This is a genomic window from Pseudoalteromonas sp. SWYJZ98 (assembly GCF_015864495.1).
GTDB classification, from domain to species: Bacteria; Pseudomonadota; Gammaproteobacteria; order Enterobacterales; family Alteromonadaceae; genus Pseudoalteromonas; species Pseudoalteromonas distincta.
In genome coordinates, this window is sequence record NZ_JADYXA010000004.1 from 1 (window position 1) to 230686 (window position 230686).

Annotated in this window: 200 protein-coding genes, 6 tRNA genes, 4 pseudogenes and 2 riboswitches (1 of these 212 cut by a window edge); of the genes and pseudogenes, 92 read left to right on the forward strand and 118 right to left on the reverse strand. The window is 38.4% G+C overall.

Features of this window, described 5'->3' with window-relative positions; genetic code table 11:
- Positions 1-184: 184 nt before the first annotated feature.
- The 3 genes from I6F10_RS04175 to I6F10_RS04185 all read right to left on the reverse strand — a co-directional run bounded on the left by I6F10_RS04175 (position 185) and on the right by I6F10_RS04185 (position 2013).
- A complete protein-coding gene (locus tag I6F10_RS04175) occupies positions 185-592 on the reverse strand; it encodes a hypothetical protein (protein ID WP_197098474.1) in 408 nt (135 codons plus the stop codon).
- Positions 593-663: 71 nt separating this feature from the next.
- On the reverse strand, positions 664-1338 hold the full coding sequence (locus tag I6F10_RS04180; protein ID WP_010553509.1) for a Crp/Fnr family transcriptional regulator: 675 nt from the start codon (positions 1336-1338) through the stop codon (positions 664-666).
- A gap of 3 nt (positions 1339-1341) precedes the next feature.
- Positions 1342-2013 carry a hypothetical protein gene (locus tag I6F10_RS04185; protein ID WP_197098475.1) on the reverse strand — a complete coding sequence of 224 codons (672 nt, stop codon included), beginning with the start codon at positions 2011-2013 and terminating at the stop codon, positions 1342-1344.
- Positions 2014-2689: 676 nt separating this feature from the next.
- On the opposite strand from I6F10_RS04185, the gene I6F10_RS04190 reads away from it, so the two are divergent.
- The 3 genes from I6F10_RS04190 (at position 2690) to I6F10_RS04200 (ending at position 8789) form a co-directional block, all read left to right on the forward strand.
- Entirely contained in the window at positions 2690-5656 is a 2967-nt protein-coding gene (locus I6F10_RS04190; RefSeq protein WP_182197215.1) for a TonB-dependent receptor, read from the forward strand.
- Between the two features lie 102 nt (positions 5657-5758).
- Entirely contained in the window at positions 5759-7309 is a 1551-nt protein-coding gene (locus I6F10_RS04195; protein WP_197098476.1) for a tryptophan halogenase family protein, read from the forward strand.
- On the forward strand, positions 7302-8789 hold the full coding sequence (locus I6F10_RS04200; protein ID WP_197098477.1) for a tryptophan halogenase family protein: 1488 nt from the start codon (positions 7302-7304) through the stop codon (positions 8787-8789). The genes I6F10_RS04195 and I6F10_RS04200 overlap by 8 nt, the downstream gene beginning before the upstream one ends.
- A gap of 77 nt (positions 8790-8866) precedes the next feature.
- On the opposite strand, the gene I6F10_RS04205 is transcribed toward I6F10_RS04200, so the two are convergent.
- Entirely contained in the window at positions 8867-11443 is a 2577-nt protein-coding gene (locus I6F10_RS04205; RefSeq protein ID WP_197098478.1) for a glycoside hydrolase family 3 protein, read from the reverse strand.
- Positions 11444-11682: 239 nt separating this feature from the next.
- On the opposite strand from I6F10_RS04205, the gene I6F10_RS04210 reads away from it, so the two are divergent.
- The 3 genes from I6F10_RS04210 to I6F10_RS04220 all read left to right on the forward strand — a co-directional run bounded on the left by I6F10_RS04210 (position 11683) and on the right by I6F10_RS04220 (position 15647).
- Positions 11683-13011, forward strand: coding sequence for a GH1 family beta-glucosidase (locus I6F10_RS04210; protein WP_197098479.1), 1329 nt, complete (start codon positions 11683-11685; stop codon positions 13009-13011).
- 32 nt (positions 13012-13043) lie between these two features.
- Positions 13044-14570 carry an MFS transporter gene (locus I6F10_RS04215; protein WP_165742816.1) on the forward strand — a complete coding sequence of 509 codons (1527 nt, stop codon included), beginning with the start codon at positions 13044-13046 and terminating at the stop codon, positions 14568-14570.
- A gap of 75 nt (positions 14571-14645) precedes the next feature.
- Positions 14646-15647: a LacI family DNA-binding transcriptional regulator gene (locus I6F10_RS04220; protein WP_007583313.1), complete on the forward strand. Its 1002-nt coding sequence runs from the start codon at positions 14646-14648 to the stop codon at positions 15645-15647.
- A gap of 19 nt (positions 15648-15666) precedes the next feature.
- Here the strand turns inward: I6F10_RS04220 and I6F10_RS04225 are convergent.
- Positions 15667-15801 (reverse strand): annotated as a pseudogene (locus tag I6F10_RS04225) (LysR family transcriptional regulator); the annotation flags it as partial.
- Positions 15802-16043: 242 nt separating this feature from the next.
- Here I6F10_RS04225 and I6F10_RS04230 point away from each other — a divergent pair.
- Positions 16044-17213, forward strand: a complete 1170-nt coding sequence (locus I6F10_RS04230) for an MFS transporter (protein WP_197098480.1) — start codon at positions 16044-16046, stop codon at positions 17211-17213.
- Between the two features lie 74 nt (positions 17214-17287).
- On the opposite strand, the gene I6F10_RS04235 is transcribed toward I6F10_RS04230, so the two are convergent.
- The 6 genes from I6F10_RS04235 to I6F10_RS04260 all read right to left on the reverse strand — a co-directional run bounded on the left by I6F10_RS04235 (position 17288) and on the right by I6F10_RS04260 (position 21611).
- Positions 17288-17803 (reverse strand): M23 family metallopeptidase, encoded by a 516-nt coding sequence (locus I6F10_RS04235; protein WP_002961830.1) that lies wholly within the window; start codon positions 17801-17803, stop codon positions 17288-17290.
- 92 nt (positions 17804-17895) lie between these two features.
- Positions 17896-18162, reverse strand: coding sequence for a YrhK family protein (locus I6F10_RS04240; protein WP_197098481.1), 267 nt, complete (start codon positions 18160-18162; stop codon positions 17896-17898).
- Positions 18163-18313: 151 nt separating this feature from the next.
- Positions 18314-19654, reverse strand: a complete 1341-nt coding sequence (locus tag I6F10_RS04245) for an SPFH domain-containing protein (protein WP_002961828.1) — start codon at positions 19652-19654, stop codon at positions 18314-18316.
- A complete protein-coding gene (locus I6F10_RS04250) occupies positions 19647-19985 on the reverse strand; it encodes a hypothetical protein (RefSeq protein ID WP_024595217.1) in 339 nt (112 codons plus the stop codon). The genes I6F10_RS04245 and I6F10_RS04250 overlap by 8 nt, the downstream gene beginning before the upstream one ends.
- A gap of 235 nt (positions 19986-20220) precedes the next feature.
- Positions 20221-20802, reverse strand: coding sequence for a hypothetical protein (locus I6F10_RS04255; RefSeq protein WP_231619882.1), 582 nt, complete (start codon positions 20800-20802; stop codon positions 20221-20223).
- A 401-nt stretch (positions 20803-21203) separates the two neighbouring features.
- On the reverse strand, positions 21204-21611 hold the full coding sequence (locus I6F10_RS04260) for a hypothetical protein (RefSeq protein ID WP_182197206.1): 408 nt from the start codon (positions 21609-21611) through the stop codon (positions 21204-21206).
- A 379-nt stretch (positions 21612-21990) separates the two neighbouring features.
- Between I6F10_RS04260 and I6F10_RS04265 the strand changes: the two genes are divergently transcribed.
- Positions 21991-22539 carry a hypothetical protein gene (locus tag I6F10_RS04265; RefSeq protein ID WP_197098482.1) on the forward strand — a complete coding sequence of 183 codons (549 nt, stop codon included), beginning with the start codon at positions 21991-21993 and terminating at the stop codon, positions 22537-22539.
- A gap of 105 nt (positions 22540-22644) precedes the next feature.
- On the opposite strand, the gene I6F10_RS04270 is transcribed toward I6F10_RS04265, so the two are convergent.
- The 3 genes from I6F10_RS04270 to I6F10_RS04280 all read right to left on the reverse strand — a co-directional run bounded on the left by I6F10_RS04270 (position 22645) and on the right by I6F10_RS04280 (position 25753).
- Positions 22645-23895 carry a cation:proton antiporter gene (locus tag I6F10_RS04270; RefSeq protein WP_197098483.1) on the reverse strand — a complete coding sequence of 417 codons (1251 nt, stop codon included), beginning with the start codon at positions 23893-23895 and terminating at the stop codon, positions 22645-22647.
- A gap of 289 nt (positions 23896-24184) precedes the next feature.
- Positions 24185-24592 (reverse strand): hypothetical protein, encoded by a 408-nt coding sequence (locus I6F10_RS04275; RefSeq protein WP_101162764.1) that lies wholly within the window; start codon positions 24590-24592, stop codon positions 24185-24187.
- 348 nt (positions 24593-24940) lie between these two features.
- Positions 24941-25753, reverse strand: coding sequence for an alpha/beta fold hydrolase (locus I6F10_RS04280; RefSeq protein ID WP_197098484.1), 813 nt, complete (start codon positions 25751-25753; stop codon positions 24941-24943).
- 440 nt (positions 25754-26193) lie between these two features.
- Between I6F10_RS04280 and I6F10_RS04290 the strand changes: the two genes are divergently transcribed.
- Positions 26194-26961, forward strand: coding sequence for a toll/interleukin-1 receptor domain-containing protein (locus tag I6F10_RS04290; protein WP_197098485.1), 768 nt, complete (start codon positions 26194-26196; stop codon positions 26959-26961).
- 390 nt (positions 26962-27351) lie between these two features.
- A complete protein-coding gene (sbcB, locus tag I6F10_RS04295; RefSeq protein ID WP_197098486.1) occupies positions 27352-28797 on the forward strand; it encodes an exodeoxyribonuclease I in 1446 nt (481 codons plus the stop codon).
- Between the two features lie 140 nt (positions 28798-28937).
- Here sbcB and I6F10_RS04300 read toward each other — a convergent pair whose 3' ends face one another.
- Positions 28938-29819, reverse strand: coding sequence for an NAD(P)-dependent oxidoreductase (locus I6F10_RS04300; RefSeq protein ID WP_197098487.1), 882 nt, complete (start codon positions 29817-29819; stop codon positions 28938-28940).
- Positions 29820-29940: 121 nt separating this feature from the next.
- Between I6F10_RS04300 and I6F10_RS04305 the strand changes: the two genes are divergently transcribed.
- The gene (locus I6F10_RS04305; RefSeq protein WP_197098488.1) at positions 29941-30501 is read left to right on the forward strand and encodes a glutathione peroxidase; all 561 of its coding nucleotides are present in this window, start codon (positions 29941-29943) and stop codon (positions 30499-30501) included.
- Between the two features lie 110 nt (positions 30502-30611).
- A complete protein-coding gene (locus I6F10_RS04310; RefSeq protein WP_197098489.1) occupies positions 30612-31592 on the forward strand; it encodes a 2-hydroxyacid dehydrogenase in 981 nt (326 codons plus the stop codon).
- A gap of 95 nt (positions 31593-31687) precedes the next feature.
- On the opposite strand, the gene I6F10_RS04315 is transcribed toward I6F10_RS04310, so the two are convergent.
- Positions 31688-33010, reverse strand: a complete 1323-nt coding sequence (locus tag I6F10_RS04315) for a sodium-dependent transporter (protein ID WP_197098490.1) — start codon at positions 33008-33010, stop codon at positions 31688-31690.
- 141 nt (positions 33011-33151) lie between these two features.
- Between I6F10_RS04315 and I6F10_RS04320 the strand changes: the two genes are divergently transcribed.
- Positions 33152-33910 carry a 4'-phosphopantetheinyl transferase family protein gene (locus I6F10_RS04320; protein ID WP_197098491.1) on the forward strand — a complete coding sequence of 253 codons (759 nt, stop codon included), beginning with the start codon at positions 33152-33154 and terminating at the stop codon, positions 33908-33910.
- Between the two features lie 72 nt (positions 33911-33982).
- Here the strand turns inward: I6F10_RS04320 and lysC are convergent, their stop codons facing one another.
- Both lysC and nhaD read right to left on the reverse strand, forming a co-directional pair.
- Positions 33983-35386, reverse strand: coding sequence for a lysine-sensitive aspartokinase 3 (gene lysC, locus I6F10_RS04325; protein ID WP_197098492.1), 1404 nt, complete (start codon positions 35384-35386; stop codon positions 33983-33985).
- A gap of 75 nt (positions 35387-35461) precedes the next feature.
- A riboswitch (Lysine riboswitch) is annotated at positions 35462-35634 on the reverse strand.
- Between the two features lie 101 nt (positions 35635-35735).
- Positions 35736-36983: a sodium:proton antiporter NhaD gene (nhaD, locus tag I6F10_RS04330; protein ID WP_197098493.1), complete on the reverse strand. Its 1248-nt coding sequence runs from the start codon at positions 36981-36983 to the stop codon at positions 35736-35738.
- 222 nt (positions 36984-37205) lie between these two features.
- Between nhaD and I6F10_RS04335 the strand changes: the two genes are divergently transcribed.
- The 4 genes from I6F10_RS04335 (at position 37206) to I6F10_RS04350 (ending at position 42463) form a co-directional block, all read left to right on the forward strand.
- Complete coding sequence (locus I6F10_RS04335; protein ID WP_024605890.1) at positions 37206-38477, forward strand: hypothetical protein; 1272 nt, start codon at positions 37206-37208, stop codon at positions 38475-38477.
- Between the two features lie 3 nt (positions 38478-38480).
- Positions 38481-39029 carry a condensin complex protein MksE gene (locus tag I6F10_RS04340; RefSeq protein WP_033028737.1) on the forward strand — a complete coding sequence of 183 codons (549 nt, stop codon included), beginning with the start codon at positions 38481-38483 and terminating at the stop codon, positions 39027-39029.
- Positions 39026-41803 carry an ATPase gene (locus I6F10_RS04345; protein WP_197098494.1) on the forward strand — a complete coding sequence of 926 codons (2778 nt, stop codon included), beginning with the start codon at positions 39026-39028 and terminating at the stop codon, positions 41801-41803. The genes I6F10_RS04340 and I6F10_RS04345 overlap by 4 nt, the downstream gene beginning before the upstream one ends.
- A gap of 108 nt (positions 41804-41911) precedes the next feature.
- Entirely contained in the window at positions 41912-42463 is a 552-nt protein-coding gene (locus I6F10_RS04350; protein ID WP_197098495.1) for a DUF4136 domain-containing protein, read from the forward strand.
- Between the two features lie 289 nt (positions 42464-42752).
- On the opposite strand, the gene I6F10_RS04355 is transcribed toward I6F10_RS04350, so the two are convergent.
- Positions 42753-43241, reverse strand: a complete 489-nt coding sequence (locus tag I6F10_RS04355; protein WP_197098496.1) for a peptide-methionine (S)-S-oxide reductase — start codon at positions 43239-43241, stop codon at positions 42753-42755.
- Positions 43242-43581: 340 nt separating this feature from the next.
- Between I6F10_RS04355 and I6F10_RS04360 the strand changes: the two genes are divergently transcribed.
- Entirely contained in the window at positions 43582-45435 is a 1854-nt protein-coding gene (locus I6F10_RS04360) for a TonB-dependent receptor plug domain-containing protein (RefSeq protein ID WP_197098497.1), read from the forward strand.
- A gap of 108 nt (positions 45436-45543) precedes the next feature.
- On the opposite strand, the gene I6F10_RS04365 is transcribed toward I6F10_RS04360, so the two are convergent.
- Together I6F10_RS04365 and I6F10_RS04370 are read right to left on the reverse strand one after the other, a co-directional pair.
- Positions 45544-46014, reverse strand: a complete 471-nt coding sequence (locus I6F10_RS04365; RefSeq protein WP_197098498.1) for a hypothetical protein — start codon at positions 46012-46014, stop codon at positions 45544-45546.
- Positions 46015-46218: 204 nt separating this feature from the next.
- Positions 46219-46482: a YkgJ family cysteine cluster protein gene (locus I6F10_RS04370; protein WP_182738329.1), complete on the reverse strand. Its 264-nt coding sequence runs from the start codon at positions 46480-46482 to the stop codon at positions 46219-46221.
- A gap of 169 nt (positions 46483-46651) precedes the next feature.
- On the opposite strand from I6F10_RS04370, the gene I6F10_RS04375 reads away from it, so the two are divergent.
- The 3 genes from I6F10_RS04375 (at position 46652) to I6F10_RS04385 (ending at position 52105) form a co-directional block, all read left to right on the forward strand.
- Positions 46652-47830 (forward strand): efflux RND transporter periplasmic adaptor subunit, encoded by a 1179-nt coding sequence (locus I6F10_RS04375; protein WP_165742795.1) that lies wholly within the window; start codon positions 46652-46654, stop codon positions 47828-47830.
- A 2-nt stretch (positions 47831-47832) separates the two neighbouring features.
- Positions 47833-50982, forward strand: a complete 3150-nt coding sequence (locus I6F10_RS04380) for an efflux RND transporter permease subunit (RefSeq protein ID WP_165742794.1) — start codon at positions 47833-47835, stop codon at positions 50980-50982.
- Positions 50983-51214: 232 nt separating this feature from the next.
- On the forward strand, positions 51215-52105 hold the full coding sequence (locus I6F10_RS04385; RefSeq protein WP_165742793.1) for a dienelactone hydrolase family protein: 891 nt from the start codon (positions 51215-51217) through the stop codon (positions 52103-52105).
- A 54-nt stretch (positions 52106-52159) separates the two neighbouring features.
- On the opposite strand, the gene I6F10_RS04390 is transcribed toward I6F10_RS04385, so the two are convergent.
- Positions 52160-53095 carry a LysR family transcriptional regulator gene (locus I6F10_RS04390; protein WP_165742792.1) on the reverse strand — a complete coding sequence of 312 codons (936 nt, stop codon included), beginning with the start codon at positions 53093-53095 and terminating at the stop codon, positions 52160-52162.
- 133 nt (positions 53096-53228) lie between these two features.
- Here I6F10_RS04390 and I6F10_RS04395 point away from each other — a divergent pair.
- A pseudogene (locus I6F10_RS04395) lies at positions 53229-54253 on the forward strand (zinc-binding alcohol dehydrogenase family protein).
- 362 nt (positions 54254-54615) lie between these two features.
- Positions 54616-55272: a nitroreductase family protein gene (locus tag I6F10_RS04400; protein ID WP_165742791.1), complete on the forward strand. Its 657-nt coding sequence runs from the start codon at positions 54616-54618 to the stop codon at positions 55270-55272.
- Positions 55273-55352: 80 nt separating this feature from the next.
- Here the strand turns inward: I6F10_RS04400 and ribB are convergent, their stop codons facing one another.
- From ribB to dapB, 6 genes are all read right to left on the reverse strand, one after another.
- On the reverse strand, positions 55353-56006 hold the full coding sequence (ribB, locus tag I6F10_RS04405; RefSeq protein ID WP_165742829.1) for a 3,4-dihydroxy-2-butanone-4-phosphate synthase: 654 nt from the start codon (positions 56004-56006) through the stop codon (positions 55353-55355).
- Between the two features lie 247 nt (positions 56007-56253).
- A riboswitch (FMN riboswitch) is annotated at positions 56254-56435 on the reverse strand.
- Positions 56436-56511: 76 nt separating this feature from the next.
- On the reverse strand, positions 56512-57570 hold the full coding sequence (locus I6F10_RS04410) for a S66 family peptidase (RefSeq protein ID WP_165742790.1): 1059 nt from the start codon (positions 57568-57570) through the stop codon (positions 56512-56514).
- 321 nt (positions 57571-57891) lie between these two features.
- Complete coding sequence (gene greA, locus I6F10_RS04415; protein ID WP_149592013.1) at positions 57892-58368, reverse strand: transcription elongation factor GreA; 477 nt, start codon at positions 58366-58368, stop codon at positions 57892-57894.
- Positions 58369-58416: 48 nt separating this feature from the next.
- Positions 58417-61635, reverse strand: a complete 3219-nt coding sequence (carB, locus tag I6F10_RS04420) for a carbamoyl-phosphate synthase large subunit (protein WP_165742789.1) — start codon at positions 61633-61635, stop codon at positions 58417-58419.
- Between the two features lie 16 nt (positions 61636-61651).
- Positions 61652-62788 carry a glutamine-hydrolyzing carbamoyl-phosphate synthase small subunit gene (gene carA, locus I6F10_RS04425; RefSeq protein WP_165742788.1) on the reverse strand — a complete coding sequence of 379 codons (1137 nt, stop codon included), beginning with the start codon at positions 62786-62788 and terminating at the stop codon, positions 61652-61654.
- A gap of 361 nt (positions 62789-63149) precedes the next feature.
- Positions 63150-63953: a 4-hydroxy-tetrahydrodipicolinate reductase gene (gene dapB / locus I6F10_RS04430; protein ID WP_165742787.1), complete on the reverse strand. Its 804-nt coding sequence runs from the start codon at positions 63951-63953 to the stop codon at positions 63150-63152.
- Positions 63954-64307: 354 nt separating this feature from the next.
- Between dapB and I6F10_RS04435 the strand changes: the two genes are divergently transcribed.
- From I6F10_RS04435 to I6F10_RS04445, 3 genes are all read left to right on the forward strand, one after another.
- Positions 64308-65621 (forward strand): Na+/H+ antiporter NhaC family protein, encoded by a 1314-nt coding sequence (locus tag I6F10_RS04435; protein WP_165742828.1) that lies wholly within the window; start codon positions 64308-64310, stop codon positions 65619-65621.
- Between the two features lie 132 nt (positions 65622-65753).
- On the forward strand, positions 65754-66542 hold the full coding sequence (locus tag I6F10_RS04440; RefSeq protein WP_197098499.1) for a nucleoside-binding protein: 789 nt from the start codon (positions 65754-65756) through the stop codon (positions 66540-66542).
- A 198-nt stretch (positions 66543-66740) separates the two neighbouring features.
- Positions 66741-67757, forward strand: a complete 1017-nt coding sequence (locus I6F10_RS04445; RefSeq protein ID WP_197098500.1) for an alpha/beta fold hydrolase — start codon at positions 66741-66743, stop codon at positions 67755-67757.
- A 111-nt stretch (positions 67758-67868) separates the two neighbouring features.
- On the opposite strand, the gene I6F10_RS04450 is transcribed toward I6F10_RS04445, so the two are convergent.
- Complete coding sequence (locus tag I6F10_RS04450; RefSeq protein ID WP_165742784.1) at positions 67869-68666, reverse strand: M48 family metallopeptidase; 798 nt, start codon at positions 68664-68666, stop codon at positions 67869-67871.
- 197 nt (positions 68667-68863) lie between these two features.
- Here I6F10_RS04450 and I6F10_RS04455 point away from each other — a divergent pair, with 197 nt between their 5' ends.
- Positions 68864-70066 (forward strand): Bcr/CflA family efflux MFS transporter, encoded by a 1203-nt coding sequence (locus I6F10_RS04455; protein ID WP_182197406.1) that lies wholly within the window; start codon positions 68864-68866, stop codon positions 70064-70066.
- A 26-nt stretch (positions 70067-70092) separates the two neighbouring features.
- On the opposite strand, the gene grpE is transcribed toward I6F10_RS04455, so the two are convergent.
- Positions 70093-70704 carry a nucleotide exchange factor GrpE gene (gene grpE, locus I6F10_RS04460; RefSeq protein WP_024597391.1) on the reverse strand — a complete coding sequence of 204 codons (612 nt, stop codon included), beginning with the start codon at positions 70702-70704 and terminating at the stop codon, positions 70093-70095.
- A 58-nt stretch (positions 70705-70762) separates the two neighbouring features.
- A complete protein-coding gene (locus I6F10_RS04465) occupies positions 70763-71728 on the reverse strand; it encodes an HrcA family transcriptional regulator (RefSeq protein ID WP_024604215.1) in 966 nt (321 codons plus the stop codon).
- 154 nt (positions 71729-71882) lie between these two features.
- On the opposite strand from I6F10_RS04465, the gene nadK reads away from it, so the two are divergent.
- The 4 genes from nadK (at position 71883) to I6F10_RS04485 (ending at position 75507) form a co-directional block, all read left to right on the forward strand.
- On the forward strand, positions 71883-72767 hold the full coding sequence (nadK, locus tag I6F10_RS04470; RefSeq protein ID WP_004335384.1) for an NAD(+) kinase: 885 nt from the start codon (positions 71883-71885) through the stop codon (positions 72765-72767).
- Positions 72768-72844: 77 nt separating this feature from the next.
- A complete protein-coding gene (locus tag I6F10_RS04475; protein ID WP_165742782.1) occupies positions 72845-73402 on the forward strand; it encodes a hypothetical protein in 558 nt (185 codons plus the stop codon).
- Between the two features lie 75 nt (positions 73403-73477).
- Positions 73478-75151 (forward strand): DNA repair protein RecN, encoded by a 1674-nt coding sequence (gene recN, locus I6F10_RS04480; RefSeq protein WP_197098501.1) that lies wholly within the window; start codon positions 73478-73480, stop codon positions 75149-75151.
- Positions 75152-75183: 32 nt separating this feature from the next.
- On the forward strand, positions 75184-75507 hold the full coding sequence (locus tag I6F10_RS04485; protein WP_004335381.1) for a hypothetical protein: 324 nt from the start codon (positions 75184-75186) through the stop codon (positions 75505-75507).
- Positions 75508-75520: 13 nt separating this feature from the next.
- Here I6F10_RS04485 and I6F10_RS04490 read toward each other — a convergent pair whose 3' ends face one another.
- From I6F10_RS04490 to gltB, 3 genes are all read right to left on the reverse strand, one after another.
- Complete coding sequence (locus tag I6F10_RS04490) at positions 75521-76543, reverse strand: GGDEF domain-containing protein (RefSeq protein ID WP_331461819.1); 1023 nt, start codon at positions 76541-76543, stop codon at positions 75521-75523.
- 790 nt (positions 76544-77333) lie between these two features.
- Positions 77334-78749 (reverse strand): FAD-dependent oxidoreductase, encoded by a 1416-nt coding sequence (locus I6F10_RS04495; RefSeq protein ID WP_165742779.1) that lies wholly within the window; start codon positions 78747-78749, stop codon positions 77334-77336.
- Positions 78750-78758: 9 nt separating this feature from the next.
- Positions 78759-83216, reverse strand: coding sequence for a glutamate synthase large subunit (gene gltB / locus I6F10_RS04500; protein ID WP_004335377.1), 4458 nt, complete (start codon positions 83214-83216; stop codon positions 78759-78761).
- A 677-nt stretch (positions 83217-83893) separates the two neighbouring features.
- Between gltB and I6F10_RS04505 the strand changes: the two genes are divergently transcribed.
- Positions 83894-85168, forward strand: a complete 1275-nt coding sequence (locus tag I6F10_RS04505; protein WP_165742778.1) for a sensor histidine kinase — start codon at positions 83894-83896, stop codon at positions 85166-85168.
- 201 nt (positions 85169-85369) lie between these two features.
- Here the strand turns inward: I6F10_RS04505 and I6F10_RS04510 are convergent, their stop codons facing one another.
- On the reverse strand, positions 85370-85708 hold the full coding sequence (locus I6F10_RS04510; RefSeq protein ID WP_165742777.1) for a Grx4 family monothiol glutaredoxin: 339 nt from the start codon (positions 85706-85708) through the stop codon (positions 85370-85372).
- Between the two features lie 266 nt (positions 85709-85974).
- Between I6F10_RS04510 and I6F10_RS04515 the strand changes: the two genes are divergently transcribed.
- From I6F10_RS04515 to I6F10_RS04530, 4 genes are all read left to right on the forward strand, one after another.
- The gene (locus tag I6F10_RS04515) at positions 85975-86556 is read left to right on the forward strand and encodes a superoxide dismutase (RefSeq protein WP_002960323.1); all 582 of its coding nucleotides are present in this window, start codon (positions 85975-85977) and stop codon (positions 86554-86556) included.
- Positions 86557-86766: 210 nt separating this feature from the next.
- Positions 86767-88689, forward strand: coding sequence for a PrkA family serine protein kinase (locus I6F10_RS04520; RefSeq protein ID WP_165742776.1), 1923 nt, complete (start codon positions 86767-86769; stop codon positions 88687-88689).
- A 31-nt stretch (positions 88690-88720) separates the two neighbouring features.
- Complete coding sequence (locus I6F10_RS04525) at positions 88721-90004, forward strand: YeaH/YhbH family protein (RefSeq protein WP_007375849.1); 1284 nt, start codon at positions 88721-88723, stop codon at positions 90002-90004.
- A 19-nt stretch (positions 90005-90023) separates the two neighbouring features.
- On the forward strand, positions 90024-91538 hold the full coding sequence (locus I6F10_RS04530; protein WP_197098502.1) for a SpoVR family protein: 1515 nt from the start codon (positions 90024-90026) through the stop codon (positions 91536-91538).
- Between the two features lie 115 nt (positions 91539-91653).
- Here I6F10_RS04530 and I6F10_RS04535 read toward each other — a convergent pair whose 3' ends face one another.
- Positions 91654-92625: a sensor domain-containing diguanylate cyclase gene (locus tag I6F10_RS04535; RefSeq protein ID WP_197098503.1), complete on the reverse strand. Its 972-nt coding sequence runs from the start codon at positions 92623-92625 to the stop codon at positions 91654-91656.
- A 3-nt stretch (positions 92626-92628) separates the two neighbouring features.
- On the reverse strand, positions 92629-93633 hold the full coding sequence (locus I6F10_RS04540) for a response regulator (protein WP_024605320.1): 1005 nt from the start codon (positions 93631-93633) through the stop codon (positions 92629-92631).
- 232 nt (positions 93634-93865) lie between these two features.
- On the opposite strand from I6F10_RS04540, the gene tpx reads away from it, so the two are divergent.
- Positions 93866-94447: a thiol peroxidase gene (tpx, locus tag I6F10_RS04545; RefSeq protein WP_197098504.1), complete on the forward strand. Its 582-nt coding sequence runs from the start codon at positions 93866-93868 to the stop codon at positions 94445-94447.
- Between the two features lie 87 nt (positions 94448-94534).
- Here the strand turns inward: tpx and adk are convergent, their stop codons facing one another.
- The 12 genes from adk to I6F10_RS04600 all read right to left on the reverse strand — a co-directional run bounded on the left by adk (position 94535) and on the right by I6F10_RS04600 (position 106835).
- The gene (adk, locus tag I6F10_RS04550) at positions 94535-95179 is read right to left on the reverse strand and encodes an adenylate kinase (RefSeq protein WP_002962321.1); all 645 of its coding nucleotides are present in this window, start codon (positions 95177-95179) and stop codon (positions 94535-94537) included.
- A gap of 191 nt (positions 95180-95370) precedes the next feature.
- Complete coding sequence (gene htpG, locus I6F10_RS04555) at positions 95371-97284, reverse strand: molecular chaperone HtpG (protein WP_197098505.1); 1914 nt, start codon at positions 97282-97284, stop codon at positions 95371-95373.
- A 118-nt stretch (positions 97285-97402) separates the two neighbouring features.
- Positions 97403-98140: an RluA family pseudouridine synthase gene (locus I6F10_RS04560; protein ID WP_197098506.1), complete on the reverse strand. Its 738-nt coding sequence runs from the start codon at positions 98138-98140 to the stop codon at positions 97403-97405.
- A 4-nt stretch (positions 98141-98144) separates the two neighbouring features.
- Positions 98145-100046 carry an MFS transporter gene (locus tag I6F10_RS04565; RefSeq protein ID WP_197098507.1) on the reverse strand — a complete coding sequence of 634 codons (1902 nt, stop codon included), beginning with the start codon at positions 100044-100046 and terminating at the stop codon, positions 98145-98147.
- A gap of 133 nt (positions 100047-100179) precedes the next feature.
- Positions 100180-100788 carry a recombination mediator RecR gene (gene recR, locus I6F10_RS04570; protein WP_002962308.1) on the reverse strand — a complete coding sequence of 203 codons (609 nt, stop codon included), beginning with the start codon at positions 100786-100788 and terminating at the stop codon, positions 100180-100182.
- A 7-nt stretch (positions 100789-100795) separates the two neighbouring features.
- Entirely contained in the window at positions 100796-101122 is a 327-nt protein-coding gene (locus I6F10_RS04575) for a YbaB/EbfC family nucleoid-associated protein (RefSeq protein ID WP_002962306.1), read from the reverse strand.
- A 60-nt stretch (positions 101123-101182) separates the two neighbouring features.
- Positions 101183-103708 carry a DNA polymerase III subunit gamma/tau gene (dnaX, locus tag I6F10_RS04580; protein WP_165742769.1) on the reverse strand — a complete coding sequence of 842 codons (2526 nt, stop codon included), beginning with the start codon at positions 103706-103708 and terminating at the stop codon, positions 101183-101185.
- A gap of 3 nt (positions 103709-103711) precedes the next feature.
- On the reverse strand, positions 103712-104257 hold the full coding sequence (gene apt, locus I6F10_RS04585; protein ID WP_002962303.1) for an adenine phosphoribosyltransferase: 546 nt from the start codon (positions 104255-104257) through the stop codon (positions 103712-103714).
- A 171-nt stretch (positions 104258-104428) separates the two neighbouring features.
- Positions 104429-104551: a hypothetical protein gene (locus I6F10_RS20360; protein WP_002962301.1), complete on the reverse strand. Its 123-nt coding sequence runs from the start codon at positions 104549-104551 to the stop codon at positions 104429-104431.
- Between the two features lie 72 nt (positions 104552-104623).
- Positions 104624-105376: an HvfC family RiPP maturation protein gene (locus tag I6F10_RS04590; protein ID WP_002962300.1), complete on the reverse strand. Its 753-nt coding sequence runs from the start codon at positions 105374-105376 to the stop codon at positions 104624-104626.
- 36 nt (positions 105377-105412) lie between these two features.
- A complete protein-coding gene (locus tag I6F10_RS04595; protein WP_165742768.1) occupies positions 105413-106270 on the reverse strand; it encodes an HvfB family MNIO-type RiPP peptide maturase in 858 nt (285 codons plus the stop codon).
- Between the two features lie 67 nt (positions 106271-106337).
- Positions 106338-106835 (reverse strand): HvfA family oxazolone/thioamide-modified RiPP metallophore, encoded by a 498-nt coding sequence (locus tag I6F10_RS04600; protein WP_024596351.1) that lies wholly within the window; start codon positions 106833-106835, stop codon positions 106338-106340.
- Between the two features lie 226 nt (positions 106836-107061).
- Here I6F10_RS04600 and I6F10_RS04605 point away from each other — a divergent pair, with 226 nt between their 5' ends.
- Together I6F10_RS04605 and I6F10_RS04610 are read left to right on the forward strand one after the other, a co-directional pair.
- A complete protein-coding gene (locus I6F10_RS04605; RefSeq protein WP_165742767.1) occupies positions 107062-108042 on the forward strand; it encodes a tRNA-dihydrouridine synthase in 981 nt (326 codons plus the stop codon).
- Between the two features lie 61 nt (positions 108043-108103).
- Positions 108104-108430: a TraR/DksA family transcriptional regulator gene (locus I6F10_RS04610; protein ID WP_024603666.1), complete on the forward strand. Its 327-nt coding sequence runs from the start codon at positions 108104-108106 to the stop codon at positions 108428-108430.
- A gap of 16 nt (positions 108431-108446) precedes the next feature.
- On the opposite strand, the gene I6F10_RS04615 is transcribed toward I6F10_RS04610, so the two are convergent.
- From I6F10_RS04615 to pyrC, 9 genes are all read right to left on the reverse strand, one after another.
- The gene (locus I6F10_RS04615; RefSeq protein ID WP_165742766.1) at positions 108447-109490 is read right to left on the reverse strand and encodes a hypothetical protein; all 1044 of its coding nucleotides are present in this window, start codon (positions 109488-109490) and stop codon (positions 108447-108449) included.
- 61 nt (positions 109491-109551) lie between these two features.
- A complete protein-coding gene (locus tag I6F10_RS04620; RefSeq protein WP_165742765.1) occupies positions 109552-110811 on the reverse strand; it encodes a tetratricopeptide repeat protein in 1260 nt (419 codons plus the stop codon).
- 11 nt (positions 110812-110822) lie between these two features.
- Positions 110823-111440, reverse strand: coding sequence for an energy transducer TonB (locus I6F10_RS04625; RefSeq protein WP_007583869.1), 618 nt, complete (start codon positions 111438-111440; stop codon positions 110823-110825).
- The gene (locus I6F10_RS04630) at positions 111440-111844 is read right to left on the reverse strand and encodes an ExbD/TolR family protein (protein WP_002961710.1); all 405 of its coding nucleotides are present in this window, start codon (positions 111842-111844) and stop codon (positions 111440-111442) included. Before I6F10_RS04630 ends, I6F10_RS04625 begins: the two co-directional genes overlap by 1 nt.
- A 14-nt stretch (positions 111845-111858) precedes the next feature.
- Positions 111859-112383, reverse strand: a complete 525-nt coding sequence (locus I6F10_RS04635; RefSeq protein ID WP_002961709.1) for a MotA/TolQ/ExbB proton channel family protein — start codon at positions 112381-112383, stop codon at positions 111859-111861.
- Positions 112383-113747, reverse strand: coding sequence for a MotA/TolQ/ExbB proton channel family protein (locus I6F10_RS04640; RefSeq protein WP_002961707.1), 1365 nt, complete (start codon positions 113745-113747; stop codon positions 112383-112385). Before I6F10_RS04640 ends, I6F10_RS04635 begins: the two co-directional genes overlap by 1 nt.
- A gap of 6 nt (positions 113748-113753) precedes the next feature.
- Positions 113754-114524, reverse strand: coding sequence for a DUF3450 domain-containing protein (locus tag I6F10_RS04645; protein ID WP_165742764.1), 771 nt, complete (start codon positions 114522-114524; stop codon positions 113754-113756).
- Positions 114525-115593: 1069 nt separating this feature from the next.
- A complete protein-coding gene (locus I6F10_RS04650; protein WP_002961702.1) occupies positions 115594-115797 on the reverse strand; it encodes a cold-shock protein in 204 nt (67 codons plus the stop codon).
- Positions 115798-116234: 437 nt separating this feature from the next.
- Positions 116235-117287 (reverse strand): dihydroorotase, encoded by a 1053-nt coding sequence (gene pyrC, locus I6F10_RS04655; protein ID WP_024595527.1) that lies wholly within the window; start codon positions 117285-117287, stop codon positions 116235-116237.
- A gap of 291 nt (positions 117288-117578) precedes the next feature.
- On the opposite strand from pyrC, the gene I6F10_RS04660 reads away from it, so the two are divergent.
- The 3 genes from I6F10_RS04660 (at position 117579) to I6F10_RS04670 (ending at position 122062) form a co-directional block, all read left to right on the forward strand.
- Positions 117579-119948, forward strand: a complete 2370-nt coding sequence (locus tag I6F10_RS04660) for a sensor domain-containing phosphodiesterase (protein WP_197098508.1) — start codon at positions 117579-117581, stop codon at positions 119946-119948.
- Between the two features lie 410 nt (positions 119949-120358).
- Entirely contained in the window at positions 120359-121246 is an 888-nt protein-coding gene (locus I6F10_RS04665; protein ID WP_024606531.1) for a LysR family transcriptional regulator, read from the forward strand.
- A 54-nt stretch (positions 121247-121300) separates the two neighbouring features.
- The gene (locus I6F10_RS04670) at positions 121301-122062 is read left to right on the forward strand and encodes a YdcF family protein (protein WP_197098509.1); all 762 of its coding nucleotides are present in this window, start codon (positions 121301-121303) and stop codon (positions 122060-122062) included.
- 14 nt (positions 122063-122076) lie between these two features.
- On the opposite strand, the gene I6F10_RS04675 is transcribed toward I6F10_RS04670, so the two are convergent.
- Entirely contained in the window at positions 122077-122829 is a 753-nt protein-coding gene (locus tag I6F10_RS04675) for a Nif3-like dinuclear metal center hexameric protein (RefSeq protein ID WP_197098510.1), read from the reverse strand.
- Between the two features lie 150 nt (positions 122830-122979).
- Here I6F10_RS04675 and I6F10_RS04680 point away from each other — a divergent pair, with 150 nt between their 5' ends.
- On the forward strand, positions 122980-123321 hold the full coding sequence (locus I6F10_RS04680) for a hypothetical protein (RefSeq protein WP_002961684.1): 342 nt from the start codon (positions 122980-122982) through the stop codon (positions 123319-123321).
- 138 nt (positions 123322-123459) lie between these two features.
- On the opposite strand, the gene I6F10_RS04685 is transcribed toward I6F10_RS04680, so the two are convergent.
- From I6F10_RS04685 to I6F10_RS04705, 5 genes are all read right to left on the reverse strand, one after another.
- Positions 123460-126639 (reverse strand): amidohydrolase family protein, encoded by a 3180-nt coding sequence (locus tag I6F10_RS04685; RefSeq protein ID WP_197098511.1) that lies wholly within the window; start codon positions 126637-126639, stop codon positions 123460-123462.
- A 105-nt stretch (positions 126640-126744) separates the two neighbouring features.
- Positions 126745-127569, reverse strand: coding sequence for a M90 family metallopeptidase (locus I6F10_RS04690; protein ID WP_197098512.1), 825 nt, complete (start codon positions 127567-127569; stop codon positions 126745-126747).
- Positions 127570-127927: 358 nt separating this feature from the next.
- Positions 127928-128566, reverse strand: a complete 639-nt coding sequence (locus tag I6F10_RS04695) for a CatA-like O-acetyltransferase (RefSeq protein WP_197098566.1) — start codon at positions 128564-128566, stop codon at positions 127928-127930.
- 136 nt (positions 128567-128702) lie between these two features.
- Positions 128703-129743, reverse strand: coding sequence for a Leu/Phe/Val dehydrogenase (locus tag I6F10_RS04700; RefSeq protein ID WP_197098513.1), 1041 nt, complete (start codon positions 129741-129743; stop codon positions 128703-128705).
- 429 nt (positions 129744-130172) lie between these two features.
- On the reverse strand, positions 130173-131699 hold the full coding sequence (locus I6F10_RS04705) for a fumarate hydratase (RefSeq protein ID WP_197098514.1): 1527 nt from the start codon (positions 131697-131699) through the stop codon (positions 130173-130175).
- Between the two features lie 155 nt (positions 131700-131854).
- On the opposite strand from I6F10_RS04705, the gene pabB reads away from it, so the two are divergent.
- The 3 genes from pabB (at position 131855) to I6F10_RS04720 (ending at position 135273) form a co-directional block, all read left to right on the forward strand.
- On the forward strand, positions 131855-133213 hold the full coding sequence (gene pabB / locus I6F10_RS04710) for an aminodeoxychorismate synthase component I (RefSeq protein WP_024594771.1): 1359 nt from the start codon (positions 131855-131857) through the stop codon (positions 133211-133213).
- A gap of 6 nt (positions 133214-133219) precedes the next feature.
- Complete coding sequence (locus tag I6F10_RS04715; protein WP_182196901.1) at positions 133220-133795, forward strand: NUDIX hydrolase; 576 nt, start codon at positions 133220-133222, stop codon at positions 133793-133795.
- Between the two features lie 101 nt (positions 133796-133896).
- On the forward strand, positions 133897-135273 hold the full coding sequence (locus tag I6F10_RS04720; RefSeq protein ID WP_024606542.1) for an L-serine ammonia-lyase: 1377 nt from the start codon (positions 133897-133899) through the stop codon (positions 135271-135273).
- A 75-nt stretch (positions 135274-135348) separates the two neighbouring features.
- Here I6F10_RS04720 and cysB read toward each other — a convergent pair whose 3' ends face one another.
- On the reverse strand, positions 135349-136326 hold the full coding sequence (cysB, locus tag I6F10_RS04725; protein ID WP_024606543.1) for an HTH-type transcriptional regulator CysB: 978 nt from the start codon (positions 136324-136326) through the stop codon (positions 135349-135351).
- Positions 136327-136650: 324 nt separating this feature from the next.
- Between cysB and I6F10_RS04730 the strand changes: the two genes are divergently transcribed.
- A complete protein-coding gene (locus I6F10_RS04730) occupies positions 136651-137409 on the forward strand; it encodes a hypothetical protein (protein ID WP_024606544.1) in 759 nt (252 codons plus the stop codon).
- Between the two features lie 73 nt (positions 137410-137482).
- Here the strand turns inward: I6F10_RS04730 and I6F10_RS04735 are convergent, their stop codons facing one another.
- Entirely contained in the window at positions 137483-138775 is a 1293-nt protein-coding gene (locus I6F10_RS04735) for an NCS2 family permease (protein WP_002961426.1), read from the reverse strand.
- A 118-nt stretch (positions 138776-138893) separates the two neighbouring features.
- On the opposite strand from I6F10_RS04735, the gene I6F10_RS04740 reads away from it, so the two are divergent.
- From I6F10_RS04740 to I6F10_RS04750, 3 genes are all read left to right on the forward strand, one after another.
- On the forward strand, positions 138894-139358 hold the full coding sequence (locus I6F10_RS04740) for a tetratricopeptide repeat protein (RefSeq protein ID WP_002961427.1): 465 nt from the start codon (positions 138894-138896) through the stop codon (positions 139356-139358).
- 298 nt (positions 139359-139656) lie between these two features.
- On the forward strand, positions 139657-140091 hold the full coding sequence (locus I6F10_RS04745; protein WP_002961428.1) for a SulA-like leucine-rich domain-containing protein: 435 nt from the start codon (positions 139657-139659) through the stop codon (positions 140089-140091).
- A gap of 38 nt (positions 140092-140129) precedes the next feature.
- A complete protein-coding gene (locus I6F10_RS04750; protein ID WP_024595938.1) occupies positions 140130-140609 on the forward strand; it encodes a YchJ family protein in 480 nt (159 codons plus the stop codon).
- 74 nt (positions 140610-140683) lie between these two features.
- Here I6F10_RS04750 and I6F10_RS04755 read toward each other — a convergent pair whose 3' ends face one another.
- The 3 genes from I6F10_RS04755 to I6F10_RS04765 form a co-directional block, all read right to left on the reverse strand.
- Positions 140684-141601 carry a GGDEF domain-containing response regulator gene (locus I6F10_RS04755; RefSeq protein ID WP_197098515.1) on the reverse strand — a complete coding sequence of 306 codons (918 nt, stop codon included), beginning with the start codon at positions 141599-141601 and terminating at the stop codon, positions 140684-140686.
- A 192-nt stretch (positions 141602-141793) separates the two neighbouring features.
- Entirely contained in the window at positions 141794-142096 is a 303-nt protein-coding gene (locus tag I6F10_RS04760) for a DUF6172 family protein (RefSeq protein WP_002961433.1), read from the reverse strand.
- A 179-nt stretch (positions 142097-142275) separates the two neighbouring features.
- On the reverse strand, positions 142276-142803 hold the full coding sequence (locus I6F10_RS04765; RefSeq protein WP_165742754.1) for a VC2046/SO_2500 family protein: 528 nt from the start codon (positions 142801-142803) through the stop codon (positions 142276-142278).
- Between the two features lie 112 nt (positions 142804-142915).
- Here I6F10_RS04765 and I6F10_RS04770 point away from each other — a divergent pair.
- Together I6F10_RS04770 and I6F10_RS04775 are read left to right on the forward strand one after the other, a co-directional pair.
- Positions 142916-143000 (forward strand) — tRNA-Tyr (locus I6F10_RS04770).
- A 125-nt stretch (positions 143001-143125) separates the two neighbouring features.
- Positions 143126-143210: transfer RNA gene (locus I6F10_RS04775), tRNA-Tyr, on the forward strand.
- Positions 143211-143356: 146 nt separating this feature from the next.
- On the opposite strand, the gene I6F10_RS04780 is transcribed toward I6F10_RS04775, so the two are convergent.
- Positions 143357-144055 (reverse strand): M48 family metallopeptidase, encoded by a 699-nt coding sequence (locus I6F10_RS04780; RefSeq protein ID WP_197098516.1) that lies wholly within the window; start codon positions 144053-144055, stop codon positions 143357-143359.
- Positions 144056-144371: 316 nt separating this feature from the next.
- Here I6F10_RS04780 and I6F10_RS04785 point away from each other — a divergent pair, with 316 nt between their 5' ends.
- Together I6F10_RS04785 and I6F10_RS04790 are read left to right on the forward strand one after the other, a co-directional pair.
- Positions 144372-147704, forward strand: coding sequence for an MHYT domain-containing protein (locus tag I6F10_RS04785; RefSeq protein WP_197098517.1), 3333 nt, complete (start codon positions 144372-144374; stop codon positions 147702-147704).
- Between the two features lie 3 nt (positions 147705-147707).
- Positions 147708-148700 carry a response regulator gene (locus tag I6F10_RS04790; protein WP_002961438.1) on the forward strand — a complete coding sequence of 331 codons (993 nt, stop codon included), beginning with the start codon at positions 147708-147710 and terminating at the stop codon, positions 148698-148700.
- On the opposite strand, the pseudogene I6F10_RS04795 reads toward I6F10_RS04790, so the two are convergent.
- Together I6F10_RS04795 and I6F10_RS04800 are read right to left on the reverse strand one after the other, a co-directional pair.
- Positions 148697-149130: pseudogene (locus tag I6F10_RS04795) on the reverse strand (VOC family protein). The gene I6F10_RS04790 and the pseudogene I6F10_RS04795 sit on opposite strands and share 4 nt — an antisense overlap.
- Before the next feature lies 1 nt (position 149131).
- The gene (locus tag I6F10_RS04800) at positions 149132-149788 is read right to left on the reverse strand and encodes an HD domain-containing protein (protein WP_024606578.1); all 657 of its coding nucleotides are present in this window, start codon (positions 149786-149788) and stop codon (positions 149132-149134) included.
- 140 nt (positions 149789-149928) lie between these two features.
- Here I6F10_RS04800 and I6F10_RS04805 point away from each other — a divergent pair, with 140 nt between their 5' ends.
- A complete protein-coding gene (locus tag I6F10_RS04805) occupies positions 149929-151119 on the forward strand; it encodes a class I SAM-dependent methyltransferase (RefSeq protein WP_002961441.1) in 1191 nt (396 codons plus the stop codon).
- Between the two features lie 30 nt (positions 151120-151149).
- Here the strand turns inward: I6F10_RS04805 and I6F10_RS04810 are convergent, their stop codons facing one another.
- From I6F10_RS04810 to I6F10_RS20135, 11 genes are all read right to left on the reverse strand, one after another.
- On the reverse strand, positions 151150-151446 hold the full coding sequence (locus tag I6F10_RS04810; protein WP_007581065.1) for a PilZ domain-containing protein: 297 nt from the start codon (positions 151444-151446) through the stop codon (positions 151150-151152).
- A gap of 9 nt (positions 151447-151455) precedes the next feature.
- Positions 151456-151836 carry a response regulator gene (locus I6F10_RS04815; protein ID WP_197098518.1) on the reverse strand — a complete coding sequence of 127 codons (381 nt, stop codon included), beginning with the start codon at positions 151834-151836 and terminating at the stop codon, positions 151456-151458.
- Positions 151837-151911: 75 nt separating this feature from the next.
- A complete protein-coding gene (gene hrpA, locus I6F10_RS04820) occupies positions 151912-155799 on the reverse strand; it encodes an ATP-dependent RNA helicase HrpA (protein WP_197098519.1) in 3888 nt (1295 codons plus the stop codon).
- Between the two features lie 194 nt (positions 155800-155993).
- Positions 155994-157025, reverse strand: a complete 1032-nt coding sequence (locus I6F10_RS04825) for an isoaspartyl peptidase/L-asparaginase family protein (RefSeq protein ID WP_029752414.1) — start codon at positions 157023-157025, stop codon at positions 155994-155996.
- A 127-nt stretch (positions 157026-157152) separates the two neighbouring features.
- Positions 157153-157857 (reverse strand): SapC family protein, encoded by a 705-nt coding sequence (locus I6F10_RS04830; protein ID WP_197098520.1) that lies wholly within the window; start codon positions 157855-157857, stop codon positions 157153-157155.
- 335 nt (positions 157858-158192) lie between these two features.
- The gene (pgl, locus tag I6F10_RS04835; RefSeq protein WP_024606581.1) at positions 158193-158903 is read right to left on the reverse strand and encodes a 6-phosphogluconolactonase; all 711 of its coding nucleotides are present in this window, start codon (positions 158901-158903) and stop codon (positions 158193-158195) included.
- A 2-nt stretch (positions 158904-158905) separates the two neighbouring features.
- A complete protein-coding gene (gene zwf / locus I6F10_RS04840; protein WP_197098521.1) occupies positions 158906-160378 on the reverse strand; it encodes a glucose-6-phosphate dehydrogenase in 1473 nt (490 codons plus the stop codon).
- 266 nt (positions 160379-160644) lie between these two features.
- Positions 160645-162291 carry a glucose-6-phosphate isomerase gene (gene pgi, locus I6F10_RS04845; protein ID WP_197098522.1) on the reverse strand — a complete coding sequence of 549 codons (1647 nt, stop codon included), beginning with the start codon at positions 162289-162291 and terminating at the stop codon, positions 160645-160647.
- 400 nt (positions 162292-162691) lie between these two features.
- Positions 162692-164947, reverse strand: coding sequence for an aminotransferase class V-fold PLP-dependent enzyme (locus I6F10_RS04850; protein WP_197098523.1), 2256 nt, complete (start codon positions 164945-164947; stop codon positions 162692-162694).
- Between the two features lie 135 nt (positions 164948-165082).
- Positions 165083-166159 (reverse strand): AI-2E family transporter, encoded by a 1077-nt coding sequence (locus I6F10_RS04855; protein ID WP_024606584.1) that lies wholly within the window; start codon positions 166157-166159, stop codon positions 165083-165085.
- Complete coding sequence (locus tag I6F10_RS20135; RefSeq protein WP_024597627.1) at positions 166152-166370, reverse strand: hypothetical protein; 219 nt, start codon at positions 166368-166370, stop codon at positions 166152-166154. The genes I6F10_RS04855 and I6F10_RS20135 overlap by 8 nt, the downstream gene beginning before the upstream one ends.
- A 145-nt stretch (positions 166371-166515) precedes the next feature.
- Between I6F10_RS20135 and I6F10_RS04860 the strand changes: the two genes are divergently transcribed.
- The 5 genes from I6F10_RS04860 to I6F10_RS04880 are packed head-to-tail and all read left to right on the forward strand — an operon-like array spanning position 166516 to position 170035.
- Positions 166516-167181 carry a hypothetical protein gene (locus I6F10_RS04860; RefSeq protein ID WP_197098524.1) on the forward strand — a complete coding sequence of 222 codons (666 nt, stop codon included), beginning with the start codon at positions 166516-166518 and terminating at the stop codon, positions 167179-167181.
- A 1-nt stretch (position 167182) separates the two neighbouring features.
- A complete protein-coding gene (locus I6F10_RS04865; protein WP_182675746.1) occupies positions 167183-168640 on the forward strand; it encodes a M48 family metalloprotease in 1458 nt (485 codons plus the stop codon).
- A gap of 53 nt (positions 168641-168693) precedes the next feature.
- Positions 168694-169041 carry an arsenate reductase (glutaredoxin) gene (arsC, locus tag I6F10_RS04870; RefSeq protein ID WP_197098525.1) on the forward strand — a complete coding sequence of 116 codons (348 nt, stop codon included), beginning with the start codon at positions 168694-168696 and terminating at the stop codon, positions 169039-169041.
- Positions 169041-169595 (forward strand): NAD(P)H:quinone oxidoreductase, encoded by a 555-nt coding sequence (gene wrbA / locus I6F10_RS04875; RefSeq protein WP_197098526.1) that lies wholly within the window; start codon positions 169041-169043, stop codon positions 169593-169595. Before arsC ends, wrbA begins: the two co-directional genes overlap by 1 nt.
- The gene (locus I6F10_RS04880) at positions 169592-170035 is read left to right on the forward strand and encodes a DUF2069 domain-containing protein (protein ID WP_197098527.1); all 444 of its coding nucleotides are present in this window, start codon (positions 169592-169594) and stop codon (positions 170033-170035) included. Before wrbA ends, I6F10_RS04880 begins: the two co-directional genes overlap by 4 nt.
- A 77-nt stretch (positions 170036-170112) precedes the next feature.
- Here I6F10_RS04880 and I6F10_RS04885 read toward each other — a convergent pair whose 3' ends face one another.
- Together I6F10_RS04885 and I6F10_RS04890 are read right to left on the reverse strand one after the other, a co-directional pair.
- Positions 170113-171450, reverse strand: coding sequence for an ankyrin repeat domain-containing protein (locus tag I6F10_RS04885; RefSeq protein ID WP_039487320.1), 1338 nt, complete (start codon positions 171448-171450; stop codon positions 170113-170115).
- 356 nt (positions 171451-171806) lie between these two features.
- Positions 171807-172400, reverse strand: a complete 594-nt coding sequence (locus tag I6F10_RS04890; protein ID WP_024595677.1) for an MlaC/ttg2D family ABC transporter substrate-binding protein — start codon at positions 172398-172400, stop codon at positions 171807-171809.
- Positions 172401-172645: 245 nt separating this feature from the next.
- On the opposite strand from I6F10_RS04890, the gene I6F10_RS04895 reads away from it, so the two are divergent.
- Positions 172646-173182, forward strand: coding sequence for an acyloxyacyl hydrolase (locus tag I6F10_RS04895; RefSeq protein ID WP_182672816.1), 537 nt, complete (start codon positions 172646-172648; stop codon positions 173180-173182).
- A 90-nt stretch (positions 173183-173272) separates the two neighbouring features.
- Positions 173273-173419 (forward strand): DUF2897 family protein, encoded by a 147-nt coding sequence (locus tag I6F10_RS04900; protein ID WP_076914920.1) that lies wholly within the window; start codon positions 173273-173275, stop codon positions 173417-173419.
- A gap of 52 nt (positions 173420-173471) precedes the next feature.
- Here I6F10_RS04900 and I6F10_RS04905 read toward each other — a convergent pair whose 3' ends face one another.
- Complete coding sequence (locus I6F10_RS04905) at positions 173472-174842, reverse strand: YjiH family protein (RefSeq protein ID WP_197098528.1); 1371 nt, start codon at positions 174840-174842, stop codon at positions 173472-173474.
- Between the two features lie 66 nt (positions 174843-174908).
- Positions 174909-175970 (reverse strand): outer membrane protein assembly factor BamC, encoded by a 1062-nt coding sequence (gene bamC / locus I6F10_RS04910; RefSeq protein WP_197098529.1) that lies wholly within the window; start codon positions 175968-175970, stop codon positions 174909-174911.
- A 358-nt stretch (positions 175971-176328) separates the two neighbouring features.
- Between bamC and I6F10_RS04915 the strand changes: the two genes are divergently transcribed.
- Positions 176329-176862, forward strand: a complete 534-nt coding sequence (locus tag I6F10_RS04915; RefSeq protein ID WP_007583906.1) for a glycine cleavage system protein R — start codon at positions 176329-176331, stop codon at positions 176860-176862.
- An 11-nt stretch (positions 176863-176873) separates the two neighbouring features.
- Positions 176874-177353, forward strand: a complete 480-nt coding sequence (gene bcp, locus I6F10_RS04920) for a thioredoxin-dependent thiol peroxidase (RefSeq protein WP_002963124.1) — start codon at positions 176874-176876, stop codon at positions 177351-177353.
- A gap of 577 nt (positions 177354-177930) precedes the next feature.
- Here the strand turns inward: bcp and I6F10_RS04925 are convergent.
- From I6F10_RS04925 to queE, 4 genes are all read right to left on the reverse strand, one after another.
- Positions 177931-179109: an AAA family ATPase gene (locus I6F10_RS04925; RefSeq protein WP_197098530.1), complete on the reverse strand. Its 1179-nt coding sequence runs from the start codon at positions 179107-179109 to the stop codon at positions 177931-177933.
- Between the two features lie 26 nt (positions 179110-179135).
- Positions 179136-180119, reverse strand: coding sequence for a hypothetical protein (locus tag I6F10_RS04930; RefSeq protein ID WP_197098531.1), 984 nt, complete (start codon positions 180117-180119; stop codon positions 179136-179138).
- A gap of 364 nt (positions 180120-180483) precedes the next feature.
- Positions 180484-181227: a class I SAM-dependent DNA methyltransferase gene (locus I6F10_RS04935; RefSeq protein WP_197098532.1), complete on the reverse strand. Its 744-nt coding sequence runs from the start codon at positions 181225-181227 to the stop codon at positions 180484-180486.
- Between the two features lie 254 nt (positions 181228-181481).
- Positions 181482-182147 (reverse strand): 7-carboxy-7-deazaguanine synthase QueE, encoded by a 666-nt coding sequence (gene queE / locus I6F10_RS04940; RefSeq protein ID WP_024591014.1) that lies wholly within the window; start codon positions 182145-182147, stop codon positions 181482-181484.
- 145 nt (positions 182148-182292) lie between these two features.
- Here queE and queC point away from each other — a divergent pair, with 145 nt between their 5' ends.
- The gene (queC, locus tag I6F10_RS04945) at positions 182293-182949 is read left to right on the forward strand and encodes a 7-cyano-7-deazaguanine synthase QueC (RefSeq protein ID WP_002960416.1); all 657 of its coding nucleotides are present in this window, start codon (positions 182293-182295) and stop codon (positions 182947-182949) included.
- 94 nt (positions 182950-183043) lie between these two features.
- Here the strand turns inward: queC and I6F10_RS04950 are convergent, their stop codons facing one another.
- Entirely contained in the window at positions 183044-183493 is a 450-nt protein-coding gene (locus I6F10_RS04950; protein WP_197098533.1) for a methyltransferase family protein, read from the reverse strand.
- A 557-nt stretch (positions 183494-184050) separates the two neighbouring features.
- Here I6F10_RS04950 and I6F10_RS04955 point away from each other — a divergent pair.
- The gene (locus I6F10_RS04955) at positions 184051-184662 is read left to right on the forward strand and encodes an HNH endonuclease (RefSeq protein WP_197098534.1); all 612 of its coding nucleotides are present in this window, start codon (positions 184051-184053) and stop codon (positions 184660-184662) included.
- A 183-nt stretch (positions 184663-184845) separates the two neighbouring features.
- Here I6F10_RS04955 and I6F10_RS04960 read toward each other — a convergent pair whose 3' ends face one another.
- Positions 184846-185220, reverse strand: a complete 375-nt coding sequence (locus I6F10_RS04960; protein ID WP_197098535.1) for a hypothetical protein — start codon at positions 185218-185220, stop codon at positions 184846-184848.
- A gap of 207 nt (positions 185221-185427) precedes the next feature.
- A complete protein-coding gene (locus I6F10_RS04965) occupies positions 185428-185799 on the reverse strand; it encodes a hypothetical protein (RefSeq protein ID WP_197098536.1) in 372 nt (123 codons plus the stop codon).
- Between the two features lie 249 nt (positions 185800-186048).
- Between I6F10_RS04965 and I6F10_RS04970 the strand changes: the two genes are divergently transcribed.
- Complete coding sequence (locus I6F10_RS04970) at positions 186049-186615, forward strand: recombinase family protein (protein WP_197098537.1); 567 nt, start codon at positions 186049-186051, stop codon at positions 186613-186615.
- A 135-nt stretch (positions 186616-186750) separates the two neighbouring features.
- On the opposite strand, the gene I6F10_RS04975 is transcribed toward I6F10_RS04970, so the two are convergent.
- The 6 genes from I6F10_RS04975 to I6F10_RS05000 all read right to left on the reverse strand — a co-directional run bounded on the left by I6F10_RS04975 (position 186751) and on the right by I6F10_RS05000 (position 195284).
- Positions 186751-188481: an NACHT domain-containing protein gene (locus I6F10_RS04975; protein WP_197098538.1), complete on the reverse strand. Its 1731-nt coding sequence runs from the start codon at positions 188479-188481 to the stop codon at positions 186751-186753.
- A gap of 166 nt (positions 188482-188647) precedes the next feature.
- Positions 188648-189565 (reverse strand): hypothetical protein, encoded by a 918-nt coding sequence (locus tag I6F10_RS04980; RefSeq protein ID WP_197098539.1) that lies wholly within the window; start codon positions 189563-189565, stop codon positions 188648-188650.
- Between the two features lie 666 nt (positions 189566-190231).
- Positions 190232-190552, reverse strand: a complete 321-nt coding sequence (locus I6F10_RS04985; protein WP_197098540.1) for a hypothetical protein — start codon at positions 190550-190552, stop codon at positions 190232-190234.
- Positions 190553-191541: 989 nt separating this feature from the next.
- On the reverse strand, positions 191542-193794 hold the full coding sequence (locus tag I6F10_RS04990; protein WP_197098541.1) for a hypothetical protein: 2253 nt from the start codon (positions 193792-193794) through the stop codon (positions 191542-191544).
- Positions 193795-193892: 98 nt separating this feature from the next.
- A complete protein-coding gene (locus I6F10_RS04995) occupies positions 193893-194057 on the reverse strand; it encodes a hypothetical protein (RefSeq protein ID WP_160289074.1) in 165 nt (54 codons plus the stop codon).
- A 579-nt stretch (positions 194058-194636) separates the two neighbouring features.
- Positions 194637-195284 (reverse strand): hypothetical protein, encoded by a 648-nt coding sequence (locus tag I6F10_RS05000; RefSeq protein ID WP_197098542.1) that lies wholly within the window; start codon positions 195282-195284, stop codon positions 194637-194639.
- A 155-nt stretch (positions 195285-195439) separates the two neighbouring features.
- On the opposite strand from I6F10_RS05000, the gene I6F10_RS05005 reads away from it, so the two are divergent.
- The 7 genes from I6F10_RS05005 (at position 195440) to I6F10_RS05035 (ending at position 197502) form a co-directional block, all read left to right on the forward strand.
- Positions 195440-195670 (forward strand): hypothetical protein, encoded by a 231-nt coding sequence (locus tag I6F10_RS05005; protein ID WP_197098543.1) that lies wholly within the window; start codon positions 195440-195442, stop codon positions 195668-195670.
- Positions 195671-195672: 2 nt separating this feature from the next.
- Positions 195673-195936, forward strand: a complete 264-nt coding sequence (locus I6F10_RS05010) for a hypothetical protein (protein WP_197098544.1) — start codon at positions 195673-195675, stop codon at positions 195934-195936.
- Positions 195936-196256, forward strand: a complete 321-nt coding sequence (locus I6F10_RS05015) for a hypothetical protein (protein ID WP_197098545.1) — start codon at positions 195936-195938, stop codon at positions 196254-196256. Before I6F10_RS05010 ends, I6F10_RS05015 begins: the two co-directional genes overlap by 1 nt.
- A gap of 19 nt (positions 196257-196275) precedes the next feature.
- On the forward strand, positions 196276-196425 hold the full coding sequence (locus I6F10_RS05020) for a hypothetical protein (protein WP_197098546.1): 150 nt from the start codon (positions 196276-196278) through the stop codon (positions 196423-196425).
- Positions 196415-196588 (forward strand): hypothetical protein, encoded by a 174-nt coding sequence (locus I6F10_RS05025; protein WP_197098547.1) that lies wholly within the window; start codon positions 196415-196417, stop codon positions 196586-196588. Before I6F10_RS05020 ends, I6F10_RS05025 begins: the two co-directional genes overlap by 11 nt.
- Positions 196575-196817, forward strand: coding sequence for a hypothetical protein (locus I6F10_RS05030; protein ID WP_197098548.1), 243 nt, complete (start codon positions 196575-196577; stop codon positions 196815-196817). Before I6F10_RS05025 ends, I6F10_RS05030 begins: the two co-directional genes overlap by 14 nt.
- Before the next feature lie 352 nt (positions 196818-197169).
- Positions 197170-197502 carry a hypothetical protein gene (locus tag I6F10_RS05035; RefSeq protein WP_197098549.1) on the forward strand — a complete coding sequence of 111 codons (333 nt, stop codon included), beginning with the start codon at positions 197170-197172 and terminating at the stop codon, positions 197500-197502.
- 227 nt (positions 197503-197729) lie between these two features.
- On the opposite strand, the gene I6F10_RS05040 is transcribed toward I6F10_RS05035, so the two are convergent.
- From I6F10_RS05040 to I6F10_RS05055, 4 genes are all read right to left on the reverse strand, one after another.
- On the reverse strand, positions 197730-198683 hold the full coding sequence (locus tag I6F10_RS05040) for a hypothetical protein (protein WP_138685301.1): 954 nt from the start codon (positions 198681-198683) through the stop codon (positions 197730-197732).
- A 44-nt stretch (positions 198684-198727) separates the two neighbouring features.
- Entirely contained in the window at positions 198728-199150 is a 423-nt protein-coding gene (locus tag I6F10_RS05045; RefSeq protein ID WP_138685302.1) for a hypothetical protein, read from the reverse strand.
- A gap of 102 nt (positions 199151-199252) precedes the next feature.
- Positions 199253-199552, reverse strand: coding sequence for a hypothetical protein (locus I6F10_RS05050; RefSeq protein WP_138685303.1), 300 nt, complete (start codon positions 199550-199552; stop codon positions 199253-199255).
- Between the two features lie 798 nt (positions 199553-200350).
- Positions 200351-202030, reverse strand: coding sequence for a recombinase family protein (locus I6F10_RS05055; RefSeq protein ID WP_197098550.1), 1680 nt, complete (start codon positions 202028-202030; stop codon positions 200351-200353).
- Positions 202031-202106: 76 nt separating this feature from the next.
- On the opposite strand from I6F10_RS05055, the gene I6F10_RS05060 reads away from it, so the two are divergent.
- Complete coding sequence (locus tag I6F10_RS05060) at positions 202107-202334, forward strand: hypothetical protein (protein ID WP_008172234.1); 228 nt, start codon at positions 202107-202109, stop codon at positions 202332-202334.
- 4 nt (positions 202335-202338) lie between these two features.
- Here the strand turns inward: I6F10_RS05060 and I6F10_RS05065 are convergent, their stop codons facing one another.
- The 5 genes from I6F10_RS05065 to I6F10_RS05085 form a co-directional block, all read right to left on the reverse strand.
- Positions 202339-203361 (reverse strand): hypothetical protein, encoded by a 1023-nt coding sequence (locus I6F10_RS05065; RefSeq protein WP_197098551.1) that lies wholly within the window; start codon positions 203359-203361, stop codon positions 202339-202341.
- A gap of 101 nt (positions 203362-203462) precedes the next feature.
- Positions 203463-204143 carry a tRNA (adenine(22)-N(1))-methyltransferase TrmK gene (locus I6F10_RS05070; RefSeq protein ID WP_197098552.1) on the reverse strand — a complete coding sequence of 227 codons (681 nt, stop codon included), beginning with the start codon at positions 204141-204143 and terminating at the stop codon, positions 203463-203465.
- Positions 204144-205082 (reverse strand): class I SAM-dependent methyltransferase, encoded by a 939-nt coding sequence (locus I6F10_RS05075; protein WP_197098553.1) that lies wholly within the window; start codon positions 205080-205082, stop codon positions 204144-204146.
- A gap of 2 nt (positions 205083-205084) precedes the next feature.
- On the reverse strand, positions 205085-207079 hold the full coding sequence (gene uvrB / locus I6F10_RS05080) for an excinuclease ABC subunit UvrB (protein WP_154903414.1): 1995 nt from the start codon (positions 207077-207079) through the stop codon (positions 205085-205087).
- Positions 207076-208455 carry an MATE family efflux transporter gene (locus I6F10_RS05085; protein WP_154903413.1) on the reverse strand — a complete coding sequence of 460 codons (1380 nt, stop codon included), beginning with the start codon at positions 208453-208455 and terminating at the stop codon, positions 207076-207078. The genes uvrB and I6F10_RS05085 overlap by 4 nt, the downstream gene beginning before the upstream one ends.
- Before the next feature lie 1052 nt (positions 208456-209507).
- Here I6F10_RS05085 and I6F10_RS05090 point away from each other — a divergent pair.
- From I6F10_RS05090 to nth, 12 genes are all read left to right on the forward strand, one after another.
- Positions 209508-209584, forward strand: a tRNA-Asn gene (locus I6F10_RS05090).
- Between the two features lie 21 nt (positions 209585-209605).
- Positions 209606-209682: transfer RNA gene (locus I6F10_RS05095), tRNA-Asn, on the forward strand.
- 21 nt (positions 209683-209703) lie between these two features.
- Positions 209704-209780: transfer RNA gene (locus tag I6F10_RS05100), tRNA-Asn, on the forward strand.
- A gap of 26 nt (positions 209781-209806) precedes the next feature.
- Positions 209807-209883, forward strand: a tRNA-Asn gene (locus tag I6F10_RS05105).
- Between the two features lie 148 nt (positions 209884-210031).
- Positions 210032-211975 (forward strand): EAL domain-containing protein, encoded by a 1944-nt coding sequence (locus I6F10_RS05110; RefSeq protein ID WP_197098554.1) that lies wholly within the window; start codon positions 210032-210034, stop codon positions 211973-211975.
- Positions 211976-212183: 208 nt separating this feature from the next.
- Entirely contained in the window at positions 212184-212765 is a 582-nt protein-coding gene (rsxA, locus tag I6F10_RS05115; protein ID WP_008134172.1) for an electron transport complex subunit RsxA, read from the forward strand.
- Position 212766: 1 nt separating this feature from the next.
- On the forward strand, positions 212767-213321 hold the full coding sequence (rsxB, locus tag I6F10_RS05120) for an electron transport complex subunit RsxB (RefSeq protein ID WP_002960333.1): 555 nt from the start codon (positions 212767-212769) through the stop codon (positions 213319-213321).
- Between the two features lie 8 nt (positions 213322-213329).
- Positions 213330-215762, forward strand: a complete 2433-nt coding sequence (gene rsxC / locus I6F10_RS05125; RefSeq protein WP_197098555.1) for an electron transport complex subunit RsxC — start codon at positions 213330-213332, stop codon at positions 215760-215762.
- Positions 215759-216817: an electron transport complex subunit RsxD gene (gene rsxD / locus I6F10_RS05130; RefSeq protein ID WP_197098556.1), complete on the forward strand. Its 1059-nt coding sequence runs from the start codon at positions 215759-215761 to the stop codon at positions 216815-216817. The genes rsxC and rsxD overlap by 4 nt, the downstream gene beginning before the upstream one ends.
- Entirely contained in the window at positions 216814-217455 is a 642-nt protein-coding gene (gene rsxG, locus I6F10_RS05135) for an electron transport complex subunit RsxG (RefSeq protein WP_197098557.1), read from the forward strand. Before rsxD ends, rsxG begins: the two co-directional genes overlap by 4 nt.
- Positions 217452-218150 (forward strand): electron transport complex subunit E, encoded by a 699-nt coding sequence (locus I6F10_RS05140; RefSeq protein WP_197098558.1) that lies wholly within the window; start codon positions 217452-217454, stop codon positions 218148-218150. Before rsxG ends, I6F10_RS05140 begins: the two co-directional genes overlap by 4 nt.
- A 49-nt stretch (positions 218151-218199) precedes the next feature.
- Complete coding sequence (gene nth, locus I6F10_RS05145; RefSeq protein ID WP_182721259.1) at positions 218200-218862, forward strand: endonuclease III; 663 nt, start codon at positions 218200-218202, stop codon at positions 218860-218862.
- Positions 218863-219227: 365 nt separating this feature from the next.
- Here the strand turns inward: nth and I6F10_RS05150 are convergent, their stop codons facing one another.
- Positions 219228-219836, reverse strand: a complete 609-nt coding sequence (locus tag I6F10_RS05150; protein ID WP_165744213.1) for a hypothetical protein — start codon at positions 219834-219836, stop codon at positions 219228-219230.
- 142 nt (positions 219837-219978) lie between these two features.
- Here I6F10_RS05150 and I6F10_RS20365 point away from each other — a divergent pair, with 142 nt between their 5' ends.
- Positions 219979-220107, forward strand: coding sequence for a hypothetical protein (locus I6F10_RS20365; RefSeq protein ID WP_269435800.1), 129 nt, complete (start codon positions 219979-219981; stop codon positions 220105-220107).
- Positions 220108-220321: 214 nt separating this feature from the next.
- Here I6F10_RS20365 and I6F10_RS20450 read toward each other — a convergent pair whose 3' ends face one another.
- The 3 genes from I6F10_RS20450 to cadR all read right to left on the reverse strand — a co-directional run bounded on the left by I6F10_RS20450 (position 220322) and on the right by cadR (position 221476).
- Positions 220322-220564, reverse strand: a complete 243-nt coding sequence (locus I6F10_RS20450; protein ID WP_327077832.1) for a MerC family mercury resistance protein — start codon at positions 220562-220564, stop codon at positions 220322-220324.
- Positions 220565-220666: 102 nt separating this feature from the next.
- Positions 220667-221035 carry a MerR family transcriptional regulator gene (locus tag I6F10_RS05155; protein WP_028834999.1) on the reverse strand — a complete coding sequence of 123 codons (369 nt, stop codon included), beginning with the start codon at positions 221033-221035 and terminating at the stop codon, positions 220667-220669.
- 51 nt (positions 221036-221086) lie between these two features.
- Positions 221087-221476, reverse strand: a complete 390-nt coding sequence (gene cadR / locus I6F10_RS05160; protein WP_002962247.1) for a Cd(II)/Pb(II)-responsive transcriptional regulator — start codon at positions 221474-221476, stop codon at positions 221087-221089.
- 78 nt (positions 221477-221554) lie between these two features.
- On the opposite strand from cadR, the pseudogene I6F10_RS05165 reads away from it, so the two are divergent.
- Positions 221555-222285 (forward strand): annotated as a pseudogene (locus I6F10_RS05165) (transglutaminase-like domain-containing protein).
- Positions 222272-223159 (forward strand): cation diffusion facilitator family transporter, encoded by an 888-nt coding sequence (locus I6F10_RS05170; protein WP_002962252.1) that lies wholly within the window; start codon positions 222272-222274, stop codon positions 223157-223159. The pseudogene I6F10_RS05165 and the gene I6F10_RS05170 overlap by 14 nt, the downstream one beginning before the upstream one ends.
- Before the next feature lie 84 nt (positions 223160-223243).
- On the opposite strand, the gene I6F10_RS05175 is transcribed toward I6F10_RS05170, so the two are convergent.
- From I6F10_RS05175 to I6F10_RS05195, 5 genes are all read right to left on the reverse strand, one after another.
- Complete coding sequence (locus tag I6F10_RS05175) at positions 223244-226372, reverse strand: efflux RND transporter permease subunit (protein WP_197098559.1); 3129 nt, start codon at positions 226370-226372, stop codon at positions 223244-223246.
- 10 nt (positions 226373-226382) lie between these two features.
- The gene (locus I6F10_RS05180; RefSeq protein WP_002962254.1) at positions 226383-227279 is read right to left on the reverse strand and encodes an efflux RND transporter periplasmic adaptor subunit; all 897 of its coding nucleotides are present in this window, start codon (positions 227277-227279) and stop codon (positions 226383-226385) included.
- A gap of 70 nt (positions 227280-227349) precedes the next feature.
- Complete coding sequence (locus tag I6F10_RS05185) at positions 227350-228642, reverse strand: TolC family protein (RefSeq protein ID WP_197098560.1); 1293 nt, start codon at positions 228640-228642, stop codon at positions 227350-227352.
- A gap of 73 nt (positions 228643-228715) precedes the next feature.
- Complete coding sequence (locus I6F10_RS05190) at positions 228716-229012, reverse strand: hypothetical protein (protein WP_235312836.1); 297 nt, start codon at positions 229010-229012, stop codon at positions 228716-228718.
- Between the two features lie 85 nt (positions 229013-229097).
- Positions 229098-229997, reverse strand: a complete 900-nt coding sequence (locus tag I6F10_RS05195) for a cation transporter (protein WP_002962256.1) — start codon at positions 229995-229997, stop codon at positions 229098-229100.
- 194 nt (positions 229998-230191) lie between these two features.
- Here I6F10_RS05195 and I6F10_RS05200 point away from each other — a divergent pair, with 194 nt between their 5' ends.
- Together I6F10_RS05200 and I6F10_RS05205 are read left to right on the forward strand one after the other, a co-directional pair.
- Positions 230192-230518 (forward strand): hypothetical protein, encoded by a 327-nt coding sequence (locus tag I6F10_RS05200; RefSeq protein WP_010388429.1) that lies wholly within the window; start codon positions 230192-230194, stop codon positions 230516-230518.
- Positions 230519-230599: 81 nt separating this feature from the next.
- Positions 230600-230686, forward strand: the 5' portion of a protein-coding gene (locus I6F10_RS05205) for a TolC family protein (RefSeq protein ID WP_197098561.1). Its footprint extends 1131 nt past the window's final position; the window shows 87 of its 1218 coding nt (coding positions 1-87); its start codon is at positions 230600-230602; the stop codon falls past the right edge of the window.

Sequence of the window (230686 nt, forward strand, 5' to 3'; positions counted from 1 at the left end):
TGAGCAACTTAATAATCGTCCGAGGAAGACACTTGGATTTGAAACGCCTGCAAAATTGATGCAGGATCACTTGGCGGCTAAAGCCGCCTAAACGTTATGCACTTCAGGTTTGAATCCGCGATATAAAACTTACTTTAGCAAAAGTAAGCACAGCAACAATGTCAGGTATCCGACATTCTGTAAATTAAACAAATGCAGAAATTATTTTACCCGGCTCATGCTCACCTTGCATATCCGTTCGCTCGCGCCCTTTTTGATACTCTTGCTCAAGCATTTTTTGAAGTTCCTCTATTTTATCAGCAATTGCGCTAGGGTCTGCGCCCTCACTTTGCTGTTCTTTAATTAGCTCTTCTATTGTCGCTTTTAGCTCGTCTATTTTGTTTTTGTTTACACCTAAGCGCTGATAAACCAGCGCTTCTTGGGTACTTTCTAAAAATGTTGGTTCTTTAGGCGCTGAGGTAATGCCTTTAGTATCACTTGTTTTTACGTTAGGGAGGGTATTAGTTGCCGCAACTTCGCTTGGACCTGCCGCTTTATTTACTGTAGGAGAGTTATAATTACTATATTGATTTTTAAAGGTTATTGTAGTCATTAGCTCAAATCCATTGTTGCGTTACATTATCTGTAGCAATTTTGGTTCCAACTAAATAAAGCAGCCTCTATTTAAGCTTGTGTAGCACGCGCCTGTAACTTTTGTTTATCTAAAACAGTTATGCGTTGATACCCCAAACTAATAGCTTGTAAGCTAACAAGCTGTTGCAGTATTTGATTAATAGTTTGGCGCGTTAGGTAGGTCATATCAGCAAGTTGCTGTTGAGATAAAACAAGCGGTGTTAAGTGCTCTGTATGTTCGCTAAGCATTAAAAGTCGATTGCATACTTTTTGCTCAGCGCTTAGTAATGCGTGATCTTCCATTGAGGTAAACATTAGGCGTAACTTTTGTGCCAACAATAAACCAAACTCTTGCCAATATTGTGGCTGTTCGTTTAATAGCTGTTCAAGCTCGCGTTGGGGCACGTAAAAAAGCACAACATCAGTTTGTGCATATACGTCATGAGTACGCAGGCCACCATCAAACAAGGTAACTTCGCCAAACCACAGTGATGAATCAATAAAGCTCAATACGGCTTCTTTGCCTTCGTTACTTACGCCACTAATACGCACCACGCCGCTAAGCACTGCATAAATTCCATCGTGCTTATCACCTCGCAAAAATAATGATTGCTGAGCTTTTAGCGAGAGCGTTTTGCCCTGCGTTAATAAAAAGCTTTTTAAATAAGCGCTACGGTTTTTAAACCAATGCCCTTGCTCTATAACGTTTTGTTGCTGTGGAGTCATTATTTACTGCATTTGCTTATTAAATGGCTGTTTTTCGATAACCAATTTTTTAGGGAAATTTAAATCGGTTGCTATAACAAAATCATCGTAAGGATCATTACCCGAAAACAGCTCAGTTATTAATGTGTCGTTTTTATAAACATTAACGGTTACACCGCTGCCCATACCGCCTGAGTTAATAATATAGTAGTGATATTCGCCGTTACTAAAAAATAAAATACTCTCGCCAATACGCCCTACTTGCCTGTAGTAACTACCAAATGGAGCATCTGGTGTTGCTTCTTTTTCAAGCCCTATGTCATTAACTCTACCAAATCGATAACTAAGCGATGAGTCATCTTTTGCAACACAAATAGAAAGCACTTTATCGGTAGGCTCTAACTTGTAGGCTGTATTTTCATCTGGGTTACGCACAACTTTATGCATTTTTGCGTTAATGTAGGCTGCTTCATTACTTTTACAATGTGTTGCCAGCATACCGACCACTAAAGCGGGTTCGTGTGTTTGAACTGCTGAAGGCGTGTTTACTTTGAGATTAGAGGGTGAGTTACTTACATTATTATTTAGCTGAGGACTACCTTGAATTGCCATACTTTGATCGTCACAACCAAACAGAGCAAACAAGAAGAAAGAATAAAAGCTCGCTAAAAATTTAATGCGCATAATAAAATCCATCTATGAGAGAGCCTTTAAAATAGCGATAAAACTAGCGACTCGCAACACCTTATGCGCAATACTTTATAAGTTTATTTTTAAACCATCTTCTGCAAAAACTACGTTACTTTTTAGTGATTTAATTAACGATTTTTTAAACAACTACTGGTTTTTAATGACCGATTCATAAACTGAGATAGAACCGCCGCTTAATGCGTTTTCATCAATTGCGTTGTACATAATCACTACATCGGCATTTTCGCTAGGTTAGCAAATGTACCTATTTTTTGTTGAGTGACCAACGGCCGATTTATTAATTTTAGCTAGTATTAAAAGCTGATTTAAACACCTTATAAAAGTGTGTAAATAACTAAATTAATCAATAATTGGTTTTCTTATAATAAAATGTTGTTACAGCACTATTGCAAACGGCTTTTCATAACCAATTGTAATTTATGATTTAAATAAAATTAAATCCAAAAAACATACATTTTAAAAACAATTTAGTCTCATTTTATTAAAACAACAGTTGACCCTATTCAAAATATAAACTAGCATTTCTGGAAGCGCTTCCACAAACCCTGATCAAACAGGCTTTTCTGGAAGCGCTTCCACACATTTGACAATGTTTATAACTACACAATAACAGCCCCATACAAGCTGTTAATAATAATGATAAAAGCGCGAGGGAAACCGAATGTCCAACCATATTGTAAGAAAAACAAAGATAGCGACCAGCCTATCTCTGATTTTAGGTGCATCAATCTCTTTGCCTGTATATGCACAAGAAGCAAATACAGATGTTGAAGTAATCCAAGTTACTGGTTTTAAAAGCAGTATTAAAGAGTCGACTCGTTTAAAACGCGACGCCGCCGGTGTTGTAGATGCTATATCAGCTGAAGATATTGGTAAATTCCCAGATACCAACTTAGCCGAGTCGCTACAGCGTATTACGGGTGTGTCGATTGATCGCTCAAATGGTGAAGGCTCTAAAGTAACGGTTCGTGGTTTTGGCCCCGACTACAATATGGTAACCCTAAACGGGCGTACAATGCCGGCGGCATCTTTGCCTGCAGGCGGTGGTACACCTAGCTCTCGTGCATTTGATTTTGCAAACTTAGCGTCTGATAGCGTTAAATCGGTTGAAGTATATAAAACGGGTAAAGCAAGCATTGCATCAGGTGGTATTGGCGCAACAATTAATATTAATACGGCTCGCCCACTCGACAACCCTGGCTTTGTTTCAAGCATTGGCGTAAAAGCATTACACGACTCAACAAACCGCGTTGGTGATGACATAACACCTGAGCTTTCGGGTTTAATTAGCTGGACCGACAGTGAAGCTAAATTTGGTGCCTCGTTAACTGCAAGCATGCAACAGCGCGATAGCTCATCAACAGGTGCGTTTGTAAATCAATGGAATACATCAGCTTTTGACGGCACAATCCCACAAGCTGCAGACGATATTGTTTTAACTAATGCACCCGCCGTTGGCCAGCTTTATTCAATGCCATCAGATTTGCGCTACACCATTGCCGACAGAGAACGTACTCGTACAAACGCGCAATTAACGCTGCAATACAGCCCAATTGATGATTTAACAGCCACGCTTGATTACACATATTCTAAGCAAGATTTATTCGAAGCCCGTGCCGAGCAATCAATTTGGATGGATAACTACAAAAGCGCGCTAACATTTGACGACAACACAGTAAAAACTCCTATTTATTACCGAGAAGAACGTCGCGATCAGCAAACACGCGATTTAGGTTTAGCGTTTCAAGAGTTAAACCAAGTTAACCAAAACGACTCTATTGGTTTAAACGTTGAGTACTATTTCAACTCAGAATTAAGCTTTATGTTTGATGCGCACAATTCAAAAGCCACTAGCAAACCAGATGCACCTTACGGCAGCTGGGTAAACGCAGGCTTAGGCGCAAACGTAGTTAACGCACAAGAAGTTGATTTTAGCCGCGAACTTCCATCAATGAGTATCGATTTTGATGATTGCCGCCGAGACAACCTAAATTGTAATAACACGTTAGATGCCTCTGATGTGGGTACGTCTATTTTAGATTCTAACTTTGCTCGCCAAGAGTCTGAAATAACAGAATTTAGAATCCATGGTAAATACGAAATTGAAAACGGCGCAATTGACTTTGGTATAGAGTCTCGCTCTATGGAAAGCCATTCACTGCAATCACTTACACGTAATACTATGGGTAACTGGGGTATCGAAAACCCAGGCGAACTACCTGATGGCTACCTAAACCCAACAAACTTTTTAGCTGAGTTTGACGACTACGATACATCGGGCTCGTACAACCAAGGTTATACCGGCAGCGCATCGCAAATTGGTTACTGGGCAGGTGAAGAATACGGCTTTAACTTTGCAGCCGATGGCGCATTTGCAACTAACCGCACCATTGAAGAAGATATCACCGCAGCGTTTGTGCAATTTACTTACAACGGCTACATTGGCGATATGCCATACAACATTGTAATTGGCGCGCGCCAAGAGTCTACCGACATTACCTCAACGGCTAATATCGACTTACCTAACGCAGTAGCGTGGGAAGGTAATAACGACTTTAATGTTCGTTTTGGCTCGGCTAAAGAAGATTTCACGCTTAAATCTAGCTACGATCACTTTTTACCAAGCTTTGACTTTGACATAGAAGTAATTGAAAACGTAAAAGCGCGTTTTTCTTATAGCACAACAATTGCTCGCCCAACTTACGACAACTTAAGTTCAGCAGCGACTGTTGGTGTACCAGGTGCCCCTACTCTTTTAGCGGGTTCATCACCAGCTACAGCGTCAACGGGTAACCCTGGTTTAGTGCCGCTTGAATCAGATAATATTGATGTATCGGCTGAGTGGTACTTTGCAGAAACAAGTTATGTGTCGGTAGGTTATTACACTAAAGACATCGAAAACTTTATTGGTTTAACACCCATGACGCAAAACTACTACGGGTTACGCGATGCAACAGCGGGCCCTCGCGCTCAAGCTGCCATTGCTGAGCTAGAATCTCGCGGACTTGCTCTAACCGATTCGAACTTATTTCAAATGGTTGCCGCAACAGAAAATGGCGTTGATTTTGACTCTATGACCTACGAAGAGTTTGAAGCCGCTTACGATGTAATTGCTAACAGCGACGACCCATTACTAGAATTTACAGCGCAAGTACCTACCAACAATAAAAATGCCACTATTGATGGTTTCGAAATTGCCTTTCAGCACTTTTTTGGTGAAAGCGGCTTTGGTGTGCAAGCAAACTACACCACTGTTAATGGCGACATAGACTTTGATGTAAACGCCGACCCAACTACAACACAGTTTGCACTAGTGGGTTTAAGTGACACAGCTAACTTTATTGCCATGTACGAAAACGATGATTTTCAAGCACGTATTGCGTACAACTGGCGTGATAAGTTTTTAAATAGCGCAGCTCGATACGTAAACGAGCCAGGCTTTACTGAAGAATATTATCAAATCGACTTTAATGTTGCGTACAACTACAGCGAACAACTATCGTTTTTTGTTGAAGGCCTTAACATTACTGAACAAAACAGCCGCGAACATGGCCGTACGTCAGCACAATTGTGGAACCTACAACAGCTAGGTGCACGTTACAATATTGGTATGCGTTACAACTTCTAAAGGTAATACAAAGTAAAGCCGTTAGTTTTTACTAGCGGCTTTTTTGTATTTAAAACAGTATTAATGCTAGTTTAATTGTTATCAACTTTAGGGTGTTAACTCATGACCAAACCAATAACAAAAATAGTCGTTTTAGGTGGTGGCACTGCCGGTTGGCTAAGCGCAGGCTTATTAGCCGCCGAACACCCGCACCTTAATGTAACGTTAGTGGAGTCGGCAAACGTGCCTATATTGGGTGTGGGCGAAGGCACATGGCCGTCAATGCGCAACACACTACAGCGCATTGGCATCAAAGAAAGTGATTTTATAACCCAGTGCGACGCGTCATTTAAGCAAGGTTCTAAATTTATAAATTGGCGTAACCTAAACGAGGGAGAAAACTACTACCACCCTTTTATGAATCCACAAGGCTACGAGCACACTAATTTACACGCCAGCTGGCAACGTATTGCACCTAATCAAAAATTTGCCGACGTTGTTAATATGCAAAGCTTTGTATGCCAAGCAGCACTTGCACCAAAGCAATTACAAACACCCGAATATGCAGCGGTCACCAACTATGGCTATCATTTAGATGCGGGTAAATTTGCTGAGTTTTTAAAAAATCACTGCGTTAAAAACTTAAACGTTACACATATTACCGACGATGTAACCGAGGTTATTAACGACGAACATGGCTATATTGCCGCATTAAAAACAAATAATAATGGCGATATAACAGGTGATTTATTTATAGATTGCTCAGGCTCTTGCGCTCGTTTAATTGGTGAGCATTTTAATAGTGAGTTTATAGCGCAAGATCATATTTTATTTAATAACAGCGCTGTTGCGGCGCAAATACCTAATGCACACGCCGATCAATCAATTGCCTCCGCTACGCTATCTACAGCGCAAAGTAACGGCTGGATTTGGGATATAGCCCTGCCAACACGCCGTGGCACAGGTTATGTATTTAGTAGTAAATATCAAAGCGATGAAAGCGCAAAAAATACGCTAAAAAGCTACATAGCTAAAACTACCAGCGAGCAACAAGCTGAGCAACTTAACTACCGTGTATTAAAATTCAGCCCTGGTTACAGGCAAAAATTTTGGATTAAAAACTGTGTTGCCGTGGGTATGTCAGCTGGCTTTTTAGAGCCACTTGAAGCGTCAGCTCTTGCTATGATTGAGCTTTCAATTAGCATGATAAGCGAGCAACTCCCGCAAAGCCGTACTCATATGAGCCAGCTTGAAACGCGTTTTAATGAGCGTTTTAGTACTCGTTGGCAGCGCGTTATTGAGTTTTTAAAACTTCATTATGTGCTAAGCGAGCGCGACGACACGCCTTATTGGCAAGATGTTAGTAATTTAAATACCGCGCCCGAGCGCCTGCAAAACTTACTTAAACTTTGGCAATTTCAGCCCCCTAGCCGCTTTGATTTTATTGAAAACGAAGAAGTGTTTTCATCAAGCAGTTACCAATACGTTTTATATGGCATGGGCTTTAATACACAAACAGTATCTACACAAAATACATTTAACGACCCGCGCGCTGGGGATTACTATTATCAGCAAAATCGCGAAAAAATAGCGCAGTGCTTAAATGGACTGCCAAGTAATCGCGCGCTTTTAAATCACCTTTTATCAAATAATGGGCAGCCACATAATGACTAAAACAAACGCTGTTAAAAACGTAGTAATTGCTGGAGGCGGCACTGCAGGTTGGATGGCCGCAGCGGCACTTGCTAAACTAGTTGGTAACAATATAAACATAACCCTTGTTGAATCTGACGATATTGGCACTGTGGGTGTTGGCGAAGCAACTATTCCGCCTATTCGTACATTTCATAAATTGCTGGGTATAAACGAGCAAGCATTTATGAAAGCCACTCAAGCCAGCTTTAAATTAGGTATTAGCTTTGAAAACTGGGGCGATGAAAACACGCATTATATTCACTCATTTGGCGCAACGGGCAAAGAATGTTGGGCGGGTGAATTTCATCACTTTTGGTTGCAAGGTAAAGCACTTGGAATAAACAACCCATTTGGCGATTACTGCTACGAGCTGCAAGCGGCTAAAGCCGGTAAATTTGCGTTTAATCAGCAAAACCCCATTAACTATGCTTACCATATGGATGCCACCCGTTACGCACAGTTTTTACGTGAATTTTCAGAGCCGTTAGGTGTAAAACGCATTGAAGGTAAAATACAAAAAGTAGTAAAAAACACTAAAACAGGCCATATCGAATCATTGATTTTAAATAATGGCGAGCACATTAACGGCGACTTTTTTATTGATTGCACCGGCTTTAGAGGTTTATTAATAGAGCAAGCATTGCATACTGGCTACGAAGACTGGTCGCATTTACTACCGTGTAACAGCGCCATTGCCGTACAAACAAAATCAACCAGCGAGACCGTATTACCACTTACCCGCTCTATTGCCCATAAAAGCGGCTGGCAATGGCGTATACCGCTGCAAAACCGTGTAGGCAACGGGTTAGTTTATTGCAGCCAATATATGGATGACGAACAAGCCAGTGCGTTACTATTAAATAACATTGAGGGTGAGCCGCTTACAGAGCCACGTATTATTAAATTTAAAACAGGGCGGCGCTTAAAAGGCTGGAACAAAAACTGCTTAGCGCTTGGCCTTGCTAGCGGTTTTGTAGAACCACTTGAGTCCACCAGCATTCACTTAATTATGTCGGGTATTATTCGCTTTATGCGTTTATTTCCGTTTAATGGCATTACCAATCACGCAATTGACGAATACAACAAACAGCTTAAAAGCGAAATTGAAAATATTCGCGACTTTATCGTGCTGCACTACAAAGTAACTAATCGCGATGACAGTGAGTTTTGGCAGCATTGTAGTGCGATGGAAGTACCAAAAACACTTCAGCATAAAATTGATTTGTTTAAACAAACCGGCCGTGTATTTTTAGACGATGGCGATATTTTTAGAGTCGACTCGTGGGTGCAAGTTATGCTTGGTCAAGGCATTGAGCCTAATCAACATCACTTAATAGCTAGCATGATGAGTGACGAAGAACTCACCCGTTTTTTACACGGTATTAAGCAACAAATAGAGCAACGCGTAAGCCAATTACCGCCTCATCATGAGTTTTTAAAGCAGTATTGCCCAGCATAAATATCCTCTTTAAAAAAAGCCCTTATTACTAAGGGCTTTGAGACAATACACAATAAACTTAACTTATAAGCACTCTACTACTCACACTTTATTTTTGCTGTTTCAGCGCCTTGTGGTTCAAAGCTAATATCTGCAACTGAAACGCTAAGCTCTCCTGCCGTTTTAATAATAAAAGGGCTGGTTACTCTGGCAAAATCAACGCCCTTCTTAGCAAAACACGTTAAATCTATACTCATGGTTTGCCATGTATTTAAATCAGCATTTTCAAGATCACGGGTAATATCAAGCTCGCCGCCACAGCCTTGTTCGCACTTCATTGCAAGGTATGCTTCCGAGCTAGGTATTTGGTTTACTTTATAGCTAAAGCTTAGGGCTGAATTTGCTTCAATGTAGGCCACTTTGTCTTCGGTAAAGTTACTATTAATTTCGATGTAGCTGGCTGCAGTGCCATCAAAATTAAATTGCATCGCATCTTCTTGAATCGCTTTGTCTTCAGTGCGATAAGTAATGCTACCAAGCTTTACACTGTTACTTGCTACTTGGTGCTGCTCGCTGTTTGAATTTAAAAACAAACGCCACGGTGTTTTAAAGCTGCCATTAAATATAGACAGTGGCGCAAGGTTACTAATATCAACACCTGAGTCTTCATTTAGATTATTGCTAAGCGTACTTTCATCTTTATAGGTTAAGCCAAAGCCATAGGGTAATAATGGCGAGTAATCAGCATCGCCCTTATTTACTGCGGTTTGTAGTGGCGATTTAGGCCACGAGAACGACAACTTACCTTTAAAGTCATACTGTATCTTCCCATTTGCATCCGATAATAAAACATCAGCAATGCCTTGCCCTTCAGTGCCAGGAAGCCATGCTGCTACAAATGCGTCTGACGCGTTTAGCTCGCTGTTAACCCACATTGGTCTGCCCGATATAAACACCGATACCACCGCAATACCTTGCTGCTTTAATGTTTTTAATATTTTAAGAGAGCGTTTATTGTTACGTTCAAACTCAAGGTTGTCTTTATCACCATGCCCCTCTGCGTATGGTTCTTCACCAAATACAACAATGGCTACATCGGGTTCGGTATTAAACTCACCCGCTGGGCTTAAAATAGCGTTACCGCCAGCAGCCTCTATTTGCGCTTTCAAGCCCGCATAAATAGACGTTGCTCCGGGAAAATCTGCATTTTGATTATTAGTTCCCTGCCACGTAATACTCCAACCGCCCGATTGCTTGCCTATGTTATCGGCCGCATCGCCTGCTATGAGTATGTTGCTTGATGGGTTAAGCGGTAATAAATGGTTGTTGTTTTTAAGCAGTACTAACGACTCTTGTACCGCTTGGCGGGCAATATCGCGATGTGCTGGCGCACCTATTAGTTCTAATTTACCTGAATATTTTCGATTTGCGGGACTTGGTTTATCAAATAAACCTGCACGTAATTTAACGCGTAAAATACGTGCTACGGCGTCATCTATTCGCGCCATTGTTATTGTGCCCGCTTTTACTTGTTTAATTGTATTTTCATAAAGTGGTTTCCAAGCACCCGTTGGCACCATAAAAATATCAAGCCCCGCATTAACAGCCTGCGGGCAACTTTCATTTGTACAGCCTGCAACTTGTCCGTGTCCGTTCCAATCTCCTACAACAAAGCCATCAAAACCCATTTTTGTTTTTAATACATCGGTAAGTAAGTATTTATTGCCGTGATTTTTTTTACCATTCCAGCTATTAAACGATGCCATAACCGACTGACTACCTGCGGTTAAGCCACCTATATAACCTTGCGCATGAATATTATATAACACCTCTTCGCTATCAATGTTATCGCCTTGATCGTCACCATCTACTGTGCCGCCATCGCCTAAAAAGTGCTTAACGGTACTAATTACGCGTTTATCACTTAAAAAGTCTTCATCGGCTCTGCCTTGCAATCCGTTTACAATTGCGGCTGAATACTCACGTACAATTGCAGGGTCTTCTGAGTAGCCTTCGTACGTTCTGCCCCATCGGTCGTCGCGCACAACCGCAACAGTCGGTGCAAATACCCAATCTATACCTGTTGCCATTACCTCTATTGCAGTAGCTGCTGCAATGCGCTCAATTAATGCGGGGTTATTAGCAGCACCTAAACCAATATTGTGCGGGAATAACGTCGCCCCAATCACATTATTATGCCCATGTACTGCATCAGTGCCCCACATGGTCGGAATTTTACTGCCATCAATTGAGTCATCAACCGAGGCTTGGTACATGCTCTCAGCAAGTGTTATCCAATCTGCAGGCGTTGCATGCTTATTAGCATTTGGGAACGAGCCACCGCCATTTAAATACGAACCAAAACCGTATTTGCGCATATCTTCAACACTAATATCGCGAATTTCAGGTTGGATCATTTGCGCTACTTTTTGCTCAAGCGTCATTGTTTTTAAATACTGTGCAATTGTATTTTCAATTTCGGGCGTTTTCACTACCTTGCTTTTAAGCGTTGCCCAAAGTGATAAATCACCTTGCTCATGCTCAGCCTTTTTGGCTACGGCGCCTTGGCTATTATTTGCGTTAATCTCTTGTTTATTACACCCACTTAAAACGCACAGTCCTCCTATTAAAATGGGGAGCATGTGTAACCTGTTAGTGTTTAAGCTTTTTTTCATATTTATAGCCCTGTGTTGTGTCAGTGTGATTTTGTGAGCGCCCATTTGTTATTTAAATTAAACTATTGACCTGTTTAACAATAGCCACTAACCTAAATATGGAAGCGCTTCCTTAAAGTTATTAAATACCATACTTAGTGATTAATCAAATTAAATATGGAAGCGCTTCCAATAATGAATTTAATATACGCTCTATACAAAGCAAACTTTACCAAAAAAGAAGCAGAGGTTTTCTCTTAATGAAACAATTATCTTTACCTAGTGGCTCACCACTTTTAGCCAAAAATTTTACTTATGGTGTAGCTACGGCCTCATTTCAAATCGAAGGCGGCGCAGCTGATCGCTTGCCATGTATTTGGGATACCTTTTGCAGTAAAGAAGGTAAAATAGTCGATAATTCAAATGGCGATGTAGCCTGCGAGCACTACACTCGCTGGAAAGAAGATATAAACTTAATTGAATCATTAGGTGTAGACGCTTACAGACTTTCTATTTCGTGGCCGCGCGTAATGACTAAAAGCGGTCACTTAAACCCGACAGGCGTTAAGTTTTATACCGACATTTTAGATGAATTAAAACGTCGTAACATTAAAGCTTTTGTAACGCTGTACCACTGGGATTTACCACAACATATTGAAGACGAAGGTGGCTGGTTTAACCGTAACACCGCTTACGAGTTTGCACATTACACAGATTTAATTACCAAAGCATTTGGAGAACGTGTGCACTCTTACGCCACCTTAAACGAGCCTTTTTGCAGCTCTTACTTAGGCTACGAAATTGGCGTACATGCGCCTGGCATAGTAGGTCGCGAATTTGGTCGTAAAGCCGCGCACCACTTATTACTGGGTCACGGTTTGGCTATGCAAGTACTTGCTAAAAATAGCCCAAATACACTAAACGGTATTGTACTTAACTTTACGCCTTGTTACTCAGTGACCCAAAGTGAAGACGATTTAAAAGCCACTGCATTTGCTGATGACTATATAAATCAATGGTACATGCAGCCTGTAATGCAAGGTAAATACCCTGATATTATTAAGCAATTACCTAAAGCCCACCGCCCAGATATTTTAGATGGCGACATGGAAATAATTGCTCAACCGCTAGATTACCTAGGGGTTAACTTTTATACCCGCATGCATTATCAAGCAAGCGAAACCGACTTTTACCATGAGCTGCCACATAAAGCGCCAATGACCGATATAGGCTGGGAAATTTATCCTAAAGCGCTGACAGAATTACTTGTAACGTTAAACGAAAAATACACCCTACCGCCTATTTATATTACCGAAAACGGCGCAGCCATGGCTGACGAATTTAAAGACGGTGAAATCAAAGATAACGACCGTATTGAATATTATCACGAGCATTTAAATGCCCTGCATAACGCAACCGAGCAAGGCGTAAAAGTAGATGGTTACTTTGCGTGGAGCCTAATGGATAACTTTGAATGGGCAGAAGGATATTTAAAGCGCTTTGGAATAGTACACGTAGACTACAACACACAAAAACGAACTGTTAAAGCCAGCGGTAAAGCGTACAGTAACCTAATAACTAGCCGATAATTTATCGGCTTATAACAATAAGAACACACACTGTGAACAAACTCCCTTTATACGAAAAAGTAGGTTACGCCATGGGCGATGCCGGCGCTAACTTAGTATGGCGCGGCGCGCTTGCTTATTTAGCGGTGTTTTACACCGATACATTTGGCATATCGGCAGCCGCCGCTGCCATGTTGTTTTTGGTGGTAAGGCTATCAGATGGCGTAACCGATATTATTATGGGTATGATTGCCGATAGAACGCAGTCGCGCTTTGGTAAATTTCGCCCGTGGATACTCTATTCGGCACCGTTTTTGGGCTTGTTTATGGTGTTGTGTTTTACTACACCCGACTTTAGCACCACCAATAAACTTATTTATGCTTACGTAACCTACATAGGTTTAACGCTTGCTTACACCGTAAGTAATGTGCCCTACTCGGCACTTATGGGCGTAATGACACCAGACGATACAGAGCGCACAAAGCTCTCTGGTTTTAGGTTTGCAGGTGCGTTTACTGGTGGCTTATTGGTTATGGGTTTTTTACCTGAGCTAGTGGCATTTTTTGGTGGCGGCGACAACACCAAAGGCTATCAGCTTACTATGTACTTATTTGCCAGCTTACTTATTATTTTAATGATTATAACGTTTGCGACCACCAAAGAGCGTGTAACACCGCATGCCTCAAATGAAGGGAATTTAAAATCAGAGTTATTTGATTTAACCAAAAGCCTGCCATTTATAATCCTACCTTTGCTTGCTACCACCCTGTTTTTTTATTACCGCGATTTATACAGCGGCGTATTTTTTGCCCTTGTTATGGCTGCAATGACATTCGTTATTAAAAAATTGCTCAGTAAAGATAAGCAAAGCTTAACGGGATCACAGCGCGACATGGTTGATCTTCTGACCAACAAACCTTGGTTGGTGTTACTCGGCATTGGTTTTTTAACCATGATGTTTAATGGCATAAAATACGGTGTAATTGCGTACTACTTTAAGTATCACGTAGCCAATGAACTCATGGCTGGGCAATACTTTATCGCTTTGTTGGTTGTATCTATATTTGGCGCACTTGCCACAGGTAAACTGGCCGAAATTATGGGTAAACGAAACCTATTTATTGCATCATTAATGCTAAGCGGCATACTCACTACTGCATTTTACTGGGTGCCTAGCGATAACCTGGTTGCTGTATTTACCTTTGGTTGCGCTGCTGAATTTTTTGCAGCGATGATGCCAACATTATTTTTTAGTATGCTTGGTGATTCAGCCGATTATTCAGAGTGGAAAAACAAACGCCGCGCTACAGGCCTTATTTATTCTGCGGGTACATTTGTACAAAAAACCGGTGGTGGTTTTGCCGGTGCATTAGTATTGGTGGTACTTGCAGGCTACGGCTATAACGGTATGGATGAGCTAACAATTACACAAGCCCTACCTGGTATGCAGCTACTTATGAGCTGGATACCTGCCGCATTTGCTTTTTTAGGCGCCGCATTGATGCTTATTTATCCGCTTACCTCAGCGATGACGCAAAAAATAACAGAAGACTTAGCAATTAGACGCAGTAATGTGTAAATTAACTTTTAATGACCCTTCGCGCTTTATATTTTTATAAAGCGCGAGTAAAAATTCATATAAGCTAGGACATCAATGGCGACAATTTATCAAGTATCAGAAATGGCAGGTGTGTCTTTATCAACTGTTTCAAGGGTACTTAACGACAACGACTACGTAAGCAAAAAAACTAAAAAAAAGGTATTAGAAGCAATGAAAGAGCTAGGCTATCAGCCAAGTTCTATTGCTCGCTCTTTGGCGTCTAGCACTACAAACAGCGTCGGTATTTTAGTTTCTGAGTTAGATGGTCCGTTTTTTGGTCAAATGATGTCAGCCATTGAAGAGCACCTTCGTATTGCGGGTAAACACGTTATTATTACCCCTGGGCACAGTGACGAGAAAAAAGAAAAAAGCGGCTTTGAATTTTTAATAGGCCGTAACTGCGACGCTATTATTGCCCACGTAGAAGCGGTATCAAACGAGTATCTAATTGAGTTAAGTAAAGGCAAAACCCCTATTTACTTGATGAGCCGCTACGTTAAAGAAATTGAAGAAAACTGCATTAGCCTCGATAACGTAATGGGTGGCTACTTAGCCACTAAAGCCATGATCAACAAAGGTCATAAAAACATTGCATACATAGCAGGCCCGCAGTTTAAAGAAGATGCGTCAAACCGTTTAAAAGGTCACAAACAAGCTCTGGCAGAATACAACCTAACCTTTGACGAAAACTTATTTTACATAGGCGACTTTAAAGAAACCGGCGGCAGCGATGGTTTAAGGCATTTTATTCAAAATAAAGCGCAAATAACCGCCCTTGTATGCGCCAATGACGAAATGGCATCGGGTGCTATGAAATACGCCCGCGAACACGGTTTTAACCTGCCAAAAGATTTAGCCATTATTGGGTTCGATAACGTAATTTTTACCAATTATCTCTACCCAACACTGACTACAATAGATAACCCAGTTCCCGAAATGGGCCGAGCTGCGGCTAACTTAGTGCTTAAAGACATTTATAAAAAAAGCGGCATAACAGTAAAGCACGTGTTTCAGCCAAAGCTTATTTTAAGAGACTCAACACCGGATATTAATTAACTTTAAACCGAATTTAAATCTAGTTTAAATCTAAGTTATGTAATTCATTACGCACCCACTGCGTATTTAAATATTGATCTACGCGCTGCTGCGTAAACTTTAAAAAGTGACGTGCAGCATGCGATATGTGCCTGTCTGCTTGCATTACAAAAAACCTATTCAGACATAAATGCTCACAAATATAAAACAATATCTACATAAAAACACTACAATAAAAAGAATAATAGATCCGATAATTTACCAAAAAGATCGTTTTAAAGTTTATTTATATTGTTTAATAAAATATCACTTTACTTATTTTTAATTTGGCTCTAAATTCACACAAATTTTATTATTAAAGTAACCTCTCAAACTTTAAAACAGTGGTTATTTACCTTGATGAGTCGATAAACACAAATGGCCGAATCAGCCACCACAAGCACCTCTAACAACCCTTTAGCACCCGTTATCGGGCTGTCATTTTTTGCTATTGCATCAGGCTTTTTAATGAGCCTTATTCCGCTGTCGTTACCTGCATTTAAACTTGATGAAAATCTAGCGCCTTGGCTTGCGAGCATTTTTTACTTTGGCTTACTTATTGGCGCCACCACAATAGAGCGCATTGTGGTAAAAATGGGTCATCGCTTCGCCTTTATATTATTTTTAAGCTTATTAATAGTAAGTGTGCTTGCACAACTTGCGCTACCAAATACCGTTAACTGGTTAATAGCAAGATTTGTAGCAGGTGTTGCTGTTGCCGGTGTGTTTGTCGTTGTTGAGTCTTGGTTGTTAATGACCAACACAGCAAAGTCGCGGGCTAAACGTTTGGGTTTATACATGACCTCACTTTATGGGGGCAGCGCCGTAGGTCAACTTGCTATAGGGCCGCTTGGCACCGAAGGTTCAACGCCTTATTTATTTGTAGCCTCGTTATTATTTTTAGCTATTTTAGCGCCTTTATTAATAACCAAAGGTCAGCCCGAAAAACAACACCTTGAAAAGCTACCACTAAAAGAAATAAAAACACTAAGCCACCCTGCTATGCTCGGATGCTTAGCGTCAGGCTTATTATTGGGCCCTGTTTATGGCTTAATGCCGGTTTATATTGCAGCCCAAGCCGATCAAGCTCAGTACACAGGCACACTTATGGCGGTTATTATTTTAGGTGGCATGGTTGTTCAGCCGCTTGTGAGTTACTTATCTACTCGCCTTGAAAAAAGCTTATTGATGGGTATGTTTTGTTTAGTAGGCGCAGCCGGTGCTGTGGGTATACTACAAGCAAACACTTTAGCAGGATTAATAGTAAGCTACTTAATACTAGGCGCATGCAGCTTTGCACTTTACCCGATTGCTATAACACTTGCGTGCGACTCATTGCCAATGGCAAAAATAGTCTCAGCAACTGAGGTAATGCTTTTGAGTTACAGTATTGGTTCGGTATTTGGCCCTATGCTTGCTGCAAATTTATCTGATGCACCCAATGGTATTGTGTTTTATTTAGCAGGCTGTTTAATCACTACCTGTATTTATATGTTTATTAAAAGCATTAAAAATATTCGCGCGGGTAAAACACCTGTTGCAGGCTAATTTTTAGCTTAAATACACGCTTGCTTATTAACTAATTCTAGCTGTTAAACATCTTGATTTAACAGCTAAAACTATTATTTAGCAGTGAGTTTTTTATGTGGGCTCAAAAAAAACATCTTTTTCCACCCTTGGTTTTGCGTTGTAAAAAGCCACGGCATAGGCACTAACGATAAAATAGAATAATGCACATGAGGCTGTTTTCCTGCGGCATTTCCGGTATCGCCCAGTAAGCCAATTTGACTGTTTATGCTTACTACATCACCTGTACTTACCGAGTAGTCATTTAAATGTGCAAAATAATGCACGCGCCATTTAGGCCCAAGCACCGCAACCACCTTGCCACCACGAGTTAACTCACCTGCAAATATAACAATACCGCTTGTTGAGGCAACTACGGGAGTATTTTTTGTGCCAAAAATATCAATTCCTTTGTGCACACCCGACCTACCCCAAGGCTCGTACCAAAACGTGTTATGATTCCAATCTTTACTTGTGGCACCTTGTACCGGAATCATTATTTTTTCGGGAATTAGTAAGCCTATAATTAATAAAGTAGCTATTCCAATTGCAATCCACTTAAGTACTTTCACTTTTTCTATCCTTGATATTTAAATAACTTATACTGGTAAATTATTAGCCATAATAACTGAACTCATCATGAGTCGCATTTATGGTGTTTTATTTATGAAGTTTTATTTGAATGAAATACCCGACTAACATGTACTAAGCTGATCAATTTCAAAATAGGTTTTATAAGCAATTGAGCACTGCCCGCTATAAACAGCCATGTGCCACTTTCTATTAGTGAGTCATTTAAAAAGAAAAAACTGCCAATTAAAAACCAAACAGCAATCAAAAAATCGTAAAACGCTCCCAGCGCTTCATATCGTCGCTGGATGGTAATATGCTCTTGTCCTAAATCTAAAATAAACTGATTACTGGGGTCCATAAGTACTGCTCACTCTTTTATTTCATAATTTAAAAAGCTTGTTTTCACAAGCTAAGCCGCACCATACAATAACAAAATTTACGCAATAAAAAACGCTGGCCAATGCGAATCAGCCAACGTTTTATTGTTTGTGCAATACTTAACTAATCGTTTATTTTTTCTCTTTTTCTAAACGCTTTTTAAGACTTAATGCAGCATCGGCGGCTAATAAACGCATGAACTCAGAGCCATTACTTTGCTCGCCTTGGCCTGCGCCTATTACAATTTCAGGCACTAAACGGCTATTACCTAAGCTTGTAAATAAAGCGGTTTGAATTTTAACTTCTGCTTTTAGTGTTTCATCAAATACATACTTTGGATCAAGTGCAGCAGACTTAGCTCTTAAACGAGCCTCAGCTAAAACGTCCATACCTAATGCTTCTAAACGTTGTTGCTTTAAAATCTCTTCTTGTTCTTTTGCAAGCTCCGCTTTTACAGCCACTCGTTGCTGTGCAGAAATAATGGCATTTGCCTTAATTCGTTCAGCATCAATTTGCTCTTTTATTTTTAGCTTTTCAGATTCAGCACGTTGCTTAGCAATTGCTTGTTCACCTAAAGCCACTTCGGTACGCGCTTGTTGCTCTGCTTTTTTAAGGTTTTGACGCGCTAGCGCTTCATCAGCAGCAGCCTGCTTTTGAGCTTCAAGGCGAGCATTTACTTTGCTTTCGTAGTCAATATCAATAATGCTGGCATCAACTACTGTAATACCGTAAGCGCCTAAAATAGGTGCGTTACGCAGTGTATTACCCTCATCATCCATTTTAATATTAATAGTGACACGTTGCTGTTTACTTAAATTACCTAAATCGTCAGATTTATCGCGCTCGCCCGTACTAATAATTTGTTCAGTAACAAAAATACCGTTGGTTAATTGATCAGCAAAATCTTGACTTAATTGACCATTACCACCAGAGTAATGTTGCTCTACCGACATCATACGCGCCGACGCTTTTACATTTTCAGTGGTTGCACGCATTAATAAATTAGATATTAATGTTTCTTGTGAACCAAACTCTTCGTGTATTTTAAGTAAACCACGTAGAGCACCCGATTCAGCTGCAGGTACATTGCCTGGTAATCTAAAACGAGAGACACCTCGTGCGCCACCTGTTGTCGTGTCTAAAAATCGAATCGGAATTAACGGCACAATTGCGCTTGCTGTTGCACCGGCATCGCCCGTAAAGTTAATCGAAATTACTTTTTTATAAGCGGATGTACTACCAAATGCTTTTAAGTAAGGGCCTGCTTGATTTATTACGGTTAAGTTACCTGTAAAAGCCGATTGATGTACTAAACGCTCATCTGCTTCATTCCATGAAACAACTTGCGATGTAAGAGTTGCTATCACGACCAATACAACAACAATTGATGACACTATAATTACATTACGACGACCAAATCGACTCATAAATGAGTCACTTTTTACTGCTGGGACTGCTTTTTCGCTATCCATTTTTATTACTCTCCATGTTTAATTTCTTTTTAACAAAGTAAATAATTTCCTGTTCACTCAAATGTGCGCAAAAGCTACCAGAGCGATGTAACTCAACAAATGTTGCAAGGATTTCTTCTTTACCTTTAGCTGTTTTATCTTGGTTTTCTTGTGTTTGATTTTTTTCTGTTAGTTGAGTGATTAGTTCATCAACTATCGTGTCTTTATCAAACAGTACGTTGTATTCCTTGGATTTTCTTACCCGACTTTTATGTACGTTGCTGTAAATTACATAAAGTGCAACGCATAAAATAATAACAAGTAAACTTAACCCTATAATATAAAAAATCATAAGCTCTACTTAAATTAGTTTAAATACTTAATGAGCAATAACAATTGTATGCATCACTTTACAAATGTTAACCCAGTAATTTTACAGTAAACCCGAGTAAAAAACAGATTAAAAATAAAGTTCATCAGGTATACAGTTATAACCGCACATAAAAGTAAGCTTTTTCAAACAAAAAATGCCAGTCAGTTATTAGCTGACTGGCATTAAACTAATATTTATTAAAGTGCTTTTTACATTATTCGCATTGCACCCAGTCAACACCATTTTCACCGCACTCATGCAGCATTGTTCCATCTTCTCGGCGGGTATCTCTAAACCATTTCCCTTCAATTGTTTTAATAATACGTACGTTGTCTGTGGTTTTGTATTTACGCCAAAAGCTAGCATCAATAGATGTTTCGTCATCAAACTCATAGGGCATAGCAGCGAGTACGGTCACTAAATCTTGAGTTTCTAAGTCAGTAGCTTTGTCTTTAACATTTACCCAATCAGATAATGTCTGAAAGTCGGTATTTTCCTCTCTAAAGGCAAAGTCAGTTTGGTAAAACGATCCTGACTCAGTATAGCTAATGCTAAAACCTCGCTCGAACGGTGTATCTAAATTAGCACTAACGCATTCATCAGCTGTAGGAAAGTTAACCGATGGGCTAGTATTAGCAACGCCATAAAGCACATTGCTTTGCTCAAAACTAACGTTCTCAATGCTAGAGCATCGGTAAGTACGATCGGCGTTAATGTAAACATCGTCTCTAACTGTTAATTTTCCATTTAACGATTCTTCGCCCCAAGGCGTATCTGTTGAATCCAATCGAGACAAAATAACGTCAATTTTGTCGAGTTCGTCTGTATTTTGAAGCTTTACTTGCTCATAAATAAGTTCAGCGCCTGCAAAAATAACTTTATCGCGGTACCATGCATTTTCAAACCCATACTCTGCATCTCTTGCTTTACCACAAACGATAAAAACAAACCTAATAAGTGAATAAATCTAGCCTATAGACTTTAGTCTAACACCTGTAAAAATACTTAGTAATTACAATTAGTTAAAATCCATGAAAACAACTAAACAATATATATAAAAATACATTTTTTTATTTTTTAATAGCAAAATACAAAGTTAATAAACACGAAAAAGCCGATGTTGGGGTTTAATCCAACATCGGCTTTTTTACTCTCGCTATTTTATATTATGCTTTAGTAAGCACTTTATAAAAGACCTTATAGAGATAATTCTTCTTTAGCGCGAGTTAAGTTGTGCGATACCATTGAGCTGTTAGACAATTTTGATGCTTCGTATAAATCAGCAAGTGCAGCTGTATCGTTATGCGCTTTTAAACGCGCAACACCACGGTTGCTTAATGCGAATGACGTAAGTTGGCGTACTTTAAATTTAGGGCCATCTGCGTCTTTTAAAAGTGCGATTGCTTTAGTGCAAATTGCTTCAGCCTCAGCGTAGTTTTTTGACTTAACATTCAGTGCGCAGCTATTAAATGATTGCTCAAGTGGCTGTGGCGCTGTTGCAGTTTCAATAACCATTAATTTGTAATCACTTTGATCAGCCATTGCAGCAGCTGAACATGTTAATAGTGAGCTAAGAGCGATAGTTTTGATAAGTGTAAGTTTCATGGTCATATTCCTGATTAGTTAAGCCGTGCTTGTTGCCGACAATTGAACTTTAGAGAATTACCACAACCCCGACAAACGATTAAAACAAACCTAATAAGTGAGAAAAATTAACCTATAGACCTTAGTCTAATACGTTTAAGTTTTTTCTATATATTTAAATAACTTACGAACTAATAATCGTGCCTAAAATCGCTACTTTACGTTTTAAAATGTATATAATTATTTATGCTTATTTTTAGTTGGTTTTATTTTAAACACCTTGCTTTGGGATAGCTGAATAACAATCAAACAAATTTATACATTTAATTACATGCAATACTAAGTCATGTATTTATAATTACAGCTCTGGTAACTTTTCATCATTAATGGGTTAACTTTTTTGAAACACATACTTCCTCTTTTTGCTTTATTAAGCACGCTTTTATCATTTAGCCAAAATGCTAACGCAAGGCTTTTGCTCGGTAATGACATGCCTAACACCGGTATGTTTATAAAATCAGAATTTAATGGCGATAGCAGCATTACATCTGCAGGTGTAGAAGTGATGGTTAAGCAAAATTACAGTAACTTTGGTGTTGTTTTTACCAGCGCAATTGGCGCGGCAGTAATCAATAATAAACAAGGCGAGCAAGAAGAATTTATAACGTGGGACAACGGCATGAAGCTTGGTTATTTTAATGACTTTTTTATATACGCCGAGCTTGGCTTAGATCTGTTCGAACTCGCCTTTAAAAACGATAGAGGCGACAACACCTACCAAATAGAAAAATCGAACAACGACATAGACGGTTACGCAGGTATAGGTGCGGGTTATCACTTTAAGCCATTTAAAATAGAAGTATTTACCCGTGCGCGCCAAATAGATGGCGACTACTGGGAAGCACAAGAACATATTTACAGCGGTGTGCAGCTCAGCTTTACGTTTTAATTGCCCTTTTGTTTTATAAGAAAAATAAAAAGCGTGTGAAATACAGCTATTTCACACGCTTTTTAAAGAATTATATTTAACAGGTTTGATCTAACCGATTTATATTTAACGGATAGTTTTGGCTACTTTACCAATACTCAAACCCTGAATTAAAATAGAAAACACCACAACCGCATAAGTAAGAGCCAACAAAATATCGCGCTCGTTCCCATCAGGTAATTGCAATACCAATGCAACCGAAATACCACCGCGCAAGCCACCCCAGGTTAAAACTTTCCACGCACCAGATGGCAACTCTAATTGCTTATTAAATGTAGTGGTTGTTATACCCACAACAATTAAACGTGCCATTAACGCTATTAAAATTGTTAAGCCACCAGCAATAAACAAATTACTCGAAAATGCAATCATGACGACTTCAAGCCCTATGAGTACAAATAAAATGGCATTTAAAATTTCGTCAATCAGCTCCCAAAACAAATCAACGTAGTGGCGTGTTTTGTCGCTCATAGCCATACTACGACCATGATTGCCCACCATTAACCCCATCATTACCATTGCAAGTGGGCCCGACAAATGCCAATGGCTTGCAAGTGCATAACCACCAATAACGCCCGCTAAAGTAAGTAGTACTTCTTCTTGGTAACTATCAATACTTTTAAGTAAGTAATATAAAATACCACCTAATACCAAACCAAAAATAATACCACCACCGGCTTCTACCGCCAGCGTGTGCGCTACATAATAAGTTGTAGGAATATCACCACTTGATAAAACACCCAATAAAAGCACAAAAATAACCACGCCTATACCATCGTTAAACAACGATTCACCCGCAATCACGGTTTCAATACTTTTAGGCGCACCCGCAGATTGTAAAATTCCCATTACCGCAATCGGATCGGTTGGCGAAATTAATGCACCGAACAGTAAACACCAAATAAATGCTAAATCAAAACCAAGCAAAGGAAGCACTAAATAAAGCGCACCAGCAATAATAACCGTTGATAGCAACGTACCAACGCAGGCCAGAATACCTATTGGCAATTTATAACGCCTTAAATCGCTAACATTTACATGCAGCGCCCCAGCAAACAGCAGCATAGAGAGCATGCCATCGAGCAAAACTTCAGTAAAATCTAACTGATCGAGCAAGCTCACTTCGTAATCTATAAGATCATCAAACCCTAAAAAGCCCAAAAATATAGCGCCGATAGATAAAAGCATCGAAATAACCATAACGCCAATGGTTGTTGGCAAGCCAATAAAGCGATGGTTTACATAGGTGAGTAACGCGGTAATTGATAAAAATATCGCACTTATTTCAAGTACGCTTAGGCTGGTTCCTGGTGCCATGGTTTAAATCTCAATATTTATTTAATGATGCCTTGCTCAAAATAAGCAAAGCAGAAGGGTTATTATTTTTATACGGTTATCTCGCATTATATTCGCGTAGCCTAAACAAGCATACCCAAAATATTAATTATAAATACACACCCTACTCTATTAACATATTTAAGGTATTAACTTACGCATTAAATAAAAAAAAGCCCATGTAAGGAATTAACCTAACATGGGCTTTTTTACTCTCGCTATTTTATAACATGCTTTTGGTAAGCACTTTATAAAAGCATTTATAAAATACTTATAAAGAAAGCTCTTCTTTAGCGCGAGTTAAGTTGTGCGATACCATTGTACTTGTAGACATTTGGTTTGCTTCGTATAAATCAGCAAGGCCAGCAGTGTCGTTGTTCGCTTTTAAACGTGCAACACCACGGTTGCTTAATGCAAACGATGTAAGTTGGCGTACTTTAAATTTAGGGCCATCTGCATCTTTTAAAAGCGCAATTGCTTTAGTACAAATTGCTTCGGCTTCAGCGTAATTTTTTGACTTAACATTCAGTGCGCAGCTATTAAATGATTGCTCAAGTGGCTGTGGCGCTGTTGCAGTTTCAATAACCATTAATTTGTAATCACTTTGCTCAGCCATTGCAGCAGCTGAACATGTAAGTAGTGAGCTAAGAGCGATAGTTTTGATAAGAGTAAGTTTCATGGTCGTAGTCCTGTTATGCCAATTGTTTAAATTAGTGAGCTTTTTTAGCGTCAAGAAAATAGCTTAATAACAAGGCAAAATTATGAAATATAGTCGTTCTATATAAGTAATTTTTAACGCAGTTAGTGAGTTATTTAATTCGCTAAAATGATCATGTTTTAATAAAATTGGTATTAGTTAAATCGTACTTGTTGCCGACAACTGAACTTTAGAGAATTAACACAAAACCGACAAACGATTAAAACAAACCTAATAAGTGAATAAATCTAACCTATAGACTTTAGTCTAATGCCAAACTACTAATTTACGGCAATTGGTATTTATACAATCAGCAACAAAACCAACACCTTATTTAGTACGTTCAAGCAACTTAACTATTTGGGCTACAACCATTTCTGGCTCGTCATTTTGCGGGTAGTGATAGCTCTTATTTGTTATTACTATTTCACCTCGAGGAAAGGCATTAGCCCACTTTGAATGTAAGTCGCCCCACATTTCACGCGCTTTGTCGGTAAAAAATAATACCGATGGACTTTTATGTTTTTTAACTGAGGCTATAACAGTTACTGGTATGTCAGCAATTTGTGGATAATCAGGCAGTGGACGTTTTGCCCAAAAATCTAAGTACTGATTCGACATTCCATTTTTCATATCGTCGAGCTTTATTGCTGCAATTTCTTTTTCAGCGCGTGGCAAATCAATCGCGCGCATAATATCTACATCGTGCTCTGATGCAGGCTCAATCAACATCAACGCTTTAATCTGATCAGGGTATGTTGCAGCAAATACACGCGCAACATAAGCACCATAAGAATGCGCAACATACACAACAGGCTCTTCTATTTTCAGTGTTTTGAGTAATAACACAGCCTCAGCTGCATATTCTTCTGAGCTATAGTTTTTCTTTATTTGCGTAGAACCACCATTACCAATACGAGAATACCGTATAACTTTAGCGTGCTTGGTAAGTGATTCAAAAATCGGATTCCAATCACTTAAACCAGCAGAACCACCCGCTTCAAGTAAAATAGTATGCTTGCCTTTACCAGTTAATTCGTACTCAACGTCAAAGCCATTTACTTGAACTTTAGCCAGTTCAGCTAAGGCGCTATGTGAGATGAAAAGTGAGCAATAAATAATAACTTTTATTAATGATTTCATTGTTATAAATAGGCAGTTTTATTGAAATAATTATACAATATTAAGCATTTTTATGTATAGTTTCTAATAATATTAGGTACAAATGGAATTAGAGCCTTTAGAGTTTAAAATACGTGAGCATGGTACCTAAGTTTAATGAGCATGATGTGGGTTTTGTAGATCTTGAAGCAGAGTACTTCATCGGTTCGTATGTACTAGCACACTTAGACGATAATTAAACCACATTTAAACAACTCATTATTGAAAACGGCCACAAATTTCTAAAAGCTGCCAACCCCAACTGGCCAGAGCAATTAATACCGATAAACGGCAATTGCACAATGGTTGTTCAAAGTCATATTTATAGGTAAGTCACTTTAAATAAAATTAGTAAGAACTCATTAATAAACAATATTCAAAACTAAAAATTGAATTCATAAGAACAGTTACAAGGAAATTTCATGAGTGTTAATGTCCCTAAAGTATTTATTTCATATTCCCATGACACACAAGCCCATAAGAAATGGGTTCTAGAATTAGCTCAACGTTTACGCAATTCTGGTGTTGATGCAATCTTAGATCAATTTCGTGTAAGCCTTGGTGATGACTTGGGTGGCTTCATGGAAAAAAGTGTAGCTGAGTCTAACCGTATTATTATGGTATGTACTGACAATTATGTTACTAAAGCTAATAGCGGTTTAGGTGGGGTTGGATATGAGAAAATGATTATGACTGCTGAATATATGACTAATATTGATAGCAATAAAGTCATTCCTCTGATTCGTCAAAATGGCACTCATAACGTACCTACATTTTTAAAAACCCGTTTGCATATCAACTTTTCTCGTGAAGATGAATATGAATTACAATTTGACAACCTTTTACGTGAAATTCATCAAGCTCCCTTATTCAAAGAGCCACCTGTTGGTAATAGTCCATTTGAATCTGTTGCAGAAAAACCTTTAGAAAGTGTAATGGATAAACGAATGGAACTGCTCAAAGAGATGGTGATTTTTTATAACAAAGGAAAGAGTAGCTTATACTTTGATAATCTGCATCGATTACTTGGTTGTTCTAAAATATTTGCTGAAATCTACATATCTGCTTTACTGGATGATCAATTTATTCAGAGAGTACAGCATTACTCAATAGGTGTTAGTATCGACGCTTACCAAATAACTGATAGAGCAAAGTTATATGCAATCGAGCAAGGGTGGGTTACTGAATAAAACTAATATGCCTGTATTAACGGGCTTTAAATTATTCTGCATAGTGTAATTTCACCTAATTCTTGGTCTAATATCTATCTCTGTTTTTGAAAATATTGCTCAGTGAGAAGTTATTAAGGTGTGCATACTTACGTTCTAACTTATCTCCTTGGTCGAAAAGCTAAATTCGCTCAAAAATAAATAACCTCAGCAAAGAAAACCTGCTTTTACGGGCTTTCTTATATTTATAACCTTGCAAATATAAGAAAGCTAGCTCCTTATAATAAAACTAGTTTTCTCATCCAAACCTATAAACTCCCTCGCCCATATGCCATAATCTAAATAATTCATTATTTTAGTAACTTGGCGCGTATTTAGGCGCTTTTAAGTTAACTACTCAGGGTTTTCAGCATGGCATATCAAGAGCAAAATCAAGCAACAATCTATTGGCACGACTACGAGACCTGGGGGGCGAGCCCTCAAAAGGATAAGCCGAGCCAGTTTGCGGGTATTCGTACCGATCTTGATTTAAATATTATTGGCGAGCCGCTTATTGAGTATTGTAAGCCGCAAGCGGATTACTTACCTCACCCTGAGGCGTGTTTAATTACGGGTATTACGCCACAAGTGGCGATGAAAAAAGGCTTAGTTGAAGCTGAGTTTATAGCAAAAATTCATGCCGAATTTAGCGTGCCAAACACCTGTGTTGCCGGTTATAACAGTATTCGATTTGATGACGAAGTAAGTCGCTATAGCTTTTACCGTAATTTTTACGACCCATACGAGCGTGAATACAAAAATAACAATAGCCGCTGGGATATTATTGATTTAGTACGAGCTTGTTACGCACTGCGCCCTGAAGGCATTGAATGGCCGTTAAAAGAAGATGGCAGCCCAAGCTTTAAGTTAGAACATTTAACAGTAGCTAATGGTATTGAACACGCCGCAGCGCACGATGCGCTAAGCGATGTAACCGCCACTATTGCACTGGCTAAGCTAATAAAAGAAAAACAGCCAAAGCTATATAACTTCTTTTTTGGTTTGCGTGGCAAAAAATCCCTTGCTGAATTGGTTGATGTATTTAACATGACGCCGCTGGTGCATACCACGTCGCGCATACCTGCAACGCAAGGCTGTACAAGCTGGGTTGCGCCTATGAGCTTTCATCCGGTAAATAAAAACGCAGTTATTTGTTTTGATTTAACCCAAAACCCGCAAGTACTCATTGATTTAAACGTAGAAGAGTTACGCAAACGCTTATACACCAAACGTGTAGATTTAGCCGAGGACGATTTACCTGTTGGCTTAAAGCTAGTGCATTTAAACAAGTGCCCTATTTTAGCCCCAGCTAAAACATTATTGCCTGAAAACGCCGCCCGCCTTGGGATTGATCGCGAGCAGTGCTTAGCTAACTTAGCTATTTTAAAAGCCAATACCGACCTTCGCGATAAAGTAACCGAAGTGTTTAACGAGCAAGGCGATTACAGCGCAACCACTAACGTTGACTACTTACTTTACGATGGGTTTACAAGCCATGCTGATAAAGCTAAATTTGCGATTATTCGCGATGCAAAACCAGATGAATTGGCTGGATTGAAGTTAGACTTTGAAGATAAAAAGTTTAATACATTGTTGTTTAGATACCGCGCCCGTAACTGGCCTGAAACGCTAAACCAGCAAGAGCTTGATCAATGGCGCCAGTATTGCCAAAACAAGTTAATGCACGGGGAAGATCAACCGTCGATTAATGCGCAAGATTTTATGATCACCCTTGAAAACCTAGCGCATGAACATGACGACAGCGAAAAAAATCTTACAATTTTAAAGGCACTGTACAACTACGCACAAAGCATGTAATTTGGTGTAGACGTACTTATACAACGCATATAAAAACGCGACGCTATAGTAATTTAAGCGTCGCGTTTTTGTTTGAATTTTTATGGGCTTCGCCCATCACGCCAGCAAGCTTAGCGTCATCGACATACTCGACGTAAACGTTACTTTTTATGTAGCGCTTCAATGCGTGCTAGTAAGCTTGATGTGTCGTATCTGCCACCGCCGAGTGCTTGTACATCGGCGTAATATTGATCGACCGTTGCGGTCATTGGTAAAGTAGCACCGTTGTTTTTAGCTTCATCGAGTGCAATGCCTAAATCTTTACGCATCCAATCTACGGCAAAACCAAACTCATATTCACCCGCCCACATTGTTTTGTAGCGGTTTTCCATTTGCCACGAACCGGCTGCACCTTTAGAAATGGTTTCTATAACTTTTTCGCCATCAAGCCCAGCTTGCTTGGCAAAATGTAAGCCTTCGGCTAACCCTTGCACTGCGCCAGCAATACAAATTTGATTAACCATTTTACAAAGTTGTCCCGAGCCAACGCCGCCTAACAATTGGCTAAAACGACTAAACGCCGCCATAACTGGCTGCACTTTAGCAAATACAGCTTCACTGCCACCCGCCATAACCGTTAATACGCCGTTTTCGGCGCCAGCTTGTCCGCCCGATACAGGCGCATCAATAAAGTCGATATTTTGCAGAGCCGCTTTTGCAGCCACTTCGCGTGCTACTTCGGCAGAGGTTGTGGTGTGATCAACCAAAACAGTGTGCGGCAGCATGCCGGCTAACACGCCGTCGTCGCCATACACTACTGAGCGTAAATCGTCATCGTTACCAACACACATAAATACGATGTCGGCATTGCTTACAGCTTCGCGCGGGGTTGATGCAAAGCTTCCTGAGTGTTCTGCAGTCCACGCTTGAGCTTTAGCTTGAGTACGGTTATAAACGCATACGCTGTGCCCTGCTTTTGCTAAATGCCCCGCCATTGGGTAACCCATTACGCCTAAACCTATAAATGCGACTTTCATTGACATAAAAATGACCTATTAAACTGATAACTTAGAAACTAGACCTCGATTATGTCAACCGGTCGATAAAAAAGCGAATGAAAGTCTTTATAAAATTTCCTTAGCGGGAAAGGTAAGTAGGTAACCTATGGACAGTATTTATCAATTTAATGCACCACTTTTTAACAGCGAAAATTTTTCTCTTAGCCAATTACAGGGCAAAACTGTCCTTATTGTTAATACAGCGAGTAAGTGTAATTTTTCGGTGCAATTAAATGCACTCGAAAAGCTCTATCAGCAATACAAAAGCAATGGTATTACTGTACTTGCGTTTCCCTGTAACCAGTTTGGCCAAAATGAGCCGCTTGATAATTTAGCCATTAAAGACTTTTACCAAGAGCAATTTAATGTCTCATTTGAGGTATTTGGTAAAGTAATGGTAAACGGGCCAGAAACACATCCGTTGTTTAATTATTTAAAGTCGCATACGCGGGGTATTTCGCAAAATCGTGCAATTAAGTGGAATTTCACTAAGTTTTTAATTAACTCACAAGGGCAACTTGTTGCACGCTATGCACCACGTACTAAGCCCGAAACACTTAAACAAGTAATAGAAAATAACTTACTGCAAGCCGCAAAGTTAAGCGCTGCCAGAGTTGGTAAAAAGGTACCGTCTAAAATACCTTTGTTTACGTCGGCTAAGGCATAAATTAGGGCTTAATTTAAATCAATAAAATGCGTGTTACTAAAGCACAGGTTTATAAAGTAGTTTATTGTATTAGTAATAAATAATACTCCTTAAGCGTCGAGGCTATTACCATGAACATTGCTTTTTTTAGTACTCAAAAGTACGAGCTGCCTTTTTTTGAACAAAGTACACGCGATCACAGTGACATAAAAATAACGTATTTTGAGCAAGCCCTGAGCGAACAAACGGCTATTTTAGCAAATGGGTTTGATGCCATATGCGTATTTGTAAACGACACTGTAAACACCGCCGTTATTGCGCAACTGGCAAGCCAAGGCATAAATACTATTTTGCTGCGTTGTGCAGGATTTAATAACGTTGATTTACCCGCAGCAAAAGCACATAAAATTAAAGTATTACGTGTTCCTGCTTACAGCCCAGAAGCAGTAGCCGAGCATTGTATTGCACTTATGCTAACGCTTAGCCGTAAAACGCATAAAGCGTATAACCGCGTACGCGAAGACAACTTTGATTTAAATGGATTACTAGGCTTTAACTTGCACAATAAAACCGTGGGTATTGTAGGTTGCGGTAAAATTGGCCTTGCGCTGTGCAATATATTAAATGGCTTTGGCGCTAAAGTATTAGTGTGCGACCCATACGCACAACCTGGCAATTATACAATTACCGATATAGACACCGTACTTAGCCAAAGCGATGTGGTTTCTTTGCATTGCCCTTTAACGGAGCAAACTCATCATTTAATAAATGACGAGGCATTTAGCAAAATGAAAACCGGCGTTATGCTTATTAACACCTCTCGTGGTGCACTGCTAAACAGCAAAGCGTGCATTAATGCGCTTAAAACTAAAAAATTAGGCTACTTGGGGCTCGACGTTTACGAGCAAGAGTCGGAGCTATTTTTTAAAAATCACAGCGACGAAATAAATCAAGACGATATATTTTCGCGCTTAGTGAGCTTTAAAAATGTTTTAGTAACAGGCCATCAGGGCTTTTTTACCCAAGAGGCACTCACCGAGATAGCAAACACAACCCTACTTAACGCGCTTGAAGTAAATGAAGGTAGGCCTCTAACTAATGAGGTTTTATAAATACCTTAGCTTTACCTAAATAATAGGCACAAAAAAAGCGAAGTGCGTTTTAAACTCACTTCGCTTTATTAGTTTATTTTAGGGCTTAGATAAAATTAACCAAAGGCAACGTTTGCAAATACCAAGGTCATTAATATTGGGCAAACAAAACGAATATACTGAGCAAACCAGTAATGTACGCCAGTTGTTGCTTGGTGTAATTTATTACCACGCTGCCACATCCAACCTACCGTAATAAAGTAAAATAAACCCATAAGCGGTAATTGATATTGAGTAAATAGCATAATAACTAAGCCAAATAACCAATCAAAATTTAATATAATCGAGCTTGCACACACAAGAACAACGGCGCTTACCGCCCATGTTGCTTTGGTGCGACTAACGTTATGGTTTTCGACTAAAAACGCTACCGGAATTTCAGTCGTCGATATTGTTGACGTAACCGATGCAATAGACATTAATACAAAAAACAATAAACCAACTAATAAACCAATTTCGCCCATGGTGTTAAATAGCTCAGGTAAAATAGCAAAAATTAGTTGCCCTTCGCCAATCAGTTTACCACCACTAAATACTTCAACACCGTTGTGCTGCGCCACATAAATAGCAGGAATGATGAGTAATCCCGCTAAAAAAGCAACGCCAGTATCAAGTAGTGCAACACCTGCTGTGAGCTTTGGTAAATTAGCATCTGGCTGTAAATACGAGCCGTAAATCATCATACAGCCCACACCTAGTGAGAGCGAAAAGAACGCTTGCCCCATTGCCGCAATAATTAAATTAGGGTCGAGTATCTGGCTAAAGTCAGGAATCAAATACGCAGCAAAGCCTTCGCTTGCGCCATCGAGTGTTGCAATGTAGGCAATTAAACCAACAAGCAACACAAGTAATAGTGGCATTAAACGGCGCGACCAGGTTTCGATTCCCGATTTAACACCTTTTAAAATAATACTGGCGGTTAAAATAAGCATAAGCGGCGTAAATACAAAATTACGCAGCACTGAGTCGCTATGTAGAAATTCGCTTGCGCCTGAAAACCCAAAAAAGGTTGTTATGGGTTCAATAGCGTACGAGAGCATCCACCCTGCCACTATTGAATAAAAACTTAGCATAACAACTGCGCCCGCAAGGCCTATGTAACCGGCTGCTGCGCCTACTTTACGGCTAGTGTTTTGCCATGCATCGCCCAATGCTTTTACAGGATTAGCTTGTGCTTTGTGACCTAAATAAAGTTCGGTATACAGCGCAGGTAGCGCAAGTAAAAATATAACAATAAAATAAACCAGTAAAAAAGCACCGCCGCCATGGTTGGCCGCTTGCGTAGGAAAACCCCAAATATTACCCAAACCCACTGCTGCGCCAGCAGCGGCTAAAACAAAACCAAGTCGGCTTTGAAACCCATCACGCACTTGTGCCATACATCTACAAATCTGTTATTATTTTGATTATTGTGAATTAAACCATATTTCATGCCAGCTGAGTAATAAAATTGTACCCAGCCTTTATTAGTGGCGTTAACCGCTCACAATATCAGCGACTTCTTTTGCTTTAGGGCTTTTATGACTGAACACTATTTTAAAAACGCCTTGAGTATTACTTCAACTCAATTGGCAAATTTATCTTTAGCGAGTAACAGTATTTTATTATTTAATGCTAAAACACTTGAGCTTAGTGACTTTAATTTACCCGATTGCTTAAGCCCATTTGAGTTAACCATTATAAACCGCCGTAAAAGCCCGCCAGCTAAGCAAGAGTATTTAGCGACGCGGTTATTGTTAAAACACCTTATTAGAGTAGCGCAGCCGCAACATGCGCACGTGGCGCTTAATAAAATGAGTACCGAATTTGACGAGGCAAGCTCAAAGCTGCAAATACATGTGAGTGGTGATGTTATAAATACCTGTATTTCGCACTCGCATGGTTTAGTTGGGGTCGCGCTAAATTTTGATAAAAGTGAGTTTGGTTTTGATATTGAAAAAGTAAGCCTAAAGCGCCCGTTTGAAAAGCTCGCTAAGCATTTTTATCATAATGATGAAATTACACTTATCACTGAGCCTACTAATACCCAAGCCCAAGCAGATACGTTTTTTAGAATTTGGACATTAAAAGAGTCACTTGCTAAAGCCACCAGCCGCCCTATTGCACAACTACTTAGCCCCAATGTGTTTGACGAATTAAATAGTGCAAAGCTTATTGCTTGCAGTAATAGCCTTACTGTAGCTGATAGCAGTGACAGCAATGTTTGTTTTGATGTGAGTGTGGTGCATAAAAAAAGCATCGACTGGCGATGCTTTTTATTAAATGACTTTATTAATTAATTTTGTTAAGTAACTTTACTAGTTAATTTTACTAGGTAACTTTACTAGGTGATTATCCTGAATAACGATTACTTACGCAGCAAAATCATTTTCTAATAAACGGCTATGAATAGACTGTACTACGTTATCTGACTCAGTTTGCTCTACTAAAAAGCACAGGTTATGCTTACTAGCACCGTGGCAAATTAATCGAATGTTAAAGTCTTTTAGTACACTCATTAAGTTCATTTCGTGTTGGCGTAATTGAATCTCAGAGCCAATAAGTGCCACCAGCGTTAGGTTGTTTTCTACCGAAACATGGCAAAATTCTGCAAGCTTATCTAGGCATTCTTGATCAAGCTCTGGGCGCGAGGCGTTTTGCGCGTTATCAAGGGTTATAGCTACGCTGATTTCTGATGTGGTTACCAAATCTACCGATATATTGTATTCACTTAATAGTGTAAACACGCGTGCTAAAAAGCCGCTTGCTAGGAGCATTTCTGGGCTTTTAAGCGTAAGCAAAATTTGGTTTTTACGTTGCGTTACTGCGCGTATACCTGGTTGCTGCGATTTTTCGCGCTCAATCCATGTACCGCCACGCTCAGGCTCGCGGCTAGAGCCAACAAACACATTAATGTGGCTACGGCTCGCTGGTAAAATAGTCGCTGGGTGCAATACTTTTGCGCCAAAGGTTGCCATTTCAGCGGCTTCGTCAAAACTTAAGCGTGCAATAGGCGTCGCTTTTGCACACAAACGCGGGTCGGTGCTAAAAATACCCACTACGTCAGTCCAAATATGCACGCTTTTAGCGTTAATTGCTTCAGCTAAAAGTGCAGCGCTGTAATCTGAACCACCACGTCCAAGCGTTGTTGTTTGACCGTATTCGTCACTGCCAATAAAGCCCTGAGTCACAATTACTTGAGCGTCTAATAACGGGATTAAATGTTCTTTAGCAGCTTGCGCTGTGGCTGCAACATTAGGCGTTGCTTTGCCAAATTGGCTGTCGGTTTTAAGCACCTTGCGCACATCAAATCGATCGGCATTTAAACCTTGTAAACGCAGCACTTGTGCAAACAAATACGACGACAAACGCTCACCAAAGCTAAGTAGCTCGTCGTGTTGCTGATCGGTTGTTAGTGACTCTTGAGCCAATGTTTGAAATGCTTTTAGGGTTTCGTTAAAGCCAACCGCTAAATCGGCATCTAGCGATAACTCATCTAAAATAGTGTGTTGAATAGCAAGCACGCCGTTTATGTGTTCTTGGCGCACACTTGAGGTAATACTTGGTTTGCACAGTGCAACTAAGTGGTTAGTTACGCCGGCACTAGCGCTCACGGCAACAATACGTACGCTTTTATCTGCAACAATAATTTCGCTACAGCGACTCATCGCTTCAAAGTTTGCAACACTTGTTCCGCCAAACTTGGCAACGATGTAATCTGATTTTGCGCTTAACTCTGTTTGAGGCACTGTTTGTGGCGCTGATTGGGTAGTCATTTAGTCTCCTTTCGCGATATCCAAATCGCAATAAAACAAGAAGAACTTGGCAAAGGAATGCTTGAAGATAAGTCCACTGCCAGAAGCTCTCCACCTATATTGGTGACAGTTTTGAGGATTCAGCCCCATAAACCGAAAAACAATGACGACGTACCATTATTTTCCTCGGCGAGTACTTCCCTCCTTAATGATCATCGGCTTTCGTCGCCTAACATTAAGTACCTAAGTATCGCACCTCTTCTGAATGCTTTATTAACCAGTGGCTAATAAAACAAAACCCCACTAAGTAGCGGAGCTTTGAAAGTTATCGTTTAGACGTCTAGCTGTCAAGCATTTAATAATTTATGAGTTAAATAAAACTGCCCATGTAATACGAGCCCGCATATCCAACCGTGTAACAAATTAATAAATGCAGCGATAAACGCAAGTAGCTCATAAAGGTAAGCGCTTTAACTTTACTCATGGCAATAATGCCCGCAGCCGAACCAATAATAAGCATTGAACCGCCCACGCCCGTTGCATACGTAAACGACAACCAGTGTTGTTGGCTCATTACTATATTGGCTTTTAATAATGCAGCGGTAAGCGGTACGTTATCGACCCCTGCTGATAATATGCCCATTAAGTAGTTTGCGTATTCTGGTGCCATTACCGTGTATAGGTCGGTAAATTTACTCAACATACCAATTTCTTTAAGTGCGCCAACAAGTAAAAGTACACCTACAAAAAACAATAATGTGTCGTATTCTATATCGCGAACAAAATCGATTATGTCTTTGTTTATGTCTTTTTTGCGCATTAAAAATTGCGCCACTAAAAACATCACTGATAAGCCAAACAAAAAGGTTAATAAAGGCGGTACGCTGTAAATTACACTCAACGTAAGTGTGCTCACTACGGTAGATAAAAATATAACAGCAATGGTTATGTCGGTTTTTTCAATGCGGGTTTTACCTGCACTAGCAAACTCAACACGCCCTTTCATACCTATAGACAGTAACGCGGCAAGCAGCATAACGCTTGCAAGTGCTGGCGCTATAAGTAGTAATAAATGAGCAATGGTTACTTTGCCATCTAAAAATATCATCAGTGTGGTTACGTCACCTGTTATTAGCGATACCCCACCTGAGTTAACCCCAAACACAATAAGCGTGGCGTATTTAATGAGCTTTTTAGGTTCAAGTTTTAACGACATAACAACCGCAAGCGATATAAGCGTCGCTGTTACGTTGTCTGAAATCGACGAAAACAAAAATGCAAATCCACCCACCAAAAACATGAGCTTTTTTTCGCTAATACTTTTTGGCATAACACGGTGCACAATGTTTTCTATAAACCCCTTTGAATTTAAATACGCTACAAAGGTCATTGCAGCCATTAAAAATAGCCATAATGAGGCAATTTCTAAAATATTTTCATTTAAAAGATGTTGAATCGTATCGGGGCTTTGCCCGTGTATAGGGTATATAAAAAGAAGAATCCAGCAAAGCGTACCAAAAAACAGCGTGGTTTTAGCTTTATTGACATGGATTATATCTTCTATAACGATCAGTAAAAATGCAATCGCTATCAGGGTTAGAATAATCGAGGAAACCATGGTAGTTAAACAACCTTTGATATAGTTTTAAAGAATACACAAATAACATTCCATTTCATGTGCCTATTTTCGGCGCGAATTTTAGCACTGCCTCTATGCAAAAACTATTATTAAATGGTCTTAAAAACGAATACTATATACAGACAAGGTTAATTAAAAATACGTAATAATGAGTCTTCTAAAAGAACTCAATAATAAAATACTAGGATGTTGTAACCCCTTATGATCCCAGCTAAAAAGCTGCTAAACACCATAACCGAACATTGGGGTGTATTAGAGCTATTATTTAAACGTTTTAAAATGGCTGACTTTAGCCTAAAAGACGTACAAAACGCGATTAAGCAAAAGCAGCCTACGTGGTCAAACGAACGCATTTATAAAGAAACAAATCGTTTGTTAAACCAAGATATTTTAATTCCACTGGCTAAATCCTCTCAGCTTGAAATAAATCGTGCTATTGCCGATTTTGCTACGTTTTTACTGCAAGAAGAGCATTTAGGCTTAGCGCAAGAAATTAGCGTATTAGTCGACGACCTTGCACGTTTAGGTAACCGCCTAGATAACGCTGGCGAAATAGAAGACTTTGACGATTTGCGCCGCTACAGCCGCATTATGGATGATCGGGTGCGTAAAATAATGAAGCTCTATACGCACAACGAAAACGCTATTTTAAATATTGTTGAACAAGCCAAATCAAATAATGCAGTGCAATCGCTGCAAAAGCGTTACAAAGCGGTAATAGAAGCCTTTGACGAATACATAGAGCCAATGCTTGAAATGGTTGATATTCGTGGTGAGTTTCATGCGTGTTTTACCCTCATTGAAGAGCAAATAAGTAAGCAAATACTGCACATTGAGCGCTCAGGTAAAGCGTATAACGATAAACGTATGCTGGAGCAATTACGTACCCGTATACTCGAAATGCATTTAATGGGCCGAGAAAGCTTACGTAAAAGTGCCGATATGCTTATGCCACTGCGCGAGGAGCTTCGCCGTAATAACTTAATTACTCGCCAAGCAGCCAAAGTACTTGGGCTTGTACGTAAAAATGGCGTAGACAATATGCTAAGTGCTGTGCAACCACATTTTGTAAGCGACGCGCAGCGATATTCGCTTGGTCAGCAACGCCATATTGTGGCTTATATGGCAAGCTTGGTTGAATTTGAACACGAAGAATACCAATTGCCTGACCAGCAAGACGTGCCTGCATTTGTTACGCCTAATATTCCTGACTACAACGATGTTAAAACCAGCTTTGCTAAGCGCTTTAATAAAAAACGCAAAAAGCCGCAGCCCTTGCTGCAATTTTTAGACGAAAGCTACCCAGATCTCGATGCCGACGAAATGCTATTTTTGTATCAAAAATTAGTCAGCGACAGCGATATTAAAATAATTCAAAGCGATGAAAAAGCCCGCGTAAAAATTGCCGGTCAGCACTTTTCTTTATATCCATTTAATTCAGAGCCTCAGCCAGATCCAAAGGCAGGTAAATAAACCATGACACACATAAATTTAGACGAGCTAACCCATCTACAAGCCATTAATAAAAAATTAGTAGCGGGTTATCACATTTGCGAGCAAGACAACGTAATGTGGCAAGAGCTTGACCAACACATAGAAGACTACACCGCCCTATTTACCGCTTTAGGTAACGATTTAAAACACGACAGCCGTGGCTTTTATTATTTTGGTAGCGACGAAAGCACGCCAAATATGGGCAAAATATCTCGCGCTATCGCGCTCACCATTTACATTTTAATTGAGCACTACGCCAATACGGGTAAAGACCCAATGCGCGCATTGTTTGACGACGTAAACGATTTAGAGCTTATGCAAACGCTGGTGCAAATTAACAAACATTTGTTTGATCAGCTTGAGATATTTTCGGGATCAGACCTGCGTAAAGATGTATACCTGCGCATGGTGCGCTTAGGTTTAGCCCGTGAAGTAGAAGGCGGCTTTATGCTGCAAGCGCCAATTCACCGCTACATAGATGCACTCATGGAAGTAAACGAAGAAACCTATTTAACAGAGGACGAGGAATGAAAAATCTATACGGACTAAGCAAACTCGCCCTACTTAACACCGCAGGCTATGCTAAATGTGTGATCCCGCTTGATAAAAGCAGCTCTATTTGCGCGCCCAATAACACAGGTAAAAGCTCGGTTATTAACGCCCTGCAGTTTCCGCTTATTAACGATTTGCGCTTAACAGAATGGGACGGACACGATTTAGATGAAACCCGTAAATTTTATTTTTCATCCGATCAGTCATACATTTTACTAGAAGCTAACTTGCCTCATGGCTCGGTAGTAATTGGAGTTGCAGGACTTGGTAAAATTGCCGGTTACGCGCATCAGTACTTTTGTTATCAAGGTAAGCTTGATTTAGAGCAGTATACGCAAGGTAAAACTATTATTAAATTTACCAAGCTGTTCAACCATTTAAAATCGCTTAACTACAACCCTATTGAGTTAAAAGCACAAGAGTTAAACGCGCTGTTGACTGGCGGCGCAACGGCTTTTGACGGCGACATTAACCTAAAAATGATCCCGCTAAATAATGTACAAGACTCTTCTATTTATAAAGAAATATTTAGACGTATTCTTAACTTACACAAATTAGGCGCCAGCGACGTAAAACGCTTTATGCTACGCGTGTTTGAACGCCATATGTCGAACTCTAAAGTCGACTTTTATGAAGTATGGCGTCGCTCATTTGATAAAGTAAATCGCTCAAAACGCGAATTAAAAGCCCTTGAGTCAATGCAAGAGCCAATAGCCGCGCTTGAATCAATGCTTGAAAACCAAACCGTGCTTAAAGGTAAATTAGCCGCATACGCGCCTAAAATTGACCAAGCACTGATTGATTTTGATACCTATCAAGAGTCGCAACTCTCTGAGCTTGCCATAGCCCTTGAAGATATAGAGCACGAAAAACACGAGTTTGAGCAAAAACAAAGCCTATACGTACAGCAATCGCGTGATATAGAGCGCAGACAAACTCAAATTGAGCAGTGGTTTTTAGATTACGATGCGCTTAAAAGCGAGTTTGAATTAGTAAATAAAGCCACCCTTAAAACCAGCCTGACTCAGTTAAAGCAAGATTACGAGTCGCTTTCGCACTCTATAACTAGCGCACAAGGGCAAAGCCTGCACACGCTTGACTACCGCATCAGCGAAACACAAAAACAAATTAAGAGCTTAAAGCTGCAACTTAAAAATCTTGAATTTAATTTGTTTACCCGCATGCGCGAAGACCTCTCGTTAAAAGAAGTAGAAGAAATATCGCGCATTTTAAACCCTGATATTCTCTCGTTTGCAACCACCACTAATGGCGATATAACCATTGATGATGAAGATGCATTTGGGGAATTTTTATCGCTATTAAGTGAAAACGTTAAAGGCGGCGTATTAACGCTACCAGGTGCGAGCATTAAGCTTAAAAAGCTCTCGCCTGTGCAAATGCAAAGCGGCGAAAACAAAGAGCAATTAACCGCTCAGTTAAATGCACTTGAGCATTCACTTAAAGAGTTTAAGCAACAGCGCGATGTTGCTGCAAACGTTGCCGACAAGCAAAAAGAAAAAGACGCGTTATACGATGAGCTTATGAGTGCAGAGAGCGCCCTAAAACGCTTAGAGCAGTTTGATGTAATGCAGCAATCGGTTGAAGCGCAAGCCATGCTAAAAGAGCAGTTATTAGCTGAGCGCGAACAAGTTGACGACTACCTGCAAGATATTCAAAAAAATAGTGGCTCAATTGCCGATCGCCGCTCGTTAATTAAATCGAAACAAGAGCAAATTAATCGCCAAACTGAGCGCTTACGCCAAGTTAAGAGCGAGCGAATTGACCACACGCTTGATTTATACAGCGGTAAAGTAACCTCGTATATGATTGATATTACAGTCGACTTTGATAACTTAAGCGACCTTGTTCATCACTTTAATAAAGACTGCCAAGAGCTGCGTAATTTTGACATAAACGTACGTAATACCTATTTGCATGTATATAACGCGGGTATTACTAAATTCGACAACGAAAACGACGAATATACTAAATACCAAAAGCTAATAAGCGCCTTTCATAATATTGATAACGAACGCGATGCTGTTGAACGCCAAGCACGCGTTGCGCTTACCGAAGTGGCTGCAACTATTAAAGGCTTGCGAGAAGATTTAGACCGCCTTCGCCGCGAAATGAACAGCTTTAATAAAGGCATAAGCCAGCACCGTATTTCAAACCTGCAAGCGTTTAAAATTAACGTAATACCGCGCAAAATGCTGGTTGATAGTATAGATACCATTATCAGCACGTCGCATCAGTTTGAGCAAGGTGACACGCTTGATTTACTGAGCCAAGAACCGTACAGCGAAAGTGCGGTAAACGAAGCGAAAGATCACTTAATTAAACTCGCATCAGATAAAGCGGGCTTAACACTTACCGATTTATTTGATATTCGATTTGAAGTAGTTAACCGCGCAGGTGAAACCGAACACTTTGAAAAAATAGATTCGGCGGGTTCAAACGGCACACGTATTACGATTAAGTTATTATGTGGCATGTTGTTTATTCGTTACTTATTAAGCGATCAGGAACAAAACCTATACCGTATACCAATTTATATAGATGAAGCGGCCGACATTGACCCACAAAATCAAAAAGCGATTATAGAAACCGCACTAAGCTTTGGTTTTGTGCCTATATTTGCCTCAGTTAAGCCGCAAATAAGTTGTGACTACATTGTGCCTATTCGCTCGGTAAAAGACGGTGCACAAAACTGGGTAGATGAAAAAGATTGGATTGAAGTTGAACACAATTAATTGGCCGTTAAGGCAAACCAACTAAACTAAAATATAGGACGTTTAAATAATACACATTTAAACTATGTGTGTTATTTTAAATTAATGCATTTTATTGGAGCAAACGTAATGAAAAATATACTTATTGTTGCAGCGCTAGCACTACTTACAGCCTGTACACAAACCCCTGATTGGGATTACGATAAATCAGCCAACTTTAGTAATTTTAAAACATTTGCTTGGGTAGAAAACGCCAGCCTAACTAAAGACACAAATAATTACCAAATTAATGGCCTAATGGAAAAACGTGTTCGCACTGCCGTTAACGCAGAACTGAGCCAAAAACTAGGTATGAGCTTAGTTGATGCAGCAAATGCTGATGTACTTGTTAACTATCATGCATCGGTAGATAAAGAGCTTGAAGTAGATACATTTAATGTAAACTACCGCCCGCATTGGGGTTATTGGGGTACTGGTTTTCAACGTGATACAACCGCGCGTGAATACGAAGTGGGCACACTGATTATTGATATTGTGGATCGTGAATCTAACCAGCTAGTATGGCGCGGCGCAAAAGAAGGCCGATTAAAGAAAAACCAATCGCCAGAACAACGTGAAGCATCAATTAACAAAACAGTGAGCGAAATATTAAGTAACTTCCCGCCGCAAAAGCAGCAGTAAGTTAAAATTAGCTATAAGTAAGTTTTAAAAAAGCTCACAGTACGTGAGCTTTTTTGTGGGTGTGTATTTTTGGGACTTCAGGTTTAAATAATTATGAGCTGCGCTCATCACGTCAGCAAGCTGCACGTCTACAAAATACCGGATTAAACTTTACCTGTAGGCGCTAAGCTTGCTTGCGCGAGAAGCGATAGCTTCTAATTACTTTATAGCGCTATATTCCATCTTAAATTACGAGCTGCGCTCGTCACGTCAGCAAGCTGCACGTCTACAAAAAAACACCGTGTTAAATTTACGATTTATACTTATGCAATAACTCAAGCGGTATATGGCAGTAATCATCAGGGTGATTAGTTAGTCGGTCTTGATGCTCAGGATCGCTTGGCACGTAGTTAGTTAGCAGCTCTACTCCTACTACAATTTTATCCGCATCACTTCGCTGGCTTATATAATTGCTAGCAACCTTTAAATGATCTTGGCTTTTGCTATAAATGGCAGTGCGATATTTAGGGCCTACGTCATCCCCTTGTTTATTAATGCTATACGGGTCAATAATTTCAAAAAAGAAGCCAAATAGCTCGTTTAAGCTAACCGCTTTTAAATCAAAAATGACCTTTACGCATTCGGCATAACCATCGTAATCGCCTTGTGTATTATCATTTTTTCCATTAGCCCGCCCTGCTTCAGTACTTATTACACCAGGTAAGTGCTTTAAAAACTCTTGCACGCCCCACAGGCAGCCACCAGCAAAGTAAATAGTATTATATTCTTTAGTATCCATTATAAATGTTACCTAATAAGTAATTATACCGATTGCATTAAAATAGTGTTCTATTATAGCGCCAAGAAAATAGCGCAATAACAAGGCGAAAATTATGACATATAGTTGTTCTATATAAATAATTTTTAACGCAGTGAGTGCGCTATTTAATGCGATAGGATGATCATGTTTTTAATAAAGTCGGTATTACGTAAATGGTTATCAAATGCAGTTATTAACAAATTAATGTACAATCGCGCACAAAATGACTGCTGTTACATTTAGTTATTTTATCATGCTCAAATATAAGCTTTGAAATTAATTGTAACCGCAGCTACAAATAAAAAATGATGAGAAACACATGAATCGCACACCACACCTTATAATACCTGCAATATTATGCAGCGTGACTGCATTTGCTAATGCTAATACGCTATCTGATGAGTCAACAATCGAACAGATAACCGTTGAAGCTTCACCTACTGCGAATAAACTGCCTGTAGGTACATTCGACTCGCCTATTTCTAATTTAGAGTACGACCCACGTGTTGATCTTCAATCGCGTAATATGGCTGAGGCGCAAGCTGATGTAACTATTCGCGGTGGGATTTTTGAAAACACCGGCTTTAGAGTAGGAAGCGCTACCCTGCTTGACCCGCAATCTGGGCATTATTTTGCTGAAATACCCATTGCACCGCAAATGCTAAGCGGCCCAGATGCTTTAACCGGTGCCGATAACGCACTTTACGGTATGAATAGCTCTGTAGGAACGGTTTCATTTGGTTGGAAACCGATTATTACTGGCGGTAGTGTATCCCTTGGTACTGGTACAAACGACTTTAATCTGCAAAGTATTCACGCTGCTAAAAACACACAACTTGATAGCTTAGCTAACTATACTCTGGGCTTTGAAGGTGAGTATTCTCATTCGCAAAGTGATGGCACCATTGATAATGGCGATCATGACTTCTCGCGCGCCTCCGCTCGCGTGCAATTAGCAAGCGAGCACAGCCAAACAGATTTGTTTTTTGGCTCACAAGATAAGTTTTTTGGCTGGCCTAACTTGTACACCCCTTTTGGCGTTAACGAAACTGAAGATTTAGAAACCCGTCTTTGGATGCTTAATCACAAGCAAAACTACGCTGATAACAGCAACTTTGAAGTATCTGCTTATTATCGTACCCATGACGATCACTATATTTACTCGCGCGAAAATCCTAGTGCATTTGAAGCTTTTCATAAAAGTGAAGTTAAATCGCTTGGACTTTCGGGTCGTCATGCACAAAGTGATGCACTGGCAATAAATTACTCTGCACAATTTATTGATGACTCGATTGAATCAACCACACTTGAAAACAACTTTACCTCTCGTAAGTATTATAAATTAAGCGTATTGCCTGAATACAAAATGGCGCTTGAGGATAATAAACAACTTACATTTCGTTTAGGTGCTGCGTTTGACGATACAAATCGTGATAATGCTGAAGTATCAGCTATTGGTGATATAACCTTAAACACCCAAAATAGTGACGGCACAGCGCAAACTATTTATTTATCATACGCGCAGGCGAGCCAAGTTGCAGGCTACACAGCCATTGGCGGCAGCGATTCTGGGGGATTATTTAGAAGTAATTACAATCTTGAGCGCGAAACCACTTCAAACTTAGAGTTAGGGTTATTGCTTGAAGAACAAAGCTGGCAGTTAAATTCGGCTATTTTTTATCGAAAAGATAATAACTTAACCGATTGGACCTTTAATTTTGATTCAACATCAGCGCGCTTTGCAAACCCGGTTGATATTGATACAGCTGGGGTTGAATTTTTAGCGACTAAGCACTTTGATACAGCAAAACTTATAGCAAGCTACACGTATTTACATAAATCAGAAAACTACGGCGCAGCCGATATTGATGCCAGCTTTTACGCGTTAAACTTTCCTGATCACCGTTTAACACTTGGCGCTGTGTACAACCCAACTGATATTTTAGAATTTAGAATAGATAACGAATGGCGTACACAACACAAAAATGCACTTAGAAACGGCAGTGACAACGCGTTATTTACCCAACTAACGCTTAAAATAACCCCGCCACAGTTGAGTAATTTATTTATCACCTTAGCGGCAGATAACTTATGGGATGAGTCGTTTGAAGAAATACCAGGTACACCTGGGCGCGGTGAGCAATATACGTTAAGCGCAACGTATAGTTGGTAGAGTTGAGCTATCACATTCAAAGACCTGTTTATTTAAAATAGGTCTTTGAATAAATATTTAGCAAGGAATAAACGCCATACTAAATATTAAGAGCTTTGATTACTCAGCTTATATTGAACCAGAACGACATTGTCTTTTTCTTAGCTCATTATCAATTTGTAAAGGGCGACTAAGCTCATCTGTAAGAACCTTTGAAACAACCGTACCGGTTTCAACTTCTTGTATCCAGATTGATATTTTATCCCCTTCCCTTTTTCTATTTAGCATGTAGCTTTTATTAGAATCTAAATTAACGTTAAAATTAACAAAAGCTTCTTTTTGACTATTTAAAACATCAGGGTTTGAAACACTCGCCTTTACCCATAAATCATGCTCACCACTGATATACTGCTTTGGTTCAGCCCATTGTGTAGGTTTTTTGTTAAAGCACATCAAGTGGACATATTCTAGATCTACTCCCTGCTCTCTTTTAAAGTTTTCGAGTCTAAAGTGGTCTTCTTTAATATCGGTTTTAATGGGTAAGTTTGAACAACCTAATAAAGTCACACCTAATGTAAATGCTGTAAGTAAATTTTTCATTTTTCTTTCCTTTTAAAAATTAAGATTGAACGAAATCACCTATAAATGAGATTTATAAAAAGTATCTTACAATTTCCTATATTAGCAACAAAATTAAATATGTCTAATATTTCGCCATCAAATAAATTAACGACTGCTTTTAATAACCTTGTGAAGATTTTTATTAATAATATATTGTAAATAGATGTGTATTAAAAACGAGGATTAAGTTAGCTCTTCAAGCTCTGTAATAAGTGCTAAAGCTTGTGCATTTGTTGACCCGCACACATCAAGCGTGGCGCTAAAATCACTGCATACTTTAGGTCGGCTTGAATCACCAAATAACTTACATAAATTACGTTCGTCTAGCTGAATACAGCGCTCTCCGGCCTTTTTACCATTTGGCATACCTGGAATAGGCGAACTAATACTAGGCGCAATACAACATGCGCCGCAGCCTAGCCTGCAATTCATCGATTCGGTTTTCATAATTTCCTCGGTATAAAAAACACTTACTTTAATTCCTTTTTAGGAACGTAATTAGCCGCATAGTAAGTTGTAACACACACATGTAATGCTTTGTTACATCTTAAAACAGCTTGTAAACACTTTATTGCGTATTATTGCTCTGTCACCACCAATTATGAAGGAATGCCTTGTGGCTACTACAAAACAAATAATACTCCCAATCGCTGTTTTAGCAGGCGGTATTGCTTTAGCTTTCGCCTTTATGGCAATGAAAAAACCACCCGAAGAAAAGCCAGAGCAAGATTTACGTCCTTTAGTAGCAACACAAAGCGTACTTTTAGATTCTATAACGCTAGATGTTAAATCGTACGGCATTGTTAAACCAAAGTATCGTACCGAGCTAATAGCACAAGTTAGCGGGCAAGTTATTTCGGTATCAGATCAATTTGTTGAAGGCGCGTTTGTAAAGCAAGGCGATATTTTAGCACGAATTGATGCAAATGATTACGAGGCAGACTTTATTGAAGCGCAAGCGGGTTTAGCACAAGCAAGCTCAGCACTTGAAATAGAACGCGCGCAAGCACATGTCGCTCAAGCTGAGTGGGAGCGCATTAAGTCAGACTCAAGCGATGCTATTGCATCAGAACTTTATTTACGAAAACCACAGCTGGCAGAAAAATTAGCGCGTTACCGCTCTGCTCAAGCAAGTGTTAAACGTGCTAGCCGCAATCTTGAGCGTACTTATATTAAAGCCCCTTATGATGCCATTATTAATGAGCGCACAATTAGCTTGGGTTCAGTAGTAAACCCAGGTAACAGTTTTGGCGCACTAAGCGCAACCTCAGTTGCAGAGGTACGTTTACCGGTTGCCGATCAAGAACTGCAATATTTAAAAAATGGCGGCGTAGGCTCAAATGTTACATTTAACGCAGAATACGCAGGTAAACAAACAATGTGGCAAGCCAAAGTAATTCGCACCGAAGGTGTGGTTGATCAAACAAGCCGTATGAGCTATTTGGTAGCACAACTTGCAACACCTTATGGCGACAAAGCACGCCCTCTTCGTTTTGGTTCATACATTAACGCTACCATTGAAGGTCGCCCGCTTGATAACGCAATAATTGTTGCGCATCATTTAGTTAAAGATAATAAAATTGTAATTTTAAATGACGATTTAACATTATCGTTTAAAACTCTCAATATTATACGCGAACAAAACGGCATGATTATAGCTAGCCAAGGGCTAAAAAATGGCGAGCAAATTATTACCTCAGCGCTTGAGTATCCAACTGAAGGTATGGCAGTAAAAGTTGAAGATATTGCGCCTGATAAAACTGATGTAACTCAACTTGCGCTGAAAGAGGAATAATCATGAACACTCGTGAAACAGGGTTAATAGCATGGTTTGCCCGAAATCCCGTTGCTGCCAACCTACTAATGATATTTATATTAGTGGGCGGTATTTTAATGGCGATGACCATTCGCAAACAAATGTTCCCACAGTTTGAAAGTAACTGGATAAGCGTACAAGCGGTTTACCCAGGTGCAGCCCCGCAAGAAGTTGAAGAAGGAATAACCATAAAAGTTGAGGAAAACCTCGAAGGTATTGAAGGCATTAAACGCCTAATTACTTACTCTAACCGTGGTTTTTCACAAGCGTGGATTGAAATAGAAGAACAATACAATCCACAAGAAGTACTTGATGAAATTAAAGTACAAGTTGATTCAATAAACACCTTTCCTGCGGGAATGGAGCGCCCTGTTGTTCGCCGCGATAAGTTTGAGCAAGAAGTAATGATACTCGCGCTTTATGGCGACATGAGTAACTACCAGTTAAAAGAGCTTGGCAACGATATTAAAGACGAGTTACAAGCACTGCCTCACGTAAATCTTGTTAATTTTAACGGCGGTTTAGAATACGAAATTGGTATAGAAGTTAGCCCTGATAAACTGCGCGAATATGGCTTAACATTTAGAGATATTGCAGGCGCGGTGCAAAATTTTTCGGCAAATATGTCGGCGGGGCAAATACGATCTGAAAACGGTTATATTTCGATGCGTGTTGAAAAACAAGCCTATCGTGGCTTTGAGTTTGAAAAACTGCCACTTATTACCCTTGCTGATGGCGCACAAATTTATTTAGGCGATGTAGCAACCATTAATGACGGCTTTGAAGAAGGCCTACAATATTCTAAATATAATGGTAAAAATTCACTCTCATTTGAAGTTAACGCATCAAAAGATCAAGACATTACCGATGTAGCAAAAGTACTTAAAAGCTACATGGCAGCTAAAGAGCCGCTTTTACCTGCAGGCGTTAAGCTATCTCCTATTGTTGATTTAACTTACTACCTTGAAGGTCGACTCGATATGATGGTCGATAACATGATTTGGGGTGGCTTGTTAGTAATGATAGTACTGGCACTATTTTTACCGTTACGCTTGGCATTTTGGGTAATGATGGGCTTACCGGTGTCTTTTCTAGGCGCCTTTTTATTTATGCCTATTGGCTTTTTAGATGTAACAATTAACCTAGCCTCTCTTTTTGCCTTTATACTTGTACTCGGGATTGTTGTTGATGACGCCATAGTTGTGGGCGAGTCAGCCAGTGCCGAAATAGAAAAATACGGTCACACACTTGATAACGTTGTACGCGGTGTAAAACGCGTCGCGATGCCAGCAACCTTTGGTGTATTAACTACCATTGCGGCATTTTTACCGCAAACAATGGCAACCGGCCCTGGCGCTGCTTTTTCTAAAGCAATTGGTGGCGTGATTATTTTATGTTTGATTTTTTCACTCATTGAATCAAAACTTATTTTGCCTGCACATATCGCAGCAATGAACCCACGTAAACCAAACCCTAAAAATCTATTACATCGCTTACGTATGGTGATTGATAGCAGTTTAAAAAGCTTTGTAAATAACTACTACCTTCCTTTTGTTGGCCGCTGTATTCATTATCGCTATACCGTAATTGTTGGCTTTATGTGTTTGCTTATTGTAAGCGCAGGTATGTTTGCAGGTGGTTTAGTTAAGTTTGTACCAAACCCTAAAATACCGCACGACTTTCCACGTATTGATATAGAAATGAACCTTGCCTCATCTGAGCAAGCAACGCTTGAAACCGCACGTAAAATAGAAAGCGTGTTGTTAAAAGTTGATCAGCAACTACAAGAGCAGTACGGTAAACCGATGATCCGCGATTTATCGGTAAGTCTGCGCGGACGAACGCAAGCAAATATTATGGCCATTTTGGTAGAGCCTGATTTACGCCCTATCGATACCTTTGCCCTAAGTGCATTATGGCGTGAGCAAATGCCCGCCCTACCTGGCATTAAAACCATGACCATTCAAGACAGTATAATGAATGGCGGTCGAGATGATGGCGACGTTAGCTTTAAACTTGAAGGTAAAAATGCTGACGAGCTAAAAGAGGTGGCTGGTAAATTAAAAGCCAAATTACAAACAATGGAAGGCGTTGGCGACGTAAACGACTCAATGCAAAGCGCTACCGACGAAGTGCAACTTGATTTAAAACCACTCGCTTACAGCATGGGTTTAACGCTTGCTGATGTAGCATCGCAAGTTAGCTTTAGTTACTACGGCTTAGAAGCGCAGCGAATATTGCGTGAAGGCGAAGAAATTAAAGTTATGATCCGCTACCCAGAAGACGAACGTAACTCAATTAGTGACATAGCAAGTGTGCGTATTATTACGCCTACTGGCGCTGAAGTTCCGCTAAGTGAAGTCGCTGAAGTTAAATTGGTTGACGGTGTAAACCGTATTCGCCGCGAAAACTCTAAACGTACTGTAAACGTATGGGCTGCGGTAAATACCGACCAAGCCGAACCATTTGCAATTGCAGAAGAAATTCGTGATGAATACTTACCAACATTACTTAAAAGCTACCCTGGCGTTACAAGTGATGTAGCTGGGCGCATTCAAGAAGAGATGGACAGCGCTTCAGAGCAGCTTCGTGACTTTGGTATATCAATGATGATTATATTTGCCTTGTTAGCGATTCCGCTTCGTTCTTACTCGCAGCCACTTATTATAATGTCGGTTATTCCGTTTGGTGTAGTTGGCGCGATGTTTGGCCATATGATTTTAGGTATGACTATGAGCAGCTTATCGATGTTTGGCATTATTGCTGTAGCGGGTGTGGTCGTAAATGACTCCCTCGTTATGGTTGATTTTGTAAACAAAGCACGCGCTGAAGGCGTTGCGATTAAGGATGCTGTAATGCAAGCCGGTGCTCGTCGCTTTAGAGCGATATTACTTACCTCAATCACTACCTTTATTGGTGTAATGCCAATTATTTTTGAAACAAGTTTACAAGCTAAAATTGTTATCCCAATGGCTGTATCACTTGCTTTTGGTGTGTTATTTGCCACAGTAATTACACTGATACTTATACCGTGCCAGTATGTTGCACTAGAAGATGCTAAACGATTAGTACGTAAAATGCGTGGCAAGCCACCACTAGTAGATGCCCAACCAGCACCTACTCACAGCTAAATTAAGTAACATCCCAACCAAAAAAGCTCGGCATATTATGCCGAGCTTTTTATTTTTAGCTTAAAAATAATATTCACCTATTTGCTAACAATACTTCTATTACTTATTTTTTAACACGCAGGATAACTTTGGCAACAGTCCTAATAATTGAGAGAAATATTGCTCGTTTTTTATCCCTAATACGTTATGGTATTTAAATAATAAATAGACATAATAAAATTAAGGAACAGCCATGAATACATCTCCCTCTGATCACATTCCTCAAGAAGCCTTTGATTGGTATGACGAATACGCCCACGGTTTAATGGACCGACGTACTTTTATGAAAAAACTCGGTGGCCTTGCTGCTCTTGGCTTTTCGATGGCTGTACTTACATCAGCATTATTACCTAATTACGCATTGGCTGAACAAGTATCGTTTAATGACGATGATATTAAAGCAACGTACGAAGAATTTGATTCGCCAGACGGGCACGGTAAAGGCAAAGGTTACTTAGCAACCCCTAAAAACATAGAAGGTAAGCTTCCAGTTGTACTTGTGGTCCACGAAAACCGTGGATTAAATCCGTACGTAAAAGATGTAGCAAGGCGCTTAGCGAAGGTAGGCTTTATTGCATTTGCACCCGATGCGCTATTTCCACTGGGTGGCTACCCTGGCAATGATGATGAAGGACGCGCTATGCAAAAAACTATGGACAGAGCTAAAATTCAAAACGATTTTGTAGCTGCTGCGCACTTTTTAAAATCGCATGCTAACAGTAGCGGTAAGTTAGGCGCTGTCGGTTTTTGTTTTGGTGGCTACATTGTTAATTACTTAGCGGCAGTAGATAGCAACTTACTCAGTGCCGGCGTACCTTTTTACGGCACTCCTGCCAGTGAAAGTTTACGTAAAAATATTAAAGCGCCGCTAATGATTCAATTAGGCGAACTGGATAAACGTGTAAACGCGTCGTGGCCACAGTACGAACAAGATTTAAAAGCTAATAATGTTGAATACACTATGCATATGTATAAAGGGGCAAATCATGGTTTTCATAACGACTCTACAGGTAGATATGATAAAGACAATGCCGAGCTTGCATGGCAACGTACCGTTGAGTTTTTTAATAAAAAGCTAAGTTAACGAATACGATAAATGCCACCAGCTCTAAGCCAGTGGCATTATTAAGTAGACTAATTAGCTCAGAGCGCTTTTATCAATAATTCCTTTCTTTACCAACTGCTGCAAAATAGCTTGGGATTTTGCTCTGCATGCATCACGTAGTAAACGCACCGCCGGGGTTATTGACTGCCTACTTGGGCAAATAAGCCAAAGTTCACCATTAACATGTTGATAATCTTGCATTACAGTAATCACCCTGCCATTGAGTAAATCATCAGCTATATCAAGGGCTGATTTTACAGCCAAGCCTTTACCCGCAACGCACCAGCGCCTCACTAAATCGCCATCGTTTGAGGCGCGCCTACCGTCCATTTTAACTTTATATTTTGACTCACCATCGGTGAATTCCCACGTATTATTTATAATATCCTGCAACTGATAAAACAAACCTTGATGCGATGCTAAATCATCAGGATGCACGGGAGCCCCATTTCGTAAGAGGTATTCGTCAGTTGCACATAACAAGCGCGGTACGTTACAAATTTTGAAACCATAAACGCTAGCATCATTAGGCGAGCCATAACGAAGCGCTATATCAACTGAGTCACGGTAAAAGTCGATATTACTATCACTTATATGCGTTCTTAAACTTAGCTTTGGATAAGTGTCCATAAGTTCATCAATCCATGGGATCACTAAGTTACGCCCTAAGTCAGATGAAAGGGCAACACGCAATTCGCCTTCTATTTCGTCGTGCTCACCTTTAAGGTTTTGCTTTGCAAGCTCAAGTACTGCCAAAGCCTGCTCACATTGTGGTATGTAGCGCTCCCCAGCAGCCGATAGCCTCAAATGACGTGTTGTACGAACAAACAGTTCACTACCAAGGGCTGACTCAACACGTTTAATAGCAGCGCTTGCTGTGGCTGTACGCATATCTAACTTAGCAGCTGCGAGCGTAATACTTCTAAACTCAGCGACTTTTAAAATAAGTTTTAAATCTTCTATGTTCATGTTATCTATTTATATTTGATAATGATTCAACAATTATGCGGTTTATCTATGTTAAAGCAAGGTCTATTATATATCTATCAGCTCGCCAAAGCATGGCTTGCACCTTATATGTAAACAAACTAGGACATTTATTATGAAAGCCATTGGTTATAAAAATCTCTTCCTATTACTAACCCTGAATCGTTAATTGATGTTGAATTACCACAGCCAGTTGCAACAGGTCGCGATTTACTTATAAAAGTTAAAGCTATTGCAGTTAACCCAGTAGATTACAAAGTGCGTGCATCTATGCCCCCTGCTGAGGGTGAAGTAAAAGTTATTGGTTGGGATGCCGTTGGTGAAGTTGTTGCAATCGGCGATGCTGTAACGGCATTTAAACTCGGTGATGCGGTTTATTACGCTGGTGATATTACTCGCCCAGGTAGTAATGCAGAATTTCAATTAGTGGATGAGCGCATTGTAGGATTTAAACCGCAGAGCTTAAACGATGCTGAAGCTGCTGCATTACCCCTTACCGCAATAACAGCGTACGAATTATTATTTGAGCATTTAAACATTGTAAAACAAGCTGCTGATGCAACAACAAAATCAGACGAAGTTATTTTAGTAACAGGTGCCGCAGGCGGCGTTGGCTCTATTTTTATTCAAATTGCTAAAGCGATTACTGGCGCAACGGTGATTGCCACTGCATCGCGCGAAAGCTCACAAGCATGGGTTAAAAAACTAGGTGCTGATTATGTTGTTGATCATACAAAACCATTACCCGCTCAAATTGACGCATTAAACATTGGCTCGGTAACACATGTAGCAAGCCTGCACAGTACTGATACTTACTTAGAAGCATATACAGACGTACTTGCACCATTTGGTAAAATTGCAATGATTGACGATCCTGAGTCACTCGATGTAAGTAAATTAAAAATGAAGAGTTTATCTCTACATTGGGAATTTATGTTTGCCCGCTCAATGTTTAACGCCAAAGATTTAATTGAGCAAAGTAAGTTATTAAATCATGTTGCCGATTTGATTGACCAAGGCTACATTCAAACAACGATTGGTAAAAATTTAGGCATTATAAATGCGGCTAACCTGCGTATTGCACACGCAGAACTTGAAGAAGGTCGCTCTATTGGCAAAATAGTGTTGGAAGGTTTTTAATTCCATAAATACTAAACACGCGCTGCCTGAATTAATTGAAGGCACCAATGCAACTGGTGTCTTCAGCCAATATTTCGGGGTGGCTATTAGTGTATTTATATTTATTAAAGAAACTATTACCTAATAATATTTGATAATGATTTAACCATATACCTGTTTATCATATTGTAATAACCCACTACTATCCGTACCTAGCTATATTGATAGGCCTTATTTTACGTAGATATCAATTGAATCAAATAAGTAGAGTGATTTAAAAACACGATATTATTTTTGTAATAAATTTTTAAAAGGGTTTGTTTTTACTAAAACTGACTCAACATAGTAAATACTGGTAAAACACCTACTCAATGGAGAAACTAATGACTCACCCTATTATTAATGACTTAGAAAAGCGTTACACAGCAAAACGTTACGATGCAACAAAACGTGTATCTCAAGACGATTTAGCCGTTATTTACGAAGCTATGCGCCTATCTCCATCATCTATTAACTCGCAGCCTTGGAAATTCATCGTAATTGAATCAGATGAGGCTAAAGAGCGTATGCATAGTACATTTGCTAATAAATTTGCGTTTAACCAGCCACATATTAAAACAGCTTCGCATATAATATTGTTCGCTCACAATCCTAAATATACCCGCGATGACTACGAACAAGTTATTGATGCAGATATTAAAAATGGCCGTACTAAAGCAGAAAATCGCGAACAAGCTTTTGGTGCTTATGCGTTTGTTGATATGAATACTGATGAGCAAGGCGTTAATGAAGAGTGGACTAAAGCACAAACTTACATTGCACTGGGTAACACTATGCATGCCGCTGCACGTTTAGGCATTGATTCAACCCCAATGGAAGGCGTAGACGCACAGCTGATTGGCGAAGTCTTTGAAAAAGAACTTGATGGTTACGTATGCGACGTCGCATTAGTACTTGGCTATCATGATAGCGCTGAAGATTATAATGCTAAATTACCTAAATCTCGCTTAGCAAAAGAGCAAGTTATTCAGGTTTTATAAGTAATACGTTATAAACTTAAATGATAACAATATTAAAAAACCACTTATTTAAATAAGTGGTTTTTTTGCTTTAAAGCAGTTTAACTTACTTTGCGCTGTGCAGCCTGAATGTATTGCACTAAATCTTCAATAGAAACCACGGTCATATTATGTTTATTAGCATAATCACTCACCTCAGGTAAGCGCGCCATTGAACCATCAGGATTTGTCAGTTCGCAAATTACGCCAAATGGTTTTAAGCCGGCAAGTTGCATTAAATCAACGGATGCTTCGGTATGACCGCGACGCACTAATACGCCACCCGTTTGTGCCTTTAAACCAAATACATGCCCTGGGCGCGATAAATCACTTGGTTTTGCATTATCCGCTGTCGCTGCTTTTATAGTAGTTACTCTATCAGCAGCAGACACACCTGTTGTTACGCCATGCTTAGCTTCAATAGTGACTGTATAAGCGGTGTTATTTTGACTCGTATTGTTAGCTACCATTTGCGGTAAGTCGAGCTGTTTAATGCGCTCATCCCCCATGCATAAACAAACAATACCGCTGCCTTCGCGGATCATTTCAGCCATTTGAGAAGTCGTTAAGTGCTCAGCTGAAAATACAAAGTCGCCTTCATTTTCACGGTTTTCATCATCAACAACAAGTACGCCTTGCCCTTGCTGTAGTGCAATAATTGCGCTTTGTACGCGGGTATGGCTTTCGCCGAATTGAGTAAGTAGAGACTGAATCATCATTATATTCCAAATAAAAAATAATAGATTCAGGACTGTGAAAGGATCAGTAATTTATCGCCTAAAATTTAAAGCGAACACCACCAAAATAGCTTAGATAAAATAACAAAAAGCACGCAGCAAAATGCAGCGCACACTGTTATACCAATAACATTAAATTAGTAACTAATTATAGCGCTAAGAAAATAGTTCACTTAATGCGATACAACGATCATGTTTTTAACAAAATTGGTTTTAGTATAATAAGCCATATTCTCTTTCATCCGGACTGTAACCGTCGGCTCTGGCATCTCACCAGATCTGCTTGACCTTTACTTAACCTAATTACTGTAAAAATAAGTTAAATAAAGCGCTCGCGGGCTCATTTAAGTTACAAATAACATTAAACATACCGCCGGTGGGGAATTTCACCCCGCCCTGAGAATTTACAGTAAGCGTTAGCACTTACTGCAAGCCTATTATACGCTTGTATTTATTTGTTTTTCAAAACTAAACACAATAAAAACTACGAAAGTTGAATATTTAACGATGCGCACTCCACAATACCTTCGTTTATATCTGCAACCAGCGTACAGGTAGCACCATTGACCAAATTTAAGTTAGGTTGAACGTGCCCTATATCTGCATCAAAAATTACTGGAAATAAACACCCACCTAACGCTACATCTAACGCATGGCGATAGTCAAAGGCATCGTAATGACCTTGAGTTATTTCACTTCGCCCTAAAACCAAGCCATTGATGTCATCAAATATACCGGCTAATTTTAATGACAGTAAAAATCGTGCAACGGTTGTGGGTGTAAGCTCTGAGTTTTCGAGGTATAAAATAAGCCCTTCGGTCGCACTGTCCTTTTTAAACTCATGCAGCGCTAAAAATGGCGAGTCGAGCAATAAACCTACGGTATCTAAACACCCACCAAATAAGCGACCAGACATCTCTATAGTACGTTTATCTGTGTAGTTTAAACATTGCCAGTTTGTGGGCTCACTCGGGCTGAGTAGTTCGTTCGGGTTTTGCGCGTAATTAGGCTTATTTTTTTGATATAAAGAAGAAGGTCCTTGCTCAAATTTGCTACCGGCTTCGTAGGTCAGAGTTTCAAATATTTGTAGGCTATACGGATTTTTTTCATCAGGGTGTAACTGCATAAGATTGGCGCTGTGAAGGGTTGCCCATTGGCACTTAGCAGTGAGTGCACATGCAATAGTACTCACATCAGAAAAACCAACTAACCACTTAGGCTTTACTTCTTTAATGGCGTTAAAATCAAGTAGTGGTAGTATTTCCATTGCCAGCTCACCACCCATTGGCGGCATAATCGCATCTATTTCATCATCTAATAAAAAACCCATTAGCTGCTTAGCATGCGCTTTAGCATTAAGCTGTTCACGTGGCTTGTTTTGACGTAAAAACTCGCCTTCAACAACATCATACCCTCGTTGTTTTAGTCCATTTATAACAATATCTAATCGTCCGTGATACTTTTCTTTTAGCCCAGATGAAAGCGAGCAAATAGCAATTTTAGAACCTACTTTTAAAGGCGCTGGGTAAAGTATATTAGCCATTGAGTGTTCCTTTTTAATAATACCAACCTGCATAAATCTTTGATCAATTTAACGAATTAAATTGCACTATAACGTCGTTAAAAGTTTTTTATTTAGAACAACTAGATATAAAAACTTTTGCCTAGTTCTAGCGTAATTTTCTTAACGTTAAATAGACCCCATATATAAGCAGATTGGTATAAAGTGATTATGTACCTATATCATCATGCTTACTCTTTATACAATATGAACGCTCTTATTAGTATAGTGATTTATTTAAGGCATAAAAAAACCGATGTAAATACATCGGTTTTTATTTAAAACGTTAAAGTGAGTTATGCGTTAAAGATACTCAACTTCAATGATTTCGTACTCAACGATACCTTTTGGCGTTTGAATAGACACTGCGTCGTCCATTTGTTTACCAATTAAGCCACGTGCAATCGGTGAATTAACAGAAATTAAGTTGTTTTTAATATCTGCTTCATCATCGCCTACGATACGGTATTTTACTTCTGCATCAGTATCTACATTTACTATAGTTACTGTTGTGCCAAAAATAACTTTGCCCGTATTTGGCATTTTAGTTACATCGATAATTTGAACATTTGAAAGCTTTGCTTCAATTTCTTGAATACGACCTTCACAAAAACCCTGTTGCTCACGCGCAGCGTGGTACTCAGCGTTTTCTTTTAAGTCACCATGTTCACGTGCAACCGCAATATCACTTACGATTTTAGGACGGGTAACTGTTTTTAATTCGTTAAGCTCTTTGCGCAGTAAATCTGCGCCACGAACTGTCATCGGAATTGATTGCATACTTTTCTCACTTAACACCAAGGCCCTAGTTGGCCTTGGCACATTTCCTTAGTTCAATCGCAGGTGTAGCTCTTGAACTGACGTTACTTTACTACGGTCATCTGCTTTGTTAGCAGTACAGTTAGCAAAAGCTGCGTTCAAGGTTGTCGTATAGTTGGTTTTATTTTGCAATGCACCACGACGTAACACCTTCGAATCTTCGATCGCTTGGCGACCTTCGGTGGTATTAACGATATAGCTGTACTCTTTATTCTTGATATAATCAAGAATATGCGGGCGGCCTTCATATACTTTGTTTACACGTCGTACTTCAATGCCAGCTTCTTCAAGAGCTTGTGCCGTGCCACCCGTTGCGTCAAGTTCAAAACCTAAGTCGGTCATAATCTTGGCTAATTCAACAATGCGTGGCTTATCGCTATTACGAACAGATAATAACGCGCGACCACCGCGTGGTAAAGTGTTGCTTGCACCTAATTGTGCTTTTGCGAATGCTTCGGCGAAAGTATCACCAACACCCATCACTTCACCCGTTGAGCGCATCTCAGGGCCACGAATTGGATCCACACCCTGAAACTTAGCAAATGGTAAAACAACTTCTTTAACGCTGTAATAAGGAGGGAGCACTTCTTTAGTAATACCTTGGCTTGCCAAAGACTGACCCGCCATACAACGAGCCGCCACTTTTGCAAGCGCTACACCGGTTGCTTTTGATACAAACGGTACAGTACGTGCTGCACGCGGGTTAACCTCAATTAAGTACACTTTGCCATCTTTTACAGCAAACTGTGTATTCATTAAGCCAACAACACCAAGCTCAAGCGCCATATCGGTTACTTGCTTGCGCATTACATCTTGCACTTCTTGCGATAAAGAATGTGCTGGTAATGAACATGCTGAGTCACCAGAGTGAACACCGGCTTGCTCAATGTGCTCCATGATACCGCCAATAATTACTTGTTCGCCGTCGCAAATCGCGTCAACGTCAACTTCAATTGCGTTATCTAAGAAACGGTCCAGTAATACAGGTGCTTCGTTTGATGCAGATACAGCTTCGGTCATGTAGCGACGCAAATCGTCTTCATCGTATACAATTTCCATTGCACGACCACCTAGTACATACGACGGACGTACAACGAGTGGAAAACCAATTTCAACTGATTTAAGTAGTGCTTCTTCAGTTGAAGTTACTGTTGCATTTTCTGGCTGAAGTAAGTTCAAACGCTCAACAAGTTGTTGGAAACGTTCGCGATCTTCTGCACGGTCAATCGCATCAGGTGAGGTACCTATTACTGGCACGCCATTGGCTTCAAGCTCACGCGCTAATTTAAGTGGTGTTTGACCACCGTACTGCACGATAACGCCTTTTGGCTTTTCAACACGTACGATTTCAAGTACGTCTTCAAGTGTAATTGGCTCAAAGTATAGTCTATCAGATGTATCGTAATCGGTAGAAACCGTTTCAGGGTTACAGTTAACCATAATGGTTTCATAGCCGTCTTCGCGAAGCGCAAGCGAGGCATGTACACAGCAGTAATCAAATTCAATACCTTGGCCGATACGGTTAGGACCGCCACCAATAACCATGATTTTGTCTTTATCTGTTGGGTTTGCTTCACACTCTTCATCGTAAGATGAGTACATGTAAGCTGTGTCTGAGCTAAATTCTGCGGCGCACGTATCAACACGCTTGTATACTGGCACGATGTTTAATAGGTGACGTTTTTTACGAATTTCAGCTTCAGATACACCAGCAATTTCAGCTATACGTGGATCTGCGAAACCTTTGCGTTTGAGTTTACGTAGGAAGTCGGCATTTAAACCAGCCATACCTACTTCACCAATTTTTGCTTCGTCTTTTAAAATATCTTCTATTTGTACTAAGAACCAGCGATTAACTTTAGTCAGCTCATAAACATCATCAACGCTCATACCATGGCGCATTGCATCGGCAATGTACCAGATACGCTCAGCACCTGGCTCGCGTAATTCGCGGATGATTTTTTCTTTCGCTTTAGGGTCATCAAGTGCAACTATTGGGTTAAAACCTGTTGCGCCCACTTCAAGACCACGTAATGCTTTGTGTAATGATTCTTGTTGGTTACGACCAATCGCCATTACTTCGCCAACCGATTTCATTTGCGTAGTTAAGCGGTCGTTAGCACCGGCAAATTTTTCAAAGTTAAAGCGAGGAATTTTTGTTACAACGTAATCGATTGAAGGCTCAAAAGACGCTGGAGTTTTACCGCCAGTAATATCGTTTTGAAGCTCGTCAAGCGTGTAACCTACTGCTAGCTTTGCAGCAATTTTAGCAATTGGGAAACCCGTTGCTTTTGATGCAAGTGCAGATGAACGTGATACGCGTGGGTTCATCTCAATGATAACCATACGGCCATCTTCAGGATTAATACCAAACTGCACGTTAGAACCGCCAGTTTCTACACCAATTTCACGTAATACCGCCATAGAGGCGTTACGCATAATTTGGTATTCTTTGTCGGTTAGCGTTTGCGCTGGTGCAACGGTGATTGAATCGCCAGTGTGAACACCCATAGGGTCAAAGTTTTCAATGGTACAAACAATAATACAGTTATCGTTTTTATCACGTACAACTTCTGTTTCGTACTCTTTCCAACCAATCAGTGATTCATCAATCAATAATTCGTTTGTTGGCGATAAGTCTAAACCGCGCTCACAAATTTCTTCAAACTCTTCCATGTTGTAAGCAACACCGCCACCGGTGCCACCCATGGTGAAAGAAGGACGAATGATACATGGTAAGCCAATTCGGCTCATTGTATCTTTAGCTTCTTCCATTGAGTGAGCAATTTCAGCACGAGGACATTCAAGGCCAATGTTTTTCATTGCTACGTCAAAGCGTTCACGGTTTTCTGCTTTGTCGATTGCATCCGCCGTTGCGCCAATTAGCTCAACGCCGTGCTTAGCCAATACACCGTGCTTGTCTAAATCAAGTGCACAGTTTAATGCTGTTTGACCACCCATTGTAGGCAGTACTGCATCTGGCTTTTCTTTTTCAATAATTTTTTCTACCACTTCCCAGTGAATTGGTTCGATGTAGGTAGCATCGGCCATTTCAGGATCGGTCATGATAGTTGCAGGGTTTGAGTTAACTAATATAACTCTATAGCCTTCTTCTCTAAGTGCTTTACACGCTTGAGCACCAGAGTAGTCAAATTCACAAGCTTGACCAATTACAATTGGGCCTGCGCCTAAGATAAGAATGCTTTTTATGTCGGTACGTTTTGGCATTATTACTCCAGTTAAATTAGTGTTTACGCGCTTGCATCAAATCGATGAAGTGGTCAAATAATGGTGCTGCATCGTGTGGACCTGGACTTGCTTCAGGGTGACCCTGGAAGCTAAACGCAGGCTTATCAGTACGATGAATACCTTGAAGCGTTCCATCAAATAACGATTTATGCGTGGCACGAAGCGTACTTGGTAGGCTTGATTCTTGAGCTGCAAAACCATGGTTTTGAGCTGTGATCATAACTACATTACGGTCTAGGTCTTTAACTGGGTGGTTACCACCGTGGTGACCAAATTTCATTTTTTCTGTTTTAGCACCTGAGGCAAGAGCTAATAACTGATGACCTAAACAGATACCAAAAATAGGTGTGTCGGTTTCTAAAAAGGCTTGAATGGCTTCAATAGCGTAAGTACATGGCTCAGGATCACCAGGGCCATTAGATAGGAAGATACCATCAGGGTTTAAAGCAAGTACGTCAGCGGCAGAAGTTTGCGCTGGTACTACTGTAAGTTTACAACCACGGTCTACAAGCATACGTAAAATATTACGTTTTACACCGAAGTCGTAGGCAACAACATGAAACTTTTCATCAGCAGCGTCAAGGGTTTTAAATCCTTCACCTAATGTCCAGCTTGATTCGCGCCACTCAAAATTTTCCTTGGTTGAGACAACTTTTGCTAAATCCATACCTTTTAAGCCTGGGAAGGCTTGCGCGGCTTGTAACGCTTTATTTTCGTCTAGCTCGTCACCGGCAACAATACACCCGTTTTGTGCGCCTTTATCACGCAAAATTCGAGTTAGCTTTCTGGTGTCGATGTCCGCAATACCTAAAATATTACGTTCTTTTAAGTAATCATCTAACGATTGCTCGTTACGAAAGTTACTTGCTAGCAGTGGCAAATCACGGATCACTAGGCCTTTAGCCCAAATTTGATTCGCTTCTTCGTCTTCGCTGTTGGTACCCGTATTACCGATATGTGGGTACGTCAAAGTTACGATTTGTTCCGCGTATGATGGATCAGTCAAAATTTCTTGATAACCAGTCATAGACGTATTGAATACCACTTCACCGACTGACATGCCGTCAGTGCCGATTGCAGTACCGCGAAACACTGTGCCGTCTTCTAGGACTAACAGAGCGGATTTAGTCAAGTTAAACCTCCTAACAGTAAAAAACGGGAGTAAGCAATTGCTTAACACCCCGCCAATACCCAGAGGGATCGTCAAAACCAGATTTTTGTGAGCTTAAATTGTTTTACGCAGTCTTAAATGATGCAGATGTAAAGCATTCAACCTTCAATCATTTTTCTTGCCTAAAACTATTTTCATTCCCACTGAAACCCTGGATTTACTAGCCACTTGGGTATAATTGGAAACACGCATTTAGTAATTTTTGGCAAATTGGCTGCATATTACATGAAGTTGCTATTTAGGTCTAACATTATTTGGTTAATTGTTACAAATAAGTCACTGTAGGTAAAATTAGACCCAAACAGTTAAAATAGTAACTAAACTACTTAAGATCTAGCACATCTTGCATATCATAAAGTCCAGCAGGTTTGTTTTTCAACCAGCTTGCAGCCCTTATAGCACCTAGAGCGAACGTCATTCTCGAACTTGCTTTATGTGTTAATTCAAGCCTTTCGCCCATTGTAGCGAAGTATGCGGTATGTTCACCTACTATATCGCCCCCTCTTAGGACAGAATAACCAATCTCATTTTGAGATTTCGCTGTTTCTACTTGGCTTCGGTCATATACCGCAACCTCGTCGTGATCCCAGCCTTTCGCTTGCGCGATTGACTCACCTATTGCCAGTGCAGTACCCGATGGTGCATCTATTTTATGACGGTGATGCGCTTCAAATATTTCGATATCTAAATCGTCACCAAACTTAGTCGCTGCAGTTTGCACAAGGTTAAGTAATACATTGACACCTACGCTGTAATTTCGCGCAAATACAATAGGGATATGTTTAGCGGCATCGTGTAATAGCGCCATATCATCATTTGTTAAACCTGTTGTGCCAATCACCATAGGAATTTTTTGTGCAACAGCTGTTTTTAAATGGTTTTTCATACCCGCTGGCAGCGTAAAGTCGATTAAAACATCTACATTATCTATTGTACTTTCGTCGCTAAAGCTAACACTGTTATCGGCTGCGCTATTTACTTGATTTACATTAATGCCTAATAGCGATGAACCACTACGAACATATGCGCCTGTAAGTTGTGTTTGCTCTTTAATTGTCACGGCTTCTAATAGGGCTAAGCCCATTCTGCCGTTAGCACCAAAAACACCTATTCGATTTGTAGTCATGGTTTTTACCTAATTTAATTTGAATCCGTTTATTAGCCATATATCCGGGCATTACAAAATACGCAGGTGGGTATTTTTATGCAGTTGGATAAATATTAATCGCTGAAAATCGCGTTGCTATATAGATATTATCTAAAAGTCATGCAATAGTCAGGTGACCTTTTAATTTAATAATAATAACAATACCAGTTTACTTTAGCCATCTATACATTTAAACTTCTATTTCGCGTCGATTTGGTCTTTGGCTTGCGGACGCTGCGGCTAACAACTTTTTAAAATAAAAAGTTGCACTGCTAAATTCAGCTAAAAGAGGAGTTTTGGCTGTGATAAATTTTACTGGTTATGAGGATTATGATGCAGCCATCATTTAATAAAAACAAAGCAATACTTTCTTTACTTCCCCTACTTACCTTTGTAGCGATATTTTTAGGCTCAGGTTTGTATTTGCAATCGCAAGGGGTTGATTATGCTTTTTACCAACTACCTGCACCTGTTGCTATATTGCCCGCTATTATGCTTGCGTTTATTTTAAATAAAGGCACGGTAAACCAATGTGTAGAGACCTTTATTAAAGGTGCCGGACACAACAATATTATTACCATGTGTTTAATCTACTTACTTGCAGGTGCTTTTTCGGCTGTGGCAAGTGCAACCGGTGGTGTAGATGCTGTAGTAAATGCAGGCTTATCGCTTATTCCACCTTCGTTATTGCTCCCTGGTTTGTTTTTAATTGCGGCCGTTGTTTCTACTGCAATGGGAACGTCAATGGGAACAATTGGCGCCATTGGCCCTATCGCTTATGCGGTATCAATTAAAACGGGTATAGATCCAGCATTAATGGCCGGTACGATTGTATCTGGCGCTATGTTTGGCGATAACTTATCTATTATTTCAGACACCACTATTGCAGCTACGCGCACGCAAGGTTGTGAAATGAAAGACAAGTTTAAAGAAAATCTTAAAATTGCAGTCCCTGCAGCCATTCTAACAATCGCCCTGTTGTTTTATTTAACACCTGCTGCACAAGTAGTTGAAACTAAAGACTATGACATTTGGTTAGTACTTCCTTATGCCTTTATTTTAGTGTTAGCAGTTGCTGGCTTGAACGTATTTGTAGTGTTGTTTAGCGGTATTATTTTTGCCGCATTAATGGGCTTTACAGGAAGTTACGAAGGCGCAAGCTTTGTAAAAAACATTTACAAAGGCTTTACTGATATGCAGGAAATATTTTTACTTTCTATGTTTATTGGTGGCTTATCTGAATTTATTCGTATCAACGGTGGTCTTGATTACATTGCTCAAAAAATTCAAGCAATTACTAAAATCATTGCAAAATGGCACCGTAAAGTGGCAGATCAATTAGGTATCGCTGCGTTAGTTTTAACAAGTAATGTATGTATTGCTAATAATACAGTGTCTATTATTGTGGCCGGTCCTATTGCTAAAAAGCTAGCAGATGACGGTGAAATAAGCGGTAAACGCTCTGCCAGTTTACTTGATATATTTGCCTGTGTTACACAGGGTTCATTGCCATACGGTGCCCAAGCATTGTTATTAGGTGCTACGTTTAAAATTAGCCCGTGGGAAGTATCTACCTCGTCATACTACTGTTTTATTTTAGCATTTACAGCCATTGCAGTTATTTGCTTACGCCGTAATAAAGCATAATTTAAACACCGATACTATGTTGCAGCTTAATAAGTAAGCTGCAACATATGTTAAAATAATACTCTACATATCAATCACTTTTGCTATAATGCGCGCCTTCGCGTGTCACTAAAATTATAGTTAAATACAGATATGAAATTTAAAAAATCACTTCCTCTCGTTACTTTTACATCAATTGCTTTATCGTCTTCTGCTTTTGCGGCTAATTGGAGCAGCACAGCACTACATATTAATAATGGCAACCAAAAAAACCCATTCACTGAGCAAGAGTCAAACACCACTGTTTACTCGGTTCAACATGCATCGGGTTACGATTACGGCGATAACTTCTTTTTTATCGATTACAGTAAAGACGATACCGATGATGGTTACCAAGATGCTGATTTTTATGGTGAGTGGTATTCAACGGTAAGCTTATCGGCCATTAGCGGCGAAAAAATTGGCGCAGGCGCATTATTAGATGTGGGCCTTACCGGTGGTATTAACGTTGCTGGCGACGCTAAAGTAATGAAATACTTGCCTGGTGTTAAATTAAGCTGGGATGTACCTGGGTTTAACTTTTTTCAAACGCTATTCACAGCTTACATTGACGATAGTGAAGGTGTAGCAAAAGGCGGGGCTCCTATTGAAACAAATAGCTGGATGCTTGATGTTGCCTTTGAATACCCTTTCACTATTGGCTCACAAAAATTTAGCTTTAAAGGCCACGCTGAATACATTGCAGAACGTGAAGATGAATTTGGTAACGATGTAGAGGCGTGGATACTCGCACAGCCTATTTTAGTATGGGATATGGGCCACGCTCTTCAAATGAAAGAAAACACACTACTGTTGGGTATGGAATTACAATACTGGCACAATAAACTAGGTACTGAAGTCACTGAGTCAGTGCCACAAATCCATATTGAGTGGACGTTTTAAGCTTTAACGATACTCGTTTTACCCTACATTAATAAGCGAAGCTCTCTTTTAGCTTCGCTTTTTTCATCTCCAAATTAAACAACGTTGAGCATGACAAAGCCTCAATTGAATAGTACTTAATGTTTGGTTACTATAATGAATTATTCTGAGTTTTATATATTAGAGCTCATATTATTTGTCCTTAATTGGAGTAACCAAATGTCGTCGATTAAAGTTATTTGCTTTTCTACTTTATTGTTATTAACAAACAATGCATTAGCGAGCACAACGCAAGATACCTCTTCACTTTCTTATGATGCGCTTTTAAGCAGTTACCAGTACGACTTTAAAGTAAATTACTTTAACATTGAGTCACAAAAACAGTCTCTTAAAATGGCCTATATTTACTTAAAGCCTACCAAATCCGACATACCTACAGTGACGCTTATGCACGGCAAAAATTTTAATGCAGATTACTGGACTACCACTGCGCAATACCTGCAATCTTTAGGCTACGGCGTATTAATTCCTGATCAAATTGGTTTTGGAAAATCATCTAAACCAACTAATTACCAGTATTCATTTGCGACTCTTGCTCATCATACTCATGCGTTAATGGACTCACTTAATATAAAAGAGTCAATTGTATTAGGCCACTCTATGGGTGGGATGCTAGCGAGTCGTTTTGCATTAATGTACCCAAACACAACAAGTAAATTAATTTTACTTAACCCTATTGGGCTTGAAAACTACCTGCAGTATGTTGATTACAAAGATACAAATTTTTTCTATAAAAACGAATTTTCAAAAACGCCAGAAGGCGTAAGAAAATACCAACAAAAAAATTACTACGATGGTAAGTGGAATGCCACATATTCAGCCTTAACCGACTTTATAACAGGGCAAATACAAGGCCCGGATAAAGAACAAATGGCATGGGTAAATGCAAAAACATACGATATGATTTTCACTCAACCTGTAATAACCGAATTTAAAGATTTAACTGTACCGGTTAAATTAATTATTGGTACACGCGATAGAACCGGCCCTGGCCGTAACTGGAAAAAAGACGGTATTGATTACGAGCTTGGTCGATATGATAAATTAGGCAAACACGCTGCAACACTTATCCCTGACGCACAATTATTTGAACTGGATAATTTAGGGCACCTGCCGCACATTGAAGATTTAGAACGCTTTAAAAATGTATTTAAACAAGCACTTGCTGCTGAATAACCACGCTTAAAAACTAAAATAAAACCCCTGTAGGTAAAATACTTACAGGGGTTTTATTTTAATTACGCATTAATACTAAACGTACACTACTTCAAATAGTAAAGTGCTTAACTACAGTGTGCATTGTGGGTTTTTACCCTGTGCTTTAGCAGTGCCTTGCTCGCTAAGTGCTTTACTCATTTGCGCTTGTAAATTTTTAATACGGTTACTTGGCGCTGGGTGAGTAGATAGAAACTCAGGGGTTGTGCCGCTGCCCGCTGCACTCATATTTTCCCAAAGTGTAACCGACTCTTGTGGATTAAAACCCGCCTGTGCCATTAAATCCAGACCTATAGTATCGGCTTCTGATTCGTGAGAGCGGCTAAATGGTAAAACAACTCCATATTGTGCGCCCAAACCTAAGCCTTGCATAATTTCGTTACGGTATTGAATATTACCCATTTCAAGTGCCGCGCTGCCCAGCTGCATACCGGTATCTAAAATAGAGCTTTGTGAAACACGCTCATTAGAATGCTCAGCTATTACGTGCCCTACTTCGTGACCTAGTACTGTTGCTAGTTGGTCTTGATTGGTGGCTATTTTTAATAAGCCCGTATGAACCCCAATGTAACCCCCAGGTAGTGCAAAAGCGTTAGCAGATTCATCTTCAAATACCACTACTTCCCAATTTTGCGACGCGTATTCTTTTGGTAATACAGCGACTACTTTTTCAGCAATGCAATTTACATATGCATTTGTTTTTGGATCTTTATTAATTGGTTGGCTTTTTTTCATATCTGCAAAGCTAGCTGTGCCCATTTCACTCATTTGTTGATCTGAGTAAAGCGCTATTTGAGTACGTCCTGTTGGTGACGTTTTACAACCGGCTAAAACGGCTGTCGCTAATACTGCAAGTACTAGTTTTTTCATGATAATTCTCTTAAGTAATGAATTTTTTATTGCTTGTAGAATAGCAAACACAGTACCAATTTAAAATATTTGCTTTATGTACCGTTATATTAAAAAAAAACAATATGACGATAAACTTAGCGGGCAAACTAAGTTTATTCAAATACAATGCCCTGTTACACTATAACCCTTGTTTTTAGTGATTGTTGAGTTTAAACATGGACGCCTCAGCCTCGTCTTTTAATACCCGTATTTTATTGCCTTTATTGGCCAGTATAGTGGCGATTACGCCATTGGCGATAGATATGTACTTACCTGCCATGCTGGTAATTGCAAACGATTTACACACTAATATGCCCAATGTACAAATATCGTTGAGTATTTACTTAGCAGGCTATTCATTAGGGATGCTATTTTTTGGCCCCATTGCCGATCAAATTGGCCGCCGTAAGCTTGCACGTATCGGCTTAACCTTATTTGGTGCAAGCTCACTTGCACTGGCATTTACCACCGAAATCCATGCTTTTTGGACTCTTAGAGCAGTGCAAGCATTTACGGGAGCGGCAGCAACGGTAGTAGTACCGGGTATTATTCGCCATATTTATCAGCAAAATACAGCTAAAGGAATGTCATATGTATCGATGATTATGATGGTAGCACCGTTAGTTGCCCCCTCTGTTGGTTCGTTTATTTTAGGATTTTCTGTTTGGTCAACAATATTCTTGGTTCTTGCTGGTTATAGCTTTTTAATATTGGCGTTTGTGCAAGTGTATCTAATTGATATTCCTATTCACAAAAATGAAAAAAAGGGTCTCGCTCTGTTTTTCGACAGCTATAAAACAGTACTCAGTAATAAAGATGCACGTGCCGACATACTCAGTTCTATGTTTGTATCGTTTGGATTTTTTTGCTTTTTGACCTCAGTACCATTTATTTATTTAGATTTATATGAAGTGTCAGAACAGTTATTTGGTGTGTTATTTGCGTTTAATGTAATGGCGCTGATGTTTGGTAACTTTTTAAATACGCGAATTGTACCAAGGCTGGGCTCTCGGAAAATGCTCTATATTGGGCTTACATTTGGATTTGTATCGGGGCTGGCTTTGCTAACATTTAGCTTATTGCATTTATCACTTTATTATATTGTGGCTGCTATTGCGCCATTAATGATGAGCTTAGGCGTCACTGCAAGTAATGCTGACTCGCTAATATTAATGAAGTTTGAAAAAAACACAGGCACGGCAACGGCCGTAATTGGCACACTTCGTTTTGGCAGTGGCGCGTTAGTTGGCCCACTACTCGCTATTATGCATGCAAAAAGCGCAGTGCCATTTTCAAGTCTAATGTTTAGCGCTGTGTTGCTTACTATGCTCGTACAGTTAATTCACTATAAAAAAGACAAAAAAAATGCCTCAATATGAGGCATTTTTTAAAACTAATAATTCAATTAAGCATCAGCAGCTTTAGAAACCATAACCATTGCAGGGCGTAATAAACGACCATTTAATGTATAACCTTTTTGCATAACAGCAAGTACTGTATTAGGTGTTACATCGTTACTTGGTTGAATTGACATTGCTTGATGAAAATCTGGATTAAACTGCTCACCTTGTGGGTTTACAATTTCAACACCAAACTTTGCAACAGCATCGTTAAAGCTTTTAACTGTCATATCGATACCTTCAAGCAACGGCTTTAAAGTCTCATTTTCTTTATCAGAAAACTCAATAGCACGCTCAAGATTATCAATTACAGGTAGTAATTCGTTAGCAAATTTTTCTAGTGCAAACTTATGCGCTTTTTCTACATCTTGTGCTGCACGACGACGAATGTTGTCTACGTCTGCTGCAGCACGAACAACACCATCTTTTTGATCAGCAATAGTTTGTTTAGCAGCTTCAAGCTCTGCATATAGCATAGCTATTTCTGCTTCAGGGCTTTGCTCTTCTTCTGCATGTTGATCAGCGGCTTCTACTGCTGCTTCTACATCAGCCTGCATTTTAGAAATTTCTTCGTTTAATTCTACTTCTTGCTCAGGGTTTTGTGTCTGCTCAGACATAAAATACGTGCTCCAATTCTTTACAACTGCGGTAATTATGGGGATTGAATAAAAAGATTCAAGAGTTAGATGCCTCAATTAATTTAAATTCTCGAATTATTTCTTCGATTTGCGCTGATTTAGGGCAAATTATACAAAAGCGGCTTTGGTATTCTTGATTTTGAAAGTACGGCACGCTTATTACGATCAATTCATCACACTCAGTAAAAGGCAATTTTTCGCTATTAAGTACCGATACACCGTTTTTAAAAGCGAGTTTATCTTCTACATAATTTAAAAACGAAACACCAATATTTAAACTTTGCTCACAATCGATTTGTTTATAGAGGTAATTTTCGCCAACTACAATACTATTATCTGAGCCTAATTTTTGACTTAGTTGTCGCGTCCATTGATTAAGCGAATCATGACAATTTCGAGGCGCTGTATTTGCCATCGCCTGCATACGATACAAACCCTCCATAAGAGTTTGTTGGCTAAATACGGTGTTCAACCATGTTGCAAACTGATAACGAACAGAATCTGACGAATCATGAGGTTTATCAATACAAATGTTGTGGCTCTGCCCAGCCCTGTCTATTAATAGAATAAGCCAGTCGGTAGAATCAAAATCAAGCACTTCTACTCTAAACACTTGCTGCGAGCTGACTTGTGGTAAACCAACACAACAACATATTTGGTATTTTTGGCTCAAACCATGTGCTAGTTCAACGAGTTGTGATTGCTCTGGTTGCCAATAATTAGCAATGTCAGCGAGTGGAAAAAACTCGTCAAACCAATAATCAAACCCTTCATTTGTGGGCACTCGTCCTGCAGATGTATGAGGTGAATACAATAGCCCCACTTTTTCTAAGCGAGCCATAGCATTACGAACCGTAGCCGAGCATACTGCCATGCCTTTGAGCTTGGCAATTTTTGTTGATGGAACAGGCAAGCCTTCACCATTACAGTACATGTTCATAACAGCTGAAAAAATTTGCTGATCTCGTGAGTTTAGTTTCATGGTATCTACATCTTGTTGCATGAAAGAGATATCGGGGCGTCTAGTTGTTTTTCAAGTCGTGCAGTTAACTGACTGCGAATAAAATTGAAGGTTTATAATATTGCTATAATCTGTATTTTCAAACACTTCTGTTTTGAGTTACTCTACAATTATTAAATCTTTTTGTGCGTACATTATGGACTCTCCTTTTAATACCATTGGCCTAATTGGCAAACCTAATCACCCGGGAGCCGCTGCTACCCTTCAGCGCTTACATACATTTCTACTTGCGCTTGGTTTTGAGGTAATAGTAGAAAAACGCACAGGGAGTCAATTAGACGATATCCCGCATGACAAACTTGTTAAGTTAGTCGACTTAGGAGAACAAGCCGATTTAGCTATTGTTGTAGGCGGTGACGGTAACATGCTTGGTGCTGCACGCGTGCTTGCGCGCTTTAACATTGCTGTAATTGGAGTAAATAGAGGTAACCTTGGCTTTTTAACTGATTTAAACCCTGAAGGGTTTGAAGCGAGCTTAGAGCAAGTCCTCAGTGGTGAGTACCTTGAAGAAAAACGCTTTTTATTAGAAGTAGAAGTATATCGCCACAACGAATTAAAGAGTGCAAATTCAGCCGTTAACGAAGCGGTACTTCATGCCGATAAAGTAGCGCATATGATTGAGTTTGAAGCTTTTATAAATAATGACTTTGTGTTCTCTCAGCGCTCTGACGGTTTAATAGTATCAACCCCTACTGGCTCTACGGCATATTCACTTTCAGGTGGCGGGCCAATTTTAACGCCAGAGCTAAATGCAATATCGTTAGTGCCTATGTTTCCTCATACCTTATCTAGCAGACCTTTAGTGGTCGATGCCGATAACGAAGTACGCTTAAAGCTAAGCCTAGAAAATACAGATAGCTTGCAAGTAAGTTGCGACAGCCATGTTGTGCTTGCCGTATTACCCGGCGATGAGGTAGTAATTAAAAAAGCGGATAAACAATTGCGCTTAATTCATCCAAAAAATTACTCGTACTACAACGTTTTACGTACAAAACTAAATTGGGGTAGTCGTTTGTACTAATTTTATTGCCAAAAGTTAAACGATAGAGCAAAATATTAGTAACAACTAAAAATTAAACATTTCAGGAACAAACGGCAATGACTTATGTAGTATTCTTTGCTTTACTGCTATTAATTACACTTTTATACAGTTACCTCAAAATTGAGAGTAATCGCAAAAAAGCAATCGAAGCTAGAAAAAAGCTATTTAATGAACGTGTTTCGCATGTAAATTCACGCCTTAGAGTAAAACTTAATGATCTTCTTGATGCTAAAATAATTCGCCCAAAATACGTTCCTCGTATTCAAGCTATTGTAAATAATTTTTTTGTTGTTCAATCGCATACAGAAGAGAATTTACAGCAACTTGAAGATACCGCTGACCTACTAATTAATACGTTGTCCAACGAGTTAATTAAAACTAATCAAACGAATATAATCCAACCATTGATTGATAATATACAGTACTTTGTATCTGAGTTACCTCAGCAAGGAATTTTATACAATAAGAGTTTTTACCTAAATACTTTACCTCCACTTATCGGGCTACTTAAAACCGAAGACGCTATACAAGCTACTGATATTGTTGATGATAAAATTGATACCTCCCCAAAAACTTCTGATACACAATTTACTCAAGATGTAAGCGTTGCATAAATAATAAAAAATTAATTTGCAAAAAACCAAAACACTGTATAAATTAACAGTTAATTGACTGGATGGATAAACAGTATGTTAATTGGTTTAGAAGTTAAAAATTTTGCAATTGTTAGTAATTTAAGCACAGAATGGCGCAGCGGTATGACCGCGATCACAGGCGAGACAGGTGCTGGTAAATCTATTGCTATTGATGCGCTATCATTATGTTTAGGTGAACGAGCTGAAGCATCAGCAGTGCGCCCAAGCTCTGATAAAGCAGAAGTATGCGCTCAATTTGACCTAACAGATTTACCGCTAGCTCAATCGTTTTTAGAGCAACATATGCTAAACAATGACGATAATGAATGTTTATTGCGTCGTGTTGTTTGCAAAAATGGACGCAGTAAAAGCTATATTAATGGCAGTGCCGTTACCGCATCACAATTAAAAGAACTTGGTCAATATTTAATATCTATTCATGGACAACATGCCCACCAACACTTATTAAAAGCTGAGCATCAGTTACAGCTTTTAGATGCCTATGCAGGGCATCACCACTTAGTAAATGATGTAAATAACAACTATAAACAGTTTGCTAACTTACAAAAAGAATTTAAACATTTAGAGCAACAACAGCAGCAACAAGCAGCGCAAAAACAATTGTTAGAATACCAAGTTGCAGAGCTCGATGAGTTTGCCTTACAAGAAAGTGAGTTTGATTTAATTGAGGCCGAGCATTACAAACTTAGTAATAGCCAAACAATATTAGAATCGTGCCAACGTGAATTACAATATTTATATGAAAGTGATGAACAAAATGCTTGTTCAATGCTGCAGCACAGTGCCCAACAATTCGCTGAGCTGGCTCAATACGACGAAAGCTTAGCGGGCGTAGCAGCGCTCCTTAGTGAAGCCGCAGTACAAATTGAAGAAGCAAGCCGTGAAGTTCGAAATTATACTGAGCAAGCAGATTTAGACCCTGCTCGTTTAGGTGAAGTAGAAAATAGACTAAGCGGTGCGATGGATTTAGCGCGTAAGCATCACATAAAACCACAGCAGCTAGTTGAGTTTCATCAATCGATTGCTCAAGAGCTTGAGTCAATAAGTAATAATAGTAATCGTCTAGAGCAACTAGAGTCAGAAATAGAAAGCGCGTTACTTAGTTATAAGCAAGCTGCCGATGAACTAAGTAAAAGTCGCTATGAGTATGCTAATACACTTAACACACTAATAAGTGAAAGCATGGCTAATTTATCGATGGAAAACGGTGTATTTGAAATAGCTTTAACTCAAGAGAGTAGCCGCGCACCAAATAGCTTAGGGTACGATAATGTGTCGTTTTTAGTATCAACTAATCCTGGGCAGCCACTTCAGCCGTTAGCTAAAGTAGCCTCAGGTGGTGAGCTTTCGCGAATTAGCCTTGCTATACAGGTAATTATTGCCCAAAAAGTAACAACCCCAACGCTTATTTTTGATGAAGTTGATGTAGGTATTTCTGGCCCTACGGCATCAGCCGTAGGCAAACTATTGCGCCAGTTAGGTAAGTCTACTCAAGTGATTTGTGTTACCCATTTACCGCAAGTTGCTAGTAGCGCACACCAACAATTTTTTGTAGCTAAAGAAATAGCACAAGGCGAAACGTTCACTCATATGCTGCCTTTGAATAAAGATGGTCGTATTAATGAAATAGCTCGCTTACTTGGTGGTGATAATATCAGTAAAACAGCTAAAGCGAATGCTAAAGAACTAATAATGGCCCATGCCTAATATTGGTTAATAGAGCTTTGAAGGATTAAATAATGCACAGTACTTTAGTTAATTTTTGTATCATTTTAAGTTGGTTTTTATTAGCGCTAAGCAGCTGTTTAATAATTTTTAGTAAATATAAGCATACTTACTTTAAACAGCGTTTACTGAGGTTTTTAAATAGCTTTTTAGTTCTTCAGATAATCGCCGTAGCCTATTACTTTACTAGCGAAAAAATAAATAACCTAAGTGACTTAGGCATCAGTTATTGGCTATTAATTACAATGCAGATTGCCTGTAATGCAATGTGTTACATGAGCGTAAAGCGCAGAAAGGCTAAAATAAAGCCATCACTTGATTCGTTTTCAATGGATTAAAGTAGATAAACTTTTAAGAAGAACACGTTCTGTTTTTACCTTGCGCTTTTGCTTTATAAAGTAGTTCATCAGCACGCTTGATATCAAGATCAATTGAGCGTTCGGCACTTGCAGACATAACACCAATACTTAGCGTAATATTGGTACTATCTGAAAATAAGCTCACAGCTGAAGCTTTAAGGGTGTTGTGGATTTTTTCTGCAACTTGCTCCCCCTGCTCAACTGTTGCATCTGGAATAACAATTAAAAACTCCTCTCCGCCCCAACGTGATGCAATCGCATTTTTTGGAATACTTTTATCAAAGGTTTTAGCTAACTGAATAAGTGCTTCATCGCCAAAATCATGGCCGAATTGATCATTAATTTTTTTAAAATTATCTACATCAGCTAATAAAATTACAAAGGGGGTATTATTATCTTTCAGCTCACTTTTGAAAGCCACAAGCTTATTCATGGTATAGCGACGGTTTGGCAGGTTGGTGAGTGGATCTATAGTTGCTAAAAATTCATTCTTTTGACTCAAAGCAATTATTTTACTGCTGTATTTTTCTCTTGAAAACTCGTAGTAGCCACTCAGCGACGCGACAATTATAAAAGCGAGTATGATTCTGATAGGAAACTGTTCCGGACTATAGTCATATATATTGAATGTATCAGCGCAGTAAAAGCCTAAAACAATCGCTAATAAAAACAAAATTATATCAAATGTACCTCGCTTAAGTCCGCGTATTGAATAAGTAACAGGAGACACTATGAATATCCATATAGGCCCTGTTCCTTGTGCTCCACCAGTGAGGACTAGGTAAAACATTAGTGCATAAAGGTTGTATAAAATTATAGTGCCTGACTTCTCTACTCCCCTACTTATGCTAAATGCCAATAAATAAACAAACGAAGAAACCACCAAGGTACACGCTAATAAATAACTGCTATTAATAAATGCTAAGCTAGCCATAGAAAACGTTGCTATAAACCCTATTGAAGAGAAGAATCGAACAATGAGTTTCCTTTCCGACTTGTTTGAATATTCGTACATAATTTCTATTTATTTTATTAATATATAAAAGCTTACTTGTACACAGAAAGTAAGCAAACCGTAAACAGCGTGCGATAATGGACCAACTTTATATTTAAATCAACTCTTAAGATTAGTTATTTCGGGTTGATAAAAGCGAATACTTTAACCATTACTTACCTTTGTTAGGGATAATGCAATAATATTAAGGGTTAAAAAATAAATAAGTTTACTTTTTTATTCCCACACTACCCGCACTAATAGTACTAGTAATAGTTAAAGTAGTGATATAACACACGTAGTTAAAGATGGTGTTAACGGTACTGTATATATGTATTGAGCCAAGCAACCAATCAATTAACTCTTCAAATCAAAGTATTTATACAACGATGCAAACAAGAGTTATAGCATATTAAGCAACAAAAGAAGCTACAGATTATGGCCAAATAACGTTAGCTAGTACTACTGAAAATCCAAAAAAATCGAGTTGCTATAAGGATATGCCTGTACCCTTGTGTTGGTTAAGTAAAGCGTAAAGTTTGATGTATGAATTAACCCTCAAGGCTGCTTAATAGATGCCCTAAGCATCCGTATTTAGCTCGAAACAAGCTCACCCACACTAAAGCATAATAATCCCTCTTGGTAGTACTCTAAAGGTAAAAACTCAAGGTTTCGCTAAAGAAAGCTATGCTACAGGTGATATTAATATAATACCGTTTGTGGCTAACTACGTTGACATTACATTCGAATAAAACAATAAAAAAAGCAAGCCAGTTGGCTTGCTTCTTATTTATTTTATTAATACGAACAACTAAACTTTTAAGTAATCCATAATACCTTCTGCAGCATTACGTCCTTCAAAAATAGCGGTTACCACTAAATCTGAACCACGCACAATATCGCCACCAGCAAATATTTTAGGGTTCGTTGTTTGATGTGTAAATTCACCCTGTTCTGGTGCATTAATGCCGCCCCAGTGGTTTATTTCTACATCGTATTTTTCTAACCAATCCATTTTGTGAGGCTGGAAACCAAATGCCATAATAACTTGGTCAGCTTCTATCACATGCTCTGAACCAGGTACTTCTTCAGCACGACTTCTGCCATTTGCATCAGGTTCGCCTAATTTAGTTTTAACCATTCTAACGCCAGTTACTTTACCTTTATCGTTCAATACAATGCCTTTAGGCTGAACGTTATAGGTAAATATAACGCCTTCTTCTTTGGCGTTTTTAACTTCACGTTTAGAACCAGGCATATTTTCTTTATCACGACGATAAGCACACGTTACTTTTGCAGCATTTTGACGAATAGACGTACGCACACAGTCCATCGCTGTATCACCACCACCAAGTACAACGACTTTTTGGTTAGCCATATCAATACACGGCTGCTTAGTCTCGTCATAGCCCATTACACGGTTAGTGTTACCAATCAAAAACGGGAGTGCATCGTGAACACCTGGTGCATCTTCATTTTCAAGACCTGCACGCATACTTTGATACGTACCAACTCCTAAAAATACGGCGTCGTAATCAGCTAAAATTTGATCAAGCGTAATATCAACACCTACTTCAACATTTAACTTAAACTCCACGCCCATTTCAATGAAAATTTCACGGCGCTTTTGCATCACTTCTTTTTCAAGTTTAAAAGAAGGAATACCAAACGTGAGTAGTCCGCCAATTTCTGGGTGACGATCAAACACTACTGGTTTTACGCCGTTACGAACTAAAATATCAGCACACCCTAAACCAGCTGGGCCTGCACCAATAATAGCTACTTTTTTGTCGGTCCAAGTTACATAAGACATATCAGGCTTCCAGCCCATTTTAAATGCCTCATCGGTAATGTATTTTTCAATATTACCAATTGTAACCGCACCAAACTCTTCATCTAATGTACACGAACCTTCACACAAACGGTCTTGTGGGCAAACACGCCCACAAACCTCTGGTAAGCTATTTGTACGATGAGAAAGCTCTGCTGCCTCTATAATACGACCTGTGCGTATTAACTTTAACCATTGTGGAATGTAGTTATGTACTGGGCACTTCCACTCACAATACGGGTTACCACAATCTAAACAACGATCAGCTTGTGAGTTAACCTGATTCTCTGAAAAGGGTTCGTAAATTTCTACGAAAGATTTTTTACGTGACGAGATTGGTTTTTTGCGTGGGTCTACACGCTGCACGTCTATAAATTGATATACATTTTCGCTCATACTGCCCCCTTATTGCGCCTGAACACGTAGTTCGGCACTACTGCGAGCGCGATGCCCGAGTAAACTTTTTACGTCGCTTGATTTTGGTTTTACTAATTTGAACATCGGTAAGTACAGTTCAAAGTTAGCTAAAATGCTTTCTGCTCTGCACGAACCCGTAAGCTCTAAATGCTCAGCAATTAAGCCGCGTAAATGTTCTTGATGCGACGTTAATTCGTCTAGTGTTACTATTTCTACAAGCTCTGGATTAATGCGTTTTTCAAAATCATTTCGCTCATCTAAAATATAAGCAAAACCACCAGTCATACCCGCGCCAAAGTTAACACCTACATTACCAAGTACACACACAACGCCACCGGTCATGTATTCACAACCGTTGTCACCTACACCTTCAACAACCGCTTGCACACCTGAGTTACGAACTGCAAAGCGCTCACCGGCACAACCCGCTGCAAACAGTTTTCCGCCTGTAGCGCCGTACAAGCATGTGTTTCCGGCAATGGTTGCTTTATGGCTTTCAAAAGATGAGCCAAGTGGTGGACGAATCACTAACTTACCACCAGCCATGCCTTTACCTACGTAATCGTTAGCATCGCCAACCAATGTCATTTCAAGACCACCGGCATTCCAAACACCAAACGATTGACCCGCCGTACCGTGTAATTCAATTGCTACGGGGTCTGCCGCCATACCTTGATTACCGTGTTTATCAGCAATATAACCCGAAAGCATTGCACCTACAGAGCGGTCAGTATTACAAATACGACTCACAAGCGAGATACCGCTTGACGTATCAATTGCCTCTTGCGCTTTAGCTAATAAACTTTCGTTTAACTTACCTAGGTAATGCGAACTGTTAGGCGCACTACAATACAGCGTTTCGCCAGTTGGGTTGTTCGGCTGAGCAATAACAGACGATAAATCAATTTTCTTCTGCTTTGCAGTTTTGCCTTCAATTTCTTCTAATAAATCTAAACGGCCAATTAAGTCAGTTAAATTTGCAACGCCTAGGCTAGCCATAATTTCACGCGCTTCTTGCGCTATAAACTTAAAGTAGTTCATCGCCATTTCTGGTAAGCCGTGATAATGCTTTTGACGAAGTGTTTCGTCTTGTGTTGCAACACCGGTCGCACAGTTATTTAAGTGACAAATACGTAAGTATTTACACCCAAGGGCAACCATTGGACCAGTACCAAAGCCAAAGCTTTCAGCACCTAAAATTGCCGCTTTAATAATATCTAAACCTGTTTTTAAGCCACCATCTGTTTGCAGGCGAATGCGATGACGAAGGCCATTTTCAACTAGTGCTTGCTGTGTTTCAGCAAGTCCAAGCTCCCATGGGCTACCCGCATATTTAACAGAAGTAAGTGGGCTTGCGCCTGTACCGCCGTCGTAGCCAGAAATAGTAATTAAATCGGCATATGCTTTAGCAACACCTGTTGCAATGGTTCCCACACCTGGCTCTGAAACAAGTTTTACAGAAATAAGTGCTTTAGGGTTTACTTGTTTTAAATCGAAAATTAGCTGTGCTAAATCTTCAATTGAGTAAATATCGTGATGCGGTGGTGGCGAAATTAACGTAACACCTGGTACCGAATAACGAAGCTTAGCAATATACGGCGTTACTTTTTCACCTGGTAATTGTCCACCTTCGCCTGGTTTTGCACCTTGCGCTACTTTAATTTGAATAACGTCAGCACTGCGTAAGTAATGAGGCGTTACACCAAATCGACCTGAAGCGACTTGTTTAATACGCGAGTTTTTCTCTGTACCATAACGCAGTTTATCTTCACCGCCTTCACCCGAGTTTGAACAACCACCTAAGCGGTTCATTGCAATTGCTAGCGCTTCATGCGCTTCTGGTGATAACGCACCAATACTCATTGCTGCTGAGTCAAAACGCTTGTATAGGTTTTCTGCAGACTCTACTTCATCGATGCTTATACCTTGCTCAGGTAATTTAAGCGCTAACATATCGCGCAAAGTCGCAATTGGACGATTATTAACTAAATCAGCGTACGCACTGTAGTCTTTATAATCACCTGATCGAACCGCTTTTTGCAGAGTTTGAATAACATCTGGATTATAAGCATGATACTCACCACCGTGAACGTACTTAAATAAACCACCGTGGCTTAATAATTTACGCTTACTTAAAGCAAGTTTGTGCAAACTTTGCTGATCGTCATCAAAGTCGGTAAAGCATGCACCTTGTATACGACTTGCAACGCCTTTAAAGCACATTTCAATAATCGCATCAGATAATCCCACCGCTTCAAACAACATTGAACAACGATAAGACGCAACCGTACTTATGCCCATTTTAGACATAATTTTGTATAAGCCTTTATTAATGGCTTTACGATAAGCAAGGGTCACTTCGCAATACGACTTATCAATAATTTTGCTGTCGCTCATCGCAACTAACGATTCATACGCAAGGTATGGATAAATTGCCGTAGCACCAAAACCTAATAGCACAGCAAATTGGTGCGCATCTCGCACGCTGCCAGTTTCAATGATAATATTTGATTCACAGCGCAAGTTGTTATCAACTAAGCGTTTTTGTACCGCACCTACAGCCATAGCTGCTGGAATTGGTAAATTTATTTCATCAAAGTTACGGTCAGTTAAAATAAGCATGATACAGCCCGCAGCTGCTTTTTCTTGTGCTTGGTCACAAATACGCGTAACCGCGTTTTCTAAACCCTCTTCAACTGTGTAGGTAATATCAATTTTACAGTAGCTGTAGTGCGCTTCATCAGCATTTAATAGCTGCTGCATGTCTGCGTACATTAAAATTGGTGTATCAAACTGTAGGCGCTTAGCGTGGCCTGTTGTTTCGTTAAATACGTTTTGCTCACTACCAATACAGGTTGCAAGCGACATTACATGGTTTTCACGTAGTGGATCGATAGGTGGATTTGTTACTTGCGCAAATTTTTGGCGGAAGTAATCATAAAGTGAACGATGCCCTTCACTAAGCACAGCAAATGGCGTGTCATCACCCATTGAGCCTGTCGCTTCTTGGCCGTTTTCACCCATTACACGAATAACGCTATCAAGCTCTTCGTTGGTATAACCAAACATTTTTTGATATTTAGCTAGCGTTTCGTCATCAAATGAGCGATTACCAGCGTCTTGCTCAGTAAGTTCTTCAAATGGAACTAAACGTTTAACGTTTTCTTCAAGCCATGACTTGTAAGGATGGCGAGATTTTAAATCCTGATCGATTTCATCCGAGTGCCAGATTTTGCCAAGTTTAGTATCAATAACTAATAATTCACCTGGACCAACACGGCCTTTTTCAACCACTTCATCGGCAGTGTAATCCCAAATACCCACTTCTGATGCAAGCGTAATAAAACCATCTTGTGTAATTACATAACGTGCTGGGCGAAGTCCATTACGGTCAAGGTTACACGCCGCAAAACGACCATCCGACATAACAATACCTGCCGGGCCATCCCATGGTTCCATATGCATAGAGTTAAAATCGTAAAATGCACGTAAATCGTCGTCCATTGCACGGTTTTTCTGCCATGCAGGCGGCACGAGCATACGCATAGCGCGGAATAAATCCATGCCGCCAGCTAAAAATAGCTCAAGCATATTATCTAGGCTTGATGAATCAGAACCGGTTTCGTTTACAAACGGCGCTGCGCTTTGTAAATCAGGAATAAGCGGTGACGCAAATTTATAAGAACGTGCGCGTGCCCACTGGCGGTTACCTTCAATAGTATTAATTTCACCATTGTGTGCTAAATAGCGGAAAGGTTGAGCTAAAGGCCAACGCGGCTGAGTATTAGTAGAAAAGCGCTGATGGAAAACACAAATCGCACTCGTCATACGAATATCAGCTAAATCTAGGTAAAAATTAGGTAAATCCGCAGGCATCATTAAGCCTTTATAGATAGTTACCAAACCAGATAGACTTGCGATATAGAAAGCTTCATCATCAACAATGCGCTTTTCAGCGCGGCGGCGTGCTACATATAAGCGACGCTCTAAGTCTTTAGAACGCCAACCTTCTGGCGCGCTAACAAAAATTTGTTCAAAACCTGGTAATTGCTGTACAGCAATAGGACCCAACATAGATGGGTCGGTTGGTACAACACGCCAACCTAAAATATTTAGCGTTTCTTTTTCTAATTCTTCGCTAAGTATTTGTTTTGCAGCTTGTGCTAAAACAGGGTCTGAATTTAAAAATATCATACCCACTGCGTAGTTTTTGCCTAAGTGCCAATTATGTTCACTGGCAATTGCACGGAAAAAGCTATCTGGTTTTTGTAATAATAAACCACAGCCATCACCTGTTTTACCATCGGCAGATATACCGCCACGGTGCTGCATGCGATCAAGCCCCGTAATAGCAGTACGAATAAGCCTATGACTAGCTTGACCATTAACTTGGGCTATTAAGCCAAAGCCACAATTTTCTTTTTCTAACTTTGAGTCGTATAACATAGACCCCTCCCCTTGCTGCACTGTTAGCGTGGATGAACTGCTCGACGATTTGCTAACAGACGGACAAAACTAGCCTCTATCTTAAATAGAGTCAATAGCACTTTGAATACATATTCACATTCTTGAATATTTCTCACTTCATAGCAAGATTTCTTTTTATCATTATTTTTAACATTTAGCGTTATTTTAACCACTATTTTTTCATGACACTGGTGTCAAGTTTAACATATTGTAAAAAACACAAGCGCCCAAAGCCGCAGCTTACGTAAACGTAAAGGCAAGCAAAAGTGAATAAGTATTCAACATATGAAGGGCTATTCAGTTAACATTTAGATAGTTTTATGCTATTTCATTACTTTAATGGCTTAACACTCCCGATTATTGCTGCTCATTAGTATAGTTATGAAAGTTCATGTCCTTTTTTGTACATTAATAGTGAATTTTTATTTAAAGCGGTGTCCGATGCGGACATCATTTTCAAGAAAAAAATAAAAAGCACTTTAATATCAATGCGATAATAGTTGGCATATTAATCGTATAGCTTTACATATAATCGCTAATTGGAATTACCATGTTTACTCTAAGCTTATTTTTACTCTCTCCTATTGCCGCCATTTGCACCGCAGCTTTATTACTGCTGTGCGAAAAATACATAAAAGCAATGTAGGGGGAATTAAATGATTAAAGATACCAGCGCACAAGACGTACAAGTAAAGGCACCTATAAGCTATAAAAAATACGCGATAATCACTGCGATTGTTTTCATTGTGGTCTCTACAGTTGCTTATATTTTTTTAACGAGTCATAGCGCTAAAAGCTCTATTAGCCGCTCAAAAGTACAGATTGCAAAAGTACATGTTAAAGCGCTCATTCGAGACATTGCCGCCAGTGGTAAAATTGTTGCTGCGTTACTGGCCTATAGCCATAATGATGAATTAGGTCATTTGTGCCAGCTTTATAACCAAACTGCAAAGCAATTAAGACAAGAAAAACAATGGGTTTACCAACGAGAGTTGATGCTTGATAAGGTATTACAAAATTCCCCTCAAGCTGTATTATTGGTGAATGATAATGATTTTATTGTTTATAGTAATCATAGTGCGAGGGATTTTTTTAATGCAAGTACAGCCCTTGAAGGCGAAAAAATCTCATTATTATTATCTAAAGCTCCACAGCAAATAATTAATGCCGTTAATAAAGGCGTAGATGGTTTATTTATTCTCGATAAAGCAGAACAAGAACCGCAAACATGGCATCTTTCAATGGGTCGCTTATTGCTTAACAACCAGCACCACAGGTTGTTTGTATTTAAACAATTGAGCCGCCAAGAAGTTGAAGTTTGGAAAAAGGTTATTCGGATCATTAGCCATGAACTCAATAACTCACTAGGCCCTATGTCATCCATGTTACATAGTGCACAGCTGTTAACGCAGAAAGTGGATGAACCTCGTTTACAACGCGTTTTCACTACCATTGAAGAGCGGATAAAGCATTTAAACGAGTTCGTTCAAGGCTATGGTAAGTTTGCTAAACTACCACCACCTAAAATAACAACGGTTGATTGGCATTCATTACTCGATCAATTACAAAGCCAATGGCAATTTAATTGCGACCTTCAAAAAGAAATCACCACACGAGCCGATCAAACCCAAATAGAGCAATTACTCATTAATCTGTTGAAAAACGCACATGAATCAGAGTCGCTAGCAGAGCATATTAGTTTAAAAATAACACAAGATAGCCTCGGCACTCATATTAATGTGAGCGATCAAGGAAAAGGTATGAGTGAAACGGTTATGGCCAGTGCGCTTATCCCTTTTTATTCTACCAAGGTGGCAGGAAGTGGATTAGGGTTGGCACTGTGTCGAGAAATTGTTGAAGCTCATCATGGGCAAATTAGTCTACACAATCGGGACGTCGGCGGGATCAGTGTTTTTGTAAGTTTACCTTGAGAGTTGTTTAACTTTAAGGCTGAAAGCCTATCCAATTTAGGGGCGATTCAATCGCGCTCTGAAGTTTGTGGCCTTGAAAGCTAAGTAAAAGCCTAATAAAGCTGCCTTATCACTCCTTACTTTTAGCGTATAAGCAACAACCGTAAATTATTTATAGACATAAAAAAAGCTGCAAATTGCAGCTTTTTTTAGCCTAAACACTTATTCAGCGTCTGCAGGTTTATGCTTTGCAGCTGTTTCTGCAATCAGTGGTTGTAATTCACCGCGTTGAAACATTTCGATAATAATGTCACAACCACCAACTAATTCGCCATCTACCCAAAGTTGTGGGAATGTTGGCCAATTTGCGTATGCTGGAAGCTCAGCACGAATGTCTGGATTAAGTAAAATATCAACGTATGCAAATGGTTCACCACATGACATTAACGCTTGCGATGCTTGTGAAGAAAAACCACAATTTGGTAATTTTGGTGACCCTTTCATGAAAAGGATTATTGGATTTTCTGAAATTTGCTGTTTAATTTTATCAATGGTTTCCATCTACAACCTCAAAGTAACGATAGCTAAATATATTTAGGTCTTGAAAATAACTCATCGTGACCACAAATATATAACTTAAAATGGGCAAATAAAGCCGCAATTGAAATAGTCTTTCGCAATAGCATTGCTGTTTGCTTAAACTTGAGTAAAATACTCAACAATTATAGTAACACTATATTACCGCTTGGTATAGGTAACTGCTCTGTTTCAACAGGCATTACGTATTACCAAATGGACTATCAACCAAAGAAGATGGAGATAAAAAAATGGCATTTGAACTACCGTCACTACCATATGCAATCGACGCACTTGAGCCACATATTTCAAAAGAAACGCTAGAGTTTCACCATGGCAAACACCACAACACATACGTGGTTAAGCTTAATGGTTTAATCCCTGGTACTGAGTTTGAAAACAAATCTCTAGAAGAGATCGTATGTTCATCAGAAGGCGGCGTATTTAACAACGCAGCACAAATCTGGAACCATACTTTTTACTGGAACAGCTTATCTCCAAACGGCGGCGGCGAGCCTACTGGCGCAGTTGCTGATGCAATCAACGCTAAATGGGGTTCTTTTGATGCGTTTAAAGATGCATTAAATGACAAAGCAGTAAATAACTTTGGTTCAAGCTGGACGTGGTTAGTTAAGCTTGCTGATGGTTCACTAGACATCGTTAATACATCTAACGCTGCTACACCATTAACTGATGATGGCGTTACTCCAATCCTTACAGTGGATTTATGGGAACACGCTTACTACATCGATTACCGTAACGTTCGTCCAGATTACCTTAAAGGTTTTTGGTCGCTTGTTAACTGGGAATTCGCGAACGCTAACTTCGCTTAATTAGCCTTTAAACGCTAATGTAAAAAAGACGCTTAGGCGTCTTTTTTTGTTTCTTGTTTATCACACCTAAGCGTCTCATCATTTAATAAAACGCTTTTAGTAACATGATCTTTTTTCACTTAAATTTTTAATTTTATTGCACAAAAATACACATTCGTGACTAGACTTTAAAAGGTAAGCACCTTTTTACAGCGGGTTTCGGAGGTTATTATGACGATTTTTGAGCATTACCAAGCACGATACGAAGCGGCACAGGAAGAAGAATACAGTATCGCTGAATTTCTTGAGATTTGTAAAACCGATAAGTCTGCCTACGCCAGCGCACCAGAACGCCTACTCATGGCAATTGGCGAACCACACATGGTAGATACCGCAACGGATGCACGACTAAGTCGATTATTTTCAAATAGAGTAGTTGCGCGCTACCCTGCCTTTGCTGATTTTTATGGTATGGAAGACGCCATTGAGCAAATAGTCTCTTATTTAAAACATGCGGCTCAGGGGCTAGAAGAATGCAAACAAGTGCTTTATTTACTTGGACCTGTTGGTGGGGGTAAATCATCCATTGCTGAAAAACTAAAGTATTTAATGCAACAAGTGCCTATTTATTCAATTAAAGGGTCTCCTGTAAACGACCACCCCCTCTCTTTGTTTGATCCTATCGAAGATGCAGACGTACTCAGCAAAGAATGCGGTATTAAACCGCGCTACTTAAAAACCATTATGTCGCCTTGGGCTGGCAAACGCTTAAAAGAGTTCAATGGTGATATAAGCCAGTTTAGAGTGGTTAAACGCTACCCTTCTATTTTAAACCAAATAGGCATTGCCAAAACCGAACCAGGAGATGAAAACAACCAAGATATTTCAGCACTGGTTGGTAAGGTCGATATTCGCCAGCTTGAGCACTTTGCCCAAAACGATCCTGATGCATACGCCTACTCTGGCTCTTTATGTTTAGCTAACCAAGGGCTGATGGAATTTGTAGAAATGTTTAAAGCGCCTATTAAAGTGCTGCATCCTTTACTTACCGCCACCCAAGAAGGTAACTATAACGGCACAGAAGGCATTAGTGCCCTGCCCTTTAATGGCATGATCCTCGCTCACTCTAATGAGTCTGAGTGGCAAACCTTTAAAAACAATAAAAACAACGAAGCATTTTTAGACCGTGTTTATATTGTAAAAGTCCCTTATTGCTTACGTGTAACTGAAGAAATTAAAATTTACGACAAATTACTTGAGCACAGCGAGCTATACAACGCGCCATGTGCACCGGGTACACTTAAAACATTGGCGCAATTTACGACGCTATCACGTTTAAAAGAGCCAGAAAATTCAAGTATCTATTCTAAAATGCGGGTATACGATGGCGAGACCCTAAAAGATACCGACCCTAAAGCAAAATCGTATCAAGAGTATCGTGATTACGCAGGGGTTGATGAAGGTATGACGGGGCTCTCTACGCGCTTTGCGTTTAAAATTTTGTCCCGAGTGTTTAACTTTGATACCACTGAGGTTGCTGCAAATCCGGTGCATTTGTTCTATGTGCTTGAGCAACAGATAGAGCGCGAGCAATTTTCAAGTGAAATAGAAGAGCGTTATTTAAGCTTTTTAAAAGGCTATTTAATTCCACAATATGTCGAGTTTATAGGTAAAGAACTGCAAACCGCTTATTTAGAATCGTATTCGGAATATGGACAAAATATTTTTGACCGTTATGTTATTTATGCAGATTTTTGGATACAAGACCAAGAATATAGAGACCCCGATACAGGACAACTATTTGACCGCGCAGCGCTAAACGCTGAACTTGAAAAAATAGAAAAGCCAGCGGGTATTTCTAATCCTAAAGATTTTCGTAATGAAATAGTGAACTTTGTACTGCGTGCCCGCGCACACAACAACGGTAAAAACCCACTATGGACAAGCTACGAAAAACTACGCACGGTGATTGAGAAAAAAATGTTCTCTAATACCGAAGATTTACTCCCTGTTATTTCGTTTAATACTAAAACGTCTGCAGAGGATCAGCAAAAGCACGAAGACTTTGTGAACCGTATGGTCGAAAAAGGCTATACACAAAAACAAGTTCGCTTGCTTTCTGAGTGGTATTTACGGGTTAGAAAATCGCAATAACCTTCATAGTCGTAGTATATAGGAGGTCAATATGGCGCATTTTATAGATAGGCGTTTAAACGGAAAAAATAAAAGTACGCTTAATCGCCAGCGCTTTATTAGGCGCTATAAAAAACAAATTAAAGAAGCGGTTTCAGATGCGATTAACAAACGCAGCGTTACCGATTCAAGCTCTGGTGAGAGTATTTCTATTCCACAACGCGATATCAGCGAACCTACATTTCATCAAGGGCAAGGCGGGAATAGAGAACAAATTCACCCTGGTAACGATCAGTTTTCTACAGGTGATAAAATTGAGCGCCCTAAAGGCGGACAAGGCGGTGGTGCCGGTGAAGGTGACGCCAGCGATTCGGGCGAGGGACAAGATGAGTTTGTATTTTCAATATCAAAAGATGAATACCTTGATTTACTGTTTGAAGATCTAGAACTTCCTAACTTACAAGAGAACCAGCTTGATAAGTTAGTGCAAATGAAAACCCATCGCGCAGGTTTTTGTAGCGACGGCATGCCAAGTAATATTGACATTGTCCGCTCTCTTCAAGGCTCGCTTGCACGCCGTGTGGCAATGAGTGCAGGTAAAAAACGTCGTTTAAAAGAGCTCGAAGAACAACTTGCTCTGCTGCTTGCTGGTCCACATAACGATAAAGCGGCAATTGCTTTATTACAAAAAGAAATTGCAGCATTAAAAGTGCAAATTAAGTCGGTTCCGTTTATTGATAACTACGATTTACGTTTTCGTAATTACGAAAAGCGCCCTCACCCCACCAGCAAAGCGGTGATGTTTTGTATTATGGATGTGTCAGGCTCAATGGATCAGCCAACAAAAGACATGGCAAAGCGTTTTTATATTTTGCTCTATCAATTTTTAACACGCAGCTATAAAGACATAGAAGTTGTTTATATTCGCCACCACACACAAGCAAAAGAAGTAGACGAGCAAGAGTTTTTTTATTCTCAAGAAACTGGCGGCACTATTGTTTCAAGCGCTCTTAAATTAATGAACGAAATAATAAAAGAGCGTTATCACGCAAATGAGTGGAATGTATACGCCGCACAAGCCTCTGATGGCGATAACTGGGCGGACGACACCCCGCAGTGTGGTGAAATTTTACGTAATAAGCTCTTAAGCGCAGTACGTTATTTTGCTTATATTGAAATAACCACTCGTGCTCATCAAAGCCTATGGCGCGAATATGAATCTATAACACACAGCCATAATAATTTCGCCATACAGCATATTCAAAGCGTTGAAGATATCTACCCAATTTTCAGGGAGCTATTTAAAAAAGGTCGTCAACAGCAAAACTCTGCATAGCCTAAAGCGAGGTAGCATTATGAATGATAAACGATTGAGTGATGGCCCAGATTGGACCTTTAATTTATTAGATGAGTACCAAGGTGAAATTGCTCGTGTTGCAGCTCACTATAGGTTAGACACCTACCCTAATCAAATTGAAGTGATAACCGCAGAGCAAATGATGGATGCTTACTCAAGTGTTGGTATGCCTATTGGCTACAGTCATTGGTCGTACGGTAAAAAGTTCATTCAAACAGAGCAAAATTATAAGCGCGGACAAATGGGTCTCGCGTACGAAATAGTGATAAATTCAGACCCTTGTATTGCGTACTTAATGGAAGAAAACACCCTACCTATGCAAGCGCTTGTAATGGCACATGCGTGTTACGGACATAACTCATTTTTTAAAGGTAATTACTTATTTAAAACCTGGACCGATGCAGGTTCAATTATTGATTACTTGGTATTTGCTAAAAACTACATAAGCCGCTGTGAAGAAAAGCATGGTATTACACAAGTAGAAGCCCTTCTCGACTCATGTCATGCATTAATGAATTACGGGGTCGATCGCTACAAACGTCCACAACAAATATCGCTATTTGAAGAGCAAAAACGCCAACAAGAGCGCGAAGACTACCTTCAATCGCAAGTAAACGAATTATGGCGAACTATTCCTGAGCAACAGCAAGAAACCAAAAAGAAAGTCCGCCATTTCCCTTCTGAACCTCAAGAAAATATTTTGTATTTTATTGAAAAAAATGCCCCATTACTGGACTCTTGGCAACGTGAAGTGATACGTATTGTTCGTAAAATTTCGCAATACTTTTACCCACAAAAACAAACTCAAGTAATGAACGAAGGCTGGGCAACTTTTTGGCATTACACCATCCTTAATCACTTATATGATGAGGGAAAGCTCACCGACTCTTTCATGTTAGAGTTTCTACAAAGCCACACCAACGTAGTTTGTCAGCCACCTTATAACAGTAAATATTATTCAGGCATTAACCCATATGCTTTAGGCTTTAATATGATGGTTGATATTCGCAGAATATGTGAACACCCAACTGAAGAAGATAAACGCTGGTTTCCTGAATATGCAGGTAGTAACTGGCTATATACACTGCATTTTGCAATGGAAAACTTTAAAGATGAGAGTTTTATTAGCCAGTTTTTATCGCCTAAGTTAATTCGTGATTTTAAATTATTTACTATTATTGACCATACTAATAATCCCCATTTAGAGATTGGCGCAATACATAACGACAACGGCTATAAGGCAGTGAGAGAAGCACTCTCAGCGCAGTACAATTTAAGTAATCATGAGCCTAACATTCAAGTGTATGATGTTGATATTAGAGGTGACCGTTCGCTAACCCTACGCTATGTGCCTCATAACAATATTCCTTTAGCAAACTCGCACGAAGAAGTACTCAAGCATCTTTATAGGCTATGGGGCTTTAAAGTAAAACTAGAACAGGAGTCAAGTTCTGGTGAAGACTCTATAATTGGTCAGTGTCCAGTCGATGACTCTCGCCATACAACACAATAGTAAGGGACAATAAGGCTTTTCATATTGATTGGTTTCCATACTGATTGGATTGGCTCATCAAACTATACAAATACAGTATTGTTTACTCCTAAATTCTAGATATAAAAAATGACGCTTAAGCGTCATTTTTTATATCTGTATAGGCTGTCACCTTGTTTCGGCCTGTATTTTTTGAGTGATATAACGCTTTATCGGCAGCTTCTATCCAACGCTCATGATTTTTAAAATCATTACTATTGCCAGCAAAGCCGATGCTCACCGTCATTTTTATTTCAAAATGTTTATACTTAACTGGATTTGACTCTATATGTACTCTTAAACGTTCAGCAAATATAGTCGCCCCCTCTTGATCAGTATCAAGTAAAGTTACTACAAACTCTTCACCACCGTAACGGCCAGCTATATCTGTTTCGCGTAGCGTTGTACGTAATAAGTTTGATAGATGACGGAGCGCTTCATCGCCGCAACTATGCCCATATTCATCATTTATTTTTTTAAAGTGATCAATATCAAACATTAATAATGTACTACAGCTACCACTTCGCTTAACTCTCAAAAACTCTTGGCGTAGCGTACCTTCCCAATGCCCACGATTTGCAAGCTGCGTTAAACTATCTGTTTGACTTACTTGTTCTAATTTTTTATTTAACTCTTCAAGCTCTTTTTTATTTACCGCGACATCTGTTACATCATACAAAATAATACAAATATGGCTAACTTCACCCATCGTATTAGTAAGAGGGATGAATGTCGCATTTTGATACATGTAATCAGCTTTACCAGTAATAGGTCGATAATTTTTAAATCTAAAAATGTATGGCTGCTGCTCCCAAATAGTAAAAGAGCGGTTTTTTAAAACAAAAACCGATTCTGATTTACTTCTAAACCATTTTTCGTCTATTGCAGGAAATAAATCAAATAGATCTTTATCTTTTACTGCGCTTGGTAGAAGCCCTGAATGGTTTTCCATAAAACCATTCCATACACACACCTTATAATCCCTATCGAGTACCACAAGGCCTACATCAACGGTATTAAACATATCCATTAACCAATGGATCTCATTCATTTCTAAATCAGCGGCCATAACTTAATCTTCTAATAGGTAAGCAACTTTGTATTTCAAAGTTTTAAGTGAATCTTCAGTAAATAACAGCATGAGGTCGCAATTTATATCATGGTTTTCAATACCGTAACTAATCTCTATTGCAAGGGTGCGTTGCCAACGTGACTTGTTTGATTTAACCAACTCAGATACATCTCTGTGTTGGCCAAGTACAATCGGGTGCCCTTGACTAAATGACATATCGAGCTGTTTTGAAAGACCCGTTAAAATAGCGCCTATCAAAATATTACTAATATCCATAAGCAGCTCAAGTTCAACTTTATCGTTTAACTCGCCGTCATAGTTCATCAAAGAAGCTATTTCTTTAAAGCTTGAATCATTTAAAAGTAATAGCGCCTCGCCCGAAATACCACCGCCAATAAAGCCCTGGCACACACCCGATGTAGCTGCGTTATTATCTATAGACTGCAGCGCCATATCGAGTTCGTTAACTTCTAAAATATTTACATTCGGAATTGGAAGCTTTACAAACACATTAAGCAGACGTGCAAGTAAATCCCCTGCTTGGCCCATAGCAACGTTAGTGAGCTCTTGGTATATGTCACGTACATCAGGGTCAACTTGCTCTCCTAATGAATGAGAGAAACGTTCACGCATGGCTTTGTCTTTAATTCCATGGTGTTCAATTATGCTGGCTAGTTTTTCTGGGGAACATGGCTTTTGAATAAAATCGATAGCACCCAGCTCAAGCACTCTTTGGTGTGCACTTGGTTGTATATCACCAGAGACAACAACAGTAAGTATATTAAGCCCTTGTTCTTTCATAGCTATTAATACTTCATAGCCATCCATTTCTGGCATGTTTAAATCGAGAAAAAGTATCTCTGGTTCAATTAATTTTATTTGCTTTATGCAGTCAACGCCGTCAAGTGCAAATTCAACTTTAATGTCCCAATCTTCAGGTAATGAACGAGCTAACTGACGCCTAGCTAATTTTGAGTCATCACATATTAATACTGATGTTGACATATTATCTCTCTATTTCTAAACCCGTCATGAGCATTAAAATCATTGTATAAAGGTTTTTATTTTTATTATTAAAGATATCTTTTGTAACTCCATGTTAATCAAAGTTTAGCCCAGTTACAATTTTTATATCGCAGAGCTTATACCTACTCTATTAGCAGGTTTAATCACTTGGTTACTATAGCGCAGTATAATACACTGACGCCCATTGCGTTAATTTAAAAGGAAATACCTTATGTTACGTTCACTTGCCTTTGCTTTGAATGCATTTTGTTCTGTGGCTATTGCAGCCGACTATCCAGAAAACACACTTGATGCAGGAAAAGTATCCGCACAAGGCAAACCAGTCACTTTATTAGGTCAAGGTATCTCAATTGGAGATAGTGCGCCAAACTTTAAAGTTGTTGATGACAACTTTATTCCAGTGACACTTGAGGATTATAAAGGCCAAGCTGTATTAATAAGTGTAGTACCCAGCCTAGATACCGGCATTTGTAGCCTGCAAACTAAGCACTTTAATGAAAAAGTAGCCTCACAATTCCCAAGTGTAGTTATGCTAACAATTAGTGCTGATTTACCATTTGCTCAAAAGCGTTTTTGCAAAGCTGAAAATATCGATAAAATCACTTCGTTATCAGATTCTGTTTGGCGTGATTTTGGTCAGAAATACGGATTGATTATTAAAGATATGGGCTTACTGACGCGAACAGTCTTTATTTTAGATGAAAGCCATAACGTCATTTATAAACAGTTAGTTAGTAGCCTTTCAACTGAACCTGAATACAACAGCGTAATTGAAAAACTTAAAACATTGTAAAGTCCATTAAGTAGCACTAATTAAGCAATGCTAAATCCCTTAAAACAAAAAACCGCCAATTGGCGGTTTTTTAATGTGCTTTTATAATTAACCTAAAAGTTCACCAAGTTGTTGGCTGACAGTTTCAACAGCTTGTGTACCATCTAGTTTATGGTATTGAGTATTACCAGCAGCCGCTTCTGCTTGATAGTAATCAACCAATGGCATAGTTTGCTCATGGTAAATACCTAAACGTTTACGTACTGTTTCTTCAGTATCATCAGCGCGAACAATTAAATCTTCGCCAGTTTCGTTGTCTTTACCTTCCACTTTTGGTGGATTATAAACAACGTGGTAAACACGACCAGAACCAGGATGAACGCGACGTCCGCCCATACGCTCAACAATGACTTCATCAGCCACGTCAAATTCAATAACGTGATCAACCACCACGCCATTTTCTTTCATTGCATCCGCTTGCGGGATTGTACGCGGGAAGCCATCAAGTAAAAAACCTTTCTCACAATCCGCTTTAGTAATACGCTCTTTAACTAAACCAATAATAATATCGTCAGAAATTAGTTGACCAGCATCCATTACTTTTTTTGCTTCTAGACCCAGTGGCGTGCCTTCTTTAATTGCTGCACGTAACATATCGCCAGTAGAAATTTGTGGAATACCGTATTTGTCCATTAAAAACTGAGCTTGAGTACCTTTACCTGCACCCGGCGCGCCCAAAAGAATAATGCGCATATTATTGTCCCCTAGTATGGATATTTATTTTAAAGCCTGAATTCTTCCACAAGCGCCGCCGATACTCAAGCAACTTATACTAATTGATGAGCTGTTGGGCTGTTTACAGGGCATTAAAAAAGGGAACTGACGTTCCCTTTTATTTAAAGTACATAATTTATACTTTATTAACTGAGTAAATAGCTACTTGCTTATTTACTTAGTTCAAGCATCAATTTATTTAAGCGAGTAACAAATCCTGTTGGATCTTTAAGTGTACCGCGCTCTGCAAGTAGTGCTTGATCTAGTAAAACGTGTGACCACTGCGCAAACTTATCTTCATCTTGTTCATCATTTAAGTGCTTAACAAGTTGGTGCTCTGGGTTTAGCTCAAATACAGGTTTAGCTTCTGGCGCTGCTTGACCAACAGACTCCATTAGCTTTTGCATTTGTGAGCTCATGTCGTTGTCGTCGCTTACAACACATGCTGGAGAATCTGTTAAGCGGTGCGTAAAGCGCACTTCTTTAACATCTTCACCTAGTGCTGTTTTAATGCGCTCAACAAGCCCAGCCATTTCTTTTTCAGACTCTTCTTGCGCTTTTTTAGTTTCTTCGTCGTCAAGCTTACCTAAATCTAAGTCACCACGTGTGATTGACTGTAGTTGCTTATCAGCAAATTCAGTTAGGTGGCTCATCATCCACTCGTCAACACGGTCACTTAATAGTAATACTTCAATGCCTTTTTTGCGGAAAATCTCTAAATGCGGTGAGTTTTTCGCAGCGGTGAATGTATCAGCTACTACGTAGTAAATTTTGTCTTGGCCTTCGTTCATGCGTTCAACATATTGCTCAAGCGACACATCTTGTGTTTCTGAGTCAGTGTGTGTCGAAGAAAAACGAAGTAGCTTACAAATAGCTTCTTTATTTGCAGCATCTTCAGCTGGGCCTTCTTTCATTACTTGACCAAACTCATTCCAAAATACTTGGTAATCGTCAGCTTTGTTTTTAGCCATACGCTCAAGCATTTTAATAATACGCGATGTACACCCTTTACGAATAGCTTGCGTTACTTTGTTGTCTTGTAGAATTTCACGAGATACGTTCAGTGGTAAATCGTTTGAATCTAGTAAGCCTTTTACAAAGCGAAGGTAGCTTGGCATGAATTGCTCAGCATCATCCATTACAAACACACGTTGTACGTAAAGTTTTAAACCACTTTGACGTTCACGGTTCCATAAGTCGAAAGGTGCTTTTTTAGGAATATATAAAAGGCTAGTGTATTCAGTTTTACCTTCAACCTTATTATGTGCCCAGCTAAGAGGATCTTCCCAATCATGGCTTACATGCTTGTAAAACTCTTTGTATTCATCATCAGAAAGCTCTGATTTATCGCGTGTCCACAATGCAGTCGCGCGGTTAATGCTTTCCCACTCACCTGATACTGCTGGAATTTTTTCGCCGTCTTCACCTTCAGATTCTGGCACTTCTGCTTTAAACATTTGTACTGGCGTTGAGATGTGATCAGAGTATTTAGTAACGATACTACGTAGGCGCCAGTCATCAGCAAATTCTTTTTCTTCATCGCGAAGATGTAAAATAATGTCGGTACCACGGCCTTCTTTTTCAATTTCTTGAAGTGTGTATTCGCCTTCACCTTGAGATTCCCACTCATAAGCGGTTGTTTCACCGGCTTTACGTGTACGAACAGTGACTAAATCAGCAACAATAAATGCTGAGTAAAAACCAACACCGAATTGACCAATTAACTGTGAATCTTTACTTTGATCACCCGTTAAGTTTTTGAAAAACTCAGCAGTACCCGACTTTGCAATAGTACCTAATGAGCTAATGATTTCATCGCGCGTCATACCAATACCATTATCTGAAATGGTAATTGTATTTGCTTCTTTATCTGCACTAATACGAACACGTAAATCGGCATCACCTTGGTAAAGGTCACCTTGAGATAATGCTAAAAAGCGTAACTTGTCTGCTGCGTCTGATGCATTTGACACAAGCTCACGTAAAAATATTTCTTTATTAGAATAAAGAGAATGAATCATTAAGTTTAATAATTGTTTTACTTCTGTTTGAAAGCCTAATGTTTCTTTTTGTGCTGCAGTCATTTATATATCTCCAATTTGCAAAGTGTCTGCGTTATGCACTTAATATGGGGTGAGGTGTTAGAACTTCAAGGGAAAAATTTAAAAAAGGTGAAACGAAAACAAAGAACCATTAATTTGTTTAAAACGAATGCGGGCTGTTAATATGGATTCTCTCGCCGCTGCTGGGGTGCTCAAAATATAAATCGCTGGCATGTAATTGTAACCGCCCTGCCATATGTTCACTTTGCGCACTTTTATATAAATCACAGCCTAAAATTGGATGCCCTATAAACTGGCTGTGTATCCTTAATTGGTGAGTACGCCCAGTAATAGGTGTAAATTGCACTAAGGTTCTGCACGGCTGCCTGAGCCGCTCAAGTACTTTATATTCACTCACCGCTGTTTTACCTGTCGACTGGCAAATTTTAACACGCGGAAAAAGCAGTTTATCTTTTGCAATTGGCGCAGTAATTTGCCCTTCATCAACAGCCAAGCATCCCTCTAACATGGCAACATAACGCTTTTGAATAGTGCGTGCCTGAAATTGCTTATTAAGGTGCTTTGACGCAATCGCGTTTAATCCAACAATCATAATGCCCGATGTGCCCAAATCTAGCCGATGCGGTAACTTAGCCTCTGCGAATGCAGCTGTTAAGCCCTTTTGACCATTTACTAAGCGGTAATGCACTGAGTCCCAATTAAGCGGATTTTTACCTGATAAGCTTAATAGTCCACTGGGTTTATTGATCAGTAAAATATCATCATCTTGATATAATATTTCAATAAACCCGTCGCACTTAGGGGCTAAAAAATCATCAACTATAAGGGGTTGTTCTGAAGGTGTTTGCGATGTTGAGTTAGCCATTAAGTTAATCATTAAATTAGTCACTATCTTTTGAATGAAGCGCTTTTAAAGCCAATACTTTTTCACGTAAATCATCTGCTACTACTTTATCAGCAGCAATCGGGGCACCAACTGCAACCGACACCAAAGACCATTTTAATCGAGGTAATTGCCATTTAGCTTTACGGCTAAACATGCTGCCCCATAAACCACCTAAGTGCACAGGAATAACGGGCACAGGTGAGCGCTCAATAATGCGCTCGATTCCACGGCGAAAAATATCCACTGAGCCGTCACTGGTTAGTTTTCCTTCAGGGAAAATACCAACAAGTTCGCCTTTATTAAGCGCAGCAGCCACTTCATCAAAGGCTTTTTTAAACGCTTCTGGGTTGGTTTTTTCACTGTTAATGGGAATAGCCTTAGCCATTTTAAATAACCAATGTAGGGCCGGTGAATAATAAATAGGGGCAAATACCATAAACCGGATAGGCCTTGGTGATGCGGCTAAAATAAACATCCAATCAACAAAGCTGACATGATTACACACGACAACCGCAGCGCCTGCATCAGGTATATTACTTTCACCTTTTGTACGCACTCTGTACATACAAATAGCTAAAATATATATAATAAATCGTAAAAAGAACTCTGGTACTTTGGTATAAATATAAACAGAGATAAGTAAGTTTAGCCCAGCAAGTAACAGTAGCAACTCTGAAATACTCCACTGAAAAACAGACAGCGTTACAATACTTAAAACAGCACTGCCCACCATAAACAGTGCATTTAATACATTGTTAGCCGCTATAACTCGTGAGCGACTCGACTCTTCAGTACGCTGTTGAATAAGCGCATACAGCGGTACAGTGTAAAAACCAGAACCAATACCAATGCCTGCCATCCATACAAAGTGCCACACCATATCGCCTGTTTTTAATAGCTCCTGAAGCGTCATTAACTCAGGGTGTTGAGGTAAATAAGAGCTAATGGCTGGCTCTTGGCTCAGTAAGTATAAAAACAAGGTAATTAAGATAGCGCCAAAAGGCACAATTCCTAATTCTATTCGAGAGCGAGAAAGCTTTTCACACAGTAACGAACCAATAGCAATACTTAGTGAAAACACAACCAGTGCGCTAGTTACAACCAGTCCATCACCACCCATTGTGTGTTTTACATAATTTGGTAGGGACGTTAAAACGATGGCGCCAATTAACCAAAACCAACTGATCCCAAGGACTGATTTACCAACCGATTCTGTTTGCGAATTAAGTGCTGAAAATACGTTTTTTGTGGATGAAAATATATTATAGGTAAATTTTAAGTTAGGCTCGTTTGCTTCACTAGTGGGTATAAAGCGACTGCTCACATAACCCATCACGGCCAAGACTAATACTGCAATACTTATAAGCGTAGGCCCTACTGATTGAGTAATATAATAAGTGCCAAAAATTGTACCCATTAGTATGGCCACAAACGTGCCTGATTCAACCAAACCATTCGCTTTTGTTAATTCATTAGGTGCTACGTGCTGCGGTAAAATAGAATATTTTAATGGACCAAAAAACGTACTTTGCACGCCCATTAAAAATACGGTGGCTAACATTAGCCACACATACTGCGTTAAAATAGAAACTGCTCCTACAACCATAATAGGGATTTCACATAGTTTTACGATTCTAATCAATTTTGATTTTTCTGTTTTTTCTGCAAGCTGCCCTGCCATCCCTGAAAATAAAAAGAATGGAAGAATAAATAACCCAGCAGCAATATTTGAATAAAGTGCGCCATCTGCAAGTGTTGCAGCCTGAAATATTAATAGAATAAGCACTGATTGCTTATACACGTTATCGTTTATCGCTGAGAAAAACTGCGTAATAAAAAGCGGTAAAAAACGCTTACTACCGAGTAATGCACTTTGATAGGGTTGGTTATCTTTCATTGTATTCCTTACTAATTAGAGACATAGCCCAAAAATATATTAGATTGTTTTTAAGCTTACCTTAAAAACGAAAAAGCCTACATGATTTAATCATGTAGGCTTTTGTAATTTGTTTTCAAATAGTGACTTAGAGCTAGTCTTGAGTAACTAGGCGCCTGCCGCTAAAGGCATGCATAAGTGTTCTACCATCTACTAAATCAAGCTCACCTCCCACAGGAATACCATGGGCAATACGTGAAGCGCCTACTTTGTATTTATGACAAAGCTGAGCAATATAATGTGCGGTAGTATCGCCTTCAACGGTAGGGTTAGTCGCTAAAATAACCTCATTAATATCGCCTTGAGCAAGCTTTTGCTCTAAAACATCTAAGCCAATCTCTTTAGGACCAATACCGTCTATTGGCGATAAGTGACCCATTAATACAAAGTATAGACCTAAATACTGACCTGTTTGCTCGATGGCAAGTACGTCAGTCGGCGATTCAACAACACATAATATACCGCTGTCTTGGCGTTTTGTACTTAAACAAATATCGCACTGAGCTTGTTCGCAAAAAGTACGACAAGACTGACAGTGCCCTATGGCTGTCATTGCTTTAGTGAGTGCATTGCCCAGCTGAGTGCCTCCCTTTCGGTCGCGCTCAAGCAGGTGAAAAGCAATACGTTGCGCTGACTTTGGACCAATGCCCGGTTGACAGCGCAGTGCTTCTATAAGCTGATTTAAACTATCTGAAAGTTGCATTATTTACTTAAAACGGCATTTTCATACCTGGTGGTAATTGCATACCGCCAGTTACTTTACCCATACGCTCTTGTGTTTCTTCTGCAACACGGCGAACAGCATCGTTACATGCTGCTGCAAGTAAGTCTTCAATCATGTCTTTGTCGTCTTCCATCAAGCTTTCATCAAGCTGAACACGACGTACATTGTGGTTACCAAGCATAGTTACTTTAACTAAACCTGCACCGGCTTCACCAACAACTTCAAGAGTTGCGATTTCGTCTTGGGCTTTTTGCATGCGATCTTGCATTTGCTGCGCTTGCTTCATCATGTTGCCCATTCCACCTTTAAACATAACTTTCTCTCTTTCTTTTAATACATTAATTAACATGAACATAAGGGCGATTGTAAGTAATTACAATGCCTGAATACTGTTTTCGTCAATTTCGGCGCTAAATACTTGCTGAAATTGTACTATGTTTTCATCCGATGTGATCACATCGATTGCTTGTTGATGACGTCCTGCATCTATTTTTTGCTGAATAAGATAAGGAGAATCAATAACTCCCTTAGCAAAATTAATACTTAACGACACGTTATGCTCATAAATACTCGACAATGCGGCATCTAATCTTTGGCGAAGCATCGGTGTATCTAAATGCTTTTGTGATTCATCAACGTCTATATGTAAGCTGTTGCCTTGCTTGGTAAATATTGAATGCAACGCAAATTGGCGCATACGACCACCCAGTCCCATACGTTTAATTAAATAAGCCCATTCATCTTGTTGATGTGCAAATCTAATTTCACTAATTGGACTTTGAAAATCATCAGGCACGGGAATGCTAATTTCCTCGGGCGCTGCTTCAGGTACTTTTTGAGGGTTTATTTGCTCAAGTAGCTCTGGCGCTAGATTTTCGGTAATTGTTTGATGCTTTTCTTTAAAATCAACTTTTCGTGCTGGTTTTGTATTAGCGTGACCATGTGCCTGGCTTTCGCTCCCTGTTAGTGGGAGCTCATGCTTTTTTTCACTTGCACCTGCACTATCATTCACCCAAGGTGGGGGATCGCTAGGTGCAATGCTTGAAACGCTGTTGAGCTCGTTTGTATTTTCAGCGGTACTATCTTGGTGAACACTTTGAGCTTTAGGCATTCTTGGGTGGTGTTCTGGCTTTTTAGCGGCCGCTTGGTTTGGCTGCGCTGCTACATTATCTGCAGAGGTACTTGTACTCTTGCTTGATAACCTACCCGCACCGGATATGTTTCTGTCACGTAAAATACGAGCAATGGCAGATTGCGCCTGCGCTTCTTGTTCAGCTATTGGCGTACTTGCATTGTGATTTGTTAAGGGCTCTGGTGAAGACTCTGAGTTTGCAGTAGGTGCAGGTTTAAAACCCTGATCTACAGCGCTACTCATTATATCGTCAAATTGCGAGGCCAGCGTTTGTTCAGCATCACTATGGAGCATATAAGCTTCATCCTCACTTTGTCGCTGGGCTTGAGCATCTGAAACAACATTGGTTTGTGGTTGCTCTTTAGCTAAAGCCTGTTGCTTTGAAGCGTTTTCACTTTGTTGAACCGGTTGCTCTACTGCAACTTGGGCAGGCTCATTATTACTTTGCACAACTTCATTATTTGATGACTGAGCGGCAGCGTTAGCTGAAGGCTCTATCTCGACGGCTTTAGGCTGCTCTGCATTGCTAACTGGCTTAATATTATTTACTGGAGTACTGCTTTGGCCTACTACGGTGCTTTGCGATGTTTTATTTTTATTTAATATATCTCGCAGTGCATTTGCGCGGCCTTGTTTATTTGGGGCCGCCTCTTCGTTTGCTGTGTGTACAGTTTGTTGCACATCTGAAGGCTTAAATGCTAATAATCTTAGCATTATCATTTCAAAACCTAAGCGAGGCTCTGGTGCCCATTGTAAATCTTTTTTACCATTTAACAGTAACTGATAATAAATTTGAATTTGTTGTGGGCTCGTATGTTGTGCAACATGAGCAATATAATCTACATTTTTTTCATCTAGCCCTGCCGCTTCAGGTACTAACTGGGTTAGTTGAGTCAAATGCGTAAGTCCAATTAAATCATCAAGCAATGCCACATAATTAGGATTACGACTTGCTACCTGCGCAATCTCATCCATTAGCGCAGCGCCATCTTGTGCAAGTAATGCTGCAAGCAAGCTTTGGCTATAATGAGTATCCATTAAACCAAGCATTGTTTGTACTGCTTGATTATTAATATCACCATTTGTTTGCGCAATAGCTTGGTCGGTTAAGCTAAGTGCGTCACGCATACTGCCATCAGCGGCTTTTGAAATAATGCTAAGTGCATCGGTATCAAAGCTAAGCTGCTCTTGAGTAAGTACGTGTTCAAGCTGTGTTTTAATTTCACTTTGCGACAAGGCATTTAAGTTAAATTGTAGACAGCGAGATAATATAGTAACTGGTAATTTTTGAGGATCGGTGGTCGCCAGTAAAAATTTCACATGCTCTGGTGGCTCTTCAAGCGTTTTTAAAAGCGCGTTAAAGCTGTGCTTAGAAAGCATGTGAACTTCATCGATTAGGTATACTTTATAACGTCCACGCGTTGGTGCATATTGAACATTATCAAGTATTTCGCGAGTGTCTTCTACTTTTGTACGAGAAGCCGCATCTATTTCGAGTAGGTCAATGTAGCGCCCTGCTTCTATATCCAAACAGCTGCTACATTGTCCACACGGATTTGCAGATATACCTTCATCGCAATTTAAGCTTTTAGCAAAAATACGTGCAATGGTGGTTTTACCTACACCGCGGGTTCCAGTGAATAAATAAGCGTGATGCAGTCTATTTTGCGTAAGCGCATTTACAAGCGCTTGCTTAACATGAGACTGCCCAACCAATTCATGAAAGGTTTGAGGACGCCATTTTCTCGCTAGAACCTGATAACTCATCGATTACTCGCCTTCGAATTCAACCAATTTTAGGATTTTAATACCCATTTTTTTGATGCGCTGCTCGCCACCAAGTTCTGGTAGTGATACAACAAATGCTGCATCTGTGGCTTCGCCACCTAGTTTATTAACTAACTTAGCAGTGGCTTCAATTGTGCCACCAGTTGCTAATAGGTCATCAACTAGTAATACTTTGTCGCCTGGTACAATTGCATCTACATGCAGTTCTAGCGTGTCTTCACCGTACTCAAGTAAGTAATCTTGGCGAATAACTTCGCGTGGTAACTTACCTGGTTTACGTACTGGAATAAACGGAATGCCTAACGCGTAAGACAATGGCGCACCAAAAATAAAACCACGTGATTCTGTGCCTATGATTTTAGTAAAGCCCTGATCTTTATATTCTGCGATAAACGCGTCAATAGTTGCTTTAAAGGCTTCTGGATTTGCCATTAAAGTGGTTACATCGCGAAACATAATGCCCGCTTTTGGATAATCAGCAATTGTAGTTATGCTGTTTTTGATAATTGCTGGTGTTACTTGAGTCATAATTTTAACTGCTCAATTGTTTATATTACAAAGCAGGTGATTATAACCTTAACTAACCTTTAATTGCGAGTTTGGCGTTATTATAAAAGAAGTATTAAATATGGACGGGGTAATTAAAATAAAGTGGTTCAAGGCTGAAGTTAGCAACAGCCTTAATACACGCTATACATTTTACGTTAAGCTAGTGATCCAGCCTAATATTGCATTTAAACAACCAATCCCTGCAAATACAGCTAAAAAAGCAAGAAAGTAAGTAGCGTTGAACGGATCTTTAAAGTCTTTATCATCTGACATTGGTACAACCTTTTATTAAGCACGGCAAATAAGGCTGCCATAATAGACGATGTAAAATCATCAATAAAGACCTTAGTCTTGATTTTTTGTCACAATTACTCCTCGTTCAACCATAGCATTAAGAGTAACCAGTGCACCTTGAGTAATTTGCTCTGCATTAAATTGTGGTGCATGAGCTAATACCTGTTGGCAGACGTTGTCAAATGTCGCGCCTTCGCTTGCCTCTATGATTGACAATAGCAAAGCTGTCATCGCATTCGTAGCCAGAAATTGAACGTCATCATCTTCATCTCTATATACAACAAAATAATTAGGCTGAGGTGATGGCTCTTTTGGTTTAAAGCGATTGCTAATATTTTGAACCGGAAATTGATAACTTAAATTTCTTGCCGTTTTCGATAAATATAAAGCTGAACTAGTGAGCGCTGTTGTTTGTAATTTTTTCTCTTGCTCATCTTCGTGTGCAATGGATACATCTAGCTCTACCCATTCATAATGGGCAAGCTCTAGCATAAACACGGGATCGTATTTTTTCATTTTATAATCACTTGATAAGTAATTAATAAACTCCCCTGCTATGTCTAAAAAGTACGGCGAATGACAATCATATTCGCTAAAAAACTGGCGTACGAGGGCTTGCCATTGCTTCTGGGTATATAACGTTTTTAATACCGGAAAACCTGATGATATAAAACCTTCAATGTTATTAAAAAATAGGTCGCGATAAATAGCCATACGCCTGTCTTCGATACCGCTGGGCTTTTTATTTTTTTGAGGCTCGCGAATATGCGCCATAAATTCGTTTTGTATTTCAATAAAGCTCATAACTAGGCACTCTTTTAATGTTGATAAAGGCTTATATTAAGCTCGTTGTTTTGAAACAGTTGAATCAAAGTGTTTAGCCTGTAGATCATGAATTATATCTAACTCTTTGGTTAAAACATTCATGGTAGGAATATTAAAATCGCGCTCAAGCAAGGTTGGAAATACGCCATGCACTTCGTATGCTTTATCGAGTAGCTCCCAAACAGGATCAATCACATCAGCGCCATGTGTATCAACAATTAAGTCATCAGCCTCATTATAATGGCCAGCAACATGCCCATAGGCTATACGATTAGAAGGTAACCCAGTTAAAAATGCTTGCGCGTTGTAGCCATGATTTATCGAATTAACATAAATGTTATTCACATCAAGTAAAAGTTTGCAGTCAGCTTGCTCTAAAATAATATTCGTAAATTCAAGTTCTGATAATTGCTGTCCAGGCGCGCCATAATAGGAAACATTTTCTATCGCAATTTGCTGCTCTAGTATGTATTGAACTTGTTTAATACGAGGAACAACATGTGCTATAGCATCTTGTGTAAATGGAATGGGCATTAAGTCATACATATGCCCTGTACCGGAGCAGTAACTTAAGTGCTCACTAAAAATTTTTATATTGTGCTCTTCAAAAAAAACTTTTAAAGACTTAACAAATTCAACATCAAGAGGTTCGGGAGAACCGATAGACAGTGATAATCCATGACACACAAAATTATTAGCATCGGTTAATGTTTTAAATTGCTTTTTAAAGCGTCCACCCAGTTTTAACCAGTTCTCTGGCGCAACTTCTAAAAAGTCTACTTGATTAGGTACATGCTCAAGCAGCTCATCAAGCATTTCTCGTCGTAGGCCAAGGCCCACCATCCCAAAATCTTTACTTTGAGTTTGTATCATAACTACCTCTAACTTAACAAAAAAGGGCCTTAGGGCCCTTTTAGCATAACTTATTTAGAATAAGATATTAACGGCCACCACATTTACCTTCGCCGCACTTACCTTCTTTTTTAGTTTTTTTAGCGTCGCCGCCACATTTACCTTCACCACATTTGCCTTCTGTTTTAGCTTTTGCGTCTTTTGCATCGCCGCCACACTTACCTTCGCCGCATTTACCTTCTTTTTTATCTTTTGCGTCGCCACCACATTTGCCTTCGCCGCATTTACCTTCTTTTTTACCTTTTGCATCGCCGCCACATTTGCCTTCGCCGCATTTGCCTTCTTTTTTATCTTTTGCGTCGCCACCACATTTGCCTTCGCCGCATTTACCTTCTTTTTTATCTTTTGCGTCACCGCCACATTTGCCTTCACCGCACTTACCTTCTGCAGCATCTAATTGGTAACCTGTTACTAGTTGTTGAAACTCAAATGGGTTAGCTTGTACATCTGCAGATACAAAACTTGCAGAGCCAACTACTACTGCACCTAAAGTTAACGCGATTGTATTTTTTTTAACTGTATTCATTTTATGACTCTCTTTAATCAAGGATTGTAAATCTCAGCAATAAAAATGTATTTTTAAATTGCTTGTATGCTTAAGTAGACCCGTACAAAAATAAAAACTTTCATTTATTTTCATAATATTTACTTTTGCAATTTATACATCAAATATGGGCGGTAATTACAGATTTATCAATGTGTGATTTACAGGTAAACTATGCCTCCAGTTTTTTATCAAAATTAATCTCTTTATGAAACTTGTTTTAGCGCCTATGGAAGGTGTCGTTGATTTTAAAATGCGCCAATTACTCACAGACATTGGTGGGTTCGATTTGTGCGTCACAGAGTTTGTAAGAGTGGTTGAAACATGCTTACCTGACAAAGTTTTTCATCGATTTTGCCCTGAACTACATAATAATGGATTTACACGAGCAGGTACTCCTGTGCGTGTTCAATTACTCGGTCAAGAAGCAAATCCGTTAGCCGAAAATGCAATAAGAGCAATCGCATTAGGGTCCCATGGGGTCGACCTAAATTTTGGTTGCCCAGCAAAAACAGTTAATCGTAGCCGAGGGGGGGCTGTACTGCTTAAAGACCCTGACCATATGTATACGATTATTAAAGCAGTCCGAGATGCTGTAGATGATGAACATGAAGTAAGTGCAAAAATTCGCTTAGGCTTTGATGATGACAGTAACAGCCAAGAAATTGTTGATGCTGTGGTAAGTGCAGGTGCAAATAGTGTAGCTATTCACGCCAGAACCAAACGAGATGGTTATAACCCGCCAGCTTATTGGGAAAAAATTCCACCAATAATAAAAGGTAAGAATATTGCCGTTGTTGCCAATGGTGAAATTTGGCAAGTAGAGGACGCAATGCTTTGTCAAAAACGAAGTGGGTGCACTGATTTAATGCTTGGTCGTGGCGCCCTTTCGCACCCTGATTTAGCAAAAAAAATTAAAGCTCATGTAAATAATGAGCAATATGATAGCCTTGAGTGGGAGCATATTATTTATCACTTAATTCACTCAGCTATTCATCAAGACCCCGCGAAGGATGAAAAATACTTTGCTTCACGTACTAAACAATGGCTTGGTTATCTAAAACGCCAGTACCCGCAAGCTATCGATTTGTTTGACGAAATCAGACGTTTAAAAAGTAAAGAAGATGTGGCGAGCGTATTAAATAAATATGCCAAAGCACCTCAACTTGATTCAAATCATAACGACTAACTTAAAGACTCTAGATAATATCAGTATAACGTAAAGCCCATTTAATAAGGTTGTACTGATAATGCATCATCAAAAAAGACTTAACGATGAAATAGCACAAGTTAAATTAAATATATTAACCATGCTTTCTAAATCAGCTTACCCTGCACATCACCATTTAATACAAATTTTAGCTGATACAGCAAATAATGAATGGTTAGACTGCGCAGCAGAGAAGTTAGGCCCTGAGTATGCACTTTTAATCAGTCGCATGACCAAACTAGAAGCCGCACTAAGTCAAATAGAAATTGGCCAGTATGGCTACTGCTGTGATTGTGAAGAAAAAATATCAGCTAAGTCACTTGAACTAGACCCCGCAACTCAACGGTGTACAAAGTGCGCACAATAAGCGCACTTTCAAATCATTATATAATGTGTTGTATAAAGCTAAATGATTGCCCTGGGTAGAGAATTATATCTTCAACCAAGTACTGGGCCTCTTCTGGACTCATTTGTAGGCGCTTTATAAGGTTTACCTTTGCTTGAGGCAAAGTCCACGCATGGTAGTGAATACCTATATCTGATTCCATCATCGCAAGCATCAATGTTTTATCTTTATTAGACATATCCATAGCGCTCGCCATTGCAGGTAAGTCTTGATAGTTAGCCTGCCAATCTAAGCCTTCTATTAATTTTTCATCAGATAAATACTGAACTAAAAACGATTTTTGGTGAGAAGTTGGCAGCTTACTGTCGAATGCAACACGATCTAATACTTTTATTTTTTCGTTTAAAAGAGTAACCCATTCTAACGGTGAATGTACTTCGCCACTAAAGTAATTAAGTTTGCTCTGATACCACTGAGTGCCATTTGGCAGACCTCTTAGACCCACACTTCCTCTTGGCTTATAACTAGCTAAATAATCGCTAAAAGCTCTTATATGGCTTTTAAGCGCTGGTTGAACATGGTTACTTGCTATCGCACTTAATACATAGCTTTGTAACAATGTAAGTTCAACCTTGTTCAGCTTTAAATTGCTTTGTTGAGCACTGTCTAGGGTATCTTGGGTTAACTTGAGCCAAGTAATAACATTATCCGGTGTGTTTTTTGAGCCTTCAAAAGCGAGCATGTTTTCTAAAACATTTACTTGGGCTGGCCAATTAAAGTAGCGTTCAGGGAAACGCTCTGCAATTACCAAATAGTTTACTTGCGCAATTTGATTTAGATTAAGCTCCATACCCATTAGGCTCTGATAAATAGTATGGCGTTTTGTTAAGTAAGCATCAGAGAAAACCAATTGATCTTTTTCAATGTTATTGCCTTTAGTAGCACCTGTTTGTACAAGCGCCATGTTTAAAGCTTTTAAAGCGACTTGTGCGTCCTCAAACGACTCATAAGGTTGAGGCTGCTTTGAACATGCAGCTAAAAATAGGCACAGTAGTGATGATAAAAAGAGCTTTTTATACATAGTAGTTCCAATAAAAAAAGCCCCAGAGGGGCTTTTTATAAGTTGCTTAAGCTAATTAAAATTAAATTTTAACACCGTTGCGAGCGGCTTTATCTTTAATATATGTAGACCAACCTTTTGCAAACTTACGTGTGCGAGGGTCATCCATAGCTTTAGTAATTGCAGCATATGCTTGCTTATACTTACCTTGGTAGTAATACGCTTCAGCTAAATCTGAATAAATTGTGCCTTTTTTGTCAGAGCCAAGCTCTAATGCTTTGTTCAAGCGAACAATAGCAGCACTGAATTTTTCAGATTGTAAAAGTAATGAACCTGCTTTGCGGTAAAGCTCAGCGTCGTCATCAAATTTAGCAGCATCTTCGTAGTACTTAGCAGCTTTTTCTAAATCTTTAGAACGATGGTAATTACTCGCAATCGCGCTAACATTCTGCTTTGTACGTTTTACTTTTTCACTCTTAATGGCCTTTTCTAGCGTTACAGCTGCTTTATAAGGGATCTCATTTAGAGAGTAAAAGTTAGATAAGACTTTATACTCAACTTCATTTTCAAAGTAACCATTCTTGTATGCAACTTCCATAGTTGCTAAACCTTTAGAATAATCTTCAGTTTGTAGGTAATACTTACCTAAGCTAACCCAAGCTTTTTTATCATCAGGCCATACACGAACAATTTCTTCGCCAATTTTAACCATGTTTGCATAATCTTTAAGCTCAAAGTATGCGCCAAGTTTTAATTGGTAAGGGCCTTTGTTAGGCTCTTTTTGAAGTTTTATTGCCTTATCTGCTGGTTCAAAAACATCACGGTATTGCTCTAACTGATAGTTAGCTTGAGCAATACGTGTATAAACCGTAGGGTCCTCTTCACCGGTAAAGTCCATCCAAGCTACATATGCTTTTTTAGCTTCTTGGAACTTTTCTGTACCAGCGTATAAGTCACCTAACAACTTAAGAGTTTGTTCTTGATCAGCAAAGTTTAAAACATCAGGTGCAACGGCTTGCTTAGAGTACTTGATCGCTTCGTCATACTTTTCTTTTTGAGCGTACATGCTACCTAAGTAACGATTTACGGTCGCTTTATCAAAGTCATTCGAAGGCTCGATTTCTCTAAGCAAAACAATTGCTTCATCAACTTTTTCTTCGTTGTACAAATCAAATGCTTTAATTACTTTTTTACCAGTACGCTCGCCCATGATTTTAGTTTTTGCTTTTTTACGCTCTTCAATCTTTGCGTAATCCGGCGCTGCTAAAACAGATGCACTTAAAGTAGCACCCGACACAGACATAAGAATTGCAAGAGCAGTTACTTTAGAAAAATTTCTCATTACTCGCCTCCTTAATTGCCTTGGTTAAGTTTAAAGTCTAATTGAACTTGTAAACCTGGTTGTTTCTGTGGTTTTCCGTCAATGATCTTAGGACGGTACTTCCACTTACGCAGTGCACGTTTAGCTTCACGGTCAAAGATACGTTTCGGATCTGCGTCAATTACTTCAACGTCAGTTACTCCACCTAGCTCATCAATTGTGAATGAAAGTTGAACCCAACCTTCTTTACCATCACGTGCTGCTTGCGTTGGATATTTTGGTTCTATACGAACGATAGGTGTCGCATCACCATCTCGTCCAAATGCACCAGGACCACTTAGTCCACCTGCCGAACTACCAACATCAATGCTTCCCATATTAAATGACATAGCACCAGGATTTGGATTATTATTTTCCGGCTGTGGCGGCTGCGGTTTAGGCGGCTGCTTTGGCGGTGGCGGAGGAGGAGGCGGTACACGCTTCCTCTCCTGCACCTTAGATTCAGGCGGATTCGTCATTATTTCGACTATGATCTGCTCTTTTTGTTCCGTATTACGGTCAGCCCCACCAGAGATGAGGAATGCCATGAAGTAGAACAAGCCGAAAGTAACTGCCCCACCTGCAATCAGTGAAAACAGAAAACGAATCATTACTGATCTCCAGCTATTGAAATTCTCAGGTTATCACCCGTCGCTTTAATCTGGTCCATAACTTTAACCACTACGCCGTGTTTTGCTTCTTTATCAGCTTGCAAAATTACAACTTCAGTAGGTTGTTCTGCTAATAAACTTTCGATTTTTGCTGAAATACGTTCAACATCAACCTGCTGTTTATCAATCCAGATCTCGCCGTTACTACGAATAGCAATAAAAATGTTAGCATTTTTTTGCTTAGTAGCTTGAGCCGCTTTAGGTTTATTGACCTCGATACCAGCCTCTTTAACGAACGATGTAGTTACGATAAAGAAAATAAGCATGATAAATACGATGTCAAGCATTGGCGTCATATCAACCGCTGCTTCTTCTTCTTCACGAAAACGTTGTTTACGTGCCATATTTAATTCTCTCTCTAGTGATGAGGCATACTATCAATAAGTTTGGCTTTCACCATTTTAGCTTTTGTCTCAAGACGTGAGCTAAAAAATACTCCAGATAATGCCGCAACCATTCCAGCCATTGTTGGGATTGTTGCCATTGAAATACCTGATGCCATTAAACGTGCGTTACCCGTACCCTGGTTGGCCATGGTTTCAAAAACCGAGATCATACCAGTAACAGTACCAAGTAAGCCTATTAAAGGACAAACAGCTACTAATGTCTTAATCAACAACATACGCTGATCTAATTTTTCAGACGCTTCAGAAATCCATGCTTCACGGATTCTGTGTGCGTACCAAGACGTAGTGTCTTGGCGGGCATCCCACTTTGCTACAATTTCTTTCGCTGTGCGAGGAAATTCTGCAAGTAGGAACCAATAGCGCTCAATCATTAAAACCCACATAAGAAAGAGTGCTATCGCGACCACGTATAAAACCTGGCCGCCTGTGCCAACAAAATCCCTGATAGATTCCCATATCTCCATCAGGACTAGCATTAGGCTTTCTCCTTCTCCGCGTGAGTAGCAACGATACCCGCGCTTTGCTCATCAAGGATGTGTAATACCGACTTACTACGACCAGCTACAAGAGCATGAAGTAGAATTAGTGGTAATGCAGCAATTAGACCTAGCGCTGTAGTTACAAGTGCTAGAGAGATGTTACCTGCCATGATCTTCGGATCACCCGTACCGAACAATGTGATTGTTTGGAACGTTAAGATCATACCGATTACTGTACCTAGTAGACCTAGTAACGGTGCGATTGCAGCAAGAATCTTAATTATATTGATACCAGCTTCAATGCGTGGCGTTTCACGTAGAATCGCTTCATCAAGTTTAAGCTCAAGGTTTTCAACATCTTGGTTCTTGTTGTCATGGTACACTTTAAGAATACGACCCAGTGGGTTATTTGTATTCGGTGTAGCAACATTTTTAAGCTGGCTCTTAATCTTACTAGTAGTAAGTGTAAGGTCAACAAAGCGGATTAGAGTAATTAGCATACCTAGGCCAAGTAAAGCCGTGATGATATAACCAACTACGCCACCTTGATGGAAGTATTCCATAAGGGTCGCTTTTTGAGTGTTGATACGTAAGATAGCACCACGAGTCGGATCTATGTAAACACCAGCGTAGTTATCTGGTGATGTATTTTCTAGAGCCGTGATACCGTCTAAGATATAACCGTCTGGTTGCTTACCTAGAGGCTGGATAGACTTAGTCTCTGGTGAATAAATTAAGTAACCATCGTCTGTAACTAAGTTAAAGTTACCGATACGTGTTACTTTTTTCATTGACGGGTTACCGTCAAGACCAGCAACTTCAGTTTCAAAAGTTGAAACTTTAGCTGATTCTGTCATTTCAGTTTGAAGTGAAATCCAAAGTTCTTCAAGTTCGCGAACTGTAGGAAGTTCTTTAGCAGCGGCTAACGAACGTAAGATTTCAGCACGACCTGGTTTTTCAGCACTAACTAGTGACGCTTCGATAGAACCGATAGCATCTTGAGCTGCACGACGTACAACACCAAACATCTCACCTAAAGTACCTTGGGCACTTTGAAGAGCTGCTTCTTTTTCAGCTAGCGTATTTTCGTTTTGTGCATATTGCTTAGCTAAGCTTTCACCACGAGACTTCTCAGAAGCAAGTTGGCTTTTAGCTTTGTTAAGTAATGCTTGCTTGTCAGCACGTTCTGATAAGAACTCTTGCTCACGTTGCTTATTGATTTTACCTTCAGAGATACGCTCTTGCTTTACTTGCTCAAGAATTTTATCTAGAGCTCCAGTATTTGCATGTGCATTAAGCGCGGTACCTGCAGAAACAGTTAGTACTGCTGCAACAGCAAAACCTTTAAATAGTTTCTTCATTATTGATTACTCCGCGCCAAAGATAGGTAGTTTAACAAGTTCTAATGTCGCTTGCTTACGCGCCATACGAATAACTTCTTTAACAGGTTTTAGGTATTCTTCGCCTAATGCTTTCCACTGTTTAGTGTTGTTATCCCACACCCAAGCATGTTTCAAGTCAAAAGACTGAGCAACGTAAGTGATACGACCTAACTGACCGATATCAACGTTAATGCTTTTACCATCAACTTCTAGAGTACCTTGTGAAGCAGATACAAGAGAGCTGTATGCTGTTTCAATAGTGTAAGCTTCAAGTACTTGACGGAATTTTTCAGACGTCGTTACAGACGCAGAAACCATGATCTCACGTAGTCTTTCAACACGTCCTAAACGCGTTTCAAGATTAAATGGAACGTCCGCTTTGATGAATTGCTCAAGCGTATCGATCATGCGATACATCAAAGGCACAACGTTTTGTTTAGTGTTATCAATAGTCGCGATTTGACGATCAAACGATTCAATTGAAGCGTTTTGGCTATCAACCAAGCGCGACACGTGATCGTTATACACTTTCATAAGTTCAGTCTCATCAACAACGCTACGGTACTCAGCGATTAGCTCCTGAGTTTGACCATATACATTGTCAATTTTAGTTTGAGACTTAACCGCAGCCTTTTGAATTTGTTGACCTGCTTTTTGCACGTCATTCAAAGGATCTGCAATCACATTGCTGCTTGCAAATGCAAATGCGCCAACCAACGCAGTTGCTACAAGACTCTTTCTGATTTTAACAGACATAGTTCCCAACCAATTAAGTAATGTTACTTTTATAATTTAATTATCCTCCGAGGAGAACAACCCTGATATCTTTTAATAGATATCAACCTTCCAATAATGCTAAATGCAATTAGCGCTGTCAACTTGATGTTTACTAATCTCAGTAAATAAATAGCTAAGTTAATGCTTAAACGAAAGTACCAGCCCACAACAGTTAACATTATTGCAACGAAGCTTTTTCTTAATATTTCTATTAAAGCCTTTTAAGGGGTGTATTTATTCGCATTGCACTGACATAAAACAACATTATTGCAACATTTAGCTAAAGCTGAATTCGCACTGAAAAAAAACTAAAAAAAATATAAATTGATATAACAAAAGTTATTTTTTACACGATTTTATCGTGTTTTATCACCTCAGTTACACTTCATCTGAAAAAACAAACCATTTGTCGCACAAAAAAACAACACTGGATAATATTTAATATCGGATACTCACGCTTTATATACGTTACTTTTAAAACTATTTTAAAACGTGTTTTTCCATAAATAGTAATAATAAACTCAACAATGCATTTCTTTTAGCAGCATAAAAGCTTTTGATAATTAAACAGGTTGTATTTACCGCTTTAAAGTATTCTTTAATACTATTTTAACGTTAAGGTTAATTCAGTAATTAAGTTAATCATGAAGAGTTACCCTACTTTATTAGTAATACACTATAAATGAAGCTTTACGTTCACATAATAAAGTAATAGAAGCACCTAGAAGCCCTTATCAATGAGTAGCCTTCGTCACACAGAGTAAGCTTGAAACAGAATTTGCATGGATTGATATTGAGCATCGATTTTATTTAAGCTGGTATCAGGCCCATTGAATAAATTCTTATGAATGGTTTTTAAAAGTATTAGAGGATTGTTTTGTCCGTTAGATTATTAGTTGTTTAGCTTTGCAAAGATAGAATGTTTGAGTAGTTTTTTAAGTTTAAAAAAAGGAGAATTTGAGGTATGAAATAAATAGATTTAAGGAAGGGGAATTATGGTGAAACAGAAACCTGCTTCACCAAGATGAACTAGAGTTCACATAATAAATTATGCTGCTTCTACGTTCTCAGCTTCAGGGCCTTTTTGACCTTGTTTGATGCTGAATGTCACTGCTTGACCTTCGCTAAGAGTGCGAAAACCAGAACCAGTGATTGCGCTGAAATGTACAAACACGTCAGGACCATTTTCTTGTTCAATGAAACCAAAGCCTTTAGCTTCGTTGAAAAACTTTACTTTACCAGTAACCGACATACTAAATTTTCCTGTAAGTCAATAATTAAAATTCAGCCATATTATTATGGCAATATCCTCCCTGAGTCAATGCTCAAAAATATGGAGGTACAGTACAGGAACAAGTAATAACCTAACCGGTAACCTTAAACGCAGCACAATATCCGTAAATTCAATACATAAAAACTCAAAGCAAGGTAAGATTAACACATTATATTTTTTTTCGCTCTATTAATTAGGAATTATTTCTTAAAAATATAAATTTGTTTTAAATCGCCTTTAACTGACTAATTTACAAGCAAAAACTATAAGTATTATTGTAATATTTATTGCTGTAAGCGAGATCAAAAGCCACCTACAACCACCCTGTCATCGAATTACGCCTCAATAATATCAAAAGCACAAACAAAAAAGCCGCATTAAAAATTAAGCGGCTTTAGATTTAAATATATTATTGGTTATTCGACAGACCAATCCATTGTATTTTCAGCTTTTATAGGCACAACTTCAGAGTCGCCCAATGTATAACTTGCAGGTACTTTCCACGGCTTTCTTTGTAATGTAATTGTATCTGTATTACGCGGCAATTCGTAAAAATCAGGGCCAAAGTGGCTTGCAAACCCTTCAAGCATGTCCAAAGCTCCTGCATCCTCAAATGCTTCAGCATATAATTCAATAGCGGCATGAGCCGTGTATGCACCAGCACACCCACAAGCAGCTTCTTTTTTATCTTTATAATGTGGTGCAGAGTCAGTTCCTAAAAAGAATTTTTTATTTCCACTTATTGCTGCAGCCATTAATGCTTGCTGGTGAATGTTACGCTTGAGAATTGGTAAACAGTAATAATGTGGGCGAATTCCACCCGCTAACATATGATTGCGGTTATAAAGCAAATGATGCGCTGTAATTGTTGCCGCTACATTGCTAGGTGCATTAACAACAAACTCTACTGCATCTTTAGTCGTAATATGCTCGAGTACAATTTTAAGCTCAGGAAAGTCATTTACTACATCTCCTAAAATTGTATCCAGAAATACTTTTTCACGGTCAAAAATATCAATCGACGAATCTGTCACTTCCCCATGCACTAACAGCAACATGCCTACTTCTTGCATTGCTTTTAAAACTGGATAAATATTTTTTACTGATGTAACACCCGAGTCAGAATTAGTGGTAGCGCCAGCAGGGTAAAGCTTAGCTGCTACTATTTTACCTGTCGCTTTAGCTTTTATTATTTCATCTGGTGTAGTTTTATCCGTGAGATACAAAACCATTAATGGCTCAAAGTTGCCTTGTGGATTTGCAGACATAATGCGTTCTCTGTACGACAATGCCGTATCTGTGCACGTTGCTGGCGGAACAAGGTTTGGCATAACAATAGCGCGGCCCATGTATCTGCTAATATCGCGTACAGTGTCTTTTAACTGGTCACCATCACGTAAATGTACATGCCAGTCATCAGGGCGAGTGATAGTAAGGGTTGTTACAGAGTTTGTATTATTACTTGTCATTACTTTGTTCCACGGCTGAATTTATCCGATCATAGGCATATGATGTTTTCGAGTAAAGATTTTATTAAAAATAAAGTTTTTATATGGATAAAATTACTGAGGTACTATTTAAAGCACAATGAGCAAATTCAATGTTATTAGCTTATTGTAATGATTTATGATTAATTAAAACTCGCTATATTAAAACTTTACAGTGTATGAAACCACTCATCGCTTTAATTTGTACAAAAACCCAAAATTAGGTTAACTTAACTGCGAATTTAAAAATAAAAAGAACAATATAAATTGCCTATGTCTTATAAAACTGATGCTACTAGAGCGCTTGAGATAAAAACTGATCAACTAAGTATCATTAATCAATTTTCATCTAGCCTATTGCAACTAGACACACTAGACGAGCTATTTGAGTATGTTACAACGCACGTTGTTAACCGTTTAGGATTTGTTGATTGCGTTATTTACCTTGCCGATAACAATGCTTATACATTAAATCAAGTTGCATCGATGGGTATTGCTCACGCCCGTGATAAATATCAAGCCGAACGTAAAGTAATACGTTTTAGTGAAGGAATTACTGGGGCTGTAGCCACAACTGGTAAAGCCGTAGTTATCGATGATGTAACAAAAGATAGCCGTTATATCGCAGATGAGCGCCCTGCCCAATCAGAACTATGCGTCCCTCTTATATATAAAGAACAAGTTTTAGGTGTTATTGATTGTGAGCACCCTATTAAAGGCTACTTTACAAACGCACACCTTGAAATTCTTACAACAGTTGCCCACTTACTCAGTGCTAAAATTAACCAGGTAAATACGGTAAATAACTTACAAAAAACAGTTGAGCAACTTAACAACGCACAAAAATTAGAAAATAGCTTATTACAAATAGCCAACCTAACCTACAAAGCTAACGACTTAGATACCTTCTTTGAAGCCTTGCATTCAATTATCAATAACTTACTTCGTGCTGATAACTTTTTTATCGCTTTATATGACAAAAAAGTAGATATACTTGACCTTGTTTATATAGTCGAAGAAGGCATAAACACCAAAACACATCAAAAAATATCTAAAGAACAGCTAAAAGACACTGCTTCATATTACCTACTGCAAACAGAGCAAACCTTATTACTCAATAAAGATGCCTTTCAAAGTCATATAGATAACGGTGATTTTAAAATGGTAGGCAGACAATCAGAGTCTTGGTTGGGTGTTCCATTTAAAACAAGTGATCGTATAAGCGGTGTTATTGTTGTACAAAGCTACGATAAAACACTGCAATACAACGAACACGACAGCGCTCTTCTAACTTACGTAAGTCGCCAAATAAGTATGGCAATTGATAGACAACTAGCCCGACAAGAGCTCGAGCATAAAGCATTGCATGACGAGCTTACCGGCCTTGCTAACCGCTCATTACTCATTGAGAGAATAAAGCATGCTATTTTACGTTTAACGCGTGCTAAAAAGAGTACTAGCCATGCCCTGTTGTATCTAGACTTTGACCGTTTTAAAAGTATTAATGATTCGCTCGGGCATGAAGTTGGGGACCACTTCCTTATAAAAATATGCGACTTGATTAAAGGTACAGTACGAAGCACGGATACATTTGCACGTTTAGGCGGCGATGAATTTGCAATTTTTATGGAAAACATCACGCATAAAAACCAAGTTAATGAAGCTTTAAACCGCATTAAAAACGCATTATCAAAACCTTTAAATATAGATAACCACTTACTCCAAGCATCAACGAGTATTGGGGTTGCCTATACAGATAACGTAAACGACAAAGCTTATATATTACTGCAACAAGCTGATGCTGCTATGTATGAAGCAAAATCCACCGGACGTGGTCAGGTAAAGTTTTTTAATAACACGATGCGTAAAAAACTTAAAACCCATGCCGATATAGAAAACGACTTACAACACGGTATTGAACACAACGAGTTTGAACTCTATTTTCAGCCAATTTTTACAATTAATACCAGTGAAGTTATCGGCTTTGAAGCACTTGTTCGTTGGCACCACCCTACAAAAGGGTTTGTACCCCCTAATGACTTTATACCGATAGCTGAAACTACAGGGCAAATTATAAATCTTGATTTACATTTACTTGATTTGGCGGCCCAGCATATTTCAAATTGGCACCAACAAGGCCATCGCTTTTTAAAAGTCACCGTTAACGTATCGTCACGACACTTTGCAAGCCTCGATTTTGTAGCGCAAATACATTCCATTTATAATAAGTACCAATTACCTCTAGGTTCTTTATGCTTAGAAATTACCGAATCTGGCTTAATAGAAAATCTAGAACTCGCCACTCAAATAATTGAAGGTCTTTCACCTTTAAAAGTAAAATTATGCCTTGATGATTTTGGAACAGGTTATTCAGCACTAGGCTACTTGCACCAACTGCCTATTCATATTTTAAAAATAGATAAAAGCTTTATTGACCATCTACAGGATTCTACTAACCCACTTGTTGAAGCCATTTTATCACTTGCGCAATCATTAAAACTTGAAGTTGTAGCTGAAGGAATAGAAACAGTTGAGCAATTAACTATTTTGCAATCCACCGCGTGCGACTATGGCCAAGGCTTTTTAAAATCAAAACCTGTTACTGCCAAAGAAGCCATATTACTAATTAATAAACCCTTATAAAAAGAGCCAGCGAGTAGGTCGCTGGCTTTGGTACTACGCATATACTCACCCATTGAGCTAAACTTAAGCTATAAGGCAAAACGACTCTAGCTTTTAAACCACAATCTAAATTATGCATTCAACAAATCTCACCTCATACCGTTATCAACATGGTTAAAACTCACGCTGAGCTAAAATACACAGCAATCGTTATATTTAAAATACAACATGAAGCAAACTCATCTAAAACTCATCAAACCAGTTTTAAAATGACTTTTATCATTACCAACTCTAATATTTTCGAGATTCATAGCGATAAATTGCAATAAAATGCATTATTTTAGCCATCTAGACGTTGAAACGTTTTTTGTATAGGCGTAGTATGTAATTAATCTGAGCTGAACTCACTTTTCCCATGAGAATTTTTAAAGATGATTGGTATTAAACATTTAAAAACCATAGCAACCCTAAAAGAAACAGGATCTTTGGTTAATACAGCACGAGAGTTATTTTTGACACAATCTGCTTTATCTCATCAAATCAAAGATTTAGAGAATAAATTGGATTGCCAATTATTTGAGCGTAAAACTCAACCAGTCCGCTTTACCCCTCAAGGAATGCTATTACTTGAATTAGCTCACGAAATATTGCCAAAAATGGAAGCGACTAAATGTCGTTTAAAAGAAAGCTTAAACCAGCCTATTTCTCAACTGCGTTTAAGTGTGGAATGCCATGCATGTTTTCATTGGTTATTACCTACTATTAAAGAATTTAATAACTTTTGGCCTGATATAAAAATTGATTATGAACGTGGCTTTAGTTACGACGCTATTCCTGACTTACTAAGCGATGAGCTCGATTTAGTTTTAACGTCTGACATACGCGAACCCGACATATTAGAATACGCGCACTTATTTGATTTTAAATTGAAGCTTATTGTGGCGCCGGATCATGAACTTGCTAAAAAAGCGTATGTAACAGCGCTTGATTTAAAAAACGAAACTATTATTTCATACCCTATACCGCGTGAACGCCAAGATATATTTAAGCATTTCATTCAGAATGCTCGTTTTGACGGTACATTAAAAACGGTTGACCAAGGACTACTTATTTTTCAACTAGTAAGTGCTGGAATGGGCGTTGCCGCTTTACCTGATTGGCTAGTTACACCTTATGAAAGCCAAGGCTTAATTAAATCAATTCCTTTGGGCGCTCTTGGTCTTACTCGCCCTATGTATTTAGCGATGAAAAAAGACATGAAAGATAACCCTGTTTATCGTCACTTTTTAAATACCTGTAAGCTAAATAACGGTCGATAATCATCAATATAATAAGTAATATCGCTGTAATTAACTCTACAGCGTTTAACTCTTATGTTTGTTATTAAAAAAATGATTGGTGGTTTACTTATGCCACTGCCTCTATTTGGTTTATTTGCATGCCTGCTCCTACTGGCACTTAAAGGCCGCAAATCAGCTCTCTTCTTGTCTACTTTAAGCTTAATTGTATTACTTGCATTGAGCACACCCTTTATCGCCAATTTAATTATCCAAAATAATGAACCTGCGTCGCTTGCGTTTAATACTCTAAAGCATCCAAAAATAGACAAAATAGTTGTACTAGGTTGCGATATAAACCCAAATCCTGCACTCAGTGCTAATAATCAATTAGGTAATTGTGCGCTAACGCGCTTGGTAGAAGGTGTAAAACTGGCAAAGCACTACCCTAACGCAGAGCTTATAGTTTCAGGCGGGGGTTATAAAAATACCACTAATAGCGGGCTTATGTATCAAACGGCAATTAGTTTAGGCGTTAATAAGAGCCGTATTTTCCAAAATCCAAAAGCAATGGACACAGGTGAAGAAGCTAAATTACTGGCATCAAAATTAGTCGACTTTAAAGTTGCACTAGTAACATCTGTACTGCACATGCCCCGTGCCAAAGACTTATTTAATGCTCAAGGTATTGAAGTCATAACCGCAGCCACTGATTATCATAATTTTGCTGCACTTCCATGGAGCAAGCAGTTTATTCCCAATGCTCATGCCTTACTTGTGGTTACGCAATACAGTCACGAAGTAGTAGGAAATATATGGATAAGTTTGCGCCGCTGGATAGATCCAGAGGCGCTGTAACTTATATAGCCTAATTAAACTGGGTTATCTATGTCTATAAATGTCACATCAAAACCATGCTCTTGAGCAAGTAACTCACCTAGTGCTTTTACACCATAGCGCTCTGTTGCATGATGCCCGGCTGCAAAAAAATCAATGTTTTGCTCACGAGAACTATGAATTGTCTGCTCCGATGCTTCACCCGTTAAATAAGCATCAATGCCTTGCTCTGCTGCTAAGTCAATATATCCTTGCCCACCACCAGTACACAGTGCAATGGTTTCTATTTTAGCTGAGCGTACTAAGCTTGTGAGCGGGGTTCGATTAAGCACTTTTGCAATTTTATCTGCAAAATCTTCACCACTTAATGGTGTTTTTAAACGCCCTTTCATTGCTACGCTATTTGAAGTTGGCTCTAGCCCTGTTTCAATTTCAATATCTAATAACTTTGCAAGTTGTGCGTTATTGCCAACTGCTGGATGAATATCGAGTGGTAAGTGATAGCCGAATAAATTAATATCGTTTGCTAGTAGTGCGCCTATGCGACACTTTTTCATACCCGTTATTGGTTGAGATTCCCCTTTCCAAAAAAAACCATGATGAACCAAAATAGCATCTGCTTGTTGCTCAATGGCAGCTTCTATTAAAGCTTGACTTGCGGTTACACCCGTCACAATTTTTTTAATTTCGTTTTTACCTTCGACCTGTAAGCCATTTGGGCAAAAATCTTTTATTAAATGAGGTTTCAAAATGTCATTTAGGAGTTGGTTAAATTCTCTACGTTGCATACAACTTACCTTACTTAGCACTGAATTTTGTGCAAATTTTGGCGTTTATAGGCCTAAAATGGAAGGAAAATCGCAAAAAATTGAAAAACTGTTTTAAAATAGGTATAAATACCTCTTCTTTATCTGTGTTCACAACGTATAGGGTCTCTGATGAGCAAACTAGACAAAACAGAAGTGTTATCTGCCTTTGAAGCAGCGTACGAAACTGCCAATGGTAAAAAACCTGAAATCACAACCAAACCTGGTTGGTACAGCATTGATGGCGGTAAAAATTTACGCCTAGCTGACGTAGCAGAGCTTACTAAAAAATTAAACTCTGGTAAAACAACTAAAACGAAAAAACCAAAAGCAGCTGCTCCTGTTAAAGCACAGAAAAAAGCGCCATTCACTGTTGTTACCGAAAATGAAGAAGGTTACACAGCGGAAGAACTTTGGATTGTAATTTTAGCTCGTAAAGATCATGACTGTCGCTTACCGCGCGGTGTTGTTTAATCAACATTTATGATTTTTAAAAGAAACCGCGTTAAGCGGTTTTTTTATATCCGTTATTTGCCAAAAATATAAAGCTTTATAAATTGGGTAAGGCTAAAAAAAGCGGTTATGTAGCCGCTTTAAAAAGTTTAAAATAAATTACAGTTCTTCAAAATAAAGTGGTTCGCGTTCTTTTTTACCCACTTCATTCATTGTCTCTGCATTGAATAGTCGACCATTGATCATGGTGTAATCTACTTTATCCGAATCTCGAATATTTTTAAGCGGATCGCCATCTATAACCATTAAATCAGCCAGCTTGCCCACTTCAAGCGAGCCTACGTTTTTATCAAGTCCTAAATACTTAGCCGGATCGAGTGTTGATGCACGTATTGCCTCAAGCGGTGTCATTCCGCCCTGTGCAAACATCCACATCTCCCAGTGTGCACCTAAGCCTTCACGCTGACCGTGAGCACCTAAGTTAACTAATACACCTAGGTCTTGCAGCTCAGCAGCAACGCGTGCGTTATTAAAGTGATTATAGTGATGATCGGGCGCTTTAATGCGGCGCATAGAGCGTGGTAATAATTGATTTTTAGGCACAAATTTACTTAAACGTGGATGATTCCACACATCAGTTTTATCGTACCAGTAGTTCTCACCCCAAATGCCACCATAAGCCACTACAAGTGTTGGTGTGTAACCTACATCACTTTGCGACCATAACTGCTTTATATCGTCATATATGTGCTCTACAGGGATTGAATGCTCAATACCTGTGTGTCCATCTATAATCATACTTAAGTTATGTTGTAATAATGAGCCGCCTTCAGGGACAACCATCATTTCAAGCATCCGACCTGCTTCAATAACTTGTTGGCGCTGCTCTCGGCGTGGCTGGTTATACGATTTAACACTAAACGCCCCTACTTTTTTAAGGCGCTCTAAATGAAATTTAGCATCGTCTAACGAGTCAATATGCGACGTATAACCTGGCATATTTGCGCCATATAAAATAGTACCCGTTGAGAAAATACGCGGGCCAACAATCATGCCTGCCTTTTGCATTTCGCTTGCGGTAAATATTTCTGAGGTATCATTTGATGGATCGTGAATTGTAGTTACACCCAGCGCTAAACCTGCAAAGTTTTTCCAGTTTTGCTCAGGTATAATTTCACCGCTTGCTTGCGAGCCATGTGCATGAGCATCAACAATACCAGGCATAATAGTTTTACCTGTTACATCAATAACCTCAGCACCTTTAGGGATGCTTATATCGCTTGCTGTACCAATTGCTTTAATATGCTTGCCATCAGTGATAATTACACCATTTTCAATAACCTTTTCGCCATCCATAGTAATAATTTTTGCACCAGTGAGCGCAATCATGCCTTTAGGCTCTGCCATTTTTTTACTGAAACCGATATTATCGCCACTTTTCACTTTAAAGTCGGCATCCTCAGCTTTGTTAATGGCAAACATCCCTTCAAGGCTTGCATGATAAAGCTCAGGCCCTAATGTCCAGTAAAGTTTGTTGCTCTTAGCACTCCAGCTAATGTTTTCACCAGCACGTACCGATAACTGCTCTATTGGGAATTGACTGTCTTTAGGCCCAATATTAATTGTTTTACCACTTTGAACAAACGGCGTTACAAATACTTTAAATCGCTCAGCAAAAGCGAGGTATTGCCCATCTGGTGATACTCTAAATTCTGTCGCATGTTCTGACTCGTACAGTTTGCGAACTTTTTTACTTTCAAGCTCAACTACGCTAAGCGTTGGTTTTGGCCAAGGACTCATTATAAAAACGCGATCGCTTGCATCTCCAAATTGTGGTTGATAACCACTTTTTGAAATAAGTTCACTTTTACCGCCTTTAGCGCTTACGCTATAAACCCCCGGATTAAGTGACCACTTAGGGTTTAAAATATTGCCGCCAGTAGCTTTTCGATAAACAACCGTTTTACCATCTGGGCTAAACGTTGGCTCTACATATTTACCAGGCTCTTTAGTTATTGTATCGCCACGGCCACTGCGCGCAGACACCACTCTTACAGACCCTTGTTTGTTATCATCCCATGTGGTGTAAACTATTTTTTTACCATCGCGAGAGTACTGTGGAAATAATTCGTAATGATCAGTTTGCTTTGTTAAACGCTTAATTTTACCCGACTCTAAATCACGTTTATAAATATGCCCAAGCGCTTCAAAAATTGCCGTTTCGCCATCTGGGCTTACTTGCACATTACGCAGCATTTTTACATCAAACTCATCAGTATCTAAGTTTTGTGTAAAGCGCACCGCTTTTTGAATTTTTTTACTTGTTTGCACTTTAAAAGGAATGGTTTTAACAGATCTGTCTGCAACATCTAGCTTGTGAATTGTGCCACCAGCCCAAAATACCAGTTCTTCATTATCGGGTGTCCATGCAATAGTTGGGTATACACCATGAATAGCCCATGTTTCTTGCATATCTCGCTCAAGCTTATCGTAAAGCTTAGTGTGCTCACCGCTGGTTAAGTCATATAAATAAAGACTAGTTTGAAAATCATCACGCTTTATATACGCCAGTTTTTTTCCATCAGGTGACGGTGTAGGCCTAATAGCACCGCCCATCGTATCGATTATGGTTTCAATTTCACCCGTTTCACGGTCGTAGCGCTTAATTTTATAAATACCCGCTACAGAATCTTTTGAATAATGAAAGGTTTTACCGGGTGTTGCATCATGCGAAAAGTATACATAACGACCATCCGGTGAAAACATTGGCTCACCTAAATCTTTTTGATCGTTCTCGCGTTTTGTAAGCTGTACGCCCTTGCCACCCGCTTTGTGATACAACCACACTTCACCTGCTCCCAATGAGCGGCTAGCTGTAAAGTGTTTACGCGCAACTAAGTAGTCGCCATCAGGACTCCATGCAGGACTATTTAATAACCTAAAGGTTTCATCGGTAACAGCGTGTTGATTTTCGCCATTTAAGTCCATTATCCAAATGTTATCGCCGCCACCTTGGTCGGAGGTAAACGCAATACTTTTGCCGTTAGGACTAAAGCGTGGTTGCATTTGCCATGCAATATCAGAGGTGAGCTTTGTAGCTGTACCACCACTCATTGGCATAGTGTAAATATCGCCAAGTAAGTCAAACACCACAGTTTTACCATCAGGGCTAATATCTATATTCATCCATGTGCCTTGCTCAACGCTAATTGCAGCGTCAACAAATTGCCCTTTTGGTGAATCTACTTGCCATTTTTGTTCGTCTTTTTCAGCGGCATTTACCTGCCCTATCGCTAATGACACCGACAGCGCCAATACTGTATGAAGCATTTTTTTCATGCGTTTCTCGCTTGTTATTGTTGCAGTAAAAACTATTTCACATGATTGCAACAAAAACAAACGCAACTTGCCAGCGTTATATGATAAAGCGCGGTTTATGTAGGTTTAATGCCAAACAATAGGGTCAAATTGATAGTAATTAACTAGCATACTATAAATTTCAGGATCGTATCGGCGAAGCTCTGCGGGTTTTTCGAGGAAGGTTTCGGTGAGTACAGCAAAAAACTCAGCTTCATTAGTTGCGCCATAGCTGTGAATAACGTGTGGCATGCTATAAGCAACATGGCTTTTTAACTGGGTGAAAGCACGGCTAAATACTCGGCTCCACTCTTTGTAATCTGCTGAGCTTTTTAAAATGGGTGTGCCCGTTGTTTTACCTGTTTCTTGATCGAGTTGATGCGCAAACTCATGAAAAACTAAATTATGTCCATCACTTGGCAAGCGGTTACCTTCAAGCACGTCATGCCAACTGAGTACTAGTGTGCCGCCAGGCCATGACTCGCCTAGTCTTACCGTATTATGGTAACTCACAAGTCCTGCACTATCGCGAGTTGATTGCGGAGCATAATAAGCACTGGGGTATAATAAAATTTCTTTTACATTTCTATATAACGGCCACGGTTTATTAAGCACTAATACACACGCATCGGCGGCAACAATTAACTTCATTGCAGACGTTAGCCTTAAGCCATCACAACCAACGAAGCGTTTTTCGTTTAAAAACCACGTTATGTGTCGCTCTAACTTTTCTCTGTCAGCGTCGGTCATTTTTTTATAGATGGGCATGCAACGCAGTAAAATATCTTTTTGCTGCGAATTTAAAGCAAAGTCTTTATATTTACTGCGCCATAATCGGTTTTGAATTGATGGCCAACGCCAGAAAATCACCACAAAAAGAATTAAAACAACAATTAACAGTCCATTTATCATGGGGATTTCCTGAGCTGAGCTAAGGTATGGTATATAAATATGTCCAGCACACGTGCTTTTCAAGCATATAAGGTTATGTATTTGAATATAAAGTAATTCACATCGCATTGCTTATAGAATACTTAACCTGAACTTTGGTTAAGAGATTTACTAATGTATTGGATCATGGTGATATTTAAATTTATTTTCTCTAGCCAGAGATTTTTAGTGAAAACAAGGCGAATTTACGCGTCAATAGCGGGCCTATTGCAAGTAAATTCAACGCAGTTAGCGCTAAAAATAGCTGCTTGAGATAGATTTATTATCCAGAGTTCAGGTTAATTACTGCTTGCACTGCCGTTAAATGACGTGTTTAAAGTTAATTTTTGCAAAAGGAGTCAAATGTACCCTGCAATGTGTTTATAAATTTCGCTACGTGCAAACCATCCATTAATGAGTGGTGTACATCGATAGCTAAAGGTATTGTACCTGTGTGTTTATCAAACTGACCAAATACAAATTTAGGAATGCCTAAACTCTCCCCTTCACTAAATGCATGCGAAAACGCACTAAAATTCAGCCACGGCAAAACAGATATATGAATTAAGTCGGCCTGCCCTTCTGTTTGAGCAAATGCATCAGAAAATAACGGCTGTAATTTCGCTTTTTTGCTTACGTCACTTGCATGATTTGCAAACTCTTTAAAATCGCTTGCGCTGTTAAAATAACTAAAAACAAACGTATCGTTTTCAGACAACTCAACCACACTTGCGCGAACACTGTTAAGTAGCCATGGCTTACTATCTATTATACGTAGCATTATTGAATCGTACTCATGGCACGCTTTTAAGGTGCAATATACATATGCTTGAAAAAAAGAAAATTGATTGGTTTTGCAATAGTCGTAAAGTGCTTGAGCATCTAAATGCACACACACATTAAAATAAGGCTGAGAAAAGTGTTTAAATAATTCAAAGTGTTGCTTTCTAGGCCAATTATCTAAATCGATAGGCTGCATGAGAGAAGTTGAGGGAGTCATAATTTGCCGCACAAAATTAAAAATAAAGTGTACCGCTGTTCAGTAACAATTGCATTAACTTACAGATAAACAAAAGGTGTGCAATTGCACACCCTTATATAAATTAGAACTTAGATCACAGACCGTTTTTAATGATCTCTTGCGCTAATTCGTCAGCAATTAAATGCGTTGATTTTTGCTCTTTTTCGCTACGGGCAAAGATTTCAGTTAACGTATTAAAAATACCTTCAACATGTTTATTAGACGCTGCTGCACTGTAACCATCTGGCGCTGTTTCGTAATAAACATTAATAATACCACCGGCGTTAATTACGTAATCTGGTGCATATAAAATGCCTTTTTCACGAATAACTTCACCATGGCGAGATTCTGCCAGCTGATTATTAGCACAGCCTGCAATAATAGTCGCTTTTAAACGCGGTATAGTTAAATCGTTAATAGTTGCGCCTAGTGCACACGGTGCATAAACATCAACATCTAAGTCGTAAATGTCATCAATGCCAACCGCAGTTGCGCCAAAATCACTTACTACACGATCAATCGCGGCTTGGTTAATATCAGTTACAAACAACTCAGCGCCCGCATCATGTAAATGTTTACATAAACCATAAGCAACAGCACCTAGACCTTGCACAGCCACTTTCACACCTGCAAAATATTGATGGCCACGTTGATGCTCTAGCGCTGCTTTAATTCCTAAAAAAGTACCGTATGCTGTAAATGGCGATGGGTTACCGCTTTTACCTTCAAGGCCCAGTACGTAATTAGTTTCTTTATTCATAATAGCTACATCAGCACATGTGATGTTTACATCTTCTGCTGAGTAATAGCTGCCATTTAATCGCTCTAATTGACGACCAAATGCACGGAATAATTGCTCAGATTTAATTTCTTTCGCATTACCTATAATTACAGATTTACCGCCACCAAAGGGTAAGCGCGCAACTGCATTTTTATAAGTCATGCCCTTTGATAAACGTAGCACGTCATAAACAGCATCTTCGTCGTTTGCATAATCCCACATTCTACATCCGCCAACTGCAGGACCTAGGTTGGTATTATGTACAGCAATAATTGCTTTTAAACCCGACTCTTCATCAGAACAAAAAACCACTTGTTCATGGTTATCAAATTCAACTCGATTAAACACAGCCACTTAAAATACTCCGAAATAGTTAACCCGTGAGAGGGTATGCGCGCTGGAAATTGCCGAGACTTTATCACTTCATATACGTGTTCGCTATACTCACAGATGATAAAACCAATGAAAACATTAAGCTTAAATTAAATAACCTAATTATAACTTTTATATAGATAAAAAATTTACAAAACCGTCATTTTTAAGTTTTAAATACTATAAATATAAGAACCACACCGACTTACGTTTATGTGAACGTAATACAATTGTTGTATGTAAAGTTTAATATACAAGTGCTACCTGGCCGCTACGTACCGCTGCCTATAGGTTTCCAGTAAAAAGTAAGCTTTTTCGCAAACTGGTCAGAGCTGTAAACTTGCTAATAACTCTATTTAAAAAACAAAAAAGCGAGCACTAGGCTCGCTTTTTAAAAATACAAAACGTACGTTATTTTAGCTTGCTATCAAGCTCTTCAATTTTAGCTTTCCAGATAGCAGGGCCTTGTGTATGCGCATTGGCGCCTTCACTGTCTACTGCAACAGTCACTGGCATATCTTCTACTTCAAATTCGTAAATAGCTTCCATACCTAAATCTTCAAAAGCTACAACACGCGCTTTTTTAATCGCTTTAGATACTAAGTAAGCTGCGCCGCCTACAGCCATCAAATAAACAGATTTATGCTCTTTAATAGATTCAACCGTTGCAGGGCCACGTTCAGCTTTACCAATCATGCCTACAATGCCTGTTTTTTCTAGCATCATATCGGTAAATTTATCCATGCGAGTGGCTGTTGTAGGGCCAGCAGGACCTACTGCTTCATCGCGTACCGCATCCACAGGGCCTACGTAATAAATAAATTTATTATCAAAGTCTACGCCCTCAGGTAAACCTTCACCTGAGTTGATCATATCTTGCAAACGTTTATGCGCTGCATCACGACCTGTTAAAATAGTACCCGAAAGTAAAACGGTTTCACCCATTTTCCATTCTTGAACATCTTTTTTAGTCAGTGTATTTAAATCAACACGACGTGTGCCTTCGCCTACTTCAAATATTACTTGTGGCCAATCTTCTAGTTTAGGTGCTTTTAAATTAGCAGGGCCAGAACCGTCAAGCGTAAAATGTACATGGCGAGTTGCCGCACAATTTGGGATCATTACTACAGGTTTTGAAGCGGCATGCGTTGGTGCCGTTTTAATTTTAACATCAACAACCGTTGTTAAACCGCCTAAGCCTTGTGCGCCAATACCTAATTTATTAGCACGGTCAAAAATTTCTAAACGCAGTTTTTCTTCAGTTGTCTCTGCGCCGCGTTCCATTAATTCATGGATATCAACCGGATCCATTAACGACTCTTTAGCCATTACTGCTGCTTTTTCAGCCGTACCACCAATACCTATACCTAGCATGCCTGGCGGACACCAACCAGCACCCATTGTTGGTAGTGTTTTTTCTACCCATGCAGCAACATCATCTGACGGGTTTAACATAACCATTTTACTTTTGTTTTCAGAGCCGCCGCCTTTAGCCGCAACCATTACTTCTACTTTTCCACCCGCTACTAAATCAATATGCACAACCGAAGGCGTATTATCTTTAGTGTTTTTACGTGTGCCAGCAGGGTCTGCAACAATAGATGCACGTAAAGGGTTATCTGGATTTAAATATGCACGACGAGTACCTTCATCAACCATTTGTTGAACGGTTAAATCTGTTTTATCCCACTTAACATCCATACCTACTTTAACAAAACAGGTAATAATACCGGTGTCTTGGCAAAGTGGACGCTTGCCTTCAGCCGACATGCGTGAGTTAATTAAAATTTGTGCAATGGCGTCTTTAGCCGCTTTACTTTGTTCTTTGTTGTACGCTTTTTCGAGTGCTTGAACAAAATCAAGTGGGTGATAGAACGAAATATATTGCAATGCATCTTCAATGCTATCAATAAAGTCTTGCTGACAAATTGTACTCATAGTGGTTCCTTAAGTTACCGTTACGCGTTGTCGCGTAATCTAAATCAAACCGGTGACGGTGGTTTGCACTGTTTTTTGCAGCTTAGTGCTGCCAAAAAATTTGACTTATGATACCCTCCCAGCCCGTTTCGAGCCAGTTCTTAAAGGGGCAGTAAATGCTAAACAATAAAAAAAATTGTATTAAATTAGGCATAACACAAAACTGCATTGACGTTTTTGCGCATTTTTCACATTTGCCTTATGCAATTCTATTAGATTCTGCAAATAGTAATCATATAAACAGTCGTTTTGATATTGTTGCTATTGAGCCGCAAAGTACCCTTGAAGTAAAAAATAATAAAAGCTTTTTAAATAATATAGAAAGTAGTGATAACTGCTTTGAAATTATGAATAATGAGCTTTCGCATCTTGCTAAAACAAAAGCCGATTACGATTTACCCTTTAACGGCGGCTGGCTTGGCTACTTTGGCTACGACTTAGGGCGTACAATTGAAAACATCCCCACTCGTGCTATTGAAGATATTAATCTTCCCCAAATGGCTATTGGCCTTTACTTAGATGCCCTTATTTACGACAAGCAGCAACAAAGCTGGTTTTATGTATCGCAGCCAAACACCGATCGATTAGCGCTTTATGAGCAATACTTAAATACACACGCTAACTCCCAAGTTAATACGCAGTCCTTTGCCCTAAACAGCGACTGGCAATCAAATATGAGCGAAACGGAATACGCTGCAAAGTTTGCCCAAATTGAGGAGTATCTAAAAAGTGGCGATTGTTACCAAATTAATTTAGCGCAGCGCTTTAACGCTCAGTTTGAAGGCTCCCCTTGGGCGGCTTATATTAAACTGCGTGAGGCAAATAAAGCGCCATTTTCGAGCTTTATAAATCACCCTCAAGGGGCAATTTTATCAATTTCCCCTGAGCGCTTTATATCTGTAAATAATAACGTTGTAGAAACCAAACCTATTAAAGGCACACTGCCGCGAAAAGCGGATGCGCTGGAGGATCAACGCCAAGCCCAAATACTCGCAGCATCAGCTAAAGATCGCGCTGAAAACGTAATGATTGTTGATTTACTGCGTAACGACTTAGGCAAAGTGGCAAAACCTGGCAGCGTTCACGTCCCTTCTCTTTTTGCTATTGAAAGCTTTCCGGCAGTGCATCATTTAGTAAGCACGGTAACCTCTGAACTTGATGAAGGTAAAACAGCCGTCGATCAGCTAAAAGCGGCTTTTCCGGGAGGCTCAATCACCGGTGCGCCCAAAATTAGAGCAATGGAAATAATTGAAGAATTAGAACCACATCGCCGCAGCATTTATTGTGGTTCAATTGGTTATTTAAGTGCGTGTGGAAACATGGACACCAGTATCACTATTCGCACCTTGGTGTGCCACAAAGCGCAAATTTACTGCTGGGCAGGTGGCGGAATAGTCGCTGATTCTAAAGTCGAATTGGAATATCAAGAAACTTACGATAAAGTAAATAAAATCCTCCCTTTATTAAAACAGTAGGTCGCTTTGAATAGTGAACACATTATGGCGCGGTTTCTGTTAAGCCCTACAGCTGCGCCAAACCAGTTAAAAGACACGCGTAAAAAACGTGCTAGCGCTGTTATGCTGCCAATTATTGATATAGATAATCATGCACATATTTTACTGTGTAAACGCCCTACTTATTTACACCATCACCCTGGGGAGATTTGTTTGCCCGGAGGCAAGTTTGAAGTAAGCGACATTACCCTTCGCACCACAGCCCTTCGCGAACTAAAAGAAGAGCTAAATATTGCCCAAAACAACGTTAATGTATTAGGTCACTTACCTGAGTATTCAACCTTAACGGGTTTTAGTATTAGCCCCTATGTAGGTTTACTCAAAAAAGACACCACCTGGGAAAATGACTATAATGAAGTACAAGCGAGCTTTTTGCTCTCGGTCACTGAATTAAATAACGAAGCTAACTGGCAACCCTTACCTTTTCAACGATTTGGGAAAACGGTTATTTTGCAAGGTTTTAAAACGCCGCATGGTTTACTTTGGGGTGCGACGGCAAACATTATAAAAAACTTTACAAAACAACTCGCCTTACCAGTTTAAATCTTCGTTATTAGTAGTTACACAATCACAATTCCACGTTATCATGCTCGACCGTTCAAAGAGCAGCTTCGAGCTGATAAAACAAAGTAGAGACACACATTATGATCAGTGCATTTGATATGTTTAGCATTGGTATTGGCCCTTCGTCATCACACACCGTTGGCCCAATGCGCGCATCACGCTTATTTGTTAATGACCTACAAGAACAACAATTATTAGCAAATGTTACCGATATTAAAGTAGAGCTTTATGGCTCTTTGGGACAAACAGGTGTTGGCCATGGCTCGGGTAAAGCCGTAATTCTTGGTTTAGCCGGTTATGACCCTGAAACTATAGATGCCGATTTAGTCGACGACATTTTAGCCACTATCGAACAAGATCAGGTTATTTATTTAAACAAAACACACAAAGCTAAGTTTCCAAAACAAGGCGCTATTGTTTTTCATCGTCGCAAAACGCTGCCTAAGCACTCTAATGCAATGGAAATTATCGCCTCAAACAACGGCGAAAAAGTTTACAGCAAAGTATATTACTCTATTGGCGGTGGCTTTATTGTTACTGATGAAGAGTTTGAAAACGAAAAACAAGCAGCCCTTGATATTAGAGAAGAAAACCCAGCTCCTTTCCCTTTCAGTAGCGCAAAAGAGCTACTAGAGATGTGTAAAGAGTCAGGGCTTAGTGTTTCAAGCTTGATGATGAAGAACGAAAAAACACTGCGCACTGAAGATGAAATAAAAGACACGCTGTTTCATATTTGGAAAGTAATGATGGCCTGTATTGAGCGTGGTATGCGTACCGAAGGTATTTTACCTGGCGGCTTAAAAGTAAAGCGCCGTGCGCCAAGCCTATACTTAAAACTAAATATAGAGGTCAGTAACGACCCACTTCGTGCAATGGATTGGGTTGATTTATTTGCCCTTGCCGTAAACGAAGAAAATGCGGCAGGTGGCCGTGTAGTTACCGCACCAACTAATGGTGCTGCGGGTATTTTACCGGCTGTGCTTATGTACTATCACACATTTGTGAAAGAAGTAGACCGCGATATAGCCACACGTTATTTATTAACGGCTGCTGCTATTGGTATTTTATATAAAAAGAATGCCTCTATATCGGGTGCTGAAGTAGGTTGCCAAGGTGAAGTTGGCGTTGCGTGCTCTATGGCTGCAGGCGCATTAACAGAAATTGTTGGTGGCAATGTTGTGCAAGTAGAGAACGCAGCAGAAATTGGTATGGAACATAATTTAGGCCTCACGTGCGACCCTGTTGGTGGCTTAGTACAAGTACCGTGCATTGAACGTAATGCAATGGGCGCGATTAAAGCAATTAATGCCTCACGTTTAGCTATTCGTGGCAGTGGCGAGCAAAAGGTATCACTTGATAAAGTGATTAAAACCATGCTTGAAACCGGCAACGATATGAAAACCAAATACAAAGAAACCGCTCGCGGTGGATTAGCAGTTAATATTATCGAATGTTAATCAGCTCGCTATAAAAAGAAAAAGCTGCCTATTTAAAATAGGCAGCTTTTTTATTGTTCGTTCAATGTAATCACCTTATTTAACCGGTAACTCTATATCTGCAAATAATTTATCTACATCGTCTTGGTTACGCATTAAACTTGCTCGCTCTACGCGCTCTTTAGTTAAGTGCGGTGCAAAACGTTCAATAAAATCATACATGTAAGTACGTAAAAAGCTGCCCTTTCTAAAACCAATTTTGGTCGTGCTTGCTTCAAATAAGTGGCTTGCATCAATACACACTAAATCGGTATCGCTCACTTGATCTATCGCCATTGAAGCGACAACACCAACTCCTAAACCCAGTCGTACGTATGTTTTTATAACATCAGCATCGGTTGCAGTAAATACAATGTGTGGCTCAAGTCCGTGTGCGCTAAACGCTTTATCTAACTCTGAGCGGCCCGTAAAACCAAATACATATGTAATAAGTGGATATTGGGCAATGTCAGCAACAGTTAAACTATTTGCCTTTTTAGCGAGAGGATGGTCTTTAGCAACAACAATACTGCGGTTCCAATGATAACAAGGCAACATAACTAAATCTGAATACAAATGCAGTGCTTCTGTTGCAATAGCAAAGTCGGCATCACCGCGTGCTGCAGCATCTGATATTTGCTGTGGAGTACCTTGGTGCATATGAAGCGATACCGCAGGGTATTTTTTCATAAACCCTTGAATAACGTTAGGCAAAGCATAACGGGCTTGGGTATGTGTTGTGGCAATATTTAACTTACCTTGATCAGGTAGCGTATGCTCATTAGCAACGGCTTTAATACCTTCTACTTTGGAGAGTATTTCACGAGAAATATTAATTATATCTTCGCCAGCACCGGTTACATGCGTTAAATGTTTACCACTGCGACCAAAAATTTGTACACCCAACTCATCTTCTAACATGCGTACTTGTTTAGAAATTCCTGGCTGCGAGGTAAATAAACTCTCAGCAGTCGCTGAAACATTTAATTTATGATTTTGTACTTCTACGATGTATCTGAGTTGTTGTAATTTCATGGCTGCAAATTTTAACGTTATTATTCATATTATTTATAAAGGCAATACCGCTTAAAACCAAGTGTTATTTGCGTAAAATATCACTTTAGGTCTTTAGGTGTGCAATTATCTGATTAGAGCTCAAGGCTAGCATAATAAATATGTTTCAGGTAGCGATGTTTATTCAGCTTTAGTTTATAAGCCCTTAGGGTGACTACGGTTTATAAAGAGCTCAACCTATCAATTTTTTGGTGTATTTTTTAAGTTAATCGGCGCAAAGCTACCCTGTTAACGTATATTTAATGTAAGATTAAATAATTAGGTTATATATCCGAGAATTACACCATGATCGTTTCTATTATAATAGTGCTTATAGTTGCATTGATTGTGATTGCACTTTGGGTAAGTGCTGTACAACAACACAAAGAAAAACAAGAAGCGGAACGACGCAAAGAGCTAACAAAACAAAAAGCTATAATAGAAGAAACTGAAGAAGCACTAATGAATAGTGCCAATATACCTCTTTCTGAAAATATAATCCGTGTATTGCAACGCCGTATTTACGAAGCATTAAACACGATGGTTACTAGTTCGCCAACATCCAAAGCACTCAAAAGCCGCTTAGGTGAGGCTAAAACGCACCTCACCAATGCAGTTCTAGACAACAGCAGTGAAGCCCTAACGTTACCCAATAATGACAAACAGCTTGTTGGCCTAATTCAAGGTATTAAAAAATTACGCTCAATTTTACGCTCTGAACATAATAAAGGTCGTATTGATAGCCAAGTTTTTGTTTTAGAAGATAAACGTCTTGAAAAACTACAACTGCGTATTAATATCGAAAGCCAAATAAAACGTGGCTTATCTGCCCGCTCAGCAAGTATGGTTGGCTCAGCAAGACAGTATTTTGAAAAAGCACAGGCAACGCTCAATGCAGTTACATACACCGATGAATATGTAACAACAAAACGCCAAGAAGTTGAAGGTTACTTAGAAGCAATTAGTGTTGAACTAAGAGCTTCTAATGCAAGCGCACTTAAAAAGAAAACAGAAGAAGAGCAAGACGACTTAGATATATTGTTTGCGCCTAAAAAGAAATGGTAATTCTTTTATAAAAGTATTAAAAAAGCCTGCACAAAATAAATTTATGCAGGCTTTTTTGTCTCTTTCTTAGTTATTAAGACAAAAATGCAAACTTGAAAACAAACAAGGCTGTCAATATCCAAACACTAATACTGATTTGATCTTGCTTACCACACAATACTTTTACCGCTGTATAAGATATAAAGCCAAGTGCAATACCGTGCGCAATCGAAAACGTTAATGGTGTCATTAGTAATACCACAGTAACAGGAATTGCATCGGTCATATCATCCCAATTTACAAACTTTAAATTTTGTAGCATCAGTACAGCGACATATAAAATAGCACCTGCCGTAGCATAGGCCGGTACCATTTGTGCAAGCGGTGCAAAAAACATCATTAGTAAAAAGCAAATACCTACAACTACAGCCGTTAAACCAGTACGTCCGCCAACAGAAACACCAGCAACCGATTCTATATACGATGTAGTCGTAGACGTGCCTAGCATCGCACCTGCAATTGTTGCAGAGCTGTCAGCACTTAGTGCACGCCCTAAACGAGGCATGTTACCTTTTTCATCAGCTAAACCAGCTTTTTGAGTGACCGCAACTAATGTACCCGAAGTATCAAAAAGATCGACAAACAAGAATGCAAAAATAACACTCATCATTGATATATCAAAAGCGGCGGCAAAATCTAGTTGCATAAAAGTAGGCATTATTGATGGTGGCATAGCCATAACACCGTGATATTCAACAAGCCCTAAACTTAGTGCAATGCCTGTCACTAATAAAATACTAATAAGTACACCGCTTTTAAAATCGCGGTATAAAAGCGCTGCAATTACAAAAAAGCTTAATATAGCTAATAATGGGCCTGGGGAAGTAATGTCGCCCAATTGCACTAGTGTTGCTGGGCTTGAGACAATAATGCCTGCATTTTTAAGGGCAATTAAGGCTAAAAAAGCACCAATACCTGTTGCGATAGCTCGCTTGAGCACCAGAGGTATGGCATTAATAATCCATTCTCTGACTTTAAATAAGCTTAAAAATAAAAATATACAACCCGACATAAAAACAGCCCCTAATGCGGCTTGCCAGGTATAACCCATTCCTAATACGACGCCATACGTAAAAAAAGCATTTAGTCCCATGCCAGGCGCTAATGCTAATGGATAATTAGCCCATAAACCCATTATAAAACAGCCTATCGCAGCTGCTATACAGGTAGCTACAAATGCAGCCCCTTGGTCCATCCCTGCCTCAGCAAGCATAGCCGGGTTTACAAATACAATGTATACCATAGTAATAAAGGTAGTTAGGCCAGCAACGCATTCGCGTTTAACTGTTGAATTATTTTCGCTGAGTTTAAATAAGGCTTCAAACATAATAAACTTGTGATAGTAAAAAGTGGCGAGATTTTAACATAAAAATTATCTTTTACAGGACATTTTACCTTGCTATATACTAAACTGTTAAAGTAGTTAAAATAATAAATGAACCAATATGCTTAAAACAACACCTTGTGAGCAAGACTTAGAGCAACAGCTAGACAACATTTTAGGTTTTGTTACTCAACCAGAAAGCAGCCCCGCGCCCATTGATAATAAAAAAGATGAGCAAAGTACTATTAATAAAGCCCTATATTATTTAAAAAATAATCAAGCTCCATTGGCTGCAAAATGGATGCGCCTTGCTGCAATGGCAGGAAACCATAGAGCACAGTTTTATTTAGGTTTATTTTTTGTAAAAGGTGAAGGCGTGCCACAAAGTGTATTTCATGCTGTAGCGTGGTTGAGCTTAGCGAGTAGCCAAGGGTATGCACCTGCCACTGCAGCGGTTACAGATATACGCAAACATATCGAAACTAAGCGATTTAAAGATGCTCAATGTTATGCAGCAAGTTTGTACGAACAAATTCACCAACTCCAGTTTTCTCATATGATCCCTCGCACGAGTGAAAACACATAAACCAACTAAGTTATAAGTACTGTATACAGTGTTGAAAAATACTGTATATAGTTACAAAGATACTCCTACACAGTATAAAACCCACAAATGAAGACACTACTCAAAAATTTATTTTAAAACAACCTTCTCAAAAACAAGCCTATAACAAGTTGATTAATAATGAATTATAGATTTAAAAATAAAAAACAATGATCAAAGGCTGAATAACTGTACAAATAAATAGCATAAAATGCTTGCACGAAAGCACTGTATAAACTACTGTATATGAATACTGTATAAAAACCCAGTGAGTGAAATTATGTTACAGCCTATTACCGTGCGAACAGTTAAAAGTTACCAACAAGACGAGCAAAGCGATTGCGTAAATTTGATCCAAATTGAAGATGAAATTTCAGCGACCTTTGAGCTTTTAAAAGTATTACACCAATACAATAGCTCTAATGCATGGACGTTATTAATTGCGCCAGATCATGTACCGAGCAAAGCTTTACTTGACTCATGCTCTATTGATACAAGTAAATTACTTGTTATTAGACAGAAGCACCTAGTAAATCTAGAGTATGTATTAAATTCTGCGTTACATAATGGAAACTTTGCAGCTGTGATTACCTGGACCGATATAGTTAATAACCAACTACTTACAAATCTATCGTTCGATTTAAGTAAAACAAATACAAAACTATACTGTTTTACTAAAAACGCTCAAACAACAGAGATACCACTCGCTCAATAAGCTTGTTAAACTAATGTTTTAGATTCTGTATTATTATTATGACTTCACTCAATACCACATTATGTTTTTGCAGCAGTGGGCACAATTATGCCGATTGCTGCGAGCCGCTTCACTTATCTGTAAAGCAAGCTGACACTCCTGAACAGCTTATGCGCTCACGATTCAGCGCTTATGTTATTAAAAATGCAAAATATGTTTATCAAACCTACGCAAAAGAAAAACAAGCTGAGAATCCGGTTAAAGAAATCAATGATTTTGCTAACAGCTGTCGATTTATAAATCTTGATTTAATTGACTCAAGCCATGATGGCGATACTGGAACGGTAGAATTTAAAGCCCAATATTTTTATCAAAACTTATTTTGTGAGCTTCATGAAAAATCGCAGTTTATTAAAGAAAACACTCAATGGCGTTATTTAGATGGCACTATATATCCTGTTGAAGATATTAAAGTGGGCAGAAATGATAACTGCCCATGCGGTAGCAATAAAAAGTACAAAAAATGTCATAGCATGTAATAAATAATCTTATTTAATATTTATCGCCTAAAAGGTGTTTTTAAGCGGCAGAGCAATTTATTAGCTAACTAAACTTAAAAACACACTTTGTTACGCCCTTGCATTTTAGACTCATACATTTTTTCATCTGCGATCTGCAACGTGTTTTTGTTATTTACGTATGGTTGTAGGGTTGCACCGCCAATACTAATAGTCACAAAATCATATTCTGAATATTTGTGTAATATTCCTAAATCGGCCACATTTTGTTTAATTTTATCAGCAACACAAATTGCACCTTCAGTGCTTGTATGCGGTAGAACAACTACAAACTCTTCGCCGCCATAACGCGCAACAAAATCGGTTGGCCTTTGCAAACTATTAGTAATAGTTTGTGCTACTAGGTTTAACACCGTATCCCCCTGCACATGACCATAGATATCATTGTATTGCTTAAAGTAATCTATATCGATGAGTAATAGTGCATAGTCAACTTTTTCTCGTAAGGCGCTTCGTTCCATTTTAGAAAAATGCGCATCAAAATAACGACGATTGAATACCTTTGTTAAATCATCTAGAAATACTTTTTGATTGAGTAAGTCATGTTGAAGTTTCATCGTGATATGGGCGCGCACTCTTCTATATAAAGTTTCCGAGTTAGTTGGTTTCTTTATAAAATCTACAGCCCCTGCTTCCCAGCACTCTTCTTCTTCGTTTTCAAAGGATGTAACAAAAATAACGGGGATATCTTGTGTTTTAGTATTATTTTTTAATTTTAAACATGTATCAATACCACTCATTCCTTCCATATTAATATCGAGTAGTATTATATCTGGCGGATTATGTTTACAAATTTCAATCGCATCCTCACCATAGCTCGTTGTTGTTACACTAAAATGCTCAGATAATATTTTTTTTAATACGATTAAGCTTAATAACTGATCGTCAACTATAAGTACTTTAGAATTCTTTAAACTTAGTTTTAATTGATGGTCAGAGTAATTTATTGGCATAGTAAAATGTTTTGTTTTTTTAATTAAAAACAGCCTATAGCACCACATCTTGTTATGCAAATGTTAATTAAGAGGGGTTCTACTTATTGGTTACTAATAAAAATACTTTTTAGTAAATCTTTACTGCATAAAAACAAAAAATGAGCCACTTGGACTCATTTTATAACTTTGAATACTTAATTTAGTTAAGTATTATTCGTCATCATCTAAATCTAATTGCTGACGTTGAGCAGGTCGAGCTAAAATCTCTACGTAGAAAGAGGTCAAACCTTGCTTTTCAATTTCGCCAATTTGGTTACTTAATTCAGCAACGTGCACAACTTGCGCATCTTCAGCTGTGTTACCAAACTTACAGTCAAATGCCCAATAGTCAGCATCTTCAGGTAGCGTTTTATTACGCTCTCTTTTCAAATATTTTTTCACTTCGTGCTTTGCAGCATCAACCATACGAGGGTATTTGATTTTCTCGTGATTTAGCGTGAATGTTTTCTTCATTACGTTCCTAATTACCTTGGTTTAATGATAATGGCATTTCATGTCATACCATTTGACGCCATTATAGCAATTGCATTTAATTTTTGGATGCTTTTTTTTCATTAAATCAATTATTAGCAAATATATAAAGCAGACCCGTTATAAAGCATATATTAACTGATGATTATTACAATCATATATCACACCGCAATAAGCTGAAGTGGTTGATGTATTGCATCATTATTAAGGCTGTCGTAAAAAGCAGCTGCATCTATAGGAGGATTAGCAAGTTGTGTTTGTTCGCTTTTAATTCTTCTTCTGACAGCAAGCTCACAGTTATCTATTATATTAAGTGGAATATGCTTATCATCATTTCTAATCGCAAGTGGTTCAGGCTTTAAGCACTGTCTTAGCTTAATACTTGTCATACCGCAGCGCTCCCCTTCTTGAGATATTAATGATGCATTAAACTGTCCAACCAACATATTGTATTCATCAGGGGCTAAAAGTTGCTTTGGACCTGCGCCAAATTGCTTTCTTAATGCCTCTTCTTCTATAACTAAATTATCTATTTCAGTTTTTGGTAAATGAAATTGGCTAAAGTCGAGTGCGTCATGTGACAGCATCGCTAATAATAGAGAAAATTCGCCACGACGATTTTCATGCACACTATTATTGAGCCTACTGTTTAACTGACTCTCTGTGATTAACAAGTCATCTATTTGCATAGTCTTTAGTCGATTGTGGTAACTGATAGATATTTATCGGCTTTATTTCAATTTTCTTTAGCTTTTTTCTTTACTTAAATACGCAATTTGCTATTATCAGCGCCGTTGCATTGGAGGGGTTCCCGAGCGGCCAAAGGGATCAGACTGTAAATCTGACGGCTCAGCCTTCGCTGGTTCGAATCCAGCTCCCTCCACCACTTTTCTNGCCAAAGGGATCAGACTGTAAATCTGACGGCTCAGCCTTCGCTGGTTCGAATCCAGCTCCCTCCACCACTTTTCTTACCGCTAAGTTAAGTGGGGCCAAATGCAATAAAATTAGTGTGGAGGGGTTCCCGAGCGGCCAAAGGGATCAGACTGTAAATCTGACGGCTCAGCCTTCGCTGGTTCGAATCCAGCTCCCTCCACCACTTCTCTACTATTCCTATATTCCTATATTCCTATATTCCTATATTCCTATATTCCTATATTCAGGTTAACTTCAAAACACCCATTGTAAACTCATACTGTTTTTCTTTANTTCCTATATTCCTATATTCCTATATTCAGGTTAACTTCAAAACACCCATTGTAAACTCATACTGTTTTTCTTTAGCCATGTTGATGATGCTTTATAATTAGGAAAAAAATGCTCAACGTGTTGCCAAAAAGCTTTACTGTGGTTTAAGTGACGTAAATGCGCTAACTCGTGGACAATCACATAATCAATAGCATGATAAGGCGCTCCGATTAAATGCAAATTAAATGTTAGCTCTCGCTTACTATTACAACTTCCCCACTTTCGCTTATAAATAGCTATTTTTAGACTCGTAGGTAATTCTTCACCCATTTGTGCGCAGAAGTACGCTAAACGCATTTCTATATATGCAGTTAGTTGCTCTTTTAAATATTTTTCAAGAAGTTGCTGATATTTTTGCGAAGTATTTTTAACGCGCGAAGAGTGCGTAATAAGCAAGCTGTCTTTACAGCTTATTACTTCGGACTTATTACCTTGCTTAAATTCTATATTTGCAATGCTATCAAAAATTAAAATTTGTTTGTCTTTGAGCGGGCTCTGTCTGCTATCAGCAATATTGTGCTGTTTAGTTAATTGAGCATTTACCCACACCTGCTTATCAAAAAGCCATTCTTGGATGTGTTTATTACTAACAAACTGAGGGGCATATACAGTCACCTTCTTGTTATGTACTTTAATGGCAACCGTTTTACGTTTTATACTTTTCTTTAACTGATATTCAAACACTTTCATACTCATTAATGATATTGCTACGAGAAAATTCACCAGCAATTAATAAAACCAAATAAAGTGTACTTTTCGCTTAGTTAAGCCAATTCATTAGTTTTCTTAAGGTTACTCGATAGAAACTTAAATATGACCATATAAATCTAACTTAGTCCTGTGACAGGCAATACATTAGAATAAAAAACACCAACTAAAAAACTAATCCCTGATAAATAAAAGAAAACTAAAAGTAATAAATTCGTTATTTTATTCACTTCATTGAATTAACGGTTTATTTATTAATTAATTAGATTAAACTTAATAAATAAAGATTATATTTTGAGCCATTATGTTATCAGCTTTTTTTATCACAGACCAAGATCCTAGCTTAATCATTAATGGCGTTTACGACCCTCTATTAGTTTCAATATCATTGCTAATTGCTATTTTTGCAGCCTTTTTCACCATTCGACTTATAGATCTCGCAAAAGAAACTCAATTTCCTAGCTACCAACGTTTAGCAAACGTGACCGCTGCCACTGTTTTTTCGGCTGGTATTTGGAGTATGCACTTTATTGGTATGCTTGCCTTTTCACTGTGTACTAATATTGATTATGATCCAACAATCACTCTCCTTTCTTTTATACCAGCATTTATAGCATGTCAGTACGCTGTATCAATGCTAGTAAATAGTAAAGGGAATCTAAAAGTATTGTCGATTTGCTCCGTGTTACTAGGAGCCGGCATTGGCACTATGCATTATAGCGGTATGGCTGCAATGGATCTTGCTCCTTTACTTAGATATGATCCATTGATATTTGCGTTATCAATCATTGTTGCTGTAGCCCTGTCCTTTATAGCCCTTTACAGTCGCTTTAATCTTGAACGTTTTTTACCCTCTTTATCACCTCTTCAAAATAACTCAATTAGCGCTGTTATTTTAGGGTGTGCTGTTGCTGGTATGCACTATATGGGTATGGCCGCTACACGTTTTGTAGCTACATCGCCACTAATCTATGATGATGCTAACGCAACCGCAGGACTAACTTTTATCGCCATTGCAGTCGCCACAGCAACTATCGCGATTACAAGCGTGGTTGGTGTAATAAATGGTATGGTTCGCTATCGCATGCTACTTGAGGAGAAGTCGGCAAAAGAATCCCGTCTAAATGCTATTTTAGGTACCGCTATAGATGGCATTGTTACCATTGACCATGCTGGTATTATTTTAAGTTTTAATGAAGCCGCAAGTAAAATTTTTGGCTGGCAAGAAAACCAAGTTCAAGGCAAAAACGTAAAAATGCTAATGGACGATAACATTGCCAAGCACCACGACGAATACCTCTTAAATGCTCACAATGTTGATCTAGGTAAAATAATAGGCATAAACCGTGATGTATATGCAAAACACATGAACGGACATGTTTTTCCTATTCGCTTAGGTATAGGCGAAGTAAATCAGCCGGGCCATAACCCTTTATATGTTGGCTTTATCACCGACTTGACCGAACAACGCGCTTTGCAGCAAAGTTTAGAAGAGAAAGAACAAAAATACCGCTCTCTTATCGATAACATGCCCGGAGTCGCGTTTAGATGCAAGTTTGATGACAACTGGACTATGTTATTTATTAGTCCAAATATAATTGAGCTTACAGGGTATAACCCAAATGAGTTTACAGAGCATTGTATCGAGTTTAATGACTTGGTCTTGAAATCAGACCAAAAACAAATAGTTGATGAAGTCACTAAAGCTGTTGATGCAAAGTCTCAATATTCTATTGAATACCGAATTAGACATAGAAATGGTAAAATTTTGTGGTTGTTAGATAAAGGGAGTATCAACTTTGATGCTCAAGGCAACCCAAAGTGGATTGATGGTGTTTTAGTCGATATTACTGAACGCAAAGAATATGAAGAAAAACTAGAGCAAGCTAAATTTAAAGCTGAAGAAGCTGCTCATGCAAAGCAATCTTTTATGGCTAATATGAGCCATGAAATACGCACCCCAATGAATTCTATAATAGGTTTTAGCGATCTATTAATGGACACCCCACTTGCTCAAGAACAACAAAAGCACTTGGTTACCGTAAATAATGCAGCGCGTTCATTGCTAAGATTGTTAAATGAAATTCTTGACTCTGCAAAACTAGAACGCGGTAAGCTCACCATTGAGCCAGTCCACTTTAGCTTAAAACCAGTGATAGACAGTATTATTTCTACTTTTTGGCTAGAAGCTAAAAAGAAAGATTTAGAACTTAAACTCCATATTAAAGAATCAGTAAGTTCGACGTACTACGGCGACCCAGATCGACTCAGACAAGTACTCACTAATCTAATTGGTAACGCGATTAAGTTTACCGAAGAAGGCTCTGTTACGGTCACCGTTGGCATGACACAAAATCAGCATCTGTTTTTTGAAGTGCAAGATACCGGAATTGGTATTGCAAAAGATCGTATTCAAGCTGTATTTCAACCTTTTGAACAAGCCGATGGCACTACTACCCGCCGCTTTGGTGGTACAGGCCTTGGTACAACCATAAGTAAACAACTTGTAGAGCTTATGGGCGGAACAATAAACTTAGTAAGTGAGCTAGGTAAAGGCACCTGTTTTTACTTTTCATTGCCGCTTACTTTAGGTGACGAATCTAAAATAGATTATTTTGATGGTCTACACACCCAACTGCCTGCACTTAGAGTGCTAGTAGTTGATGATATAGAGCAAAATACAGAACTACTGTCTTTGCTTCTGTCACGCGATCAGCATTCAGTTACCAAAGCGTCAAACGGACTTGAAGCGATTAAAGTATTTGAAGAACAAGACTTTGATGTCATATTAATGGATATACATATGCCATTGTGTGATGGCATACAAGCAGCACAAAAAATAAGAGCAATAGAAAACCAAAGGCAGCTTAAATACACGCCAATTATCGCACTCACAGCAAGCGTATTACAGCAAGATAAGCTTACGGCTAAAAAAGCAGGCATGAATGGCTTTGCCAATAAACCCGTCGATATAAATCAGCTTAACCAAGAAATAGCGCAAGTGCTGGGGCTTGGTATTGCAAAAGAAATGGTTATATCGCAAAGCGATCCTAAAGCGCAGCATATAGATTTTGAAAAAGGATTAGCACTTTGGGGTTCTAAGTGTAAGCAACTTACAGAGATTACTAAGTTTGTTAGTGATAGTGATAAGCGGTTTGAGAGATTATTTAATGATAAATTATCAAACATAAAAGATGTCGATAGCCTCATTCACACACTCAAAGGTGTTGCTGGTAACTTAGGGCTAACAACGTTAATGAAGTTATTAACCGATTTAGAGCACAAGCAAAGTGATGCTAAAGTTATTAGTCTTTTAGACGATATCAAAAACGAACTACTTATTATAACGCAACTGCTGTCATCAAATACTTGCGATGAGCCAAATAGCAAGCCTGAAGATAATAGCTCAGACACTCTATCAATAGATGAGATTAAGCAATTGTGTGAAACACTTCATCAAGATGCGCAAAACGCAGAATTAAATGATGAACTACTCGCAAAGTTGCAACGCGGCGCACCTTCTACCTTTCAAAATGAAGTTGATGATATAGCCGAAGCCTTTGATGAATTTGATTTTGATAAAGCACACGTAATACTAGAAACCTTACTTGAAAAACTAACAAACAATGAGTATTAATTAATGGATTTTACGACAGATAGGCCACGGGTATTAATTGTTGACGATGAGCCTGCAAATCTAAAAGTAATGCGCGAAGTGTTAGGTAATCAATATCGTATGTCGTTTGCTAAATCGGGTGATGCCGCGCTAGCACTACTTGAAAAAGAACTACCAAAGCTAATTTTGCTCGACATAATGATGCCAGATATGAATGGCTTTGAAGTGTGCCAAATTGTTAAGAGAAATCCTAAAACATCACATATCCCAATTATTTTTGTAACTGCGCTTGGCGATGAAAGCGATGAATACAAAGGTTTTGAGTTAGGTGCAGTAGATTATATTACTAAACCAATAAGCCCTGCCATTGTAAGAGCAAGGGTTAATACTCACTTGTCGCTAGTACAAGCAGAGCAATTAAAGCAAGCTCATGTAGATTTAGTGGAACGTCTAGGCCGTGCAGCGGAATATAAAGACACCGACACGGGTGAACATATTGTGCGCATGAGCCAATACAGTAAAGTATTAGCGTTAGCACTCGGTATGGATGAGCAACGAGCAGAACTTTTACGTCAAGCTGCCCCAATGCACGATGTAGGAAAAATAGGTATTCCTGACGCTATCCTACTCAAACCTGGAAAGTTAACCTCTGAAGAGTTTGATCATATGAAAGAACACGCCACCATTGGCGCGCAAATTTTAGCAAACTCATCATCTCCTTTACTACAACTTGCACATACGCTTGCAATTGAACACCACGAAAAATGGGATGGCTCAGGCTATCCTAACGGGATCAAAGGCGAAGAAATATCAGTTGAAGGTAGAATTGTTGCTATAGCTGACGTATTTGATGCACTTACCTCAAAACGCCCTTACAAAGAGGCTTGGAGCGTAGAGAAAACAGTTTTGCATATGCAAGAGCAAGCAGGAACTCATTTCGATCCCGCTCTAATCGAACTATTAGTAAAAAACTTAGACGATATTATTGCTATAAAAAATGCAAATCAAGAAAGCTAATTCTTTTTAGCACTGTGAGAGCCAAGCTCAATATTTGGGTAATAAGATTTTATATAACGATAGTCATGTGACGTAATTTCATGGCTATTGCCACTTTCGTCTTTAAAGTACATAGAAAACGTTACACCATGATCTGCTAAAACTACTTTTATATTTAAACTCTCAAGATGAATACGCCATTGAATAAATTGATCTCCTGAGGCCAAAAATGCAATCCCTTTACTGCGCCCCTCTCCTTCAAACAATGCTAAACGAGTGGTTGAACAAGCATCTTCAAGCGTTAAAGGGCCTCGCCCATGCTCATTCCAAAAGGTAAGCTCTGGCACTACGCTAAAACCTGTTCATACCACTTAACGGCATTAGCTAAGTTATCAACATTTAAATGGCAATGATCAATGCCAGATAATTTCGGTATGCTTGTATTATTCACGTTACTCACCAATTTCTGACTTTAATTGCTCTAAAAACTCATGCATATACCTTGTTCGTCTATTCGCCTCTGCTTTAGCTGATGGGGTATTCATACTATCGGCAATATGTAATAACTTTATGAAAAAGTGATCAAGCGTGTATGTTTTATCATCAGCCACGCGTTCAACACAAAAAGGGTCATTTGGGTTATATAATAACCGAGAAATTGAGCCACCAACCTTCATGCACCGGCTAACGCCAATAGCGCCCAATGCATCCATTCTGTCGGCATCTTGTACTATTTGCGCTTCAACTGTTTTAATTTTTATATTTGCGCTGAAGCTATGTGCTGCAATTGCATGATGAATCTCATCAAAAAGTGACTCGTCATAATTAATCGATTTTAAAAAACCCAATGCCTTATCAGCTGCCATAGTAGAGGCTTTTGCACGATCAGGGTGGTTTTTAGCCACCGCCACACAGTCGTGCATCCACGCTGCAGGTAATACTACTGACATGTTTGCCTGCTCCGCATTACATAACTGTATTGCAACGCGCACCACTCGCTCTATATGAGTAATGTCATGAGCAACATCGGCATGCACTAAAGAGGCGATAAACCCTCTACATTGTGAGTTAAGTATTTCTAAATCAGGGCTTAAAGCGACGTCAGACAAAGTTAGGTTCCAAAAAGCTAATTAATCAATGAATTATCCGTACTTTACCGTGCTTTATGCCCCCCTTGCAAAACATTCATTGTATGTTGCTCCTTGCTTGACTAAAATACAGCGCTTATTTATTACTACTGAGAAGCCTTATGTCATCTGCCGTTTACCTACAAGCTGGTCGCGATAAATCATTAAAAAGAAAACACCCTTGGTTATTTTCAAAAGCCATCAAAAAAATTAAAGGTAAACCTGGATTAGGCGACACAGTAACGATTCACGACAGCGAAGGTAAGTTTTTAGCAACTGCTGCGTATAGCCCTCACTCACAAATTCGTGCACGTGTTTGGAGCTTTGACGAAAAAGAAGTCATCGATCAACACTTTTTTGAACGCCGTTTACGTCGCTCATTAGAAGCCCGTAGTCAAGTTATTGAAGAAGGCGGATTAACAGGGTTCCGCTTATGTGCTGCTGAGTCTGATTACTTACCAGGCGTTACAATAGATAAATTTGACAACGTATTAGTGTGCCAGCTATTAAGCGCCGGTGCCGAGCGCCATAAAGGCGAGATTGTAGGCGCATTGATGTCTATTTTCCCCGGCTCTAGCATATATGAGCGTTCTGACGTAGATGTACGTACTAAAGAAGGCTTAGAACCAATTAAAGGCGCACTTTGGGGGAATGAACCAAAAGAGCCTGTGCTTATTGAAGAAAACGGCTTAAAAATCGAAGTTGATATAATTGAAGGTCACAAAACAGGATTTTACTTAGATCAGCGTGACAGCCGTGCTGCACTTGAGCGCTTCTCAAAAGGTAAAACGGTCCTTAACTGCTTTAGTTACACAGGTACATTCTCGTTGTATGCCCTGCGTGGTGGATGTGAGCATGTAACTAACGTAGATGTATCGCAACCCGCTTTAGATACAGCAAAACGTAATGTTGAGCATAATAACTTAGATTTAAACAAAGTGAGCTTTGTTAAGCAGGATGTATTTAAATTATTACGCCAATACCGCGACGAAGGTAGACAGTTTGATACCATCGTAATGGACCCACCAAAATTTGCTGATAATAAAGCGCAGCTAACGGGCGCGTGTCGTGGCTATAAAGATATCAACATGATTGCCATGCAAATACTAAAACCAGGCGGAACACTATTAACATTCTCATGCTCTGGTTTAATGGAACAAAACCTGTTTCAAAAAGTAGTAGCCGATGCAGCACTTGATGCAGGTAAAGACCTACTGATAATGGAGCGATTAAACCAGGCAGCCGATCACCCAATTGCTGGCAGCTACCCTGAAGGCTTTTACTTAAAAGGCTTAATCTGTAAGGTTTTTTAATATCTACTATTGAGTTTAACTGAATTCGATTTAGTTAAACTGAATGATTTCAAGACCTGCTGTTACCGTGCCATCATCTTCTTTGCTGGCACGTATTACTTTTGCTGTTGCATTTAAAGGCGCAATACTTGGATGAGTCGAATCAATGTTCACCGTCAGTAAGGTATTAGGTTCAAGCAATTCATCTAAATGAATTGATAAACCTGTTGCACTTAAATCCACGCACTCTGCGGCAAAACTTAAACCCGCTATTGGTTCTATCGTTGTTAAATTTGCAGGAGTGTTAATCTGCATGCGTCTAAAATTTCGCTTATCATCAGTAAACATATGTTACCTCTAAACAACCGTGTTAATTTCTTCCAACAAAACACCCACTGAAAATGGCTTTACAACATACGCGTTACAACCAGCATCAAACCCTGCTTGTTTTTCAGATGGGGACTCTAGGCCCGATACCATAACAACAGGAATATTTTTTGTTTCAGGTGTGTGCTTTAGCATTCGGCATGTATCATAACCATCAAGACCAGGCATACAAACATCAAGCAAAATTATATCTGGCGGACTCGCAATTGCTGACGCAAGGCAGCTTTGCCCTGAATCTGCGTAACTAACATCAAATTTCGACGCTAGTGCGGCTTTGAGCATTTCAAAATTAAAATACTCGTCATCTACCACTAAAAGTCGCTTTGTTTTATGTTCAATCGATGAGGACATAACTATGTCGCTTCCTTTTCAAAACAAAAATAAATCCTTCTATTAAGGTACTAAGCTTAATAGAAAATGCAAGTTTTATTCTATCTCTTTTGTCGCATTAAGTACCCGCTTGGCTGAAATTGGGTAAGGCGTTCCTAGTGTTTGAGCAAATAGCGACACCCTAAGCTCCTGTTGCATCCAAAAAATAGCGGTTACCTCTTGTGGTATAGGCAACCCTTTAGGCGTTTTATTAACTACTTTTTTATACTCTTGCGCAACTTTATCTAGCTCTAGTACGCATAACCTATCACGATTTGGATCCACAGGCAGCTTTTCTAAACGTTTTTGAATCGCTTTTAAATAACGAATTAAATCCGCTATTTTATCTGCGCCATGCGCGCTCACAAAACCTTTAAATATAAGTGACTCAAGCTGTGACTTAATATCGCCGTGCGCGGTTATCATGGTTAAATCAACGCGCCCTTTCATTTTTTTATGCAGGGCATGAGCAATACTTAATACTTGCTCAACTTGCGTTGCAATCGATACAACGGCATCGCCCAGCTCACCACGTATTTGCTCTTTTACTGTTTCAAATGCTTTTTCGTCGCGTATATCACCGTGTTTTACTAATAAGCTATCAACACCTGCGGCAATACAGTCATCAATTAAATCAGCTATTTTACCAAATGGGTTAAAGTACAAACCTAGCTTTGCCTTATTCGGTAAGTTTTGTTGTAAGTACTTAATTGGCGATGGCACATTTAATAGTACTAAACGGCGCAAACCTTGTTGATGTGCTTGCTGCGCTTTTGCTTCGCTATCAAAAAGCTCCACTGCAGCGGCTGATTTTTTATCCACCAGCGCAGGGTATGCTTTTATCTCATATTGACCTTGCTTTTTAACGTATGAAGCGGGTAGCTCACCAAAATCCCATTGTGTTAGGTCTGATTTTTCAATGCCTTTATCGGCTACTTTAGACAGTGTTTCGGTTACTTCACCTTGCAGCTCTGCTTTGAGCTTGGCTAAATCAAGTCCTCGTGCAAGTAACTTATCGCTCTCATCACGTACTTCAAACTGTAATCGTAAATGCGGTGCAAGCGCGGTTAAATCCCATGCCTCTGGATCAACTCTCACACCTGTCATTCTTAATAAACGCGTGGCTAAAGCATCAATTAAGCTACCTTGCATTGGCTCAATAGCTGCCAGCACTGCATCAGCATAATTTGGTGCTGGCACAAAATTACGACGAAGCGATTTAGGCAATGACTTTATAAGCCCACTTATTAGCTCATGCCTAAATGCAGGTATGTGCCAGTCAAAACCACTTTCTTGTACTTGATTTAAAAGCGCTACTGGTATTTGTACCGCAACGCCATCAACTGCTTGGCCTGGATCGAAATGATAAGCAAGCGGCAATATAATATTGTCTTGCTGCCATGTGTCAGGGTAGTCAAACTCAGTGATATTACTTGCACCATGCTGCATTAGCTCTTCACGAGTCATGTGTAGGTAATGCTTATTTTGTTGTTTTTGTGTTTTATACCATTTTAAAAATGCAGCGCGGTTGTTAATTTCTTTGGGTATTTTTTTATCGTAAAACTCAAATAACGTTTGCTCATCAACTAAAATATCACGACGACGTGACTTATTTTCCAGAACTTGAATATCTTCTATTAGCTCACGGTTAAACGCTAAAAAGCCCTCGTTTAAGCCCAGTTCTTGCTCCACTAATGCAGTGCGCACAAAAAGCTCTCGACTCACTTTAGGGTCTATGTTGCTATAAACACAGCGGCGTTTATTTACAACAAGTAAGCCGTATAAAGTTTGCTGTTCAAACGCGATTACCGCACCTGGCTTTTTCTCCCAATGAGGTTCTGTGTAACTACGTTTAACTAAGTGCTGTGCTAATGGTTCTACCCAGTTAATGTCTATTTTTGCATTTGTGCGGGCATATAACTTACTTGTCTCTACCAGCTCCGCTGACATGATCCATTTAGGGCTCTTTTTAAATAAACCTGAACCCGGAAAAATATGAAACTGACTATTACGTGCGCCTTTGTATATTTGTTTTTCATCTTTAAAGCCAATATGGCTTAGCATCCCGCTTAACAACGCTTTGTGAACAAGTTCGCCATCAGCCGCTTGGCTGGTTGCTTTCATGCCCATTTCGTTACACACAGTACTTATTTGATAAACAATATCTTGCCATTCACGCAGGCGCATATAGGCTAAGAAGTCTTTTTGACACAACTTTCTAAATTGGCTATTAGTCAGCTCGCTTTGCTGCTCTTCTAGGTAATTCCATAAGTTTAAAAAAGCGATAAAATCAGAATCTGGATCATCAAAACGACCGTGTTTTTCATTGGCAGCAGCACGTTTTTCCTGTGGGCGTTCACGTGGGTCTTGAATAGACAACGCCGCCACAATAATAATCACTTCACGCAATGCGCCAAGTTTATGGGCTGTTAGCACCATTTTTGCTAAACGTGGATCAACGGGTAATCGACTAAGCTCTCTGCCCGATTGCGTTAGGCTGGTTTTACTATCGCGTTTAGCTGGTTTGACCGCTTGTAGCTCTTCAAGCAATGTTAGGCCATCATTAATATTGCGGCTATCTGGTGCTTGTACAAACGGAAATTGCGCCATATCACCAAGCCCTAGCGCCAACATTTGTAAAATAACAGACGCAAGGTTAGTACGCAGTATTTCAGGGTCGGTAAACTCTGGGCGCGATAAAAAATCATCTTCAGAGTACAACCTAATACAAATACCCGCTTCAACACGTCCACAACGACCCATACGCTGATTAGCGCTTGCTTGCGATATTGGCTCTATTGGTAAGCGCTGTACTTTTGTACGATAGCTGTAACGACTTATACGCGCAGTACCTGGGTCTATTACATAACGAATACCTGGCACGGTGAGTGACGTTTCGGCTACGTTAGTCGATAAAATAATATGACGACGAGAATGCGGCGCAAATATACGGTTTTGCTCTGCGTTAGATAAACGCGAGTAAAGTGGCAATACATCGGTGTGTTTTAAATTACGCTTGCTAAGTGCATCTGCGGTATCGCGTATTTCACGCTCACCATTTAAAAATATGAGAATATCGCCAGGGCCTTCAGCGCACAGCTCATCAACGGCATCAAAAATACCTTGTAGCTGATCGCCCTCCGCTTCCATATCATCTTTATTAATATCAGTAATAGGGTTGTAGCGCACATCAACAGGGAAAGTACGACCCGATACTTCTATAATGGGCGCATCATCAAAGTGCTTTGAAAAACGCTCAGGATCGATAGTCGCTGAGGTAATTATTATTTTTAAATCAGGGCGTTTTGGAAGCAGGTTTTTTAAGTAACCTAAAATAAAATCAATATTTAAACTACGCTCATGCGCTTCATCAATAATAATCGTGTCGTATTGATTTAAAAAACGGTCTTGCTGAATTTCAGCCAGCAAAATACCGTCGGTCATTAATTTAATATACGTATTATTAGATACCTGATCGCTAAAACGAATTTTAAAGCCAACTTGCTGACCAAGTTCACACTTCATTTCTTCAGCAATACGATTAGCCACAGTACGCGCTGCTAATCGACGTGGTTGCGTATGACCAATTAAACCATCAACACCGCGACCAAGCTCTAAACACATTTTAGGTATTTGCGTTGTTTTACCTGAGCCCGTCTCACCGGCAATAATAACCACTTGGTTATTTGCAATGGCGTCTTTAATTAATTCCTTTTTTTGACTTACCGGCAATTGCTCAGGGTAAGTCACTTTAGGGAGGCCAGCTAAGCGTTTATCGCGTAATTCTTGGCTACGGGTTATATCAGCCGCTATTTTTTCAAGCGCGTTGGCATGCTTGTTTTCATCCGTTATTTTTTTTACGCCATGTAAGCGTTTCTTGAAAATGAATTGATCTTTTTTTAAGCACGTTTTTAGCTCGCCAAACAACTGACCTAGGTTTACCACCCGCATACCTTATAAAATTAGTTAAAGAGCCGTAATTGTATCAAATTAAACGGCTGGGGTTAATCCTACAAAATGCATAACGCGGGGTTGTTTGTTATATAAACGCTGCTATTGAACTAAACTGTAAATAATAAATTTATTTTAAACAATTATTTTCAGGGCTAACTACATTGAATAAATTAAATGACGTTGGCTTATTCGTCACTAAAAATGCCTACGTAGGTCGCTTGAGTATTCGATTTACTTGCCCGATACATGCCAGAGGTATTAAACGGTAAGCTAATATTACCTTTTGTATCAATAATAATTACGCCGCCTGTGCCACCAATAGGCTTAAGCACACCGTTTATAACTTCATCCCCTGCCTCAGCAATGGTTTTACCTTGGTACTTAACTCGCGCACATATATCGCTTGCTACGTTATAGCGAATAAAGTATTCACCATGCCCTGTTGCCGATACCGCGCACGATTCATTTTCAGCAAATGTTCCGGCCCCAATTACCGGTGCATCCCCCACACGACCATAACGTTTTGCGGTCATACCACCTGTTGATGTACCTGCCGCTAAATTACCATTTTTATCAAGCGCCACTGCGCCAACCGTGCCCATTTTGTAAGAGTTAGGTAATGCTTTGTGCGCGGCTTGGTACTCTTTACTGGTTGCTTTGGCTTTATCTAATTTTTGTTTTGCTTTTAAAAGCGCTTTGTAACGAGGCTCGGTATCAAATAAGTTATTTTCGACAAGCTCAACACCTTGCTCTTTAGCAAACTCTTCAGCGCCTTGCCCACTAAGCATTACATGTACAGAGTTATCCATTACCAAACGTGCTAAGTTAATTGGGCTCTCAATATGCTTTACACCCGCAACTGCGCCTGCTTCACGGTTTCGACCATCCATTATGGATGCATCAAGCTCATGCCCGCCATCGTAGGTGTATACCGCTCCACGCCCTGCATTAAAATAAGGGGATTGCTCTAATACTGCAATTGCTGCAATTACCGCATCTAAGCTTTCGCCGCCTTGGTGTAATACTTTATAACCTGTCTCTACTGCTTGCGTTAATTTTGCACGATACTCTTTTTCTTGAGCGGGTGTAAATCGTGCTTTTTCAATTGTCCCTGCCCCACCATGAATCGCAATGGCAAAAGGAGTCTCTGCAGCTACTGCGCTATTACTTAAAGCAACAAAGCTGCTCGCAAAAATCGCTAATAATGGTGTTTTCATAATGAGTTCTTTTATGGGGAAGTTATAAACTAATGTGAATGGTTACGGACTTAATTTCAACTAAAGTGAGTTTAATGGCATAAAAAAAGCGCCTTAAGGCGCTTTTTAAAATTTTACGTGTTTGTAATTAAGCTTGTTTAGCTTTTAAACGCGCTAAACGTGCTACTTGGTGAGTAGACGTTAAGAACGAGTAAATTGGTGCTAAGTAACCACGTTTACGAAGCTCTAAGAAATCAGCATCGCTTAACTCATTTAGTTTTTTCTCATCGATAAGGTAAATACCGTTGATGTCTTTTTTCTCGCCTTTAATGTCTACTGTTAGCGTTTGCGCAATTAGTAGCTCTTTATCAGCAAGGAATTTAGTGAACGCTTCAGTTACTTGAGAAAACTCAATAAATGATACTAGCGCTTCTTTACGACGTTTTAGGTAATCTGTTTCTTCGCCGTTTTCAAATAATGCATTACCTTCGTCTTCACCAACAAGCGTACTTGCTTCGTCAATTACGATACCGTATTGATCTTGATCTGGGTGTTTAACTAAACCCAGTGGGTAACGAGTAGATGCCATAGGTGCAAATGCTGCAGTCCATTTACCATCTTCTACAAAAAGGTTTTCGCCTGGCTCTAAGCCAAACATAGCAACTGCTTGAAAAGTGCCTGTTTCGTTATTTTTAACGAATGACATTGGAAACTCGTTTGCTACACGTGCAAACTCATGTGCAACTACTGGCACTAAGTGTTGAGTTTTCATGAATTCTACATTGATGCCGTTTTGAATTTTAGTGTTGGCATGTTTTTCGTTGTGTAAAGGCTGTACTTGTTGCTCCGCCATGTTACTGCTCCGTTTATTTTAATTTATATGTTTCATTGTTAATGCCTTTAGGCTAATGCTTTTGAGCTAAAAAAGGAAGGGAAACTTTTATGACAACAACCATGAAAAAATAAAATTTAACTAAATCTGAACGTTGCTAAAAAACATACAGCTCAAACTCATAAATTTTGTTCAAAAACAACACACTTCGTGGTTGATTTTAATACAAATCAAAGTTATTCATTAACATTGGTTAACAGTTCAAAGCTATTTTTTGCAGTGTTTGGGCTTAAATTTAATCAAATAAAAAAGGCCGCTTATATAAGCGGCCTTTAAAAGTTAAATTGGCATCTAAATTAAGGCGCCCAATATACTTCAATATTTATACTTGGGTGATTAAGCACAGCGCGAAGTGGCATGTCATTAACATCGCCGCCCGCTTTTGCTTGCTTATAAACAGCGAGTTTTTCTTCACCGCTAATTAAAAGCTTAACCACTTTAGATTGCGCAATGGCATTTAACGTAAGCGTCATTCGCTCAGTAATACTACCCGTCACATCACTTTGTATCGCATTAATTGCACATACTGTTTGCTCAGTTGTTAAACCATGCTCTAAACCGTCTGCATTTGGGAATAACGACGCTGTATGGCCATCTGGGCCCATACCTAAAATAGTTACATCATATGGGCTTTTTAACTCGCTATAAGCCGCTTCACACTCTTGTGCGCCCTGTTGAGCCGTTGCTGCAGCGTTCTTCATAGTAATAAAGTTTGCAGCACTACCATGATTTTGTAATAAAGTACTTTTAATAAATGCTTCATTACTTTTTTCATGGCTTGGGTCTACCCAACGCTCATCAACCATAGCAACATCAACATGTTGCCAATCTAAATCAAGTGTTGACAAATGCTTATAAGCGGGCGCAGGAGACGAGCCACCCGACACCATTAATACAGCACGGCCATCGTTTTTAATGCCATCACGTAATGATTGCTCAAGCGTTGCAGAAAGCTCAGCTGTTAACGCGTCTTTATCATCAAAAAACTTTTCAACTAGTGTTGCCATGCTTATACCTTATCGCCTGTGTTAAACCATACATGATTGTTTTCTGCCAATAATTCATCAGCATCATCAGGTCCCCAGCTACCAGCACGGTAAAGCGCAGGCTTACCTTTGTCTTGCCAACGGTCGATGATTGGATCAATCCACTTCCACGCTTGACGAACTTCATCACGGTGAATAAATAACGACGGGTTATCAGCAGCGGCATCAAGCATTAAACGTTTGTACGCATCTGAGTGGAAACCATTGCTGTAAGCTTGTGAAAGCTCAATATTCATTGTTACTGGCTCAAGTTGCATTTGAAGATTATCAAGGCGCTTAGACATAAGCGTTAGTTGAATTGTTTCCTCTGGCTGCAAACGAATAACAAGACGATTTGGCTCGATATTACCCACGTTATCTTCGTAGATATTGTGAGATACTTTTTTGTATTCAACCACAATTTCTGCACAGCGCTTAGCCATACGTTTACCCGTACGAAGGTAAAATGGAACACCTGCCCAGCGCCAGTTATCGATATGCGCGCGAATAGCTACAAACGTTTCTGTTTTACTAGAACCTTCATTTAGCTCTTCTAAGTAACCCGGTACAATTTTACCGTTTAAGTCACCTGGTACGTATTGACCACGAACAATATTTTCATCAACATCACCATCTACAAGCGGGCGGAGTGCTTCTAATACTTTTAGTTTTTCGTTACGAATGCTGTTAGCGTTAAGCTTATTAGGCGACTCCATTGCAACTAAGCAAAGTAGTTGTAATAAGTGGTTTTGAACCATGTCACGAAGTGCACCGGCTTTATCATAAAAACCAGCGCGGCTTTCAAGACCAACCGTTTCTGACAAGCTAATTTGAATATTATCAATAGATTTAGCATCCCACATATTTTCAAACAATGAGTTTGAAAAACGCAGCGCCATTAAGTTTTGTACTGTTTCTTTACCTAAGTAATGGTCAATACGGAAAATTTGTTCTTCATTAAAAAACTCTGCAATTTTTCCATTAATTGCTTCAGCAGAATCACCGCAATAACCAATTGGCTTTTCAACAACAACGCGTGATGTAGGTGTAATTAAACCTTTAGTCGATAATATTTCACAACATGTGCCGTAAACAGCAGGCGGAAGCGATAAGTAAAACACGCGAGACTTAGTGCTTTCGTGCTCATCTAAAATGCCTTTTAGCACATCCCAGTTGTCGTCTGCTTCTGTAACATTACTTACCACTGGCACTAAAAAAGTAGAAAACGCTTTCCAATCTTTAGCGTTAAACTCACCTTTGCTTAAAAATTCTTGTAATGCTTTATGCACTGTTTCTATGTATTCAGCACGTTTCGATTCTTCGCGCACTGTTGGTAGGATACGTGAGCCTTCAGGTAAGTTACCTTCTTGATATGCTCTGTACATTGCAGGTAGCAATTTGCGTAACGCAAGATCACCACCACCCCCAAAAATTATAATATCAAAAGGATTAAGCATAGTTACTCTCTACGTTGTGATACCCAGTACATTTTGTAAATGCGCGGGTATGCCTATTTATTGCTAGATTAGATGGCTTTTATAGCTGTATTTAAATAAAAGCCTGCTGAATTGTTCTGTATCGATGATTTATTATTGTTTATCATTGCGCTTATTAAATGAGCCTTAGGGGCCCTGTATCTCCTCTCACAAAAATACAGACCCTAAGCACTCCAGCGCTACCCGTTCAAAGGTACTCGGTTTACTTACTTGCGTAAGCGAATTTTTTACTGCGTACGGTTTTGTTTATAGTACGCCATTAAGCCGTTTGTAGAACTATCATGAGCGTGTTTCACGCTATCATCAGTGAGTTCACTCTCAATTTTAGATGCTAAACCTTTACCCAGCTCTACACCCCATTGGTCAAACGAGCATATTTCTAAAATAATGCCTTGGCAAAATATCTTATGCTCATACAGTGCAATTAAACGGCCCACTGTTTTAGCATCTACTGTATCTAATAGCATAGACGTTGTAGGACGATTGCCTTGATGAATTTTATGATTTAATAACTCATCAATCTCTGCTTGCGATTTACCCTTAGCGGTTAAATCAGCTGTAACTTGCGCTGCATCTACACCACTCATCATCGCTTCTGTTTGTGCAAAGAAGTTCGATAATAAAATATCGTGATGCTTATCAACATTCACTTGTGGCTTAACTGATGCAATAAAATCTGCAGGTACAATTACATTACCTTGGTGTAAACACTGATAAAAGGCATGCTGACCATTAATACCCGTCATGCCCCAAATAATTGGAACCGTAGTATAAGGTACCGTTTCGCCTGCAAAGTTAACGTGTTTACCGTTACTTTCCATTTCGCCTTGCTGTAAATACGCAGGCAACATATGCAGTGCTTGATCGTACGGTAATATAGCTTGCGCTGTATAACCTAAAAAGCTCGTGTTCCATACACTAAGCAATGCCATAATTAATGGTATATTTTGCTCAAACGGCGCAGATTTAAAGTGCTCGTCTATTTCAAACGCACCTTCTAAAATTGCTTCAAAGGCGTCGTAGCCTAAATATAAAGCAATTGGTAAGCCTATCGCACTCCAAAGTGAAAAGCGACCGCCAACCCAATCCCACATAGTGAATACGTTTTCGTCGCTAATACCAAAGGCTGCCGTTTTTTCTAAATTTGTACTTACTGCAACAAAATGCTTCGCAATTGTACTTTCATCTTTTGTTGTTTGTAAAAACCAGTCAACCGCCGTTTTTGCGTTTGTCATGGTTTCTGACGTCGTAAATGTTTTTGACGAAATAACAAATAATGTTTTTTCAGGGTCAATGGCTTTTAATATAGACGAAATCTGTACACCGTCAGCATTAGATACGTAGTGAACATTTAACGTATCATCAGCAAGTGCTTTTAATGCCTCAGTTGCCATTTGTGGACCAAGGTTAGAACCACCAACACCAATACTTACAACATCTTTTACCGCTTTGCCGGTATAGCCTAACCATTTACCGCTACGAACTTTTTCTACAAACACTTTAATTTTAGCTAACTCGTTGTCTACGGCTTGTGTCACGTTTTCGCCATCAACAATTAATGGAGTGTGAGCACGATTACGAAGTGCCGTATGCAAAACTGAGCGATCCTCAGTGATATTTATTTTTTCACCGCTAAACATTTTATCGCGCCACGATGCAATATCGCATTCTTTAGCAAGCGACATTAAGTTAGCAAAAACATCATTATCAATAAGTTGCTTAGAATAGTCGAATAATACGCCTGGTACTTGAGTAGAAAACTGAGAAAAGCGCGTGTCATCTTGTGCAAATAACGTTTTTAGATGTGTTTGTTTCATCTTAGCTGCACTTTGTTCTAGTGCTTGCCAACTTGCTAGTTGCGTTCGGTTAGACATGGAAATATCCTCTATTTTTTTCAATCAATTGATTTAAAAATGTTTTTTATAAAAGAAAAACTCTTATTACTACTTATTCACACTAAATTAAAGCGCAAATAGTATAACTAAAAATGCAAAAAAAGTGCTGTTTTTATAATTTTATGTGCAGATGATAACGCAATTTTTAGCTTTTGACACCGGTATCATAAAAATTTTATAAATTAATTTACCTGTAATTTTAAAGGCAACGGCATAGCTTAATCAATCAAAATGAAATATTAATGAATTTTTATAAGCGCTGCTAATTACTTTTCATAGTTATTCACTAATTACTGTAATTGTTTGCCTTGCAAACAATTAAACCTTAAAAACAAAAAATCGGCTCTAAAGCCGATTTTGTATAAATTAAAATCTTTGCTTAATTACTAAGCGCTAGCCCACCACTTAGGTTATAAACCGTTTTGTATCCTAGCTGCATTAAATTGCTCGCAGCAATCTTTGAGCGGTTACCACTGCGGCATAATAAAATATATTTGTTATTTTTACTTAACTGCCCTTCAAATACCGCATTTGCCATTCTGCTAAGCGGTATATTTAATGTTTTTTCATCTAGCGTATTAAATAACTGAGCAACATGATTTGCTCCATGTTCATACGGCTCCCGAGTATCTATTAAATATGCATCGCTGGTGTTTAACATTGCTTTAGCGTCATCAAAATTTAATTGCTGTGTATCAATCTCAGGCAATGCATTTACATAACCACACAATTGCGTGTTATTTACTTGCTTTGAAGCGTCGTGCTGCTGCTTTTGTATAGTAAATTCATCAACTGAAATACTGCCGCTTACTAACGCATTGAGTAATGGCGTTTGGTTTTGTTGTACAGCCCAGTTCATGGCAAAACATTGTTGGTAGTCGTGCCCTGAGCAAATAATGCTGGTGCCATTAAGTTGCTCGCTTATTGCTAAAATAGAGCGTGCCATTGCTTTTGCATCCCCACCTATAAGCGATGTATTGCCAAGCCCTGCAGGCAAAATTAAATCACCACAAAAACAATAACGCGTTTCGCCATTACTATTTTTTAATAAATAACTTACGCTATCTTTGCTGTGCCCAGGTGTCGCTACTTTTTCAAGTACGTCATTTGCTAAGCTAATACTTTCTGCATTTAGTGGCCAACCTAAAGCATCAACCTCACCTTTTACAACTCTTGATGCAAGAACGCTGGTTAATAAATTAGTCGCTGACTCTCGCTCTTGATGCAGATGAGTATTAAGCACCGCTGATATAGTTAAGTTTTGTGTATTGGCTATTTTTTCAAAGCGCGGAATAAGCTCAACAATCGGGTCTATTATAACTGCGCGCTTATCATCGCTTACATAAAGCCAACTACATGCTCCTTGGTGCCTAAACTGAGTAAGGCCAAGTGCGCACACTTCTTGTTGTGGTGTAGTGCTATCAGATACAATTAAACAGTTAGCCTGAAGTATTGCTTTAAGAGCGCGAATACGCACACAAGCATCATCAATATCGTGTTGTGTTGCCGCAGGTCCAAACGATAGCCTAATCGCGTTTTCGCTTTGCCACTTACTTGCACCCATTGCATCTAAAACAAAACTTGTTGATGCGCCCGTACTACAAGCCGAGCCACCACTTACGCGAATGCCCGCAGCATCAAATAAATCAATCACTTCTTTGCTCGTTAAATCGTTTACCGCAAAGTTAAGTGTGGTAGGCACGCTATAAGCAAAATCATGATTGAATGTAATATCGCCAAAGGTGTCTTTTATCGCGCTTTGTAACTGGCTTCGATAAGAGTTAAGTATGCTAATTGGTTTAAATGTATCGTCTGATTTATCAAGCAACATACTAAATAGTTTATTTAACCCTGCAATACCGGGTAGATTTTCGGTGCCTGAGCGCATTCCACTTTCTTGACCGCCACCCGCTATAAAAGGTGTGTACGCACTGCCACTACGAATATATAAAAAGCCAATACCTTTAGGTGCGTAAAGCTTATGCCCCGAAAAAGGAGCGTAATCAATAGTTGTATTACTCAGTGCGAGCGCTTGTTTACCGAGTGCCTGCACGCAATCCACCATCCACGATACATTTTTGTTACGGCTACGAATTACCTGCTCTATAGCGGGTAAATCTTGATATACACCGGTTTCGTTATTAACGGCCATGGTGCAAATCATCAAAGCGTTATTAATATGCTCTGCGATAAAATCTAAATCTAAAATACCGTTACTATCAACCGGAATAGCAAGCACCTCAGCATTAACGTCAAGTACGCTATTCCAGTGCTTGAGTGTATTTGGCACCGCTTTATGCTCAGTAGCGCCATATAATAATACAGGGTTTTTAATAGACTGCTTTTTAGCATTAATTAATGTAGAAACCACCGCAGTTTGAATACCCTCCGTTGCACCAGAGGTAAATAGGATATCGCCATTAGTTGCGCCAATAACCGTGCGTGCCTTTTGACGTGTTTGTTCTAATAAATGCTTGGCTTGAATACCTGTGATGTGCGGGCTTGAAGGATTACCAAAACATATTTGCATGGTATGAGAAACAACATCAGCAATACAAGGCAACACAGGGGTCGTTGCATTTGCATCAAGGTAAACTTGTTTTACTGGCTCATCGTGCAATAAAAACTCAGACATTAAAAAACGCACCTTATTACTAAAAAATATATCTTATTACCAATAGTACATAAATTTACAGGTAATGAGTAATAATCAATTAGCACTAGAGGTGCGTTTACTATGCTTTTTTAAACTAAAAGTCTGTTTGCTTAACTATTCACTGAGCTCTTTGCTGATCTCTTCGTGCGTTGACGACCAAGCTGTTATTAGCGCTTTTACTAATGAGGCCAGTGGGATGGCAAAAAATACGCCCCAAAACCCCCATAAACCACCAAAAAATAATACCGCGACAATTATAAATACCGGATTTAAATCAACTGCCTCAGAAAACAACAGCGGTACAAGTACATTGCCATCAAGCGCCTGAATAATTCCATAAATAATTAAAATGGTCCAAAACTGCGTTTCTAATCCAAACTGAAACAGTGCAACTGCCGCTACCGGAATAGTGACGAGTGCCGCGCCAATAAATGGAATTAATACCGAAAAGCCAACAAGCACACCAAGTAAAGCTGCATAGCGCAAATCTAAAACAGTAAATGCAATGAAAGACACACCACCAACAATTAAAATTTCGAATACTTTACCGCGAATGTAATTCATAATTTGTTGGTTCATTTCGTTCCACACTTGTAAAATCAAGCGTCGTTGCTGCGGGATCAGTTTAGCTATACTCCCTGTCAGCTCCAGCTTATCTTTAAGCATAAAAAACACCAGTAACGGCACAAGTACCAAATATATAAGCCAAGCAACAACATCTTTTAAAGACGTAAGTGAAAACGATAACACCGCTTGACCAAACTCAATAATTTTAGCTTCTACGGTTGCAACAATAGCTTGTACTTGTTCTATATTAATTAAACTTGGGTATTGTTCAGGTAAAGCCATTAAATAAGACTTCCCCTGCTCTAGCATATGCGGTGTTTCTTGCACTAAGTTACTGGTTTGCTTCCAAAGCACTGGGCCAATAACTAAAATAAGAGTGAGCATAATGCTAATAAATATCAACATTACAATAATTGTTGCAGTAAAACGTTTTAAGCCAACACGCTCTAAATGAACAACCGGCCAATCTAGTAAATAAGCGATAACCAGTGCAACAAGCACAGGAACAATTAACGCGCCAAAAAAGTAAAGTAAGGCAACTGATACCAATAATAAAAATAATAAAGTAGACGAATGAGGATCCGAGAACTTCCTTTCGTACCATGTTTTTACGTATTCAAACATGTAATGGCTCCACTAATAACAACCCACGTTGTTTATCAAAATTGTAACTATAAGCATTTTTTTGCAAAAAACGTTCAATGTCGTTCGCACTTTCACCTTTATTAAGACTAAAAGTGATGCATTGTTTTGATGACTGTGCACTTCGAAGCGCAAGCTTGAACTGCACAAATTGCTGAGGACACTTAAACTCTTTTAAATCGCGCTCTACCATAACTACTTTATCCGTATAGTAAATGAATAATAAGTCGCATATTTACAGTCTACGTATTTATATACTCAAACCGTTGTAACTTTTTGTTAAAACAATTCCTGCAATAGTTTATCCTTATAACATAACTAGCAGTAAGGATAAGTTAATGCCTGGCACGCATAATAAAGCGCAACTACCAAGTAATCCAACACTCAAAGAGATTAATTGGTTTAAAAAGCAGATTAATTGGGGCGAACTACCTCCTTTTTATCACCTTGTTGCCTCATCAATAAGCGAATCAGAAGGAATTTTAGATCATGGGTTCGACAATGCAGTTAAACAACTTTTAGATAAACGCAATTGGAACTTAGATTTACTAGAAGGCTATGAAGATAACTTTGGTGAAATACATACCAAACATAAGCCACGTATTGCGCTGCACCAAGTATTTACCGACAGAGGCTTTGAGCTATGGGCACAGCCTTATGCTAAAGATGTTATTGTTGATCAATACATAAAAAATAATCGCTTTATGGAGTTTAGAGTGTGGGACCCACATTCAATGAAAAACTTGATCAGAATAAGTCAGTTACATAAGTTTATTGGCTTTTATTTTGAACGAGGCGACAAAGCAGATAAAGCCATTATTTTACATGCACACAAAGTAGTACATAAAATTATTACTTTTTTGCAGCGAGAATTGAACGTTGTAAAGCTTGATGGAGTCACAATAAAAGAACTGTACCAATTGTGCGAAAAAGACAGCCGTGCAAGCAGTGACGAAATAGACATAGCCAAAATTGCAATTGGCGAACAAATTAACAAGGAATAAAATGCAGCTAAAATCAGCATTTATCACTTTATGCAGTGCTGCGCTTACGTTTAGCTTATTAATAAGCGAACCTTTAAAAGCGCAAACCAACTTTACGCTTCCTGATTTAGGAACATCTGCATTACAAGCACTGCCACTCGAAAAAGAACAAGCCATTGGCGAAGTAATGATGATGCAAATACGAGGCTCATCACCAGTAATAAATGACCCAGTGCTTGATGAGTACCTCACAACTATTGGCCGTAAACTCGTTGCTAATGCTAATGACGTGCGCTTTCCGTTTTCGTTTTTTTGGATAAACAACTCAGAAATAAATGCCTTCGCCTTTTATGGCGGCCATGTAGGCGTACATACAGGGTTAATAGCTCAAGCCGATAACGAGAGTCAGTTTGCCTCAGTGCTTGGTCACGAAATTGCTCACGTGACACAGCGCCACTTAGCACGAAGAATACAACAACAGCAAGATAACAGCGCGCTGACTATTGCCGGTATGATAGCTGGAATATTAGCAACCGTTGTTGCACCAGATGCGGGTATTGCGATTATATCTGCCAGCCAAACACAATCTGCTTTTAGTCAGTTAACGCATAGTCGCTCAGCCGAGCAAGAAGCTGACCGCATAGGCATGCAAACGCTTAACAATGCAGGCTTTGATGCACGTGCATCGAGCGAATTTTTAACTAAACTTGCCGCGCAAATTCGTTATAAATATAAACCACCTGCGTTTTTACTTACTCACCCATTACCAGAGAGCCGAGTATCTGATGTACGTTTGCGTGCAGAGCAATTTCCTGTGCGTCATATGAATGCCAGTCTTGAGTTTAATTTAGCTAAAAGCCGCGTGCTTGCGCGCTACGACAACAAACCAGAAAACGCCGAAGACCTATTTAGAAAACGACTTCGCGAAAATAGCTACGATAACACCGCTTTAAAGTACGGTTTAGCTATTAGCTTACTTGATCAAAAAAAGCTTGATGAAGCAGCCCCAATACTAGATGAGCTTTTAAAAAACGATCCTAAAAACCTATTTTATATAGATACCCATACCGATTTACTCATCGCGCAAAAAAAGGCAGATGAAGCCGTAAAATTTTTAGCTGATTTAAATCAGTATCGCCCTAATAATCAGGTGATTACGCTTAACTATGCCAACGCAGCACTTGAAGCTGAGCAATATGAACTAGCCGAAAATATTTTGAAGAGTTTTTTACTCGAAAAGCCAGCTCATAACCTAGGCAAGCAACTTCTTGCTGATGCGTATAAAAAACAAGATAAATTAGCCTCATATCACGAAGCGAACGCCGATGTATTGGCTCAATACGGTGCTTATTTAAAAGCCGCAGACGAAGTACAAAAAGCACTTAACTTCGTAGAGCCAACTGAACTTGTAAAGCAACAACGTTTAAAAGCACTACTTACCCAGTATCGACTTTTACAAAAAGAGCTTGCAAGACTTTAAGTCTGCAAGCGCTTACCCTAAAATAGACGCAATTCACACTTTGGAATCATTTTATGTCTGTTACTATTTACCACAACCCACGTTGTTCTAAATCACGCGAAACGCTAGCGCTACTGCAAAGTAAAGCGATAGAGCCAAGTGTTGTAGAGTATTTAAAAACCCCTCTTACTCACGAGCAAATTTCAACGCTTGTAATCCAACTTGGTTTTTCATCCGTACGTGAAATGGTGCGCACCAAAGAAGATGACTACAAAGCGCTTAATTTGAAAGATGAAACAAATGAGGACGCACTTATTAACGCTATGGTTAAATACCCAAAATTGATTGAACGCCCTATCGTAGTTAATAACAATAAAGCAGCGATTGGTCGCCCACCAGAAAACGTACTAAGCGTTTTATAATGAGTGCAACCATAGTGGTGCTTTATCACTCAAGCTATGGCTCAGTTGAAGCAATGGCTCACGAGATAGCAGAGTCGATAGAGCAACAAGGTGCTAGTGCACTACTTCGCACCTTTGTGGCTAAAAATGCGCACGATATTGTGATCACCAAAGATGATTTAATAAATTGCGATGGTTTAGCATTTGGTACACCAACTCGATTTGGCATGATGGCCTCTCAAGCAAAAAGCTTTTGGGAAACCACCAGCGACTTGTGGCTAAAAGGCCAATTAATCGATAAGCCAGCGTGTGTATTTTCGTCATCAAGTAGTATGCATGGTGGAAATGAAGCAACCTTACTTAACTTATCTTTGCCACTATTACACCACGGTATGATGCTTATGGGCGTGCCATATGATGTGCCCGAACTACTTGCAACACAAACCGGTGGAACACCATACGGTGCAACACACGTCGCTGGCAGCGCTAACAGTGCACAGCTAAGCAAAGACGAAATTAAAATATGCCAAAGCGTTGGTAAACGCCTTACTCACATTGCGAGAAAACTTAAATGAATACAGCTGACAGTCCAGCTAAAAAGCCGATTACGGTAAAATTTCAACGTACAGCACTATTTGGCTATGTTGGTTTACTTATTCTTATTCCTTTGTGGATGTATTTTGTCCCCCCTCTAGACGGTAATACTAGTTGGGTGTCATTGTTTTTTCCTATCATTCCTTTACTGCTGCCGCTAAGAGGCATAATTCAAGACAACACATATACCTATGCGTGGGCTAACTTTATTGTAATGCTTTATTTTATCCACGGGCTTACTATGCTGTGGGCCGCTCCTGATGAATTAACTTGGGTGTTGTTAGAGCTGGTATTTGCATCATCTATGTTTATTGGCTGTACTTACTACGCAAGACACCGCGGACAAGAACAAGGTTTAAAAATCCGTAAGCTTAAAGAAGAATTAGCTGAAGAAAAAGCAGCAAATGAGCAGGGTAAATAAGGCTTAACAATAACGCTATATACAAAAAAACGCGCTTAAATTGCTTTAAGCGCGTTTTTTTAACTGTTTAAAACTAGCTAAACTAAGTCGCTCAAGGCAGCTAGCACCACAATACTCGCCAACCCTATTTGAGCAATTAAGCTAATAAACGAAAAGCCTCTAAGCACAAATAAACCCCAAGGGTGTTTAATATGTGGATATAGCGCACAGCGCTTTAATGTGGTCGCAAAGAAAAAACAAATCACCGCAGTCATAGTTAAACCCAGCGTCAGCTCACTTTTAATTGAGAGGGTTTCATCAAAAAAGAAAAACAACTGTAAAGGCAGCAATATAGTCACAATAGCATGTAGCACATGCACTTTTTTAATGCGATCGAACTGCCCTTCTGGCGAAAGTTCTTTAATACCAAAGTCACGCTCTAAACATTTAACTAAGTTATTAGCTTTAATACTAACCGCTAAACGGTAACAGCTTAAACCTTCTTTATTACGTGCTCTAAAATCGTATCCGGCTTTAATAAGCAGCACCATTAACGACTCATTTTTAGCAAACACAGCATAATGAAGCGCAGTATTACCTAAGTTATCTGTCGCTTTTTTGTCTTGCTTTGCAAGTAGTGTTTCAACCACATTTACAAAGCCTTTTTCGGCGGCCCACATAAAGGCTGTTTTATTGTTTTCATCAGCAAGTACACCAGTAGCGCCTTGTTCAATAAAACGCATAGCCATTGTTTGCTTAGCTGTTTTTTTACGTAAATGAGTAAGCAAAGCTTTTTCTAGCAGTACAACAGAGTCAACATCAGGAGAAACCTGCGTAAGCAGCGTAAAATAGTCTTTACCCGCAGCTACTTTTTCGCTGGCAAGTTCAGAAAGAGTATCTAAATCAGCAATAGACTCTGGAATAAACGCACTTAGGCGCTCTCTAAAATCAACTTCCTTCCAAAGCGCTAATGTGTCCTTTGCCGAGAGTTTACTTTTATTATTTAACGCATGCTCAATTAAGGTGAAGTAGCGTTTACTAAAAAATAAATCGACTAAAGACAGTGGCGTATCTATTGTATTTTGTGCAGCCACGCTTGCGTATTTTTCAAGGCGCTGGCACAGCATAAGCACTAAGCTTTCAGGGGTGTATTCATTATCGTAGTAATGGCTTTTAACCGCACTAATATACGCTTGTGCGTCTTCGTCATATTCAGAGATATGTTGAAAGTAACATTCTTCAAATGGCTCCAGCGGGGTTAGCCATGCCAAATAATAAATAGGTGGCAGCACGGTGGTGCATACACCATCGTCTTCATTTGTAGAACGACAAGCAGGCCAAGCTTCCAAAGCATCTAAAATAAAGGCACCGTTTTGTTCTACCAGTCCTTTAATAAGTAATGGGTATTCCTTTGGCCAAATCAGTACATTTTCCATTAAAACAACACAACTCCAGTGTGGCTTGGGGGTGGTAAGTTATATCAGTTTTAAGCTGACACCACGCTTAATCAAAGTGCCGATATTCTAGCACACCTTTGTTTTGCTGCTAGCGCAAAATTACGCAATAACAACAATCCTTTAGGATTATAACAATTCGCTTAATTAAGTGATTTATTTTGAGGTAGAAAACCGTGTGATAGCAAGGAAAAATTTCGTTATTTAGTTGTTCTAAATGATTAAGTATTACTGTGGATTGGTATTGTCCTTAGCAAAAATATAAAAACGGCCAAGTACATAAGTAATTGGCCGTTTTTGAGGTTGGAGTTGGGCTTAATCAGAGCCAGACAAATAGTCTATTTACTTTTTAACTCGCTAATAACTTGCTCTAAACCCACATCAGAAATGCGTTGAATAATCTCTTTTTGTTTAGCACTTAATAGTGAAATGCCTTCAGCAACAATATCGTATACTTTCCACTCATTGTTTTTACCTAAACGAAGCTTAAAGCTTAAGTCGATAGTAGGCGCATTTGGCTCAATAATTTGCGTATTAACTGTTGCGTACTCAGAGTCACTTTTTGCGTTATTACGCTCAAATACTACTTTTTGACCCGTGTACTTCATTAGTGCACCGGCGTATGTGCCTGTTAAGTAATGCTCTACTGCATCTATAAATTGAACAGCTTGCTCGCGCTCAATACCTTTAATGTGTTTACCTAATAATTTAAACGACACAAACTTAACGTCAATATGTGGCATTAAACGTTTTTCAACAATGGCAGCCATCGCGTCTTTGCTGGCTGTACCTTTTGAGTTTACTTGGCCAATATCTGCAAAAAGCTTGTCGGCTACCGATTCAAGTAACTGATCTGGTGATTGCTGAGCTTGTGCAAATAACGAACTGCTAAAAAAAGCAGTGGCTAAAACGAATAGTTTAAAGAGTTTCATAATTGTATATGTCTGTGTGATTAAGATGACTGTAATTTACGCGAACTATACGCAATAAAAAAGGCACAAATAAGCAACTTATTAATGCCCAATTAGCACCAATCCAATAAATAAAATAAATTCAAGCAGTTAGAAAACTCTATTAACAGCTCATATACAACCGGCATTTTGTCCTCATTGTAATTGTTAACAGGCCGCCCTTATCATTTAGTTATCAACTTAAATCAAACAAACATTTGGCACCTATGAAAACGTCACTTAAAACACTTATTATCTCTTTTGTATTAGTAGTTTCACTTTTTGGCAAGCTTGCTTTTGCTCAATCGGACCACGGTTATGCCGTTGACTTTCTCAAAGGCGAAGGTAACGTAAACGGCGTTAAGCTTGCGTATCAGTATCATGCACCTGGTATGCAAAACCTTATTGGTGATGCACGCTTTTACTTTGAAACCAGCGTAAACATGTGGGAATACCGCCACGGCGATGAAACACAATCAAACCTAGTACTTGCTATGTCACCTGTACTGCAATTTCCTGCTTTTAGTTTTAACAACACCCCATTTTATGTAGAAGCAGGCATTGGTGTATCACTGATTGATGAAACGCAGTTTGCTGGAAAAAACATAAGTACTCACTACCAGTTTGAAGACCGCATAGGCCTTGTAGCCGATTTTGGCCACACCAATGTTGCCCTTCGCGTTATTCACTATTCAAACGCAGGCTTTAAAGAGCCAAACCCTGGGCTTAACTTTTTAACGCTTTCGGTAGCGAGACGTTTTTAAGGTTATTGATTGTATTTTTGGAGTAAATTAATTGCTGTTATAGCGCAAAGCGGTCACACTTAAACGTACTAAAAATTAGGTGATACTGCGATGCAAACTTGGCATATTGTAATTATTGTGGCTGTTGTTTTTGCCATTATCATTGGTAATATTGCGCTGATTAGACTCTCTGCAAAACAGGAATTTATAAAGCCCAACGCCAATATAAAAAATACAACAGACACAAAAAAGCCCTGATCAATCAGGGCTTTTTCAATAATACCAATTCGCTAAATATATTTTTGCTAATTTAGCCTACTAGCCAATGCGCCATTAGCGCAATAACAGGTAAAGTAATTAGCGTTCGCAAAATAAATATAATAAATAGCTCTAAAATATTTACCGGTATTTTACTGCCAAGTAAAAGTGCACCTACCTCAGACATATAAATAAGCTGAGTTACACTCATTGCGGCAATAATAAAGCGCGTTACATCACTTTCGATAGTCCCTGCTGCTAATATTGACGGAATAAACATATCAGCAAAGCCTACCATAATAGTTTGCGACGCTGCGGCTGCTTCGGGTACTTGCAATAGCTCTAAAAATGGCACAAACGGCATACCTAAATACTGAAATATAGGCGTATGCTCAGCAATGATCAGTGCAAATGTGCCTACCGCCATTACTACAGGTAACACACCAAACACCATATCAAGCGCATTATGTACGCCCTCTTTTATAGTGCCTTTAACACCCGTTGAGTTATCTGCTTTAGCTAGTGCAACATCTAACGAATGGCCAAATAAAGTTTTATGACCCGGAATTGTTTCAGCGTCTCTATCTGGCTCAGTGCCATCAATAAGTAAATCTTTTTTAAAGCGCAGTGGCGGTAATCGCGGCACAATAATAGCGGCAACAATACCGGCTAAACATACCGTTGCGTAAAACGGTGCAAATAGGTATTCAAGTTTAACTTGCCCAAGCACCACTAAACTAAACGTAATTGAAACCGCTGAAAACGTAGTACCAATAATAGCCGCTTCACGTTGTGTATAGTGCTTTTGGTCGTACTGCCTTGCAGTCATCAAAATACCCACACTGCCATCACCTAACCACGACGCAGTACAGTCAACCGCGCTTCTACCTGGTACACCAAATACAGGACGCATTACTTTGGTCATTAACGTACCAGCAAGCTCTAGTAGACCAAAGTTAATTAGTAGCGGCAGTAATAAGCCCGCTAAAATAAATACCGAAAACAACACTGGCAATAAGTCATTTAATACCAGCGCGCCAGTATTGGCCGAGGTAATCATCTCGCTGCCTAAGCTTAAGTACGTCATTAAACCAAACGCCATACCAAATAAGCGCACCGCCAGCCATGTCCAGCTCACATCAAATAAATGCTTTAACAAAGGTGAGTTACATATAGCGGCGGGTTTAAACACTTTAGTAATTACAGAAATAACCCCTGTAATACAAATAATGAGGGTAATAATTGCTTGAGCAGAGCCAAGCATCATTGCTTGAACCGCTTTTGCCATAACGGCAATAGGAATGGTCATCCCTTGCGAAGTACTAATGGGTGTCATAAATAAAAACACACCAATTAACGAAGGAACCAAAAAAGTAAACCAAGTGCGCCACGTATAGTGTGAACGTTCAGGTAGCTGAGACATGTTGTTTAACCTATAAAAACCACAAAAAGAGCATAGCGCTCTTTTTGTGGTAAAACTTATTATTATTTAAATTTTAATGCCGCGCTGAATGAGTGCTGCTTCTAATGCTTGTTGTAAACCATTCATAGTACCTGGCTCAAGCGTTTCGCCTTTATCATCCATCCACGTTAAGCTAGTACCGCCTTCTTTAGTTTTACTTACTAAAATTTGATATTGGCCTTCATCAATAGGTAGTTGAGCTACGTCATCACCCCAAATTGAATCCCAAACGCTTGTTTCTGGTTTAGTATAATCTGCAGTAATTAAGCCCGTATCTGGGTTAATTTCAACAATAGAGAACGACAAGCGCTCTAAAAAACCAGAGAAGCGGTCAAACACAGCTTCGTAAGATTGCTCAGTTACAAGTGCTGCATTACCTTTGTTATCAAAGCCCATTTCAAGAGAAATAATACCTTGGCGTTTACGCATATCAACTTCAAGTTGACGGTAACGGTAATCAAACTCGCTCACTACTTGGTTAAGCGCACGTACTTCTAGTTGCTGCTTGAGTAAGTCTGTTAGCGTTTTATCACCTTTAAAATCAATCAGCTCTACACGTAAAGACGCAGTGCGTTGATGTGATTTTTCTTCAATAGTGAACCTAAACTTTTCTAAATCATCGTTAACCTCATCGCCCCACCACCAAAAACCTTCTTCGGTTTTAATGATTGAGTACCAATCAGTTTCAATAATACCAAGTAGTTTATCTTCTTTAGTAGTTGCCGCATTATTATCAGCTAGGACAGATTTAATCGTATCCCAAAGAAACTCATCTAAATCAGCAATGCCATCGTTTTTATCAAAATAAATACGCGCTTGTTTATCTGTCTCTTCTACCCAACTGCCTTTCGCAATTGTTAATACTTGTGCCGGTGGGCGGTAATTTGTAGCTTCAGGATTATTGTCGTATTGACCTACATCCATTTTATAAACTGGGTCTTGAGCTGGTTGAGATAACGACGCTGGTGCTTTTACAGGCTCATGCGTACGATAATTACGCTCGTCATGTGCCTTATTAATAAATACACTACACCCTGATAAACTTACCAATACACTTACTGCAAGTGCTTTTGGGATCCAATACTGCACAGATATTTCTCCTTAGCATACCCTTTAATTGTTTTAACAAATATATGAGTGGGTAATACCGATTTGGTTCAGTGTAAAATCAATATTAACTTTACATTTATTATTTGGCTGCCTAAATGCAATAAAGTTCAGCACTTCAACTTAGTAAGCAACTAAGCGCAAATAAGCAAATTTTAGCTATGGTACTTTCCCGTGCCAGTAAAAACAAGAAACACCGCACTTTAAAAGCGCTTAATTAGCGTGTGCTGTAGTTTAGAGCCCTTTTTGTGTTAAACTTCGCCGCCGTGCAACTTCTCGTGTGTATTTTTGGTGTTGCCAACTCGGTTGATATAATCCAAGTAACAAGGTATTTGAACTCATGACTGCATTTTCAAATCATCAAATTGTTTTAACAGCGATTGGCGAAGACAGACCCGGTATAGTAAGTGAACTAACCCAACTGGTTAGCGATTGCCACTGCAACATTATTGACAGCCGTATTGCTATTTTAGGCTGCGAATTTACCTTCATAATGCTACTTAGCGGCGACATGTCGGCAATAAGCCGCATAGAGCACGTACTGCCCACTAAAGCTATGGAACTTGGCCTGCTAACCATGATGAAGCGCACAGCAAGTCATACTCCTAGCGAGTTTTGTGCAGGTTACACACTAGAATACACAGGCATAGACACCCCTGGTACATTGAGCAAAGTAACGCGCTTTTTTGCCGACAATAATATTAGTATTTGCTCACTTAAGTCAGACACTTATTCCCAAGAAGACAACATAAAGATGCGTTGTGAACTTGAATTCAACATACCTGTTGATGTAGATATAGATCAATTTAAAATTAGTTTTGAGAGCCTTTCTCACACACTAAACGTAGATTATATTTTTAAACGAATTCGTTAAGGATGCTAAACATGAACACAATTAGTCCATTACAAGCTGGCGATACTGCACCCGCTTTTAGCCTACAAAACCAAAACGACGAAACAGTAACATTAAGCGAGCTGTTAAAAGAGCAACAAGTGCTTGTGTACTTTTACCCTAAAGCGTCAACGCCGGGTTGTACTGTACAAGCCGAAAACCTACGCGATGAGCAAGCACAGCTTGCTAAATTTAACACCCGCGTTGTAGGTATTAGCCCAGATCCAATTAAGCGCCTTAAAAACTTTGAAACTAAAAAAGAGCTTAACTTTGATTTATTAGCCGATGAAGACCACGCCATTGCAGAAGCATTTGGTGTATGGGGCTACAAAAAGTTTATGGGTAAAGAGTACGATGGTATTCACCGCCTGACATTTTTAGTAGGCCAAGACGGTAAAATAAAACACCTATTTGATAAGTTTAAAACTAAAGATCACCATCAAGTGGTTTTGGATTATCTTGCAGCAGAATAAGCTAGCGGCAGAGTAAGTTACTCGCTGCTAGAAAAATACAGAAAAGCGTTGCTCAAGGGCAACGCTTTTTTTATGCCTACACATTTGCCTATATAAAAACTTAAATAGTAATTGAGTAAATAATTTGTTAAAACTGCCAAAGCACTTATTATTAGCACCTTGCCAATTGGATATTTAAACCTTGAATAAAAGCCTAAAATTTAAACTTTATTTAACTGCCTTAATCATCTGTATTATAGGTTTTAATTTTTTCAGAGCCAAGTATGCAATTTTACTCAAACCCGTTTTATATCGGTAGTTTCGTTTTTGCCATTGCGCTTATAATCTCTGCAATTAATTACGCCTGCCCTGCCTGTAAGAAAAACCAAGTAATGCACTCTATTTCTAGTTATAAGCTCCCAACTAACAATTGTTATAATTGCGGGAAAGAGATTGATGAGAAGAGTCATTAAATAGACGGAGTTATTACTGGAGAGTCTGGTATTCAGGGTTATATAAAATAATAATTTACCGCCTAAACCTTTAGTGTATAAAGGCAGTAAATTAACTTGCTGCTTGAAACGACTAAAATTTAAAACTAAAGACCGTCCCACGTAAGTTCTTTAATTGTTTGATACAATGAGATCAAGTGATGATTGGACATATCCATTAGTGGCTCATACATAAAAGAATTCATATGTATATTTTCTGGAGTCATTAGTACAACTTGGCTAAGCGTTTTTCTAATATTTTTAAAAGTCTCACCTTTATCAATATTTTCTTTCGATAAACGATCATATAGTTTAGCTGTTTGCATACCGTTAATTGGCGTAGTATCAATAATGTGATCTAACATAAATTCTTCAGCTTTTAATCTTATAGCTATTGATAAGGCAACTTTGTTTTCTAATCGAATTTCATCCACACTATCGATTAGAGTTTGAATAACTCTATCAGCAGTTGTATAAATAAAGTCAATAACAGGCATCGCTTTATCTATATTCTCTGAAAGCTGTAGCTCATTCATTGTATTGGATATCATGACTTCTAGGTCGCCAAGCTTAAATTCTTTTGTATTAGATTTTATATGAAGTAAAGACGTCAAATCTAAATAATCGTTGCATTTATTTCCGCTTCTATATTCGACCAAATTACGAACAAAAGGAATCATTGCAATAATAATTTGAGGTATTTCGCCAAAATGCTTTTTCCAGTAATCAAATGGTTCGGTAATAAAATTATCACCACCACCTATTAAATTGACTGTATTATCATTTTTTTGAGCTATAAAAGAATGCTTTCTTTTACTCCCATTACCTAAGACTCTACTTTGGAATGTTCTATAAAAATCAAAATTATGTGTTAATACTAATAGATTAAAAAGGCTATTTTCAGATAGTTCTTTTAGATATTCGATGATTGCGTATTTATTTTTATAATCAAAGGAATCTGCAATATCATCTATTATAATTAAAGCATTTTGCTCTTTAGCTTCCCTAGCTTTGAATTCAAATATAACGTAAAGCAAATACATTGCTCGTCGCTCACCTACAGATAAAAAATTTAGTGAATTGAGCTGCCCTCGATCAAATTTAACTTGCTGATCACTACCTTTTTGAAAAGTGAATACTATATTTGGTGCAATAGTTCCAAGTATGGCATTAGATTGGTTTTCAATACTTATTGAAAAGTTAACATGAAACCTTTCTTTAAATACCTCTGTAGCCTCGTGCCAAAGAGTTTTCTCAATTTCAGCTTCAGCCTCTATTGCCGCCAACTCTGATTTACCTGCATCAAATAAGGCTAATAAATTATCGAAAAGTACTTTTTTTCAATATAGTATGAACACCAAATTATTTTTTTGAAATTTTGAATATCATTTAATTCAGTTGAAATCTCAGGGCAATCTTCTAGTAATTCTTGAAATGCCTTTACAGGAGCAACACCTTGAATAATTTTTTGTGATATAACTTTTAAATTACCATCACCTAAAATAGTTTCTTTTTCATGTTCGATTGCTACCTCTAATTCTGCAAGAGAATTTAGAGGCTCCCCATTTCCATTAAGCAACACTTTGTGTTCAGCTTCAAAGAATTTTTCTTTTTTCAATGAACTAATTATGGTGCTAGCTTTAACTGGATTAAAACCATTTTTCTTAAATATAGGTGATCTTTCGATCAAGTCGTTATATCTGTCTGTATAATCAGCAATACCTGATTTAATAGTCTCATCTGACAATAATTCTGTAACTTTTGGGTCAAATATCTTTGTATATGGCAGTTTCGAGTACGAGTCATTTCCTATATTAGCTAATTGGAGAAACCTTATAGATTCAAATAGGTCGGGGAGACCTAGGTCGCTTTTTATTGTACTTTCTAATTCTTCTTTTTTTACTTTTGATACTTTATTTAATTCAGTAATTAACCTTTTTTTCGCATCTAATATATCTTTATAGACTTTATCATAAACCGTTTTCATTTCTTGGTTCACTAATAAGGTTGATAAATTTTTCGAATCAAAACTAGGGCTAAATGGCTCAACTACCAATATATTTGCAGCATTAATATTCGTACCATCTGATTTTATCTCGAAGAAAGGAGTTTTTTCATAAACTAATTCTTCTGGTACTTTTCCTTCCGATATTTTTAAAAAAGTTTTTGCTAATGAGGTTTTCATCACTCCATTTGGTGCATATATCAGATTCGCATTTACACCTTCAAAGCTAAGTGTTTCGTTTAGTTGCTCTATTCCGTAACAATTTTCGAGATTTATAGATAGGGTTTTCATTTGCTTTCCTTAGCCTTAAATACAATAAATAATCATTTTCTAATAAATATATCAATATTTTGTAATTTTATACTGGTATTCACTTTAAAAGATCTCACTACTCAATTTAGTTGAGTCTCTAGATATTCGCTCAAGTAAATCTCAACCACAATAGATAGAAGAAGTTATTAATAAAATAATTGGGCTAAAGGTTATTACTTTGGGATAAAATTTACTGTGTCGGATGGCGCTTCGCTTATCCGACCTACGTTTTCAAATATATAATGCGGGGTTATTGGGCCGTGTGTATTGGAGGTTCGTTGGAGCTTGTTGGGTTTCGCTGCGCTCTACCCAAACTTTTATCTCTTCTTGATGAATGTTCGCCTTAAATTTTTACGCAGACAAAAATGGCGTTGCCTGAGCGCTCTGCCCATGGGGTTATTTTATCGTAGTCATGTTCAAATATGTGGATTTCGAAGTACGGTTTTAAGGCTTCTTTAAGCTCGGTATAACTAAAAGCGACCATTGGGTGCTCGTCGTACCATACGAGTGTTTTATCTGCGGTGGTTTTTTCTATGCTGAGTTTTAATAACTGTTTGCTGCCAGTGCCACTGTAATGCCAACCAGAGCGAAATGTGAAGAAGCTATTTTCGCTTGTTGCTGTGTGCTCTACAAATGAATCGCTGTCGATTTTGTTTTTATCAACCGTGTTAAAACAAAATATTCCACCTACATTTAATGCATTGTGTACGCTAGCAAGGCACTCTTTTAACTTATTAATACCGTCGCAGTAGTGGATTGAATACAAAAAGCAGGTAATCAAATCCACGTGCTCAGTTACCTTAAATTCACTCATGTTTTGCAACGAAAATTGCGCTTCTGGGCAACGAACTTTTGCTTTATCGAGCATTGGCTGGTTTAAATCAAGCCCACTACTTTTATAGCCGTAATCAATAAAGTGGCGTACATGCGGGCCGGTGCCACATGCTAAATCGAGATGGGTATTTGCGCCATTACCAAAAATTTGGTGCAGCCTGTGAATAGAATTGCTTTGGGCTTGATAATCTATATCTGCGCACATTAAGTCGTAGTAATCAGAAAGGTCGGTGTAGAGTGCATTTGCGGACATATAAGCCTAGTGGTAAGTAGTAGAATATTTTTAAGTCGCGCATAGTAAACTAGTTATGGCTATTAGCGAAGAAGATATGAGCTTTAAAGTCGATGTAATTAAGAATTGTCGTATGGCGCTTCGGTTATCCGAGCTAAGTACACGACCTACGTATTTAAATACTATAAACGTTATTAGAAAATGGTGTGGAAGTGGAGGTTTGTTGGGTTTAGCTTCGCTCTACCCAACATACGTAATATAACTTTAACCTGGCTTTAACTAATTCCTAAATACTTATGTACTTGTATTGATAGGCGCCAGTTTTTGGCAATACAGGTGTCGATTGCTAATTTGGTTGCTGATACTTTTTGGCTAATTGGCTGCAAATAAACAAGCTTAGGATTAACGCCTGTTTTAGCAAATAATTCTTCTAACTCTTCTACATGCTTTTGCATGGCTACGGGGTGTTTAATTTCGTTGGCACGCTTCATAGCGCTGGTAAGTACTTCATAACCGCCGCGCATATTGATTTTTGGCGATACCGTTACCCATGTTTGCTCTGGGGCGAGTATTTCAAACGTGCCGCTGGTTTCTATTTGTGTGCTAAAACCATGTTCGTGTAATAAATTACATACTGGATTTAAATCAAACATGCATGGCTCGCCGCCGGTAATTACAACATGCTTTGCGGTATAACCACGTGATTGAAACAAAGCTAAAATTTGCTCTGCACTGGCGTTAGCCCAATGATCTGAGTCGGCTTTTTTTTCTACGGTTTCATCCAGCGATACTTTATATACATTATCAACATCCCACGTTTGCTTAGTGTCGCACCAAGAGCAGCCTACAGGGCAACCTTGCAGACGTAAAAATATTGAGGGTGTGCCAGTAAAGCTAGCTTCACCTTGAATGGTTTCAAACACTTCATTAATTTTGTACAAAAGAGATCTCACTTACTACCTAGCAGCCAAATTGCTACTATTAAAAAACCAAAAAGCGCTGTGCAAAAATTGTTATTTAAGCTGCGGCCGTGTAGTATATCGCGCCCTGATATAAACCTCTATTAAAACTAAGAGCAAAACAGATATGACGCAAAAAGTAGTTGTTATTTATTCCGGCGGTATGGACTCATTTACCGTATTAAATAAAGCCCTGCAACAAGGCCATGATGTATATGCCCTTTCATTTGACTATGGTCAGCGTCATGTAAAAGAGCTTAAAGTAGCGGCAAGTGTGTGCGAAAAATTAAACGTTCCACATAAAATTGTTGATATTTCGGCGATTAACCAACTTATTGGTGGCTCATCACTTACTGATGATATTGATGTGCCTGAAGGCCATTACGAAGAAGAAAGCATGAAAAGTACGATCGTACCTAATCGTAATATGATTTTGCTCTCGCTTGCTGTTGGTTACGCGGTATCACTTAAAGCTAGCCAAGTTTATTACGGCGCTCACTCTGGGGATCATGCTATTTACCCTGATTGCCGTCCTGAATTTGTGCAAAAAATGGATGATGTGTGTCGTATTGCGAACTACGACGCGGTAGAAATTTTTAGCCCGTATTTAAATAATACTAAAATTGGTATTTTAACCGACGGTATTGAAATGGGTTTAGATTACAGCCAAACGTGGACCTGTTATAACGGTCGTGAAAAGGCCTGTGGTAAATGTGGCGCGTGCCAAGAACGCCTTGAAGCATTTGCACTAAATAACATTACAGACCCGTTAGAATACGAATAAGCCGCAATTAATTAGTAATACAATTGCTGCAAACAAAAAAGGCTATCATCGATAGCCTTTTTTTGTTTGTCACGTTTTAAGTCAATGATATTGATTACAGCCAGCGTTTTACGCGCGCTTTGTAAGCGGTAAACTCTTCGCCAAATAATTTAGTGAGCGCACGCTCCTCGGGTATTATTTGAAAAAATGTTAAATAGGCAATAAACCCGATAATACATAAAATCGCCCACAAGGAACTTAACCAAACACCCCACCCTGCTAAAATAAATGCAAAACCCACATACATAGGGTTACGCGAAATTTTATAAATGCCGCTCGTAATAAGTTTTGATGCTTGCTCAGGTTTATTTGGGTTTACTGTGGTGTTTGCTATTTTAAAGCTCGCTACCCCTGCAATACAAAAAACACACCCAATAATGACCAAACTTGCTGCTAGGTAGGTAATAAATGCGGTGAAATCAATAACACTGTAATGCGCAATAAGCGCCATTATGCCTGCAAAAAACAGCACAACGATAACCGGTGGAATTTTATTATTTAACATGGCAACTCACTGTATTGACTAATTATGTTTATTATATGGTGATTAGGGCGTGTTGTTCTTTGGTGATTGAATTTGCAGCAGTATGTTTGGTTATTAGGCAAGGCAGAGCCTATGTAGTGTGGCTATCCCCCATAAATAGGCGATAACGCAGCATAAAGACCAAACATGCGCTGCCCTTTGGGTTCTTTCTAGGGACAATTAACTCTTTGTTGCTCGGTTTTTACTTAGCCCACTAGGTTACAAACCTCGCGCCGCGATTTAATCGCCCCTAGATTGAACAAATTTCAATCCACAAAGATTAACACGCCCTAGCTATTAAACAATATCTTAAGTGTATAAATGATGAACACGCTCAAAGCTGAATTAAATAAATTATACAAATTAAGTTACAATTGTCAGCTTTATCAAAAGCGCTTAAAGGTTATACTTTAACCATAAACGAATAATAAAATGATAAGGAATGAGGTTATGTCTGGAACTACGATCGTAGTAATTATAAAAATATAGTTTTGGTATTTGGATAAATATAATTATTATCAATAACTTAAATTTAATTTATGTTTAATAGAAATGTTGGTTCAAAGCCCTATAGAAACATACCCGCCAAGATTAGAACAGATCCCGAAGTATTAGATCACGTTTATAAAAAGTACAAAGTAGACAGTGAAAACAAGGCTGGTCATTCGGATAGTTTTATCCGAAAAATGGGTAAATGTTTCATTCCTATTAAAGATGTTAAACAAGCTTACCCTAGTATCTCTTTGTACCCGTTTTACAAAAAACACAACAAAATAGAAAATATTAATAGAAAGTATATTAACAGTGCGTACCAATTCTATGCACATCGGGTCACGTTTTCTATATACAACGTAACAAAACCATTAAACAATAATAATCAACAAGTACACCATATTTGCAGTAATACAAAATGTTGCCGACCTTCACATTTATCCTTGGTGAGCGTTGCCGACAATCAAAGAGAGAAACTTACTCGAATAGTAGATCAAGCAACCATTGATTTTAATGATAATAGAAACGAGATCTTCAATATTAATAAATTATCTGGAATAGATCACAATGTTGGGAATAGTGCTATGAACTTTGATTTTGATAGTGGGGAATATACACAAGTAGTAGATGATCTGAATGATTGGAATGGGGAATATTGATAAATCCTTATATTGATTGAATATAATAATTATTGTATGCAAAAATTATGAACCAACAATACACGACTATTAACCAACAAAGGAAGGAAAATTAATTAATAGTCGTGTATGTTGTGAGAGATAAGCGCCATTATTTAGGACAATTTGGAGAGTTAATGGCGCTTTACAGGAATATTTTATAAATTATGCACTCAAGTACTGTACTAATCTAAACTTTATTATGCTTGGCAGCTTCTGTTTATGATCAAGGAACTTCAACCAGTGTTCTGCGTGTTGTATTTTAAGGGTTAACATACTATGGAATCTGAATATGAACTCTGGTTCTTCAATTGCAAGGAATATTAAACCACGAATTGCGCCAGCTTGGGTTTGATGTTGTCCAAGATCGCTAATTGATTCTGATTCAAAAGTAACGAGATCAGTTTTAAGATGATGTACAATGACTTCAATAATTGCATTATTAATTGCTTGGTCAATCTTCACTATTCCGAATGATTGTAAGATCTTCTTTAATTCGTCATGTTGTAGATTAATTTCTCCTTTAGATAATGTTTGCATTTAGTTGTACCTGTTAATATGTGAGTGAGTTTTAAATAAATTATCGTTTTTTCAACGTTTTAGTTAGTATGTCGATCTGTTTTTGAATAGTTGCTAACTGTTCTGAATCTTTAATCTTTCTTGCTTCATTCTTCAATCTATTCAATGAGATGTTAAATTCTCTAAAATCCTTAAATGTCATTACTTTTTTTTGTTCATTCATTTTGTTTACCATTCGTTGTAGTGTGTTGATGATGATTCATGTTCAAAACCAACATCTATGTATTGTTCTATAGCTTGATTTTGATTTTCTATAATATTGTGTCTTACTTCTTCTAAATCGTTTAGGATAATTGCAGAATAATACGCAACGGGATCTTCAATTCCTAAACCATCATTTAAAACTTGTTTTTCAGAATTATTGATAAAGACAATATTCGATTCAATATTTTCTAAAAGTTCATTCATTGCAGTATTTAACTTAGTACTATTGGTTAACCGTTTAACTGCTTTTTCTGTATCTTTGCTTATTCTAAAAGAAACCGTTTTAGACTTTAGTTGTTCAGGGTTCTTTTTTGGTCTTCCTACTTTTCTCTTCATAATGCAACCTTTTTGTTTTCTTCTTACACTATTATTTATGTACTTTTTTTCAGGGTGCTTTTAATTGTTCCACTTTGTAGCAACTATAAATTTATATTTTTGAATGTATGTGGTTCGTTTAGGGCATACTTTGCGGACGTTTTTCCACAATTAGAAAAATATCTTTAAACCGTTCGTTTAGGGTTGCTTTGAATTTAAAGAACCGCTATTGTATAGGCTCTAGAAGCTAAAAGAACGGTTAGGTGAATTGTGAAAGGTAAATCATTTATTTTTGGTTATGCGCGGGTATCTACAAAAGATCAAGATTTAAGTGTTCAGTTAGAAAAATTAAATGAACATGGTGTTGATAGAATCTACAGTGAAAAATTAAGCGGTAAAAATACAAACCGTCCTGAACTTGAAAAAATGATTGAACAACTAAGAGATGGCGATACTGTAGTTATAACAAAAATTGATCGGTTGGCTCGTAACATGAGGGACTTTCAAAATATTGTTCATGAATTAACTGAAAGTGGTGTAACGCTTAAAATACTGGATCAGAATATTGATACATCATCTGCACAAGATAAGTTATTTATGGATATGTTGGCAATGTTTGCCGACTTTGAAAGGACTATGATTTTAGAACGTCAACGTGAAGGTATTGCACATGCTAAAGAAAAAGGTGTTTACAAAGGTCGTAAACCCACCAGCGATGATAAGAAACAGTTAGTTTTAGAACTGGCTGCAAGTGGTATGAAAAAAGCAGATATTCAACGTGAAACTGGTTTAGGTAAAACCACAGTTTTTAAAATAATCAAAGAATCTAATATTTAAATAATTGTATACGCTCCTTTCATAGCGTTACCAGCATTATACGTATGATACAAAAAAGGCTGAACAGTATTAGTTTACTGTTCAGCCTTTTTTTGATTTCAGAACATTATGTTAGAGCTAATAAATTTAAAGACATTATTCAAAGTCAATTGCATTTATTAATAGCTCTTTCGATTTAAGATAATCTTTAGCCTTATTATAGACTTTAAAATCCTCTTTTAACCCAGCCTCAGCAACAGCAAGAAGCTCCTCAGTCATGCCTATTTTTTCAATCATATCTAACATAGGATAATTTTGGTCTTTAATTAGCTCTGACGTTTCGAAATCCCTAAGATGTTTAATTATTTTGTTTGCAACCTTGTTAAAAACAAGGTATTGAAAAACTGAAGGTATTTGTGTATCACCAAAAGTAAACGTACTAACTTTGCGACCACTTGTAACTTTGCTTGATATTTCGAATGTTGAAGTATTTAGAAGGTTTTGAAGAGTGAGTGTACTTACATCTCCACTACCAACACCTAATTTTTCAAATTGTGATTCATATTCTGGAATTAAGAAGAGCGAGTTATAGTTATATTCATCTAATACTTTTAGAAAATTAAGCTCTACCCAAAATTGATGTTGTCCACCTCTAACCATGTAGTAAAATTTTTCTTTTAATTTTTGCGGGCTTGAAGAAATGTAACTAGCAGCATGGAACTCCATAATACTTTTATGCAAAAAATGATATTGAAATCCCTCTTCTAAAATTAAGCACGTATTATTTTTGCAATCAGTAATGAAATCTAGATCATTAACATCAGGTAGACCACTAATATCTTTAGCCTTTTTAAAAACCTCAAATACTTCACTTTTAGTAAGTGATGTTTGACCTTTTAGGGTTGCATAAAAACAGAACGCTTTAAATAATTCTTCTAATTCTTTCTCGTTTAAACCCGATTTATATTCTCTGTTATACCCAGGTTTTGTAGCATCATGACGATTCACTAAAAGATGGAATAAATTTTCGTAAAACTCGTGTAGTTGAGTAGGTATTTTATTGTAAGATTTATAAGTGATTGCAAGAAGTGTGAGTAGTAAGGGTGTTGTCAGTAGTTGCTCAATTCTAGAACTACTATCATGTATTGATTTAAGTATGATCTCTACAGAGCCCTGTTCATCAAAAAGCTTAGATAGCATTGGCTTAAAATCACTAGCTTCAAGTATTGCTAAATTATATACCTCAAAACAGTTTACTTTTTGAATCTCAGAATTAGGTCTTGATGTGATTATTAGCTGTTGTGAATGATAAAGGCTGCTCAAATTTTCTATATAATTTAACGTGTCTTTCACACAAAGCTCTGGAATCTCATCAAATGCATCCAAAATTAATGTAAACTTATTAGATTCAAAAACTAAGTATATATCTTGTTTATCTATTGTTATGCCGATGTTTAGAATTGCATTATGAATCAATGTTTCTAGAGAAGCTCGCTCAGTAATTTTTCTAAGTTCGATAAATAACGGAATTATCACTCCTTCTCTCAAAGCTTTGCCTGTCAAAAATCTTGCTAATATAGACTTTCCTTGTCCTGCTGTGCCTTGAATAACTATTTTACCGTTTTCTGGCAAATCAGATAGGGAGTTTAAATCTGATAACGTGTTTGAATTTAGCTTTAATCGAGATGGGTAATAAAACTCTTTTAAATTTACACTTTTGTCGACCTGCCAAATAGTTTTTACATTTTCTACTTGGGAAGCTTTTAAATACACCTCTTCAACATCAAAACCCCTGATTTTTGCAAATTTACTAGATTTAGATTTAAAAAAATTGTATGCGTCCGTTAATGGTAAAGAAAGTGCTCTAATTGTAGCAACCTCAAGCATAATTATATCCTTATTATGAGCAGAAAACTTGACTATACAGCTAGGTTATAATGAAATCTAGCTTGTTGTTTAGAGTAAGCCATATATAAATTTAATTAAATTCTCTTTAAGAAAATATATTAATTTTACATAGAGCTAGATACATAGGTGTTTGCTCTATGTAAAATTATCTAGGTGTTAGATTATATTTTTTCTCTAAGTCAGAAAGTGTAACTGTATTGCTGTATCGGTATGAATTATCCAACCATCTTTCTACAGTTTTTTTGAACATACTCATGTCGAAGTTATCTTCTCGAACTTTTAAATGTAGGCCAACTATGCTATTGATAACTTTGCTCATTTCAATAATGCTATCAATATATTTAGAGATACTTGCATTTGCTCCAAGAGTCGGTATGCCGATAGCATTGGATAAGTCACCTTTAGCATCATCAATACTTTTAATTAGTAGAATTAATTTCATATCACAACATAGCGCCGCCATACCAACGTGTTTTTGTAAACCATTTAAGTCATTGTAATGAAGTAATAATGCTTCCTTATACTCTGATGAATCATTGTCTGAATAACCAGATAATCTATCTAAAGTTTCGGTGATAACATTAAAAGTATCACAAACTTTATCAAGCCTTTTTTTCATTGGATTAGCATCATACAATTCTCCCTTGCTAGGCTTCTTATAGAGGCGAGAGTAAATAAGTGAGCTAAAAGCATGATCAAAATGCTTATAATTTCCAGTTTGGATAACCCCATACATTATTTTTACAAACTGTTCTTCGCCTTTGTAGAAGAGATCTAATTGGTGCTCATACTCTTGTCTTTCTAAATTTGAATTAAATTGCAATGCTCTGAAATTTGCTGCGGCAACTGTACCTAATGGCAAAGCTAGGCTTAAAATAAATAATGGAATTTTTTGATATTCAACAAAAAGCTCTAGAGACTCTTTAGTGATAAATGCAAAGCTTAAATTAGAGCTACAAGCTATGAGCCACATTAGTAAAGTGGCTATAATGATAGGGACTCCAACAAAGCCCAAAAATATCGGGTAGGTAAAAATACTGCTATTGAACTTAATAAATTTCATTATATTTCCTTATATATTCAGTCTTAAATGATAACGAGTTATATTGTTCAATGAAATGTCTCATTCACACCAATTTTTAACTTTTTCACCAAAGATTCGGGGCATGTCACCATCAAGATTAACTCGAAATGTGTCTCCATCATAGATACTTACAATTTCAGATACGTTCAAATCCCCATAAGTTTTTGCTACTGACAATGGTACGAATAGAAGAGTTAAAATTAAAATAGTGTATTTCATAGTGTGTGCTTGATCAGAAATTAGTGATTGGTAAGAATATAGCATCAGAAAAAGATAGTTATGCATAGATAGCTTAAAACTAATCAAACTTGACTGAATACTATTAGTCACTTTAGCTCCCAATCTTATGCATTCCAGGTCTAAACCAGCCTAACTTTAAAAATAATCAAAGAGAATAAATAAATGAGAGCCAAAATACAAAAAACCCTACTCAATATTACTTGAATAGGGTTTTTTTGTTCATGCAATGGATGACTTATACCATTGCATGAACTGTAGGTAAGTATTCTGCTGATGATGACAGAATGACTACTTATTACGATTTTTTTAATAAAAACATAAGGCCAACCAATTTAAATGAAAGTAAAAAATTGATTTTTGTTTTGTATAGAATTATTTATGTAAGTTTTTTTCAGTATTCAAAGACTATGTATAAAATTGTGAATTTACAATTTTCAATATTTTATCAAAATCTAGGGATTCTTCTAAATCATTCAGATCATTATACATAAGATTGTTAATATACTTGCACATTGCTTTCAGATCATCTTTTGATAGTGAACCGTTTTTAAAATCATTGTTTAATTTTTCTATTAAAAACTGTTCTTCACCTTCAATGTAAAATGGTTCTTCGAATGGTTGTGAAATGAGTTCAACCAATCTCACAAAGTTTGATTGCATACTATCAAGTGGTTCTCTACCTCGATTTAGCACTATAAAATATCTCGGGTAATCTAAAACTTTCATTTAACCAATCCTGAATTAAGAATAATAGACGTATTATAAGATAGAGTGGCTATGATTCAATAACTAAAGTTTATCCTCTTCATACTCGGCATGTATTGTGTATGAACCGTTCCCCTCTATTTTTAATGTTAAATCATGATCGCCAATCATTTTAAAGAAAATATTATCAATGCTACCTTTATGCACTAAAAAATTGCCATTATCATTTAAATTACACTCAATACTAAAAGTGTAGTTATCAATCATGTTAAATTAAATTGTGAATGTTGATGAAAATTGAATTCTCAAATCCAACATTAATTTAATGCTTCAATGTATTGATGTAACGTTGTCAACTATTAATTAAAAGCAGGGGGATATTAATTGATAGTGTATTAATAACTAACCTTATACATAAATGAGTAAAAGAACCGATTACCACAAGACCTGTAAAGGTCGCTGTCGTTGAACGTAGTGAAACTAGATTGTGTATGATATTAACTGATCTATTCAATATACAGTATCGCTACGCGCTACAACTGCACTACTGCGTAGTTTGGATTTAACTGGTTTTTCACCTATTCAGAATAAAGATCTAAACCGATTAATATAATAGTCCCTCTTCATAGGGGATAGATTTTTAGCCGTTCAATTAATAGTTCCCCTTATACAGAACCGACTAAAAATCTATCCCTTTAATATTCCCTATTAATACATAGAACTACAAAACCAATTAACACAAGACCTGTAAAGGTCGCAGTCGTTGAACGTAGTGAAACTAGATAATGTATAATATAGTTTCGTTTCACTCAACCACTGCGCTACTACGTAGCTTGTAAATAATTCCTTTTTTCTTCATCGTTTATGAATAAAGATCACAACCGATTAATTAATTAGTCCAATAATATTCCCTCATTCATAGGGGATAGATTTTTAGTCGTTCAATGATAGTTTCCCCTTATACAGAACCGACTAAAAATCTATCCCTTTTTACATTTAATATTCCCTCATTAATAAGAAAAAGCAACTGCACTAGGCATTGAAAATTGAGTTTCTTTAGCACCATTATCAAACTTAGTTGCAAGATTTTTAAGATCTTCATTAATATTAGAATACATTTTTGATTCCACTTTGCCGAACTCTACAGCCTTAGTATGTGAAACGTCTGAATCACTATTGCTTTTATTTTTCAAAATTTTATTTTTAAAATTCTCTATTGTAGATGAAGTTTTTTCGATAGTAGGTGAAACAACTTCTAGAACCGTTTCACCTACTGTTTCAACAACTTCACCACCAGCATTAATATTTTTAACAAGTTCAGCAATAGCTTTAGTTTTAAGATTTTCACATTTTTCAATGAACTCATTTAATCCAATTTTTTCAGCCGCTTGTTTAACTATGCTTGCTTTCATTATTTTTCTAACTTTTTGTGCAATTTTGGTAACGTTTTTTTTAAGCTCTTTTTCGTCAACGTTCAATTTACCAAAATGATCAATAGCAGTATTCACACCATGTTGTTCTATAAATGATTGTACGGTTTCTTCACCATGTACACTTTTTAAATAATTTACACGTTTTTTAGTTTTTTCGTCTTCGTATACTTTCTTTTCATTTTTAAATTGTCCATCGTTAATAACTTCAATGTTACTTAATAGTTCATCCACGAAAGGTTGTAGTTCAGGGTATGATTTAGCATAACGGATCATACTTGCACGTGCTGTTTCATTGTCAGGAAAGATTAAAACAACTGGTTTAGATTGAGTTGTTCTTAATGCACCACGACCAATATTTTGAACCTGTGCAGATATTGTTACCTGTTGATCCAGTTCATCCATAGACACACCATGTAAACTATTTAAAGCGCTACCAGTGTAGTTATCTACCTTGTTCAAGCCATAGTTAAGCATAACGTTATTATGTGTTAAATCGTTTCTACCACGTGTGATCGTAGAAACAGTATCAAAAGCACATTTAAGATTATTAAATGCTGTTTCATGAACACGGTTATTTTTACTGAACATAACACCTTCAACAATAGAACCTAGATTATTAATATAGTCCGTCACTTTCACATAACCTTGTTGATCGTTGGTAGCTTTAGCAATGGTAAACTTATTTTCACCAGCTATTGAAGCAATTCTGATCATAGGTTTATTATCCGCACCATACAGAAACTTTTTACCGCGTTTTTCACTATCGTATGTAAGCATGGTGCAATCATATTTCACACCCTCTTTTAACCAAGAATAAACAGCGGTGTTATCATTTTTCACATTTTCAGAAAGTGCATAAACCTTTTTAAAGTGTTCAAAAACATTTTGAGATAATTTAGAAAATTGCTCTACGTTGTATGAACTTTGTTTATTTTTAAAGATTCTAAAAAATAAATCATTGTTCTTTTCTTTATCTATGATGTGAGCAACTTTTTTAATCTCTGCTGTAAACTTTGTATTAGTGCTGTTCTTTCTTTCAATGTCTTTAATTAACTCACCGAATTGGTCAGCTTTACCATTTATTTTTAAAATTGATTCATTATCATCAACTTTAACAACCTCAGTTTTGAAACATGCTTTAACTATTTCAACCTCATTTAAGTTATGTTTATCAAAAGCTTTATACATGCTAAATGGTGTTACATCATCGTCTAAAACTAGTAAGTCATTGTTGTTTGATAGTGCATCAAAGTTAATGAGTCTTACAGCAACGTTAGTAACCAATACACAAGCACCTGTGTTAGGTTGTAGTTTCAATTCACTCATAACATTTTGAAACATTGAATCCACTGTTAAACCATTATCAAGATCTTTTGATGAAACCATTTTTACACGGTTTAATAGTGCTTTTAATTTTTCAACTTTGTCAGCCACTTTTCCACAATGTGCTGCACCTTTAAGTTTCTTTACACCAGCATTAATATAATTTTGGATCTCGTTTTGTAGCTCTACAGAACGTTCAACCTGTGCTTCAATTGAGTGTGTGCCGTAAACTACAACACCACCAGCAAGCATAGTTCTAATAGTTTCTTTGAGCATCATCGTGGTCTTGCCTACACCGACTCCACCGTCAATTAATTGCAGTTTTTCGCGTTGGTTTTTTTCTCTATAAATATTACTGTTAGCAGAAGTGTTAACAATAGTGTTTTGAAGAGAGCTTTTAACTACCTTGGCTGGGGCGTTAAGCTCTTTTTTTATGCCTTCAAAAAATACGTCCAGTTCTCCATTCTCATTTAATTTAAAGTATTCAATAGTGTTTACTAATTTCATTTGTGTTTACCTGTTTTTACCCTCCATCGGATAATTAATTATTATGCTGCCCCATCAAGGGATATTATTTTTAAATTCTCTTTTTTGTCGCTGGTGGTTTAGCCTAACGATTCAACCTTTTTTATTGCTCTTAAAATAGTTGGAACGCTTGTATTGAACTTTTTAGCAAGCTCTGTTTTATTATATTGTCCACTGTCCCAAAGCTGTTTAAGCTTCAATAAGTTGTTTAAATCCTTAAATAAATGTATTCTTTGTTTTGTCATTTTTGTTACCTATTAAGTAGTTTTTATTTTTTAAAAAAAGCACTTTTTTGTGCTGATACTAATATATATAAGAGTTTTTTCGTGTTTTACAAAAACCCTTAGAATATTTTTAAATAAGCATTAAAATCAACAACTTAGAATCAATAATATTTTCCCACTGTACAATTAACAGTCAGCAAACGTTGTTTGACCCTGTTTTTTGTGGAATCAACGCAAAATCAAACTGTAAAGGGGGTAAGTAAACACTAACATGCCCGTATTTACTGGGCTGTAGAGTGGTAAATAATCCCTTATAATTCATTCGCTTGTCATTTATTATACAGGAGGTGTTGATGCATAGGTGGTTTATAACAGGTGTATATAACCAAAAGTTATAAAAACAACAAATACTTAATTTTAGACATAAAAAAACCCTGTGCATTATCACTACACAAGGGTTTCATTTATTCTTTGGACAATTCGCGGTTAAATCCACTAATATTTATCATAAATAATAATGAATTGATTTCTTTCATTTTATCAATTTAACCTTATGCATAAAAAGCTTGTTTGATTATTCAGACAAGCTTTTTTTATGCATCATACAAACCCTAGTTTATTAATATTCTGTGCCGTTTCTAACAATGGTTTACATGCATCTGTATTATCATAAAAATAATCAACGTCTTTATTATAAACTGTTGCTGGTGGTTTCAATTTAATGTTCTTAATAGTAAGTAAATTTGCATCAAGTTTATAATCAAAGCTCACTAGGTTGTACATTAAAATTGGCAATTTTGATGATAGTAACACACTATTTTTAGGTGCATCTACTGAACTTGAGCTATATTCGCTTAACTTTTCAGAGACACCATGAACGATAGATTCTAGTATTAATTGTAACGTGATCGCATTATTTTTTAATCTTGTACTATAAAGAATAGATACTTTTTCCTTATCATTAAAATGAACCTGAATATTCAAGCTGTCTTTTGTATGATAATACTGTTCTAGAATCTTTTCTTTAATCTTCGTGTATTCGTTCAGAACTTTTGAATTAACCTTCTTTTTATACTCTTCATTTCGCTTACAATAGTTTTCTAGATAATGTAAAAACTGCCCACTATTCTTGGTTTTAATATTATTCGTGTATCCGTGTTTTGCAATACTCAACATCATTAAATCATTACCAACTAATATTGTGTTTAATTCTTCTTGTACTTGCTGGTTCTTATTCTTCTTAATCATTTTGTTTACCTTTCTGTTTTGTGTGAGGGAAAATATTCCTTATAAAACTATTTATATAACTTTTTATTGCTACTAAATGCCCCACTTATTCAATGTAAAAAACTTACATAAATAATAATAAGAAGATTATTAATAAGATAATCAAAGAATAATTAATGATAGGTAACAACAGTATGTTTATTGAAGATGAACAAGAAGTATTCGCAACACCACAAAAAGAAGTTGAAAAAACTATTCATGCAAGATTAAAACTAACAGACCGTGAACGTGAAATATTACGTTTGTACATGACAGATAATCTTATTACACGGTCAAACCTTGTATACAACACGATTATTAAACGTGAGCTAGAGAACATTAATCGAGATTTACAATACGGGCTTTAATCATGGATTTATTAAAATTAAGAAAGGACATTGAAACTGGTTTATCAAATATTCTTGAGGGTGAAACACTTTCAAAATCATTGTTAGAGAAAACGATAAACACCATATTTGAACGTGTTCTAGATACTCACGAACAAGAAAAATCAAAATTTTTCAATGTTATGGCAGAAGATTCTAAAACCATTCAAAAACTAGATAGTGAGATTGCAGCACTAGAATTAATGATTAGTCAAGAAGAGAATTTATTAAACAAAATGGGTGAATGATGAGTATTTTTACAGAAAGTGGAGAACTTAAAGAAGATTTTAAAATCAAGTCTCAAGAACTATTTAATTCAATATGTGAAGAACACGTACTACCCGCAATTAATGAAGACATTAAAAATATTCAACACGTTTTTATTAGTGAAGATGTAGAAAGCCGCAAAGATAAAATTAAAGAGTTGAAGAAAAAACTTGACGATAAAATTAAAGCTAGACGTGTTTTAAAAACTAAAAATAAAGCTGGTGGCATTCCTACAGATCATGAAAAAAATATTCTACCTGAAAGTGTGAATGAAGGTAAAAAAGTTTGGTTTAAATTATAAAAAATGAAAAGTTAGTATTATGGAAAATGAAAAATTAATAGAACTCTTACACCAATATAAAGAGAGTTTAAAACAAAAGATTTTATTCTGTGAGAGTTCTAAAGAAACACTAGAACAACTACTCGAAGAATTAGAAAACTTATTAAATGGTGTTGAACATGAACAATAATAAATTAAAACAGATTTATGAATTTTTAAAATCTGAACAAGAAAAATCAACGTTTCTTTCAAAGGAAAATTTACAAGAAGAGATTCAAAAAATACAGAAAATTAAAGAACAGATTTTAGAGAATAATAAAAAATTAAATAGGTTTGGCTATGCAGAAAAATAATAAAGGTAAAAAAGAATACATTTTAAATAAAGTTTGTACGTATTTTCAACACGAACTACATGATAATAATGAAGCAGAACGTGCAATTAAAACTATCTTACTTGGTTTAAATATTAGTGTAACAGTTGAACAAGTTTGTGCAGAATACGAACACCAATTCGGTAACGATCAACCATGTTGTTTTAACGTATTCAAACTCACTGACATTATTTTAACCCTTACAGAATAGGTTTAATATAATGTACACAAAAAATAATAGATTAAGATTCTATGCAAAAGATGAAACGAATCATGCCAATTTGAACAATCTATACGATCAATATTGTCAAGATTATTCAAAGCAAGCGATTGTTACATTAATATTAAAACGCTATGGCCTAAGATTCGATCATACTGTTTTGAACATTGCAATAGATCAAAAAACATCAAAATATTTGATTTTAGAGCATTTATTTTATTTTCTAAAAGCTCAATTCCGATAGGTAAACAAAATGAATATACACACAAAACCCTTAAACATTCCCATTAATGAATCATTACACTGGTTTACATACCATTATTTAAACATGGTTCGATACAACATGCTTTATTCACTACCAGCGATTCTAGATTTAATGTTAAGCCATTATCAACTAATGAAGAAACAAGATGGTAGCGGTTTTTACACTGTTGAAGACGTATTTACTGCGTATGAAATTACAAAATTTTTGCAACACTCTAAACAAGTAGATCTTAAAATGGTGCATGACAAAATAGTAGCTTTCTTTCATTTAGTGAATAATGATGTTCTGAAAAATGATAAGAAGTTAACCCCTTTAAAACCACTCTACAAGCTATATGATGGCTCGTTGACTTATGAGCAAGTAAAAGATAAAGATGGTACTTTATTGGAGCTAAAAGGATGGAGTGAGTAGTCTAGAGCCTAATCATTAAATAGTTCTAAATTGGGTTTAGACTATTCTTATGTTTAGTATGCTTTTCCATAAAAAATTTGTTAGGTTCACTCACAAACCTAACAAATTGTTTATGGAAAATAAAAGTTTACTAAATTATTTTTGATGACTTGATCTATCTTCAAAAAGCGCTCTTATCGTTATATACCAAACTTAGAGCAAGTTCCCAGTTCTAGCTTAATCTTAGATTAGTAACTTTCATAACTTTCGCATGTTGACCAGATTTTTTTTCTGTCATGCACCCTTATTAATACGCACTCACCACTGAACATTTGTATGTCTTCTAAGATAACATCCTCATGACCTGATGAAGTAAAGCAGCCTTCAGAAATAGTTAAAATATTCTGAGCTAGTAGACTCATTTGTAGATCAAAATAATTATCACTATAGCAATAGAGCGATTCGCTTTTCAAAAAACCTGAACCTCTTTTTATATTATTTTTTGCTTTCTTTTGTCTCTCTTTTAGTAGTGCTAATCGCTTTTCTTCTGCATATTCTTGTTTCTTTAATCGTTCTTCATTCTTAACATGCTTTGCTAATTCATCATTTTGAGCTTTAGCTTTTTTCAACTTATTTTCTTTACTTTTTATTTCACCTTTCAACTTACTAAGAACCATTTCAGATTGAGTATCTACTTTAATTACCGCATTATTTAGGTAATCGATAAAATCTTGATAGCCAGTAAAACCAAAATACGCACTTTTATCTTTAGTCTTCTCTCTTTGTAAGGCATTACCTGCTAGTAGTTGATTTATAGTTTTCGGGCTAGTTCTCTTTGAAAGAAATTCTTTAGATTCTAATCGGTTCAATCCAGACATGAAAGATCTATGAAAAATACTTTTGAATTCAGGACAACTTCTTTTTAATCTTTTTTTTCCTATTCTTCGTGGACTTTCTATATCAGGGAATCTCTCGACAGACCTTTTGATAGAATTTCTTTTATTAATAATAGATTGAAATACGCCAAAACTATTAATATCGCTCAAATTCTGGTCATCTATAAATTCTGCATATTCCAATTGTTTTGATATATGGTTCAAAATAGTAGTAGAAAGCAAAAAAGCTTCATGCTCACAATCAATCCTTTTAGCGTACGAACTTTGAGTGCTAAATAACAAAATCACTGCAACTAAATATTTCACAAAAACTCCTTTTTCATATTTAAAAAGTCAAATATTAACCACTTTTAATTATTGGGCTGGGAATAGTTACTTAATTGAGATATTGAGTAATGCTTTGTACCTCCTGACCCGTCAGAATACTTTTCAGTAATGCTCAACTTATCACCATTTTCTGAAAAAATTATCTTTGAGTCATATTTATCTGTTCGCCACCGCCCAGAATCTGAAGCCCAAATAGCTCTATTACCGTCTAATTTACAACGGTACTTCCAGTGTTTTCCATCTCCTTGGCGTGAGTATGAAAGGAAAACTGTATTATTCTTAAATGAATCAACCTGAATTATTGATGGATCACGCCCCATAGTTGCAGCTATGGTAGCAGTACATATTTGTTCTGTAGTGAATGTTTTTTCACCTGAGCCACACGCTTGCAAAAAAACAGCTGATAAAATTAAAAAACATTTACTTAAAATTCCTTTAATATTCACTTTTATTCCTTGTACGAAAAGTTATTAATTATTCAAGTAACCAATTGTTTAGTAAATTATATTACTTAAAAGTATGAATTTATCTTTACTTTGAATCTATACCTAAATGAGTATAAATATTTCATTACCGTCTATTGTCGCAACTAATTTTGAAAAACCGAGTCTTTCAGCTTCGGATGGTAAGGTTAAACTCTCTCTTTTTGCTCCTCTATCATTGCAGTGCATAGGTTGGATAGTATCTACATCAGGATCTAATATTGATAAAACTTCCTCAAATATAGCTTCTTCCAACGAACTGCTGCCCAAGCTATCAAGTACCTCCTCTTTATTTGAAAAATCCGTTATTTTATGTAGCTTCAAGCTACCGACTTTATTTTTAAATTCATATTTAATTTCTATCATTAAGAAAGCTCCAATTTAAATTCAATTAACTAGCTAACTAACTGAATGGGTGAAAGTATTCGCTGTATTTGTAATATAAGAGATGAAACCTGAAGGAATGGAGTGAATAGTAATACGCTAATTAAGTGTAGCTTAATTTTTGCAGTGCATTCCTTGCAATCTTCATCAAAACAAAAAGATAAATTTTAGCGGGCTTTTGATTGTATAAAACAACTTTCTCTACTCTAAGCCACCTTAGCTAATACTATATGCTCATATTTTTATAAAAACAAATACAATATCCTTTGAATAAAGATTCTCCTGCTTAGCTTTATGTCACTTATTCGCGTTAATAATGAAAGAATGGTTTGCTGAAGCTTTTTTAGTTTCCAATCACTCGCAAGGACAGCCCAATATAAAGCGCATAAATATTATTGTGAGGGTGAAAGAGGGTTACAACACAACTTGGTCACTGTCTGTTATTCAAAGTATGTAGCGATTGTTATAACGGTAATGTGCTTATTTGCATTTGCACTACCTGTCTGTTTTAAACAACGTGAAGAATAATGAAGTTATTATTTTAGGGGACTATCCAAAAATGAATAAATTAGCTTTTGACTGTTGGTGTATAGTTCGCGTCAACGTGTTGTAACCCTTCCTAGAAAAAATGCAAAAAAAAACCTTACCCGAATAATCAAGTAAGGTTCTAAAAATTACTAACAACAACGTTTAACACTCAAAACAACATTGTGTACTATTATTTATGGTTCATCAAAGGTAGGTATCGTACAGTTACCATAGCTTTAAAAGTATCAAGTTTTAAGGGTTACTAAATGCTGTAAGCGCGTTGTATGCGTTATCTTGTGCTTTATATAACAAAGCTAAACTATCAAACTTTTGTTGCTCATATTCCTTATGAGGAAGAAATAACTCTACAACAAAGCCAGTTTTATAATGAATTTTGGCTTTAGCAGATCTTTTGACTTTCGTTAGTTCAATTTTGTCGATAAATCTTTTCAAAGTTTCATTATATAAAACTCTATTTCTTTCATCTGTAAAATCTAATTTATTTATATCTTTTATAGAGTTAAGGACTAGATCAAGATCAGCGTTTCTTTTGAAAATTACTAATTTTGATTCAATATCTTTTATATCTTCATTAATTTTCTGTCTTTTCCTTGAGAGTGCTAAAACTGTTTTTCTAGTTTCATCTATTGATTCAAGATCATCATTTTCAATGTAAGACGACATCAAAGTGTCATAGTAATTTTTATTTTTTGTAATTTTTTTCTTATCATCTAATTTAACATTGAGTTTGTTCTCAAGATCAATTATTAAACCGTTGTCGTTTGTATCTTTTAATAGTTCCCTAAAGTCATAATTTCCAAAGTAGTTTATGAAATTAGGTAGGATTACTTTTTCATAATTTATTGAACCATTTTTACATTTTTCATTTATATTTTTAGGTTGGCTCATACTGGCACAACGAAGAAAGGTTTGTTTATCCGATTGTTTGAAATAGCCGTAGTTATTACCACAACAAGAACATTTAGTAAGTCCTGAAAATATGTTTACAACTTTTCTAATGTTACGTTTACCCTCAAACATACCCTGAACATTATCAAAATCTTCTTTACTTATAATAACTGGGTAGTAGTTTTCTATAATCTCGCCAGTCGAGATCCTCTTACGAGTAGTTGTGTATTCGTTTTTAAAGATCTCATAAGCACCATAGACACCACGATGCTTTAATATATCAGTAACTCTTGTTGAATTTAGTTGATGTTTGCTGTTACTTTTATTCCCCGCAAGTTTAAGGTTATTTTCATTAAAATAACGAGTTATGGAGTGTAGACCCATTCCCTCAAGTCTTAACTTAAAGATCAATTTCACATGTTTTACTTGTTCTGGTAATAGAGTGAAGTTGTTGTTCTCATAGGTTAACCAAAAAGGCATATGAGAATTTTTAACAGCAATTCCATTTGCTATTTTTTCTCGTTTTCTAGCAAATGTGTCCCTTAATCTGACCGACTTCTGCTCAGATTCCATAAACGCAAGGTGTAAGCCCGCTGTAACTAAAAGATCCGCACCTATTTCATTTGATGATGAGTCATCAAAAATAATATTGTATTTTACTATCGCAATTTTGATACCTGCATCGAAAATCCGCTGAATTAGCTTTCGGCTTTCGCTAATTTTCTGTCTAGATAACCTATCAAGTGCTTCTAAAATTAATAACGATCCTTGTTCAATTTTTCCGTTTTCAGCATCAATAATGAATTTGCCTAATTCGCCATCTAAGATGTTTGAACCATCATAGGCAGATACACCACTATCATTGATTATTTTGGATTGAATATATTGAACATTACCTTCGCTATTGTTATTAATACCATCTAAGAATTTTGTTATAAAATCTTCTTGCCTATTAATTCCTTCACCTGAAATTTGAGCTTTTGATGAAATGCGAGTATAGAAATATGCTGGTTTTAAGTTCATAAAATTAACTTCAATATCTGACTTACCTAGATGATACACAATTTAGAAACTTAGCTATACTTTTATAATAACCATTATGATTGTACTTATTGTGCTAATTTCGGTTGGCTCAGGAGTAGTTTACGATATGTATAAAAAGCATCTTGAGTTTAAGCATAAAATGCAAAACAACAACAGCGATGCCCATAAACAATTAGCTGAAACAAACGCACAAGTGCTTGCATTAAAAGAGCGTGTACAAACACTTGAGGCTATTGTTACTGATTCAAGCTTTAACGTTAAAGATGAAATTAATAAACTTTAAGTTGCTATAAGTAATTTGGATATAAATGCGCATTTTCTGGCTGCTCAATGCCGTGAGCAGCTAAAAACCCTCCAATAGCTTGCCCACAGCCCTGTGGTGCTCGCCCACTGTCTATCTCAAAGTTTAACTGATTAGCATGTTGCTTACCCATAGAGCAAAGCCCTACGGTACTTGGCGAGCGCATAGCGATACTTAGGTTACCTATTTGTTCAACCACTACGTGCTTACTAAAACGGGCAAAACCTTTGTATTTAAACTGCTCGTTTACGTATTCATTGCTTGTCGCAACAAGGGCTGCAATAAACCCATGTAAAAAGCTATTAGCTGACGAGTCAGACCTTAAAAACGAAATAGTCTTGTTATTAAATTCACTTAACTGACACTCGTTACATAACAACTCAACGGTGTATAGGTGTTGCCCTGCTATTTGCTGATGACCTTGTAATGTAACGTTTGCACCTGCAAACACAACACGTTTTAGTAACTCATTAACTGATGTTTGTACACAGCGTCCTTTCACAAGTTCTGGATTTTGCGCCATAACAGGTAAGTCGTGATGATTATTAAAAGGTGTACTCGTTGCATGGTGTTGCGTTAACTGAAAAAGCTCTCTTACTTCGTGTTCACGCGCTACTTTTAACGCTAAAAATGCGGTTTGAATAAGTTCTGAAGTAGGTAAGTTTTCCTCTACAATCCAGCGTCTGCCAAATAATAGTTTTTTGGCCTTGCCTTCGTTAGTAGATGCGCTTTTTTGGTAGTTATCGGGGCTCAGCACTGCTACTTGCAGATAGATTTCTTCACCTTTTTGTGCAGCGAGCACCCTAAAGTGAGCCGAAAACTCAATACTCTCAAGTACTTCGTTTACACTTTGAAGCGTATGCTTGTAACGTAAAAAATGCTGTGGCACCACCCAACTACTATTAGCTAATTGCACAAGGGGTGCATAAGAAATAGGTTGCTCATAACTGTGTTGCCATTTTTGCTCATTGCTAAGCAAATGATTAATGTGACTCTTGTTATCTGACATAAATAAACCAAATAAACTCGCGTTGTGCGATATAAACTATGAACACATTACGTCGTCAATGTCGTAATTAGATCACATGTACGCCCTACTTTTGGGCTTTTTTAACTATCGATGAGTTCTTGATAGTCTGTTATAACTTTTTGATAGTATGGCTTATCTTTATTGAGCATTTTATTATAATGATTTATGAGTTGTCGTTGGTACATAGCGTGCTCTGTACTAGCAAAGTCCCACATTTTGTTGCCTGTATGGCTAATTTCATTATTGGTACTAAAGCTCACTTCAATCACTTCATAAAAACGTTTGTTGTCGTAAACTATTTGTTCACTTTTAAGCCCTAAACCGAGTTGTTTTAAACCCACTCGCAACTTATAAGTGTGATGCACTGGGCATAAAATAAACCGAACATTATTTAAATGCTCAACTGCGTTATTAGCAATGATTTGTTGTACTAAACTTAACAACAGCTCACCGCCAACACCTGCTATTACAACTACTTGGCTTTTACTTTGAGCAATTTCTATTTTGCCTACATCCTGACACAAGACCTGCCACTGCGGGTTTTTATTACAGGTTTTTTGTAATTTATTAATAGATGATAATTGCGCTTCTAGGTCGTTCATTAAAGTGGCGACTATATCTACAAAAATAACGTGGTTTGCAGCTGCGCGTTTTAATAGCGCCATGCCTAAATAACCATGGTCGCAGCAACAATCCCAAATAATATCGTGATGCTGCGAAATTAATTTATCAATGGCAGTTAGGCGTTTACTGAGCTTCATTTAAGCAGGTGTTTGTGACGTTTTATAGACAAGCGCTTTTAAACTTTTGTCGCTGTCTACTTCAATAAAACGCTCGGTGGGGGCTAGGCGCTCAACAAATTCAATTGCGCCTTGGGTGTTCTCGTTTATTAATGCTTTAAACGCATCTTCGCTAAGCTCTGGGCTATTAGCACACAATAGTAATTGTGTAGTATCGCAAAGTAGCTCTGGTAACCTGCGCAGCACTTTTTGATAGTCTTTAGTTAATATAAAGCTGCCTTTTTGAAAGCTTGGCGGATCAACTACTATTAAATCAAACGGGGCTGCTTTTTTTAGTTTTCCAAACGATTTTAAAATATCGTGAGGTAAAAAACTTACGCCGCGCTCAAAACCATTTAGCTGATGGTTTTGCTTGCCGACTTTAAGCACGCCTTTGCTCATATCCATGTTCATCACATGATCTGCCCCGCCTTGCATGGCGGCAAGCGAAAACCCACATGTATACGAAAACAAATTAAGCACTTTGCCATGCTTGCTGTTAGCCATTACAAATTCACGGCCGCTGCGCATATCGGGAAATATTCCGGTATTTTGGCGGCTTTGTAAATCAACCAAAAAGCGAATGCCATTTTCGGTTACAACATGTGGGTTAGGTAATTGCCCATAAACCACGGTGTTTTGGCTTTGTACGCCAGCACGTTGCTGGTACACAAGTGACGTAATAAGCTCTGGCTGGTTTTCTTGCGCCCACTGCCACACAACATTGGTGAGCTCGCTTAGTGTTTGCTCGTCAATTTCATCGTACGAAACCAAAAACAAACTGGGTGGGTAAAAGTCTAAATTAATATGGCTTAATGCTTCGACGCTGTGGCCTCGGCCATGAAAAACACGACACAGTTCATTTTTTAAAATTGGCGCGTCTTCAAGCGCAGTAATAAGAGGTGTAAAGTTTGCTGTCATTTTTAATTAATCAACTGTTGTTGTAGTTCATGTATTTCATCGCGAACAGAGCCCGCTTTTTCAAATTCTAGGTCGCTTGCGTATGCATGCATTTTGGTTTCAAGCTGCTTAATTTGCACGGCAATTTCTTTCGCACTAAGAACCTTTTTAGACTCTTTACGAATAAGTTTAAGGTTGTCTTTAGGAGCCGCTTCCTCGCCTACATCCATTACATCAAGTATTTTTTTAGCCAGAGCATGAGGCTCTATGCCGTGCTCAACGTTGTATGCATGCTGAATTTCGCGCCTGCGTGCTGTTTCGTCCATGGCTTTTGCCATTGATTTTGTAATTCTGTCACCATATAAAATAGCGCGGCCATCTAAGTGACGCGCAGCACGGCCAATGGTTTGTATCAGCGAGCGAGCTGAGCGTAAAAAGCCCTCTTTGTCAGCATCAAGTATGGCAACAAGTGCCACTTCTGGCATATCAAGGCCTTCTCGCAGTAAGTTAATACCCACTAACACATCAAACACGCCAGCTCGTAAGTCACGAATTATTTCTACGCGCTCAACGGTATCAATGTCTGAATGTAAGTAACGTACTTTAACATTATGCTCGCTTAGGTAGTCAGTTAAATCCTCAGACATACGTTTAGTAAGTGTAGTTACCAGTACGCGTTCGCCCTTCTCCACACTTTTGTATATTTCTGAGAGTAAATCATCAACCTGATCGCCCACAGGACGTACTTCTATAAGTGGGTCGAGCAGCCCTGTTGGGCGAATTACTTGCTCTGCTACTTCGCCTGCGCTGCGCTCAAGCTCAAAGTCGCCAGGCGTTGCCGATACATAAATAGTTTGTGGTGCTATAGCTTCAAATTCTTCAAAACGCAGTGGCCTATTATCCATTGCTGAGGGCATTCTAAAACCGTACTCAACAAGGTTTTCTTTACGGCTTCTGTCGCCTTTATACATTGCGCCAATTTGCGATACGGTTACATGCGATTCATCAATAATCATTAATGCGTCATCAGGTAGGTAATCAAGCAATGTTGGCGGCGGATCGCCCGGTGTGCGCCCCGATAAATAACGGCTGTAGTTTTCTATACCCGAGCAATAACCTAGCTCGGTCATCATTTCAATATCGTATTGCGTACGCTGTGCTACACGTTGCTCTTCTACTAGCTTATTTGCACTGAGTAACTGAGCGCGTCGCTCTTTTAGTTCTTCTTTTATTTTTTCGATAGCGCCAAGTATTTTTTCACGCGGGGTCACGTAGTGCGTTTTAGGATAAATAGTAGCGCGCACTATGTGCTTTTCAATTGCGCCGGTAAGCGGGTCAAAAATACTTAAGCGTTCTATTTCATCATCAAACATTTCTACACGTACAGCAAATGTGTCTGATTCTGCTGGGAATATGTCAACTACTTCGCCACGTACACGGTATGTACCTCGGCTAAAATCTATATCATTGCGGGTATATTGTATTTCAGCAAGGCGGCGTAGCATGTCGCGTTGATCTACTTTTTCGCCCACTTTTAAAAGCAGCATCATTTTCATGTACGATTTAGGGTCACCCAAACCATAAATAGCCGATACCGATGCCACAATAATGGTGTCGCGACGCTCAAGCAGTGCTTTGGTCGCACTTAAACGCATTTGCTCTATGTGCTCATTTATCGAAGCATCTTTTTCAATAAATGTGTCGCTAGATACAACATAAGCTTCTGGCTGGTAGTAATCGTAATACGATACAAAGTATTCAACCGCGTTTTTAGGAAAAAACTCTTTCATCTCGCCGTATAGCTGCGCAGCCAATGTTTTATTGTGCGCCATTATTATTGTTGGACGATTTAAATCGCTAATAATATTGGCCATGGTAAAGGTTTTACCTGTACCGGTGGCACCTAATAACGTTTGGTGTGCAAGCCCCGCTTCTAATCCTTCGCACAGCTGTTTAATGGCGGTAGGCTGATCGCCTGCTGGTTTGAAATGTGATTTTAACTGAAAATGGTCGCTCAATTATTGCACTCCTGTAACGATTCGCCGCTCAGCGCTTCTAGTTTTTTCATAAACCATTTATATGCCACTATTGCTGTAAATAAATTACCTATGGCAGCGCCTATAAATAACCCTAATAATCCGGCTATTTCGTTGCCGATATAAGCAAATGGTACATAAAATATGAATAAACGAATAACGCTTAGTACCAATGCGTTCATTGGTTTATGTAAAGCATTAAACGATGAGTTTGATAATATGATCACCCCTTGTAAGCCATAGCTTAATGGGATGGTATAAATAAAGAGCTTAATTACATCTATTACGGCTTGTTCTTTACCAAATAATTGGCTTATTACACCTGAAAATGCAATTAGTAATACGTAAATGGCAAATTGCAATACCATCACAAATTTTAGTGTGCCGGTATACGCTTCTTTAACACGGCATAATTTGCCAGCCCCAAAGTTTTGACTCACAAATGGCGGTAATGTCATCGATAGCGCAAGCACTAATATACTTGCAATAGATTCTATCCGGCTGCCTACTCCAAATGCGGCCACGGCTTCTGGCCCATGGTGCGCTACTAAGGCGGTCATTACCGCCATTGCAACAGGTGTAAGCATGTTTGCGCCGGCAGCAGGTAAACCAATTTTTAATATTTTACGAATAGCGCCAGTTACAGTTTGCTTGCCCGCTTTTAGACTCAACAAACGTTTTTTAACCGCTAATATATATAAAATAATAACCACAGCGACCGACCATGCAACAACACTTGCTATGGCAGCGCCTTGAATTCCTAACGCGGGTACCGGCCCAAAGCCAAATATAAGTATTGGGTCAAGTACGGCGTTTATCAGCCCTGCTCCGCCCATTACTATACTTGGCGTTTTGGTATCACCGCTGGCACGCAGTACCGAATTACCAATCATTGGGGTTATTAAAAATACGCTACCGATAAACCATACATTCATGTATTCGTGTATTAACGGCAATACTTGCGCGCCCGCTCCTAGCAAAGTAAATATGGGGTCAATTAGTAAATATCCAACAGATGACAACACAATAACCAGAACCACACCAACCATTAAAGAAATACTGGCATCAAAACGTGCTTCATCAATTTTATTACTGCCGAGCGCTTTCGCTATTACTGCTGATGTACCGATCCCCAGCCCTATTGCTAAGCTGATAACGGTAAAAGTAACCGGAAATGTAAAGCTCACGGCAGCTAGTGGTTCGGTGCCAAGTAAGCTTATAAAAAAGGTGTCTACAATATTGAACATCATTAGTGTGATCATGCCGAATATCATCGGTATGGTCATCGTCTTTAATGTAGGCAAGATAGGATCGTTTAGTAAATCTGGGCGAGTCTGAGATTTTGAAATTGCGCGCATGAAATAAATAGGCCTCTTTTTACTGAACGAATCATTTTAAAGCATCAAGGCAGTTCAAGCCACGGATTTATCACTACAATTGATGTAATTACGGAAGTAAATATTCTAAAAAATAGTAAAACTTGATTTTTACATCTTTTTGTTAAAATAGAGCCTAAACACGCCAAAAAACAATTAAAACACATTTTTATAACTTTTATTACAAACACCCTGTGTTATCTGATACTTTTTTACACAAAGCAACTACTTGGTTTATCGTTACGAAAAAATTCATTCATGGAGTTACATCTATTAGCCACCAAAACATAACCTACTGTTTTACAATGAATAAAAAATAGTGATTTAAAAGCTTGAAATCGTTGTAGCACCCTAAAACATTGGTGCCGATGATGTTCTTAAAGTTTCATAAACAGAGTTATCCACAGAAACCGTGGATAACTCATTCAAAGCCGCATTTTTAAAGGCCTTGAGAGACTCGCAATTTTCGCTGAGGTCCAATCAATTGTTGATTTGCTAATTGTGGCATTTTTATAAACTCACACTGAAAACGCAAGCTTGCCGATTTTTCTTCTTAACATAGTTATACGTTAGTAAATAAAAAACGTTTAATACAAAGTTAAGTTATTGATTGTTCTATTTTTGAGCGAAGATAATAAATGCTCAATTTATAGATCAAAATTGGATCACTATTAAGGGGAAAAATACTTTAATGACTATTCGTGCAGGTATATTTTTAGAAAATTAAAATAAAAAAGTAAATAAATACGAAGAATACCCCAAAGTAAAAAATGAAATTTTATGTTTTTGAGTTGTTTTTTAATTACAAGTGGCTTTAATGGCGTGTTTAATTTAACCAATTTAAAGACTCAACAATAATAAAACTCGCATTAGTATTCTTAAATTCTCAAAAAAATAGCTTTAATAGAGCTATAAATCACGCAGATCGAACACAAAAACAACGAATAAACCTCTTTTTTCAATTTATGACTTTTATATGTTGACACTTTGCGGCTCCATCATTAATATTTCGCCCCGTTGAAAGGCAAGACGCTTCCCCCTTAGCTCAGTTGGTTAGAGCGACGGACTGTTAATCCGCAGGTCCCCCGTTCGAGTCGGGGAGGGGGAGCCAAGTTTTTCAACCATAAACGATTCCCCCTTAGCTCAGTTGGTTAGAGCGACGGACTGTTAATCCGCAGGTCCCCCGTTCGAGTCGGGGAGGGGGAGCCAAGTTTATGTTTATGATATAGTTCCCCCTTAGCTCAGTTGGTTAGAGCGACGGACTGTTAATCCGCAGGTCCCCCGTTCGAGTCGGGGAGGGGGAGCCAAATCATCATAATATCAGTACTTTAGTTCCCCCTTAGCTCAGTTGGTTAGAGCGACGGACTGTTAATCCGCAGGTCCCCCGTTCGAGTCGGGGAGGGGGAGCCAATTCTAAGAATTTCATAGACATTTCAAGCTATTTCCACTACTCTTCCTTATATAACTAAAGCATTAGTTTAATTCTTTAATGCGCTGTACTTAGTTTATTAATCAAGGACTTGATTCCTTCCCTTTTGATTATTAAAAGACTGAAAACATGGCTGGATTTAAAAAACTTATTTTTATACAAATTATCTCTTGGTTATTGTGTGTTGCAGCAGGAAGCTACTTCATATCTATAAGCTTTGATACTGCGGTAAGTGATGCACAAAAAAATGCACAAACAACTGTTACTAAGTATATTAATGACCTTTCTTTAGACGATATTTCTGCTCAAAATTTAAAACAATCAATTGCAGATGGTAATACGTTTTCAAGCTTTACTCTAAGAGATTACCAAGGTGCTGAAGTATTTAGCATTAACTCCTCTACTCAATTACCAATGTTTGCTGATTTTGTACTCTCTAACTTTAACTCTGTACGCCCACAGTTTGCTGTAAACGATGCCGCAGATATAAAAGTTGAATTTGTACTTAACATTGAGCATTTAGCGTCGCAGCTACAAACGTCCCTTTTTATTGTTATTTTGATTTCTGCCATTTTAGTTATTATTCCAATAATTCTAATGAAATCTATTTTTTACCATTTAAATAAAAATATAAGTACAACAGTTGCTGACATTATCGATATTTATATCAATCAAAACCAACTTGATAATGATTTAGAAGCAGCATTAGATGGCACTCGATTGAAAAAAATGGGAAAAGATTTAGTACCTAGTTTTAATCGGTTATCACATTTTTTAAAAAACAAAAACGAAGACATTCAAAGCGCTGCTATGACTATCAAGCATGAAGCGTACAAAGATGTAATTACCTCGCTTGGTAATCGTAATATGTTTGTTGAGTATTACGAAAAAAATATTGAAAACACTGAGCAAAGTACATTTGGCTCTTTAGCTATGGTTCGTTGTAGCGAACTACAAGCTATAAACCAAAGCCGTGGTTATCAAAAAGGTGACGAGTACGTTAAAGGCGTTGCTGATATTATTAAGCACATAAGCGGCACTTACACGGGTAGCCAAGTATTTAGATTAAACAGCTCTGATTTTGCGGTAGTACTACCCCACATTCCTTTAAAAGAAGCTGAGCGCTTTGGTGAAAACCTGCAATCGCGCTTCACGCAATACCAACAAAACCAAGAGTTAAGCTCGGTAGCTAATACGGGTATTGTAGGTTACGAAAAAGGTAAACCGTTAGGCGAACTGCTTTCTGTTGTTGATAACGCGATGAGCATGGCGCAGTCAAAGCAAGTTAATGCATGGCACGTACAACGCGAAACCGATTTAGTTAATAACGTAAGTGCGGGGTTTGGTAATCAAAACTGGCGTAAGGTTATTAAGGAAGTTATTGAATCTAAGCGTGTGCATTTAGTGATGCAAAACATTATGCCGCTTGGTAAAAGCATAAAAGCCTACGCTGAAGTACAAGTTCGATTTAAAACAGAAGACAATCAGGTACTGCCTACCGCCTCTTTTTTAGCAATGGCCGAAAAGCTTGATATGGCAATAGAAATTGATCGCCTGATCATCGACTCTTCTCTTGAAAAGGTTAAAAGCCGTAATTTATCTGAAAAGTTTTTTGGTTTAAACGTAACAGCCTCAAGTGCACACAACGATCAGTTTGTAATTTGGCTAGAGCGCCGATTATTGAAAGATACGCATATTGCATCTAAACTAGTATTTGAGGTAAGCGAGTTTGGTTTACAGCAAAACATCAAAGCTAGTAAACGCTTTATCGACATGGTTCACCGCGTTGGTGCACGCGTAACTGTTGAACGTTTTGGTGTTGGCTTAACATCGTTTAAATTTTTCCGCGATTTAAAACCTGACTTTATTAAAATGGATGCAAGTTACACTCGCGGCCTTGAAGACGATAAAAACAATCAGTACTTTATGCGCTTAATGGTTGATTTAGCCCACCGTATTGGTGTTAGCGTATTTGCTGAAGGCGTTGAGAGCCAAGAAGAAAAGCACATTATAGAAACTTTGTGTTTAGATGGTGTACAAGGTTATTACATAGAAAAACCTAAAGACATCTAATCAGGTTTTCAATTAATACAAAAAAGAGCATTCGTTGCTCTTTTTTTGTTTCTACTATTTTATCCTTACATCAAGATCACATTAATTTTACAGCCTTGTGATCAATATGTTTGTCCTGACGTTTATTTAACTGATAACAGCTCGCAAATGTTGTTTATCGAGGCAGAAAAAAGGATAATACGCAGGACTTTAATAGCGTGAGGCACACATGACAGAATATGTCTTGTTATTGATTGGAACCGTTCTGGTCAATAACTTTGTATTAGTACAATTTTTAGGCTTATGTCCATTTATGGGCGTATCAGGTAAGCTTGATACAGCGATTGGTATGTCTTTGGCAACCACGTTTGTGCTTACGCTTGCCTCTGTAACTAGCTATTTAGTTAATCAATATATTTTAATCCCTCTGGATATCGAATTTTTGCGTACCATGAGCTTTATTTTAGTGATTGCTGTTGTAGTGCAATTTACCGAAATGGTTGTGCGTAAAACCAGCCCTACCCTATATCGCTTACTTGGCATATTTTTACCGCTGATCACCACTAACTGTGCGGTATTAGGTGTGGCTTTATTAAATATCAAAGAAGATCATTCGTTTTTACAATCTGCAGTATATGGCTTTGGTGCTGCTGTTGGTTTTTCTTTAGTGCTTGTATTGTTTGCAGCACTACGCGAACGCTTAGCTGCTGCTGACGTTCCTACGCCTTTTAAAGGCGCCTCCATTGCAATGATCACCGCAGGCTTAATGTCGATGGCGTTTATGGGTTTTACTGGATTAGTGAAGTTTTAATATGACCTTGTTTTATGCCTTGATAGCGATTGGTTCGCTAGCACTCGTTTTTGGACTTATTTTAGGGTTTGCAGCAATACGCTTTCGTGTTGAAGGCAACCCTATTGTTGAACAAATTGATACTATTTTGCCACAAACTCAATGCGGACAATGTGGCTACCCGGGTTGTCGCCCTTACGCTGAAGCCATAGCTAATGGCGATGAAATAAATAAATGCCCACCGGGCGGTGAATCAACCATGAAAAAGCTTGCCGGCTTAATGGGGGTTGATGAAAAACCACTTGCCGGTGGTGAGCAAGCAGAACCTATAAAAACAGTGGCTTATATTCGCGAAGACGAATGTATTGGTTGTACCAAATGTATTCAAGCCTGCCCAGTTGACGCTATTTTAGGCGCAACTCGTCAAATGCATACTGTATTAATTGATGAATGTACTGGCTGTGATTTATGTGTTGAGCCTTGCCCTGTAGATTGCATTGATATGCTACCTGTAGCCGAAACTAAACAAAACTGGAAATGGCAGCTAGACGCTATTCCTGTTACACAAATAGATTAGAGGTTTGAGTGGACAAGTTACTTGAACAAATAAAAAAAGGCACCGTGTGGGCATTTCCTGGCGGCATACACCCACCACAACAAAAGTCACTCTCCAATAGTGCGAGCATCACTCGCCTACCTTTGCCCGATAAACTCATTGTTGCGCTTAAGCAACACATAGGTGCAAACGGTAGGTTACTTGTAGAAAAAGGCCAACACGTATTAAAAGGCCAACCACTAACAGCGCCTGCTGCTAACTGGTCGGTACCTGTGCATGCGCCAAGCTCTGGTGTGGTTACTGATATTGCACCTATGCCATCAGCACATCCATCGGCCCTGCCTGAACTAAGTATTATTATTGAACCAGACGGCAAAGATGAGTGGGTAGCACTTAATAAAAATAAAAACCCTGCTGAGCTTAGTCATGACGAGCTGATAAATATTATTCACCAAGCCGGTATTAGCGGTATGGGTGGTGCTGGTTTTCCTACTTATGTAAAAGCAGATACCAAGCAACCTATCGAATTTTTGATTGTAAATGCTGTTGAGTGCGAACCTTATATTACTGCCGATGACGTTTTGATGCGCGAACACGCTAAAGAAGTTATCCAAGGCATTGAAATAATGCAGCAACTTTTAAACCCAACACTGTGCATTGTGGGTATAGAGGACAACAAGCCTGAAGCTATTGCAGCAATGAAGCAAGCAGCTGAGCATAACTCAAAAATTATTATTCAAACGGTGCCAACTATTTATCCATCTGGCGGTGAAAAGCAATTAATTAAATTACTTACTAACCGTGAAGTTCCTAGCATTGGTATTCCTGCCGATATTGGTATTTTAGTGCACAACACGGGTACTTTGTTTGCCGTACAGCAGGCCGTTTATGAAGGCAAACCGCTAATTGAGCGTATAGTTACAGTAACAGGTAACACTATTCATAAGCCTGGAAATGTATGGGCACTACTTGGTACTGAAATAAAACATTTACTTGATTGCCAAGGTTTCTCGCCTGTACCTCAGCAAAGTGTTGTGATGGGCGGCCCAATGATGGGCTTTACGCTACCCACCGTACGTATTGGCATAGTTAAAACAACTAACTGTATTTTAGCGCCTGATCATAAAGAGCTAGCGGAGCCCGGCCCTGAAAAAGCTTGTATACGTTGTAGCGCCTGTGCCGATGCCTGCCCTGCTTCTTTATTACCACAACAATTGCAGTGGTTTGCTAAATCAAAAGAGTACGACAAACTACAAGAACACAATTTATTTGACTGTATTGAATGTGGTGCCTGTGCCTATGTGTGCCCAAGCGAAATCCCTCTTGTACAGTACTACCGTATAGCCAAAGTTGAAATTAAAGAACAACAAGCTGACAAAATTAAAGCCGACAGAGCAAAAGAGCGTTTTGATGCCCGAAAAGAACGTTTAGAGCGTGAGCAAGAAGAACGCCAAAACCGCCATAAACGTAAACCTGCGGCTAAATCTGCTGACGAAAAACAAAAAGTAGCTGAGGCACTAGCCCGTGTTAAAAATAAATCAGATAACGGCGATGAAAAATCAGCTGTTGCTGCCGCTATTGCACGCGCTAAAGCTAAAAAGCAACAAGGCGAAGAACTAGAGCCAGATAACAGCGAAGTAGCAAAAGAACGCGCACTACGTAAAGAACAAGCGCGTAAATATAAAGAGCAAAAATCTCAAACAGATGAATCGGCCGAGACTGCACCCGTTGATGATAAAAAATCAGCAGTTGCTGCAGCCATTGCTCGCGCTAAAGCCAAAAAGGCAGCACAAGCAAATGAAGAGCCACAAAACGATGCCCCTGCTGATGATAAAAAGTCAGCGGTAGCTGCGGCCATTGCTCGTGCTAAAGCCAAAAAGGCAGCACAAGCATTAGATAACGCTGAACAATCAACAAATGAAGCACCACAAAGCGATGCCCCTGTTGATGATAAAAAAGCAGCGGTAGCGGCGGCCATAGCTCGCGCTAAAGCTAAAAAAGCGGCTAAAGCACTAGAAGATCCTGAGCAACCCGTGAGTGAAGCGCCACAAAGCGATACGCCAGTTGATGATAAAAAAGCAGCGGTAGCGGCGGCCATTGCGCGCGCTAAAGCAAAAAAAGCGGCTAAAGCATTAGATGGCGCTGAGCAAACCGTGAGTGAAGAGCCACAAAGCGATACGCCAGTTGATGATAAAAAGGCAGCGGTAGCGGCGGCCATAGCTCGTGCTAAAGCTAAAAAAGCAGCTAAAGAATTTGAGGATACCGAACAAGCTCAGCCCCAAGAGCTACAAGTTGATAGCGCAGCACCTAAAAGTGCCGAAAGTAACACCGATAACTCATTCAATTCTACTGAAGCAGATAAACCTAAATCAGCCGACGATAAGAAAAAAGCCGCCGTGGCTGCTGCAATTGCGAGAGCAAAAGCTAAAAAGTTACAAAAAGAAGGAAATAATCAGTCATGAAATTAACCATGGCCAGTTCGCCGCATAATCACAGCCATAAATCGTTAACGCGATTAATGCTTAGCGTTATTGCTGCGTGTATTCCTGGGCTAATTGCTCAAGTTTTCTTTTTTGGTACAGGTGTACTTATTCAATTGGTACTAGCGCTTGTTGCTGTAAGCGTATTTGAAGCTGCAATAATGCTAATACGAAAACGCCCTGTTTGGCCTGCTTTAAGTGATGGCAGTGCGTGGCTTACTGCCGTGTTATTGGCATTGAGTATTCCACCACTTGCGCCTTGGTGGATAATCGTTATTGGCTGTTTATTTTCTATTGTTATAGTTAAACAGCTTTATGGCGGCCTCGGGTTTAACTTATTCAATCCAGCAATGGCGGCTTATGTACTGCTTTTAGTTTCTTTTCCGGTACAAATGACCGCATGGTTGCCTGTTACCGATTTAATAAATACGCCAATAGGCTTTGCTGATCAGTTAAGGCTAATATTTACCGATTTTACGGCCTCTGGGTTTAGCCTTGATCAAGTACGTGCAGGGATTGATGGCCTAACAATGGCAACACCGCTGGATACTGTTAAGACAGACATAGCACACGGTTTAACCGTTACCGAAAGCATGCAAAAACCAATATTTAACGAATGGGCTGGCCTTGGTTGGGTGTGGGTTAACTTAGGCTTTTTAGCCGGTGGTTTATACTTATTAAAAGCAAAAATAATTAACTGGCATATTCCTGTTAGTTTTATCGCAAGTTTAGCTGTATGTAGTGCTATTGGTTATATCGCATCACCTGGTACAGAGCCGGGCACCCTATTTCACTTATTAAGTGGTGCTACTATGATGGGGGCCTTTTTCATAGCAACCGATCCGGTATCTGCAGCAACAACTAACAAAGGGCGCTTAATTTATGGCGCGCTAATTGGCTTACTAATTTATTTAATCCGTACCTTTGGTGGTTTTCCTGATGCTATCGCATTTAGCGTAATACTGATTAATATTGCAGTGCCGCTAATAGACTACTACACACAGCCGCGTACTTATGGCCATGGAGCAGTAAAATGATCATTTCGTCAATGGCTAAAAATGGTGCTATTTTAACTTCGTTTGCGTTAGCAACAACGGGCTTAGTTGCCTCTATCAACGCGCTTACTGCCGATAAGATTGCAGAGCAAGAACAACTGCAACTTACTGCGCAGCTACAAGAAGTGCTCGACCCAAAATCGTACGACAATCAATTATCACAAGATTGCGTAATTATTACTGACGAAAAACTAGGCCCACACGCAAATCAAGTAATTTACCGTGCTCGTAAAAATAATAAACCAGTCGCTGTTGTTATTAGGCATGTTACGCCAAACGGCTACAGTGGCGATATTAACTTATTAACAGCGGTATTGAGCGATGGCACTATTGCTGGCGTCCGTACGACTAAACACGAAGAAACCCCTGGTTTAGGTGACAAAGTCGAAGTTAAAAAATCACTTTGGATTACAACATTTAAAAGCTTAACGGTTGAAGGCGAAGAAGACGCTCGCTGGGCTGTTAAAAAAGATGGCGGCCAGTTTGATCAATTTACAGGCGCGACCATAACGCCACGTGCTGTTGTGGGCTCTGTTAAAAATGCCGTATTGTTCGCACAAACTAATTTTGATGATATTTTTGCAGCACCTAATGCCGAATGTGTAGAGGTTACTAAATGAGTGAGTTAAAAACATTATACAAAGAAGGCGTATGGGTAAATAACCCTGCCCTTGTACAGCTTTTAGGTTTATGTCCACTACTTGCGGTTACCTCAACTGTAACAAATGCCTTAGGCTTAGGTTTAGCAACTTTACTCGTACTAATAGGCTCTAATGTTACCGTATCAATTGTGCGTAACTGGGTGCCAAAAGATATTCGTATACCTGTATTTGTAATGATCATCGCGGGCTTTGTAACCATTGTTCAATTACTTATGAACGCTTATACCTTTGGTTTGTATCAATCATTGGGGATTTTTATTCCGCTCATTGTAACTAACTGTGCCATTATTGGCCGCGCCGAAGCATACGCGTCTAAAAATCCTGTTCATTTATCAGCGTTTGACGGCTTAATGATGGGCTTAGGCTTTATGATTGTGCTCGTTGTTTTAGGCGCAATGCGTGAATTAATTGGCCAAGGTACGCTGTTTGACGGAGCCGACTTATTACTTGGCCCATGGGCACAGAGCATGCGCATAGAAGTATTTAATTTTAATAACCAATTTTTACTGGCAATTTTACCACCAGGTGCCTTTTTAGGGCTTGGGCTACTTATTGCTGCAAAAAACGTAATTGACGCACAAATAAAATCAAAACAAGTTGCACCGCCAGAGGCTGAAAAAGGACCTCGAGCACGTGTTACTAGCTTAACTTAAGGGGAGAACGTATTAGAGCAACAATTAGCACTAATACGTTTTAAGTTGCATGAATAAAGAAAAACGTCACCAAATACTGTCGCGCCTGCGCGACGATAACCCGCATCCAGTTACAGAGCTTGAATATTCAAGCCCATTTGAGTTACTTGTAGCAGTAACTCTTTCAGCGCAAGCAACCGATGTAGGCGTTAACAAAGCCACTCGAAAGTTGTTCCCTGTTGCTAATACACCACAAGCCATTTTAGACTTAGGTCACGACACACTGCGTGATTATATAAAAACCATTGGCTTATTTAATTCTAAAGCTGCCAACGTGTACAAAATGTGCCAAATTTTGGTGGATGAACACAACAGCATCGTGCCAGAAAATCGTGAAGCATTAGAAGCCCTACCAGGCGTTGGCCGTAAAACCGCTAATGTTGTACTCAACACAGCCTTTGGCTGGCTAAAAGATAATGAAGGTAGATACTTTTTAGCAGTAGATACTCACATCCAACGTCTTGCAAACCGTACTGGTTACGCTAAGGGTAAGACTGTTGAGCAGACTGAACAGGCTATAATTAAAAATACGCCAAATAAGAAAGAATTTATGTTTAACCTCCATCATTGGTTTATTTTACATGGGCGCTATACGTGTACAGCGAGAAAACCAAAATGTGGAAGTTGTATAATTGAGGATTTGTGTGACTATAAAGAGAAAACTGAGTCATAGTTAAGAGTAGTTATTTTTTAATTAGCATAAACCTTTTAACGGTCACATCTTTAGTTTCTATTTAAGAAGCTGGCGATTTGATTCTCATATGAGCCTTTATTCGGCCAGCACCAATTAAATTGAAAATTTGCGTTAACTTCAGAATAGTTTGAATTTAAGCGAGGTGTTGCAAATAGATTATGATTTATTAATTAGAGCCCAGCTAAAACCTAAAATTTAAATACGGAGTTAATTGGAAGCTATTTCCGGTTTGTGCCATAAGCGGACAGTGGTAACGCCGTTTTAAACGGCAAATTTCAGTTGGCTAAAATAAGTGAGGCACGAACAAAAAGCCAACTGAAATTTGTCCGATTTAAAAACCCTTGTTAGGCATAATTACCTAATAAACCATCAAAGAGTTGATTAGCCCAACCTTTATATGAATTTATAAATATTTTAAACTCTTCATCTTCCCACTCGATTAAATCAGCAACTACTTTTTCTGTAGAAATTACATGATTAATTTTAAATTTTTGTTTAATTTCAACTTCACCGGAAGTTGATGTTCTGCCCCAAACCAAAGCAGTACCAGCTATATTTTGGTTTTTATTATTGCATTTTACATCATATTTTTTCGGTGTATGCGATAGTTCCAAAAACAATTCAAAAGCACGTTTTGAGCAATGATGTCTAAGTTGTTTGGATTCATTTAAGGTTAAATATTTATATTTTTGATATTCAATTTCACACTTCATTTCAGTTACAAACAATCGATTTTCAGTATCTTTTAGTAGAAAATCTAAAGTGAAATACTTTCCATTAGAATCATAAATGGTTGGTCGACCGATATTAGTGAAAGGAGATTTTTTGTTTTCACACCAAATTCGAATTATTTCCTCATTGAAAATACCGAATATTCGCGAAAGAAACTTATCTTTTCTTGATTTACCTTTATACGGTTTCACCTCTGAGATGAATAATGCTTCGAAATCCATTTTTTATGCCTAACAATTAAATAGTGCGCTCGTCGCGCATATTTCTACCGACTCCACGCTAATTTATCCACATTATATGTTTTAACAAATAACCTAAGGCATTACTATCACTAAGTTTTATAAAATTTTTAGGTAGAGTTAAATGAACCAATATGCGCGCAGCGGTCTTTTTCATGAATATATGCGCAAAGAGCAGTTTAACCAATCAATTAACGACGATATTAAGCAAATCTCAATGACCGGTTATCGCTCTTTGCCGAAGTTCGCCTAAGTGCCATGAGCGGGCATTAAAGCGTAACTCGTTTCTGCCCCAAAACGTGTTGAGGCGAATGCCTCAAAAGAGCGAAAAGCAGACATTGACCGTTAATCGTTTCAACGACGGCAATTAGCCATACGTTGCATGTTTGCTCCCTTACTGGTTTTACGATATCCAAAACCGACATAACGACCATTAAGCAAATACCAAAGTAAAATAGGTATGTGCTTCAATCATATAGCCAAAGAGGATAAAGCGTTAATAGCACTGCTACAGGCCCTAGAATGCTGAAGACAGCTCTGGTATGGTTTTTATTTTTGTGCCAGTTGTATAAGTTTACCAATAGTTCCAAAGATGCAAAAATAGGTAAAAGCGTATTTACAGCTATTCCTTCGAAGTGAGAGAAGAAGCCTAGTCCTAATGCCGATGCAAGTGACCTTAATGCAGGGAAGCAGGCCGTGCCGCTAGCCAAACGCCACTAGAGCCTACTCTGTCTAATATTTTATTTATCATTTGAAAGTCTATTGGTTGATATTACCATCATTCTAAACTCCGTATATAAGTACGGAGTCAATCATTTTAATGAATCAATTATGGGGCAATGTGTTGGATCTTCGTTTTGCATACAGGTATTTGTCATATCCACAATTACTTTCTCTAAACGTTGAAGGTCATTAATTTTGTCTCGAATGATTGCTAACTTTTGTCGGCTTAATAGCTCAACTTGAGTGCAGTTGCTGTCCATAGACATTAGCGATTTTATTTCTCTTAACGTAAAGCCGAGCGCTTTGGCTTTTGTGATAAACCTAAGTTGTCCTGCTATTGTTTCGTCATATTGTCTATAACCAGATATTGGTTTTTCAGGTTGTGTAATCAGCCCTTCTCGTTCATAAAAACGAATGGTTTCTACATTTAAATTTAATGATTGTGCTAATTTGCCAATGGTTTACATTATTGCCTTTGTGAATACTACTAATCTAAAGTTATATTTAGTTTAGCTATCCAATGATTTGATGATGCCGCACGCTTCAATTGTATTGTCTGAACCACAAGCACTTGCCATCTGTTGTAATTCAGCTTTAAGCGCCCTTAATTCTTTCATACGTTTATTCACTAGTGCAAGTTGCTGATCAATTAATGCATTAACGCTAGAGCAGCTTTCTTCTGGCTTATTTTTTAATTCGATAAGACGTTTAATATCATTGAGTGATATATCTAGGCTGCGACAATGCTTTACGAATTCCAATTGTTTAAGTGCTTTACTATCATACAGCCTGAAATTACCTTCTGAACGGTTTGGATTTAACAGTAATCCTTCTCTTTCATAATATCTAATCGTTTGTATTGAACAGCCCGATTTTTTTGACAATTCGCCTATTTTCATCAATTTCCCCCAGACATTTGACTCTATAGTTACTATAGGATCTATAGTATAGGTATGCAACGAAAGGGATATATAAAAATGACTGAGAAATATTTAAACAATACGAATATCGTTAATTTTGAACACAAAGATATCCAATCCCTGATCGATCAACGAGGGTGGAAAAATTTGGATAATTTCAACAAAATTGGTGCCGCTTATCAGTTTGTAAAAGATGAAATAATGTTTGGCTATAACAAGAGTGATGATATTTCAGCAAGCGATGTGCTAGCAGATGGTTATGGACAATGTAATACTAAGGGTAATCTGTTAATGGCACTATTGCGTGGACTAGGTATCCAGTGTCGTTTCCAAGGTTTTACCATTGATCAGCAACTATAAAAAGGTGCTATCCTAAGCTTGTATTTTGGTTAGCACCTAAATACATCATTCATAGTTGGGTAGAAGTTTACTTTGAAGGGCGTTGGATAAACTTAGAGGGCTTTATATTGGATGAGCAATACTTAAGCTCACTACAGCAGAAATTTAGCCAAGCAAAAGATGAGTTTTGTGGTTATGGTGTTGCAACAAAGTGCTTATCTTCACCCGGTACGGATTGGCGTGGAGAGGATACCTATATTCAAAAAGAAGGTATTCATGACGACTTTGGGCTTTATGATTCACCAGATAAGTTCTATCTCGAAAAAGGTACTAATCTATCAGGTGTAAAACGTTGGTTGTATCAACGAGTGATCCGACATTTGATTAATATGAATGTATCAAAAATAAGAAATAAAAAAGTACTGGAGGTACAAAATGCACAACCATAGTCACAGTCATCAGCATGGTAAAGACGACCGGATTGGTTGGGCATTTTTCCTTAATGTGATATTTACCATTATCGAATTTATAGGTGGTTGGCTCACAAACAGTACGGCGATAATGGCGGATGCCGTTCACGATCTTGGTGATAGTCTTTCAATAGGTTTTGCGTGGATTTTAAGTCGTTTTTCAGATAAAGAAGCATCAGACAAATTCAGCTATGGTTATCGCCGACTTACACTTTTTGGTGCATTGGTAAATAGTATTGTTTTGATTATCGGCTCTATTTGGGTTTTATTTGAAGCAATACCTAAGCTGTCCAATCCTGAAATGCCTGTAGTTGAGGGGATGTTAGGGCTAGCCATACTCGGTGTTGCCGTAAATGGTTATGCGGTATTCAAATTAAAAGCGGGTGAAACACTAAATGAAAAAGTGCTGACATGGCACCTACTTGAAGATGTACTCGGTTGGGTTGCCGTTCTTATAGTCTCTATTGTATTGTTGTTCGTTGAACTGCCGATATTAGATCCTCTATTATCAATAGGGTTTACGCTGTTTATCTTATTTAACGTTTTCAAAAATCTTAAATCAACATTGGTGCTTTTTCTTCAAGCTGCACCCGATAAAGAGACCCAAGAGCGTATTAAGCAGTCATTAATTGAATTTCCTGAAGTAAATGGTATACACCATATGCATTTTTGGTCACTGGATGGTGAAAGTCACGTTTTAACAGCGCACCTTGAGCTGAGTGACAACTTTGACGTTAAAGAATTAATTAAGCTTAAACAAGAGGTTGCAGCTAAATTATCTTCCTATCATTTATCGCATACGACGATAGAGTTTGAGTTTTTAAATGAAAATTGTAGGGATGAAGCAGAGTAAGTTTTATCAATAAAATTTTGGAGCATACAATATAAAAAGCAGCTTAATTAGGCATAACTTAGTAATTAAGCTGCTTTTTTGCTTTTAGATTTCGTCGGATTGCTGTTTGTTACTCTCAGCGCCATGCGCCCATTGATATAAAATAGGCAATACAAACAAAGTTAAAATGGTAGAAGATACAATACCGCCGATAACAACTGTTGCTAGTGGTCGTTGTACTTCTGCACCAATTCCAGTGTTTAACGCCATTGGAATAAAACCTAAACTTGCGACCAGTGCCGTCATTAAAATAGGTCTTAAACGAATGATGGCACCTTCAATGATCGCTACGTATAGGTCGCCTTTTTCATGCCAAAGATCTCGAATAAAAGCCAACATAACCAAGCCATTTAATACTGCGACACCTGACAATGCAATGAAGCCGACACCTGCCGAAATTGATAAGGGCATGTCTCTTAAATAAAGTGAAAATACGCCCCCTGTTAATGCTAAAGGCACGCCACTGAAAATGATTAATGCATCTTTTAATGAACCAAATGCTATAATCAAAATACCTAGGATAACAACCAATGTTATCGGTACAACTAGGCTTAATCGCTTACTTGCTGATTCTAGTTGTTCAAACGTTCCACCATAATCAAGCCAGTATCCTGCTGGAATTTCTCCTTCCTGATTAATTTTAGCTTTAACTTCTTTTACAAAACCGCCTAAATCTCTACCACGAACATTGACGGTAACCACAACTCTTCTTTTTCCGTTCTCTCGGCTAATCTGCGCGGGTAAAGACTCTGATTTAAGCTCTGCAACTTCTTCAATTGGCACATAGTTACCATTCTCAAGTGGAAGCGGCAGATGCTTCAAGCTATCGATATCCGTTCTTATTTGCTCTGGTAGGCGAACAACTAACTCAAACCGTCTGTCACCTTCATAAATGATCCCCGCAGATTCACCGCCAATCGCAGTGGCAACCCAGTCTTGCAATTCGGTAACGTTCAATCCATACCTACCAAGCGCTTCTCGTTTAGGAATTACTGATAAAGATGGAACACCTGTGACCTGTTCCATTCGAGCATCAGCGGCACCATCCACGGTTTTCACAATATTTAGAATATCTTTTGCGGTAAGTAATAACCGATCCAAATCATCACCAAATATTTTGATGCCGACATCAGCTCTAACGCCAGAAATCAATTCATTGAAACGCATTTGAATAGGCTGAGTGAATTCATAGTTGTTGCCTGGAATGTTTTTCAGTACTTTTTCCATTTCTTCAACTAATTCACTTTTTGGTTTTGAAGGTTCGGCCCATTCTTTACGTGGTTTTAAAATAACAAAGATATCAGCAATACTCGGTGGCATTGGGTCGGTTGCTACTTCTGGTGTGCCAATGCGCGAGAATACTTTATCAACTTCAGGAAACGCTTTAATACGTTGCTCAAGTACTTCTTGCATTTCTACTGATTGCTCTAGGCCAGTCGATGGAATTCTTAATGCCTGTAGTGCAATATCACCTTCATTTAATTGAGGAACAAATTCTGTCCCAAGCGTAGTTGCTAACCAAAGGCTATACCCCATTAACAGCGTTGAGAATGAAACAATAATCCAACGAAATTTCATCGCCATTTTTAACAATGGTTCATAAATAGACTTGGTTGAACGAATAACTACACTTTCTTTTTCGCTGATTTTACCTTTCATAAACACAGCTACAGCAGCAGGAACCAGTGTAACTGAAAGGATCATTGCGGAAATTAACGCCATAACGACAGTTGCCGCCATAGGGTGGAACATTTTCCCTTCAACGCCAGTTAGCGTGAAAATGGGGATGTAAACAACAGTGATAATTGCCACACCAAACAAGCTTGGACGTATCACTTCTGAAGTGGCTTCAAAAACGGTATTTAGGCGTTCTCTTAAGTCTTGCCTATGACCGTTGTGTTGGGCCTGTGCTAACCTACGGACAGAGTTTTCAACGATGATTACAGCCCCGTCCACTATCAAGCCAAAGTCCAATGCGCCGAGACTCATTAAATTGGCAGATACTCCTGCTTGCACCATACCTGTGATTGTCATTAACATGGAAATAGGGATAACAGCAGCGGTAATGAGAGCTGCACGTAAATTTCCAAGTAGAATAAATAACACAACAATAACTAAAAGCGCACCTTCAACGAGGTTTTTGGTAACGGTTGCAATCGCTTTATCTACTAACGTTGTTCTGTCGTAAACAGGCTCTGCGGTAATGCCCTTTGGCAGAGATTTTTGTATTTCGCTGAGCTTATGTTCCACTTCTAAAGCAACGGTGCGAGAATTCTCACCAATCAGCATCATGGTTGTACCAAGCACTGTCTCAATGCCATTACGAGTAGCAGCCCCTGTTCTAAGTTCTTTGCCTATAGCAACATTGGCAACATCACATATTTTTACAGGAATACCATCGTTCTTTTTGATGATGACATTGAGGATTTCATCCATTGTCGCAAGTTGCCCGATGGAGCGCACTAACACTTGTTGTCCGTTTTGCTCAATATAACCCGCGCCACGGTTATCATTATTTTTACGTAATGCATCAGAAACGTCTTCAAAGCTTACCTGATGAAAAAGTAATTTTTCGGGTTTCGGCGTTATATGATACTGCTTGTTATAGCCGCCGATGCTGTTGACCTCAATGACGCCTTTAACTTGAGCCAATTGCGGTTTAATGATCCAGTCTTGTATTTCTCTTAAGGCAATAGCGGTATAAGGCTCTCCATTAGGCATTTTAGCGTCAGGAGAAGCTTGTACGGTATACATAAATATTTCACCAAGCCCTGTGGAAATAGGACCCATCTCTGGCTCTAAGCCAGAGGGAATAACGCCTTTTATCGCAGCTAATCTTGCATTGATTAAGTTGCGTGCGAAATAAATATCGGTTCCCTCTTCAAAGATAACGGTCACCTGGGATAAACCATATCTTGAAAGAGAGCGGGTGTGAGACAGCTTTGGTAGTCCAGCTAATGCGTTTTCTACTGGAAAAGTTACCCTTTGCTCCGCTTCTAAAGGTGAATAACCGGGGGCAGAGGTATTTATTTGTACCTGTACGTTTGTTATATCTGGAACAGCATCAATGGGAAGTTTTTGATAACTCCACATACCAACGCCGATGATTACCATCAGCAAGCTTAATACTAAATAGCGCCTATTTATTGCAAGACGCAAAATTGATTCAATCATATTGCGTCTCCTAATCGTCGTCTTCTACTTCAGATTTCAAGATATCTGCTTTAATCAGATAACTGTTTTTGTTTACATATTCAGCGTCTTTACTGAGGCCATCAATGACCTCGATATAGTTTTTGTCTGAACGACCAAGGACAAGTGGTGCAAACTCGTACTCTTCATTTTCTTTTACAAAGACACCTAATTGTCCACCTAGCTCTTGTATGGCAACTTTCTCGACCGCTAAATCCACCTCAAATTGGTTTATCTTTACGTTGCCTTTTAATAATTGACCTGACGTTAGCTTTAACTCAGTGTTGTTTAATCGTACCCGTGCTAAAACATAAGGCTGATCTTTAGCTGGAATAATATTAGTGATGACTGAACTGAATGCGTGTTCACCTTGCTCAATATCAACATGCTGACCGACTTTGATTTGATTATATTGGCTGGTAAACACCTTAAATTCAGCCCACAAGGTGTCAAATTTGACGATTTCAAACAAGCTAGTGTTTTGCGTGATACCGCCAATATTTCCATTTCGCTGTAAAACAGTCCCAGAAACAGGCGATGTTATTTTATAAGTATTTAAGCTCTCATTAGATTCAATAACGGCTAATAGATCGCCTTTTTTTACCGTATCACCAACAGTGAAGTTTATTGTCTTTATAACGCCGTTATATCTAGCGCTAACTTGAAATAATTGTTCAGCGCCTATCGTCGTAGAGCCGTATACAGGGATAGTTTGGTTCAACGTTTTTGAAGCTAAATAGGCTGTTTCAACACCAACCTTTTTTGCCATGTTATTGTCGATTTTGCTTATGCCTTCTTCGCCTTCATGTTCATCTTCACTAGCGAAAACACTTTGAATGGGTGATAGATACCCAATAAAAATCAATAGTGCGAGTAAATAGTTTTTCATTTTGAATTCCTAAACGATTCAGTTAATCACTGAATCAATAAATTGTTATTAAACTTAAAGTGATGTTTATTTAGAGTGACAGCGCTTCGTTTGTTAGTTTTTCTATCTCTGCGCCATAAATTAGGGCAGCAGATGCCGCGTCAATAAGGGTTCGCCGAGCATTTAACAGCTCTTGTCTAGCCGATACATAATCAAGATATCCATATCGACCTTTTTGATAGGCGTCTTGAGTATCTTCCAGTGCATCTTCAAGCATTGGGATAACCGACTGCTTTAATGAATTAGCTGTTAATATGGCTTGTTTTCTATTGGAGTATGCTCGTAGTAAGTGATTTCTAAATCTTAACTTAGTCGCCTCTTTCTCTATGGCAACTTGGTCACGCTCTGCTAGCGCACTAGCGATTGCGCCAGAATTTCGCTTTTCAGCAAACAAAGGTAAGCTAAAGCCAGCGACCAGTGCCGTATCATTGGCTTCTTGAGAGCGCCTAACACCAACAGACCATTTGATATTGGCCGTTGACTCTGTTTTAGCCAACTGTAACTCGGCCTCTTTTAGTCGCTGTTCACTTGCATAGATTTGAATAGCAGGGTTCTTCTCTAACTTCGCAAAAAGGCTGTTAAAGTCACTATCATTGCCAAACTGAAAAAGATCCCCTTGTACTTCAGAGAAGGTTACAGAGTTTTCCCCCCAGTAGGCTGCTAATGAGAGCTTCAAATATTCCAAGCGCTTTTGTTCAGATTGAACGGTCAAATTTGCCTGAGCAATAACTGCTTTTGAACGTTTCACTTCAGCCTCAGGAGTAGCACCTGCACGGTTACGCTGAGATACAATCTCTAACGTTTCTTTCGCTAAACTCAGTGCATTTTTTGCCAATATTACTCTTTGTTGTGCTGCTAGTACTTCCACGTACTTTTCAGTGACTTGAGCCATTAAGTTTAGCGCTGCTACCTCTTTTTCAGCAGTGAGCAGTGCTCTTGAGTTTGAAATAAGCCCAATTCGCGCTGAGCGTTTGTCTCCCATTTCAATAACCGAAGATAGAGCGACAGTTAATTCAGCACTGCCGAATGCATTAAATTCACCTGAACCTGCAAAGTTCTCAGCTTCAAGCTCTAGTTCATAAGCAGGATTTAAACTTGCTGTTTGTTCTTGTCCTGTTAATGCCGTTTGCTTGAAATCAAATATTTTAAGTTCTGGATTTTGTTTAAGCGTCCACTGAATTGCTTCTTGAAGGTTTAACTGATTTTCAAACGCATAAACATTAAATGTAAAAAGTGACAAAGCGAGAAACGCGATATATTTAAGCCGAGGTGTTACACACCTCAAAATTGCTATCTTGCGATGCACACAGGTATTAAGTGCCATGTATACTTTCCTATAAATTTATATGTAATATTTAGGTCATTAACATGTGACCTTTCTTAATTTTCTATAAAATTTAGGCGTATTTAGGTGGGCGGAATGGCACCGACATATAGCCTTTTAGCTCAGGGGAAACTAAGGCGTAGGTAGGGAAATATTCTATTGCTTGTAAAATATTACAAGAAGAATCTGTATTTAAAAATAACTGACAGCAGCAACAAAAATTACAATTATCAATTAAAGTTTGGCTATTACCCTCCTCAAATAAATTAGAGCTTTCAGGAGCTTTTAGCGGGGTAATAGACTCAGTTAGTGATATATTAAAAGAACTTTCAATTAAGTTTCCTTCAATCTCTTCTTGCGAAAAAAACACAGACTGCACCGCGATTAAAATCATTATCACGTATGATATATATGGTTTAAAATATGACGGGTGCATTCTTTTAACTACTTTCTACTTAAGACTTTAGCTGTAAGATGCGGCGAGCACCGTTTAAAACGACAACAGCAATAATCAAACCAATCACTAAATCTGGATAACGGCTGCTAGTTACTGTAACTAATAAGCCAGCTAAGATTACACCTACGTTTGCGATTACGTCATTTGCGGAAAAAATCCAACTCGCTTTCATATGAGCGCCGTCTTCTTTGTTGCCAAATATTAAAAACAGACAAGCAATGTTAGCGATTAGTGCTATTCCACCAAATATCATCATTAAAGAAGAGATAGGTTCACTACCGTAAATAAAGCGTCTTACGACTTCACTCAAAGCACCTAGCGCTAGAATAATTTGAAGTACACCAGATATATGTGCCGCTCTAAGTTTCATGCTTATGCTTTTACCGACAGCATATATAGCTAAACCATAAACAGCAGCATCAGCAAACATATCTAATGAGTCGGCAATAAGGCCAGCAGATTGCGCAATAATCCCAGCAATTACTTCTATAAAAAACATGACTCCATTAATGGCTAACAACCATTTTAGCGTTGATGCTTCTTTCATCTCATTTTTTTGGGCTAGATCTTTTGCTTTTGCAGCTTCGGTGCTGCAACTTTCTTTAGTTGATGCCAACTCTGCACCGAGATTGAGTTGTTGTAATTTTTTTGTTATCTCATCTAAATTTTCATCATGAAAAACCTTGACTAAACGGCTAGGAATATCAAATTGCAACCCAACTGAAGGCTCAATTGAGTCAAGTGCTAACCTAATCAATCTCTCTTCTGAAGGACAGTCCATTTGAGGTACTTTAAATGTACTGACAAACGCGCCACTATAGTTATCTAATTGTGTATCAATTTTTACATCTTCATTGGTAGAAGATGATTGACACTGACCACTACATTTTTCTGACATATTTAACACTCCGTAATAATATTAAAATAAGTATAAAATCTATAGTGGCTATAGAGTCAAATAAAAAATTATTTAATGTAAAAGCGTGGAAACTGAATTGAAAAGCTAGTTTAAGAAAATAGTTTCTGCTAGTATTTTAAATACTATATTTAACTGGTGATAACTTTGAACCTTAATGTTATGTTGTACTAAAAATGCTCTTGGTTATTTCGATTGTTTTACAATCGTTAACTGCTGTAGCATCCTCAACATCTGAGAATCACCAAATAGATATAGAGCACCTTCAAACTCAACATGATCATGCAGATGATCGAAATGTCTCAAATGATAATGTAGGTGATGAGCAGCATAATGAAAAAGATTGTCATCACTGCGGTCATTGCAGTGGCAGCCACTTATCTTGGATTTTAGTCAGTAATTCAAATACCACGGGCAAACTAAACATTATCAATAAAACGCCTTATCAAATTGATCAAACAAATACTTACCTTGAAGCGATACTTCGCCCACCCATTTCTTAATTAGATTGATTTTTAATGACCTATTTGTCCATGAGAAGGATAAAGGGTTCGTGTTTATAAATTAAAAAATTAAGAAGTTTTATGTATATATTTTTAAAAAATGCAGGTTTAACCCTGTCTTTATGCATGGCTGTGAGTTTTTCAGTTGCCACTTATGGCAAACAGAAA

Excerpts from the sequence above, each read along its gene's own strand:
- I6F10_RS04175 (WP_197098474.1), bottom strand. The coding sequence starts at position 592 with ATGACTACAATAACCTTTAAAAATCAATATAGTAATTATAACTCTCCT.
- I6F10_RS04180 (WP_010553509.1), bottom strand. The coding sequence starts at position 1,338 with ATGACTCCACAGCAACAAAACGTTATAGAGCAAGGGCATTGGTTTAAA.
- I6F10_RS04185 (WP_197098475.1), bottom strand. The coding sequence starts at position 2,013 with ATGGATTTTATTATGCGCATTAAATTTTTAGCGAGCTTTTATTCTTTC.
- I6F10_RS04190 (WP_182197215.1), top strand. The coding sequence starts at position 2,690 with ATGTCCAACCATATTGTAAGAAAAACAAAGATAGCGACCAGCCTATCT.
- I6F10_RS04195 (WP_197098476.1), top strand. The coding sequence starts at position 5,759 with ATGACCAAACCAATAACAAAAATAGTCGTTTTAGGTGGTGGCACTGCC.
- I6F10_RS04200 (WP_197098477.1), top strand. The coding sequence starts at position 7,302 with ATGACTAAAACAAACGCTGTTAAAAACGTAGTAATTGCTGGAGGCGGC.
- I6F10_RS04205 (WP_197098478.1), bottom strand. The coding sequence starts at position 11,443 with ATGAAAAAAAGCTTAAACACTAACAGGTTACACATGCTCCCCATTTTA.
- I6F10_RS04210 (WP_197098479.1), top strand. The coding sequence starts at position 11,683 with ATGAAACAATTATCTTTACCTAGTGGCTCACCACTTTTAGCCAAAAAT.
- I6F10_RS04220 (WP_007583313.1), top strand. The coding sequence starts at position 14,646 with ATGGCGACAATTTATCAAGTATCAGAAATGGCAGGTGTGTCTTTATCA.
- I6F10_RS04230 (WP_197098480.1), top strand. The coding sequence starts at position 16,044 with ATGGCCGAATCAGCCACCACAAGCACCTCTAACAACCCTTTAGCACCC.
- I6F10_RS04240 (WP_197098481.1), bottom strand. The coding sequence starts at position 18,162 with ATGGACCCCAGTAATCAGTTTATTTTAGATTTAGGACAAGAGCATATT.
- I6F10_RS04245 (WP_002961828.1), bottom strand. The coding sequence starts at position 19,654 with ATGGATAGCGAAAAAGCAGTCCCAGCAGTAAAAAGTGACTCATTTATG.
- I6F10_RS04250 (WP_024595217.1), bottom strand. The coding sequence starts at position 19,985 with ATGATTTTTTATATTATAGGGTTAAGTTTACTTGTTATTATTTTATGC.
- I6F10_RS04260 (WP_182197206.1), bottom strand. The coding sequence starts at position 21,611 with ATGAAACTTACACTTATCAAAACTATCGCTCTTAGCTCACTATTAACA.
- I6F10_RS04270 (WP_197098483.1), bottom strand. The coding sequence starts at position 23,895 with ATGGCACCAGGAACCAGCCTAAGCGTACTTGAAATAAGTGCGATATTT.
- I6F10_RS04275 (WP_101162764.1), bottom strand. The coding sequence starts at position 24,592 with ATGAAACTTACTCTTATCAAAACTATCGCTCTTAGCTCACTACTTACA.
- I6F10_RS04280 (WP_197098484.1), bottom strand. The coding sequence starts at position 25,753 with ATGAAATCATTAATAAAAGTTATTATTTATTGCTCACTTTTCATCTCA.
- I6F10_RS04290 (WP_197098485.1), top strand. The coding sequence starts at position 26,194 with ATGAGTGTTAATGTCCCTAAAGTATTTATTTCATATTCCCATGACACA.
- sbcB (WP_197098486.1), top strand. The coding sequence starts at position 27,352 with ATGGCATATCAAGAGCAAAATCAAGCAACAATCTATTGGCACGACTAC.
- I6F10_RS04300 (WP_197098487.1), bottom strand. The coding sequence starts at position 29,819 with ATGTCAATGAAAGTCGCATTTATAGGTTTAGGCGTAATGGGTTACCCA.
- I6F10_RS04305 (WP_197098488.1), top strand. The coding sequence starts at position 29,941 with ATGGACAGTATTTATCAATTTAATGCACCACTTTTTAACAGCGAAAAT.
- I6F10_RS04310 (WP_197098489.1), top strand. The coding sequence starts at position 30,612 with ATGAACATTGCTTTTTTTAGTACTCAAAAGTACGAGCTGCCTTTTTTT.
- I6F10_RS04315 (WP_197098490.1), bottom strand. The coding sequence starts at position 33,010 with ATGGCACAAGTGCGTGATGGGTTTCAAAGCCGACTTGGTTTTGTTTTA.
- I6F10_RS04320 (WP_197098491.1), top strand. The coding sequence starts at position 33,152 with ATGACTGAACACTATTTTAAAAACGCCTTGAGTATTACTTCAACTCAA.
- lysC (WP_197098492.1), bottom strand. The coding sequence starts at position 35,386 with ATGACTACCCAATCAGCGCCACAAACAGTGCCTCAAACAGAGTTAAGC.
- nhaD (WP_197098493.1), bottom strand. The coding sequence starts at position 36,983 with ATGGTTTCCTCGATTATTCTAACCCTGATAGCGATTGCATTTTTACTG.
- I6F10_RS04335 (WP_024605890.1), top strand. The coding sequence starts at position 37,206 with ATGATCCCAGCTAAAAAGCTGCTAAACACCATAACCGAACATTGGGGT.
- I6F10_RS04340 (WP_033028737.1), top strand. The coding sequence starts at position 38,481 with ATGACACACATAAATTTAGACGAGCTAACCCATCTACAAGCCATTAAT.
- I6F10_RS04345 (WP_197098494.1), top strand. The coding sequence starts at position 39,026 with ATGAAAAATCTATACGGACTAAGCAAACTCGCCCTACTTAACACCGCA.
- I6F10_RS04350 (WP_197098495.1), top strand. The coding sequence starts at position 41,912 with ATGAAAAATATACTTATTGTTGCAGCGCTAGCACTACTTACAGCCTGT.
- I6F10_RS04355 (WP_197098496.1), bottom strand. The coding sequence starts at position 43,241 with ATGGATACTAAAGAATATAATACTATTTACTTTGCTGGTGGCTGCCTG.
- I6F10_RS04360 (WP_197098497.1), top strand. The coding sequence starts at position 43,582 with ATGAATCGCACACCACACCTTATAATACCTGCAATATTATGCAGCGTG.
- I6F10_RS04365 (WP_197098498.1), bottom strand. The coding sequence starts at position 46,014 with ATGAAAAATTTACTTACAGCATTTACATTAGGTGTGACTTTATTAGGT.
- I6F10_RS04370 (WP_182738329.1), bottom strand. The coding sequence starts at position 46,482 with ATGAAAACCGAATCGATGAATTGCAGGCTAGGCTGCGGCGCATGTTGT.
- I6F10_RS04380 (WP_165742794.1), top strand. The coding sequence starts at position 47,833 with ATGAACACTCGTGAAACAGGGTTAATAGCATGGTTTGCCCGAAATCCC.
- I6F10_RS04385 (WP_165742793.1), top strand. The coding sequence starts at position 51,215 with ATGAATACATCTCCCTCTGATCACATTCCTCAAGAAGCCTTTGATTGG.
- I6F10_RS04390 (WP_165742792.1), bottom strand. The coding sequence starts at position 53,095 with ATGAACATAGAAGATTTAAAACTTATTTTAAAAGTCGCTGAGTTTAGA.
- I6F10_RS04400 (WP_165742791.1), top strand. The coding sequence starts at position 54,616 with ATGACTCACCCTATTATTAATGACTTAGAAAAGCGTTACACAGCAAAA.
- ribB (WP_165742829.1), bottom strand. The coding sequence starts at position 56,006 with ATGATTCAGTCTCTACTTACTCAATTCGGCGAAAGCCATACCCGCGTA.
- I6F10_RS04410 (WP_165742790.1), bottom strand. The coding sequence starts at position 57,570 with ATGGCTAATATACTTTACCCAGCGCCTTTAAAAGTAGGTTCTAAAATT.
- greA (WP_149592013.1), bottom strand. The coding sequence starts at position 58,368 with ATGCAATCAATTCCGATGACAGTTCGTGGCGCAGATTTACTGCGCAAA.
- carB (WP_165742789.1), bottom strand. The coding sequence starts at position 61,635 with ATGCCAAAACGTACCGACATAAAAAGCATTCTTATCTTAGGCGCAGGC.
- dapB (WP_165742787.1), bottom strand. The coding sequence starts at position 63,953 with ATGACTACAAATCGAATAGGTGTTTTTGGTGCTAACGGCAGAATGGGC.
- I6F10_RS04435 (WP_165742828.1), top strand. The coding sequence starts at position 64,308 with ATGCAGCCATCATTTAATAAAAACAAAGCAATACTTTCTTTACTTCCC.
- I6F10_RS04440 (WP_197098499.1), top strand. The coding sequence starts at position 65,754 with ATGAAATTTAAAAAATCACTTCCTCTCGTTACTTTTACATCAATTGCT.
- I6F10_RS04445 (WP_197098500.1), top strand. The coding sequence starts at position 66,741 with ATGTCGTCGATTAAAGTTATTTGCTTTTCTACTTTATTGTTATTAACA.
- I6F10_RS04450 (WP_165742784.1), bottom strand. The coding sequence starts at position 68,666 with ATGAAAAAACTAGTACTTGCAGTATTAGCGACAGCCGTTTTAGCCGGT.
- I6F10_RS04455 (WP_182197406.1), top strand. The coding sequence starts at position 68,864 with ATGGACGCCTCAGCCTCGTCTTTTAATACCCGTATTTTATTGCCTTTA.
- grpE (WP_024597391.1), bottom strand. The coding sequence starts at position 70,704 with ATGTCTGAGCAGACACAAAACCCTGAGCAAGAAGTAGAATTAAACGAA.
- I6F10_RS04465 (WP_024604215.1), bottom strand. The coding sequence starts at position 71,728 with ATGCAACAAGATGTAGATACCATGAAACTAAACTCACGAGATCAGCAA.
- nadK (WP_004335384.1), top strand. The coding sequence starts at position 71,883 with ATGGACTCTCCTTTTAATACCATTGGCCTAATTGGCAAACCTAATCAC.
- I6F10_RS04475 (WP_165742782.1), top strand. The coding sequence starts at position 72,845 with ATGACTTATGTAGTATTCTTTGCTTTACTGCTATTAATTACACTTTTA.
- recN (WP_197098501.1), top strand. The coding sequence starts at position 73,478 with ATGTTAATTGGTTTAGAAGTTAAAAATTTTGCAATTGTTAGTAATTTA.
- I6F10_RS04485 (WP_004335381.1), top strand. The coding sequence starts at position 75,184 with ATGCACAGTACTTTAGTTAATTTTTGTATCATTTTAAGTTGGTTTTTA.
- I6F10_RS04490 (WP_331461819.1), bottom strand. The coding sequence starts at position 76,543 with ATGTACGAATATTCAAACAAGTCGGAAAGGAAACTCATTGTTCGATTC.
- I6F10_RS04495 (WP_165742779.1), bottom strand. The coding sequence starts at position 78,749 with ATGAGCGAAAATGTATATCAATTTATAGACGTGCAGCGTGTAGACCCA.
- gltB (WP_004335377.1), bottom strand. The coding sequence starts at position 83,216 with ATGTTATACGACTCAAAGTTAGAAAAAGAAAATTGTGGCTTTGGCTTA.
- I6F10_RS04505 (WP_165742778.1), top strand. The coding sequence starts at position 83,894 with ATGATTAAAGATACCAGCGCACAAGACGTACAAGTAAAGGCACCTATA.
- I6F10_RS04510 (WP_165742777.1), bottom strand. The coding sequence starts at position 85,708 with ATGGAAACCATTGATAAAATTAAACAGCAAATTTCAGAAAATCCAATA.
- I6F10_RS04515 (WP_002960323.1), top strand. The coding sequence starts at position 85,975 with ATGGCATTTGAACTACCGTCACTACCATATGCAATCGACGCACTTGAG.
- I6F10_RS04520 (WP_165742776.1), top strand. The coding sequence starts at position 86,767 with ATGACGATTTTTGAGCATTACCAAGCACGATACGAAGCGGCACAGGAA.
- I6F10_RS04525 (WP_007375849.1), top strand. The coding sequence starts at position 88,721 with ATGGCGCATTTTATAGATAGGCGTTTAAACGGAAAAAATAAAAGTACG.
- I6F10_RS04530 (WP_197098502.1), top strand. The coding sequence starts at position 90,024 with ATGAATGATAAACGATTGAGTGATGGCCCAGATTGGACCTTTAATTTA.
- I6F10_RS04535 (WP_197098503.1), bottom strand. The coding sequence starts at position 92,625 with ATGGCCGCTGATTTAGAAATGAATGAGATCCATTGGTTAATGGATATG.
- I6F10_RS04540 (WP_024605320.1), bottom strand. The coding sequence starts at position 93,633 with ATGTCAACATCAGTATTAATATGTGATGACTCAAAATTAGCTAGGCGT.
- tpx (WP_197098504.1), top strand. The coding sequence starts at position 93,866 with ATGTTACGTTCACTTGCCTTTGCTTTGAATGCATTTTGTTCTGTGGCT.
- adk (WP_002962321.1), bottom strand. The coding sequence starts at position 95,179 with ATGCGCATTATTCTTTTGGGCGCGCCGGGTGCAGGTAAAGGTACTCAA.
- htpG (WP_197098505.1), bottom strand. The coding sequence starts at position 97,284 with ATGACTGCAGCACAAAAAGAAACATTAGGCTTTCAAACAGAAGTAAAA.
- I6F10_RS04560 (WP_197098506.1), bottom strand. The coding sequence starts at position 98,140 with ATGATTAACTTAATGGCTAACTCAACATCGCAAACACCTTCAGAACAA.
- I6F10_RS04565 (WP_197098507.1), bottom strand. The coding sequence starts at position 100,046 with ATGAAAGATAACCAACCCTATCAAAGTGCATTACTCGGTAGTAAGCGT.
- recR (WP_002962308.1), bottom strand. The coding sequence starts at position 100,788 with ATGCAACTTTCAGATAGTTTAAATCAGCTTATAGAAGCACTGCGCTGT.
- I6F10_RS04575 (WP_002962306.1), bottom strand. The coding sequence starts at position 101,122 with ATGTTTAAAGGTGGAATGGGCAACATGATGAAGCAAGCGCAGCAAATG.
- dnaX (WP_165742769.1), bottom strand. The coding sequence starts at position 103,708 with ATGAGTTATCAGGTTCTAGCGAGAAAATGGCGTCCTCAAACCTTTCAT.
- apt (WP_002962303.1), bottom strand. The coding sequence starts at position 104,257 with ATGACTCAAGTAACACCAGCAATTATCAAAAACAGCATAACTACAATT.
- I6F10_RS20360 (WP_002962301.1), bottom strand. The coding sequence starts at position 104,551 with ATGTCAGATGATAAAGACTTTAAAGATCCGTTCAACGCTACTTACTTT.
- I6F10_RS04590 (WP_002962300.1), bottom strand. The coding sequence starts at position 105,376 with ATGAGCTTTATTGAAATACAAAACGAATTTATGGCGCATATTCGCGAG.
- I6F10_RS04595 (WP_165742768.1), bottom strand. The coding sequence starts at position 106,270 with ATGATACAAACTCAAAGTAAAGATTTTGGGATGGTGGGCCTTGGCCTA.
- I6F10_RS04600 (WP_024596351.1), bottom strand. The coding sequence starts at position 106,835 with ATGAATACAGTTAAAAAAAATACAATCGCGTTAACTTTAGGTGCAGTA.
- I6F10_RS04605 (WP_165742767.1), top strand. The coding sequence starts at position 107,062 with ATGAAACTTGTTTTAGCGCCTATGGAAGGTGTCGTTGATTTTAAAATG.
- I6F10_RS04610 (WP_024603666.1), top strand. The coding sequence starts at position 108,104 with ATGCATCATCAAAAAAGACTTAACGATGAAATAGCACAAGTTAAATTA.
- I6F10_RS04615 (WP_165742766.1), bottom strand. The coding sequence starts at position 109,490 with ATGTATAAAAAGCTCTTTTTATCATCACTACTGTGCCTATTTTTAGCT.
- I6F10_RS04620 (WP_165742765.1), bottom strand. The coding sequence starts at position 110,811 with ATGAGAAATTTTTCTAAAGTAACTGCTCTTGCAATTCTTATGTCTGTG.
- I6F10_RS04625 (WP_007583869.1), bottom strand. The coding sequence starts at position 111,440 with ATGATTCGTTTTCTGTTTTCACTGATTGCAGGTGGGGCAGTTACTTTC.
- I6F10_RS04630 (WP_002961710.1), bottom strand. The coding sequence starts at position 111,844 with ATGGCACGTAAACAACGTTTTCGTGAAGAAGAAGAAGCAGCGGTTGAT.
- I6F10_RS04635 (WP_002961709.1), bottom strand. The coding sequence starts at position 112,383 with ATGCTAGTCCTGATGGAGATATGGGAATCTATCAGGGATTTTGTTGGC.
- I6F10_RS04640 (WP_002961707.1), bottom strand. The coding sequence starts at position 113,747 with ATGAAGAAACTATTTAAAGGTTTTGCTGTTGCAGCAGTACTAACTGTT.
- I6F10_RS04645 (WP_165742764.1), bottom strand. The coding sequence starts at position 114,524 with ATGTCTGTTAAAATCAGAAAGAGTCTTGTAGCAACTGCGTTGGTTGGC.
- I6F10_RS04650 (WP_002961702.1), bottom strand. The coding sequence starts at position 115,797 with ATGTCGGTTACTGGTAAAGTAAAGTTTTTCAACGAAGCTAAAGGCTTT.
- pyrC (WP_024595527.1), bottom strand. The coding sequence starts at position 117,287 with ATGACAAGTAATAATACAAACTCTGTAACAACCCTTACTATCACTCGC.
- I6F10_RS04660 (WP_197098508.1), top strand. The coding sequence starts at position 117,579 with ATGTCTTATAAAACTGATGCTACTAGAGCGCTTGAGATAAAAACTGAT.
- I6F10_RS04665 (WP_024606531.1), top strand. The coding sequence starts at position 120,359 with ATGATTGGTATTAAACATTTAAAAACCATAGCAACCCTAAAAGAAACA.
- I6F10_RS04670 (WP_197098509.1), top strand. The coding sequence starts at position 121,301 with ATGTTTGTTATTAAAAAAATGATTGGTGGTTTACTTATGCCACTGCCT.
- I6F10_RS04675 (WP_197098510.1), bottom strand. The coding sequence starts at position 122,829 with ATGCAACGTAGAGAATTTAACCAACTCCTAAATGACATTTTGAAACCT.
- I6F10_RS04680 (WP_002961684.1), top strand. The coding sequence starts at position 122,980 with ATGAGCAAACTAGACAAAACAGAAGTGTTATCTGCCTTTGAAGCAGCG.
- I6F10_RS04685 (WP_197098511.1), bottom strand. The coding sequence starts at position 126,639 with ATGAAAAAAATGCTTCATACAGTATTGGCGCTGTCGGTGTCATTAGCG.
- I6F10_RS04690 (WP_197098512.1), bottom strand. The coding sequence starts at position 127,569 with ATGATAAATGGACTGTTAATTGTTGTTTTAATTCTTTTTGTGGTGATT.
- I6F10_RS04695 (WP_197098566.1), bottom strand. The coding sequence starts at position 128,566 with ATGCAGCCTATCGATTTAGATAATTGGCCTAGAAAGCAACACTTTGAA.
- I6F10_RS04705 (WP_197098514.1), bottom strand. The coding sequence starts at position 131,699 with ATGAGTACAATTTGTCAGCAAGACTTTATTGATAGCATTGAAGATGCA.
- pabB (WP_024594771.1), top strand. The coding sequence starts at position 131,855 with ATGCTAAACAATAAAAAAAATTGTATTAAATTAGGCATAACACAAAAC.
- I6F10_RS04720 (WP_024606542.1), top strand. The coding sequence starts at position 133,897 with ATGATCAGTGCATTTGATATGTTTAGCATTGGTATTGGCCCTTCGTCA.
- cysB (WP_024606543.1), bottom strand. The coding sequence starts at position 136,326 with ATGAAATTACAACAACTCAGATACATCGTAGAAGTACAAAATCATAAA.
- I6F10_RS04730 (WP_024606544.1), top strand. The coding sequence starts at position 136,651 with ATGATCGTTTCTATTATAATAGTGCTTATAGTTGCATTGATTGTGATT.
- I6F10_RS04735 (WP_002961426.1), bottom strand. The coding sequence starts at position 138,775 with ATGTTTGAAGCCTTATTTAAACTCAGCGAAAATAATTCAACAGTTAAA.
- I6F10_RS04740 (WP_002961427.1), top strand. The coding sequence starts at position 138,894 with ATGCTTAAAACAACACCTTGTGAGCAAGACTTAGAGCAACAGCTAGAC.
- I6F10_RS04745 (WP_002961428.1), top strand. The coding sequence starts at position 139,657 with ATGTTACAGCCTATTACCGTGCGAACAGTTAAAAGTTACCAACAAGAC.
- I6F10_RS04750 (WP_024595938.1), top strand. The coding sequence starts at position 140,130 with ATGACTTCACTCAATACCACATTATGTTTTTGCAGCAGTGGGCACAAT.
- I6F10_RS04755 (WP_197098515.1), bottom strand. The coding sequence starts at position 141,601 with ATGCCAATAAATTACTCTGACCATCAATTAAAACTAAGTTTAAAGAAT.
- I6F10_RS04760 (WP_002961433.1), bottom strand. The coding sequence starts at position 142,096 with ATGAAGAAAACATTCACGCTAAATCACGAGAAAATCAAATACCCTCGT.
- I6F10_RS04765 (WP_165742754.1), bottom strand. The coding sequence starts at position 142,803 with ATGCAAATAGATGACTTGTTAATCACAGAGAGTCAGTTAAACAGTAGG.
- I6F10_RS04780 (WP_197098516.1), bottom strand. The coding sequence starts at position 144,055 with ATGAGTATGAAAGTGTTTGAATATCAGTTAAAGAAAAGTATAAAACGT.
- I6F10_RS04785 (WP_197098517.1), top strand. The coding sequence starts at position 144,372 with ATGTTATCAGCTTTTTTTATCACAGACCAAGATCCTAGCTTAATCATT.
- I6F10_RS04790 (WP_002961438.1), top strand. The coding sequence starts at position 147,708 with ATGGATTTTACGACAGATAGGCCACGGGTATTAATTGTTGACGATGAG.
- I6F10_RS04805 (WP_002961441.1), top strand. The coding sequence starts at position 149,929 with ATGTCATCTGCCGTTTACCTACAAGCTGGTCGCGATAAATCATTAAAA.
- I6F10_RS04810 (WP_007581065.1), bottom strand. The coding sequence starts at position 151,446 with ATGTTTACTGATGATAAGCGAAATTTTAGACGCATGCAGATTAACACT.
- I6F10_RS04815 (WP_197098518.1), bottom strand. The coding sequence starts at position 151,836 with ATGTCCTCATCGATTGAACATAAAACAAAGCGACTTTTAGTGGTAGAT.
- I6F10_RS04825 (WP_029752414.1), bottom strand. The coding sequence starts at position 157,025 with ATGAAAACACCATTATTAGCGATTTTTGCGAGCAGCTTTGTTGCTTTA.
- I6F10_RS04830 (WP_197098520.1), bottom strand. The coding sequence starts at position 157,857 with ATGGCGGAGCAACAAGTACAGCCTTTACACAACGAAAAACATGCCAAC.
- pgl (WP_024606581.1), bottom strand. The coding sequence starts at position 158,903 with ATGGCAACACTAGTTGAAAAGTTTTTTGATGATAAAGACGCGTTAACA.
- zwf (WP_197098521.1), bottom strand. The coding sequence starts at position 160,378 with ATGCTTAATCCTTTTGATATTATAATTTTTGGGGGTGGTGGTGATCTT.
- pgi (WP_197098522.1), bottom strand. The coding sequence starts at position 162,291 with ATGTCTAACCGAACGCAACTAGCAAGTTGGCAAGCACTAGAACAAAGT.
- I6F10_RS04850 (WP_197098523.1), bottom strand. The coding sequence starts at position 164,947 with ATGTCTGAGTTTTTATTGCACGATGAGCCAGTAAAACAAGTTTACCTT.
- I6F10_RS04855 (WP_024606584.1), bottom strand. The coding sequence starts at position 166,159 with ATGTTTGAATACGTAAAAACATGGTACGAAAGGAAGTTCTCGGATCCT.
- I6F10_RS20135 (WP_024597627.1), bottom strand. The coding sequence starts at position 166,370 with ATGGTAGAGCGCGATTTAAAAGAGTTTAAGTGTCCTCAGCAATTTGTG.
- I6F10_RS04860 (WP_197098524.1), top strand. The coding sequence starts at position 166,516 with ATGCCTGGCACGCATAATAAAGCGCAACTACCAAGTAATCCAACACTC.
- I6F10_RS04865 (WP_182675746.1), top strand. The coding sequence starts at position 167,183 with ATGCAGCTAAAATCAGCATTTATCACTTTATGCAGTGCTGCGCTTACG.
- arsC (WP_197098525.1), top strand. The coding sequence starts at position 168,694 with ATGTCTGTTACTATTTACCACAACCCACGTTGTTCTAAATCACGCGAA.
- wrbA (WP_197098526.1), top strand. The coding sequence starts at position 169,041 with ATGAGTGCAACCATAGTGGTGCTTTATCACTCAAGCTATGGCTCAGTT.
- I6F10_RS04880 (WP_197098527.1), top strand. The coding sequence starts at position 169,592 with ATGAATACAGCTGACAGTCCAGCTAAAAAGCCGATTACGGTAAAATTT.
- I6F10_RS04885 (WP_039487320.1), bottom strand. The coding sequence starts at position 171,450 with ATGGAAAATGTACTGATTTGGCCAAAGGAATACCCATTACTTATTAAA.
- I6F10_RS04890 (WP_024595677.1), bottom strand. The coding sequence starts at position 172,400 with ATGAAACTCTTTAAACTATTCGTTTTAGCCACTGCTTTTTTTAGCAGT.
- I6F10_RS04895 (WP_182672816.1), top strand. The coding sequence starts at position 172,646 with ATGAAAACGTCACTTAAAACACTTATTATCTCTTTTGTATTAGTAGTT.
- I6F10_RS04900 (WP_076914920.1), top strand. The coding sequence starts at position 173,273 with ATGCAAACTTGGCATATTGTAATTATTGTGGCTGTTGTTTTTGCCATT.
- I6F10_RS04905 (WP_197098528.1), bottom strand. The coding sequence starts at position 174,842 with ATGTCTCAGCTACCTGAACGTTCACACTATACGTGGCGCACTTGGTTT.
- I6F10_RS04915 (WP_007583906.1), top strand. The coding sequence starts at position 176,329 with ATGACTGCATTTTCAAATCATCAAATTGTTTTAACAGCGATTGGCGAA.
- bcp (WP_002963124.1), top strand. The coding sequence starts at position 176,874 with ATGAACACAATTAGTCCATTACAAGCTGGCGATACTGCACCCGCTTTT.
- I6F10_RS04930 (WP_197098531.1), bottom strand. The coding sequence starts at position 180,119 with ATGAAAACCCTATCTATAAATCTCGAAAATTGTTACGGAATAGAGCAA.
- I6F10_RS04935 (WP_197098532.1), bottom strand. The coding sequence starts at position 181,227 with ATGTCCGCAAATGCACTCTACACCGACCTTTCTGATTACTACGACTTA.
- queC (WP_002960416.1), top strand. The coding sequence starts at position 182,293 with ATGACGCAAAAAGTAGTTGTTATTTATTCCGGCGGTATGGACTCATTT.
- I6F10_RS04950 (WP_197098533.1), bottom strand. The coding sequence starts at position 183,493 with ATGTTAAATAATAAAATTCCACCGGTTATCGTTGTGCTGTTTTTTGCA.
- I6F10_RS04955 (WP_197098534.1), top strand. The coding sequence starts at position 184,051 with ATGTTTAATAGAAATGTTGGTTCAAAGCCCTATAGAAACATACCCGCC.
- I6F10_RS04960 (WP_197098535.1), bottom strand. The coding sequence starts at position 185,220 with ATGCAAACATTATCTAAAGGAGAAATTAATCTACAACATGACGAATTA.
- I6F10_RS04965 (WP_197098536.1), bottom strand. The coding sequence starts at position 185,799 with ATGAAGAGAAAAGTAGGAAGACCAAAAAAGAACCCTGAACAACTAAAG.
- I6F10_RS04975 (WP_197098538.1), bottom strand. The coding sequence starts at position 188,481 with ATGCTTGAGGTTGCTACAATTAGAGCACTTTCTTTACCATTAACGGAC.
- I6F10_RS04980 (WP_197098539.1), bottom strand. The coding sequence starts at position 189,565 with ATGAAATTTATTAAGTTCAATAGCAGTATTTTTACCTACCCGATATTT.
- I6F10_RS04985 (WP_197098540.1), bottom strand. The coding sequence starts at position 190,552 with ATGAAAGTTTTAGATTACCCGAGATATTTTATAGTGCTAAATCGAGGT.
- I6F10_RS04990 (WP_197098541.1), bottom strand. The coding sequence starts at position 193,794 with ATGAAATTAGTAAACACTATTGAATACTTTAAATTAAATGAGAATGGA.
- I6F10_RS04995 (WP_160289074.1), bottom strand. The coding sequence starts at position 194,057 with ATGACAAAACAAAGAATACATTTATTTAAGGATTTAAACAACTTATTG.
- I6F10_RS05000 (WP_197098542.1), bottom strand. The coding sequence starts at position 195,284 with ATGATTAAGAAGAATAAGAACCAGCAAGTACAAGAAGAATTAAACACA.
- I6F10_RS05005 (WP_197098543.1), top strand. The coding sequence starts at position 195,440 with ATGATAGGTAACAACAGTATGTTTATTGAAGATGAACAAGAAGTATTC.
- I6F10_RS05010 (WP_197098544.1), top strand. The coding sequence starts at position 195,673 with ATGGATTTATTAAAATTAAGAAAGGACATTGAAACTGGTTTATCAAAT.
- I6F10_RS05015 (WP_197098545.1), top strand. The coding sequence starts at position 195,936 with ATGAGTATTTTTACAGAAAGTGGAGAACTTAAAGAAGATTTTAAAATC.
- I6F10_RS05020 (WP_197098546.1), top strand. The coding sequence starts at position 196,276 with ATGGAAAATGAAAAATTAATAGAACTCTTACACCAATATAAAGAGAGT.
- I6F10_RS05025 (WP_197098547.1), top strand. The coding sequence starts at position 196,415 with ATGAACAATAATAAATTAAAACAGATTTATGAATTTTTAAAATCTGAA.
- I6F10_RS05030 (WP_197098548.1), top strand. The coding sequence starts at position 196,575 with ATGCAGAAAAATAATAAAGGTAAAAAAGAATACATTTTAAATAAAGTT.
- I6F10_RS05035 (WP_197098549.1), top strand. The coding sequence starts at position 197,170 with ATGCTTTATTCACTACCAGCGATTCTAGATTTAATGTTAAGCCATTAT.
- I6F10_RS05050 (WP_138685303.1), bottom strand. The coding sequence starts at position 199,552 with ATGATAGAAATTAAATATGAATTTAAAAATAAAGTCGGTAGCTTGAAG.
- I6F10_RS05055 (WP_197098550.1), bottom strand. The coding sequence starts at position 202,030 with ATGAACTTAAAACCAGCATATTTCTATACTCGCATTTCATCAAAAGCT.
- I6F10_RS05060 (WP_008172234.1), top strand. The coding sequence starts at position 202,107 with ATGATTGTACTTATTGTGCTAATTTCGGTTGGCTCAGGAGTAGTTTAC.
- I6F10_RS05065 (WP_197098551.1), bottom strand. The coding sequence starts at position 203,361 with ATGTCAGATAACAAGAGTCACATTAATCATTTGCTTAGCAATGAGCAA.
- I6F10_RS05070 (WP_197098552.1), bottom strand. The coding sequence starts at position 204,143 with ATGAAGCTCAGTAAACGCCTAACTGCCATTGATAAATTAATTTCGCAG.
- I6F10_RS05075 (WP_197098553.1), bottom strand. The coding sequence starts at position 205,082 with ATGACAGCAAACTTTACACCTCTTATTACTGCGCTTGAAGACGCGCCA.
- I6F10_RS05085 (WP_154903413.1), bottom strand. The coding sequence starts at position 208,455 with ATGCGCGCAATTTCAAAATCTCAGACTCGCCCAGATTTACTAAACGAT.
- I6F10_RS05110 (WP_197098554.1), top strand. The coding sequence starts at position 210,032 with ATGGCTGGATTTAAAAAACTTATTTTTATACAAATTATCTCTTGGTTA.
- rsxA (WP_008134172.1), top strand. The coding sequence starts at position 212,184 with ATGACAGAATATGTCTTGTTATTGATTGGAACCGTTCTGGTCAATAAC.
- rsxB (WP_002960333.1), top strand. The coding sequence starts at position 212,767 with ATGACCTTGTTTTATGCCTTGATAGCGATTGGTTCGCTAGCACTCGTT.
- rsxD (WP_197098556.1), top strand. The coding sequence starts at position 215,759 with ATGAAATTAACCATGGCCAGTTCGCCGCATAATCACAGCCATAAATCG.
- rsxG (WP_197098557.1), top strand. The coding sequence starts at position 216,814 with ATGATCATTTCGTCAATGGCTAAAAATGGTGCTATTTTAACTTCGTTT.
- I6F10_RS05140 (WP_197098558.1), top strand. The coding sequence starts at position 217,452 with ATGAGTGAGTTAAAAACATTATACAAAGAAGGCGTATGGGTAAATAAC.
- nth (WP_182721259.1), top strand. The coding sequence starts at position 218,200 with ATGAATAAAGAAAAACGTCACCAAATACTGTCGCGCCTGCGCGACGAT.
- I6F10_RS05150 (WP_165744213.1), bottom strand. The coding sequence starts at position 219,836 with ATGGATTTCGAAGCATTATTCATCTCAGAGGTGAAACCGTATAAAGGT.
- I6F10_RS20365 (WP_269435800.1), top strand. The coding sequence starts at position 219,979 with ATGAACCAATATGCGCGCAGCGGTCTTTTTCATGAATATATGCGCAAA.
- cadR (WP_002962247.1), bottom strand. The coding sequence starts at position 221,476 with ATGAAAATAGGCGAATTGTCAAAAAAATCGGGCTGTTCAATACAAACG.
- I6F10_RS05170 (WP_002962252.1), top strand. The coding sequence starts at position 222,272 with ATGCACAACCATAGTCACAGTCATCAGCATGGTAAAGACGACCGGATT.
- I6F10_RS05175 (WP_197098559.1), bottom strand. The coding sequence starts at position 226,372 with ATGATTGAATCAATTTTGCGTCTTGCAATAAATAGGCGCTATTTAGTA.
- I6F10_RS05180 (WP_002962254.1), bottom strand. The coding sequence starts at position 227,279 with ATGAAAAACTATTTACTCGCACTATTGATTTTTATTGGGTATCTATCA.
- I6F10_RS05185 (WP_197098560.1), bottom strand. The coding sequence starts at position 228,642 with ATGGCACTTAATACCTGTGTGCATCGCAAGATAGCAATTTTGAGGTGT.
- I6F10_RS05195 (WP_002962256.1), bottom strand. The coding sequence starts at position 229,997 with ATGTCAGAAAAATGTAGTGGTCAGTGTCAATCATCTTCTACCAATGAA.
- I6F10_RS05200 (WP_010388429.1), top strand. The coding sequence starts at position 230,192 with ATGCTCTTGGTTATTTCGATTGTTTTACAATCGTTAACTGCTGTAGCA.